159 protein-coding genes, 1 tRNA gene and 1 riboswitch are annotated in these 174648 nt (G+C 40.2%); of the genes, 101 read left to right on the forward strand and 59 right to left on the reverse strand.

Features of this window, described 5'->3' with window-relative positions:
- Positions 1-420: 420 nt before the first annotated feature.
- From B5D29_RS00750 to B5D29_RS00760, 3 genes are all read right to left on the reverse strand, one after another.
- Positions 421-1164: an amino acid ABC transporter ATP-binding protein gene (locus B5D29_RS00750; protein WP_078767666.1), complete on the reverse strand. Its 744-nt coding sequence runs from the start codon at positions 1162-1164 to the stop codon at positions 421-423.
- Positions 1154-1912, reverse strand: a complete 759-nt coding sequence (locus B5D29_RS00755) for an amino acid ABC transporter permease (protein ID WP_242941710.1) — start codon at positions 1910-1912, stop codon at positions 1154-1156. Before B5D29_RS00755 ends, B5D29_RS00750 begins: the two co-directional genes overlap by 11 nt.
- A gap of 70 nt (positions 1913-1982) precedes the next feature.
- Entirely contained in the window at positions 1983-2756 is a 774-nt protein-coding gene (locus tag B5D29_RS00760) for an ABC transporter substrate-binding protein (protein WP_078767667.1), read from the reverse strand.
- Positions 2757-3023: 267 nt separating this feature from the next.
- On the opposite strand from B5D29_RS00760, the gene B5D29_RS00765 reads away from it, so the two are divergent.
- From B5D29_RS00765 to alr, 19 genes are all read left to right on the forward strand, one after another.
- Positions 3024-3821: a transporter substrate-binding domain-containing protein gene (locus B5D29_RS00765; protein ID WP_078767668.1), complete on the forward strand. Its 798-nt coding sequence runs from the start codon at positions 3024-3026 to the stop codon at positions 3819-3821.
- A 138-nt stretch (positions 3822-3959) separates the two neighbouring features.
- Positions 3960-4604: an amino acid ABC transporter permease gene (locus B5D29_RS00770; RefSeq protein ID WP_078767669.1), complete on the forward strand. Its 645-nt coding sequence runs from the start codon at positions 3960-3962 to the stop codon at positions 4602-4604.
- A gap of 12 nt (positions 4605-4616) precedes the next feature.
- The gene (locus tag B5D29_RS00775; RefSeq protein WP_078767670.1) at positions 4617-5375 is read left to right on the forward strand and encodes an amino acid ABC transporter ATP-binding protein; all 759 of its coding nucleotides are present in this window, start codon (positions 4617-4619) and stop codon (positions 5373-5375) included.
- A gap of 12 nt (positions 5376-5387) precedes the next feature.
- Complete coding sequence (locus B5D29_RS00780) at positions 5388-7043, forward strand: glycoside hydrolase family 36 protein (protein ID WP_078767671.1); 1656 nt, start codon at positions 5388-5390, stop codon at positions 7041-7043.
- A gap of 371 nt (positions 7044-7414) precedes the next feature.
- A complete protein-coding gene (gene rpe / locus B5D29_RS00785) occupies positions 7415-8068 on the forward strand; it encodes a ribulose-phosphate 3-epimerase (RefSeq protein WP_078767672.1) in 654 nt (217 codons plus the stop codon).
- Positions 8069-8074: 6 nt separating this feature from the next.
- Positions 8075-9163 carry a putative glycoside hydrolase gene (locus tag B5D29_RS00790; protein WP_078767673.1) on the forward strand — a complete coding sequence of 363 codons (1089 nt, stop codon included), beginning with the start codon at positions 8075-8077 and terminating at the stop codon, positions 9161-9163.
- Between the two features lie 15 nt (positions 9164-9178).
- On the forward strand, positions 9179-10051 hold the full coding sequence (locus B5D29_RS00795) for a hypothetical protein (RefSeq protein ID WP_078767674.1): 873 nt from the start codon (positions 9179-9181) through the stop codon (positions 10049-10051).
- A 45-nt stretch (positions 10052-10096) separates the two neighbouring features.
- A complete protein-coding gene (mgtE, locus tag B5D29_RS00800) occupies positions 10097-11494 on the forward strand; it encodes a magnesium transporter (RefSeq protein ID WP_242941711.1) in 1398 nt (465 codons plus the stop codon).
- Positions 11495-11540: 46 nt separating this feature from the next.
- A riboswitch (TPP riboswitch) is annotated at positions 11541-11641 on the forward strand.
- A gap of 71 nt (positions 11642-11712) precedes the next feature.
- Positions 11713-12012 (forward strand): thiamine-binding protein, encoded by a 300-nt coding sequence (locus B5D29_RS00805; RefSeq protein ID WP_078767675.1) that lies wholly within the window; start codon positions 11713-11715, stop codon positions 12010-12012.
- Positions 11981-12766 (forward strand): ABC transporter permease, encoded by a 786-nt coding sequence (locus B5D29_RS00810; protein ID WP_078767676.1) that lies wholly within the window; start codon positions 11981-11983, stop codon positions 12764-12766. The genes B5D29_RS00805 and B5D29_RS00810 overlap by 32 nt, the downstream gene beginning before the upstream one ends.
- On the forward strand, positions 12763-13791 hold the full coding sequence (locus B5D29_RS00815) for an ABC transporter substrate-binding protein (RefSeq protein ID WP_078767677.1): 1029 nt from the start codon (positions 12763-12765) through the stop codon (positions 13789-13791). Before B5D29_RS00810 ends, B5D29_RS00815 begins: the two co-directional genes overlap by 4 nt.
- 3 nt (positions 13792-13794) lie before the next feature.
- The gene (locus B5D29_RS00820; RefSeq protein ID WP_078767678.1) at positions 13795-14532 is read left to right on the forward strand and encodes an ABC transporter ATP-binding protein; all 738 of its coding nucleotides are present in this window, start codon (positions 13795-13797) and stop codon (positions 14530-14532) included.
- Positions 14533-14698: 166 nt separating this feature from the next.
- Positions 14699-15541 carry an aminotransferase class IV gene (locus tag B5D29_RS00825; RefSeq protein ID WP_078767679.1) on the forward strand — a complete coding sequence of 281 codons (843 nt, stop codon included), beginning with the start codon at positions 14699-14701 and terminating at the stop codon, positions 15539-15541.
- Entirely contained in the window at positions 15541-16599 is a 1059-nt protein-coding gene (locus B5D29_RS00830; protein WP_078767680.1) for a DUF4392 domain-containing protein, read from the forward strand. The genes B5D29_RS00825 and B5D29_RS00830 overlap by 1 nt, the downstream gene beginning before the upstream one ends.
- On the forward strand, positions 16596-17321 hold the full coding sequence (gene pxpB / locus B5D29_RS00835) for a 5-oxoprolinase subunit PxpB (protein WP_078767681.1): 726 nt from the start codon (positions 16596-16598) through the stop codon (positions 17319-17321). Before B5D29_RS00830 ends, pxpB begins: the two co-directional genes overlap by 4 nt.
- Positions 17318-18247: a 5-oxoprolinase subunit C family protein gene (locus B5D29_RS00840; protein WP_078767682.1), complete on the forward strand. Its 930-nt coding sequence runs from the start codon at positions 17318-17320 to the stop codon at positions 18245-18247. The genes pxpB and B5D29_RS00840 overlap by 4 nt, the downstream gene beginning before the upstream one ends.
- Positions 18248-18261: 14 nt before the next feature.
- Complete coding sequence (locus tag B5D29_RS00845) at positions 18262-19047, forward strand: putative hydro-lyase (RefSeq protein WP_078767683.1); 786 nt, start codon at positions 18262-18264, stop codon at positions 19045-19047.
- Between the two features lie 51 nt (positions 19048-19098).
- Positions 19099-19854: a 5-oxoprolinase subunit PxpA gene (locus B5D29_RS00850; RefSeq protein WP_078767684.1), complete on the forward strand. Its 756-nt coding sequence runs from the start codon at positions 19099-19101 to the stop codon at positions 19852-19854.
- On the forward strand, positions 19854-21005 hold the full coding sequence (gene alr, locus B5D29_RS00855; protein ID WP_078767685.1) for an alanine racemase: 1152 nt from the start codon (positions 19854-19856) through the stop codon (positions 21003-21005). Before B5D29_RS00850 ends, alr begins: the two co-directional genes overlap by 1 nt.
- An 87-nt stretch (positions 21006-21092) precedes the next feature.
- Here alr and B5D29_RS00860 read toward each other — a convergent pair whose 3' ends face one another.
- From B5D29_RS00860 to B5D29_RS00885, 6 genes are all read right to left on the reverse strand, one after another.
- Positions 21093-22442, reverse strand: coding sequence for an LCP family protein (locus B5D29_RS00860; protein ID WP_078767686.1), 1350 nt, complete (start codon positions 22440-22442; stop codon positions 21093-21095).
- Complete coding sequence (locus B5D29_RS00865; protein WP_078767687.1) at positions 22426-23211, reverse strand: class B sortase; 786 nt, start codon at positions 23209-23211, stop codon at positions 22426-22428. The genes B5D29_RS00860 and B5D29_RS00865 overlap by 17 nt, the downstream gene beginning before the upstream one ends.
- Before the next feature lie 61 nt (positions 23212-23272).
- Positions 23273-23818 (reverse strand): hypothetical protein, encoded by a 546-nt coding sequence (locus B5D29_RS00870; protein ID WP_078767688.1) that lies wholly within the window; start codon positions 23816-23818, stop codon positions 23273-23275.
- 136 nt (positions 23819-23954) lie between these two features.
- Complete coding sequence (locus B5D29_RS00875; protein ID WP_078767689.1) at positions 23955-25805, reverse strand: ABC transporter ATP-binding protein; 1851 nt, start codon at positions 25803-25805, stop codon at positions 23955-23957.
- Positions 25805-27544, reverse strand: a complete 1740-nt coding sequence (locus B5D29_RS00880) for an ABC transporter ATP-binding protein (protein WP_078767690.1) — start codon at positions 27542-27544, stop codon at positions 25805-25807. The genes B5D29_RS00875 and B5D29_RS00880 overlap by 1 nt, the downstream gene beginning before the upstream one ends.
- Positions 27541-28005: a MarR family winged helix-turn-helix transcriptional regulator gene (locus B5D29_RS00885; RefSeq protein WP_078767691.1), complete on the reverse strand. Its 465-nt coding sequence runs from the start codon at positions 28003-28005 to the stop codon at positions 27541-27543. The genes B5D29_RS00880 and B5D29_RS00885 overlap by 4 nt, the downstream gene beginning before the upstream one ends.
- Before the next feature lie 164 nt (positions 28006-28169).
- Here B5D29_RS00885 and rsmA point away from each other — a divergent pair, with 164 nt between their 5' ends.
- Genes rsmA through B5D29_RS00900 form a run of 3 tightly spaced genes read left to right on the forward strand, consistent with a single transcriptional unit; the run spans position 28170 to position 31039 of the window.
- Positions 28170-29030 carry a 16S rRNA (adenine(1518)-N(6)/adenine(1519)-N(6))-dimethyltransferase RsmA gene (gene rsmA, locus B5D29_RS00890; RefSeq protein ID WP_078767692.1) on the forward strand — a complete coding sequence of 287 codons (861 nt, stop codon included), beginning with the start codon at positions 28170-28172 and terminating at the stop codon, positions 29028-29030.
- 2 nt (positions 29031-29032) lie between these two features.
- Entirely contained in the window at positions 29033-30442 is a 1410-nt protein-coding gene (locus B5D29_RS00895) for an MATE family efflux transporter (protein ID WP_078767813.1), read from the forward strand.
- 15 nt (positions 30443-30457) lie between these two features.
- Positions 30458-31039, forward strand: a complete 582-nt coding sequence (locus tag B5D29_RS00900; protein ID WP_078767693.1) for a hypothetical protein — start codon at positions 30458-30460, stop codon at positions 31037-31039.
- Between the two features lie 132 nt (positions 31040-31171).
- Here the strand turns inward: B5D29_RS00900 and B5D29_RS00905 are convergent, their stop codons facing one another.
- Entirely contained in the window at positions 31172-32155 is a 984-nt protein-coding gene (locus tag B5D29_RS00905) for a hypothetical protein (RefSeq protein ID WP_078767694.1), read from the reverse strand.
- 223 nt (positions 32156-32378) lie between these two features.
- Between B5D29_RS00905 and B5D29_RS00910 the strand changes: the two genes are divergently transcribed.
- The 21 genes from B5D29_RS00910 to B5D29_RS01010 all read left to right on the forward strand — a co-directional run bounded on the left by B5D29_RS00910 (position 32379) and on the right by B5D29_RS01010 (position 58028).
- Positions 32379-33080 (forward strand): InlB B-repeat-containing protein, encoded by a 702-nt coding sequence (locus B5D29_RS00910; protein WP_078767695.1) that lies wholly within the window; start codon positions 32379-32381, stop codon positions 33078-33080.
- Entirely contained in the window at positions 33080-33538 is a 459-nt protein-coding gene (locus B5D29_RS00915) for a C-GCAxxG-C-C family protein (protein WP_078767696.1), read from the forward strand. Before B5D29_RS00910 ends, B5D29_RS00915 begins: the two co-directional genes overlap by 1 nt.
- Before the next feature lie 94 nt (positions 33539-33632).
- A tRNA-Arg gene (locus B5D29_RS00920) sits at positions 33633-33709 on the forward strand.
- Between the two features lie 119 nt (positions 33710-33828).
- Positions 33829-34188 carry a BlaI/MecI/CopY family transcriptional regulator gene (locus B5D29_RS00925; RefSeq protein WP_078767697.1) on the forward strand — a complete coding sequence of 120 codons (360 nt, stop codon included), beginning with the start codon at positions 33829-33831 and terminating at the stop codon, positions 34186-34188.
- A gap of 2 nt (positions 34189-34190) precedes the next feature.
- Positions 34191-35141 (forward strand): M56 family metallopeptidase, encoded by a 951-nt coding sequence (locus B5D29_RS00930; protein WP_159443364.1) that lies wholly within the window; start codon positions 34191-34193, stop codon positions 35139-35141.
- Between the two features lie 138 nt (positions 35142-35279).
- Positions 35280-36638, forward strand: a complete 1359-nt coding sequence (locus tag B5D29_RS00935; RefSeq protein ID WP_078767699.1) for a M20 family metallopeptidase — start codon at positions 35280-35282, stop codon at positions 36636-36638.
- 207 nt (positions 36639-36845) lie between these two features.
- Positions 36846-40526 (forward strand): type V CRISPR-associated protein Cas12a/Cpf1, encoded by a 3681-nt coding sequence (gene cas12a, locus B5D29_RS00940; protein ID WP_159443365.1) that lies wholly within the window; start codon positions 36846-36848, stop codon positions 40524-40526.
- A 739-nt stretch (positions 40527-41265) separates the two neighbouring features.
- A complete protein-coding gene (locus B5D29_RS00945; protein ID WP_078767701.1) occupies positions 41266-42849 on the forward strand; it encodes a response regulator transcription factor in 1584 nt (527 codons plus the stop codon).
- Positions 42842-44569: a sensor histidine kinase gene (locus B5D29_RS00950; protein ID WP_078767702.1), complete on the forward strand. Its 1728-nt coding sequence runs from the start codon at positions 42842-42844 to the stop codon at positions 44567-44569. Before B5D29_RS00945 ends, B5D29_RS00950 begins: the two co-directional genes overlap by 8 nt.
- Entirely contained in the window at positions 44559-45530 is a 972-nt protein-coding gene (locus B5D29_RS00955) for a substrate-binding domain-containing protein (RefSeq protein WP_078767703.1), read from the forward strand. Before B5D29_RS00950 ends, B5D29_RS00955 begins: the two co-directional genes overlap by 11 nt.
- A gap of 214 nt (positions 45531-45744) precedes the next feature.
- On the forward strand, positions 45745-46851 hold the full coding sequence (locus B5D29_RS00960; protein ID WP_078767704.1) for a galactose ABC transporter substrate-binding protein: 1107 nt from the start codon (positions 45745-45747) through the stop codon (positions 46849-46851).
- Positions 46852-46935: 84 nt separating this feature from the next.
- The gene (locus B5D29_RS00965) at positions 46936-48468 is read left to right on the forward strand and encodes a sugar ABC transporter ATP-binding protein (RefSeq protein ID WP_078767705.1); all 1533 of its coding nucleotides are present in this window, start codon (positions 46936-46938) and stop codon (positions 48466-48468) included.
- Positions 48469-48481: 13 nt separating this feature from the next.
- Positions 48482-49576 (forward strand): galactose/methyl galactoside ABC transporter permease MglC, encoded by a 1095-nt coding sequence (locus B5D29_RS00970; RefSeq protein WP_143406702.1) that lies wholly within the window; start codon positions 48482-48484, stop codon positions 49574-49576.
- A gap of 49 nt (positions 49577-49625) precedes the next feature.
- Positions 49626-49994 carry an InlB B-repeat-containing protein gene (locus B5D29_RS00975; protein WP_078767706.1) on the forward strand — a complete coding sequence of 123 codons (369 nt, stop codon included), beginning with the start codon at positions 49626-49628 and terminating at the stop codon, positions 49992-49994.
- A gap of 179 nt (positions 49995-50173) precedes the next feature.
- On the forward strand, positions 50174-51718 hold the full coding sequence (locus B5D29_RS00980) for an InlB B-repeat-containing protein (protein ID WP_078767707.1): 1545 nt from the start codon (positions 50174-50176) through the stop codon (positions 51716-51718).
- Positions 51719-51756: 38 nt separating this feature from the next.
- Positions 51757-52677: a zinc dependent phospholipase C family protein gene (locus B5D29_RS00985; RefSeq protein WP_078767708.1), complete on the forward strand. Its 921-nt coding sequence runs from the start codon at positions 51757-51759 to the stop codon at positions 52675-52677.
- Entirely contained in the window at positions 52677-54083 is a 1407-nt protein-coding gene (locus B5D29_RS00990; RefSeq protein WP_078767709.1) for a cellulase family glycosylhydrolase, read from the forward strand. The genes B5D29_RS00985 and B5D29_RS00990 overlap by 1 nt, the downstream gene beginning before the upstream one ends.
- Positions 54084-54184: 101 nt before the next feature.
- Positions 54185-54748 (forward strand): glycerol-3-phosphate responsive antiterminator, encoded by a 564-nt coding sequence (locus B5D29_RS00995; protein ID WP_078767710.1) that lies wholly within the window; start codon positions 54185-54187, stop codon positions 54746-54748.
- 243 nt (positions 54749-54991) lie between these two features.
- A complete protein-coding gene (locus tag B5D29_RS01000; RefSeq protein ID WP_078767711.1) occupies positions 54992-56428 on the forward strand; it encodes an NAD(P)/FAD-dependent oxidoreductase in 1437 nt (478 codons plus the stop codon).
- The gene (locus tag B5D29_RS01005; protein WP_078767815.1) at positions 56425-57681 is read left to right on the forward strand and encodes an NAD(P)/FAD-dependent oxidoreductase; all 1257 of its coding nucleotides are present in this window, start codon (positions 56425-56427) and stop codon (positions 57679-57681) included. Before B5D29_RS01000 ends, B5D29_RS01005 begins: the two co-directional genes overlap by 4 nt.
- Positions 57678-58028 (forward strand): DUF1667 domain-containing protein, encoded by a 351-nt coding sequence (locus tag B5D29_RS01010; protein ID WP_078767712.1) that lies wholly within the window; start codon positions 57678-57680, stop codon positions 58026-58028. Before B5D29_RS01005 ends, B5D29_RS01010 begins: the two co-directional genes overlap by 4 nt.
- An 80-nt stretch (positions 58029-58108) precedes the next feature.
- Here the strand turns inward: B5D29_RS01010 and B5D29_RS01015 are convergent, their stop codons facing one another.
- The 8 genes from B5D29_RS01015 to B5D29_RS01050 all read right to left on the reverse strand — a co-directional run bounded on the left by B5D29_RS01015 (position 58109) and on the right by B5D29_RS01050 (position 65215).
- On the reverse strand, positions 58109-58660 hold the full coding sequence (locus B5D29_RS01015; protein ID WP_078767713.1) for a CpaB family protein: 552 nt from the start codon (positions 58658-58660) through the stop codon (positions 58109-58111).
- A 1-nt stretch (position 58661) separates the two neighbouring features.
- Positions 58662-58862, reverse strand: coding sequence for a DUF1858 domain-containing protein (locus B5D29_RS01020; RefSeq protein ID WP_078767714.1), 201 nt, complete (start codon positions 58860-58862; stop codon positions 58662-58664).
- A gap of 72 nt (positions 58863-58934) precedes the next feature.
- Positions 58935-59438, reverse strand: a complete 504-nt coding sequence (locus tag B5D29_RS01025) for an S-ribosylhomocysteine lyase (RefSeq protein ID WP_078767715.1) — start codon at positions 59436-59438, stop codon at positions 58935-58937.
- A 75-nt stretch (positions 59439-59513) separates the two neighbouring features.
- On the reverse strand, positions 59514-60359 hold the full coding sequence (locus B5D29_RS01030; RefSeq protein WP_078767716.1) for an RluA family pseudouridine synthase: 846 nt from the start codon (positions 60357-60359) through the stop codon (positions 59514-59516).
- Between the two features lie 42 nt (positions 60360-60401).
- Positions 60402-61253 (reverse strand): DegV family protein, encoded by an 852-nt coding sequence (locus B5D29_RS01035; protein ID WP_078767717.1) that lies wholly within the window; start codon positions 61251-61253, stop codon positions 60402-60404.
- A gap of 72 nt (positions 61254-61325) precedes the next feature.
- Complete coding sequence (locus B5D29_RS01040) at positions 61326-63749, reverse strand: hypothetical protein (protein WP_078767718.1); 2424 nt, start codon at positions 63747-63749, stop codon at positions 61326-61328.
- Between the two features lie 8 nt (positions 63750-63757).
- Complete coding sequence (rlmB, locus tag B5D29_RS01045) at positions 63758-64537, reverse strand: 23S rRNA (guanosine(2251)-2'-O)-methyltransferase RlmB (RefSeq protein ID WP_078767719.1); 780 nt, start codon at positions 64535-64537, stop codon at positions 63758-63760.
- A 99-nt stretch (positions 64538-64636) separates the two neighbouring features.
- On the reverse strand, positions 64637-65215 hold the full coding sequence (locus B5D29_RS01050; RefSeq protein WP_078767720.1) for an ECF transporter S component: 579 nt from the start codon (positions 65213-65215) through the stop codon (positions 64637-64639).
- Positions 65216-65457: 242 nt separating this feature from the next.
- Between B5D29_RS01050 and B5D29_RS01055 the strand changes: the two genes are divergently transcribed.
- The 10 genes from B5D29_RS01055 (at position 65458) to glnA (ending at position 74619) form a co-directional block, all read left to right on the forward strand.
- Positions 65458-66807 carry a CHAP domain-containing protein gene (locus tag B5D29_RS01055; RefSeq protein ID WP_078767721.1) on the forward strand — a complete coding sequence of 450 codons (1350 nt, stop codon included), beginning with the start codon at positions 65458-65460 and terminating at the stop codon, positions 66805-66807.
- A gap of 230 nt (positions 66808-67037) precedes the next feature.
- The gene (locus B5D29_RS01060; protein ID WP_078767722.1) at positions 67038-67295 is read left to right on the forward strand and encodes a hypothetical protein; all 258 of its coding nucleotides are present in this window, start codon (positions 67038-67040) and stop codon (positions 67293-67295) included.
- Positions 67296-67422: 127 nt separating this feature from the next.
- Positions 67423-68703 carry a fibronectin type III domain-containing protein gene (locus tag B5D29_RS01065; protein ID WP_078767723.1) on the forward strand — a complete coding sequence of 427 codons (1281 nt, stop codon included), beginning with the start codon at positions 67423-67425 and terminating at the stop codon, positions 68701-68703.
- Positions 68704-68864: 161 nt separating this feature from the next.
- Complete coding sequence (rpsU, locus tag B5D29_RS01070; protein WP_022258953.1) at positions 68865-69041, forward strand: 30S ribosomal protein S21; 177 nt, start codon at positions 68865-68867, stop codon at positions 69039-69041.
- 62 nt (positions 69042-69103) lie between these two features.
- The gene (aroQ, locus tag B5D29_RS01075; protein ID WP_078767724.1) at positions 69104-69538 is read left to right on the forward strand and encodes a type II 3-dehydroquinate dehydratase; all 435 of its coding nucleotides are present in this window, start codon (positions 69104-69106) and stop codon (positions 69536-69538) included.
- 37 nt (positions 69539-69575) lie between these two features.
- Complete coding sequence (efp, locus tag B5D29_RS01080) at positions 69576-70133, forward strand: elongation factor P (RefSeq protein WP_078767725.1); 558 nt, start codon at positions 69576-69578, stop codon at positions 70131-70133.
- A 69-nt stretch (positions 70134-70202) separates the two neighbouring features.
- Entirely contained in the window at positions 70203-70634 is a 432-nt protein-coding gene (locus tag B5D29_RS01085) for a CD1247 N-terminal domain-containing protein (protein ID WP_078767726.1), read from the forward strand.
- Between the two features lie 145 nt (positions 70635-70779).
- A complete protein-coding gene (locus B5D29_RS01090; RefSeq protein WP_078767727.1) occupies positions 70780-71856 on the forward strand; it encodes a calcium/sodium antiporter in 1077 nt (358 codons plus the stop codon).
- 21 nt (positions 71857-71877) lie between these two features.
- Positions 71878-73086 carry a CapA family protein gene (locus B5D29_RS01095; RefSeq protein ID WP_078767728.1) on the forward strand — a complete coding sequence of 403 codons (1209 nt, stop codon included), beginning with the start codon at positions 71878-71880 and terminating at the stop codon, positions 73084-73086.
- A 189-nt stretch (positions 73087-73275) separates the two neighbouring features.
- Entirely contained in the window at positions 73276-74619 is a 1344-nt protein-coding gene (gene glnA, locus B5D29_RS01100) for a type I glutamate--ammonia ligase (RefSeq protein WP_078767729.1), read from the forward strand.
- A gap of 60 nt (positions 74620-74679) precedes the next feature.
- On the opposite strand, the gene B5D29_RS01105 is transcribed toward glnA, so the two are convergent.
- The gene (locus B5D29_RS01105; protein ID WP_159443366.1) at positions 74680-75492 is read right to left on the reverse strand and encodes a Cof-type HAD-IIB family hydrolase; all 813 of its coding nucleotides are present in this window, start codon (positions 75490-75492) and stop codon (positions 74680-74682) included.
- Positions 75493-75616: 124 nt separating this feature from the next.
- Between B5D29_RS01105 and B5D29_RS01110 the strand changes: the two genes are divergently transcribed.
- A complete protein-coding gene (locus B5D29_RS01110; protein WP_078767731.1) occupies positions 75617-76987 on the forward strand; it encodes a glycoside hydrolase in 1371 nt (456 codons plus the stop codon).
- Complete coding sequence (locus tag B5D29_RS01115) at positions 76980-77159, forward strand: hypothetical protein (RefSeq protein ID WP_078767732.1); 180 nt, start codon at positions 76980-76982, stop codon at positions 77157-77159. Before B5D29_RS01110 ends, B5D29_RS01115 begins: the two co-directional genes overlap by 8 nt.
- Positions 77160-77195: 36 nt before the next feature.
- Here the strand turns inward: B5D29_RS01115 and B5D29_RS01120 are convergent, their stop codons facing one another.
- Both B5D29_RS01120 and B5D29_RS01125 read right to left on the reverse strand, forming a co-directional pair.
- The gene (locus tag B5D29_RS01120; protein ID WP_078767733.1) at positions 77196-77525 is read right to left on the reverse strand and encodes a branched-chain amino acid transporter permease; all 330 of its coding nucleotides are present in this window, start codon (positions 77523-77525) and stop codon (positions 77196-77198) included.
- A complete protein-coding gene (locus B5D29_RS01125) occupies positions 77525-78229 on the reverse strand; it encodes an AzlC family ABC transporter permease (protein WP_078767734.1) in 705 nt (234 codons plus the stop codon). Before B5D29_RS01125 ends, B5D29_RS01120 begins: the two co-directional genes overlap by 1 nt.
- A 185-nt stretch (positions 78230-78414) precedes the next feature.
- Between B5D29_RS01125 and B5D29_RS01130 the strand changes: the two genes are divergently transcribed.
- Together B5D29_RS01130 and ybaK are read left to right on the forward strand one after the other, a co-directional pair.
- Positions 78415-79809, forward strand: a complete 1395-nt coding sequence (locus tag B5D29_RS01130; RefSeq protein WP_078767735.1) for a sodium-dependent transporter — start codon at positions 78415-78417, stop codon at positions 79807-79809.
- 93 nt (positions 79810-79902) lie between these two features.
- Positions 79903-80382, forward strand: a complete 480-nt coding sequence (gene ybaK / locus B5D29_RS01135; protein WP_078767736.1) for a Cys-tRNA(Pro) deacylase — start codon at positions 79903-79905, stop codon at positions 80380-80382.
- 339 nt (positions 80383-80721) lie between these two features.
- Here ybaK and B5D29_RS01140 read toward each other — a convergent pair whose 3' ends face one another.
- Genes B5D29_RS01140 through B5D29_RS01155 form a run of 4 tightly spaced genes read right to left on the reverse strand, consistent with a single transcriptional unit; the run spans position 80722 to position 85355 of the window.
- Positions 80722-82125 (reverse strand): radical SAM/SPASM domain-containing protein, encoded by a 1404-nt coding sequence (locus B5D29_RS01140; protein WP_078767737.1) that lies wholly within the window; start codon positions 82123-82125, stop codon positions 80722-80724.
- Between the two features lie 30 nt (positions 82126-82155).
- A complete protein-coding gene (gene argS, locus B5D29_RS01145; RefSeq protein ID WP_078767738.1) occupies positions 82156-83844 on the reverse strand; it encodes an arginine--tRNA ligase in 1689 nt (562 codons plus the stop codon).
- 14 nt (positions 83845-83858) lie between these two features.
- Positions 83859-84284 (reverse strand): YwiB family protein, encoded by a 426-nt coding sequence (locus B5D29_RS01150; protein ID WP_078767739.1) that lies wholly within the window; start codon positions 84282-84284, stop codon positions 83859-83861.
- A 3-nt stretch (positions 84285-84287) separates the two neighbouring features.
- Positions 84288-85355, reverse strand: a complete 1068-nt coding sequence (locus B5D29_RS01155; RefSeq protein ID WP_078767740.1) for a D-alanine--D-alanine ligase family protein — start codon at positions 85353-85355, stop codon at positions 84288-84290.
- Positions 85356-85549: 194 nt separating this feature from the next.
- Between B5D29_RS01155 and B5D29_RS01160 the strand changes: the two genes are divergently transcribed.
- The 5 genes from B5D29_RS01160 to B5D29_RS01180 are packed head-to-tail and all read left to right on the forward strand — an operon-like array spanning position 85550 to position 88981.
- Positions 85550-85801 (forward strand): hypothetical protein, encoded by a 252-nt coding sequence (locus B5D29_RS01160; protein WP_078767741.1) that lies wholly within the window; start codon positions 85550-85552, stop codon positions 85799-85801.
- Entirely contained in the window at positions 85773-86726 is a 954-nt protein-coding gene (locus B5D29_RS01165) for a hypothetical protein (protein ID WP_078767742.1), read from the forward strand. The genes B5D29_RS01160 and B5D29_RS01165 overlap by 29 nt, the downstream gene beginning before the upstream one ends.
- Before the next feature lies 1 nt (position 86727).
- Positions 86728-87567, forward strand: coding sequence for a DUF7674 family protein (locus B5D29_RS01170; RefSeq protein ID WP_078767743.1), 840 nt, complete (start codon positions 86728-86730; stop codon positions 87565-87567).
- Positions 87567-88118, forward strand: coding sequence for a hypothetical protein (locus B5D29_RS01175; RefSeq protein ID WP_078767744.1), 552 nt, complete (start codon positions 87567-87569; stop codon positions 88116-88118). The genes B5D29_RS01170 and B5D29_RS01175 overlap by 1 nt, the downstream gene beginning before the upstream one ends.
- Positions 88115-88981 carry a hypothetical protein gene (locus tag B5D29_RS01180; protein ID WP_078767745.1) on the forward strand — a complete coding sequence of 289 codons (867 nt, stop codon included), beginning with the start codon at positions 88115-88117 and terminating at the stop codon, positions 88979-88981. Before B5D29_RS01175 ends, B5D29_RS01180 begins: the two co-directional genes overlap by 4 nt.
- A gap of 51 nt (positions 88982-89032) precedes the next feature.
- Here B5D29_RS01180 and B5D29_RS08650 read toward each other — a convergent pair whose 3' ends face one another.
- The 3 genes from B5D29_RS08650 to B5D29_RS01195 are packed head-to-tail and all read right to left on the reverse strand — an operon-like array spanning position 89033 to position 92516.
- Positions 89033-89878 (reverse strand): acyltransferase, encoded by an 846-nt coding sequence (locus tag B5D29_RS08650; protein WP_078767746.1) that lies wholly within the window; start codon positions 89876-89878, stop codon positions 89033-89035.
- Positions 89879-89894: 16 nt separating this feature from the next.
- On the reverse strand, positions 89895-91268 hold the full coding sequence (gene argH / locus B5D29_RS01190; RefSeq protein ID WP_078767747.1) for an argininosuccinate lyase: 1374 nt from the start codon (positions 91266-91268) through the stop codon (positions 89895-89897).
- Between the two features lie 15 nt (positions 91269-91283).
- Complete coding sequence (locus B5D29_RS01195) at positions 91284-92516, reverse strand: argininosuccinate synthase (protein WP_078767748.1); 1233 nt, start codon at positions 92514-92516, stop codon at positions 91284-91286.
- A gap of 493 nt (positions 92517-93009) precedes the next feature.
- Between B5D29_RS01195 and B5D29_RS01200 the strand changes: the two genes are divergently transcribed.
- The 10 genes from B5D29_RS01200 to B5D29_RS01240 all read left to right on the forward strand — a co-directional run bounded on the left by B5D29_RS01200 (position 93010) and on the right by B5D29_RS01240 (position 107665).
- Positions 93010-98925 (forward strand): hypothetical protein, encoded by a 5916-nt coding sequence (locus B5D29_RS01200; RefSeq protein ID WP_078767749.1) that lies wholly within the window; start codon positions 93010-93012, stop codon positions 98923-98925.
- A gap of 25 nt (positions 98926-98950) precedes the next feature.
- Positions 98951-99091, forward strand: a complete 141-nt coding sequence (locus B5D29_RS08655; protein WP_159443367.1) for a hypothetical protein — start codon at positions 98951-98953, stop codon at positions 99089-99091.
- 195 nt (positions 99092-99286) lie between these two features.
- Positions 99287-100114 (forward strand): prephenate dehydrogenase, encoded by an 828-nt coding sequence (locus B5D29_RS01205; RefSeq protein ID WP_078767750.1) that lies wholly within the window; start codon positions 99287-99289, stop codon positions 100112-100114.
- Positions 100114-101169: a 3-dehydroquinate synthase gene (aroB, locus tag B5D29_RS01210; RefSeq protein ID WP_078767816.1), complete on the forward strand. Its 1056-nt coding sequence runs from the start codon at positions 100114-100116 to the stop codon at positions 101167-101169. The genes B5D29_RS01205 and aroB overlap by 1 nt, the downstream gene beginning before the upstream one ends.
- A gap of 110 nt (positions 101170-101279) precedes the next feature.
- The gene (gene aroA, locus B5D29_RS01215) at positions 101280-102374 is read left to right on the forward strand and encodes a 3-phosphoshikimate 1-carboxyvinyltransferase (RefSeq protein ID WP_242941712.1); all 1095 of its coding nucleotides are present in this window, start codon (positions 101280-101282) and stop codon (positions 102372-102374) included.
- Positions 102355-103428: a chorismate synthase gene (gene aroC / locus B5D29_RS01220; protein WP_078767751.1), complete on the forward strand. Its 1074-nt coding sequence runs from the start codon at positions 102355-102357 to the stop codon at positions 103426-103428. The genes aroA and aroC overlap by 20 nt, the downstream gene beginning before the upstream one ends.
- A 16-nt stretch (positions 103429-103444) precedes the next feature.
- Positions 103445-104578 carry a bifunctional chorismate mutase/prephenate dehydratase gene (locus B5D29_RS01225; RefSeq protein WP_078767752.1) on the forward strand — a complete coding sequence of 378 codons (1134 nt, stop codon included), beginning with the start codon at positions 103445-103447 and terminating at the stop codon, positions 104576-104578.
- A gap of 20 nt (positions 104579-104598) precedes the next feature.
- A complete protein-coding gene (locus B5D29_RS01230) occupies positions 104599-105369 on the forward strand; it encodes a TVP38/TMEM64 family protein (protein ID WP_078767753.1) in 771 nt (256 codons plus the stop codon).
- 23 nt (positions 105370-105392) lie between these two features.
- Positions 105393-106673: a galactokinase gene (locus B5D29_RS01235; protein WP_078767754.1), complete on the forward strand. Its 1281-nt coding sequence runs from the start codon at positions 105393-105395 to the stop codon at positions 106671-106673.
- A 32-nt stretch (positions 106674-106705) separates the two neighbouring features.
- Positions 106706-107665 (forward strand): diacylglycerol/lipid kinase family protein, encoded by a 960-nt coding sequence (locus B5D29_RS01240; protein ID WP_078767755.1) that lies wholly within the window; start codon positions 106706-106708, stop codon positions 107663-107665.
- Positions 107666-107749: 84 nt separating this feature from the next.
- Here the strand turns inward: B5D29_RS01240 and malQ are convergent, their stop codons facing one another.
- Entirely contained in the window at positions 107750-109324 is a 1575-nt protein-coding gene (malQ, locus tag B5D29_RS01245) for a 4-alpha-glucanotransferase (RefSeq protein WP_078767756.1), read from the reverse strand.
- A gap of 179 nt (positions 109325-109503) precedes the next feature.
- Between malQ and miaB the strand changes: the two genes are divergently transcribed.
- From miaB to B5D29_RS01305, 12 genes are all read left to right on the forward strand, one after another.
- Positions 109504-110934, forward strand: coding sequence for a tRNA (N6-isopentenyl adenosine(37)-C2)-methylthiotransferase MiaB (gene miaB / locus B5D29_RS01250; protein ID WP_078767757.1), 1431 nt, complete (start codon positions 109504-109506; stop codon positions 110932-110934).
- Positions 110931-111341 carry a YlbF/YmcA family competence regulator gene (locus B5D29_RS01255; protein WP_078767758.1) on the forward strand — a complete coding sequence of 137 codons (411 nt, stop codon included), beginning with the start codon at positions 110931-110933 and terminating at the stop codon, positions 111339-111341. Before miaB ends, B5D29_RS01255 begins: the two co-directional genes overlap by 4 nt.
- A 54-nt stretch (positions 111342-111395) precedes the next feature.
- Entirely contained in the window at positions 111396-114032 is a 2637-nt protein-coding gene (mutS, locus tag B5D29_RS01260; protein WP_242941713.1) for a DNA mismatch repair protein MutS, read from the forward strand.
- A 27-nt stretch (positions 114033-114059) separates the two neighbouring features.
- Complete coding sequence (mutL, locus tag B5D29_RS08660) at positions 114060-115967, forward strand: DNA mismatch repair endonuclease MutL (RefSeq protein WP_159443369.1); 1908 nt, start codon at positions 114060-114062, stop codon at positions 115965-115967.
- Positions 115967-116884 (forward strand): tRNA (adenosine(37)-N6)-dimethylallyltransferase MiaA, encoded by a 918-nt coding sequence (gene miaA / locus B5D29_RS01270; protein ID WP_078767759.1) that lies wholly within the window; start codon positions 115967-115969, stop codon positions 116882-116884. Before mutL ends, miaA begins: the two co-directional genes overlap by 1 nt.
- Before the next feature lie 16 nt (positions 116885-116900).
- Positions 116901-118130, forward strand: coding sequence for a biotin/lipoyl attachment domain-containing protein (locus B5D29_RS01275; RefSeq protein WP_078767760.1), 1230 nt, complete (start codon positions 116901-116903; stop codon positions 118128-118130).
- Positions 118111-118836, forward strand: coding sequence for a YggS family pyridoxal phosphate-dependent enzyme (locus B5D29_RS01280; protein WP_078767761.1), 726 nt, complete (start codon positions 118111-118113; stop codon positions 118834-118836). Before B5D29_RS01275 ends, B5D29_RS01280 begins: the two co-directional genes overlap by 20 nt.
- Positions 118837-118854: 18 nt before the next feature.
- Positions 118855-119337, forward strand: coding sequence for a cell division protein SepF (locus tag B5D29_RS01285; protein ID WP_078767762.1), 483 nt, complete (start codon positions 118855-118857; stop codon positions 119335-119337).
- Between the two features lie 14 nt (positions 119338-119351).
- Positions 119352-120608, forward strand: coding sequence for a DivIVA domain-containing protein (locus B5D29_RS01290; protein ID WP_078767763.1), 1257 nt, complete (start codon positions 119352-119354; stop codon positions 120606-120608).
- A 31-nt stretch (positions 120609-120639) separates the two neighbouring features.
- Positions 120640-123429 carry an isoleucine--tRNA ligase gene (ileS, locus tag B5D29_RS01295; protein WP_078767764.1) on the forward strand — a complete coding sequence of 930 codons (2790 nt, stop codon included), beginning with the start codon at positions 120640-120642 and terminating at the stop codon, positions 123427-123429.
- Positions 123430-123516: 87 nt separating this feature from the next.
- Positions 123517-124014, forward strand: a complete 498-nt coding sequence (gene lspA, locus B5D29_RS01300) for a signal peptidase II (protein WP_159443370.1) — start codon at positions 123517-123519, stop codon at positions 124012-124014.
- Entirely contained in the window at positions 124007-124921 is a 915-nt protein-coding gene (locus B5D29_RS01305; RefSeq protein ID WP_078767766.1) for an RluA family pseudouridine synthase, read from the forward strand. Before lspA ends, B5D29_RS01305 begins: the two co-directional genes overlap by 8 nt.
- Before the next feature lie 334 nt (positions 124922-125255).
- Here B5D29_RS01305 and purB read toward each other — a convergent pair whose 3' ends face one another.
- The 5 genes from purB to B5D29_RS01330 are packed head-to-tail and all read right to left on the reverse strand — an operon-like array spanning position 125256 to position 130053.
- The gene (gene purB, locus B5D29_RS01310; protein ID WP_078767767.1) at positions 125256-126689 is read right to left on the reverse strand and encodes an adenylosuccinate lyase; all 1434 of its coding nucleotides are present in this window, start codon (positions 126687-126689) and stop codon (positions 125256-125258) included.
- The gene (gene purC, locus B5D29_RS01315) at positions 126689-127399 is read right to left on the reverse strand and encodes a phosphoribosylaminoimidazolesuccinocarboxamide synthase (RefSeq protein ID WP_078767768.1); all 711 of its coding nucleotides are present in this window, start codon (positions 127397-127399) and stop codon (positions 126689-126691) included. Before purC ends, purB begins: the two co-directional genes overlap by 1 nt.
- Before the next feature lie 36 nt (positions 127400-127435).
- Positions 127436-128653 carry an LL-diaminopimelate aminotransferase gene (locus B5D29_RS01320; protein ID WP_078767769.1) on the reverse strand — a complete coding sequence of 406 codons (1218 nt, stop codon included), beginning with the start codon at positions 128651-128653 and terminating at the stop codon, positions 127436-127438.
- Between the two features lie 24 nt (positions 128654-128677).
- Complete coding sequence (gene dapF / locus B5D29_RS01325) at positions 128678-129529, reverse strand: diaminopimelate epimerase (RefSeq protein ID WP_078767770.1); 852 nt, start codon at positions 129527-129529, stop codon at positions 128678-128680.
- A gap of 8 nt (positions 129530-129537) precedes the next feature.
- Complete coding sequence (locus B5D29_RS01330) at positions 129538-130053, reverse strand: ANTAR domain-containing response regulator (protein WP_078767771.1); 516 nt, start codon at positions 130051-130053, stop codon at positions 129538-129540.
- A gap of 333 nt (positions 130054-130386) precedes the next feature.
- Between B5D29_RS01330 and glgB the strand changes: the two genes are divergently transcribed.
- The 4 genes from glgB to glgA are packed head-to-tail and all read left to right on the forward strand — an operon-like array spanning position 130387 to position 136228.
- Positions 130387-132441 carry a 1,4-alpha-glucan branching protein GlgB gene (glgB, locus tag B5D29_RS01335; RefSeq protein ID WP_078767772.1) on the forward strand — a complete coding sequence of 685 codons (2055 nt, stop codon included), beginning with the start codon at positions 130387-130389 and terminating at the stop codon, positions 132439-132441.
- Positions 132442-132459: 18 nt separating this feature from the next.
- On the forward strand, positions 132460-133665 hold the full coding sequence (locus B5D29_RS01340) for a glucose-1-phosphate adenylyltransferase (RefSeq protein ID WP_078767773.1): 1206 nt from the start codon (positions 132460-132462) through the stop codon (positions 133663-133665).
- A 2-nt stretch (positions 133666-133667) separates the two neighbouring features.
- Positions 133668-134789 (forward strand): glucose-1-phosphate adenylyltransferase subunit GlgD, encoded by a 1122-nt coding sequence (gene glgD / locus B5D29_RS01345; protein ID WP_078767774.1) that lies wholly within the window; start codon positions 133668-133670, stop codon positions 134787-134789.
- An 11-nt stretch (positions 134790-134800) separates the two neighbouring features.
- On the forward strand, positions 134801-136228 hold the full coding sequence (gene glgA / locus B5D29_RS01350; RefSeq protein WP_078767775.1) for a glycogen synthase GlgA: 1428 nt from the start codon (positions 134801-134803) through the stop codon (positions 136226-136228).
- 58 nt (positions 136229-136286) lie between these two features.
- Here the strand turns inward: glgA and B5D29_RS01355 are convergent, their stop codons facing one another.
- The 3 genes from B5D29_RS01355 to B5D29_RS01365 form a co-directional block, all read right to left on the reverse strand.
- Entirely contained in the window at positions 136287-136496 is a 210-nt protein-coding gene (locus tag B5D29_RS01355; protein WP_078767776.1) for a hypothetical protein, read from the reverse strand.
- A gap of 78 nt (positions 136497-136574) precedes the next feature.
- A complete protein-coding gene (locus tag B5D29_RS01360) occupies positions 136575-137168 on the reverse strand; it encodes a cytidylate kinase-like family protein (RefSeq protein WP_078767777.1) in 594 nt (197 codons plus the stop codon).
- Positions 137169-137182: 14 nt separating this feature from the next.
- The gene (locus tag B5D29_RS01365) at positions 137183-138541 is read right to left on the reverse strand and encodes an ArsB/NhaD family transporter (protein ID WP_078767778.1); all 1359 of its coding nucleotides are present in this window, start codon (positions 138539-138541) and stop codon (positions 137183-137185) included.
- Positions 138542-138723: 182 nt separating this feature from the next.
- On the opposite strand from B5D29_RS01365, the gene prfB reads away from it, so the two are divergent.
- The 11 genes from prfB to yfbR all read left to right on the forward strand — a co-directional run bounded on the left by prfB (position 138724) and on the right by yfbR (position 151718).
- Complete coding sequence (prfB, locus tag B5D29_RS01370; protein WP_078767779.1) at positions 138724-139842, forward strand: peptide chain release factor 2; 1119 nt, start codon at positions 138724-138726, stop codon at positions 139840-139842.
- 63 nt (positions 139843-139905) lie between these two features.
- Positions 139906-140760: a polysaccharide deacetylase family protein gene (locus B5D29_RS01375; RefSeq protein ID WP_078767780.1), complete on the forward strand. Its 855-nt coding sequence runs from the start codon at positions 139906-139908 to the stop codon at positions 140758-140760.
- Positions 140761-140857: 97 nt separating this feature from the next.
- Positions 140858-142819 carry an MFS transporter gene (locus tag B5D29_RS01380; protein WP_078767781.1) on the forward strand — a complete coding sequence of 654 codons (1962 nt, stop codon included), beginning with the start codon at positions 140858-140860 and terminating at the stop codon, positions 142817-142819.
- A 156-nt stretch (positions 142820-142975) separates the two neighbouring features.
- Positions 142976-143974 carry a rod shape-determining protein gene (mreB, locus tag B5D29_RS01385; protein ID WP_200803064.1) on the forward strand — a complete coding sequence of 333 codons (999 nt, stop codon included), beginning with the start codon at positions 142976-142978 and terminating at the stop codon, positions 143972-143974.
- 18 nt (positions 143975-143992) lie between these two features.
- The gene (mreC, locus tag B5D29_RS01390) at positions 143993-144826 is read left to right on the forward strand and encodes a rod shape-determining protein MreC (RefSeq protein WP_078767783.1); all 834 of its coding nucleotides are present in this window, start codon (positions 143993-143995) and stop codon (positions 144824-144826) included.
- A 10-nt stretch (positions 144827-144836) separates the two neighbouring features.
- Complete coding sequence (locus B5D29_RS01395; RefSeq protein WP_078767784.1) at positions 144837-145352, forward strand: hypothetical protein; 516 nt, start codon at positions 144837-144839, stop codon at positions 145350-145352.
- A gap of 33 nt (positions 145353-145385) precedes the next feature.
- Entirely contained in the window at positions 145386-147413 is a 2028-nt protein-coding gene (locus B5D29_RS01400) for a penicillin-binding transpeptidase domain-containing protein (RefSeq protein WP_078767785.1), read from the forward strand.
- A gap of 103 nt (positions 147414-147516) precedes the next feature.
- The gene (locus B5D29_RS01405) at positions 147517-147933 is read left to right on the forward strand and encodes a methylglyoxal synthase (RefSeq protein WP_078767786.1); all 417 of its coding nucleotides are present in this window, start codon (positions 147517-147519) and stop codon (positions 147931-147933) included.
- 69 nt (positions 147934-148002) lie between these two features.
- Positions 148003-149352, forward strand: coding sequence for a histidine--tRNA ligase (gene hisS / locus B5D29_RS01410; protein ID WP_078767787.1), 1350 nt, complete (start codon positions 148003-148005; stop codon positions 149350-149352).
- A complete protein-coding gene (gene aspS, locus B5D29_RS01415; RefSeq protein WP_078767788.1) occupies positions 149345-151135 on the forward strand; it encodes an aspartate--tRNA ligase in 1791 nt (596 codons plus the stop codon). The genes hisS and aspS overlap by 8 nt, the downstream gene beginning before the upstream one ends.
- Positions 151128-151718 (forward strand): 5'-deoxynucleotidase, encoded by a 591-nt coding sequence (gene yfbR / locus B5D29_RS01420; protein WP_078767789.1) that lies wholly within the window; start codon positions 151128-151130, stop codon positions 151716-151718. Before aspS ends, yfbR begins: the two co-directional genes overlap by 8 nt.
- A gap of 291 nt (positions 151719-152009) precedes the next feature.
- On the opposite strand, the gene B5D29_RS08860 is transcribed toward yfbR, so the two are convergent.
- The 4 genes from B5D29_RS08860 to B5D29_RS01440 are packed head-to-tail and all read right to left on the reverse strand — an operon-like array spanning position 152010 to position 155092.
- The gene (locus tag B5D29_RS08860; protein ID WP_143406704.1) at positions 152010-152405 is read right to left on the reverse strand and encodes a heavy-metal-associated domain-containing protein; all 396 of its coding nucleotides are present in this window, start codon (positions 152403-152405) and stop codon (positions 152010-152012) included.
- 21 nt (positions 152406-152426) lie between these two features.
- Positions 152427-154586: a ferrous iron transport protein B gene (feoB, locus tag B5D29_RS01430; RefSeq protein WP_078767791.1), complete on the reverse strand. Its 2160-nt coding sequence runs from the start codon at positions 154584-154586 to the stop codon at positions 152427-152429.
- A 51-nt stretch (positions 154587-154637) separates the two neighbouring features.
- Positions 154638-154859: a FeoA family protein gene (locus B5D29_RS01435; protein ID WP_078767792.1), complete on the reverse strand. Its 222-nt coding sequence runs from the start codon at positions 154857-154859 to the stop codon at positions 154638-154640.
- Positions 154860-154879: 20 nt separating this feature from the next.
- Positions 154880-155092 carry a FeoA family protein gene (locus tag B5D29_RS01440; protein ID WP_078767793.1) on the reverse strand — a complete coding sequence of 71 codons (213 nt, stop codon included), beginning with the start codon at positions 155090-155092 and terminating at the stop codon, positions 154880-154882.
- 225 nt (positions 155093-155317) lie between these two features.
- On the opposite strand from B5D29_RS01440, the gene B5D29_RS01445 reads away from it, so the two are divergent.
- Positions 155318-156352, forward strand: a complete 1035-nt coding sequence (locus B5D29_RS01445) for a zinc ribbon domain-containing protein (RefSeq protein WP_078767794.1) — start codon at positions 155318-155320, stop codon at positions 156350-156352.
- 34 nt (positions 156353-156386) lie between these two features.
- Here the strand turns inward: B5D29_RS01445 and B5D29_RS01450 are convergent, their stop codons facing one another.
- The 18 genes from B5D29_RS01450 to B5D29_RS01535 all read right to left on the reverse strand — a co-directional run bounded on the left by B5D29_RS01450 (position 156387) and on the right by B5D29_RS01535 (position 174221).
- Complete coding sequence (locus B5D29_RS01450) at positions 156387-157805, reverse strand: lipopolysaccharide biosynthesis protein (protein ID WP_159443371.1); 1419 nt, start codon at positions 157803-157805, stop codon at positions 156387-156389.
- 158 nt (positions 157806-157963) lie between these two features.
- Entirely contained in the window at positions 157964-158995 is a 1032-nt protein-coding gene (locus B5D29_RS01455; protein ID WP_078767796.1) for a glycosyltransferase family 2 protein, read from the reverse strand.
- A gap of 35 nt (positions 158996-159030) precedes the next feature.
- Entirely contained in the window at positions 159031-160275 is a 1245-nt protein-coding gene (locus B5D29_RS01460) for a hypothetical protein (protein ID WP_078767797.1), read from the reverse strand.
- Positions 160276-160285: 10 nt separating this feature from the next.
- A complete protein-coding gene (locus B5D29_RS01465) occupies positions 160286-161350 on the reverse strand; it encodes a glycosyltransferase family 4 protein (protein ID WP_078767798.1) in 1065 nt (354 codons plus the stop codon).
- Positions 161351-161364: 14 nt separating this feature from the next.
- The gene (locus B5D29_RS01470; RefSeq protein ID WP_078767818.1) at positions 161365-161562 is read right to left on the reverse strand and encodes an acyltransferase; all 198 of its coding nucleotides are present in this window, start codon (positions 161560-161562) and stop codon (positions 161365-161367) included.
- A 97-nt stretch (positions 161563-161659) separates the two neighbouring features.
- Positions 161660-161932, reverse strand: a complete 273-nt coding sequence (locus B5D29_RS01475; protein ID WP_078767799.1) for an LbetaH domain-containing protein — start codon at positions 161930-161932, stop codon at positions 161660-161662.
- Between the two features lie 13 nt (positions 161933-161945).
- The gene (locus B5D29_RS01480) at positions 161946-163115 is read right to left on the reverse strand and encodes a radical SAM protein (protein WP_078767800.1); all 1170 of its coding nucleotides are present in this window, start codon (positions 163113-163115) and stop codon (positions 161946-161948) included.
- A gap of 5 nt (positions 163116-163120) precedes the next feature.
- Complete coding sequence (locus B5D29_RS01485) at positions 163121-164137, reverse strand: acyltransferase family protein (protein ID WP_078767801.1); 1017 nt, start codon at positions 164135-164137, stop codon at positions 163121-163123.
- 47 nt (positions 164138-164184) lie between these two features.
- Positions 164185-165360, reverse strand: coding sequence for a glycosyltransferase family 4 protein (locus B5D29_RS01490; protein ID WP_078767802.1), 1176 nt, complete (start codon positions 165358-165360; stop codon positions 164185-164187).
- Positions 165357-166604 carry a glycosyltransferase gene (locus B5D29_RS01495; protein ID WP_078767803.1) on the reverse strand — a complete coding sequence of 416 codons (1248 nt, stop codon included), beginning with the start codon at positions 166602-166604 and terminating at the stop codon, positions 165357-165359. The genes B5D29_RS01490 and B5D29_RS01495 overlap by 4 nt, the downstream gene beginning before the upstream one ends.
- Positions 166605-166625: 21 nt before the next feature.
- Positions 166626-167171, reverse strand: a complete 546-nt coding sequence (rfbC, locus tag B5D29_RS01500) for a dTDP-4-dehydrorhamnose 3,5-epimerase (protein ID WP_078767804.1) — start codon at positions 167169-167171, stop codon at positions 166626-166628.
- Positions 167171-168031 carry a dTDP-4-dehydrorhamnose reductase gene (rfbD, locus tag B5D29_RS01505; RefSeq protein WP_078767805.1) on the reverse strand — a complete coding sequence of 287 codons (861 nt, stop codon included), beginning with the start codon at positions 168029-168031 and terminating at the stop codon, positions 167171-167173. Before rfbD ends, rfbC begins: the two co-directional genes overlap by 1 nt.
- Positions 168031-169050 (reverse strand): dTDP-glucose 4,6-dehydratase, encoded by a 1020-nt coding sequence (gene rfbB / locus B5D29_RS01510; RefSeq protein ID WP_078767806.1) that lies wholly within the window; start codon positions 169048-169050, stop codon positions 168031-168033. Before rfbB ends, rfbD begins: the two co-directional genes overlap by 1 nt.
- Positions 169047-169934, reverse strand: a complete 888-nt coding sequence (rfbA, locus tag B5D29_RS01515) for a glucose-1-phosphate thymidylyltransferase RfbA (RefSeq protein WP_078767807.1) — start codon at positions 169932-169934, stop codon at positions 169047-169049. The genes rfbB and rfbA overlap by 4 nt, the downstream gene beginning before the upstream one ends.
- 13 nt (positions 169935-169947) lie before the next feature.
- Complete coding sequence (locus B5D29_RS01520) at positions 169948-171069, reverse strand: glycosyltransferase family 4 protein (RefSeq protein WP_242941714.1); 1122 nt, start codon at positions 171067-171069, stop codon at positions 169948-169950.
- Positions 171069-172592, reverse strand: coding sequence for a sugar transferase (locus B5D29_RS01525; RefSeq protein WP_078767808.1), 1524 nt, complete (start codon positions 172590-172592; stop codon positions 171069-171071). The genes B5D29_RS01520 and B5D29_RS01525 overlap by 1 nt, the downstream gene beginning before the upstream one ends.
- A 22-nt stretch (positions 172593-172614) precedes the next feature.
- Entirely contained in the window at positions 172615-173373 is a 759-nt protein-coding gene (locus B5D29_RS01530) for a CpsD/CapB family tyrosine-protein kinase (RefSeq protein ID WP_078767809.1), read from the reverse strand.
- Positions 173373-174221, reverse strand: a complete 849-nt coding sequence (locus B5D29_RS01535) for a YveK family protein (RefSeq protein ID WP_078767810.1) — start codon at positions 174219-174221, stop codon at positions 173373-173375. The genes B5D29_RS01530 and B5D29_RS01535 overlap by 1 nt, the downstream gene beginning before the upstream one ends.
- A 208-nt stretch (positions 174222-174429) precedes the next feature.
- Here B5D29_RS01535 and B5D29_RS08550 point away from each other — a divergent pair.
- The coding region (locus B5D29_RS08550; protein WP_143406705.1) for a transposase at positions 174430-174648 on the forward strand (219 nt) is incomplete at its 3' end.

The following is a 174648-nucleotide window of genomic DNA, read 5'->3' on the forward strand; positions in this document are numbered from 1 at the left end:
TTCTGAATTTCGTTTTCTTGCGAACTTTGCTGTACCTCGTCAAAACATATTCCGTATAGAACAAAACAAAGTTTTGTAAGTATACTACATATGTTTTTCCTCTTTCCAAAAAATCCACGGATTTTTTGGAAGCCTTATATATGCTTGTTCGCAAAAAGCGGAAAACGCCAAAAATGCGGTAAGTTCAATGCTTACAGCATTTTTAAAACCCTACCGTCAACACTTCGTGTTGCTACCTTTACTGCGTAGACGCCCCCTTTTGTATGCATTGTAGACATTTCCCTCGATTAACGGGGGAATCATCTTTTAAAAAATGGGAGGCACAATTCGGTTGATTATATTTTGGCGTGGTTCAGGGGCTTTATCGACAGTTTGAAAAGGACATCCTCTCGGATGCCCTTTAATGTATTTAATATATGATTACAGTACCTTTGACAAGAACTCAACCAATCTTTGGTCTTTTGGATGATTGAAGATGTCGTCAGGTGTGCCTTGTTCAAGAATTTTGCCCTCGTCCATAAAGATGACTCTTGTGGCAACTTCTTTTGCAAAGCCCATTTCGTGGGTTACGATAACCATTGTCATACCCTTGTTTGCAAGCTCTTTCATAACCTGCAAAACTTCGCCTACCATTTCAGGGTCGAGCGCCGAGGTCGGCTCGTCAAAAAGCATAACTTCAGGTTCCATGCAAAGTGCTCTTACAATTGCAACTCTCTGCTTTTGACCGCCTGAAAGTTGGCTTGGATATGCGTCTGCCCTGTCACGAAGTCCGACTGCGTCAAGAAGTTCAAGTGCCTTTGCCTCTGCGTCTGCCTGCGATTTTTTGAGCAATTTCATCGGCGCAATGGTCAAATTGCGGAGAATTGTCATATTTGGGAAAAGGTTGAAGTGCTGGAACACCATACCCATTTTTTGTCTGTGCTTGTTGATGTTGAGTTTTGGATTTGTCAAATCCTCACCGTCAAAAACAATGTGTCCGTCTGTCGGAACTTCAAGAAGATTGAGCGAACGGAGCATTGTTGATTTACCCGAACCTGATGGACCGATAATAACAACAACTTCGCCTTTGTTGATTTCAAGGTTAACTCCGTCAAGAGCTTTTACCTCTCCACCGAGATAGTACTTTTTTACATTGTTTACGGCAATAAGTGCTTTATCGTTCATTCTTACGGAGCCTCCTTTCAAGCAATCCTGCAAGTTTTGTGAGGAGCATAACGATTACAAGGTAAACGAGAGCAACTGACAAAAGTGGCATATAATATGAATATGTTGCAGCCGAAATACTTGAACCTGCCTTTGTGAGGTCGGTTACGGCAACATAACCCGCAACAGATGTTTCCTTGAGGAGTGCAATGAACTCGTTGAGGAGGGTAGGCAATACAGCCTTGAACATCTGTGGCAAAATGATGTATCTCATAGTTTGGAAGTAGTTGAAACCGATTGAACGGCCGGCTTCAAACTGACCTTCATCAATCGACATAATACCGCCACGGAAGATTTCCGCAACATACGCACCGGAGTTGATACCAAATGCAAATATGGCAACGCCGACGCCGTTTGATGATGATGCAAATATGATGAAATATGTGATAAGGAGCTGAACTACAACAGGTGTACCTCTGATGACAGTGAGGTAAATTTTGCAGATGAAATTGAGAAATCTCATAATAAACCAAGTGAATCCGCCACGAATTTTGAGGGATTCCTCGTTTTTGTCGTATGAGGTACGAACTGCGGCGATAAGCACACCGATTACAATACCGATAATTGCGGCAACAGCTGTAATTTTAAGTGTGTTTCCAAGACCTGTAACCATATACTTCCATCGGTCTTTTTGTATAAAGTTGAGGTCAAACTGTTCTTTGAAGTTTTCCACAAAAGCGGGAGCCTTCATTAAAATAATATCTAACATTTTGTATCTCCATAAATAAAGGCGAACGATAGGTTCGCCTTTATATTGTGTTTATGATGCCGAATTATTCTTATTCAGCTTTGATGTACTTGTTAACGATTTCCTGAAGTGTGCCGTCTGCAATGAGTTCCTTGAGAGCACCGTTAACCTTTGTTTGAAGTTCTGTGTTGTCTTTCTTGAAGCAGATTGCATATTCTTCTTCAGCATATGATGTATTGAGGATTTCCAATCCTTCGTTTGATGCAACGAATGACTTTGCCGGCTCGTTGTCGATGATTACACAATCAATCTTGCCTGCAAGAAGAGCCTGAACTGCGTCTGCACCCTTGTCGAATTCCTGAACTGCCTCGTCACCGAAGTCGTCCTTTGCATAGATGTCGCCTGTTGTACCGAGCTGAACACCAATTTTTGTCTTTTCGCTGAGGTCGTCAACTGACTTGATGTCGCTGCCCTGCTTAACAATGATTGACTGAATGCCTGTTGCATAAGAATCAGAGAAAGCAACGCTCTGCTCACGCTCAGGAGTAACAGTCATGCCTGCCATACCCATATCGTACTTACCGCTTTGTACACCAGGGATGATAGCGTCAAACTTTGTGTCAACGATTTCGAGCTTCATGCCGAGCTTGTCAGCAATAGCCTGTGCAACATCTGCATCGATACCAACAACTTTGTCGCCCTCTTTGTATTCGTATGGAGGGAACTCTGCGTTTGTTACCATTGTCAATGTTTCTTGTGTGTCTGTGTCTGTGTTTGTGTCATCTGATTTTTTCTCGCTTGAGCATGCAACGAAGCTTACGCAAATCATCAATGCTGCAAGAAGAACCGCTAAAAACTTTTTCATAATCTTTGTCTCCTTTGTTGTTGTTTTCGTTTTCAGTGATTACACAATAACACATAATGTATTTTTTTGCAATAGTTATGCTAAAAATGAATATTTATTTATATTTTATACATTGCCCTGTATATTATTTACATCATATTATGGGCTGGCTTTATGCAAGTTGCACAAAAATACAAATTTTTTGAGATTTTATCGTGTTACCACTTTACAACGCTAAAGAAATAAAGTATAATGAACCCATCAAATAAATTGAATGAGGTAGATATTATGAAAACTATTAAAAAGGTTCTTGCAATTGTTTTGGCAGTGCTCACAGTATGCTTTGCTTTCACAGCGTGCTCGGGCAACAAATCAAACGATTCAAGCAAAACAGATTCGGAAAAGATTGTTGAATCAGGCAAACTCGTTGTAGGTATTACAGAATTTGCTCCTATGGATTATAAGGACGGAAACGGCAATTGGATTGGCTTTGATGCAGACTTTGCAAATATGGTTGCAGAAAAGCTTGGCGTTAAAGCTGAATTTCAGATTATTGATTGGGACAACAAGTTCCTTGAACTCCAGACAGGTTCAATCGATTGCATTTGGAACGGTATGACAATCACAGATGAAGTTAAGAATAACTCATCGGTTACAGACGCATATGCAATGAATCAGCAGGTTGTTGTTGCAAAATCTGAAGTTGCTAGCAAGATTAAGTCGGTTGATGACCTCAAAAATCTTTCTTTCGCAGCAGAGAACGGTTCGGCAGGTGCTTCGGCAGCAAAGGACAACGGTCTTAATGTAACAGCTGTTACAACACAGGCGGACGCTCTTTTGGAAGTTGCTTCAGGTTCATCGGACGCTTGCATCATTGACTCAACAATGGCAAAGGCTATGACAGGTGAGGGCACAGACTATTCAGACCTCAAGGTTGCACTTGTTCTTCTTGACGAGCAGTACGGTATCAGCTTCCGCAAGAATAGCGATATGACAGAAAAGGTTAATGAGATTATTGCAGAATACAAGGCAGACGGCACATTGCAAAAGCTTTCTGAAAAGTACGGTATTCAACTTGCAGAATAATTACACAAATTAATCACTTTAGGGGCAGTTGCTTAATTTTAGGCGACTGCCTTTTGGTGAGTAATAGGCAATAATATCTATTAAGACCGCCCTTGTTATAAGGACGGCAATATAATGTATTAGGAGATTAATTTTATTATGTTTTGGACAGTAACACTTGAATTGCTCAAGGGTTTTGCGGAAACACTTAAGATTTTCGCACTCACCCTTGTATTTTCACTTCCGTTGGGGCTTGTGCTCAGCTTTTTCTCAATGTCAAAGTTCAAGCCACTTAAGTATTTGACAAAAATTTTCATTTGGATTATTCGTGGCACACCGCTTATGCTTCAACTCATTATCGTTTATTTTGGTCCGGGCTTGATTTTCGGCTGGGATCTTATGGAAAGATTTAATGCGGTTATCGTTGCGTTTGTTATCAACTATTCTTGCTATTTCAGCGAGATTTATCGTGGCGGTATCGAATCTATACCAAAAGGACAAACCGAGGCGGGTTTGGTGCTCGGTATGAGCAAAAGCCAAATCTTCTTTAGGGTAACACTTTTGCAGGTGGTCAAGAGAATTGTTCCGCCGATGAGCAACGAAATCATCACTCTTGTAAAGGATACTTCACTTGCCCGTATCATTGCGGTGTACGAAATCATCTTTATGGGACAGAACTTTATCAAATCGGCAGGTCTTATTTGGCCTCTGTTCTACACAGCCGCTTTCTATCTTATTTTCTGTGGAATTCTCACCGTTATTTTCCACTGGGCAGAAAAGAAAATGAGCTATTTTGAAGCGTAAGGAGGGGACATTATGGCTTTGTTGGAAGTAAAAGGAATTAAGAAAAACTTTGGAAAAACAAAGGTGCTCAAGGGCATTGATTTTGAACTTCAAAAGGGCGAAGTTCTCTCGATTATCGGTTCTTCGGGTTCGGGAAAAACAACACTTTTGCGTTGCGTAAACTTTTTGGAATTCGCTGATGAAGGCACAATTTCGATTGACGGCAATGTGATATATGACGGCGTAAAAGATAAAAAAATCAAGGATAAGGAACTCAAAGCAAAGCGTAGGCACTTTGGTCTTGTGTTCCAGGATTTCAATCTTTTTCCGCAGTACAGCGTGCTTAAAAACCTAACTCTTGCACCGTCACTTTTGGGACTCGGCACAAAGGAAGAACTTGAAAAACAAGCAAGGGAAATCATCGCAAGAGTGGACCTTTCCGAAAAAATCGATTTTTATCCGTGTCAGCTTTCGGGTGGTCAAAAGCAGAGAGTTGCCATTGCAAGAGCACTTATGCTCAACCCTGACATTTTGTGCTTTGACGAACCGACTTCAGCGCTTGATCCTGAACTTACAGGCGAGGTGCTTAATGTAATCAAAAACTTAAAGGATGAGGGCAGCACTATGATTGTTGTTACTCACGAGATGGAATTTGCCAAAAATGTTTCTGACAAGATTATGTTTATGGCAGACGGTGTTGTTGAGGAAATCGGCACACCGGAACAGATTTATGAAAATCCGCAGAGCGAAAAGACAAAGACATTCCTTGCAAATTCGCTTGAAAAGTTTTGATGAGGTAAATTTATGAATTATAAATTGAATTTCAGTTATAAAACAGGCAAAGAAATCAAAACTACCGAAATTTCAAACGATGATGTTTCGTTTGATTTGCGTCAGACAGAAAACGGGTTGACCTTGAGCGTTATCCCCAAAAAAGAAATCAGCGACATCTCTTTTTATCTTGAAAGGGGATACGAATATCCGCAGGACAGCAAGTTTTTTGCAAACGGCTTTCAGTCGTGGACTGATACAAAAGAATTCGCCAAAAATGAATTGATGGCAGATGAGGGAATCGTCGGCAAAGGTCTGTTCGGCAAAAGTCCGTTTGGTATGAATTTGGTAGGTAACTACACCTTTGTTGAACAGTCAAAAGAATGCGGTGTTTTTCATTCAAACTCATTCGCTTATGTCAGAAATGAGAAAAATATTGATTTCTTCGGTTCTCTCAACGACCGCACAGGATATACAATTATCTATGCAGATATGAACAAAAACACTCTCCGCTTTTCAAAAGATGTTGAGGGTATCACGATAAGTGAGCCGTATGAACTTCTTGATTTGTATTTTGACAATGGCGGTTATGACGAGGTTTTCGACAGATATTTTGCAAAGATGAATGTCAAGCCTTTGACCGACAAAAAGATAAAAGGCTACACTTCGTGGTATAATTATTATCAAAAAATCAACGAAAAAATTATTCTTCGTGACCTTGATGCAATCTCTGAAAAAACAGATAAGGTGAACACTTTTCAGATTGATGACGGCTATCAAACGGCGGTTGGCGATTGGCTTTCAATCAACAAAACCAAGTTCCCAAACGGTATGAAACCGATTGTTGAAAAAATCCACGCAAAAGGCTGGCAGGCGGGTTTGTGGCTTGCTCCGTTCGGTGCACAAAAGGGTTCAAAACTGGCTTCTGAACACTCCGATTGGCTTGTAAAAGGCAAAAACGGCAAGCCGATTATGGTCGGTGCAAACTGGGGTGGTTTTTATGCGATTGATATTGATAATACCGATGCAAGAGCATATATAAAAAATGTGTTTGACACCGTGCTCAATGATTGGGGCTTCGACCTTGTCAAACTCGACTTTTTGTATGCAACTGCGGTTGTTCCGCTTCACAACAAAACAAGAGGACAGCTTGCTTACGAAAGCATTGATTTTCTCCGTGAATGTGTAGGCAACAAGCAGATTTTGGGCTGCGGAGTTCAGCAAATGCCGTGCTTCGGCAAGGTTGAATATATGCGAATCGGTGCGGATATGGATCTCGGCTGGAAGCATAAGTTTTTCCGCAATCTCACTCACAGAGAAGATGTTTCAACCCCGAATGCCATCCACAACAGCGTGTACAGAAGATGCCTGAACAATCGTGCGTTTTTATGTGATCCCGATGTGTTCTTGCTTCGCAGAAGCAACATTAAGTTCACTTTTGAGCAACAAAAGGTGCTTGCAAAGTTCATCAAACTTTTTGGCTCTGTCCTCTTTATGAGTGACAATGTTGATGAATATGATGACGAGCAGATGGCTGTTTTCAACGATACATTGGCTGATGACGACATGCAGATAGTTGCTATAAATGAAACTAACAATAAACTGTTTATAGATTACACTCAAAACAGCGAGCCGCACACACTTGGATTCTGTGTCACAGACGGCAGTATTTATTCATCAGACTGTTGATAAATCTCCTGAAACATGCCAAAAGATAACTACATTTGCCTCCACTTGAAGCAAGGTTATTCCCCCGTTAATCGGGGGAAATGTCTGCAACGCAGACAAAAGGGGGGGCGTCTACGCAGTAAAGGTGGCAACACGAAGTGTTGACGGAGGGGTTAAAAAAAGCTGTAAGTATCGAACTTACAGCTTTTTTGGCGTTTTTCGTTTTTTGCTCGGGGGTGGTACAATCGTACAGCTCCCACTCGCAAGAAAACGAAATTCAGAAACTTTCTCAACAGCCTGCAATGTGTCGATTCGTTTCGGCACTTTTTTCTTGAATTATAGCGTATATAATGTTATAATATATCGACTATAAAAATGGAGCAGTATTACTTATGAACAATAAAGTTAAAATCTCACCGTCAATTTTGGCGAGCGACTATGCAAATCTTCAGTCCGAACTTGAAAGAATTTCTACTTCGGATTTGATTCATGTTGATGTTATGGACGGGCATTTTGTGCCGAATATTTCAATCGGTGCACCTGTCACCGCTGCGTGCAAAAAGGTGTGCGATGTGCCGTTTGATGTGCATTTGATGATCAGCAATCCGCTTGATTACGCAGAGGATTTTGCAAAGGCAGGCGCCGACATTATCTGCTTCCACTCCGAGTGCGACAGCGACACCGAGGAAACTATCAACAAGATTTTGTCACTTGGCAAAAAGGCAGGCTTGGCTATTAAGCCGGCAACTCCGATTGACGAAGTTGTAAAGTATCTTGACAAGCTCTCTATGGTGCTTGTTATGACTGTTGAGCCTGGCTTTGGCGGTCAAAGTTTTATGGAATCGACTATGCCAAAGGTTGAGGCAATACGCAAGATTAATCCTGATATCGACATCGAGGTTGACGGCGGAATCAATGCCGAAACTATCAAAATTGCAGCAAAGGCAGGAGCAAATGTTTTTGTTGCCGGTTCAGCTGTTTTCAAGAGCGAAAACCCTGCTGAAACTATTGCTATTTTGAGGAAAAACGCACAAGACGCACAGTGATTTGCTATGAGTAAAAATCAGAAAAAAAGAAAATTTTATACCAATGAGCACCGCAACGAGCATTGGACGGAAGAACCACAGGGCAGACCGATTGACTTTGCCGACAAATATACTGTTGAGGGCGAAGCGGGTAATGTTTATAATGACAAACGCCGTGCCGCTCAATATAAGGCTCAAAAAAGGAAAGAAAACAGACTTCGAGCAATAAAAATCGTTGTGTCATCATTGCTGATTGTTGTGCTCCTTTTCGGTGGTTATACCGTGATGGATGTGCATATGATTCGCCAGGCAGAACCGGCTGAAAAATTGCTCAATCAGGACAATGCCGACAGCAATGCTTTATCGCAGTTGACCATCAATGTGTCGTCACTTATGACCGAATCCATCAGCCTTGACAATTCCGCAATGCTCACTTCTGTTATTAATGAGGTTCACGATACTTCTGCAAACAGCATCACTTTTGATGCAAAGCGTGATGACGGCACAATCGGCTATCGTTCATCGCTTGCAACCATTGACACTTACGGTGCAATGAGCAATGTCGGCAGTGACAGCATCGGTTCAATCAAAAGACTTATAGAAAACGACATTATGCCAGTTGCAAGAATTTGTTGCTATAAAGACAATGTTTTGCCGTCGCACAACAAAGATTTGGCTGTAAAAAAAGGCAAAAAGCTTTATACCGACAGTCAGGGAAATAATTACCTTGACCCGAATAACGAGCAGGTGTACAACTATATTCTCGATATTGTCAGAGAACTGAAAGGCTATGGCATTCAGGTGTTTGTGCTGTACGACTACAATCTTCCGAGCGATGTTTCGGACAAATATAATGACGGCTATAAAACCTTGGCAAAGAGGCTTCAAAACGACCTTGGCGGTGATGTCAAATTGCTCAAAGAGGTTGATGTAAAAATCACAGGCAAAGATGCCGAAAGCGGAAATATAAAGAATTCCGCAATAGACAAACAAATAAAAAATCTTGATAAGTTAGGCAATAATCAAATTTATTATATTTCAACCGAGCTTGATACAACCCGTGTGTATGAACATCTTATCTCTTCAGGTATAGAACGCTTCATAATTGCGGACTGATATAAAGGAGTAAATATGAAAAAAACGATTAAAGCAATGCTGTGCGTGGCAATGATGCTTGCTGTTGTTGTGCCGTTCACCGTTTTTGCAGGTGACAAGGCAGAAAGCAAAACAGTCAAAGCACCAACCTTGCAATCAATAGAATTCAACGATGCCGAAATTGAGGGCGATTTTTCACCGACACAGTTTTACTATAACATCAATGTAAATTCTGACGGCGAAACACCGACTCTTAAAAAATACAAAGTCAGCAAAGGCGCAGAAATTTTTGTGACCTATAATCAAGACGGAGTGAACGGTATCAATGTTGAGGTTAAGAATGTTACACTTTCGGCAAATTATTTCTTTGAATATAAGTATAATGATGTCAATGTAAACCCCAATTCAAACACAAATCTCAAGGAGCTTGATTGCGAACTTGGTTGTGTTTATCCGTCAATTAATAACGAGGAAACCTATTATCAGCTTTATATCCCAAAGGATATGACAGAACTGAAATTGACAGCTGTGCCTGAAGATTTGGGTGCGTCTTGCAATGTTCCAAAGGAATTCAAGATGACAACCGAGCAGAATCCGATTATTGAGGCAAGTGTTGTTTCATCTGACGGAACGCTCAAATCGTATAAATTTGAAGTTAAGCGTCTTGACTTGACATCAAAGGAACTTAAAAAAGAACTAAAAAACAATTCTTATGAGGATATTATCAAAAACGAGGTGTTTCACAAATCACCTCAATTCAAGGTGATGCTTCTTGGAATTTTTGGCGGAATCGTCATTCTTGCGATAGCAGTCTTGATTCTTAAAAGAGTGGCTGTTAAGGCGCAGGACGATGACGAAACTGAATTTTTTGACTGTTTGGATGAGCCTGAAAACGAGGACGAGGAATAGTCGTGTATATCTATAACAAATAAAACAACAAAGGCGGTGACAGTAATGAAAGTGGATATTCAGGAAATGGATGAAGAAGAAATCATTGAAGAAATCCAAACATTATGTGAAAAAAGAGAGTTTGCAAAACTTAAAAATCTACTGTCGGAAATGAACCCCGCCGATATAGCGAGCGTTCTTGATGAAGTGTCAGCCAATCAGCGATTGCTTATGTTCCGATTGCTTGCCAAAGAAGAAGCGGCGGAAACCTTTGTTGAACTTGACAGCGACAATCAGGAGTCACTTATTCACGCATTTTCGGATAGCGAGCTTAAAGAAGTGCTTGATGAGCTTTACCTTGATGATGCCGTTGATGTCATTGAGGAAATGCCTGCAACTGTTGTAAAGAGAATTCTCCGCAATGCCGACAGCGAAACGAGAGAATCAATCAACACTTTGCTTAAATATCCGGAGGATTCAGCCGGCTCTATTATGACACCGGAGTTTGTTGACCTCAAAAAAGATATGTCGGTTGAGGCGGCTTTCAAGCGAATCAGACGAACAGGTATTGACAAGGAAACCATTTACACCTGTTATGTTTGCGACAGCTCAAGAAAACTAATCGGCGTTACCACCGTTAAGGAACTTTTGCTTCACGATTACGACGATGTTATCAGCGATTTTATGGAAACAAACATTATTTCCCTAAACACGCTTGATGACCAGGAACTTGCAACTCAGCTTTTTGACAAGTACAATTTTCTTGCTCTTCCCGTTGTTGATATGGAAGGCCGTTTGGTTGGTATCATCACGGTCGATGATGCTATTGATGTCATCCAAGAGGAAAACACCGAGGATATTCAAAAGATGAACGCTATGCTCCCTACGGAGAAAACATACCTTAAAACCTCGGTTTTTGAAACTTGGAAATCCCGTTTCCCGTGGCTGCTGCTCCTTATGATTTCGGCAACATTCACAGGGTCGATTATCACAGGTTTTGAGGACAAATTGGCTGCAATGACAGTCCTCACCGCATTCATTCCTATGCTTATGGACACCGGCGGAAATTCCGGCGGTCAGGCAAGCGTAACGGTCATTCGTGCCATGAGCCTCGGCGAAGTAACATTCAGGGACTTCTTCAAGGTTATATGGAAAGAGATTCGTGTCGGTTTGGTTTGTGGCTTGAGCCTTGCTGCGGCAAATTTCATCAAGATTTGGCTTGTCGACCATTTGATTATGCACAACGATGATATAACCCTCATTGTTGACCTTGCAATTTGCCTCACCTTGGTTGTTGAGATCGTTTTTGCAAAATTCATCGGTTGCACATTACCTATGATTGCAAAAAAAGTCGGATTTGACCCTGCGGTTATGTCGTCACCGTTCATCACAACCGTTGTTGACGCCGTTTCACTTCTCGTATATTTCGGCATCGCAACCGCATTAATTCCACAGCTTCATTAGTTCATATATTGACATATAACGAAATAAGTGGTAAAATATCGTTAACTTAATAAGTCAGGGGTGCTGATTGTTTTTCAATCTTGGCTGAGATTATACCCTTCTAACCTGTTCGGTAATGCGAGCGTAGGAAGACGATATAAATTTAGGATTTCAGCACCGATTTTTTCGGTGCTTTTTTCTTGACTTATCAAGAATATTATGAAAGGAAGTATTTTATTATGAAAGCAAGTGTTGCTATTCAGGTTTTGCCAAGCGTAAAGGATGAGGACGAACTTATCCGCATTGTTGACGAGGTTATTGCATACATCAAGTCAACAGGACTCAATTATTATGTAGGTCCGTTCGAAACTACCATTGAGGGCGAAAGCTATGATGAGCTTATGGAAATTGTTGCAAACTGCCAAAAGGTTGCAATCAAGGCAGGTTGCCCAAGCGTGAGCGCATATGTCAAGGTGGTTTACAATCCTGAGGGCGAGGTATTGACCATTGACAAAAAAGTTACAAAACATCACCAATAAACTTGCACCGCTCGGTGCGATAATTGTCATATTGCTGTTGTGGTTTTTGGCTTGCGATATGGAACTTGTGCCTGCATATATGTTGCCGTCACCGATTGATGTTGTCAAAGCGTTTGTTGACAATTTTTCAATTATGATGAAACAGGCGGCTGTCACTTTGCAGGAAACTTTTTACGGCTTGCTCATCGGCATTGCAATAGCCTTTGTCATTGCAAGCCTTATGGACAGATTTACCATAATCAACAAGGCTCTTTATCCTGTTTTGGTTGTTACTCAAACAATTCCGACCATTGCAATTGCGCCTCTTTTGGTGCTCTGGATGGGCTTTGGTATGGCGCCTAAAATCACACTTGTTGTTCTCACAACATTTTTCCCTATTGCAATCGGACTTCTCAACGGATTTGAAAGCGTTGATGCCGATGCGATAAATCTTATGCGTTCTATGGGAGCAACACGACTTCAAATTTTTAGAATAGTCAAATTGCCGAATGCTACCGCTTCGTTCTTTTCGGGGCTTCGCATTTCTGCCGCCTATGCGGTTGTCGGCGCCGTTGTTTCGGAATGGCTCGGCGGATTTGAGGGACTCGGCGTTTATATGACAAGAGTAAAAAAGGCTTATGCCTTTGACAAAATGTTTGCCGTTATCGTGTTTATTTCGGCAATCAGCTTGGTGCTTATGGGCATTGTTATTTTGCTTGAAAGAATTTCTATGCCGTGGGTACATAAAACAGAAAATTTGGGAGACAAAAAATGAAAAAGTTTAAGAAAATAATCGCATTGTTGCTTGCGCTTTCTCTTGTTTGTGCATTTGCCGCTTGTTCAAAGACAAATTCGGATGATGCGTCAGACGACACAACAAAAGAATTAAAGGATGTTACACTCTGCCTTGATTGGACACCTAACACAAACCACACAGGTTTTTATGTTGCATTGCAAAAAGGCTATTACAAAGACGCAGGTCTTAATGTATCAATTGTTCAGCCACCTGAAAACGGTGCAACAGAGGCTTGTTCCGCAGGTCAGGCACAGTTTGCTATTGACGCACAGGATACAATCGCTTCTGCTTTCACATCTGCAACTCCAATGCAGGTTACAGCTGTTGCCGCTCTTCTTCAGCACAACACTTCTTGCGTTATGTCTAAAAAGGGTGCAGGCATCGACAGTCCAAAGGGTCTTGAAGGCAAAACATATCTCACTTGGGATTCACCTATTGAACTTGCAATGTTGGAAAATGTTGTTAAGGCAGACGGCGGTGATTGGAGCAAGGTTAAGAGAATTCCAAACACTGTGACAGACGAAGCACAGGATGTAAAGCAAAATCCGGATCACGCAATTTGGGTGTTTGACGGATGGGGCGGAGTTAACGCTCAGGTAAACAATGTAGAAGTTGACAGGTTCTTCTTTAAGGATTTGAACCCTACATTTGACTATTACACTCCTATTCTTATTGCAAACAACGATCTTATCAAGAACGACCCTGAAACAGTTAAGGCATTCCTTTCTGCAACCAAAAAGGGATATGAATATGCTATCGAAAATCCTGACGAAGCAGCTCAAATCCTTATTGACGGTGACGACACAGGCTCACTAAAGGGCAGTGAAGAACTTGTAAAGGCAAGCCAAAAGTATATGGTAGACCAGTATGTTGCAGATGCTCCGAAGTGGGGCTATATCGACCCTGCAAGATGGAACGCATTTTATAACTGGCTCGGCGAAGAAAAGATTGTAGAAGAAAAAATTCCTGAAAACACAGGTTTCACAAACGATTATTTGGCATAATTTATGGAAATTTTAAAGGCTGAAAATATTTATAAAAGCTTCGGCGATAATAAGGTCTTAAAAGGTGCTTCGCTTACACTCAACAGGGGCGAGATTGTCAGCCTTTTGGGTGTCAGCGGCGGCGGAAAAACAACGCTGTTTAATGTCCTGTCGGGTATTCATATGCCCGACAGCGGCAAGGTTTGGTTAAACGGCGAAGATATTACGGGCAAACCCGGCAATGTCAGCTATATGCTCCAAAAAGATTTGCTTTTGCCTTACAGAAAGGTGATAGACAATGTTTCGCTTCCTCTTGTTGTCAAGGGCGTCAGCAAAAAGGATGCAAGAGCACAGGCAGAGCCTTATTTCAAAACCTTTGGTCTTGAGGGCACGCAGTACAAATATCCGTCACAACTTTCGGGAGGTATGCGTCAGAGAGCGGCTTTGCTCCGCACTTATTTGTCATCAAACGGCGTTGCACTTCTTGATGAACCGTTCAGTGCGCTTGACACGATAACAAAATCTGTCATCCACAAGTGGTATCTTGATGTTATGCAGAACATTGATTTATCAACCGTATTCATCACTCACGACATTGACGAGGCAATTTTGCTGTCGGACAGAATTTATATCCTTGCCGACGGTGTGTGTGCAAACGAAATCAAAATTGATGCACCAAAGCCGAGAACAACCGAGTTCAATCTTACAGATGAGTTTTTGAATTACAAAAGGCAAATTGTTGAAATATTACATTTGTTGTAATCTGCACAAAAATCGACCTAAAATTTCTACGCATAATATATGAATTAGCTATTTACTTTTATATTTAATAGTATTAAAATTAAAAAAGAGGGCAAGGAAGTCTTTTCGTTTATTCGGAGTTTTCTTGCGCTTTTTTTTATTGAAATCTATTTTTGGGGGAAATTTTATGAAAAATTTAGGTTACTATAACGGTAAATATGACGAAATCGAGAATATGCAAATTCCGATGCTCGACAGAGTTTGTTGGTTTGGTGACGGTGTTTACGATGCTACTTATGCTCACAACCATGTTGTTTTTGATATGGACGCCCACCTCACAAGATTTTACAATTCTGCAAAGCTCCTCGGTATGAACATTCCGATTGAGCGTGATGAACTCGACAAACTTCTTCGTGAACTTGTTTTGAAGGTTGATGACGGTGACCAGTTTGTTTATATGCAGGTTACAAGGGGTAACGGACTCAGAGGTCATATTTATCCTGAAGATATGCAGGGCAATTTGTGGATTACTCTCACTCCTGCTCATGTTGCAGATACATACAAGCCTATTGATGTTATCACTTATGAGGACAAGAGATTCTATTATTGCAATTGCAAAACCTTGAACCTTATTCCGTCTTGCCTTGCTGCAACAGCAGCAGACAGAGCAGGTTGTCAAGAGGCTATCTTCCACAGAGGAGATTTGGTAACAGAGTGTGCACACTCAAATGTTTCTATTTTCAAGGACGGCAAGGTTATCACTCATCAGCTTGATGACAAAGTACTTCCGGGTACTGCAAGAATTCGTCTTCTTGCTTTTGCAAAGAAACTCGGCTATAGCGTTGAAGAAAGAGATTACACTCTTGATGAACTTATGAATGCCGATGAAATTATTGTTCATTCAACAGGTTCATTCTGTATTCCTGTAAAGACTGTTGACGGCAAGCCGGTAGGCGGTAAAGCACCTGAAATGCTCAAGACAATTCAGGACGCTTTGGTTAAAGATTTTGAGGAGCAGTGCAAAGCATAATGAACAGAACAGAACTTACAAAACTTAATGTCGGCTACAATCTCGACTGGCTGATGAATCTTGATCCGAGAGGATACGGTGTGTGCCGTATTCTTTATGACGGTGCAATTAAATACACAGGCAAGCCTCTTTCGCTCAACGGTGCAGAGGGACTTGTGCAGAACATCAAAAAGGGAGAAAAAGTGTTTATCCTCACAGGTTTTGTTCTTCTTCCGTGGAATGAGGCTGAAACAGACGGTATTATTTCTTCAACCGTGTTTGCTCGATTTGTTATGCGTGCTTTTGGCGCAAAGCCTGTTATGATTGTTCCTGACCAGTGCGAAAAATCAATCAAGGCTATGAGCGAGGTGCTCGGCGTTGATGTTACTTATGATATAGACAATATTCCGGACAACACAATTTGCATTGTCACCTTTACAAAGGACAAGGCAAAAGAGGCTGAACAAACAGCGGAAATTCTTTCTCACGGGCTTCCTTGTGCTATCATTTCAAACGAAGCACCGGGCAGAAACAAAAACGGCTATTATCACAACGCAGTCGGTGTAAACACAACTGATGTTGAGGCAAAATATGATGTCCTTTTCAGAGAATGTCAAAACAGAGGTGTGTACAATCTTTCTATCGGTGACCTTGGCAACGAGCTTGGCATGGGCACAATTGAGGAACACATCAGAAAATATATCCCATATGCCGAGGAGGGTGGTTGCAAGGCAGGCACAGGCTTTGGCATTTTGGCAGACACAGCTGCGGACAACATCATCACTGCAACTGTCAGCGATTGGGGTATGAATGCTCTTATGGCTTGCACAGCTTTCCTTTTGGACGATGTTAGCCTTTTCCACACCGAGGAAGAGGAGTCGGCTGTTATGGATGCTGCCGCAAAGGCAGGTATGCTTGATATGTACGGCGAAGCAAGACCGTATATTGACGGTATCGGCAAAAACATTATTTTGCCTATGATTTCCTTGATGAAAGGTCTTATCGAATATCCTCATACTGTTGAGGATAAAACAACCGCTTGGTTTGAAACAACACTTAAAAAAGGATTTTTCGGATGATATATTCATTTTTGCAAAACGGTGACAGTGCGGTTACCGTACAGTTTAAAAATGAAATAAGCAGAGAGGTCAATGCGTATGTGACCTCTCTTTGCGCCGAAATCGAGCAAGCAGGGATAAAGGGTGTTACCGAATATATCCCAACATTTTGCTCGGTGTCGGTGCTTTATGATTGTACCGAAATCAGCGCAAAAAAGCTGAAAAATACCCTAGCAAAGATACTGAAAAATATCAAAGTCGCTTCAAGCCGAAAGGCAAGACTTTTTGAAATTCCTGTGTGCTATGACGATTGCTTCGCTCTTGATATGGGTAATGTTTGCGAACATTCGCACCTCACACGGCAGGAAGTTATTGAGCGACACAGTGGCAGAGATTATCTTATCTATATGCTTGGCTTTTTGCCGGGATTTGCTTATCTCGGCGGTATGGACGAAAGCCTTGCAACACCTCGCCTTGATTCGCCGAGGTCGGAGATTTTTGAGGGTGCTGTCGGTATCGGCGGTGAGCAAACAGGCATTTATCCCGTTGTTTCTCCGGGCGGATGGCAACTTATCGGCAAAACTCCCCTCAAGGTTTATGACAAGGAAAGAGAAAATCCGATTTTGTATTCCGCAGGTGATTACATTCGTTTTGTGCCTGTTGATTTGGACGAATTCAAGCGAATTGAACAGCAGGTTCAAAGTGGCGAATATCAGGTTAAGGTTACGGAGGCAGAATTATGATAGAGATTATTACTCCGGGAATTTTGACCACCGTGCAGGACTTCGGCAGGGTAGGGGTTATGAAAAACGGCTTCACCCAAAACGGCGCAATGGATAGATATTCTATGACGGTTGCCAACCGATTGTGTGGCAATTGCGACAGTGCGCCTGTTCTTGAAATGACTGTGCTCGGCGTTACTGCAAGATTTACGCAGGATACTGTGATTTGCGTTTCAGGTGCGGATTTTGGCGCAAAAATAAATGACAAGCCGATAAAAAGAAACAAGGCTTACAAGATAAATAAAGGCGACATTCTTTCTATGGGTGCGGCAAAAAGCGGTATGCGTGCTTATCTTGCCGTTGCAGGCGGAATAGTCGGAGAATATGTTTTTGGCAGTACTTCAACAAATTTGAAGTTTGCTTTTGGCGGATACAATGGCAGAAAACTGCAAAGCGGAGATGTTCTTTCAATCGGAACGGGTGCGTTCCACCTCGGCGATATTGACAAGTGGGAAATTCCTGAATCTGAATACAGCAAAGATGCTCAGCTTCGTGTTGTTTTAGGTCCGCAAAATGATATGTTCACAGACGAGGATATAAGGCTTTTCCTGTCGCAGGAGTATGAAGTTACTGCTCAGTCGGACAGAATGGGTATAAGGCTTTCAGGCGAACCGCTCAAGTCGAAAAACGGTATGGATATTATATCCGACGGCATAGTTTTCGGTTCTGTTCAAGTGCCGAATTCGGGCGAGCCGATTATTCTTATGGCAGACCATCAAACAACGGGCGGTTATGCAAAAATTGCAACTGTAATCAGCGTTGACTTGCCTCGTGCGTCACAACTTTTGGCAGGAAACACGGTCAGATTTAAGAGCGTTACCGTTGAGGAAGCAGAGCAAGAAGCCAAAAAACAAAAACGATTTTTTGATAATTTATATATGTTTTGATTTTAGGAGTGAATATGGATTATTCAGCAATGCACCCTCAGGAAGTGAAAAAACTTATCCGTGAGGGCAAAATTGATTTTCAAACATCAGGTATGTGCGCAGGCTATGCGCAGGCAAATCTTTGCATTTTGCCAAAGGACTATGCTTTTGATTTTCTCCTTTTTTGTATGCGTAACCCAAAGCCGTGCCCAATTTTAGAGGTCGGCGATGTCGGCTCAAGAGAGTTCAAGGCTATGGCAAGCGAGGGAGATGTGTGCACGGATTTTCCAAAGTACAGAATTTGGAAAAACGGTGTACTTGAAAAAGAAGTTACAGACATTTCCGAATATTGGCAAGATGATTTTGTATACTTCCTCATCGGTTGCAGTTTCAGCTTTGAGAGCGAAATGCTCGAGGCGGACATTCCTGTGCGTCATATAGAGGAAAATGTAAATGTGCCGATGTTCAATACAAATATTGAACTTGCTTCGGCAGGTGCATTCCACGGGAATATGGTTGTTTCAATGCGTCCGATACCAAATGATTTGGTTGTCAAGGCGGTTGAGGTTACGGCTGCAATGCCAAAAGTTCATGGTGCACCTATTCAAATCGGCAACCCTGAAGCCATTGGCATTTTGGATGTCAATCATCCTGATTATGGCGACAGCGTTACAATCAACGAGGGTGAAGTGCCGGTGTTCTGGCCGTGCGGTGTAACCCCTCAAAATGCTGTTATGCAAACAAAGCCACCGATTGCAATTACTCACGCACCGGGGCATATGTTTATCACAGATGTAAAAAATGTTGCGTTGAAGTATTAATTTGCGTAGCGTTTATATCTGTTTTATTAGAATTTATTAAGGAGTTTATAGATGTATTTTGTAGATTTAAACTCGGATTTAGGCGAGGGAGCTGCTTTTGATTCGCAGATTATTCCCTTGATTACTTCAGCAAATATCGCTTGCGGATTTCACGCAGGTGACAGCAATATTATGAATACAACCGTTGCTTTGTGCAAAGAGAATTCCGTTGCGTTTGGCGCTCATCTGGGCTATTTGGACAAGGAGAATTTTGGCAGAACAAATATGACCTTGTCACCTGAAGAAGTGTACAACATCACTCTTTGTCAGCTTGGCTCACTTTCAGCCTTTGCAAAGGCACAAGGCGTGAAGATGCAACATGTCAAGCCTCATGGAGCAATGTACAATATGGCGGCAAAGGATATGGAAATGTCGCTTGCCATTGCAAATGCAATCAAGGATTTTGATTCGTCATTGATTTTGCTTGCTCTTTCAGGCTCAAAAATGATTGAGGCGGCAAAACAGGTCGGCATAAAATATGCCAGCGAGGTTTTTGCCGACAGAGCATACGAGGCTGACGGCTCGTTGCGTAAAAGAACACTTGAAGGCTCAATGATTACCGATGAAAACGAGGCTATATCTCGTGTTATTCGTATGATAAAAGAAGGCAAGGTTACCGCTTACACAGGCGAGGAAGTGCCTATTGAGGCTCACAGCGTTTGTGTCCATGGTGACGGCGAAAAGGCACTTGATTTTGTTCATGCACTCAACAAGGCTTTTGCCGAAAATGATATAAAAACAGTGCCACTTTCAGAGGTGATTGAATAATGTACTTTAGAACACAGGCAAAAATTGATTTGGATGCCGTTGAATATAATTACAACAACACTCGTGCCAAATTGCCGCAGGGTTGCAAACTTTTGGGAGTTATTAAAGCTGATGCTTACGGTCACGGTGCAGTTGAACTTGCAAAATTTTTGCAGGGCAAATGCGATTTCTTCGGTGTTGCTTGCATCGAGGAAGCCGTTGAACTAAAAAAAGCCGACATAAAAACCCCGGTTTTAATTTTGGGCTATGTCGCTCCTGCGTTTTATGATTTGGTTGTGAAATATGACATTCGTATTCCTGTTTTTTCATACGACACGGCAAAGGCTTTGTCTGATGAAGCGGTTAAGCAGGGCAAAACTGTTTTGTTTCATTTTTGCATTGATACGGGAATGAGTCGTATCGGTTTTCAGGTTAATGAGGAAAGTGCTGATGTTTGCAAAAAAATTTGTGCTTTGCCGAACATTGAAGCCGAGGGACTTTTCTCTCACTTTGCAACGGCTGATGAGACGGATTTGACAAAAGCACTTGCACAGCGAGAAAAGTACAAGGCTTTTGTTGAGATGCTTGAAAATAGGGGGATTCAAATCCCGATTAAGCACTTGAACAACAGCGCAGGCATTATGAATTTTGATGAATATTTCGATATGTGCCGAATGGGAATTATTCTCTACGGTCTTTATCCGAGCGAGGAAGTTGACAAGTCGCTTCTCGACATCAAACCTGTTATGTCGTGGCTCACTCACATTTCGCACATTAAAACTCTTGAGGCGGGCAGAGAAGTGTCCTACGGCGGAACATTCAAAACAACCGAGCCGAGAGTGATTGCAACCATCCCTGTTGGCTACGCTGATGGCTATCCTCGTTGCCTTTCAAACAAGGGCAGAGTAATCATCAACGGTCAATATGCACCGATTGTCGGCAGAGTTTGTATGGATCAGTTTATGGTTGATGTCACCGATGTTGACGGCGCAGAACTTGACAGCACCGTAACTTTGGTCGGCAAAGACGGCGACGCTGAACTATCTATGGAAGAAGTTTCAAATTCTGCTTACTCGTTCAACTATGAACTTCCGTGTCGAGTTGCACGCAGAGTGCCGAGGACTTATTATAAAGACGGCAAATTTGTAAAAGCCACAAATTATATGTACTAATATGATATTGAAAAAAGAAAAAATGCTGTAAGTTTGATGCCTACAGCATTTTTGTTTATATAAGAGACTTTATCGACAGCCTTATTTTTAGTCAATTTGAATATAATATGTGTTCAACACAGCTTCCATAACACTGTCCTCATCAGGAGTGAATTCGGCAATAACAGCATCAGGATATTTGGTGTGCTTGGTTTCGGTCATTGAACCAGTGATAGTGTAGGTTTCAAACGAGTCGATACCTTTGTCAAGCACGGTTGATGCAAGATAGGTTGCGTTGTTCAATGTGATGTTTGTTTTGCTGTATTTTGATGCTGTGTTGTACAAATCGGTAACAACACCAAAATCTTTCTTAACTGCAGGAATAAGCTGTTGCGCAAATGCTTTTACATATTGCTCAATTCTTGCAGAGCGGTTGAGCGAAGCTTCAAGATAGTCCATATCTCTTGTTCTGACATATGCTTCTGCCATATCACCTTTGAGTGTAACGGTTTGTCCCTTGATTATGCCCTTGTCAGGCACGCTGTATTGTGCTTCAAGAGTAACACCGCCGATTGCATCATTGATTGGTGCAACACCCTCAAGGTCAAGTGCAAAATACTTGTTGATAGGCACATTGTATAGAATTCTGCTGATAGCCTTTGTCACATTTTCACAGCTCTTTTCCTTGCCGTCACCGTAGGCATATGCAAGACAAAGCTGAACATTGTCTGTGCTCAAGAAAACGCCTGTGTCATTGTAGACATCAACATCTACCATTGTGTCACGAGGAATGTTGATGATTTTGACAGCTCCGTTTCCGGTGTCAACCGTAACAACAACATCTGCGTCTGCACATCCCACAAAGTCTGCATCGTTTTTGCTCAACATCTCTCTTTGGTCAATGCCCATAAATGCAATAGACACAACATTTTCGTTGAATGCGTATTTGTGACCTTTGTATGTGATGATTTCATCGTGATTTTTGTCGGTAATTGTCGCAGAAACAAAATCATTTTTACCCTTGTATTTTATATAGGATAACGCACCCTCGATTCCGCCGACCAAAATTGCAATTATCAAAATTATGACAAACGGAACTTTAATCCATTTGCTCATATTCTTCCACTTTCTTTTCAACTTTCTTGAAGCTGATGATTTGTGCTTGTGACTTTTGTGATGTTTTGATGAATGTGACGAGTGGTGTGAATGAGAATGACGGTGCTCACCGCTTGATGAATGATGGTGGTGATGGTGGTGATGGTGTCTGTGCTCCATTTCGTCAGCAGTTTTTTCAACAATTTTGTTTAATTCGTTGGTTTGAGTTTGAATATCATTTTGCGTTTTATTGCTGATTGACGACTGTTCAACTTCTATGATTTTGTTTTCATCATATCCGCCGTTGAAGAGTATATCCTCACTCTCGTTTGAATTTAAATTTGGATCAATTGGTTTTTTCATTCTTAACTAATACTCCGCATACTAAATATCTGTTGCTTTTTTGTCCTGTAAAGCAAGTGGACAATACCACAATATTATCGTCTATCGTGATTTCTTTGTCAAGAGAATTTGAAACATTTTTGTTAGAAGATGTTGGATTTTGAACCATTTCAATGAATTCTTTGAAAATGTTGTCATCGTGGAAATCAAAACTGTTCATGATATGCCTGTCGTCATATTTAAACGCAGATACAATTCTGTATGTCAGTTTTTCGTTAGCTGTGTAAATCACGAATTTTTTGTGCTTTTCAAAGAAATCTTGCTTTTCAAATCTGTGAAGCGTTGTGAAATAGGTGTCGCCGTAGCCGTTGTGACCGTAAATAACCGTCACTCTGTCGGTAAAATCCTTTTTGTTCATACTTTGTGTATATACAGCACCGCTTGATGAATAGCTTTTGTCTGTTGCGCTGTGCTTGAGATAAAATGCGTCATCCGTGCTGCTTTGAACAATAGGGTAGTTTACCTTTGTTCCCGGCACTTTTATCCAAGCGTAGATTTCTTTATTCTTCTTTTTTAATGAATCAAAATCAATTTTGTTCGCAACTGTTGCTTGTTCAGTTGATGTTTGAGTTGTTGTTGATGATGTAAGTTCGGCATCTTTATTTTTTGCATTTTGGATTGAAATAGCTTGAAACAGCATTATTCCAACTCCTACAACAATCAAAATAACTGCCAAGAGGACAATTATTTTTCTTGTGCGACCGCCCGAACTTTTGTTGTCGTTATTCATTGTACTCACCTTTAAAAAAGAACCCGTAACAATTGTTACAGGTTCTTGATTGATTTAAGAATTAGTCTTTTTTCTTCTTTGAAATTGCAAGCAATGCTACACCTGTACCTGCCATAGCGATACCAGCCATTGCAGCACCTGTTGCAGGTGAAGTGTTGCTGTTGTCTTTGTTTGCTGTGTCGTTGTCGTTTTCGTCAACTTCACCGTCTTCTTTTGAAGCGGTTGAGTTCTTAACAACAGCGTTTGCAACAAGTTTCTTTTTCTTACCTGATTCGGTAAGTTCGATTACAATCTTGCTGTTGTCATCAGACATTGAAAGAACAGAGTAGTCAACGCCTTCAATCATGTTAGGAAATTCCCAGTCAATAACTTCGCCCTTACCTGAATAAGAGAAAGTGTATTTGTAATCTTCTTTTGTATAGGTGACATCTGATGATTTTTCTGAGTTAACTGTAATAATAACAGGCTCTGTATCAACTGCAGGCTTTGTTGTAACCTCTGATGAACCAGGGCTTGATACACCGGCTGCCATAACAGGCATTGCACTGATAGCGCCTGCTGAAATCAACATAACTGCTGACAAAGCAATAGAAATAAACTTTTTCATAATAACACCTCAATAAACATTAAATATTCATTCGTATACATTTACTCACTATAAGTTAACTTGATTATAACACGAAGTCTATTATTTGTAAAGGTTTTTTTTAATATTTTGTAAATTGTAAATATTTTTTTACTTTTTACGATAATTGTGCTTTTCCGGTGCAAAGTTCATAGTATCTGCCTTTGAGCGCAAGCAGGTCGTTGTGGTCGCCACGCTCAATGATTTCGCCGTTTTCAAGAACCATAATTGCGTTTGAATTTCGAACAGTTGAAAGTCTGTGGGCAATTACAAATACCGTTCTGCCAATCATAAGTCTGTCCATACCGTGCTCGATGTGCGCCTCCGTTCTTGTGTCGATTGATGAGGTCGCCTCGTCAAGAATCATAACAGGCGGGTCTGCAACCGCAGCTCTTGCAATTGCAAGAAGTTGGCGCTGACCCTGGCTGAGGTTTGCACCGTCTGATGTAATGACTGTGTTGTAGCCGTCCGGAAGATGCTTGATGAATGAATGTGCACTTGCGAGTTTTGATGCTTCGACACATTCTTCATCGGTTGCGTCAAGTCTGCCGTAGCGGATGTTATCCATAATCGTGCCTGTGAATAGGTGAGTGTCTTGAAGCACCATTGCAAGAGAACGGCGCAAATCAGATTTCTTAATTCTCTTGATATCGATTCCGTCATAGGTTATTGTGCCCTCTTGAATGTCGTAGAATCTGTTGATGAGGTTTGTGATTGTTGTTTTGCCTGCACCTGTTGAGCCAACAAACGCAATCTTCTGTGCCTGCTTTGCGTAAAGATTGATGTCGTGGAGAACAATTTTGTCTTCAACATAGCCAAAGGTTACATCCTTGAAAACAACTTCGCCCTTAACAGGAATTTTTTTGTCGCCGTCAATCCAGTTCCAAATCTTGCCGTTTTCGGTTGCTTCTTCTTCAAGAGTAACAGTGCCGTTGTCAATTTCACTTTCGGTGTCCATAACAGCAAATACTCGTTCTGCACCTGCAAGGGCAGAGAACACATTGTTCATTTGGTTCATAATTTGGTTGATAGGTTGGGTGAACTGTTTTGAATAGCTGAGGAAGGTGAAGAATGTACCTATGCTCATACCTTTTGTCAAAACAAGAAGTCCGCCCGCAAGAGTAACGCTTGCATATGATGCGTTGTTGATTCCTGTTGAAACAGGTCCCATAATTCCGCTGTAATAGTTTGCCTTTGTGGCAACTTCACGGAAATTTTCGTTGAGCTGTTCAAAGTCGTCTTTTGCCTGTTCTTCGTGGTTGAACACCTTGACAACCTTCATTCCTTCAACTGTTTCTTCAATGTTGCCGTTCATTTCGCCAAGCGCCTTTTGTTGAGCCTTGAAGTATTTTCTTGTGCTCTTTGCAATTCTCATTGTGTTCACAATCATTATGATGAGGAACACAAGCGCAACGATGAACAATCTCCATTCAAGCGCAATCATCATAACGATGATTCCGATGAAGCTGAAAACTGATGAAACAAGCTGAACAATTGATTGCTCAAGCATCATTTGAATGTTGTCAACATCGTTTGTAAAACGGCTCATGATCTCGCCGTGTGTTTGCCCGTCAAAGAATTTCAGCGGTAATGTTTGCAAGTGGTCAAACAAATCTTTTCTTATGATGTTTGATGTTCTGTATGCAAGTTTTACCATAATTTTTGACTGCAAGAATATAAACAGTGAAGCACCAATGTAAAATGCCGAAACAATTACAAGGTTTTTAATCAACTGTTTGATACCCTCTGTGGCAAAATTGCCTGCTTGGATTGATGATGCAACATCGTCCAAAATCGGCTTTAGCCAATAAGATGCTGCCATTTGGCAAACGGTTGCCATAATGAGAGAAAGAAATACTACGAATAACAGTGCCTTGCTTTTGCCGATATATGACAAAATACGCTTTAAAGTCTTTTTTGCGTCCTTGGGCTTTTGTTCAGGCACGCCGCGTCTTTGTGGTCCCGGCATTATTCCATTACTCCTTTCTGCTGTGTTTTATAAATTTCCTGATAGATTTCGCTTGTTTGCATAAGTTCTTCGTGGTTGCCTACGCTGTCGATTTTGCCGTCATCAAGCACGATGATTTCGTCTGCTTGAGCAACCGATGAAATTCTTTGTGCAATAATCAAAACTGTTGTGTCTTTGAGTTCTTTGTAGAAACATTCTCTGATTTTTGCTTCGGTTGCTGTGTCAACGGCAGAAGTTGAGTCGTCAAGAATAAGAATTTTTGGTTGTTTGATAATTGCTCTTGCGATACAAAGTCTTTGTTTTTGACCGCCCGAAAGGTTCAAACCGCCTTGCGAAAGTTCTGTGTCGTATCCGTCAGGCTGGCTCATAATAAAGTCGTGTGCCTGTGCAGCCTTGCAAGCGGAGATGATTTCTTCATCTGTTGCGTCTTGCTTGCCCCACTTGATGTTCTCCTTGATTGTACCTGTGAAAAGTACATTCTTTTGAAGCACAACGCCTATCAATTCACGGAGAGCCTCGATGTCGTAGTCCTTAACATTGACACCGTCAACAAGAATTTCACCGCCTGAAACATCATAAAGTCGAGGAATGAGGTTCACAAGACTTGATTTGCCGCAGCCCGTTGAGCCGATAATTCCCACAACACTGCCTGCCTTTGCCTTGAAGCTGACATCTGTGAGAATGTCCATTCCGTCATTGTAGCCAAACGAAACATTTTTGAACTCAACCTCGCCCTTTGATTCTGTAGGCTTGAAAGGATTTTCAGGATTAACAATGTCAATTTCGGTGTCGAGGACTTCAACAACTCTGTCACCGCAAGCCTTTGCTCTTGTGAGCTGAAGCATAAGCATAGATACCATCATTATGTTCATAAGTACCTGTACAATGTAGTTTGCCAAAACCGAAATTTGACCCACATCCATAAGTTTGTTACTTGCGTCAATCGAGCCTTTGTAATAGATGTAAATAATTACAAAGTTCATAAGCAACATCATAATAGGCATAACCGTGATGATAAGTCCCGATGCTTTTGAGCCTTGATTTGCAAGGTCGTCGGACGCTTCGTGGAATTTATCTTTTTCTCTGTCCTCACGAACATAAGCCTTTACAACTCTGATGCCTATGAGGTTTTCCTGTACAACACGGTTGATGTTGTCGATTTTCTTTTGCATCTTTTGGAACATAGGAAAACCGAATTTGAGAATAACCGCAATGATAACAATCATAACAGGGAAGAGAACAAGCAAAATCATTGATAGCTTTGCGTTGATTGAAAATGCAAAAACAGCCGATACAATGAGTAATGCAGGTGCTCTGACTAAAATACGAAGTCCCATCATAAGTGTGTTTTGGAGCATTGTCACATCATTGGTCAATCTTGTTGTGAGTGATGATGTTGAAAATGTGTCAATGTTCTTAAATGAAAATGATGAGATTTTGTCGTACATCGCTTTTCTTAATCTGTATGAAAATTTTTGGCTTGCAACAGATGATGTTTTCATTGTCATTAAGCCACCGCAAAATCCGACAATTGCCATTATGAGCATAAGCAATCCGATTTTTCCTATTTTGAGTTTTAGGTCGGCAGGGTCGCCTGTGGAGGTTTTTACCATTTCGTACACGCTGTTTGCAACTGACGGAAGTGCAAGTTCGCACATGGCTTCAACAATCATACCCAGGGCACTTGCCACACAAAGCCAACCCAAACCTTTGAGATATTTGGATAGTTTTTTTATCATTCGGACTCCTCCTTTATAAAGTTTTCTATTATTTTGTCAAGCAAATCCGACAAAGTCGCAATTTCTTCATCCGTAAGACCGTTTGTGAGCATTTCCTCTTCTGCGTCCATCTTTTGCCTGATGTTTTCAGGAACGGCATTGCCCTTTTCAGTTAGATAAATTTCTATTCTTCTTCCGTCTGTTTTGCTTTCTCTCTTTTTAACAAAGCCGGCTTTTTCCATTCGTTTGATGCTGACCGATACGGTCGATGGTGCTGTGCCTGTTTCTTCGGCTATCTGTCCGATTGTTGCACTGCCCTGAATTTTCAGGAACATAATGATTTTGTGCTGACCGGCAAACAGTCCTTCATCGGCAACGGCTTTGTTAAAATTTACTCTTTCCATTCTCGCCACCATACCGATTCTTGGGGCAATATGTCCCTTTGGCGGAGGTGGTGGACAACAACATTTTTTCTTGTTCAAAATAACAACTCCGAAAATTATTTAGTCGGCTAATATTTAGCCGACTAAAGGTATTATAGCACAAAAAACATCAAAGTCAACACTTTATTTTTGTAAACCGCCACACTTGATATAGTATATATAATATGGTAAAATATACGGCGAAATTATCGGGAGGGCAGACTATGGATTACAATTTGTGCGATTACAACACGGTGAAAAAGATACTTTCAGCCCACGGCTTCAATTTTTCAAAAGCATTGGGTCAGAATTTTATAATTGATGACAGCGTTTGCCCAACTATGGCAGAGATGCTCAAGGCTGATGAAAAAACAGGCGTTCTTGAGGTTGGACCGGGTGTCGGCGTCCTCACAAAAGAGCTTTGCAAAAGGGCAGGCAAGGTTGTGTCTGTTGAACTTGATGAGCGTCTTTATCCTGTTTTGGAGCAGACTCTTGCCGATTATGACAATTTTGAGCTTGTCAAGGGCGATGTTATGAAAATCGACCTAAAACAGCTTATTGCGGAAAAATTTGCGGATTGCAAAACGGTCAAAGTTTGCGCAAATTTGCCGTACTATATCACTTCTCCTGTTATTATGATGCTTTTGCAGAGCAGACTTCCCGTATCGGAGATTGAAGTTATGGTTCAGCAGGAGGCGGCGGAGCGACTTTGTGCACCTATCGGCTCAAGAGAAGCCGGTGCGGTCAGCGTTGCGGTTAATTATTATGGCGAAAGTGAAATTCTTTTCAATGTCGGCAGAGAGTGCTTTATGCCAAGTCCAAAGGTTGATTCAAGCGTTATCAAGATTATAGTCAGGGATGAGCCTGAATTTGAAGTCAAAAACGAAAAGCAGTTTTTCTCGCTCGTAAAAAGTGCCTTTGCACAGAGAAGAAAAACTCTTGTCAATTCGCTTTCAAACTCACTCGGCAAGTCAAAGGCAGATGTCACAAATGCACTTGCACAGCTCGGTCTTGCTTCAACCGTAAGGGCAGAAAATCTTAAAATGGAGGATTTGGTAAATTTAACAGATTTACTTTTTGGTTGATTATGGCAAAAGAAAGAAAAAACAACACACTCGTTTTTACCGATTATTCTGTGCCAAAGGCTGTCGGAACTTTGGCAATTCCAAGTATGCTCGGTATGCTTATAAATGTTATATACAATCTTGCAGACACCTTTTTCGTAGGTCAAACAGGCGATAAAAATCAGGTAGCCGCCGTTTCGGTTGCAATGCCTGTGTTCTTGTTTTTTCTTGCAGTGGGCAACCTTTTTGGTGTAGGCGGATGTGCGTATATCAGCCGTTCACTCGGTGAGGGTAAAAAAGAAAAAATCAAGTCGATTTCATCATTTTGTACTTATATCGGTATAATCGTTGCGGCTGTGTTGTCTGCAATTTTCATTGCTTTCAAGCGTCCGATTTTGTACCTTGTCGGTGCAAGTGATTTCACAATCGACTTTGCTTGCGATTATATGTTTTGGATTGCACTCGGCGGTGTTTTCAGCGTAACAAGTATTGTTACGTGCAATCTTGTAAGAGGTGAGGGCGCTGCAAAGGAATCAATGATCGGTATGGTAATCGGTCAGGTTATAAATATTATTCTTGACCCGATTTTCATCCTTGCTCCGGGCAATAAACTTTTCGGCATAACATTGCCTTTTGGTTTTAATATGGGCGTAAAGGGTGCAGCTATTGCAACCGTTATCGGCAATATAGCTTCCGTTCTCTATTTTATTGTTTACTTTATGAGAGGCAAGTCGATTTTGTCGATTTCGACAAAAAGATTTTCGGCAAAGAACGGCATCATTAAAGGCGTTGTCAGCGTCGGACTCCCTGCTTCCCTCAACAATTTGCTTATGTCGCTTTCTAATATTGTTGTAAACATTTTCCTTGCAAAGTACGGCGACAATGCCGTTGCTGCAATGGGTGTTGCAATGAAGGCAAATATGCTTGTTGTTATGCTTCAAATCGGTCTTGCGCAAGGTATTCAGCCACTTGTAGGTTATTGCTACGGTGCAAAGAATTATCAGAGAATGAAGAAAAGTATTCGTTTTGGTATGATGTGCAATGTCCTTATCGGTGCAAGTGTAACCGTGTTCTATCTTGTTTGCAGACGACAGGTTATCGGTGTGTTCATTGATGACGAGGCTGTTATTGAATACGGTGTAAAAATGATTACCGCACTTATGGCTCCGGGCACATTCCTTGGCATAATGTTTATCATCAACTTTGCGTTTCAGGGAATGGGCAAGGGTGCTCAATCACTTGTTCTTGCAGCAGGCAGACAGGGTTTGATTTTCTTGCCGATGATGTTTATTATGAACAAGGTTGCAGGTCTTGAGGGCATTATCTGGGCACAGCCGGTTGCAGATGCTTTTTGCATTGTTTTGGCTGCTGTTATGTTCCGTGCCACAACCAAAAAACTTGAAAAAGAAGCAAAGCTCAAAACTATGGATTAATGAAAGAGTGAATGTATGTTAATTAACAGTATTGATAAAAAAACGCTTGATGCGGTTTCGGCTCGGTTTGGCAAGCAATTTATCAAAGAGCCGTTGTTTATGTATTTTTGCAGTGATATAAACAAGCGTTCGCAGTTTATTGAGGATTATATGAAATATTATATTCCTCGCCTTGCAGATGACGAAATCGTGTTTGTTGACAAGTTAGCAACCGCAATGGTCACTCTTGTTGACCCGCAGGATTTTGAATATAAGTTCAAAGGCTTGTCGGGGCAAAGAATGAAAAAGTATAGCTTTTCATCGAAAATTTTTGTTCACAGAGAAAATTTGGAAAACATTTGTGAAATACTGTTGTCGTATGTAAAACCGGCAAGAGTTATGACTTTTTATAATGACCCTAACGGCGATTTTGATAATCTGAAAGAATTGATTGACGAGGCAATTGCTTATGCCGAAAAAGAGGATGTAACGCTTGTGTACGACACATTCAGCAAAAGATATATTGATTATATGATTTCAAAAGGTTTCACAGTTGCTTACAGCAAGCCGTTTATGGAAACAAGATTTATAGAAACTGTAATGACATATAATGTGTGATAGCACTAAAATCAAAAGGCGAGGAATGATATTGTTCCTCGTCTTTATTTGTGTTGTGTTCACTTTGCAGGCAACAAAAAAGCTACGGAATTTTCCGTAGCTTTTAGTTTGTATTCACTTATAATCGGTTGATTATAATCTTGTGATACCTCTTCTTTCCTTGAGGTATTCATCAGATGCAGGATATTCGTTTGTGTAAGTGATCTTAACAGATGCGCTCTTGTCCTTGATGATTGCGATACATGCGTGTGTAACATCAACATTAGCAACCATTGTGTAGTGAGCAGAAACGATTTCCTTTGTCTTTGTATCAATAGTTACAGAACCTGTACCACCCTTGTACATAACCTTTACGTTATCTGAAGCGTCACCCTCTGTGAATGAAAGTACGGTGATGCTCTTAACAGCACCTGTGATGTCGCCGAGAACTTCAAAGAATGAACCCTGAGGACCTTCACCACGGAAAGCAAGTTCTTCCTGCTTAGGCTGAATTGTCAATGTGATTGTGCCGTCGCCGTTGTCAACAACATTTGCGTCAAGAATGTACTCAGCCTTGAATGCAGATGTTCTGTAGTCGTTGTCGTTCTTTCTTGTGTTGTCATCGAGGTTGTTGTCGTATTCAGGCTCTCTGCTTCCGCTTGGAACAAGGCTCCATGAGTTAGCGTCAAACATAGGACCAACGATGCTTGGAACAAGGCTGTTGATTGTGCTGTTTGCTTTGCCGTCGATCATAACATCGCCAACCTGCAAATCTTCAGTACCGAGCAATTTGTAGAATGTCTTTGTGTTGCCGTCAGCATCCTTGTACTGAGCGGTAAGTGTCTTTGTGTAGTTGTAAGCTTCAACATAGTAGTTTGCAACATCTTCAAGGCTCTTGAATTCAACACCGCCGTATGTGCCTGCTTCAAATGGCTTGTCAAGAACAGATACATCTTCTTCAGCTGCTGCGTCTGCTTCGCCGTCTTTGCCGGCATTCTTCCAGTCGCCTGACTTTACTTCTTGAATTGCTGTGATTGTTCCGTTTGTTACATAGTTAAGCTTTGCACATCCTGCGAGAGAAGCTACAAGAGCAGCAACCAAAGCCAAACATGTAATACTTTTGATTAGTTTCTTCATTTATGGGGATCCCCTTTCCTTAATCTGCTTCCGTCTTTACAGAAAACATTTACACCATAAATTTATTACAAATCAGGATAAAAGTCAATAGGTAAATGCAAAATAATTCAAAATTAATTAAAAACTAATACTTTTTTTGTTAAAAATTTATGATAAAATGATAATCGTATTGTACTAAACCATTATATGTGTTATAATTATCAAAAATGCGGAGGTATGCATTATGAGATGTAAGAATTGCGGAAGCGAAAACGACGATAATTTATATATATGCCAAAATTGTGGTTCTCCTCTTTATGATGATGAAGATAATGATAATGAAATAATTAATGAGGACGATATGGGCAAAACAAGGGTTGCGCCTGTTGTTCAGTCCAATCAAAGACAGTCTGCCCCTCAACAAAGAAGCACTCAAGGTGCACCTGCAAAATCAGAGCAGGATAAGAAAAAAGAAAAAACCGTTATAATAATAGTTGTGCTTGCAGTTGTTCTTGCAATTGCCGTCACGGCTCTTGTGGCTGTTCTTGTCAGCAATTCAAAAAAGAATAACAATGTTGAGGACACATCAATTCCGATTGCTTCAACTTCCGAAGCACCGTCAACAACAGTTGCTCCTCCAACAACCGAGCCGACAACAGAATCAACCACTCAACCTACAACCGAGTCAACAACCGCCGCTCCTGTTGAGTACACTGTAACCGTAAGTTGTTCGCAGGGTGGCGAGGTCGAAGGTGACGGCTCTTATGCAGAGGGCGAGAAGTGCACCGTTATTGCCAGAGCTGATGATGATTTTGAATTTGACGGTTGGTACAAAAACGGCAAGAGAGTTTCATCAAACGAGGTGTATACTTTCGCTGTTAAGGATAACACGGAGTTAGAGGCTGTGTTTACCGATATTACAGATGTTTCAGAGGATTACGAATAATGTCAAAGGGCGATATTGCAAAGGAATATTTTGAGCAGGGCTATAATTGCTCACAGTCGGTGGCTCTTGCTTTTGCCGATGAAGTCGGAATGGACAGCAAACTGATTGCCCGTCTTACAGGCGGATTTGGCGGCGGAATGGGCAGAATGAGAGAGGTTTGCGGAACAGTCAGCGGAACTGCGTTTGTTTTGTCCGCACTTTACGGCTATTCAGACCCAACCGATGCCGATGCAAAGGCACAACTCTATGCCGATGTTCAAAAGGTGGCAGGTGAATTTAAGGATAAAAACGGCTCGGTCGTTTGCCGTGATTTGTTGGGATTAACTCAAGACGGCTTTGATAATCCACAACCCGAAAAAAGAACGGATACCTATTATAAAAAGCGTCCATGCGGTGACCTTGTAAAGATGTCGGCAGACTTTCTTGAAAAGTTCATTGCAGACAATCCGCAAAAATAATATAAAAATTATTTAGCATATTTGCAAAAAAATGCTTGCATTTTATTGTGCAATGTGTTATAGTAATTTGCGCAAGTGAAAAACACTTGCATATGCGCTGGTAGCTCAGCTGGATAGAGTGACTGGCTACGAACCAGTAGGTCGGGGGTTCGAGTCCCTTCCAGCGTACCAAAATAGCGAAGTAGATATTTATCTGCTTCGCTATTTTTATTTTTGTGCTTGACAAATTTGGTTTATTGTTATAGACTACAAGTGAGGTCGATAGTTATAAACCGAAATGAGGTGATGTTATGGATTTGAAATTGTGCGAAAGCGATTATAGGTTTATGAATGTGATTTGGGAAAATGAGCCTTTGACCTCGCACGAATTGGTCGAAAAATGCGAAAAAGCACTCGGATGGAAAAAATCCACCACTTATACCGTGCTTAGAAAAATGTGCGAAAAAGGTTTTGCGCAAAATGAAAATTCGCATATAAAATCGCTTGTTGAAAAAAGAAATGTTCAGGAATATACAAGTGCAAGATTTGTTGAAAATTCCTTTGGCGGGTCGTTGCCGAGTTTTTTGACAGCATTTTTGAACGGACGAAAAATCAGCAACGGAGAAGCAGAGGAATTGAAAAACCTTATTGATTCATACAAGGAGGAATGACTATGACCGATTTGTTTATAGGTGTTCTGAATATGAGCATAACCGCAAGTTATGTCATATTGGCGGTGCTTGTTGTTCGCTTTTTCCTGAAAAATCTGCCTAAAAAATATTCCTATTTGCTTTGGAGTGTTGTGGGATTTAGGCTTGTTTGCCCTGTCAGTTTTAAGTCGATTGTCAGTCTGTTCAGCTTGAAGCCGTTTGATATGACAAGGGTCCAGTCGGACGATACATCATCTATGGATTATATCAAATCCGCTCCAAATCAAACAGCAAATAATGTGAGCGTAGGCTTGCCTAATACAGATTCTGTCATTGGGGATATTACTTCAAGCTATTTGTATTGGGCAAATGTTGATTGGGTATTGTTGGTTTTGTCTTCTGTATGGGCAATCGGTATATTTTCGCTTGTCATTTATTCTGCGGTAAAATATATTCGCCTCAGAAAAAGCCTCAATACAGCTGTTTTGTTTAATGATAATGTATATCAGGCAGAGGGAATATCGTCACCGTTCATAATAGGAGCTTTTAAGCCGAAAATATATATTCCGTACAATGTAAGTGATGATTTTTTGCAATATGTGTTGCAACACGAAAAATATCATATCAAGCGTTGTGATAATGTGCTAAAAATAATTGCGTATCTTCTTTTGATATTGCATTGGTTTAATCCGCTGTGTTATTTGGCGTTTTACACATTGAAATATGTTTATTCAAAGTTTTTGCAGGGTAATCAAAAAGGCTTGTATGCAGATATGTATCTTTCTGTTTTGATTGAAATGCTTGGCGATGAGGCAATAAAAGCAAATCCGAATAATCCGCAGGAATACTTTAATGATTTTTACAGTCATATAAAAACTGTTTTTGAGAAAAACGATGAGGATTTTGTCAAAGCAAATTATCCAAAATCCTATGTTTTGCTGAAAATGACTGTGTTGAATGAATCCAAAGAATAAATGTGTGGCAATTGTTTTGAGTGCAGAGGTGAGGCAGAGGCGAAACTGCTTCACCTTTTATTTATCCCTTTGATTTTCGTGATGAATGTGGTATGATTATCACATAATAATTATTTACACTAACATTGAGGGATGAATATGAATACAAGAGAACAAATCCACGCTTTGTCCGATGAAATGCTTGAAAATCTCGGCAAGTTAGTAGAAATTGATTCGCAACTCGGCACTCCGTCAGAGGGTAAGCCTTTTGGTGACGGTCCGTCAAAGGCACTTGAGGTTGGACTCAAAATTGCCGATGATCTTGGCTTCAAAACCGTAAATCTTGACAATTACTGTGGTTATGCAGAAATGGGCGAGGGCAAAGAAATTGTCGGCATTGCAGGGCATTTGGATATTGTTCCTGTCGGCGGTGATTGGAGCTATGACCCGTTCCAACTCACTCGTGACGGCGACTGCGTTTACGGTCGTGGCACAACTGATGATAAAGGTCCTGTAATCGAGGCTTTGTATGCTATGAAATTGCTTCGTGAATCGGGCGTTGAATTGAACAAGCGAGTTCGTTTGATTATGGGTTGCAACGAGGAAACAGGCTCAAAGTGTATGGAGCATTACAATCAGGTCGAGGAGGAGCTGTCTTGCGGTTTTACTCCCGATGCAAATTTCCCGTGTATTCACGGCGAAAAAGGTCATCTCACAATGATGGCTTATTCGAAAAAGACAAAGATAATTTCTATGAACGGTGGCTTTGTTTCAAACGCAGTTTGCGACACTTGCACCACGGTTGTTCCGTCAGAAATCGGACTTAAAGAAAAGTTGGAACAGGCACTTTCCGAATCAAAGTTGCAGGAATACAAGGCTACCGATGAAAACGGGCAAATCACGATTTATGCCAAAGGTGTGCCGGCTCACGCAAGCACTCCGAACTTCGGTGTCAATGCAGCAGGTGTGACTATGGAATGTCTTGCAAAGGTAGGTTTTGAGGACGATTTCGTGAAGTTCTACAATCAGCATATCGGCACAGCTTGTGACGGCGAGGGAGTCGGTCTCAAAATTTCCGATGAATTCGGCGAGTTGACATTCTGCAACGGAATTGTAAAAACCGCTGACGGCGTGATTTCTTGCTCGATTGATATTCGTGTGCCTGTGACATTCAAAAAAGACGACATTTTGAAATTGGTAGACGGCAAATTGGAGGACGAAAACGGTCGAATTGAAATCACCGAAATCGGCGAGGCGTTGTTTTATCCGAGGGAATCTCCGCTTGTAAATGCACTGTACAAGGCTTATGTGGATGTGACGGGCGACACAGAAAACGAGCCGATGGTTATCGGTGGCGGAACTTATGCAAAGTCGCTGAAAAATATCATTGCATTTGGCCCCGAAAAGTTGGGAGTGGATTATCGTATCCACGGTGCAGATGAATACATCCTTGTTTCCGAAATGGAGGAAGCAGTGGAAATCTATATGGAAGCAATCAAAAACTTGCTTGCAATTTGAACTAAAAGGTGTTGATTGTTTAGCATATCGTTATAATTATAGGCTCAAGGATTTTTTCGTTGAGCCTGATTTTTTATTATATAGAAATATATGGGACAATTTATGGACTTTTTTAAAAATGATATGTACTTTTTGTGCATAAATGGTATAATTGTTATATCGAAACTTTTTGCATATTTATTTTTAATGTATAAAAGAGGTGTTGTTATGATAAAAGATAACTTCGTAAATGTGTATAGTTTGTCAAAAACAATCAGAATGGCGTTGATTCCTTGGGGGAAAACTGAAGATAACTTTTACAAAAAGTTTTTGCTTGAGGAAGATGAGGAGCGTGCAAAAAACTACATTAAAGTAAAAGGTTATATGGATGAATACCATAAAAATTTTATTGAATCTGCATTGAATTCGGTTGTTTTAAATGGTGTTGATGAATATTGTGAGCTTTATTTTAAGCAAAACAAATCTGATTCCGAAGTAAAGAAAATTGAGTCTCTTGAGGCTTCCATGAGAAAACAAATCTCAAAAGCAATGAAGGAGTATACTGTTGATGGTGTAAAAATATATCCTTTGTTATCAAAAAAGGAGTTTATCAGAGAGTTGTTGCCTGAATTTTTAACCCAAGATGAAGAAATAGAAACCTTGGAACAATTTAATGATTTTTCTACATATTTTCAAGGCTTTTGGGAAAATAGAAAAAACATTTATACTGACGAAGAAAAAAGCACGGGTGTGCCATATCGTTGCATAAATGACAATTTGCCTAAATTCTTGGATAATGTTAAAAGTTTTGAAAAGGTTATTCTTGCTTTGCCACAAAAAGCCGTTGATGAGTTAAACGCCAATTTTAATGGTGTTTATAATGTTGATGTTCAAGATGTCTTTTCTGTTGATTATTTCAATTTTGTGTTGTCACAGTCAGGAATTGAAAAATATAACAACATTATAGGTGGATATAGCAATAGCGATGCGTCTAAAGTTCAGGGATTAAACGAAAAAATAAATCTTTATAATCAGCAAATTGCCAAATCAGATAAAAGCAAAAAACTTCCGTTGTTAAAGCCGTTGTATAAACAAATATTGAGTGATAGAAGTTCGTTGTCATTTATACCTGAAAAGTTCAAGGATGACAATGAGGTTTTGAATTCAATCAATGTTCTTTATGACAATATTGCTGAATCTTTGGAAAAAGCTAATGATTTGATGTCGGATATTGCGAATTATAACACAGACAATATCTTTATTTCATCAGGTGTGGCAGTGACAGATATTTCAAAAAAGGTGTTTGGTGATTGGTCGCTTATCAGAAATAATTGGAATGATGAGTACGAATCGACTCATAAAAAAGGTAAAAATGAAGAAAAGTTTTATGAGAAGGAAGACAAAGAATTTAAAAAGATAAAGAGCTTTTCTGTTTCTGAATTACAAAGACTTGCAAATTCGGATTTAAGTATTGTGGATTATCTTGTGGATGAATCTGCATCCTTGTATGCTGATATAAAGACTGCATATAATAATGCAAAAGATTTGTTGTCAAACGAGTATTCGCACAGCAAAAGATTGTCAAAGAATGATGACGCAATTGAATTGATTAAGAGTTTCTTGGATTCAATCAAGAATTATGAAGCGTTTTTGAAACCTCTTTGCGGAACAGGAAAAGAGGAATCAAAAGATAATGCTTTTTATGGTGCGTTTCTTGAGTGCTTTGAAGAAATAAGACAAGTAGACGCAGTATATAACAAGGTGAGAAATCATATTACTCAAAAGCCATATTCAAATGACAAGATAAAACTTAATTTCCAAAACCCTCAATTTTTAGCCGGTTGGGATAAAAATAAGGAGCGAGCTTATCGTTCTGTATTGTTAAGGAATGGCGAAAAGTATTATTTGGCTATTATGGAAAAGGGTAAAAGCAAATTGTTTGAAGATTTTCCGGAGGACGAAAGCAGTCCGTTTGAGAAAATTGATTATAAGTTGTTGCCTGAGCCAAGTAAAATGTTGCCAAAAGTATTTTTTGCAACAAGTAATAAAGATTTGTTTAATCCTTCGGACGAAATCTTAAATATAAGGGCGACAGGATCGTTCAAAAAAGGCGATAGCTTTAATTTGGATGATTGCCATAAATTTATTGATTTTTATAAAGCGTCTATTGAAAATCATCCGGATTGGTCTAAATTTGATTTTGATTTTTCAGAAACAAATGATTATGAGGATATTTCAAAATTTTTTAAAGAAGTGTCTGACCAAGGATATTCAATTGGATATAGAAAAATATCCGAATCATATTTGGAAGAAATGGTTGATAACGGAAGTTTGTATATGTTCCAACTTTACAACAAAGACTTTTCTGAAAATCGCAAGAGCAAAGGTACTCCGAATTTGCATACTTTGTACTTTAAAATGTTGTTTGATGAGCGTAATCTGGAAGATGTTGTTTATAAGCTTTCAGGTGGTGCAGAAATGTTCTATCGTAAGCCGAGCATCGACAAGAATGAAATGATCGTTCATCCAAAAAATCAGCCTATTGATAATAAAAATCCTAACAATGTTAAAAAGACAAGTACTTTTGAATATGATATTGTAAAGGATATGAGATATACAAAACCGCAATTTCAACTTCATTTGCCGATTGTTCTTAATTTTAAGGCAAATAGCAAGGGTTATATAAACGATGATGTCCGTAATGTCTTAAAAAATAGTGAGGATACATATGTTATCGGAATTGACAGAGGTGAAAGAAACCTTGTTTATGCTTGCGTTGTTGACGGAAACGGCAAACTTGTTGAACAAGTGCCTTTGAATGTTATCGAAGCAGATAACGGATATAAAACCGATTATCACAAATTGCTCAATGACCGAGAAGAAAAAAGAAACGAAGCAAGAAAAAGCTGGAAAACTATCGGAAATATTAAAGAGCTAAAAGAAGGTTATATCAGTCAGGTTGTTCATAAGATTTGTCAGCTTGTTGTAAAATATGATGCTGTTATTGCTATGGAAGATTTGAATTCAGGTTTTGTTAACAGCCGAAAAAAGGTTGAAAAGCAAGTTTATCAAAAGTTTGAAAGAATGTTAACCCAAAAGTTAAATTATCTTGTTGATAAAAAACTTGATCCAAATGAAATGGGCGGTTTGCTGAATGCTTATCAGTTGACGAATGAGGCAACCAAGGTCAGAAATGGCAGACAGGACGGAATTATATTCTATATCCCTGCTTGGCTTACAAGTAAGATTGACCCAACAACAGGTTTTGTTAACTTGCTCAAGCCAAAGTATAATAGCGTTTCTGCTTCAAAAGAATTTTTTAGTAAATTTGACGAAATCAGATATAACGAAAAAGAGAATTATTTTGAGTTCAGTTTTAATTATGATAATTTCCCAAAATGTAATGCTGACTTCAAGAGAGAATGGACGGTCTGCACATATGGTGACAGAATCCGAACATTTAGAGATCCTGAAAATAACAACAAATTTAATAGTGAAGTTGTTGTCCTTAATGATGAATTCAAGAACTTGTTTGTTGAATTTGATATTGATTACACTGATAATTTGAAAGAGCAGATACTTGCTATGGATGAAAAGAGCTTTTACAAAAAACTTATGGGCTTGTTGTCGCTGACACTTCAAATGCGTAACAGCATTTCAAAAAATGTTGATGTTGATTATTTGATTTCTCCTGTGAAAAATTCAAATGGTGAATTTTATGACAGCCGTAATTATGACATTACATCTTCTCTCCCTTGTGATGCCGATTCAAACGGTGCATACAATATCGCAAGAAAAGGTTTGTGGGCGATTAATCAAATTAAACAAGCAGACGATGAAACCAAGGCTAATATTTCAATCAAAAATTCTGAATGGTTGCAATACGCACAAAATTGTGATGAAGTATAATGGAAAATCCTAATTGCAAAAATTGATAAATGTGGATACGCAAAAAATGAAGATACAGATTGTTTCGTGATTAGTTAGTTGCAAAACTCGGTGTTAATGTGATATAATTAAGAACGTAAGGGTTGTTAAATTGAAAATGTATAGACTTTTTTGTAAAAACATCAAATATCAAGAGAATATATACTTATCTTTTGACATATATAACAAATTAAGGATTTAATAATCCTTATTAATTTCTACTATTGTAGATTCCGACAGTTGACCCGATTTTATCCGCATATTTAATAATCCTTATTAATTTCTACTATTGTAGATATGTTAAATCAAATGTCATAATCGTCATATTTAATAATCCTTATTAATTTCTACTATTGTAGATGCAAGTTGAGGTATGTTGTTCATCCAATTTAATAATCCTTATTAATTTCTACTATTGTAGATTTTTTCAGTTAGAACTTCTAACCGTTGTATTTAATAATCCTTATTAAAGAAAACTACATTCAATGATGACGGCACTCGTAAATGAAAAATAAGACTCAAGGTTTTTTGTCCTTGAGTCTTTTGCTGTCTATATTCTATTATATTGTTTTAAATTATTTAAAACAAAAGCTGAAGTCCCATTGAAAATCATTTTGGTTAATTCTGTCTATAAATATTTCTTGATAAACTCCTGAACATTTTATATAATAAAAATTAGATTAGTATAAAAAAACGACTGATTATTATGAGAGGGTAAATTATGTACAGTGTTCTTGTTGTTGACGATGAAGCTCGTCAGAGAGAGGCAGTTATAAAAAGTGTTGACTGGCAGGGTGCAGGTTTCAATGTTGTCGGCGATGCCGAAAACGGAATTGAAGCACTCGAACAACTCGAAAAACTTGAGCCTGTCCTCATTTTGACAGATATAAAAATGCCACTTATGACAGGACTTGAGCTTGCACGCAAGGCTCGAGAGGTTCGTCCTGCCACAAAACTTGTTATTTTGAGTGGCTACGATGATTTTGAATACGCACAGGAAGCATTCAAATATAATGTTATCCGCTATCTTTTAAAGCCGATTTCCGCACAGGAACTCGGTGACGAACTCGTAAAAATCAGAGAGGAAATGGATTATGAGTTCGAACAACTCAAAAGCGGAACTTCTGATGAAAATACATCAATCAGGCTTGAAAAGGCAGAGTTTTTGCTTCCTCTTCTTCTCGGAACAGGTGATGACAATTACCCTGATGAAGTGCTTCTTCAAACCGCCAAGAGGCTTGGAATTGTCAAAAGTGACGGCGACTGTTTCAGCGTTGTTGTGTCAAAATTCAAAAATTTGCAAGGCAAGAATGTAACCGAAAGTCATCATATGGATTTTGTTAATGCCATTGTCGGCAAGTATGCAGACTGCGAGAGTTTTCTTGTAAACGGCAGAATTGTAACTCTTGTTACAAGCACTCCGGCGGATATGTCAACGAAACTTCGACTTCCTGTTATTGAAATGGTGCAAAGTGCAAAGAAACTTCTTTCTCAAAAATGCACAATCGGTATCAGCCAAACCGTTGACCGTCCGTCATTGCTTGCATTTGCATGCACACAGGCCATCACTGCCAGACGATACACTTCTGACGGTGCGGGCGATATTAGATATATCAATGACCAAGAACCGAAAAGTTCTTTTGAATACGAGGCTGTTGACAAATCGGTTGACAGGCTTGAACAGTTGCTCAAGGTTGGCACAAAGCAGGAAATCAACGATTATCTTGAAGAAATGTTTGCCGGCAAAAGCAGGGGCGGTATTGATTATCTCATTATTCAGATTCTTGCAACTGCCCACAGATGTGTCAGCGTTTTGTCGGATGCAAATGCTTTGTCGGAACTTTTTTCGTCAAATAATTTCATCACTTCCCGTCTTTCGTTTGATTATAATGAGAGATACAAAAAGGAACTTATCTCACTTTGCCTTAATGCAAGAGATATGATTTCTCGCTCACAAAGACATGAGAGCGAATCTATTTGCGACAAGGCTCTTCAAATCATTAATAATGAATATATGAATGAGGACTTGTCTTTGACCGATGCAAGCGAAAAACTCGGAGTAAGTCCAAACTATTTGAGTGCACTCATCAAAAAAACCAAGTCGCAAAACTTTGTTTCTCTTGTTACGGAACGCAGGATGAAGGCGGCAAGCGATTTGCTTTTGTGCACTTCTATGAAGATATTTGAAATATCGCAAAAATGCGGATACAGCGACCAGCATTATTTCAGCTATTGCTTCAAGCGATATTACGGTATGTCGCCTAATAAATACAGAGAGGAGCATTTAGGTTCAGGCAATGTTTAAGTATAAAAAAACAAAACTTTCTCCTCTTATCATTGCGGTTGTTGTTTGCGGAATACTGTTTTCGGTGTTTGCATCGACTGTGTTCTTTGGTATGTTCCACCAAAAGTTGATGATTAACTCGGCGGCTGTGTCATCCAAACAAACGGTGTCGCAGGCGGATGTTGCAGTGTCGGGATATATGTCCTCCATAAAGAAAAAACTCAACAATCTTTGTGATGAAGCAAACAGCTGTGAAAGTGAAAAGGAACTCCAAAGTGTTTTGTCAACATCGGCAAGACTTGAGGATGATGTTTACAGCGTTATGATTTATGACGATGACGGGCGACTTCTTTTGTACGGCAACGAAACCAACGACAAGGCAAAGGACAGCGCAACCGATATGCTTCTTGACAAGGCGGATTTCTTTGCGGCGTCAAGCGGTTTTGCGGTTACCGACCCTCATGTCAACGCAATGTACAGGAACAAGTATCCTTGGGTGGTAACCATTGTAAGGCAGGAATATTCAAGCCTGTTCAAACAGCAGGTTTATGTTGCTGTTGATTACAAGTTTTCGCAGATTGCAACCTATATTGACAATATCAGTATCGGTCAGCGAGGCTATTGCTATATCATCAATTCAAAGGGTGATGTAGTTTATCATCCGCAACAGCAGATGTTGTTTTCGGGTATAAAGAAAGAAAATACAGACAGGATTGCAAAGATGACTGACGGCACTCACATTGAAAAGGATAATATTTATTGTCTTATGTCAATGAGCGGTTGCAATTGGCGAATTGTCGGCGTCAGCTATAATGATGAGGTCACAAAATCGGTAAGGGAACAACTGCTTGTCGGATTTTTGTTTGCGCTTCTTTTCAGTATGCTTATTTCTCTTGTGATTTATTTGATTTTGTCACGAACCGTTACCCGACCTGTAAGACGACTTGTTTCATCTATGCAGGATTTTGAAAAGCAGGCAGAAACCTTTAAGTACAATGCTGATATGAGTAATGTTGTTGAATTCCAAACGCTTTCAGCATCGTTTGAGCATATGGTTGGTATGATTCAGTCGCTTATGGAAAAGGTGCACAACGAGGAAATTATTTTGCGCAAGACGGAACTCAAAGCCTTGCAGGCACAGATTAATCCTCACTTTTTGTACAATACCCTTGATTCTATCCAGTGGATGTGCGAGCAGGACAACAGCAAGGACGCTGTCAAGATGGTTGGCGCACTTGCAAAGCTCTTTAGAATCAGTATCAGCCACGGAAATGAATTTATTACAATCGGTGACGAACTCAAGCACGCAGAAAGCTATTTGATTATTCAAAGTTATAGATATAAAAATCAGTTTACTTATTCGTTTGATGTTGACGAGGATTTGCTCAACTGTATGTGCAACAAAATCACAGTTCAACCGTTTATTGAAAATGCAATTTATCACGGACTTGACCGAATGGTTGACGAGGGCGAAATCAAAATCACCGTTAAGCGAGACGGTAAGGATATTTTGATTATTATTGCCGACAACGGACTTGGTATGACCGAGGAGCAGTGCAGAAAAATTCTTGAAAAGGGCAGAAGCGATTCGAGAGGTATAGGAGTTAAGAATGTTGACGACCGCTTGAAAATCTATTTTGGCAAACATTACGGTATTAAGATTGAAAGCGAGCTTGATGTCGGCACAACCGTTACTGTCAGAATCCCGATGATAGAGAAAGGACACGAAAATGAATATTAAAAAAATATTGGCTTCGCTTTTGGTGTTGGTTTTCGCTGTCGGATGCTTGATTGGATGCACAAGCACTGCAAAAACATCTGTTCACGGCAAGGTTGCCGTCATCACAAAGGGCAGTGATTCCGATTTTTGGAGCGATTTGAAAAATGGTGCCGTATCTGCCGGAACGGAATATAACCTTGATGTCACTGTTGAAGGCCCTGACAACGAGTCGGATTGCAAGGCGCAAAACAAGATGATAAAAAATGCCATTGCACGCAATGTTGATGTTATTGTTTTGTCTGCGATAGATTACGAAAAAACCGCACCTGTTGTGCAAGATGCGGTTGACAGCGGAATAAAGGTTATTATGATAGACAGCAATGTTGCTGTGAAAAACACACAGGCGTTTATCGGAACAAATAATATTCAGGCCGGCAAAAAAGCAGGCGAGGCAGTTGAAAAATTGTGCAAGGATGAGAGTAATATATATATAGGTATAGTAAGTTCTGGTGAAAACACCGAGAACAATACCGAGCGTCAGCAGGGCTTTGCCGAATATATTGAAACTCTCGGCAATGCAAAAATTGTTGATACTGTTTATATTTCATCTGATGCGGACAATGCAACAGACAAAACAAAGAAACTTTTGAAAAATCATCCCGAAATCAATGCTCTCATCGGATTCAACGAATGGGCAACACTCGGTGCAGGCACAGCTATATCCGAGCTTGACCTTGCAGACAGCGTTTGTGTTGTCGGCTTTGACAGCAATATAAAATGTGTCGGTATGCTTGAAACGGGCGAGATTGACACCCTTATTGTGCAAAATCCGTTTGCAATCGGCTACATTGCGGTTTCAAATGCCGCACAGCTTATGGCAGGAAAGAGCATAGATCCTTTGACCGAAACTTCGGTTTGTGTTGTCAATCGCAAAAATATGTTCAACAAGGATGTTCAAAAAGTTCTGTTTAGTTTTGAATAAGGTTGGATATCATTTCCTGTTTTGTTAATATTGCATAAATAAAACCCCGATTTATTGGTAACAATATATCGGGGTTAACTTTTTACACATAATTATTTTGTAAAATGATAAAATTTTATACATTTTGAATAAGATTTTACATTCTCATTTCAATTGACCAACGATATAATGAAGATGCTAAATGACTTAACAATAATTTAAGGAGGTAATCTTTATGAAAAAGATGAAAAAGTTATTTGCACTGCTTTTGGCAGTAGTGATGGTTGTCGGCTTTGCCGCATGCTCATCCAACAAGGGTGACGATTCAAAGACCGAAGCACCAAAGAACAAGGGTGAAATATCTGTATTCTATTACACATTCAGTGATGCTTATATTTCTACCGTTCGTTCTTCAATGGACAAAATCTTAAAGGATTCAGGCTACACCTTCAACGATTATGATGCTAACGGCAATCAGACAACACAGACCGAGCAGGTTCAGACAGCTCTTGCAAAAGGCTCATCAATGCTTATTGTAAATGTTGTTGATACAGGCTCAAACGACGCTGCACAGAACATCATCAATCTTGCAAAGGCAAAGAATGTTCCTGTTGTATTCTTCAACCGTTCAGTTGATCAGTCAGTTATCGAAAGCTATGAAAAGTGCGTATTCGTAGGTACAGACTACGAGCAGGCAGGTCATATGCAGGGTAAGATGATTGGCGAATATCTTGTTGAAAATTACGATAAGTACGACCTTAACGGCGACGGCAAGATCAGCTATGTAATGTTCAAGGGTCAAGAAGGTAACATGGAAGCTATCGCTCGTACACAGTATGGTGTTGAGGATGCAAACACAGTTCTCAAAGAAGCAGGCAAGCCTGAACTTGAATTCTACGACAGCGCAAACAAGAACAAGTATCTTGTTGACCAGGACGGTCTTTGGTCATCAGCTGCTGCAACAAACTATATGAGCACAGCTCTTGCACAGTATACAGAAGCTAACAAGAATATGATTGAACTTGTTATTGCAAACAACGACGAAATGGCTCTTGGTGCAGTTTCTGCTCTCCAGACAGCAGGCTACAACAAAGAGGGCGGCAGATACATCCCTGTATTTGGTGTTGACGCAACAGACGCTGCAAAGTCAGCAATCAAGGCAGGCACAATGGTTGGTACAATCAAGCAGGACGCTGAAGGTATGGCAACCGCAATCACAACAATTATGAAGAACTACCTTGACGGAGCAAACGCTCTTGACGGTATTGATACCGAAAATGTAGTAGGCACATGGAGAGTTAACATCCCTTACTCTGCATACACAGCAGATAGTGCCGAATAATTAAATTCTACGGTGTCAATTAGAATCTCTACGGTTGGGGCTTTATGCCTCAACCGTAAATAAATGCAGATAGGAGAGATAGCTATGCAGAAAAATGTAAACATATCCGATGCTGCTGACAAAGATGTATTGTTAAAAATGGTTGATATAGAAAAGTCATTCCCCGGTGTTAAAGCTCTTGACCACGCCCAGCTTACGGTAAAGCGAGGCACGGTTCATGCTCTTATGGGCGAAAACGGAGCCGGCAAATCAACACTTATGAAGTGCCTTTTCGGTGTTTACAGCAAGGACAGCGGTCAAATCTATGTTGACGGCAAGGAGGTTAACTACAAGAACTCCAAGGAAGCCCTTGAAAACGGCGTTGCTATGGTGCATCAGGAACTTAACCAAGCACTCAAGCGCAATGTTATGGATAATATGTGGCTCGGAAGATTTCCACAGGTGTCAAAATTTGTTCCGTTTACAAGCGAAAAGAAAATGTATGACGAAACAATGAAGGTTTTTAAAGACCTTGATATAAATGTTGACCCAAAAACTGTTATGAGCACAATGTCCGTTTCTCAAAGACAGATGGTTGAAATTGCAAAGGCAGTTTCGTACAATTCAAAAATTATTGTTTTTGATGAGCCGACCTCATCACTCACAGAAGAAGAGGTTGAGCATTTGTTCCGCATCATCAATATGCTTCGTGACAGAGGCTGCGGAATTATCTATATTTCTCACAAAATGGAGGAAATCCTCCGTATTTCCGATGAAGTCACCATCATGCGTGACGGCAAGTGGATTGCCACAAGACCTGCAAGTGAGCTTACAATGAACGAAATCATCAAGCTTATGGTAGGTCGTGAGCTTACAAACCGTTATCCTGAAAAGGATAATGTGATTGGCGATGTGCTTTTGAAGGTTGAAAATCTCAGTGCAGAATACACAAATCTCACAGATGTATCCTTTGAAGCAAATAGGGGAGAAATCCTCGGTGTTGCAGGACTTGACGGCTCCGGCAGAACCGAGCTTTTGGAACAGATATTCGGTATCACAACAAGACGCTCGGGCAAGATTTTCCTTGACGGTAAAGAGGTTAAAAACAAGCACCCTAACGAAGCAATCAAAAACGGCTTTGCTCTTTTGACAGAGGAGAGGCGTGCAAATGGTATTTTCGGAATACTTAACATCAGGGAAAACACCACTATTTCAAGCTTGAAAAAATATCAGATAGGTCCGTTCCTCAACAAGAAAAAGATGAAGGATACTACTGAAGAATATATCAAGTCATTAAGGGTAAAGACCCCTAATCAGGAAACAAAAATCAGTTCTTTGTCGGGTGGTAATCAGCAAAAGGTTATCCTTGCAAGATGGTTGCTTACCGACCCTACCGTGCTTCTTTTGGATGAGCCTACAAGAGGTATTGATGTAGGTGCAAAGTACGAGATTTATCAGCTTATTCTCGATCTTGCCAAAAAGGGCAAAACCGTAATTATGGTATCGTCCGAAATGCCGGAACTTCTCGGCGTGTGCGACAAAATTCTTGTTATGTCGGGCGGTAGACTTTCGGGTGAAGTGGATGCAAAGACAACCACCCAGGAAGAAATTATGACCCTTGCGGCAAAATATGTATAAGGAGGATTCCACTATGGCTGAGCAAAATGTTAAAAAAATGAAAAAGCCGTCAAGAGTTTCCCTTTGGATAAATAAATTCAAGGAGGCAAGCCCTGACGATAAAAAAAGACTTATCACAGATTTGTTGTTCAACAACGCAATGTACATCATCATCGCAATTGCAGTTATCTTTATTGCGGTAAAAGTTCCGGCGTTCTTGAGCGTATCATCAATCGTAAATATTATTTCGCTTACAGCGGCAAAGTTGCCTATCGCACTTGGTATCGCAGGATGTATCGTACTTACAGGTACAGATATTTCTGCCGGTCGATGCGTTGGTCTTACTGCCTGCGTTGCGGCATCTCTTTTGCAGATGACGGATTATGCAAACAAAATGTTCCCTAACCTTAAGACAATGCCTCTAATCGTTGTGTTCCTTGCAGTAATTGCAATCGGCGCAGTTGTCGGTGTTGTAAACGGTTTCTTTGTTGCAAAGTTCAAGCTTCATCCGTTCATCGTAACTCTTTTTACCCAGCTTATCGTATTCGGTACAGTTCTTATGTATCTTATGATCGGCGGTAACAACGGTCAAACTCTTTCAGGTCTTGACCCATCATACACAAGTTTCATCACAGGCACATTGTTCACAATCGGCGGTGTTGCCATTCCAAAATATGTCCTTTATTCCATCATCCTCACAGCAATTATGTGGGTTATCTGGAACAAGACAAAGTTTGGTAAGAATATGTTTGCAGTCGGTTCAAATGAAGAGGCTGCAAGAGTTTCAGGTGTAAATGTATTTATGACAATACTTATGGTATTTGTTCTTGCAGGTGTTATGTACGGCATCACAGGTTTCATTGAGGGCGCTCGTATTGCTTCTTGCTCTGCAAATACAGGTCTTAACTACGAATGTGACGCTATCGCAGCTTGCGTAATCGGCGGTGTATCTTTCGTAGGCGGTACAGGTAAAATCAGCGGTATCGTAATCGGCGTTCTTCTTTTGCAGATTATTTTCGCAGGTCTTAACTTCCTTTCTGTATCAGCAAATATGCTTTACATCATCAAGGGTGTAATCATCCTTGTTGCGTGCGCAATTGATATGCGTAAGTATCTTGCACGCAGATAATAATTATTCATTTTATCCCCCATTATCTCTTTGAAAGGCAGTGAAAACAATGGAAGATAACAACACAATGAGTCTAAATACTGAAAGAAAACCGGGCGGACTTTACAGAAATGTGAAGATGTCGGTTAAAACGGCGGACAGGTTGATTTTGATTGGTATTATCGTTCTGATTGCCTGTATGATTTTTGCGGTAAGTCACGCAGGCTTCACTGTCACTTTCAACACCGACGGCGGTTCGCAGATAGAAAACCAAAAGGTTATGTACGGTCAGCTCGTTGAGGTTGAAGAAAACCCGGTTAAAGAGGGTTACACATTCACCGGCTGGTATACAGACAAAGATTGCAAAAATCAGTTTGATGTGACCAAAGATAAGGTCAGCGACAGTATGACTTTGTATTCCGGCTGGGAAAAGAAATAGCTATTGTCTTAATGATTTATATTAACGAAAAGCAACTTGGACTTCGTGTTTGAGTTGTTTTTTGTTTGTCTAATTTATATAAATTAATTGCTTGTTTTCGAAATTGTGTTGTTAATTTTGTTGCAAAATGTTATAATTAAAATATAAGTGATTAATTCTGTGCTTTTTGAGGTGTACAAATGAAAAAAATTCTTGCTTTAATATTGTCGATTACAATGCTTTTGGGTGTATTTTCCGCAAGCAGTGTTGCATATGCTTACTCTAATTTGCCAGATACGGAAATTCCGTGGGGCTTGGTCAGTGGCAAATGCGGAAACAATGTGAATTATGAGCTTAACAAGGAAACAGGTGAATTGAAATTCACAGGAACAGGCGAAATGTACAGTTATAATAACAGTACAAACAAATCACCGTTCTTTCAAAGCAGTGATGTAAAAAATATTACTATTGCCGAGGGTGTAACTTCTATTGCTTCGTGCTTGTTTTATTCCTGCACCGCTATTTACGATATTGCAATACCAAACAGCGTAACATCTGTTGGTGACAATGCGTTTTATGCTTGCAATTCTTTGGTGTCGATTTATTATTATTCAACACAGGAAAAATGGAACGAAATGGCAATTGGCACAGGGAATGATTGTCTGTTTGAAGCAAATCTCTTCTTTGGACCCGATACAGAAGTTTTGGATTATTTGCTTTCAATTATAGACGGATATTCGCCTGAAGATTTTTCAGATAGCACATATAACGAACTTATGAATAGGATTAATTCCATTCCCGATGATTTAACCAATCTGTCGCAAAAGCAGGTGGATTCAATTGTTGAAAATATTTTGGACGGAATGAACGGACTTGACCCTTATCTTGAATTTGAGGTCAACGCACCAAACGGAACTTTTACCGTTCAGTATGGGGATGAGTCGAATGTCAGAAATGAAAATTCTGTGTTGTACGGAACTTCAGTAACATTGACAGCCACTCCGAACGAGGGCTACAAGTTTGTCGGTTGGTACGACACGGTCAATAATCTCTATTTCAGTAAAAACAGCGAATATACATTTACTGTAATTGCCAACACATATTTGAAGGCTGTGTTTGTGAAGAACGATTCTTCAACACTGACCTTCACAACATATACCAATTGGGTTAAATCGACCGTAACAAAAACTTTTGACGAGTGGAAAAATATGAATTCTATCGCCGATTTTGTACCTGAAGTTCCGTATAGATACGGTTATACAAACGGCAGATGGGTATATGATGAAGCCGATGTCCTTGCAAAATTGCAGGCAGGCGAGGATGTTTCAATTATTGCGGAATATGACAAAAAGAATGTGGAACTTCCTACTCCGCCGACACCTGTAAATAATGAACCTGCAACTGAATTGCATTATGATTTTGACGAAGAAACAAGCACAGCCTCTTTCTTGTTGGCAGTCGGATTGCCGGAAGATTGCAGAGTTGAATCAATGGGAATACTGTTTTATTACGATGATGCACAAACTTTTGACCCAACCAACTTTACGCTGTTTATCACAAATAAAATGATGGCGTCAAGATTCAATGTCGGAGAATTGAACGGTGTTTGCATTTCAAACATTCGCAATATGTCGTCAGATTATAATTGGGTAGCAAGGGGATATGTTTCCTATTACGAGGATGACGGCAGTCTTGTTACGCTTTATTCAAACCAAATTGAAGTTGTTGACAGACAGCAGATTTAACTTTTAAAAACATAAATTATTAAACAAAGGGTGATATTATGCCGGCATATTCAACGCATTATTTGTTTGCTTATGAGTTGATGGATGAGGTAAAGAAAAATGTGAATTTTGCAATTGATGAACAGGCGGTTTATATTGGCACGCAAGGTCCGGATATATTTTATGACCACAGAATTTTGCCGTGGATGTGTGGCAAAAGTTTGCGCAAGGTTGGCTCGATTTTGCACCGTGCAAAGCCGAGTGCTCTCTTTGACGCAATGCGTAGCTATGTAAACCAAAATCCGAATGACGATATTGCAAAATCATATGCGGTCGGTTTTGTTTTGCACTATGCACTTGACAGGGTGTGCCATCCGTACATCTATTTTATGCAGTATCGTTTTGAAAAATTGTATAGCGGTATGCACCATTTCACGGCGCACAATATGGCAGAATTCGGACTTGATTCGTATTTGCTGTATAAACGCTTGGGCGTGCAAAATCCCGCTTCGTTTGATACCGAAAAAACGCTTAATTATACCGATTTAACTCGCATGCATTGTGCAAAAATCATAAGTAGTTTTGTTTCAAACGCTACGGAAAAATTTGTCAGCACGGCAGATGCAGAGCAGGCAATTGATGATTTGCGATATATTCAGGCGGTAACTTTTGACCCAAAAAATAAACTTCGCAGAGTGATGAAACCGCTTGAAAATGTCGTTTCTCCGCTTGTAAAAGGTTTCAAGCCGTCATCAATGTTCAGAGTCGATGATATGCAGTATGCCGTTAAATTTGCAAATGTCAATCACGGTGCGTGGTCGTCACCGTTTAATAATATGAAAAGAAACGACAGCTTCGAGGATTTGTTTGAGCAGTCAAAGGCAGATGCAATCAAGCTGATTAAAGGCTTTTTTGATAATACCGATTTGGTCGAGTTGACAGAAGATTTGTCATTCTTGACAGGCGAAAGGGTGGAGTAATGTTTTATAAAGACGGGCTTGCGATTCGTGATGAATACGGCAGACAATGTATATTTAAGGGTGTAAATGTTTGCATAAAAAAAGATCATTTTAATTATTTTGTTTATAGAATGGAAAAGAAGTTTGACAAAATGTTTGCCGAGTATGTTGAAAACGGAATAAACATTATTCGTCTTGGCTTTAATTGGTCGGCGCTTGAACCTGAAAAGAATTGCTTTGACGAGCGTGCTTTCGGATTTTTGAAAAAGTTTGTCAGTACGGCACAGGATAATAATATTTATGTTCTTTTGGATGTGCATCAAGATTTGTATTGCAGCAAGTTCCGTTTTGGCGATGGTGCTCCAAGTTGGGCGACAAAGGATTATCCTCGCAAAAGACCTGTTGCAATTTGGGCAGAGGGATATTTCTATTTCAAGGATGTTCAAAGAGCGTTCAACGATTTTTGGCGAAACAAAAACAATGTGCAAACGGATTTTTCGGAATTCTGGGATAAAATTGTGCTTGAATTCAAAGGTTTTGATAATGTTATCGGCTACGACTTTCTCAATGAGCCGATGATTACCGATTATTCAAACAAAATCTTTTGCCGAATTGCAAGCAACGGTCTTAAAGAGGGCACAAATGAGGAATTCTGTGCCGAAAATTATTTTAAGAATGGCAGAGAAAGACGAGGATTTATCCGTATGTTTTTTGCCTTTATGTACAGGGTGAACAAACACGGCGGACTAAAGAAATTCTTGAACAAACTTGACAGCTACGAGGCTTTTGGCAATGCTGTTAAAGGACTTGAAAAATACACCGAGGGCTTCAACAGGGAATATTATCAGCCATTCGTTGATTCTATGGCAGATAAAATTGATGATGACAAACTTGCATTTTTTGAGCATAATTATTATTCAAATTTGGGTATTCCGTTTGAAATTCAAACAAAGGATAACTACATATATTCGCCTCACGCATATGATTTGTTCATTGATTCGCCACTGTACAACGATTATTCAAGCAACTCAAGAATAAAGTACATCATTGATTCAATCCGCAAAAATCAGCTGAAAATGAATGTTCCCGTTGTTATGGGCGAATGGGGCGGAAGCGCCCATAACGGTCATAAATGGGTTGAACATATTGATTACATTTATTCGCAGTTTGAAAAGTATCAGTGGTCGAGTATCTATTGGAATTATCGAATTCACGACAAAAAGTTCACATCTGTTATCAACCGACCATATCCTTGTGCCGTGTGCGGAAACATAATTGAATATTCAACCGATAACAACGGCAGAAGTTTTAGACTTGAATATGATTGTCAGGAAAACACTGCACCTACTGTGATTTATGTTCCGAATAAGGGCTATATCGAATTTGAAAATAAAATCGGAAGAAACATTATAACGCTGAATTATTAATTATAAAAAATCTTCTGTGTTTCCTGCTTGACTTGATGAAAAAAAGCAGTTACAATTATGTTGAAAATAGATGAAAATCCGTACAAAAGGGGGAACAGTGTATGGGATTTTTGGAAAACATCTTGGAGGACAGCCCTATAGTCGCTGCCGTCAAGGACGAGTCGGAACTTGAGCAATGTTTGAAAAGTCCGTGCCGAGTAGTGTTCGTGCTGTTTGGCGATTTGAACTCTGTGCCGGGAATTGTTGCAAAGTTGAAGGCATCGGGCAAAACAGTGTTTGTTCATGCCGATTTGGTCGAGGGTCTATCTGCTCGAGAGGCAGCGGTTGATTATTTGGTTCAAACTGCACAGCCGGATGGAATAATTTCCACTCGATTGCCGCTTCTTCGTTTTGCAAAGGCAAAAGGCTTGCACACAATTTTACGATTCTTTTTGATTGATTCCATCGCTATGGAAAACATCACTTCTATGAAAAACGAAAGATGCGTTGATATGATTGAAGTTATGCCGGGTCTGATGCCGAAAATTGTCAAACGAGTCAGTGCGTCCTGTGGCAAACCGATTATTGCAGGCGGACTTGTGACAGAAAAATCCGATGTTGTCAGTGCTCTTGAAGCAGGTGCAATTGCGGTTTCATCCACTAATATCGGCGTTTGGAGTATGTGAAAAAATTAACAATAAATATGTGAAAAATATAACAATAATGTGTTAAAAAATTAACGAAAAAATAATTTGTAGTTTATTATCTTTTTGTATTGACAGCACCGAAACTTTGTGTTATATTGATGGTACATCAAGTGCATAACAACCGAGAGATTTGAGCAACGGTAAAAAATGGAGAGGTTTACTCCATCTTTTTCCGTTGCTTTTTTGTTTTGTTGATATGCAAAATTAAGGGGGAAAACAAAAATGTATGATGTAGCGATTATAGGCGGCGGTATTGCCGGATGTGCTTGTGCCTATCGTTTGTCACGCTGTAATCTGCAAGTAGTAATGTTGGAGAAAGAGAACGACATCTGTATGGGTGCTACTCGTGCAAACAGTGCAATTATGCACGCAGGATACGACCCGCTTCCGGGCACACTTATGGCAAAGCTCAATGTTGAGGGCAATGCTATGAGCAGAGAGATTTGCAAAAAACTCAATGTATCTTGGAAAGACACGGGTTCATTGGTTTTGGCTTTGTGCGATGAGGATATGGACACATTGCAAAAACTTTTGGAGCGTGGTGTAGAAAACGGTGTTCCGGGATTGGAAATTTGGGATGCTGACAAGGTTCGTGAAAAAGAACCGAATGTAACAGAGAACACAAAGGGTGCTTTGTGGGCACCGACAGCAGCAATCGTAAATCCTTGGGAATTCGGGTTGGCTATGGCAGAGGTTGCAGTGCAAAACGGCTGTGAACTTCGTCGTCGCTTCACTGTTTCAAGCATTTCAAAGACAGACGGCGGATATGCTTTGTCAAATGGCGCAGACACAGTCGAGGCTCGTTATGTCATCAACGCTGCAGGCGTTTATTCAGACAAGATTAATAATTTGGTTGCAAAGCCATCATTCACAGTTGAGCCTACAGTCGGCGAATACTATTTGCTTGACAAGTGCGAGGGCACAAGAGTTTCAACAGTTATTTTCCAATGTCCCGGCAAAGAGGGCAAGGGTGTTTTGGTTTCACCTACCGTTCACGGCAATTTGATTGTCGGACCAAATGCTGTTGTTCGTCAGGACCCTGAAGACACTTCCGATACACCTGAAGGTCTTGCAGAGGTTAAGGCAAAGTCTGTTCGTATTGTTCCGGGCGTGGATTTCCGTCAGAACATCCGCAACTTTGCAGGCATGCGTGCAAACTCGACTGTTGATGATTTCATCATTGAATTTGCAGAAGAAAACTTCCTCAATGTAGCCGGTATTCGTTCACCGGGCTTGACCTCGGCACCTGCCATTGCACAGTATGTTGCAGAGCTTCTTGGTGAGGCAGGACTTGACCTCACAGAAAAAGAAGATTACATAGATTCTCGCAGAAAGGTTCATTTCAACAAAATGACACCTGAAGAGAAAAAGGCTTTGATTGCAGAAAATTCATCATACGGTCGAGTAATTTGCCGTTGCGAAACTGTAACAGAGGGCGAAATTTTAGACGCTATTCATTCACCGATTACACCGGTTTCCGTTGACGGTGTTAAACGACGCACAGGCGCAGGAATGGGACGCTGTCAGGGCGGTTTCTGCGGACCTCGTGTATTTGATTTGCTTGCTCGTGAGCTTGGTGTTTCACCACTCGAAATTTTACAAGATAAGGACGGCAGCGAAATTCTCACTGCTTGTACAAAAGAGGAGGTGCGTGCATAATGTATGATTTGATAGTTATCGGTGGTGGTCCTGCAGGTTTAGCAGCGGCTTACGCAGCTTGGAATAAAGGATTGAAGAACATCGCTATTTTGGAGCGTGACAAGGAGCTTGGCGGTATTCTTAATCAGTGTATACACAACGGCTTCGGTTTGCATTACTTCAAGGAGCAGTTGACAGGTCCTGAATACGCATCTCGTTTTGCAGAAATGGTTGCAGACACAGGCGTTGAGGTTTTCTTGGACACAATGGTGCTTCAGGTAACTCCTGAAAAGCAGGTTCACGCCGTAAGCAAAAAAGAGGGCTATCGTGTATTGGAAGCAAAGAGTATTGTGCTTGCAATGGGATGCAGAGAGCGTACCCGTGGCGCAATCTCTATTCCGGGCACTCGTCCGGCAGGCGTTCTTACAGCCGGTGCCGCTCAAAGATATGTAAATATTGAAGGCTATATGGTCGGAAAAAAGGTTGTTATTCTCGGTTCAGGCGACATTGGTTTGATTATGGCTCGCCGTATGACTCTTGAGGGTGCAAAGGTTCTTGCTTGCGTTGAGGTTATGCCTTATTCAGGCGGTTTGCAGCGTAATATTGTTCAGTGCCTTGAGGACTTCAACATTCCACTTTATCTTTCGCACACAATCACCGACATTCGTGGCAAGTCAAGAGTTGAGCAGGTTGTTGTTTCTGAAGTTGACGAACAGCGCCGTCCTATTCCGGGCACAGAAATGACCTTTGATTGCGATACAGTTTTGTTGTCGGTTGGTCTTATCCCTGAAAATGAGCTTACTCGTGACGCTGGAATTGAAATGGATTTCCGCACAAACGGTGCTTTGGTATACGAAAACAGAGAAACTTCTGCTCCCGGCATCTTCGCTTGTGGCAACGCACTTCATGTGCACGACCTTGTTGACTTTGTAACAGCAGAAAGTATGGCTGCCGGTGAAGCTGCTGCCGATTATGTTCAAAACGGCGAACTTGACCGTGAAAATACAATTAAGGTAGAAACAAATGCAAACATCAGCTACACCGTTCCTCAAAGATTCAGAGCAGACAGCAACGGAGTAGAATTCTATTTCCGTGTTCGCCGTGTGTTCAAGGAGAGCAAAATTCAAGTAATGTGTGGCGACAATGTGATTGCTTCGTTCAAGAGAGAGCATATGGCTCCGGGCGAAATGGAAAACATCAAAATTCCAAAAGCATTGTTGGATAGAATTGACGGCAACAGCATTACAATTTCAGCAGAGGAGGTTCAAGCATGACAAATTTAATTTGTATTATGTGCCCAAAGGGCTGTCATTTGAAAGTTGACGAAAAGCACGATTATGCAGTTACAGGCAATAACTGTCCAAAGGGTGCCGAATATGGCCACAATGAGTTGAAGAACCCAACAAGAGTAATCACCTCAACTGTTAGATTGAACAGCAAAAACGCTTGCCGTTTGCCTGTTAAAACAGATGGCGAAATTCCAAAATATATGATGGAAGAAGCAATGCGCCTGCTCGATAAAGCAGAAGTAACAGCACCTGTAAAGGTTGGAGATGTTGTGATTGACAATGTTTTCCGCACAGGAGTTAACTTTGTTGCAACTAAAACAGTAGAAGAATAATTGCTGAATATATTTTGACAAACAAAAAACCGAGATTTACATTGTGAATCTCGGTTTTAAATATTCTGTTTTGCAATGGCTTATACAAAATGTCTGAGTGCGTTGTCGAGGCTCAAATCATCCATTGCTTCAAGCTCTGTTTTGCCACTCATAACTTTGTTGTCTTTTACTTCAAAGGTAAATGACGAATCAGGGAATTGGTCAGGTAAATCCTTGATTGTTATTTTGCCGTTTGAGTAAGAATAAACGCTGTATCCCTTGGTGTATTCGGCGTCAAGACCGCTGATTGTTTCGTTGCCGAAATATGCAAGGTTCACTTGGTTGTTTTTGTCAAACTGAAAAACATACACTGTCAGTTTTTCATCATCGTAAAGGTACCAATATTTGCCTTGTACGGCTTTTGGGACTTCTGCCGAAGTCTTTTTTGTTGATTCTTCGGTGATTGTGACAACTTCATCTTCTTTTTGCAAAGGAGATGTTGCCGGAACAGTTGTGTCCTTTGTTACGGATTGTGATACTTTGGTTTCAGGTTGTTTATCGTTTTTTGACGCCTGGGTTGAATATATCACAACACCGACTGCAACTGCAAAAACTATGGCAAGTATAATTGCCAAAATTTTTTTGTTTTTCATTTTATTTATTTGCCAAGTAGTCCTGAATGTTCTTCAATACTTTGTCAGAATCAAGACCGTGCACTTGGCATGCCTCCTCGAGTGATTCGCCGATTGATGCAGGGCAACCTACACAGTGCATACCTGCTTCCATAAGAACAACAGCAATGCCTCTGTCGTATTCAATCATATCGCCCATTGTGGTTTGCTTTGTAATTTCCATATTCTAAACTTCCTTTCGTCTGCTATTATTATCTGTCTTTAAGACAATTGTATACTATCATATCTTTTATTGTTAGTCAACAGGATTGTCTGTTGTTTTTTCGTCATCTTCAACAGGAGCAACAGGGTATGCAAGGTCATCTTTTGTCCAATCCTTGATGACATTCAAAAAGTGCTTTGCTTCTTCCTTGGCTTGAGGAAGATTGTGCTCAAGGCAGTTTCCGCATTCGTTTGGAGATGCGTTTGGAATTCTGCCCCAAAAATCAAGAACATAGTTGAACGCATCCTTGATGAGTTCAACAGAATATTTGTCGCTCAAATTCTTTGTGAGAAGATAAAATCCTGTTCTGCTTCCCATAGGTCCAAAGAAAATAATGTTGTCCGCAAATTCAACAGTTTTAAGATAAGTGTTGATGATGTGCTCAAGAGTGTGGATTGCAGAATTTGTGAGCACTTGCTCCTTGTTTGGAGCTTTCATTCTGATGTCATATGTTGTAATATCGTCATTTATTTTGTAAAGGTAAATACCTTCCTCAAGAATGTTGTAGTCAAGGTCTTCACTTGGATTGAGTTTCATAATTATCCCTCCATATATGATTGATTATTTATATTTTACCACATTTGGTATATTTTTTCTACTGTTAATTTAAAATTATACAAGATTTTTCATATCGTTTGGAAAATCGCAGGTGATGTGCATGGGCTTTTCTGTTATCGGATGTGTAAAGCAAATGTCTTTACAGTGTAAAGCCTGTCTGCTTATCATTGAACAGTCGCCTCCGTACAGTTTATCTCCGAGCAAGCTGTGCCCGATGTGTTCCATATGCACTCTGATTTGGTGTGTTCGCCCTGTTTTCAGGTTGAATTTTATAAGAGTTGCGTTGCCGTTTGATTTGATAGGGAAGTATTCGGTAATTGCCGTTTCTCCGTTTTCATCAACCTTGCGTTTTATGATGCTGTCACCGCATCGTGCAATCGGAGCGTTAACAATTCCGTCATTTTCTATCGTTCCGTCAACAACCGCATAGTAGTCTTTTTTGATTTTGCCTGCAAGTTTTGCGGCGGCAAGTTCATTTTTTGCAACAAGCACAAGTCCGCTTGTGTCACGGTCGAGCCTGTATACAGCCCTAAACGCCATATTCTCTCCGCAGTGATATGCCACAAAATTTGAAAGTGTGTCGCCGATGTGATTTCTGCTTTCGTGAACCGGCATAAGCGGAGGTTTGTTTAGTACAATTATGTCCTCGTCCTCATACGGAATTTCAATATCAATGCACATCGGTCGGGCAATAGAACCTGAATTCTCGATTTTTATTGTAAGAGTGTCGCCGGTTGATAATTCTTCTATCGTTTTTGCAAACACTCCGTTTTTTGTTATTCCGTTTTCGGTGTGCTTCAGTTTTGTGAGCAATGAAGCAGACACGCCGAATTCTCGCAAAAAAGTTCTTATTGGTTTTTTGTCATCTTTTTCGGTGATTTCAAAATTGATTATTCTCATAGTTAAAAAATATCCCTGCCGAACTAACGACAGGGTGTTTTGTTATTTTGTAAATGAAACGATAAGACCGCCGTTTGCAGCATAAACGGAGTTAAGTCCGCTGGCTTTTACGATTTCGATTGAACCAAAGCCGGCACTCTCGAGCTTTTCTGCAACAAGTTTTGCCTTGTCCTCGCAACAAACATGAGAAAGAATGATTCTTTGCTCGCTTGGATTGCTGTCTTTAACCTCGTTTGCAATGATTGTTGCCATTTTAATCAACGCTCTGTTTGCGCTGAATTCTTGACCTGCAAGTTTTACAGAACCCTCTTGTGTTCTTTCGCAGATTAATTTGAGCTTAATCTTTTTGAGAATTGTTGCAGCCATAGCGTAAAGTCTGCCGTTTTGGTTGAGAACATCTAGTGACTCAAGACAAAAATAAAGTGCTGTGTGGTTAACAATAAAGTCCTCAACAGTGGAAACTATTGTGTTGAAGTCTGCACCGCTGTCGCCAAGCTCCTTGATTTTTTCTGCAATGAGGCTTTCAAGTCCTGATGTTGCAAGGGAATTGAACACATGAACATTTTTGCCTGAATGTTCCTCCTCAAAGAGCATTTTGCCCCGAAGAGCACTGTTGTATGTGCCTGAAAGTTTGTCTGTGATTGTCAAAACATAGATGTCGTCCTCGTCACAATCCATTGCACTTGCAAATGCTTCCGGTGACGGACAAGCTGTTTTTGGAACATTCTTTGATTCAAGCGTTCTTCTGATGAAGTCGTCTTGGTCAAAATTCTCATCATCTTGTATGGAGTAGTCGTCAATGTTGAGTGTCAACGGAACAAATGTGATGTTGTCCCAATCTTTCATTCTTTCGGTTCTGTCGCAGCAACTGTCTGCAATTATTCTAAAACTCATAGGTTATCTACCTTTATATTTATTGATTTGTGTTTTTATTATATTCATTATTGTCTGCATTGTCAATAATAACTAAAAGCCTATTCTTCTTAATTTTGACACGGCAAGCACAAATGCACTCCAAACAATTTGGCTGACAATAATTGCAGTGTCGGTAATTTGGCTGTACCAACCCACAATTCCGAGTGTGGCAACGGTTGCAAAGCCGAGAGTACTGCCAAAAGTTGTTAAAAATGCAATTATTCTTTTTGTGCTGTTTACGGTGAGTGCACCTCGCATTGAAGAAATAAGACCTTTCGCCGTGCCGTTGTGCACAACATAAGCCGGTGATTTTTCAACCTGCATATCAGAATATTTTTCAAACACTCTTGCCGCTTGTCTGTTCATCACCTTGATGTAGCCTTTTGGCAAATCAAAAAGATTTGCAAGGCTTTCTTCATTGATGTATGGGTCACTGCTCTTTACAATCAGCGTTATTCCTGTTTTTTCAAGCTTAATGAGTTCTCGCTTGAGGTCAGGGTCGGCACTGTACGACACAACAAACATTGCCATAATTTTGCCGTCTACAGCAAGGTACAGAGCTTTTCTGTTGCGTCGTGTGTATTTTTGTTCAAAGCTGATTTTTGGAACATTTACGCCGTGATTTATGAGCAAGTTTCTGTTGCCCACAAGAACTTTTTTGTGATAAACCCAGGCGGAAGTGCCCATTTGTTCTTCGTATTGAACGCTGTCAACCTTTGGCAAAATGGATTGTTTGCCAATGATAACATCGTCAAAAACATGGGCAAGCGGACTTTTTGTTTTTATGATTACTGCCGCCGCATAGATAATAGCGTCATCAATTTTTGTGTTGTTAAAAACCTTTATTCCGTGCAAATCACAGCCTTGTGAGCCAAAAAGATTTGCCGCTTCAAGCACAATTGCATCGGTTGAGGCTGCCATTTGTGCACCCTCAAATCCGCACACTCGTGCACCGTATTTGTCAAGCTCTGCCGACATATCGGTGAGCACATTGTTCATAATGAACAGCAGTGATACAGGGGTTGAAATTGTCAATGCACACACGGCAGTGTTGATTCCTGTGCCCCAATTGTCCTTTAATCCGATAATAACAAGCAACAATCCGCTGAGCAAAAACATAAGCGGTGTGAGTACTCTTGCTGTTTTGTCCGATGGCTCGCTCTTGCAACTGATTTCCATAAAGTTTGTCGGCAAATCGGTTTTTACGCTTGTTTTGATTATTGCGTCATCTTCGTCAACATTGCCTCTGCACAGCACCTTGACATCAAGCACATTTGCAATGTTTTCAAGGCAGTAAATTTCACCGCTGTTGATGATGAAATCAAAGTTGTCAATGATTCTTATAAGAATTTGTCGTTTGCCAAGCAGTGCCAAAATATATGCAAATGCAAGTGCCGAACCGAGGAACACACCGTTGTTCAGCCACAAATCCTCATGGGCTGCAAATGCAATTGTTTGAGCCGACACAACAAGGCTTAACAGCGAAACGGAAAAGTCGCTGTTTATTCCTTTTTTAAAATTGAAGCCGTGTATGAAAATGTTAAAGTTCACAACAATTGTGAGCAGTGACAAAACAGATGCAGTAATGAAGAATTTGTCATTTTCTGCAATTGATTGTGGCAGGTACTCTGTGTCTTTAAACACGGTTAACAACAGCAGAATTCCAAACAAAACACAAGAAATGATTGTTTGAATACCGATTCTTGATTTCTTCTTTAGCAGGGAGGTGAGTATAGCCTGCCTGTCGTCTTTTGTTTTGTAGTCTTTTTCTTCGTAATCTCTGTCGCCAAGCTCCGTGTCTGTTTCGTCAGGACCGAAAAGACGGAATTTGTTGACCTTTTCTTTTCGTTGCTCGTTGAGTAGCTTTTCGGCTTCTTCTTCGTCAATGGTGGGAACTTCTTCCGTCATATCGTCAAAGCCCTCAAAGCACATCTGAATTCCTGTTTCTTCTTCGAGGTCGTCATTGCCGTCAAGGTATTTGCTCAAATTCTCTCTTGCAACAATAGTCGGAACTTCCTGCAATCTGTCAGGACTTTTGTTTTCGCTTTTCGGCGTGAGGATAACAGGTCGTGTTTTGTCTGTCGGAATAATAGGCTTTTCAAAAATCTCGTCATCGTCCGAATCGAGCACCTTTGTTTTGTTGGCGGATTTCGGAAGTATTTGAGTGTGTTCTTTTACATCGAAATCATCGTATGTTTTAATTGGTTTTTTCTTGCTGAATTTTGGGAATGCAATTGTCTTTTCCGATGCTTTTTTCGATTTTGACGGCACAAATTCCTTTATGTCCTCTTCCTCGTCGCTTAACTCCTCAACCTTTTTCATAACCGCTTCGCTGTCAATGGTAACCTCGTCAATAGCCGAGCGAGCCATCTCGTCCAAATTTTTTTGGGCGTCTTTTAGCTGTTGTTCAGCTTGAGCTTTGATTATTTCTGCTTTTTTAATGATTTCGTCAATAGAAAGATTATTGTCGCTCATTATTTCTCCTACTTATCAAGTCGTTGTCTTGCGATTTCGTACATCAATATGCCTGCCGCAACGGAAGCGTTCAGGCTGTTTACCTTGCCGAGCATAGGCAAGCTGACTGTGACATCGCATTTTTCTTTGATGAGTCTGCCGACTCCGTCACCCTCGTTGCCCACAACAAGGCACGCACCGCCCGAAAAATCGGTCTTGTCCCAACGCTGACCGTCCATATCTGCGGCATATACCCATATGTTTTTCTTTTTTAATTCGTCAATTGTTGATGCAAGGTTTGTCACTCTTGCAACTTTCATATATTCAAGAGCACCGCAACTTGTTTTTGCAACAATAAAGTTGAGCCCCACATTTCGTCTTTTTGGAATGATAATTCCGTGTGCACCGCACGCTTCGGCTGTTCTGATGATTGCTCCGAGGTTGTGGCTGTCCTCAATTTCGTCACACATAATGATGAACGGAGCTTCGCCCTTTTCCTCTGCATATGCAAGAATTTCGTCAACAGTTGAATACTCGTGAGCCGGAACATTAGCCACAACTCCTTGGTGATTACCGCCCGGAGCTAAAAAGTCGAGCTTCTTTCTGTCAACATTTTTTATTACAATTTTCTTTTCCTTGCAAAGACCGATAATTCTGTTGATTGAGCCTTCACGCTCACCCTTTGCAATAAGCACATTTTCAACCTCTCTGTCACTTTTGAGAAGCTCTGTCACAGCGTTTCTGCCGATGACGAGGTTGTCGTTCGTTCTGTAATCTCTGTCTTTTTCTTTTTCGCTTTCGTATTTCATATTTTCCACCGATTTTTATTTTATTGTAGATATTATAACATTTTTCAATCTTTTGCACAACATAAAAATACCGACCTGTGCAAAGTCGGTATTTGTTAGTCATATTTGTGTTTTATTAAATTGCTTTTTGCCAATGTCGATGACTCTTACAATAACAGAAGCCAAAACCATATTGATGCCAAGTTCAACGGCGAAGTTAACTGATACAAGACCGGTTACAACGGTTGCAAAACCTGTTGTGCCGAATACAGAAACCAACCATTCTTGGAAGAAGAGATAGCAACCTGCAAGGAATATGCCTGTGTTGACTATCGGGCAAGCAATACCTGCCAAAACAACTGCAACGGTTTTGTTCTTGCTTTCAAGTGCTTTGTATATCAATCCTGCAACAAGACCTGCAAGCATACCTTTGAGTAAAACAGTAACCACTGTTCCTGCCGGGTTGATGGTCATAAATGCTGCCGCATCACCGCTGATAAGAACACTGACGCCAAATGCAACGCCGAGCCATGCTCCTGCACCGATGCCGTAAAGAGCAGCGCCGATAACGATAGGTGCAAGCACCAATGTGATTGAAAACGGTCCGAATTTGATAGATGCCGCAAGAAGCTGGAGGGCAACTATGATAGCGGTGAAAAGACCGATGCCCACTATCTTTTGTGTTTTTGTGTTTTTCATATTCAATTTTCCTTTCTGCTACTGTTCCAAAGCTCTGCGAATAACACATAAAATCGCTTTAGCCGAGAAAGATATTTTTCTCTGTGGATACAATGCGGTGTTATTATAGTACTTCATATACCAAAAATCAATATCAAATTGTAAATAATGAAAATACGGTTGATTTTTGTCAGGCGTGCAGTTATAATTAAAACGGTAAAAATAAATTTTATGTCTAATTATATATTTTTAATGGTGGATTTATGAAAAAAATTATTAAAGCAATATCTGTTTTGCTTGTTGCGGTGATGATGTGCACGGCGTTGCCTATGAACGCAACTGCCGCATCGGTTCATGATATGCAAAACGAAGTGCTTGATGTTGCCAACGGTGAGGTTGGATATACAGGTACGAGTAAATATTGTAAGTACGGCGAATGGCTTGGCTATCAAGGCGGATGGTGCACAACTTTTGTGCTTTGGTGCTTCAATAAGGCGGGCGAGAACCTCGGAGTTTCAATGTATAAGAGCATTGTTCCGAGCGGCGGCAACTGTAATTCTATGATTAGTTGGTACAAAAATCGTGACAGATACTACACTCGTGAATCCAGATACACTCCGAAAAAAGGTGACTTGATATTTTTCGATTGGTCGGGTAACGGCTCAAGCCAGCATGTCGGCTTGGTAGATTATATTGACGGCTCAACGGTTTATACGGTTGAGGGTAACTGCTCCGGCAAGGTTAAGGCAAGGAAATACACCACTTCAGGCTCAAAGCCGTACAATAATGTGTCGGCAATTATGGGCTATGGTGTTCCTGATTATTCATCTGTTGCAAATGGTGGTTCGTCAAAACCTACCACAACAAAAAGGGCTACTACCACCAAAAAGCATAAAACTACCAAAAAAGTTATAACAACCAAAAAGGTCACTACAACAAAGAAGGTGACCGCCACTAAAAAGGTTACCTCGGAAAAAACTACCACAGCAAAGGCTAAAACCACAAAGCCGTCTGCTCAAAAGGTGACAACAACACAGGCAACTACTGCCCCTACAACCGCAAAGCAGGAAATTTCAACAAAGAAAAAGAAGGAAAAAACAAAGAATGTTCCGGCACAGGATATGGAACTGTATGCTTCAACCACAGATCTTGAAGTCGGCGACAGCGTCAAATTGGGATACACATTAGAGCCTTTGAATTCAACTGCGGTTATTGGATATTTCTGCGATGAGGAGGGAATTATTCAAATCGAAAACGGCGGTGTAATTAAGGCTATCGGCGAGGGAACGGCAACAGTTGTTGTTTGTGCAAATGATGAGATATACAGACAGTGCGATTTTACCGTTTCGTCAACTTCAACGGATGTAACAAGACAAAAAACTGCTAACGATTATGTTGAGGAGCTTACAACCTCAACTCATAACATTGAAAAAACCAAAGAACAAAAACTCAACGAAATCGGAATTAATGTTCAGAGATTAAAAAACAATGATGAGTATTATTACATACCGCTTGCAATTTGCGGAGCAACGGTTGTGATGGGACTCCTTGCCTTTGTTATCAGAAAAGCAGTTAAGAAAAAAGAGGACAAAGAGAACAAAAAACAGAAATAAGAATTTGGCTTGATTATCTTAAGGATATTGGCAACGATAATGCCCGTGAAAACTTATGACAATAGTGCCCGATTATAAACCGTCAAGCAACTGATTTTTGCAAAAGTTTCGCATATTTCTTAATTATAAAAAACATCTTTACATTCCTGTTTTGTTGTGATACGATAACAGTTGCGAGTGAGTTCGCAATAACAAAGGGGGAAGCGGAGAAATCTTCGCAGAATTTTAAGATGTATGTAAATTTGGGAAAGGTGTCAACCAATGACGAGGTTATTATTAACACCGAAAATATCAGTAGAATTTATAAAAAAGGTGTAAATCTTAACAATATGGTTTCGCATCCTTTTAAGTATTCTATATATATGAATGACGGTAAAAACCTTGAAATCAGCCTTACTCCAAGCGACAACAGAGTTTTTCTTCAGTTGCTTGAGGATATTGATTATAAGGAAATTGATTTGAATAATGCACAAATCCAATTGTTTTAAATTAATACTATATATAAGAACGGATTTTGGGGTACACAAGCAGTGTGCCCCTTTGATTTTTTGATGTTAATTTGACCTTTTCGACTTTTTGTGCTATAATATTTTGGATTTTCGATAGGAGGGTATTATGAAAAAGGTTATTTCAATTCTTTTATCAGTGATTATTGTGGCATCATCTGTGTTCGGAGCATCTTTTGCCTATGCAAACGGCACTGCAACGGACAAATTAGAAGAAATACAAAATATGCCCGGATTTGTTCCCGGTGAAAATTCAATAATTCAGCGTAATTGCTACGGCTTTGTGTCCGAAGTTTGCAAGAAACTTTATGGCGTTCCTTATGCAGAAGGTTTGTATAATAATTATCAGGTGAAGCATAATAGCGGCAACTTCACCACCTCGGATACTTTCACATCAAAAAAAACAATTCCCGATGCGGAATTTGTTGAAGATGTTATCAATTTCTTTGTTACAAATGCAGTTGCGGGCGATATTGTGCACTATGGTGCGCTCAACAACGCTTCAAGAAAAACTCACACTGTTGTTATTCAGTATATTGATTCAACAATGATGAAGATATATCACTCGAATTATTCAACATCCGAATATAATTCCAATATGTGCCATATTGACACGATTTATTGGCAGAGTATGAAAGAGTATCCGACTCGCTCAATCTATAGTGATGACGACACTCTTTATTCGCTCAATGCAATTTTTTACAGCACTATGAAAGTGTCAAATTCAGGCGGTATCGGTATCAGTATCAGCCATTTTAAAAATTACGACAGCCTTTATACAGCAATCGTTCCTGATGTTGATATGCCGGGCGAAGAACCTGATGTTTCAGCCGATAAACTTGAGGTTACCGGTTTGACGGTTACAGGTCAGGCTTGCAGTAAGATTGATTTTGAATGGGACGATGTCAGCGAGGCGACAAAGTATTTTGTTGCGGTCGATAATCAAACAAAGGGTACAAGTTTCAGCAAAACCGTTACGGATTCGGAAACTAATATTGCAGGTCTTGATCCGGGCAATGTTTATGAAATTAAGGTGTGCGCTTATTCGGGAAATTCAAAGGGTGATTATTCAACTCCTGTTATAACTGCATCAAAGCCCAAAAAAGAGGCTGTAAGATCGGCTTATTCTTCAGGTTCAAGAAAAATTGTGACAAAATGGAAAAAACTTTCGGGTTCTTGTACAGGTTATCAGCTCCAGCTTTCAACAAGCAAGAACTTCAAGTCGGGCACAATCACAAAGAACATCAATAATAAGAATAAACTTTCTTATACAAGAAAAAATCTTAAAAAAGGAAGCAACTATTATATCAGAGTTAGAGGCTACACTTCATATGACGGTCAGAAGATTTACGGAACTTGGAGTACTGTTAAGACTGTCAGATGCCTATAAAACCCCTGATATGCACGACTTTTTTAGTATTTTGTGACAAATTGTGATTTTTTCAAATTTAATTTTACAAAATACTTGACATTACAGCAGTAATTTATTATAATCTTTGCGATATATGAAATTTATCAAATAACCCCCGATGGTCGGAGGGAGGGAATACAGTGAGTCAGGTAAAAGTTAAGGAAAATGAATCTCTTGACAGCGCACTTCGCAGATTTAAGCGCCAGACTTCTCGTGATGGCATCATCCAAGAGGTTAGAAAAAGAGAGCATTACGAAAAGCCTTCAGTAGCTCGTAAAAAGAAGAGCGAAGCTGCTCGTAAGAGAAAGTACAAATAAGAGTACATAAAAGAGTGACAGTCTGTCACTCTTTTTTAAAATTCTGTAGGGAGAATTGTTGTATGAAAATTTTGGTTTTGAACGGTCCTAATCTCAATATGACCGGAATCAGAAAAACAAATGTTTACGGTGCACAAACACTTGATGACATAAATAACGAACTCAAAGCCTATGGCGAAAGCAAGGGTTGCGAGATGTATTTTTATCAGTCAAATCACGAGGGCGCACTCATAGATGTTATCCATGAAAGCAAAGATAAGTACGACGGCGTAGTTCTCAATGCAGGTGCTTATACACATTATTCATACGCCATTCGAGATGCTATCGAGGCTGTTGCGGATTTCACTCCGTTTGTGGAGGTTCATATGAGCGATATACACAAAAGAGAGGATTTTCGCAAAATTTCTGTTATAACCGATGTTTGTGTAAAGCAAATTTCAGGTTTTGGCAAAGATAGTTACAAAATGGGTATTGATTTATTGTGCGAAATATTATAAAATATAAAAGTAAAATTATATACGGAGGTATAAATTAATGATTAGTGCAGGCGATTTCCGAAACGGAGTTACCTTTGAAGAGGACGGCAATGTATTGCAGGTTATTGAATTTCAGCATGTAAAGCCGGGCAAGGGTGCCGCTTTCGTAAGAACAAAGACAAAGAATGTTATTACAGGCTCTGTAGTTGAAAAATCATATAACCCAACTGCAAAGTTCCCAACTGCTTATATTGAAAGAAAAGATATGGCATATTCATACAACGATGACGGATTGTATTACTTTATGGACAACGAAACCTTTGATATGGTTCCTGTTGCAGAGGCAGATTTGCCTGATTCATTCCGTTTTGTAAAGGAAAACGATGTGTGCAAGATTTTGTCATACAAGGGCAAGGTATTCGGCGTTGAGCCACCAACATTTGTTACACTTGAGGTTACTGCAACTGAGCCTGGTGTCAAGGGCAACACTGCAACAAACACTCTCAAGCCGGCTACTGTTGAAACAGGCGCTGAAATCAGAGTTCCTCTTTTCATCAACGAGGGCGATATGATCAGAATCGACACAAGAACTTGTGAATATATGGAAAGAGCATAAGTTTTTCAGTTATTTGCTTATCAAATATTTGCATAAATAAACCATTCAACTAAACGAAAGGAATTAATTATGGAAACATCAGAAAGCTTGGGCTATCTCAAGGGCCTTATTGACGGTCTTGATTTGGACTCTAACAAAAAAGAAACAAAGGTATTCAAAGCAATCATTGACGTTCTTGAAAATCTTACAGAAGATATGGAAGATATGACAGAAGGTCTTGAACTTGTCGGCGAGCAGATTGACGCTGTTGACGAAGATTTGGCTGACCTTGAAGAATTCGTTTATGATGATGACGACTGCGATTGCGGTTGCTGTGATGATGACGATGAAGAATATGAGGTTGAATGCCCTACATGCCACGAAAAGATTATGGTTGATATGGACACAATCGAAGAAGGTAAGTTTGAGTGCCCTAACTGCGGTGAAGTTTTGGAATTCGATGTTGAATTCGATGACGATGACGAATGTGACTGCGATTGCTGTGATCACGATCACGAATAATAAATAATTAAAAGACGCGCGGATTGGGCTTCCGTCCGGCGTCTTTTTTTATCAGTGGGATATAGAATTGTATAGATTATGTATTATATGCTGTTTTGAGTAATAATATATAACACAGGATATTTGGAATGGGGATAAATTAAATATGGAATTTTTGTCAAATTTTTTTGAAACGGCAAATATGGGTATAGTTGTTGCCCTTTTTGTTGTTGGTTTGATTTTTATCATCAAGGGTGGCGACTGGTTCGTTGACAGCGCAAGCTGGATTGCAGAAGTGCTCGGCGTGCCGAAGTTCATCATTGGTGCAACCATCGTTTCTATTGCAACAACATTGCCTGAAATGATTGTTTCAATTGTTGCAACCGCAGACGGTAAGGTTGATATGGCGTCAGGTAATGCAGTCGGTTCGGTAACCGCTAATACGGCTATGATTATGGGTATATTCATTGTGTGTATGCCTTTTGCCGTAAAGAGAAAAGAGTTCGCACCAAAGGGTCTTATGATGCTCGGTGCAGCCGTTGCTCTCACACTCGGCTCTGCTCTCACAGGTCTTATCAAAGTGCCCGGTCTTGAGGGTGAATACCACACACTTTCAACTGTTGGAATGATTGCTCTTTTTGCTATTTTCATTGCTTTCTTTATCGAGAACTTTGTTTCAATGAAGAAAAGCTCTGTTCAGATTGAGCCTGACCCTCACGGTATCGGTTTGCAGGAAGAGGACGATGTTGTTCCTTCAAAGGGAACTGCCACAGGCAAAGAATGGGCAAAGAATATTGTATTATTTGTTGTTGGTGCAATCTGCATCGTTGTCGGCGCACAGCTCCTCATCAACGGTGGTACAAGAATCGCAAAAGAAATGCACATCAGCGAAAGAGTAATCGGTGTAATTGCTGTTGCAATCGGCACATCTCTTCCTGAACTTGTTACAACAATCACAGCTCTTCGTAAGAAAGAGGGCGCACTTTCAGTCGGCAACATTCTCGGTGCAAACATCATTGACCTTGCACTCATTCTTCCTATTTGTTCATTTGTTTCTATGGGCAAGGGACAGGGCGCTTTGGTTGTTTCAACCGGCTCTGTATTTGATATGATTATCTGCGTTGTTGCAGTGTCAATCACAGTTATTCCAACATTGTTTACTAAAAAGCTCCAGCGTTGGCAGGGTATTGTATCTCTCACAGGATACATTGCATATGTAGTTTACACCTTCGTTGCAGCGTAATTTGATTTTTGGTGATTTTTTATGGCTAAAGAGAAAAAACAACCAAACAGCAATCTTTTGGGTATAATAATTCCTATCTGCATTGCAATTGCAGTTGTTATCGGACTTGCAATCAGTGGCAAGGTCACTTCAAACAGGGATAAGGTTAATCCTACCGTAACTGCCACAAAGCCGGTTGTGTCAGAATCGGTCACAGAACCGCAGGATGCAAAGGTAACTATCGTTGCCGTGGGTGATAATCTTATTCACAACACCCTCATTGATGCAGGCAAGCAGGATGACGGAAGTCTTGATTATTCCGCTTTTTATGAGAATATTTCAACATATATTAAGTCGGCGGATATTGCTTGCATAAATCAGGAAACTATGCTTGGCGGTAAAGATTTTGAATATCAGGGCTATCCTATGTTCAATACTCCTTGGGAGGTTGGCACGGCGGCCATCAACGCAGGCTTTGATGTTTTCACTTGTGCAACAAACCATTCGCTCGATGTGCAAAAGTTTGCAGGAATCGAAAAAGAATGTGAGTTCTTCAAAAATCATCCGGAGGTTGTTCATATCGGTACAAACAGTACCGAGGAAGAATACAACACCGTTACATATTATGAAAAGAACGGCATAAAGTTTGCACTTCTTAATTATACCTATGGCACAAACGGAATCTCTATTCCGGAGGATAAGCCGTGGTGCATTGATATGCTCGATGAGGATAAAGTTAAGGCTGACCTCAAAAAGGCTCGTGCAAATGCAGATTGCGTGATTGTGTTCCCTCATTGGGGCACAGAAAACAGCCACGAAATCAACGACCTTCAAAAGAAGTATGTCAAGATTTTTTCAGACGGCGGTGCGGATATTGTCATCGGCACTCATCCTCATGTGCTTCAACCTGTTGAGTGGGTAACAAATGAGGCTACCGGCAAAAAGATGATTGTTTATTATTCTATCGGCAACTTTATTTCTCACCAAACAAATCTCAACCAAATGTGTGGTGGAATGGCGGAACTTACCGTTGAACGAATTGACGGCAAAATTCAGGTGACTTCCGCACAGCTTGCTCCTGTTGTTGATTTTTATCGCAACACAGGCAACGGCTACAAGTTCTCTGTTTACAGATTGTCTGATTATACAGATGATATTGCTTCCGAACATGCGAAAGACGGGGCAAGCGTAAAGTATTTCACAAATCTTTCAAAGAAAATTATCGGCGAGGAATTTTTAGACTTAAATTGACCGTTGTATAGTTTTAACAAAGAGCGTGATCGAATTATGATTTTAACCGTTTCTTTTTACAAAGTTGAATAATTCTTTCAAAAGTTGTTGACTTTAGCGATTTGCGGGGATATAATGACATTGGTTGAACAAAGGCGTTCCGATTTTTCGGAATGCCTTTTTTTATGAACATTGAAAGGAGTATTTATGATGAGTAAATACACAAAAGAGCAAATTCTTAAGGAAGCAAAAGAAAATGGCGTACAGTTTATCAGACTTCAGTTTACCGACCTTTTCGGTATTATGAAGAATGTGGCAATCACATTGTCACAGCTTGAAAAGGCACTTAACAATGACTGTATGTTTGACGGCTCATCAATTGACGGTTTTGTTAGAATTGACGAGTCTGATATGTACTTGCATCCTGATTATGATACATGGGCTATTTTCCCTTGGAGAAAGCACCTTAATGCACAGACAGCAAGACTTATTTGCTCTGTGTATAAGGCAGATAATGTAACTCCGTTTGAGGGCGACCCAAGAAATGTGCTTCAGAAAGTTATTGACGAGGCGGCAGAAATGGGCTACGGCTTCAATGTTGGTCCTGAATGTGAATTCTTCCTCTTCAAGCTTGATGAAAACGGTGCACCTACTCTTGAAACAGGTGATGAGGCCGGTTATTTTGACCTTAACCCTATTGACCATGGCGAAAACTGCCGTCGTGATATTTGCCTTGCACTTGAAGAAATGGGCTACACAATCGAGGCTTCTCATCACGAAGTTGCACAGGGACAGCACGAAATTGACTTCCAATTTGGCGATGTTATGACCTCTGCCGACAGAGTTATGACCTTTAAGCATGTTGTAAAAACATATGCAACAAAGCACGGACTTCACGCAACCTTTATGCCAAAACCTGTTGAGGGAATCAACGGTTCAGGTATGCACACAAATATGTCACTTTATGATTTAAAGACAGGCAAGAATGTGTTTGACGACCCAAGCGGTGAACTCGGACTCAGCGAAACCGCTTATGCGTTCATCGCAGGCATTATGGCTCATGTAAAGGCTATTGCCGCTGTTTCAAACCCAACCGTAAATTCATACAAAAGACTTGTACCGGGCTATGAAGCACCGTCATATCTTGTTTGGTCAACTTCAAACCGCTCCGTACTCGTTCGTATTCCTGCTTCTCGTGGCAAGGGCACAAGAGTTGAACTTCGTTGTCCTGATCCTGCTTGTAACCCATATCTCGAAATGGCACTTTGCCTTGCAGCAGGTCTTGACGGAATCAAAAAGGGCATGAAGCCTGCTCCTGCGTTTGACGAAAATGTATTTGACCTTTCGGATGCAGAAAGAAAAGAACTTGGCATTGATTGCCTCCCTGGCTCTCTTGAAGAAGCTATTAGCGCTGCAGAAGCAGACCCATTCATCAAGGAAACTCTCGGCGACCATGTGTTCAAGAACTATATCGAGGGCAAAAAGGAAGAATGGAATTCCTACAAAACCTCTGTTTCACAGTGGGAAATCAATAGATATATGATTAACTATTGATATATCCAAACTTAAAATTTTGCAAAAATAAAACCTTATCGGCTAATCCGATAAGGTTTTTTATGTACCAATAAGGTTTTTTAATGCTTTCAGCACGCCTTGGTTGTTGTTGGTGTCGGTGATGATGTCGGCTTGTGCTTTGACTATGTCGCCTGCATTGCCCATAGCTATCGCCGTGCCTGCCTTGTCCAAAAACTGCAAATCGTTTTCGCCGTCACCAAATGCGATAACTTCTTCAAGTTCGATTTTCAGATGATTACACAGCATTTCAAGAGCAGTGCCTTTGTCTGTTCCGCCTCTGGTAATTTCCAAAAATCTGTCGGCAAGCATACAATATTGAATACCGATTATTTTGTCGGTCTCTGCCTTGATTTTTTCTCTGTCATCACTGTCTTTGCAGATTATAAAAACTTCGTCAGCTTCTGCGTTTTTGTCATCAAACAAGGTCATAAGATTGTCAACCTGTTTTCGTGATGAAAAAATATAGTCGCCAAGCACAGTGCCTGTGTAAACCTCTTTGTAGTGGTCAAAAACATATTTTTCACAGTAGCCGTAGTGATTCAAAAACACTTCAAAAATCGCACCTGTCTGTTTAACGGATTCAATAACTCTTTTGCTTGTTGCGTTGTCCATTGCAAGTGAAAAGAGTGTTTCGTTTGTGGAATTCAAAACGGTTTTTGAGCCGTTGTTGGCGATAATATAGTCAACACCTTTGATGTTCCTTACACAGTCGGGAATTCCGCTGAGCGGTCTGCCTGTAATCGGAACAATGTGCACGCCGTTTGCAGAAAGCGTTTCGAGATATTCTTTTGTTTGAGCGTCTACGGATTTGTCGTCCTTGAGCAAAGTTCCGTCCAAATCCAAACCTATCATTTTATATTTCATATGTTCATTATACAAAATTTTTGACAATTTGTCTATTTCAATTGACATTTTATTATGTAAAAATTATACTGTTTTTGTAATTATATTGTTTTTTTGCGGCAAAGGAGATAATATGAAAATAAATCTTAAAGAGGCAGAAAAACTTCACACCTTAAAAGGATGGGGAACTTCTGCCTGTTGGTGGAGTCAGGCTTGCCCAAAGGGCGAAACTGCGGATAAAATCGCACACTTGCTTTACGACAGTGACGGGCTTAATCTTAATATATATCGCTATAATATCGGTGGCGGTACCGATATGAATAATTATAGAGTTGAAAATCCGTGGAGGATAACGGAAAGCTTTTTGCAATATGACAGAGAAACAGAAAAATTCAACTGGGATTTTTCAAAAGATTCAAACGCTGTTAATATGATGAAAAAGTCGCTTGAACTCGGCAATATCGACACTTTGATTTTGTTTGCAAACTCACCGCATTATTCACAGTGTTCAACGGGTCAGGCTTCCGGAAGTTTTCTTTACAGTACCTGCAATATACCGAAAATGAATTACAAAAAGTTTGTTAATTACATTCTTGATGTTGCACAGCATTTTCTCGATGAAGGTTACCCTGTAAAGTACATCAGCCCAATTAACGAACCACAGTGGAAGTGGGGCGGTCCTTTTGTTTGGCAAGAGGGCTGCCACTATGAAACCGAGGAACTTGTTGAGATTTTCCGCATGTTTGCAGAGGAGATAATTTTGAGAGATATGCCGGTCAAACTTTACGGACCTGAAAGCGGACAGTATCTCGGCAAAACTCCCGAATATCTTGCAGCGCTGACAGCTGATGAAATGATAATGAAAGTGCTTGATGTTTTTGCCGTTCATTCTTATCACAGCGATAACCGACCGGAGGAAAGATACGAATTTAAGGAACTGTGCGTAGATACTTATCCGTCGCTTCGCTTTGATATGAGCGAATGGTGCGAACTTCCAAACAAAAGCCACACAAAGGATTTTAAGGGAGCGCTTATAACGGCAAGAATTATCGGTCAGGATATTGTTTATTCGGGTTGCGTTAGCTGGACATCTTGGGTTGCTGTTAATAATTTCTCGATTAAAGAGGACGGATTTGATTATTCGGACGCTATGATTACCGCTGACTTTGATTTTTCCGATTGGTATGTGGCAAAAAGATATTATGGGTTTGCCCATTTTTCAAAATTTGTTCCCGTTGGTTCAGTTGTGCTTGATTTCGGGTTTAGACCGAGTGAGGATAACAACGATTTCAATGTGTTTGCATTTTTGACTCCCGATAACAAAACCGTGCTTGTTGCCGTAAACGAGGGCGAAAATCAAAGCGTTACTATTGATGGTGATTTTTATACGATGCAAATAATCACTTCGGTGCAAGACGATGAACTGAAAGAAGTTTACAACGGCGAATTTAAAAATCAAATAGAAATCGGTTCTGACTCTATTGTTACGGTGGTTGTTGAATAATGCGCAGGCAAATCTTCTCCGTGCTCTTGGAAACAGCGTAACACCTATTGTGTTTTTGGTGGTGTCGAGCGTTTGCAATATCGTTCTTGATGTGCTGTTTATAAAAGTGTTTGGAATGGGAGTAAAGGAAACTGCACTGGCAACTGTGATATGCACCTTCAAAAGTGTCTAACTTTTGGGGTGCATATCAATTGAACAAGTCCTTTTGTTATACAAATACATAGTGGATGAGTAGCATATACGAGATTGTGCCGGCAGAAATGCTGATGAGAATATTGCGTTTCCACAGGTGTACAATTACGGTCAAGGCAATTGAAATCAGCTGTGGTGCAAGGATTTTCATATCAAAAGTGTAGCCGTCTTTTATGCAATAAATAATCAGCACACCGATAATTGCAGGGGGCATAATGTTGCCGAGGTATTTTACGATTTTTGGCACTTCACGCTTGCCAAACACGGCAAACGGAATGAGTCGGGTTGAAAAGGTGACCACACTTGCAACAAGAATGGTGATTATTAGTTGAGAGGTAGAAAGCATCACATTACCTCCTTTTTGTCATCAAGCAGAGGTTTCATACCGAGCAAAAGTGCCACGGTAATAATCAGACTTGGAAGCAAAAATTTGTCCGGACCGAAAATAAAGAGGCAAACAAGTGCACAGATAATCCCCAAAAATCCGGGCAATTTTGATTTTGACGCAAGAATTTGGTCGAGGAAGATAACCACAAAAAGCGCCGTCATAGAAAAATCAATGCCTGTGAAGTCGATTTTTATCAGCTGACCTGCAAGGTTGCCGATTATTGAACCGACAATCCAATACATATGGTCAAATATGCCAATCAAAAATCTTGCGTCACCTTCGTCAACATCCTTTGGAGTTGTGTTGAATGAAGTGTTGACCCCGTAAGTTTCGTCTGTGAGTGAAAAAATCAGTGACGGGTATCTCCAACCGTAGCTTCTGAATTTTTCTATAAAGCTCAAGCCGTAAAATATGTGTCGTGAATTTACAAAAAATGTCATCACTGCAATGCTTGCCAAAGAAGCGTGCGAGGCAATCATTGACACGAGCAAAAGCTGACCCGAGCCTGCATACACCAAGAGGGAGATGACTATTGCCCAAATCCAGTTATATCCGATTTCGTACAACGAAATGCCAAATGCCGAGCCTAAAAATAAATAGCCGAACAGTACGGGCAAGGACATTTTGAATGCAAATTTTATTGTTTTTGTTTTGTTTTTCATTTGGTTTGTTGTTGTCCTTGATTGATTTTGAATATTTTAAAAGCAAATTGATTCTACATCAACGAGGTGAGGATGTCAACACAGTTTGAATAAAATTTGAATAAAATAAAAATAATTTTGTTGTATTTTATGTCTATTCGTGGTATAATGATAACTCCACTAATATGTAAGAGAGGTTCACAAAAATGGAAAAGAAAAGAAACAGCTTTAAAGGCTCAATCGGCTTCGTTCTTGCGGCAGCAGGTAGTGCCGTAGGTCTTGGAAACATTTGGCGTTTCCCTTATTTGGCAGCCAAAGATAACGGAGGATTCTTCATCTTTTGCTATATCATTTTGGCGCTCACATTCGGCTTTACTCTTCTTGTTACCGAGATTGCAATCGGCAGAAAGACAAAGCAATCACCACTCACCGCTTATGCACAAATCAACAAAAAATTCAGACCGCTCGGTACAATTGCTACTCTTGTGCCAATCATTATTTTGCCATATTATTGTGCAATCGGCGGATGGGTACTCAAGTATTTCATCAGCTTTGCAACAGGCGATGGCGTAGCAGCTGCAGCGGATAACTACTTTACAGACCATATCACAAGTTTGTGGCTTCCAATCATTTTGATGGCTGTATATGTTGTTGCAACCGCAGCAATCGTTTTTGGCGGCGTAAACAAGGGTATTGAAAAGACAAGCAGAATTCTTATGCCGATACTCTTTATTCTTATTTGTTGCATCGGTGTTTTCGCACTTACTCTTAAGTACACAGATGCAGACGGCGTAACCCGTACAGGCTTGCAGGGTCTCAAGATTTATCTTGTTCCTGATTTCAAGGCACTCACTTTGAAGTCAGCATTTACAACTATTTTTGATGCACTCGGTCAGCTTTTCTACTCAATCAGCGTTGCTATGGGTATTATGATTGCTTACGGTTCTTATGTTAATGACGACACAAACCTTATGAAGTCTGTTAACCAAATCGAAATTTTTGACACCTTGGTTGCACTTCTTGCAGGTCTTATGATCATTCCTTCAGTGTTCGTATTTATGGGCAAGGACGGTATGACAGCAGGCCCGGGCTTGATGTTTATCTCACTTCCAAAGGTATTTGCCGCAATGGGCAAAATCGGTATTGTAGTCGGCGTTGTATTCTTCGTTATGGTACTTTTTGCCGCTATCACATCATCTGTTTCAATTATGGAGGCTATCGTTGCTTCTCTTATGGACAGATTCCACTGGAAGCGTAACACAGCAGGCGTTGTTGTTTTGATTTATTCATTGGTTGCAGGTACAATTGTTTGCCTTGGCTACAACAAGCTCTACTTTGAACTCACACTTCCAAACGGCACGGTTGGTCAAATCCTTGATGTTATGGACTATGTCAGCAACAACATCTTTATGCCTATCGTTGCATTCTTCACATGTATTCTTATCGGTTGGGTTGCAAAGCCAAAGACCATTATTGATGAAGTTACAAAGAACGGCGAAAAGTTCAATCGTAAGTTTATCTACAATGTAACAATCAAGTTTGTTGCTCCGGCACTTTTGGTTGTCCTCTTTGCACAGGCAATCGGATTGTTCAGCTTCTAAACTTAATAATGATAAAAATGCAGACTCGTTGAGTCTGCATTTTTTTGTTGATGTTGAGGATGGTTTGTGCTATTATTTTTTAGAGGTGACATTATGCAAAAAGACAAAACAAATGTTATGCGTGTGCTTGACCAAAAGAAACTTGAATACACGCACTACGCATATGACAATATGACCACAAATGCGGTTGAAGTGGCAAACGAACTTGGCACCGACCCGCAGTTTTTATACAAAACATTGGTGACGGTCGGCAAATCAAAGGAACATTATGTTTTTATGGTACCTGCCGAGCACGAACTTGATTTGAAAAAAGCCGCAAAGGCAGTCGGCGAAAAAAGTATCGAGATGCTTCCGCAAAAGGAATTGCTCCCACTCACAGGCTATATCCACGGCGGATGCTCGCCTATAGGGATGAAAAAGCAATTTAAAACAACTATCCATATCAACGCTCAAGAAGCAGAAAAAATCTTTTTCTCGGGTGGCAGAGTGGGCTGTCAGGTTTGCACCTCACCAAAAAATTTGGAAAAGGTCATCCGACTTCAGTATAAGGACATAATTAAAGACGCTGATTGATTCAGCGATTTAAACTGTCGATAAAGCCCCTGAAACACGCCAAAATTATAATAAACCGAATAATGCCTCCTCTTTTAATAAAAGGGGAGGTGGCAACACGAAGTGTTGACGGTGGGGTTTTAAAAAAGCTGTAAGTATCGAACTTACAGCTTTTTTGGCGTTTTTCGTTTTTTGCTTGGGGGCGGTACAATCGTACAGCTCCCACTCGCAATAAAACGAAATTCAGAAACTTTCTCAACAGCCTACAGTGTCTTAGACTGTCGATTAAGCCCTTGAACCACGCCAAAATATAATTAACCCCGAACTGTTCGCCTTTTGGAGCAGTTCGGGGTTAAGTTTTTATTGTTCGTTTTTGGCTTCGTCGGTGTCACGGTAGTATTGAGTGAATGGGTGGAAGCGTTCTTGTTCTTCCCAAATCTGCTTTGCCATCGGTGCCCATTCTTTTGCATAAAGGTCGCACTTTGAGCAAAGCTCATCTGCCGATTCAGGGCAGGTGAGGTTTGTTGATTTTGCACCCGTTACATCAATGATATGTCTTAACGCCTGTGGATTTTCAAGCATCGGGCAAGGGCGAAGCATATTGTCATTGAACGGCTGACCCTTGTAATACTGCTTGAAAAGAGGAGAACGCAAACATTCGAGAATACTCTTTTCTCTGATGTTGCTGTCGCTGTAGTGGATGAATACGCAAGGCTCTGCGTCACCCTCGCTGTTGATGTGGAAATAGTTTCTGCCACCTGCGATGCAACCGCCAACGAACTCGCCGTCGTTTTGGAAGTCCATAACAAATATCGGCTTGCCGTTTCTTGTTCTTCTCTTTTTTCGGATGGTTCTGTACACGTGCTCTCTCTGTTCAGGTGTGAGAAGCAATGAGGTGTCGGCATCCGAGCCGATTGGCATATAGTGGAAGTAGAGTGCAAATTTTGCACCTGCTTCGATTTCCATATCATAGAACTTGTCGGATGTTACGGCTTGGTAGTTTTTGCTTGTGTAGCAAATTGATGTGCCGAAAATACACTTGTGCTTTTTGAGGAGTGCCATTGCGTCAACAACTTTTTTGTATACGCCTTCGCCTCGTCTGAAATCGGTTGTTTCTTCCGTGCCTTCGATAGAAAGTGCAAGTGCAAAGTTGCCCGATTTTTTCAATTCCTCGCAGAATTCGTCATCAACCAATGTGCCGTTTGTGAATGCAAGGAAGATGCAATCCGGGTTTTCCTTTGTGACGGTGAGAATATCTTTCTTTCGAACAAGCGGTTCACCGCCTGTAAACATAAAGAAGTGTGTGCCGAGTGCCTTTGCTTCGGTAACAATCTTTCTCATTTCGTCAAGTGTAAGATTTGAGTGATGACCGTATTCCGCCGCCCAACAGCCTTTGCATTTGAGGTTGCATGCAGAGGTAGGGTCCATAAGAATAATCCAAGGAATGTTGCATTTGAGCTTATCTCTGTTTTCACGCAGGGTTGAAGTTCCAATATATCCTGCATCAATCGCAAAGGTAAGAAGCACATTCGTTAGAAGCTCCTTGTCGGTTTCCTCGATAATGCGATAAACATAATCGTTCCAAGTGTTTTGCGGATTGGTGATAACATCAAGCGGAGCAGTCCATGTTGTTTCAGGGAACAGATTTCCTGTAACAGCCTTGCCGATTTTAAGCACTTTTGGAATGTTCTTTTTTGGGTTTTTGTAAACATAATTCACAAGCGGTCTGCCTATCTTGTGTAATGTGCTTGCTTTGAACTTCATAAAAATCTCTTTTCTGTATTGATTTTATTATTACATTGATTCAGGAACATCAACCTTTAGCATAACAAGGATGTTCTTGATTGTGTTTTTAACTGCTGTGCAGAGGAAAAGTCTTGCCTCTGTAAGTTCTTTGTCATCGCTGACAACTCTGTGAGCGTTGTAGAATTTGTGGAAAAGTGTTGCAAGCTCAATTACATAGTGAGTAATTCTTGCAGGGTCGTAGCTCTTTGCCGCACCGATGATTTCATCTGTGAGTGAAGCAAGGTGAGAAATAAGGTCACGCTCTTCGCTTGAATTAAGTCTGTTGAGAGCTTCTTCTGACGGTGTGGTAACCCCGATTCCCTCATCAGCGGCTTTTTTGATGATTGAGCAAATTCTTGCGTGAGCATACTGAACATAGTAAACAGGGTTTTCGCTGCTCTGCTTTGCTGCCAATTCAAGGTCAAAGTCAAAGTGAGAGTTTGGCTCACGAAGATTGAAGAAAAATCTTGCTGCGTCAATAGGCACTTCTTCAAGAAGTGTGTTGAGTGTGATTGCCTTGCCCGAACGCTTTGAAAGTTTGATTGTTTCGCCGTTTCTGACAAGTCTGACCATCTGCATAATAACAATGTCGAGTCTGTCTGCATCAAGACCGAGGGCAGTGAGTGCAGCCTTCATTCTTGGAATATAACCGTGGTGGTCTGCACCAAGAACATCAATAGCCTTGTCGTAGCCTCTTGTTACGAGCTTGTTGTAGTGATAAGCAATGTCAGGCACAATGTAGGTAGGAATACCGTTTGCACGAATGAGAACGATGTCTTTGTCGTTGCCAAATTCGCTTGCCTTGAACCAAAGTGCGCCGTCTTGCTCGTAGGTAACACCTTTTTCCTTGAGAGTTTCAATGATTTTTTGAACCGAACCGTCATTGTGGAGAGTTGATTCTCTGAACCATTTGTCATATTTGATTCTGTATTTGCCAAGGTCTGCTTCAAGACCTGCAATATTCTTTGGAAGTGCGTATGCAACAAGTGCATCCCTGCGTTCCTGTGAGTCGCATTCTGCGTATTTGTCGCCAACTTCGCTATAGAAGTTTCTTGCGTGAACGGTGATGTCTTCGCCGTGGTATGCGTCCTCCGGAAGTTCAACATCTTTTCCGCATTCTTGCAAATATCTGACTTCAAGTGAGGTTGCAAACTTTTCGATTTGGTTGCCCGCATCGTTGATGTAGAATTCTCTTTGAACATCATATCCCGCAGCGTCAAGCACGCTTGCAAGGCAGTCACCGATTGCACCGCCACGAGCGTTGCCGATGTGCATAGGTCCTGTTGGATTTGCCGAAACAAATTCAACAAGCATTTTTTTGCCCTCGCCATAGTCCGAACGGCCGTAGTTGTCACCGCTTGAAACTATGTCTTTGAGCACATCGCTGTAATATTTGTCTGAAAGATAAAAATTGATGAAGCCGGGACCTGCGATTTCGCATCTGTCGATGTATCCGCCGTCAAGGCTGAAATTTTTTACTATTGCTTCTGCAATCATTCGAGGTGCTTGGTGGTACGCTCTTGCACCTGCCATTGCAATGTTTGATGAAAAGTCGCCGTTTTTCTTGTCAGCAGGCTTCTCAATGATGAATTTTGGCATTTCCGCCTCAGGCAAATCACCGCTTTGAGTTGCTTTTTCAACTGCAAGGGCTATTGCCTCGTTGAGTTTGTTTTCTACTTCTTTTACCATTTTTGACATATCTGTTCTCCCGATTATTCACATAGTCTGAATTTTATTATTACATCATTTTGCGAAGATATTGCACCGTTGATGTCAATATCGTAGCTGAATTTGAAAGTTCCCTCGGTTTCGTTGAATTCGGTTTTAATTTCTCTGCCGAAGATTCCCATCAGCATATCTCCGTATTCTGTGCCGTAGTTGCACAGGTGACGCTTTGATTTTTCGATGATAAGGCAGGAAGAATATGCGCCAGACTTTATCATTTCAACCTTGCTTTCGTCCTTTGCAATGTTGAGCTTTGCACGAAGCGGAGCGGTGCTGTTTTCAAGCTCCTCGTTGTATCTGATTATGTAATTGTCATCGTCGTGCTCAAAAGTGCCGACTGTTTTCATTTCTACCTGATCCTTGTCGTCATCAAATTTTTGATGACCGATGATGGTAATCAATGCTTTAGCCATATTTTAAATAATGCCTCCACGCTTAATTGCAAGGTCAATGAGTTTGTCGATAAGCTCTGTATATCCCACTCCGACAGCCTCAAAAAGTTTTGGATACATACTGATTGAAGTTTGACCCGGGATAGTGTTGATTTCGTTCAAAAGCACTTTTTGGTCATCTTTTGTAACAAAGAAATCGCATCTGCTCATACCCTCACAGCTGAGAGCTTTGTATGCTCGGAGCGCTTCCTGTCTGACTTCGTTTCTCTTTTCTTCGCTCAAAAGAGCAGGGATGTGAAGCTCGGACGCAGGATTGTTGTATTTTGCGTCAAAATCATAGAATTCCGCAGCCGCAACAATTTGACCGACCTCTGCCGCAACAGGTTCTTCGTTGCCGAGAACAGCAACTTCAACCTCTTGTCCTTCGATGAATTCTTCAAGGATAACTTTTTTGTCCTCTTTGAATGCCTTTTCTATGCCGAGGATGAGTTCTTCCTCGTTGTGAGCCTTTGTTATGCCGACCGATGAGCCGGCATTTGCAGGCTTAACAAAAATAGGAAATCCCAATTTGTTGATTGCAAGGTCAAGGCATTTTCTGCTGTCCTTGCCGTATTCGTATTCGGTAAAGGCACACCATTTTGCTTGCTCAATGCCAAACGCATCTGCAACGGCGTTTGTAACTGCTTTGTCCATACAACTGCCTGAAGAAGTTGCGTCACAGCCGACAAACGGGATTTGTGCAAGTTGCAAAAGACCTTGAACCGTGCCGTCCTCACCGTTTTTGCCGTGAAGAACAGGGAATACTGCATCAAGCCTGATTTGTTCTGCGTCTTCTGTTACAATGCCGTGAATTTTGCTGTCAGGTGTGATGTATGCTTTTTTGAGCGATTTTGATTTGAGCCATTTGTCATTCGGAATCATAGTCACATCATCGTCAAACAAAAACCATTCGCCCTGTTTTGTGATGCCGAGCATAACAATGTTGTATTTTTCTTTGTCTATATTTTCAAGTATGCTTTTGGCGCTGATACAGCTGATGTCGTGTTCTGACGATGCTCCGCCGAAAAGTATACCAAGTGTTAGTTTGTTCATTTTAAGTTCACCTTAGTTCTATATCTGTAAGCAATATTCTATATAGTTTAGCATATTTTAGTTTAGATTTCAATATTACTTTAAAATTACTTTTAAAAAATAAATTTTATAGTGACAAATAAGTATTAATGTGTTATAATGCATTAATTAGTGGGATTGTGTCCTGCAATGAATTTTGATTTGAAGGAGTGATTATGCTGAAAAACAATGTAAACAATGATATTGTCAATGATACAGAAAAATCGTTAAAGCGTAATTTAAGAACCAAAGGTATACTCATTCCGATTATATTTTCGATTATAGTTGTCGTTGCTTGCGTTTTTCTCGCAAGTCCAAAAGCCGATTTTTTTCCAAGCGGCAATCATCACGACAGCCTGACAACAACAGCACCAACACAAACAACGGAGTTTAATGAAAATGAATATGCACACATTGTACAAGATTAAAAGTACATTTTTTGATGTACTGCTTGCATTGCTTTTGTTTTTGTTTTTCGTTCTTGCAGTTGCTTCGCCAACCATCGGCAATTCCGATTTCTACGGCAAATTCCTCGGTGGCGACAATATTACAGAGGCTATTCAGGTTTCGCTCAACGAAAAAACTGATAAAATTGCCCAAAAGACAGGTATTGAGCCAAAGGCATTTGAGTATGCGGTCGGCAAAAACAAAATAAGTGCTTTGCAAAAAGAAATAGTCAAATCTGCTTTCAGCGGAGGCAATTATGATTATTCCGAAAGTTCAAATATTGCCGTTTGTTATCGTGACGGCATAAAAGAATTTTATCGTTTTAACGGATTTGAGCTTGATGACGCAAGTTTGGAAAAGGCTGTTCCGCTTGCTTCAAAAGCGTTCAATGAAGCGATGGGTATAGATAACAATGCCGAATTTTCAACATTTGTCGGCAGGCTCGGCAGAGTTACGGTTATGATTGTTGTTGCAATCTTTGTGTTGATTGTGGCAATTTCGGTCAAGGTGTTTATGCTCAATGACGGCAGAACAAAAATGTTCAGCCACTATGCTTCATCTATGATTTCTGCCGGATTGGCGCTTGTTGCACTTTGTGTTTTGAACTTTGCGCTTCAATTTGCCCCTAATATGTATTTGACCGAAAACGGCGGATTGAATATTGCTATGGGTCAAGCGTTTAATGTGTATTTTATAATCTTGGCTTGCTTCGGTGCAGTGCTTCTTGTAGGCGGATACAGTATGATGATTTATGTTTATCGTTATTATGTTCGCAAGGCGCAACATCAAAAGCAAGAACTTGAAATAAACAAAACTCTTTATGTCGGAGGCAAGGACGGCGACAAAACCATCGGTGAGCTTGCTGAAGAACACGAAAAAATGTATAACAAACAGGAGAAAGAATAATATGGAATTAATCGAAGCATATAAGGGTATAGAAAAAAATCTTGTTCCTACAAATGAAGAACTCGGATTTAAGAAAAAGAGCGATGACGAAACCACAATTTTGTTTGAAGGCAAAAAAGGTGCATATCGTCTTGTTCACGACAAAGACACCAACATTCTTGAACTCGAATGTGCATACAATGTTGACGGTCAGCAAAGCGAATTCAACACTGTTTCTCGCAGTTTGTTTGAACTTGATGTTATTGACGAAAGAGATATTAAGTCAACATCAAACGAGGTTATTGACGAACTTGAAAAACTCTTTAAGGTCAACAAGCCTGTCAATCTTGACAAGGTTAAGATGCCAAAATCAGTTTCAAGAACAAAGGCAAAGAACGGTCTTGTAAGCTATGATATCGACAGCCTTGCAAATAGATTTGGCACACTTTATCCTGAATTTAAGGATGAAATCAAGAAAAATATTGTTGCTTACGGCGAATTCTTGCCGGAGGAATTCTTCATCAATTACGGCACTCCAAAGGTTTTGGATGTTATTAAAAACGGCAGTGAAGCAGAGCGTAAAAAAATGTTCAAGATGCTCAACGAAGTTTTCGAGGACGGCATCAATGATGTTCAGGATGTAATTGCCGTAACAATTCTTGGTGAGATGAAGAACGACAAAGATATGATGGCTGTTGCTGATAAGTATATGAGCGAGTATATGTCGGGTGCTGTTCACGAGGTTAACAAGCTCACTGCCAAGAACAACAGATATACAAAGAAACTCAAAAATCCGCCTGCATACAAGCCAAAGAAGAACAAGACTTTTAGCATGGCTAATCAGCTCGGTAATATGCAGTAATGGCAAACAAAAGATATAAATCAACGCCGAAAAGAACAAAAAGCATTGTTTTCAAGGCAGTGGTGTTTCCGCTTGTTGCGGGAATCATCATTGCTTTGTTAACTGTATTTGTCGGTTTCGGCGGTTCTTTTTTTGATATGCCAAAAGGCTTTGCCGTGTCGTATTTCGACAGCAAAAACGGCGGAACTAAAATTGCCCAAATCACTTGTTCCGATGCGGAATTGCCTGTTGTTGACAGTTATGAATACTCATCGTTGGCAGACAGCGTTTGCTACAAAAAAGGAGCAAATTTCGGCGAAGTCGGAGTAGGGTATTATCTTGCTCTTGATAATAATATTAAGTCTTTTGATGAGCAGAATGTTTCTGTTTCGGCTGGCGAAAAAACTTATTCATATAAATATAAGGGTAAGTTTTCTGCCGATAATGAAACCGAGGTGCTTAACCATATTTGTAATATGAGTAAAGGCTTTGTGCTTTACACCCAAAATGCAGAAAAATACGGCTTTTCATCAGGCTACACCGCCTATATTTACGAGGAGGTGGCAGAATGACTTATATGAAATATCGCAGAATCTTATCGTATTTTTTGACGATTATCGTTGCTGTTTCTGTTTCAATTTCGCTTGTGTCGGGGATTGATTTCTTGACCGTAGGAAACAAGCAATTCTATGTCAAAACTTTTGCAACGCAAAAATTGGCAGACGAATGTAATAGTCAGCTCACTGAAAAATATAAAGCATTGTCGGCAAAAAGTAATCTTCCGCTTGATATTTTTGACAGCGTAAAAGTGAAATTTGACACAAAAGAAAGCCTTGTGCAAGCTGTGAATTATGTGTTTGACGAAAACGATGAGGCACTCAAAAACGGCAGCAGATATTCTTATTTTGAAAGCACGATTAATGAGTATATCGATGCAAATGATATAAAAATGTCCAAGCAGAGCATAGAACTTGTTTCACTCGAAGCAGAGCAAATTTATTCCGATACGGTCGGCATTCATAATCTCGGATTTTTGCAAAAAACGGTTGCCGAACATAACTCGAGTTCACTGCATTGGCTGTCGGCTTGCCTTGTTATCATTGCTTTTTCAGCCTTTTTGCTTTCCTATATTTATAAGAAAAATATTAAGTCTGCATTGTATTTTGCAAGTGGATTTATGGCAGGGAGCATCGGCGTGATAGTGTCATCGCTTGTTATGTGGCTTGCAAAAATCAAAACACAATTCGATGTTTCGCCTGACATATGGGCAAAAACTTTTTCCGATATGGCGGTGAAAATCCTTGTGTTCAGGCTTGTCGCTGGTGCAGTTCTTCTTGCATTGAGCATCACACTTTTCATCTTTGCACAAATGAGAGTTGACCGTGAGCAAATGCGCAAAGACACAAGATATTCCAAAATCTTTTCAAGGTTATAACTCAATCAAACAAAAAGCACGAAGCGTTTTCATTTCGCTCCGTGCTTATTTTTATTTAGAAAATAAACCTTTTCGTACCTTTGGCGGTTCAATATAAAATCGGTTTTTGCCTTTTGGTAATATGTTTTGCAAATAATTCAGCTTTTCTTCTGCCGATTTGCATTTTTTCAACGATTCATCAACTGAAGCAAGTTTCACTGTGCTTTTGTCAAAAGAATAAATCCATTCGTCGCTGTCGTCAATTTCATTTTCGGCAGTCATTTCTTCTGTCCATTGGTGAACGCATTTTTTGTTGAAAAACACACCTTGCTTGATTAATTTTGCAGGATTTCCTGCATAGGAGGCGTTTGATGGAATCTTTTTGCCGGCACAAACAGCTTGTGCTCCGATGATTGAACCCGAGCCGATGTGCGTGCCTTTGAGAAGTGTAACTCCTTGTCCGAGCCAAATGTGGTCGCCAAGAAGTATTGATGCGCTGTGATTAATACGCTTTTTTGTTTCAATATCATACACTAAATGCGGGTCGGCAGTTCTCATTGTAATTCCGTACGAAAACAATCCGCTGTTGCCGACGAACACATTTTGCCTTTCGGATGTTGAAATAACAAGTCTGCCGTTGATGAAGCAGTTTTTGCCAAAATAAACAGCAGTGTTGTTGTTTGCTGTTATATCAAGATAGTACCAATGCTTGCTCTTGCTGAGGTATATAATCGAGCTTTCGCCGTTGATTTTGAGCAGGCAGTTTTTCATCTTGACGCCGTCTTCAATGACGATGATATTGTTTGAACCGTTTATGCTGATACTGCTTTGTTCAAACTCAATATTTTCAACATCGCCGTGAATAATTCTGTTTTCTTCGACATTGTCAAACTGTGTTTTTTCTGTGATATTAATCATAGCAACACCCCATGTGTTATTGTATTTTATCCCTTGCCGTTTTGATTTGCATCATAACATTTTCAGGGCACGGCGAACCGACGACCTTTCTGTCGTTGACGCATTTTTCAAGGTTAATAGCTGTGTAAACCTCGCTGTCAAAAAGACTGCAAACCTTTTGATATTCCTCAAGCGGTAGGCTCTCAAGAGTTAGCCCCTTGTCTATGCAAAGTGCAACAAGTTCACCCGTGCATTTGTAAGCATCTCTGAACGGCAAACCTTTGCCGACAAGATAGTCCGCACAGTCCGTGGCGTTGATGAAGCCTTTTGCCGCTGCGTTTCGCATATTTTCCTTGAGCACCGTCATAGTGTCAATCATTGGTGTAAAGGCGTTTAGGCACATTTTAACTGTGTCAACAGCGTCAAAGATTGCTTCCTTGTCCTCTTGCATATCCTTGTTGTATGCAAGTGCAATGCCTTTCATCATAGTAAGCAGGGTAGTGAGGTCGCCAAACACACGACCGCTTTTGCCTCTTACAAGCTCCGCAATGTCGGGATTCTTTTTTTGTGGCATAATTGATGAACCTGTTGAAAATGCGTCATCAAGCTCAACAAATTTGAACTCCCAACTGCACCACATAATGATTTCCTCGCTGAATCGTGAAAGGTGCACCATAACAATTGATAACGCACTTGCAAGCTCAATGCAAAAATCACGGTCGGATACTCCGTCAAGCGAATTGTATGTAATGTCGTCAAATCCAAGCAAATCGGCAACCATATTTCGGTCAAGCGGATAGGTTGTTCCTGCCAAAGCGCCTGAACCGAGCGGGCAGATGTTCATCCTCTTTTTGACATCTCCGAGCCTGTCTATGTCACGCAAAATCATTGCACAGTACGCCATTAAATGATGACCGAATGTGATTGGCTGTGCTCTTTGCAGATGAGTGTAGCCCGGCATAATTGTGGCTTTGTGCTCTTCGGCTTTGTTGCAGAGAACAAGCACAAGCTCCTTGAGTTTGCCAACAATTTCTTCAATCTCGTCACGAAGAGTCAAACGAATGTCGAGTGCCACCTGGTCGTTTCTTGAACGGGCGGTGTGCAGTCGCTTGCCTGTCTGTCCAAGCCTTGCCGTGAGTTCGCCCTCAATAAATGTGTGAATGTCCTCGGCTTGCATATCGATTTTCAGCTTGCCTCTTTTGATGTCGTTCAAAATGTCGTTCAAGCCGTCAACGATTTTGTCACTTTCGCTTTTGTCAATTATCCCCGTCGCCCCAAGCATTGTTGCGTGAGCAATCGAGCCTTTTATGTCTTGCTCAAACATTCGGCTGTCAAAGCCGATGGATGAGTTGAAGTCGTTGGTTTCTTTGGCAAGCTCTTTTTTGAACCTGCCTTTCCATAATTGTGCCATAAATTACCTGCCTCGTCAAGCATTATCTCGATTTTGGTCGAGTAATGCCTTAACTTTGATTGAAAGACCGAACAGATTGATGAAGCCTGCGGCGTCTGCCTGGTTGTATGCACCGCCGTCATCGCCAAACGATGCAACATTTTCGTCATAAAGTGTGTACGGTGATGTGATGCCTGCGTTGATGACATTGCCCTTGTAGAGCTTAACTTTTACATCGCCTGTAACAGTCTTTTGTGTTTCGTCAACAAAAGCCGAAAGTGCTTCACGCAACGGTGTAAACCATTGACCGTTGTATACAAGTTCGCCGAATTTCTGTGCAATCAGCTTCTTGTAGTGCTGTGTTTCTTTGTCAAGTGTGATTGTTTCGAGCATTTCGTGTGCCTTGTAGAGGATTTCGCCACCCGGAGTTTCGTATACACCACGGGATTTCATGCCGACAAGACGGTTTTCAACGATGTCAAGCAATCCGATTCCGTTCTTTCCGCCAACTTCGTTGATAGCCTCAACAATTTCGAGTGCGCCCATCTTTTTGCCGTCAATAGCAGTCGGAACGCCTTTGTCAAAATGAATTGTGAGATATGTTGGCTCGTCAGGTGCGTTTTCAGGAGAAACACCAAGCTCAAGAAAACCGTCTTTGTTGTATTGCGGTTCGTTTGCCGGGTCCTCAAGGTCAAGTCCTTCGTGGCTCAAATGCCAAACATTTTTGTCCTTTGAATAGTTTGTTTCACGGTTGATTTTGAGAGGAATGTTGTGAGCCTCTGCGTATTCAATTTCCTGCTCACGAGAAACGATGTCCCACTCACGCCATGGAGCAATGATTTCCATCTCCGGTGCAAATGCCTTTAGTGTAAGTTCAAAACGAACTTGGTCGTTGCCCTTGCCTGTGCATCCGTGGCAGATTGCGTCTGCGCCCTCTTTCTTTGCAACTTCTGCAAGTGCCTTTGCAATGCATGGTCGTGCGTGCGATGTGCCGAGCAGATAGTTTTCGTATTCTGCTCCCGCTTTCAAACATGGGAAGATGTAGTCCTCAACATATTCCTCTTTCAAATCAAGGATGTATAGCTTTGACGCACCTGTTGCAAGCGCCTTTTCCTCAAGTCCGTCAAGCTCGGTGCCCTGTCCTACATCACCGCTAACTGCAATAACTTCGCAGTTGTTGTAGTTCTCCTTGAGCCATGGAATAATGATTGATGTGTCGAGTCCTCCGCTGTATGCAAGGACAACTTTTTTGATGTCTTTTTTGTTCATAATAAAAACTCCTTTTGCCGCTTTTCGAAGCCTTGTTTTTTGTTGTTATCCTCATTATATCACTATGTTTTTCAATTTCAACCCTTTTTGCAAAATTTTGCATAAAAATACAAATAATCGCCCTTATTTTTGTGCATATATGTATAATTTTACAATAAACACGGTATTAATATACATTTTGTGAATGCTGATGACCCATATATAAATGTATATAATATGTATTGGATTTTTTAATAAAAATATATTTTCGTTATAATTATGTCAAACTTTTTTCAAAAATTTTGCTAACAAAACTTAAAACTTCGCTCCAAAAACAAGCCGAAAACCGCATAAATAGGGCATTTTTAAAAAAATTTACAAATTGTTAAAAAATAAAAAATTCCTCTTGATATTTGGCTTTATATATGCTATTATTAAATAGAATTAAAATGATATTATGTGTATTACTGTACCTGTATGCGTAGTATCGTGAAATCTAAGGGAGGTTTTTTAAATGGTTAAAAGACTATTCAAAAAGTCAATTGCTTGTTTGTTGGCCGCGATCATGATTGCTGCTTCGTTGCCACTCACTGCATTGGCTGACGCAACAACGGATGCAGTCATTCATCAAACGATTACATCCAAAAACAACAGAGTCGGCATAATCACAAAGGATGCTGACGGTGGCGGCCGTGTCAACGGCAACGATTACAACATCGTTAACGATGGCACTAACGATAACTTCACTGCTGCTTTCTGGAAATATGACAGCTCTGAAGTTAAAAACCTTACAGGCACTACTATCAATAGTGCAAACTTCACATTCACCATCAAAGCAGGTGGTATGAGCAACTGTCAAGGTTTTTCAATCTATTATGCTACCAAAGACAGTGGCATTGCCAACTTGTCTGCAGGTATCAACGGTGGTGGCTCTTGGACCGGATATAACTCAATTTATACCGGCTCAAATCACATTGCAAACATCACAGAGTATCTTGGACTTACTTACATCAATTCTGTAAGCGCTGACCGGCTTAAGGCTGCAAGAGAGGGCACAGAGTTCACTGTTGATGTTAAGGATGCATACAACTATGCAATCCAAAACGACAAGAGCATGGTTACTCTTGTTCTTATGCAATCAAATGCTGCAAGCGGTAGTAGTGGCAACAATTGGTCAGATACTCACATCTTCAATTACACTCCTGACATCGTGTGCAACTACGATGAGAATGTTGAAGTAATTCCCGGCTTGGAAGGCATCAACCGTGAAATCGCTGCATATGAAACAAAGATGTCACAAGTGGGCACAAACGGTCTTGTCTACAAAAATATGAAGCCTGCATACGATGCTTATCAAAAAGCAATCAAGTATCGTGACGCATTCGAATTCGGTGGCCAGACTGCTCCTACTGCTGATGAAGTTACAGCGGTTGCCGAAGAACTTTGCACAAAGACAGGCGAAATGGTTCCTTGGTCAGATGATGTTACCGGCAAAATGCCTTCAAAGCAACCTGTATTCGTAAATAATAAAGGCGAAAGCAAGGTAGAGAACGACAGCAAGTATACATATTATAGTAACATTCTTTATACCGAAAATTGTGTTGGTAAAAACAACGGTAAAAATGATGGTGATAGACCTGGTGCAGCTATAAGATTTGATAAGGCTGCCGATGTTTGGCTTGAAATTTACTATCCAAACACTGTTCTCCTTTACGATGGTACAACTCCTGCAAGAATGCCAATTATGTTTATGGCAAAGGTAGATACATATAAGGCTTGGAACGACGGCAGAACAATTTGGCAGGTATATGCAAGTTCACCATCTCCCGGCGATACCTACAAAACAACCAAAGCCGGCTTCGAAAGAGAATTCAAAAACATGCAAGTCACTTCTTATAAGGACGATTTGAATGCTTCTTGGCGTGGTAAAGACGGCACAAACAACCTTGACTTCAACAACTGCCGTAACAATGGTACAAAAAATGTAAGTGGTGACCCTTCTCTCAACACAAGCTTCTGTTCAGATTGGCTCGGATATTCTTTTGGCAGTTATTGGAACGCATATGCATCTTCATTTGAAGTTGACGGCAAACTTTTTGAACAGCTCCACCCGAGGGATGGTCTTGTAGAAGTTGGTAATAACTGGACTTACTACGGTGGTATGGGCGACCCTGCCGCTTTGACAATGGCAAGCGATCCAACTGCTTTGTGCGGTCAAGCAAGTTCAACAGATAAAGACGGTTCCCCTGCAAAGAACATTTTTGTAATCAACTACAAGGGTCTTGTTGACCTCATCAAAACTGCAGGAAACCTCACAACTTTGAAGGATGTTACAAAGTATAAAGAGGGCGGTTTGGCTCAATTGATGACTTTGTATGACGAAGCAACAGCTTATGCTCAAAAGTCTAAAATTTCAGAAATCAATTTTGCAAACGCTTTGGAAAAAGGTAGAGAAATTACCACAATTATGGGTAAATTCGAAACTATTCTTAACACAGCAACAGCCGACACAGGTGCTGCAGTTTATAATGAACTCAAAACTGCTATCAAAGAGTCAAAGAAGACTTATCAAGCAGGCAATAAAGATAATCTAAAATACACAGCAGAAGTTTGGGGCCCTTTTGAGACTGCATACAACAACGCAACAGGTTACTTCCATGCTCTTTATCCAAACGGAACATTGAATATGGCAGACGCAGAGCAGTACATTCAGCCTCTTAGAGATGCAAAGGCAAATCTTAAGAACGGTATGATCAAAACGGTAGTAAACACCGATACACTCGAAATTGTTATTGCAAATGCCGATATGATCACTCACAACCCTGGTTACTTTACAGCTGAGTCTGTAAACGAAGAAACCCTTTCTGCTCTTCTTACACAGGTAAAAACTGAAATCTGGGGCTCTGAAGCAAATTATGGTTACGATACCGAAAAGATTGAATTGAGCACAGAAAACCAGCAAAAAGTTGATTCATACACACAACAGCTTTCCACAATCATTGCAGGTGCAGTATTCGATTTTGACTATGTAACTTCAACAGGTCTTTCAATGAACTCTGCAATTGAAAACGCGTCAAAACTCAATCCAAACGATTGGGGTAACTACAATGTTGTTGAAAGTGCTGTTGCAGAATGTAACACATTCAAAACAACTGCAAACGACTTTAACGGTCAAATTGCAGACATCATTTCAAACACAATTTCAAGCTACGAAGCACTTGTTTCAAAGGTGGATGTTTCGATTAAGGGACTTTCAAAGCCTTTCGACCAAATTTCAAACGGTGCAGTCGCAAACATCGGTGAACCATACACCACATCCTTTAATAGTTCACAAAACGCGCGTGGAAATAATTTCAAGTTTTCATGGAACTACACAACAGGTACAATTTTATTTAAGACAAAAAGAGAAGCCTTTACTTATCAGATTCCTGTTTCAAAGTGGGGTATTTACAGCGACCAAACAGGTGAAGACTTTGAGGCAATGGCAGATTGTATCAGCATCAACATTCCAAACACTTCAACGCTTCCGACAGGTGAAATCACAGCAAAAAGTGCCGCTGGCTTTGGCTGGCCTACCGGCAACGGATTGAGTGCAAGTCAACTTAAAGACTATGCTCCGTCTAATGAACTTAACGGTAAATTTGTAATTTCCGTTCAAGATGAAGTAAAGGTAACACAAACAACCGGTAAGGCTGTTGGTATTGACAAGGCTGGTAACTATATCAACTCAATGGACTACAATTTCATTGATGAAATCACTACTCTTGACGGTGTTGAAAAAATCAGTAGAGGCGGTATCTACGCCAAGAATGGTTGGTCATATTTCAACACAAAAACTGTTTTAACCACAAAATATGACGCTGCAAACATCAGCGAAACAACATTGCCAAGCAAGTGGTCAGAATTTGTTGACTGTCGTGACAACTATGTCGGCATGGTTTATTTCTGGAAAGTGGCTGATACAATATTCACAACTTATGCAGGTTACGGCTTTGATAGGGGACGCTCAAACTTTACTGCTGGTGTTGTAAATGTTGTTCCTTTGTTCGAACTCATCGACCAAATCAAGGCAGACGACTTCCAGGCTACAAAGAGCAGGTACACAAAGGCTACTTGGGATGCACTTGAAGAAGCTCTCGGCGAAGCAAACAAAAACTTTGATTATAGCAAAATGACATATGATCAAATTATCGCTGTTGTTGATGGCAGATACACAAATCTTTGGAACGCAAAAAAGAATCTTCAACTTGCTGCAAGCAACGAGAACCTTAAGCAAGCTCTTGCACAAACAAAGAAAGCATTTGAAGAAGACGAAAATAAGGTTAAGCCTGAAGGTTGGGCAAATTTCAAAAGGGCATACTTGGAAGCACAGTCAAAGATCCGTGGTGATTACAGCGATGCAAACATCACAACAGTTGCAAAGACTGACCAAGCATCTGTTGACCAGTATGCAACAGCACTTCTTGATGCTTTCAATAAACTTATTTATCAAATCGATTTCACTCCTGTTGACAATGCAGTTAGGGCACTTGTTGACGACATCGCAGACGATGGCGACTATGTTTATACTGCAGCTTCAGTTAACGCAGTTAACGAAGCAATCAAGAGATTAACATATTTCCCTTGGTCAACAACAGAGAGAAGAAAACACTACACAGATGAAACTGATGTTGTTTCAGGTGTTAAGACAGAAGCAGAGGTAACAATCCCTGGTTTGAAGAGCCTCCTTGTTAGGGCTGACTTCGATGACCAAGCTATTCTTGCTGCAAAGGATAAAGCAAAAGCTGCTCTTTCCGACCCTGACGCATACAATCAGACTCAAGTAGAAGCTGCAATAAATGCACTTCAAACAACTCAACAAGTATTCCTTCAGAATTCAAACATCAACTGCAAGATGTTTGCAAACCAAGATGAATGCGACGCTGCAATCAAGAAAGCACTTGAGGGCCTCCAACTCAACCAGTATTCAGTAACAATTGTTCCAAACGGAAACACAAATGCTTCTTATGTAAAGGGCACTTATGATTACGGTACAGAAATTACAGTTTCTCTTCCTGACAATTCAGAAGTTGACTGGTACTATGAGATGACTTCACCATCAGGTGTAACGGTTGCAAAGAAACTTTATTCAACAACTGATGCTCTTACATTCATCGTAAGAGGTAATACAACACTCACAACAAAGTCTGCTTCAACATCAGATCAATGCAAGATTTCTTATGTTAACGGTCTTAACTCTGCAATCGTTGCAATTGATTATGTTGCTTCAGGCTCAACTGTAACACTTGATTCAAATATCGCTCCTGTTCTTCCGTACTACAGATTCGAATCATTCGTTGTAAACGGACAGGAAAAACACGTAGGCGACACAATCACTGTTTCAAGCGACACAACAATTACACTTGTTTACTCATTCCAGGATGGTTTAGCAACCTACAAGGTTTACACAATCGGTCTTGGTGCAATGAATTCAGGCGCAGAAGATGGTGTTCCTGCTTCATTCATTGTTGATTCACTCAAGTACAACGATGAGGTTTCATTCAAAGTTGGTGATTCCTCAAATGAACGTGTTGACGGCTACGGCGGTTATGACCTTAATTATCAAGTTTCAAAATATAACGGCAATCAGTTTGTAACTGAAACTGTTCAAGTACCTAATGCTTACGGTCGTGCTTATGACGATCCTGACCTATGTTATGATGCCGATGTTTATGCATGGCTCAAGGTTGAAGTTGATGATTGGGATAAGTTCGAAAAATCTCCAATCTGGACAGCAGCAACAACATTGCAGTCAGGTAACATCAACATCAATATTTTCAAGGTTAACGGATCGGGTAACGAATCTAGCGTTGAAGACTTTAAAAATGCTATTTTGAACAAGGATGTATTCACTCAAGCAGGTGTAAAAACTTCTGTTATTAAGTACGGTACTGATTTCACATTCCGTGTTCACGAGAATTGTGCAATCATTCCAATCAGTAAGGTAATGTACGACCAAGCAATTGTTGACGGCATCATCCAAACTGAAAATCTCAGCAAAGACGGCGTTAGCGTTACTACAAAGCCTGAACTTGTAATCGCTCCCGGCGAAAAGCTTTCAATCATTTCAAGCTATGCAATTCCAACAGGTTGCACAATGGTTGAAAAGGGTATTCTTGTAAAGGTTAACAAGAACAGCACTGATGTTGGCGATGGCTATGACCTTAAACTTGCAAATGCAGGTAAAAACGGTGTTAATAGACTTAAGTCAAACTATCAGACAGAGGGTAACCAGTTTGTAATTTCTATCAACACAAAGACACTCAACCATGCAAACATTCAAGATGTTGGTCTCATTTGGAAAGCTTATGTAACTTATAGAAATGCAGACGGAGAGCTCGTTACACAATACACACTGCCAACAACTCCGACAAATTCCGGCACATATTAATTGATTTTCTGAGGAGGTAAAAGTAATGAAGAGATTTTATGCTGAACCTGAATTAGAAATCAGGAAATATTCATTGTCCGGAAATGGTGTAGTAACTGCATCAACTCCGGAAGTAAGCGATGGCAACGACCTTAACAAAGACGATAACTTCGATTTGTTCGAGTAATAAGGTCAAAAACAAAACAAACAAGGGACCGTGGATTTTTCCACGGTCTTTTTGTATGCAAAGAGCAATGTTTTCAGCATAAACACCAACTTTGCTATTGTTAACAATTTATTACATTGTGTGCTAAAAATTTGACATTGGCGGATATATAAGTTAAAATTAATATGTATATTTATGTATCGGTAGGAAAACAGAATGAATATTTTAATTTGCGGTTTGGGTCTTATTGGTGCCAGCTTGGCAAAGACCCTAAAAAAGAATACCGATCACACAGTCCTTGGTTGGAACAGAACATCATCCGTTACCGAAAAGGCGTTGCGTGACGGCGTTATCGACAGAACGGGCGATATTGACTCTCTCATGGCAGAAGCCGACATCACCTTTATTAATTTCTATCCGGAGGCTATTGTGCCGTTTATTTTAGAACACAAAAACAGCTTCAAAAAGGATAGCATTGTGTCCGATTCTTGCGGTATCAAAACAAAGATTTGCCGTGCATTGGAAAAGGAAAAACTTGATTTTTATTTCATTGGTGCTCATCCGATGGCAGGCAGAGAGGTCGGCGGTTACGACAACAGCCTTGACACTTTGTACGACAAGGCAAGTTTCATCGTCACACCTGTTGACGGTACTCCACGAAACAAGATTGACGCACTTGTCGGTCTTGCGCAGGGTATGGGATTTGCCAGAACAGTTGTCACAACACCCGAACATCACGATGAGATGATTGCATTCACATCGCAGATTGCCCATGTGCTTGCGTGTTCATATGTTCTTTCACCGCTTGCACCGTCACACGCCGGATATTCTGCCGGTTCGTACCGTGATGTGTCCCGTGTTGCACGAATCAATGCGGATATGTGGGCAGACCTTTTCATCGACAACAAGGAGGCGCTTGTCAGGGAGATTGACGACCTTGTGTCGAACCTTATGCAGTTCAAGTACAATATTGTGAACGAGGATTCTCCTGCACTCAAAGACTTGATGAACAGGGCAAACAAGATTAAGGAAGAAATCGGATGATGAGAGAGCTGAATGTTAAGGTCGGCAAGGGGTACAACATTTTTATTGAAAAGGGCATTATGTCCTCTTGCGGAAAATATATCAAAGAGGTGTCGAACGCTTCCAAGGTGTGCTTGGTGAGCGACACAAATGTTTATAAAATTTACGGCAACATTGTTGAGGAACAGCTCAAGGCGGTTGGATATGAGGTTTTCACCTATGTTTTTGAAGCGGGTGAGGAATCCAAAACAACTGCAACTGTTATCTCGATGGTTGAATTTATGGCTGAAAACGGGCTGACGAGAAGCGACCTTGTTGTTGCTCTCGGCGGTGGAGTATGCGGAGATATGGCAGGCTTTGCGGCTTCGATTTATCTTCGTGGAATTGATTTTGTTCAAATTCCGACTTCGCTTCTTGCACAGGTTGATTCGTCTGTTGGCGGAAAAACTGCCGTTGATTTGCCACAGGGCAAAAATCTTTGCGGTGCATTTCATCAGCCGATTTTGGTGCTGATTGACCCAAATACTCTTGACACTCTCACACCTCACTTTTTCTCTGACGGTATGGCGGAGGTCATCAAAACAGGTTGCATAAAATCAGCCACATTGTTTGAAAAAACAGAAAAGCAGGATGAAAGAGAGATAATTGACGACATTATTTTTGAGTGTGTCAGCATCAAGGCGGGCGTGGTTGAGCGTGACGAAAAGGAACACGGCGAGCGTGCACTCCTCAATTTTGGTCACACCGCAGGTCACGCTATAGAAAAGTTGCACGGCTTTACAACTATTTCTCACGGCGAGGCTGTCGGCATCGGTATGGTAATGATTACCAAAGCCGGTGAAGAAAACGGAATTACAGAAAAAGGCACTTCGGCAAGGATTGAAAATGTGCTTAAAAAATACAGCCTGATGACGGAGGACAGCCATTCGTTGCAGGATATTATAACCTGTATGAATGCGGATAAAAAACGCACGGCGGACTCTATCAATTTTGTTCTGTTGAGCAAAATAGGCGAGTCGTTTACACAGAAAATTAAGAATGATGATATACCGAAATTTTTTGGGGTAAAGCAATGAGATTAGCAAAAATACAAAAATCGAATATCAGCGGAGCAGTTCAAGTTCCACCGTCAAAATCTGCTGCCCACAGGGCGCTTGTGTGATCTTTTTTGGCAGGAGGCGGACAGGTGTCACCGCTCATTGATTCGGACGATATGAAGGCAACATTGGGCGTGATTTCGGCTATTAAAAAGGACAAGCCTGTTGCAGATTGCATAGAATCGGGTTCAACGCTCCGCTTTATGATTCCGGTTGCCGCCGCACTCGGCAAAACGGTAAAATTTGTAGGCAGGGGCAAGCTCCCCGAGCGCCCTATCGGCGACTATCTTCGTCTGCTCCCTGAACACGGTGTGAAGTGTGATTGCACGGGAACTTTGCCTCTTACAATTAGCGGTCAGCTCACTCCGGGCAGATTTGAAATTGCCGGAGATGTCAGCTCACAGTATATTACGGGGCTTCTTCTTGCATTGCCTATTCTTGACGGCGACAGCGAAATTGTCCTCACAACCGAGCTTCAGTCAAAACCTTATGTTGATATGACGGTCAAGGTTATGGCAGATTTCGGAGTTAAGGTTGAGGAACGGGGAAATTCATATTTCGTTGCAGGCAATCAGACCTATCAAAAGAGAGATTATTTGATTGAAGCAGATTGGTCGCAGGCAGCATTCTTTATGGTTGCAGGTGCACTTTTCGGTGAGGTAACACTCACAGGGCTTGATGCCGAAAGTGTGCAGGGAGACAAGGGAATTTCTGATATATTGAAGCGTTTTGGTGCGGATATAAGCGTTTGTGATGACGGCATTGTTGTCAGAAAATCACAGCTTCACGGCATTGAAATTGACGCTGCAAACATTCCCGATATGGTTCCGTCACTTGCAGTTGCAGGTGCTTATGCAGATGGCAAAACTGTGATTAATGGCGCTGAAAGACTTCGATATAAGGAGTCTGACAGAATTAAGAGCATTGTGTATAATCTTAAAAAAATGGGTGCAGATGTCAAAGAAACTGCTGACGGAATGGAAATTGTCGGCGGACAGCTTCATTCTGCAAATATGAAAGGCTTTAATGACCACAGGATTGTTATGGCAATGACTGTTGCCGCAACGGGCGTTGACGGAATTTCTACCATTGATGACGCACAGAGTATAAAGAAGTCTTATCCTGAATTTTTCAATGATTTTAATAGCATCGGAGGTAATGTAAATGTCTTCATCGATAGGTGATAACATCAAAATTTCCGTGTTTGGCGAAAGTCACGGTAAAGCAATCGGTTGCGTTATTGACGGACTTCCTGCAGGTGTAAAACTTGATATGGACGCTGTGTACAAGGATATGTCACGCCGTGCTCCGGGCAAGGATAAAACTGCAACTCCAAGGCTTGAAAAGGATATTCCGCATATTTTGTCGGGTGTTCTTGACAGCACAACAACGGGCGCTCCGCTTGCTATGATGATTGAAAATACAAACACAAAGAGCGGTGATTATTCAAATTTAATGACTGTTCCTCGTCCGAGCCACAGCGATTATCCCGCTTTTGTCAAATACAACGGCTTCAATGATATTCGTGGCGGAGGTCATTTTAGCGGCAGACTTACCGCTCCGATTGTTTTTGCGGGTGCTGTTGCAAAGCAAATTCTTGCTCAAAAGGGAATTATCGTTGGTGCTCACATCAAGCAAATAGGCTCGGTTTGCGACACTGCGGTTGATTATAATGATATAAGCGTTGATATGCTTAACAAACTTTCGTCAATGACTTTCTCGGTTGTTGATGAGAGTGTAGAAGAAAAAATGCGTGCAGAGGTCGAAAAAGCAAGACTTAACCTTGACAGCGTCGGCGGTGTTGTTGAGTGTTTTGCTGTTGGACTTCCTGCCGGTGTCGGCGGAAATATTTTTGACGCTGTTGAAAGCAAACTTGCCTCAATTCTGTTTGGAATTCCTGCGGTTAAGGGCGTTCAGTTTGGCTTGGGTTTTGATTTTGCCGACAAAAACGCATCAAAGGTTAATGATGAATACGAGATAAAAGACGGCAAAGTTGCCACTCTTTCGAATAATAACGGCGGTGTTTTGGGCGGAATGACAGACGGCGCACCTGTTGTGGTGTCTGTTGCGTTTAAGCCGACTCCGTCAATTGCTTCAAAACAAAGAAGCGTAAATCTTCAGACTATGCAAAATGCCGAACTGGAGATTAAGGGCAGACACGACCCTTGCATTGTGCCTCGTGCAGTACCTGTTGTTGAAGCTGCGGTTGCTATCGGTCTGCTTGATTTAATGATGTAATGAGGAAAAGTTTTTAATGGATTTGTTGGAACTACGAAACGAAATTGATAAATTGGATGATGAATTGATTCCGCTTTTGCTTAAAAGAATGGATATTTCCCGTCAGGTCGCCGAATATAAGGTGCAAAACGGAATTCCCGTTCTCAATGAGCAAAGGGAACTTGAAATTCTTGAGGATGTTGCATCAAAATGCGGTGAGCAGGGAGAGGTTATAAAAACCGTTTTCTCGGCTATTATGGACGCTTCAAGGGCACTTCAGCACAAGATTATCGGCGGTGGCGAGGAACTTCGCAATTTGATTTCTAATGCAAAATGCGAAAAGAATCTCACTGCAAACGGCGAACCTATTGCGTGTCAGGGTGTTCAAGGAGCATATAGCGGAGAGGCTGCAAAAGCGTTGTTTCCTGATTCACCGATTGATTTTCACAAGCAATTTGAGGATGTTTTTGAGGCTGTAAACCAAAATAAAGCACGCTTCGGAATCATTCCTGTTGAAAATTCAACTGCCGGTTCTGTGCACGAATCGTACGATTTGATAATGAAGTACAAGTTTTTCATTGTCGGTGCATATGATTTAAGGGTTGACCATTGCCTTTGTGCAAAGCCGGGAGTGAAATTTGAAGATATTGAGAATGTTTATTCTCACACACAAGCACTCAGCCAGTGCAATATTTTCCTGAAAAATTTTGATTTTACGGGAATTACTTTCAGTAACACAGCCGCAGCGGCAAAATTTGTGTCTGAAAGCGAAAAGAATAATATCGCTGCAATTTGCAGTGAATCTGCCGCAAAAAAATACGGCTTGAAAATTATCCGCAAGGGTATTCAAAATGTTACAAACAACACCACTCGCTTTATTGTTATTTCAAAGGAACTTGTTATTGATGAGGATGCGGAAAAAATTTCGCTTATTTTCTCCGCACCGCACCGCACAGGTTCGCTTTATAGAGTGCTTGGCAGATTTTCTATGACAGGTCTTAACCTTACAAAACTTGAATCACGACCTGTTGCAAACGGAAGATTTGACTATTATTTTTATGTTGATATATTGGGCTCGGTCAGAGATGAGCAAACTCTTGATTTGCTTTGTGCTTTGTCTGATGAATTGCCCGAGTTTTCATTCCTTGGTAATTATTACGAGGGAAAATAACAAAGTATTGGTATGATTTGATGAAACAAACAAAGCGTCACCGCACGGGGTTTACATCATTTTTGATACTTGCTGTGACTATTACCGCTCTTGTTCTTTTAGGCATTGCTCTTTATGAGCACGAAAGTCTTGAGCAAAGGTTTGAGGTTATCATCAATATTCTTAAAAGAATAGATGATGCCATTGCAAGGCTCGAAACTCCCGGGGAGATTATATTGTGCATTTTTGCTTTGTATATTGCAAAATGTCAGCTGGCTATTCCGCTGTCCGCATTGTGCGTTATATCGGGTATGGTTTTTCCGCTCGGTCCCGCACTTGCACTCAACGCCCTGTTCATCTTCTTTTTCTTCACGGTCAAGTATGTTGAGGGCACTTTTCTCGGCGGCGGATGGACAGGTATGATTTTGAATATTGACAAACTGCGATTTGTCAGGGATTGGATTCACTTTAAGGGCAATGGCAATCCGTATGTGCTTGCCGTGACCCGACTTGTGCCGATTATCCCTGTTGGTATGGTGTCAAAATATTACGGCTCAATGCGATACGATTTTGTTTATTATTCGCTTTTGAGTATGCTTGGATTTGCTCCGAGATTGTTTATTTACACAAAGCTCGGAACATCCTACACAAATCCGTTCTCCGTAACTTTCATAACAACGCTTATGATTATTGTCGCATTCAGCGGATTTTCAACATTGATATTTAATATCTTTTATGGTGTAAGATCACGACAGATGACCCAAACTCTGCTGATTTACAGCGAAAAAGATAAATATAAAATAGTATTATAAAATTTAAAAGAGGAATTTTAATTATGAACGTTAACGAACTCATTGCCGCTATTAATGACGGTACTTATGATGAAAATTTGAAGGCAGTTTATGTTACTGATAAGGCTGTTGAGGAGCAAAAACCTCGTTATGTTGAAACACTCAACGATTTTGGCGAACTTTTTGGATATGACAGAGAAGTGAACATTATGTCTGCTCCGGGCAGAACAGAAGTTTGCGGTAACCACACAGACCATAACAACGGCAAAGTGCTTGCTGCGTCTATCAATTTGGACGCTATCGCAGTCGTTTCTAAAAACGATGATAACATCATAAGAGTAAAGTCAAAGGGTCACAAGATGAATGTTGTTGACCTTGATGACCTTGTTCCAAATGAGGCTAATTTTGGCTCATCAACAACTCTCGTACAGGGTGTTGCTGCGACAATTAAGAACCTTGGCTACACAGTTGCCGGCTTTGACGCTTGCACAACAAGTGATGTTATGGGTGGTTCGGGTCTTTCATCATCAGCAGCGTTTGAGGTGCTTTTGGGCTCTATTTTGTCATATATGTTCAACGATGGAAAAATCAGCCCTGTTGAGATTGCAAAGGTTGCACAGTACAGCGAAAATGTATTCTTCGGCAAGCCTTGCGGACTTCTTGACCAAATGGCATCATCAGTCGGAACATTTGTTACAATCGACTTTAAGTCAACAAAAGATCCTGTTATCAAGAAGATTGATTTTGACTTCTCAAAGTCGGGACATTCTCTTTGCATTGTTGACACTCACGGCAACCACTCTGATTTGACAGATGATTATGCCGCAGTAAGAGCAGAGATGGAATCTGTTGCACAGGCACTCGGCAAAAATGTTTTGCGTGAGGTTTCTTATGAGGAATTCTTTGCCGCGCTTCCTGAACTTACAGGCAGGGTAAACGACCGTGCAATTCTCCGTGCAATTCATTTCTTCAATGAAAACAAGAGAGTAGAAAAAGCTGTTGAATGCCTTGAAAACAACGATTTTGAGAGCTTCAAGCAGGTTATTATTGATTCGGGTCGTTCATCATTTATGCTCAATCAAAATGTTTATACTCCAAAAAATCCAACAGAGCAAAAACTCTCTTTGGCTCTTGCAATCAGCAAGGAACTCCTTGACGGAAAGGGTGCTTGGAGAGTTCACGGCGGTGGATTTGCAGGCACAATTCAGGCTTTTGTTCCAAACGATATGCTTGATGAATATAAGAAAACAATCGAGGGCGTATTCGGAGAGGGCAGTTGCCATGTCCTCATTATTCGTCCTGTCGGCGGTACACAGGTAATATAACACTTTGGTGCTGATGAAAGGGGCAATATCAGATGAAGTATGTTTTTGTAGTTAATCCTATTGCAGGTAATGATAACAAGAAAAAGTTGCTTTACAGAATTAAGTCCGCATTCCGTCAAATTGATGACGATATGATTATTGAGGAAACTCATAAGCCTGGCGATGCTAAAATTATCAGCGCCGAGTACGCAAAGCAATATGGAGCGGACTGCGTCATTGTGACCTGTGGCGGTGACGGCACCGTGCACGAGGTTGTCAACGGTCTTGCCGGGACAGATACCCCTATGATGGTCTTGCCTCTTGGTATGGGCAACGACTTTGCAAAGAAAATATATGACACCAAAACTATCAATGTTGAAAATGTCATCAAGTCTTTCGGTCTTTATAACGGCAAGATTAAATATGACATAAAACCTATTGATATTATTGATTATAACGGCGAAAAAGGCGTGAATGTTTTGTCTTTTGGTCTTGACACTCTTGTTGAAACTATGGGCAGAAAAATTGCTGCAAAAGCACCGTTTTTGGGACATCACGCTTATAAAGTCGCTGTTGCTCCTATTATCGCAAAGCCTATTCATTACACAATTTCGTACAAACTCAACTGCGTTGACAAGGCAACAGGCAGTGAATTTACTGTTGAGCAAAGCAACAAAGACTATGCTCTTATGGCTATTTGCAATGCAAGTTGGTATGGCGGAAGTTTTTGCCCTGCACCAAATTCAGTGCTTGATGACGGGCTTCTTGATGTGTGCCTTGTCGATGGTGTTTCGCTTGCAAAGGCTCTTAAATTGATACCGAAGTATTCAAGCGGTACTCTTAATGAAAATACCGACAGTGTTTGCACAAACTATTACATAAAATCAGGCAAGGTTTATATGGAGGACGGTTCTCCGCTCATAGGCAATTGTGATGGCGAAAACTTCAATTATTCCGAACTTGAATTTAAGGTTGAACCAAAGGCAGTTAAACTTTGCGTAATCAAGGATTAAGCTTTGATAAGGTGCTTAATTAAATAAAAAACAAAACCGTTTTGAATTGGCGTTCCAATCCAAGACGGTTTTTATATTGAGTGATTATTGTTTTTTGTCAAACACAGGATACATCCTGCGATAAAGGGAATTGATGTGCTTGAAATAGTCGGTGTCAATGCTGTCGATTGTTTCCCTTGTGGTGCGGAATCTCCAGTTCTTTTCAGGCACACCCGGAATGTTCATTCTTGCGTCCGAACCAAAACCGCACATATCCTGAAGCGCAATGATTGCAACATTTGACGCACTCTGCCAAACGGCTTCGATAATGGCACGGCAGGAGGCACTTTGGTATCCGCCCTCGCCCCAATTGTCGCCCTTAAAATGGCAGTAATCAAGTGCAAAACGGCGTTCTTCTTCGCTTGCTTCCCACAGCCAACCGAGGATCGTGTTGTTGTCGTGAGTGCCAACATAATTTATGCTGTTTTGACCGGCATTGTGTGGCATATGTGACGAATCGGAATTTGGGTCAAAACCGAATTGAACTACCTTCATACCCGGAAAACCCGTGTCTTTCAGGAGTTCCACAACATCCTCGCCGAACACACCCAAGTCCTCTGCGATGATAGGTGCGTCTTTGCCAAATCGCTCAAACACCTTGTCAAAGAAGTCCATTTTCGGACCGTCTGCCCACTCGCCGACCTTTGCGGTTTCGCTGTCGGCAGGTATCTCCCAATATGACGCAAATGCTCTGAAATGGTCAATTCTCACAGTGTCGTAGATTTTGAGATTGTGCTCAAGTCGTGACAGCCACCAGCAGTAGCCGTCTTTTTTCATAGCCTCCCAATCGTATATCGGGTTGCCCCAAAGTTGACCGTCCTCGCTGAAATAATCAGGCGGAACTCCTGCAACTTTTTCGGCTTTTAAGGTCTTTTCGTCAATCAAAAACATAGGCAGATTTGACCAAACATCAACGCTGTCCATTGCCACATATATCGGCATATCCCCGATAACTGCAACACCTTTTTTGTTGGCATATTTTTTGATTTCCGCCCACTGCTTGTAGAAAATATACTGCACAAATTTCCAAAAAGCAGCGCTTTCTTCGTAGTCGTAAATCTTTTTGATGCACTCAAAATAATGTGCGTGTTCGCTTGACCATTCCCACCACGGCTTGAAGTTTTCCTGCTCTTTAACCGCCATAAACACAGCGTAATCGGTGAGCCACGGATTGTCAATTTCAAATTGTTTTATATCTGCGGCAAGTTCTTCGCCGACATTCAAAAATGCTTTTTTGAGCGTTGCAAGTCGCTTCTCAAGTGCGTATTCATAGCTTGCCGTGTACGGAGTGCCGTCATAGATGTTTTCGCTTACTTCTTTGTCAGAAATAAGCCCCATATCCTTTAATCCCTGCGGATTTATGTATATGTAATTTCCTGCAAATGCCGACGGTGAGCAGTACGGAGAATTTGCGCTGTCGGTCGGATTGAACGGCAAAACCTGCCAATATGTAAATCCCATATCGGCTATTCTGTCAACAAAATGTTTTGCGTTTTCGTCCAAAACTCCGACTCCGTATTGTGACGGCATTGAGCTTAAATGGAGCAGTACTCCCGCTCCTCGTTTTTTTAGCATATTTTTCACCTTTTGTTTTGTTTTCGGTCTTGTTAATTTTACCATTGACCGCAATAAAAATCAATGTACAAGTTATATAAAATATTCTCTGTTTCTTTATATATAATTTTTATATTATTTTATAAATTTATTATTGAATAACAGTCTGCCTTTTGTTATAATAACAAATAGTATGGATTATTGTGTGTATCCGTACTTTTAAATCACTTCAAGGAGGTGCAACTATGCCTGCAAAAATCAAGAAAGTATCGGATGAAGAATTAGAGGTACAAAGGCAGTTTGCCCATAAGGTGAATGAACTTACCTCAAAAAGATATTCATCAAAGCCTCTTGCATGTGTAGTCACCTACGGTTGTCAGCAAAATGTTGCAGACAGCGAGCATATCAAGGGCATGCTTGAAGCTATGGGCTACGGTTTTACAGAAGAACGCACAGAGGCAAAGTTGATTATTTTTAACACCTGCGCTGTCAGAGAACACGCAGAGGACAGAGTGTTTGGCAATGTCGGAGCGTTGAAAAAGTACAAGCTTGCCAATCCGGATGTTGTAATCGCACTTTGCGGTTGTATGATGCAACAGCAACACATTGCAGAAAAAATCAAAAAATCATTTCCGTTTGTTGATTTGGTTTTCGGCACACATGTTGTTTATAAAGTGCCTGAACTTATTTATTCTGCACTTACAAAAAACAGGAGAGTGTTTGAACTTCCCGATGTTGACGGTGTCATCGCCGAGGGAATTCCTGTTAAGCGTGACAATGACAAAAAGGCTTGGATTCCGATTATGTACGGATGCAATAATTTTTGTTCGTATTGCATTGTGCCTTATGTTCGAGGCAGAGAGCGTAGCAGGGAAGTTGAAGATGTTGTTGCAGAGTTCAAGAGCCTTGTTGATGACGGATACAAGGAGATAACACTTCTCGGTCAAAATGTAAATTCATATGGTAAGGATTTGGAACCGAAGGTTTCGTTCTCGGAACTTTTGTGTATGCTCAATGAACTTGACGGTGATTTCAGAATTCGCTTTATGACTTCTCATCCAAAGGATTGCACCAAAGAACTTATCGAAACTATGGCAGAATGTGACAAGGTGGCAACGCACCTTCATCTTCCGTTCCAAAGCGGAAATGACAGAGTGCTCAAGGCTATGAACAGGTCTTACACAAGAGAGAAGTATTTGTCGCTTATCAACTATGCCAAGGAACTTATGGGCGATGAGCTGTCAATCACAAGCGATATTATTGTAGGCTTCCCGGGTGAAACCTATGAAGAATTTTGCGACACAAAGTCGCTTGTTGAAGAGATAAAGGCAACAAGCCTTTTCACCTTTATCTACTCTGCCCGCAAGGGAACCCCTGCTGCAGAAATGGACGACCCTGTTCCTTATGAGGAAAAGTCAAAGTGGATGCGTGAACTTCTTGCTTTGCAAGAGAGAATATCGGGCGAACAAATGGCACTTCACAAAGGCAAGGTTTTCAAATGCTTTGTGTACGGAAAAGGCAAGCAAGGTGATAATTATCTTGCCGCAAGAACAGACGGCAATTTGATTATAGAATTTGTTGGTGACGAGGGGCTCATCGGAACCTTCCAAAAAATAAAAGTAACAGAGCCACTCACCTATGTTATGTTGGGTGAATTAGAAAGGAATGACTTATGAGTTTAGAATCAGCACTTAGAGAGCTTGGCAAGGAAATTCAGGCTGACCCAAGATTTGAGGCACTTCAGGCTGCCGCAAAGGTTAACGATGCAGACGAAGCACTTCAGCAGCAAATGCATGAAATGCAACTCATCACTCTTAAGTATCAGCAAGAGGCTGAAAAGGGCGAAGAAGCTTCTCAGGACAGAATTGCAGAACTCCAAAAGGAATATCAGGACCTTTACACAAAGGTTATGGACGGCGAGAATATGAAGAAGTATTCGGAAGCTGCCGCTCAAATGGAACAGATGGCACAGTACATCAGCCAAATGATCGGTTTGTTCTTTGATGGACAAGACCCTGCAACATGCGAAATTCCTGCAAGTGATTGCACACACGACTGCTGCACATGCGGTGGTTGCCACTAATTAGTTTATTCTAAAAACTACTGATTTAAAAATTGCGTAAGGACGGTGAACAAAATGGCAAAGGAACAAAAGCTATCTCCTATGATGGCACAGTATTTTGAAATAAAAAAGAATTATCCGGGCGTTATTTTGTTCTTCCGTCTGGGTGATTTTTACGAGATGTTTTTTGACGATGCAAAGATTGCGTCAAAGGTTCTTGACCTTGTTCTTACAGGCAAGGATTGCGGTCAGGGCGAGCGTGCACCGATGTGCGGTGTGCCGTTTCATTCGTCCGACAGCTACATTGCAAAACTTGTTTCATACGGCTACAAGGTTGCAATCTGCGAGCAGACCGAGGACCCTGCAAAGGCAAAGGGACTTGTCAAAAGAGATGTCGTAAGAGTCATCACTCCCGGCACGGTTATTGAAAACAATATTCTTGATGACGGGGTGAACAATTATCTTTGTGCTCTGTGCAAGGGCGACAACGAAACGGGCGTTTGCTTTGTTGATGTGTCAACGGGCGAATTCCACATCACTTCAATAGGCAGAACCGATGAACAGGAAAAAATCAACAATCAGCTTTCTACATATGCACCAAAGGAAATTTTGGTGAACTCACTTGCAAATGAGCTTGACGAGGTTGCAAAGTTTGTTAAGTCAAGGCTTGATATTGAACTTGAAGTTCTTGACGACAGTTGCTTTGATTTTGACAATGCGACAAATCTCATTTTGCAAACAATGAATAAGGAGAAGATTGACTCACTCGGTCTCGGCAAAAGCAAGCCTGCGGTTTCTGCACTCGGTGCGGTAATCGCCTATCTCCGTGAAAACAGAAAGACCGATGAACTTGAAGCTCCATCGGAAATTGAGTTTTACGAAGAAACCGAGTTTATGAATCTTGACATCAGTGCAAGGCGAAATCTCGAACTTACTCGCTCAATGATGACAGGTGACAAGCGACATTCTCTTTTGTGGGTTATCGACAACACAAAAACCGCAATGGGCAAAAGAATGCTTCGCTCTTGGCTTGAACGACCGCTTATCAGCGTTTCGCAAATCAGCAAAAGGCAGAATGCGGTCGGTGAACTTGTTGACGAGCCGATGCTTCGTGATGAGGTCAAGGAACTTCTCACGGGAGTTAACGATATTGAAAGACTTATGAGCCGTATCGCATATGGCACGGCAAATGCAAAGGAACTCCGTTCGCTTTGTGCAACGGTTGAAAGATTGCCGGCACTCAAGGAACTTTTGCAAAACGCAAATTCGGCATTGCTCAAGTCTATTTATAATAATATTGACACATTGCAGGATGTGTATGAACTTATCAATTCGTCAATTGTTGATGAGCCTCCGTTTTCTATGCGAGAGGGCGGAATGATTAGAGATGGATATAATCAGGAAATTGACGAGCTTCACACAATTATGCAGGGCGGTGCTTCTGTTCTTGCAGAAATTGAAAACAGAGAAAAGGAAGCAACGGGAATTCCAAAACTCAAGGTTTCCTACAATAAGGTTTTCGGCTACTTCATTGAAGTTACAAATTCGTACAAGCACCTTGTTCCCGAAACCTACATAAGAAAGCAAACCCTCACAAACTGTGAAAGATATATCACTCAAGAATTGAAAGACCTTGAGGGCAAAGTCCTCGGAGCAAAGGACAGATGCGTTGCTCTTGAATACGAAACTTTCTGTGCCGTCAGAACAACGGTTGCAGGTGAGGTTGAGAGAATTCAACGAACAGCAAAGGCTCTTGCAACTCTTGACACTGTCGCTTCTCTTGCCGAGATAGCTACCAAAAACAATTATTGCTGTCCGCAGATTACAACGGACGGCACACTCGAAATCAAGGACGGCAGACATCCTGTTGTTGAGGCTTTGCTCACCGATTCGCCGTTTGTTCCAAACGACACACTCCTTGATTGCAAAACTAACAAATGTTCAATAATTACCGGCCCTAATATGGCGGGTAAATCAACATATATGCGTCAAACCGCTCTTATTGTTCTTTTGGCACAGATTGGTTCTTTTGTTCCGGCAAGGAGCGCAAAAGTTTCTGTCTGCGACGCAATATTCACAAGAGTCGGTGCTTCGGACGACTTGGCAACAGGACAGTCAACCTTTATGGTGGAAATGAACGAAGTGTCAACAATTCTGAAGAACGCTACCGATAAATCGCTCATCATCCTTGACGAAATCGGCAGAGGCACATCAACCTTTGACGGTATGAGCATAGCAAGAGCCGTGCTTGAATATGTGGTGAAAAAAATCGGAGCAAAAACACTTTTTGCAACCCATTATCACGAACTTACCGCTATGGAGGGTATGCTAAATGGTGTAAACAACTATTCAATCGCCGTCAAGAAGCGTGGAGATGACATTACATTTCTTCGCAGAATTGTTCACGGCGGTGCAGACCAGAGCTTCGGTATCGAGGTTGCAAAACTTGCAGGTGTTCCGTCAGCGGTCACAAAGCGAGCAAAGGCAATTCTTAAAGAACTTGAAGCGAATAAAATAGAAATTGATTTTAAGGCAGAGGAGGCTGTCGAGGAAGAACCGACTGATGACGAAATTCAGTTCAACTTCAAGGCAAAATCCACTGATGAAATACTTGAGCTTCTCAAGGCGACAGATGTCAACACTCTGACACCGATTGAAGCAATGCAAACCCTCTACGACCTCAAGAAAAAAGCAGAGGAAATTATGGGTTGATAATTTGTACCGAAAGGATGTGACGAAATGCCTCAAATTAATATATTGCCAAAGGAAGTATATCAGCTGATTGCAGCAGGCGAGGTTGTTGAGCGTCCGTCCTCAGTCGTTAAGGAAATGATTGAAAATTCCGTTGACGCAGGTGCAAAAAATATTACTGTCGAAATCAAAAACGGCGGTTCAACTTATATCCGTATAACCGATGACGGCTGTGGAATAGCACGAAGCGAGGTAAAAAAAGTTTTTATTTCTCACGCAACCTCCAAGATTAAGGCCAGCGACGATTTGGACAAAATCGGAACTCTCGGCTTCAGAGGTGAGGCTATGGCTTCTATTTCTGCCGTTGCCAAGGTTCAGCTCCTCACCAGAACACCTGATGAGGAAATCGGCACAAGGTACGAAATTGCAGGCGGTCAGGAACTTGATTTTTCGGACGCCGGCTGTCCTGTGGGCACAACGATTGTTGTTGCGGATATTTTCTTCAACACTCCGGCGAGAATGAAGTTTCTCAAAAAGGATGTTACCGAAGCAAATGCCGTTGCAGGTGTGGTTGAGCGAATTGCTGTCAGCCATCCTGAAATCTCATTTAGATTTATTCGTGACGGCAAGCAAACGCTTATCACTTCGGGCAACGGAGATTTAAAAAGTACAATTTATTCCGTATTCGGCAGAGAATTTGCAAATTCGCTTATTCCTGTTGATTACGAGATTAACAATATGCGTGTGAGCGGTTTTGTCACAAAGCCGTCAATGTCACGCAAAAGCCGTGGAATGCAGTTTTTCTTCATCAATTCCCGACTTGTCAAATCGCAAACCGCTATGGCGGCACTCGAACAGGCTTATCGCAATTCGATTATGGTCGGCAGATTTCCGGGCTGTGTGCTCAACATTGAGTGCAATTCGTCATTTGTTGATGTCAATGTTCATCCGGCAAAAATAGAGGTTAGATTTGCCAACGAAAAGCCGGTGTTTGAACTTGTGTATTATGGAGTGAAAAACGCTATTGAAATGCTTGACACTCCAAAAGAAGCGCATTTTTCCGCACCTCGACCGACTCAAACAACTGTCAACGGCAAAATTGATTTCTTCAAACCAAAGGAAGAAGTGCCGACTCAAATTCAGTTTAAGCAGGAAAGCAATCCCGATGATTTTTGGAGGGTTGCATCTCCCGATGTTGTTCGTGACAAATCGCCGAAAAGCGAGGAAGCACAAAATTATGTTGAGGAATCAACAACAACTGCAAAACTTGATTTGAGCAAATTTACAAAGCCTGCCACATCAAACGAACAGCAGGCAAACAACGAGCCTGAAACACAGGAACAGACGAAGCCTTTGCCGAAGCAGGAAAAGGCAGAAAGCGTAGAAGTGCCTGATTTCAGACTTGTCGGCGAGATCTTTAAAACATATATCATCATCGAAATGGACGGCGATTGCTATATGATAGACAAGCACGCTGCCCACGAAAGAATGAATTTTGAAGCGCTCAAGGCTTCAACCGAAATAGTATCGCAGGTTTTGCTGTCACCTGTGGCAGTAAGACTTTCAAGAGAGGAATACAACGCTGTTCTTTCAAACCTTGATTTGTATTCAAAATGCGGATTTGCAATTGAAGATTTTGGAAATTCCACAGTTTTGGTTCGTGAATGTCCGTCGATTTTGGACGGCGAGGATGTCAGCGGATTGGTTGAGGAAACTGCTTCAAAGCTCCTTGACGGCAAAACAGATATAACACCCGAGCAGATGGATTGGATATTCCATTCGGCATCGTGCAGGGCGGCTGTCAAAGCAGGGGACAAAACTTCACCGTACGAGATGGAACTGTTTGTCAAGAAATTGCTTGCAAACCCAAACATCAGATATTGTCCTCACGGCAGACCGGTTATGATTAAGCTGTCAAAATATGACATAGAAAAACAGTTCGGCAGGATACAGTAATGGAAAAAACAAAGATAATTTGCGTTGTCGGTGCAACTGCTTCGGGCAAAACCGATTTGGCGGTGAAACTTGCAAAGGCTGTTGACGGTGAAATCATTTCTGCCGATTCAATGCAGGTGTACAAAAATATGCCGATTGCAACCGCAGTTGCCACCAAAGAGGAGCAGGACGGTGTGCCGCATCATCTTGTTGAATTCCTCGACACAGACCAAACTTTTTCTGTTGCGGATTTTGTTGAGCGTGCAAAGGTGCTGATTGATGAAATTACTGCAAGGGGCAGAGTTCCGATTGTTGCGGGAGGCACAGGACTTTTTGTTGACAGCCTTGTTAAAAACATCAGTTTTTCACAGGTCGGTTCAAATGCAGAAATAAGAAATGAACTTGCCGAAAAAAGCAACGAGGAACTTTTTGAAAAACTCTTGGAGCTTGACCCAAAATCGGCAGAGGATATTCATCCAAACAATCGCAAAAGAGTTATTAGGGCACTTGAACTTTGTATGTCGGGAACATCAAAAACCGAGCAAAACGAAAACTCAATGCTTATCGACAGTCCGTATGATGCGCTGTATATCGGCATCGGTTATCGGGACAGACAAAAACTTTACGACAGAATAAACAAGCGTGTTGATTTGATGCTTGAAGCAGGGCTTGAAAATGAGGCGAGGCAAATGCTTGACAAACAGGGTTTAACCGCCCGTCAGGCAATCGGTCATAAGGAACTTCAACCGTATATTGACGGCAATATAACGCTTGATGAGGCTGTTGAGGGATTAAAAAGAGAAACCCGCCGTTATGCCAAAAGACAACTCACTTGGTTTAGACGAAACGAAAATATAAATTGGCTTTATGCTGATGAAATGAGCAGGGACGAACTTGTTGAAAAGGCGGTTGACCTTGCCAAAAATCATTTGAAATAAAATAAAGGAGTTCGGTATGAAAAAGCAATCTTACAATGTGAACAAAAGCAATGTGCTGATTATTTCCGTAATTGTTTTGATAGTTCTGTTTGTTGTAATTCAGTTTTATAAGGTTACTCATATCGAGCTCAAAACACAGACTGCAACCATAAGCACCGTGTACGACAAGGTCAGCAGTGAGGCACTTTTCATCCGTGATGAAAGCGTGGTTGAAAAATCACCGTCAGGCGTAACCGTTGCTTGTTTTCAGGACGGAGATAAGATTAATGTAAACGGCAATGTTGCAATGCAGTTTTCGTCATCAAAGGCGGCTGCTAATTATTCAAAATATGCCGAGCTTACAAAGCAGATTAAGTATTATCAAACGCTTGAAGCGCAAACAGTCGGTCAGTCTGCCGACCTTGAAACCATCAATGAAGATATTGAACAAAAGGTTATCAATTATGCAGACGGCTTGGCAAAAAATCGAATAGGAGACACAGCTGAAGATTTGGACTCCGTTCTTGTTCGTCGTCAGCTTATAATCGGCGAAGATGTAAATCTGCTGTCTATTATCGAAAATCTGCGTGACCAACGCAACAATTATCAATCGTATTCAAAGCCTGACAGATATATCAAAACCGACAAGTCGGGAGTGTTCAGCAGTTACACAGACGGATACGAAAATTTGATTGATTACAGCAAAGTAGAAGAAACCACAATTGACGGCTTCAAGTCTGCACTCAAGGCTGTTGACAAGGCACAGAATGTCAGCAACAACATCGGCAAACTCGTAACAAGCTACACATGGTATGTTCAAACTCTTGTCAGCGCCGATACAGTTAAAAATCTTGAAAACGGCGATTATGTAAATATAGTTTTAAAGGACGATACAAGCAAGTCGTTTAAGGCAGAAATTGTCAATGGTGCAGAGATTGCACTCGGTCAAAAAGAAACTTTGCTTGTCCTTAAACTGAACGAAATGGACGCCGATATTGCAAAACTTCGCAAGGCAGAAATTGAAATCAGACGAAACACTTATGAAGGAATCAAAGTTCCGAGCGAAGCACTTCATGTTCTTGACGGCAAAAAAGGCGTGTATGTTCTTATTGCAAGTCAGGTCAAGTTCAGAGAAGTGAATGTCATTTACAGTGATGACGATTATGTTCTTGCAGAGTATGATGAATCAAACGAAAAGTCGATTCATCTTTACGATAAAATTATTACTCAAGGAAAGGACTTAAAAGATGGAAAAGTTTATACTTGATGAAGAGCGTGTAAAATCGTGTATAGATAATTATAAACGAATAAAAAACGATGTTATGGAAACTGCCGTGAAAGCAGGCAGAAGCGAAAATGATGTCAGACTTATGTGCGTAACAAAAACGGTTGAGCCTGAATATATCAATCCTGTGCTTGATTTGGGTGCGGATTTGATTGGCGAAAATCGTGTTCAGGAGTATTGCTCAAAACTTGATACTCTCCACCTTGACGGTGTTGAAAAGCACATTATCGGTCATCTTCAAACCAATAAAGTAAAGTATATTGCAGGCAAGGTTGATATGATTGAGTCGGTTGATTCAATCAAACTTGCAAAGGAGATTAACAAGGAATTCAAAAAAGCCGACGCAATTGCAAATGTTCTTGTTGAGGTTAATATCGGCAAGGAAGAATCAAAGAGCGGTTGCAATATTGAAGAACTTGAGGAACTCCTTTGTCAAATAGCCGAGTTTGACAATATCAAAATAAAAGGTCTTATGACCATACCGCCGATTTGTGACGAGGCTGAAGCAAGAAAGTATTTTGCAAAAATGCACGACAAATTTGTTGAACTTCAGGAAAAGAGCATTAGCGGTGTTGATATGCAAATTCTCTCTATGGGTATGAGCGCTGACTATGAGGCGGCTATACTCGAGGGTTCAAATATAGTAAGAGTTGGCTCTGCTATTTTCGGAGCGAGAAAATATTTTTAAAATCAAGGGGATGAAAAGATGGGATTATTTGATAAAATAAAGGATATTATGACTGACGAAGAGGACGATTTTGACGAATACACAGAAGAAAGTGCTGAATTCGTGAAGCCTCCACGCAGACGAGAAAGAGAAATCGAACCGCCTGCTTATGAGAGAGAGGAAAAAGCAGAGCGTTCATCAAGACACTCAAAGAGTGACAAGGTGGTTAATATTCACACCACTGCACAGCTTCAAGTTGTGCTTGTAAAGCCGGAAGGCTTTGAGGAGGCGGCTTCTATTGCCGACAATCTCAATGCAAGAAGAACAGTTGTGCTCAATCTTGAAAGTGCAAACCGTGAGGTTGCAAGACGACTTTTGGATTTCTTATCCGGTGTTGCTTATGCAAACAACGGTCAGATAAAAAGAGTTGCAAATTCAACCTACATCATCACACCTTATAATGTAGATGTTATGGGTGATTTGATTGATGAGCTTGAAAATAACGGAATGTTTACAATGTAAAGGAGTACAACGTGATGATAAGTGCAAAGGATTTGAAAAATGTCGATTTGGCTGTTGCCAATTCGGGATATGTAACAAAGGATGTTGACAAACTTCTTAACGAAGCTGCAAACACTATTGAGGCATATCAGCGTGAAAACAAAGAGCTTTATCACAAACTCGAGGTTTTGGCAAGCAAAATCGAAGAATACCGTTCTGAAGAGGACGCTATTAAGACCGCTCTTGTAACTGCTCAAAAAATGGCAGACAAGATTAAAAAGGAATCAAAGGATGCGGCAGCGCTTCTTATTGAAAGCAGCGAGGCTGAAGCAAAGCAGAAGATGGATACTGCTAACACAGAGGCAGAGGCTATCGTAAGAAAGGCAAGAGATTATTCTGCAAACCTTATCAACAACAAAACCAATGAGGCGAATGAGATTATCTCAACCGCTCAAGCAAAGGCAAACGAGGCAATCAACTCATCAAAGGTTGTTGCACAGGATATTCTTGACCAAGCAAAGGCAATTTCAACTGACCTTATCAGCAAGTCAAAGGCTGAAAAAGAAGCATACGAAATCTTGATTTCCACAATCAAAAATGATGCAAAATCATTTGTTGAAAATCTTAAAAAACTTTATTCAGATCAACTTGATGTGCTCAATTCATCAAAACTTGACACAAGTTCAGCTGATGCCGATTCAGCCGAAAAAAATGTTGAGGATGTTCACGGCGATGTTTCAAACCTTGTTGATGAAGTAAAAGAGTTTTCAAGCGCTATCCCTGAAGAAATAAACATTCCCGAAATCCCGCACAAGGAATTTGACGACTCCGATGTAAAGGTTGAAAAGCCGGTTTTTAACACACCTGCAGATGCTGAAGAAGTAGAAGAACCGCAGCAGGAGGAATTGGAAAACAATATTGATGAGGTTGTAAACAACATTGTTGAAAATCAGCCAACCGAGCCACCTGTCATTACAACTGATGATGAGGAGTTTGAAGAAGATGAGGACGAGCCACTTGATCCAATGGAGGCTGTTGAGGCTTTTTCGCAAAACGAGATAACACCGATTGAAAAGTCTGCTGTTCCCGAAATCAGCGAAGATGCAGATATGGAAAATGATGAGTCTCTCTTTGATGAGGGCGACCAACTTCCTTTTGAAAATTATTTCAATATCAATCGTGAGGATGTACATAACGACAAATCACAAACAATATCTTTGATTCCGCCTGAGGACGATGAGGACGAGGACGACGAACCAAAGTTTAAGGGCTTCTTCAAAAAGAAGAAGTAATACTATAACAAACTGTAAGGAGTAAAAACCAATGGATTATAACAAAACACTTAATCTGCCAAAAACCGAATTTCCTATGAGAGCTTCACTCCCGCAAAGAGAACCTGAATTTCTCAAGGATTGGTACGAAAACGATCAATACGGAAGATTGATGAAGCACAATGACGGCAAGCCTCTCTTTGTTCTTCATGACGGACCTCCGTATGCAAACGGCGATATTCATATCGGTCACGCACTTAACAAGACACTTAAGGACTTCATTGTTAGATACAAGAATATGACAGGCTTTAAGTCACCTTATGTGCCGGGTTGGGACACTCACGGTCTTCCGACAGAACTTGCTGCCCGCAAAAAGGCAGGCATCACAGCCGAGTCAAATATTACAGACCTTGAACTCCGTAAAATTTGCCGTGAAACAGCACTTAGCTATGTTGACTTGCAGAGAGAGAGCTTTAAGCGTTTGGGCGTTATCGGTGAATGGGACAATCCGTATATCACACTTCAAAAGGAATTTGAGCAGGAGCAAATCAAGGTGTTTGCTTCCATGGCATCAAAGGGTTATATCTACAAGGGCTTGAAGCCTGTATATTGGTGTGCAGATTGTAACACAGCTCTTGCAGAAGCAGAAATTGAATACGCAGAAGATCCATGTCATTCAATTTATGTAAAGTTCAAGGTTACTGACGATATGGGTAAGCTCACTGCTCTTGGTGCAGAACTTGACAAGACATATTTTGTAATTTGGACAACAACAACTTGGACACTTCCTGCAAACGTTGCTATTTGCGTTGGTCCTAACTATGAATACAGTCTCCTTAAGGCAAACGGCGAATATTATGTTATGGCAACAGATCTTGCACCGGTTGCAATGGCTGACGCAGGAATTACAGATTACGAAACAGTAGGCATCATCCGTGGTGATGAGCTTGAATATATGAAAACCGCTCATCCGTTCATCGACAGAACTTCTCTTGTTATTGTCGGTGACCATGTCACTCTCGAAAGCGGTACAGGTTGCGTACACACAGCTCCGGGTCACGGTGTTGATGACTTTATCGTTTGCCAGAAGTATAAGGAAATACCTATTGTTGTTCCTGTAAACGACAAGGGCGTTCTTACAGAAGAAGCAGGTCAGTTTGCAGGTCTTACAACAGAAGAGGCAAACAAGCCTATCGCAGAGCATCTTGAAAAAATCGGTGCACTCTTTGCACTCAAGAAGATTAAGCACCAATATCCACACTGCTGGAGATGTCACAAGCCTGTTATCTTCCGTGCAACATCACAGTGGTTCTGCTCGGTTGATGACTTCAAGGATGCAGCAGTAAAGGCAGCAGAGGATGTAAAATGGTATCCTGAATGGGGCAAGGACAGACTTCAGTCTATGGTTCTTGAGCGTGCCGACTGGTGTATTTCCCGTCAGAGAAAATGGGGTGTGCCTATCCCTGTTATGTACTGCAAGGATTGTGGCAAGGAGATTATTGACGAAAGCATTATGAACAAGATTTCTGACATCTTCGGCGAAGAAGGTTCAGACGCTTGGTATGCTCACGATGCAGAATACTTTATTCCTGAAGGCTTCAAGTGCCCTCATTGCGGCAAGGCTAACGGCTTTGAAAAAGAAAAGGACATCATGGATGTTTGGTTCGATTCGGGTTCATCACACGCCGCTGTTTGCAAGAACAGAGATTATCTCAAGTGGCCGGCTGATGTTTATCTTGAGGGCGCAGACCAATATCGTGGTTGGTTCCAGTCATCACTTCTCACATCTGTTGCAGGTGGCAACGGTGCTCCTTACAAGCAGATTATCACTCACGGTTGGACAGTTGACGGTGAGGGCAGAAAGATGTCAAAATCTCTCGGCAACGGTATCGCTCCGCAAGAGGTTATCGACAAGTACGGCGCAGACATTCTTCGTTTGTGGGTTGCTTCTGCCGATTATCACGCAGACATCCGCATCAGCCCTGAAATCTTGAAGCAGATTTCCGATAACTATCGTAAGATCAGAAATACTGCAAGATATTGCCTCGGCAACCTTTACGACTTCAATCCTGATACAGATATGGTTGCAAACGAGGATTTGGAAGAACTTGATAAGTACGCTTTGATGAAACTTGATGAAGTTCTCAAAACAGCTCATCAGGGTTACAACGAATATGAATATCACACAACAGCACACGCACTTCACAACTTCTGTGTTGTTGATATGTCAAACTTTTACTTTGATGTTCTTAAGGACAGACTTTACACTTCTGCTCCTCAGTCAAAGTCAAGAAGAGCTGCTCAAACAGTTCTTTATAAGGTGCTTGACGCTCTTTGCCTTATCCTTACACCAATTCTCGCATTCACCTGTGATGAGATTTGGAAGGCTATGCCTCACGATTCTTCAAGAAATGTTGAGTCACCGCTCTTTAATGACATTCCACAGGGCAACTATATTGACGCTGATGAAGAATTTATTGCAAAGTGGGATAAGATTCACGAAATCAGAACCGATGTTCAAAAGGCTCTTGAACTTGCTCGTAATGAAAAGATTATCGGTAAGCCACTTGAAGCAAAGGTTGTTCTTCACGCAGACGGCGACCTTGCAGACTTCCTCAATGCAGAAATCGAAGCATTGCCTGAAATCTTCATCACTTCTGCTGTTGAAGTTGCAGAGGGCGAGGGTGCTGTAAAGGGTGATGTTGCAGGTCTTTCTGTAACAATCGCAAAGGCAGACGGCGAAAAGTGTGAGCGTTGCTGGAAGTTCTCCGACACAGTCGGTCAGGACGCAGAGCATCCAACACTTTGTGCACACTGTGCTCAAACAATGAAAGAATTATAATTTATCAATCCGTTGTTCCTCCCTTGCAAAAGGGAGGTCAACGCTTTGCGTTGCATACGGACTGAAAATATGGAGATTTGTTCATATATGAAGCATATAAAAAAACACATTTCCTGCACGATTATGATTGTTCTTATCGTTGCATTTGACCAGATAACTAAATATTTTGCTTCATTAAAGCTTGCTGACGGAAGCGTTGCAAAGTTCATTCCCGGCGTTGTGCAGTTCAGATATGCCGAAAACACGGGTATGGCTTTTTCAATGCTCAGCGGTGCAAGGTGGGCTTTCGTTGCCCTGACTTTTGCCGTGTGCGTCGGTGCTTTTTATTATTTGTTCTCAAACAAATGCAAAAGTCTATGGCTGTATTGGAGCATAGGCGTTGTCGTTTCAGGCGGTATAGGCAATCTCATTGACCGAGCAAGATTTGGCTATGTTGTTGATTTTATCGAGCCGACTTTTATGGATTTCGCTGTTTTCAACATTGCCGATTGTGCGGTTACTTGCGGTGCTGTGGTGCTGATTGGCTATTTGCTTTTTGATGCTTTCAGCGATATAAAAAAGCCAAAGGAGAAATCCAATGGCTGAAAATTATAGCTTTGTGTGCGAGCTGAACGGCACACGAATAGACAAGTTCTTAACTGAAAACATTGAGGATATTACTCGTTCCGCCGTGCAAAAAATCATTGATGAAAACAATGTAACCGTAAACGGTAAAACGGTTTCCAAGAATTATAAGTGCAAGGCAGGGGATAGCATTGAAGTTGTTGTTCCCGATGCCAAACCGCTTGAGGCTGTTGCACAAAATATTCCGATTGATATAGTTTTCGAGGACGAATATCTGCTTGTTGTCAACAAACCAAAGGGAATGGTTGTTCACCCTGCAAACGGCAATTCTGACGGCACTCTTGTCAATGCTTTGCTGTACCATTGCGGTGACAGCCTTTCGGGCATAAACGGGGTTATCCGACCGGGAATTGTGCATAGGATAGATAAGGACACTTCCGGACTTTTGATTGTTGCCAAAACCGACAAGGCTCACATCGGTCTTGCCGAGCAAATCAAGGAACACAGCTTTTCCCGTGCGTATGAGGCTGTGGTTTATGGTAATATTAAAGAGGACAGTGGCACGATTTGTCAGCCGATAGGCAGGGACAGTAAGGACAGAAAGAAAATGGCAGTAACTATGAAGAATTCAAAGCCTGCCACAACTCATTATGAGGTCATCAAGAGATACGGTGATTTCACTCATGTAAGGTGCATTCTCGAAACGGGACGCACTCATCAAATCAGAGTGCATATGTCATATATCGGGCATCCTGTTGCGGGTGACCCCGTGTATGGTCCAAAAAAGGTTATAACTCGATTGAACGGTCAGTGCCTCCACGCAAAGCATATCGGATTCGTTCATCCTATAACCAATGAATACTTGGAGTTCGAAAGTGAATTGCCCGAATATTTCACATCATTTCTAAATTATCTTGAAAATAAATAACCGACAGATACTTATAATGTACCTGTCGGTTGAGCGTGTCGAAAAAGTATTTTCGGCACGCTATAGATTGTTGAGAAAGGTTCTGAATTTCGTTTTCTTGCGAACATTGCTGTACGATGGTACCGCTTGTTCGCAAAAAACGAAAAACGCCAAAAATGCCGTAGGTTCGATACCTACGGCATTTTTAAAACCCCTCCGTCAACGCTTCGTGTTTCCACCTCCCCTTTCATCAATGGGAGGCATAATTCTGCTGATTATATTTGGCGTGTTTCAGGAGCTTTATCGACAGTCTGAACCGACAGATACTTCAAGTACCTGTCGGCTTTTTTATTGATTATACATTGATTTCAACATCTACACCAAGCAAATCCTTGTTTTCTTCAAGAATAGGATTGATGACTTCGTTCAAGAAATCAGCTGTTTGTTCAGGTGCTCTGCCAACAAAGTTAGCAGGCTTGAGAATAGCAAGGATTTCTTCCTTTGTAGTCATAAATGCAGGGTCTGCCGCAATTCTATCCACAAGGTCATTCTTGCCGCCTTCAACCTTAACAACAGCACCGGCTGCCATTGAGTGTTGACGGATTTTCTCGTGGAGTTCCTGTCTGTCGCCACCCTTTTTAACAGCGTCCATCATAATGTTTTCTGTTGCCATAAACGGAAGTTCGCTCATAAGTCTTGCTTCAATAACCTTTGGATAAACAACAAGACCGCTTGTAACATTGATGTAAAGGTCAAGTATTCCGTCAATAGCAAGAAATGCTTCAGCAACGCTTACACGCTTGTTTGCGCTATCGTCAAGTGTTCTTTCAAACCATTGTGCAGAAGCTGTCCAAGCAGGATTGAGAGCGTCAATCATAACATATCTTGAAAGAGATGCAATTCTTTCACTTCTCATAGGGTTTCTCTTGTAAGCCATAGCAGATGAACCGATTTGGTTCTTTTCAAACGGTTCTTCAATTTCCTTAAGATTTTGAAGAAGTCTCAAGTCGTTTGAGAATTTGCAACAACTTTGTGCAATGAGTGCAAGGCAGTTGCAAACGATGGTGTCAAGCTTTCTTGCATATGTTTGACCGCTTACAGGGAAGCAAGTCTTGAATCCCATCTTTTCGGCAATCTTTCTGTCAAGTTCTTTGCATTTCTCGTGGTCGCCGTCAAAGAGTTCAAGGAAACTTGCCTGTGTGCCTGTTGTACCCTTTGAGCCAAGAAGCATAAGGGTGTCGAGCACATGGTCAACTTCGTTGAGGTCCATAACCAAATCCATAAGCCAAAGAGTTGCTCTCTTGCCGACTGTTGTTGGCTGTGCAGGCTGGAAGTGTGTAAAGCCGAGGCATGGCATATCCTTGTATTCGTCTGCAAATTTTGCAACTGATGAAATAGCGTTTACGAGCTTTTTCTTAACAAGGTTGAGTGCCTCACGCATTGTGATAACATCTGTGTTGTCACCAACATAGCAAGAGGTTGCGCCAAGGTGGATGATGCCCTTTGCTTTTGGACATTGCTCACCATATGCGTGAACATGGCTCATAACATCATGGCGGAATTTCTTTTCGTATTCCTCTGCAACTGCATAGTTGATGTCGTCTGCATGAGCCTTTAATTCGTCAATCTGCTCTTGTGTTACATTGAGTCCGAGTTCGTGCTCTGCCTCTGCAAGAGCAATCCAAAGCTTTCTCCATGTTTTGAACTTAAAGTCCGGAGAATATATGTATTGCATTTCCTTGCTTGCGTAACGGGCATTAAACGGGGAATTGTATGTGTTGTGTTCCATTAGTTAAGTCCTACTCTTTTCATCATTTCTTCGTATGCTTCTTCAACACCGCCAAGGTCACGACGGAATCTGTCCTTGTCGAGCTTTTCGTGAGTCTTGATGTCCCAAAAACGGCAGGTGTCAGGGCTGATTTCGTCAGCAAGAACGATTGTGCCGTCTGCTGTCTTACCGAATTCAAGTTTGAAGTCGATGAGTTCAACGCCGATTGATGCAAAATATTCCTTGAGTACATCGTTAACCTTGAATGCCATTTCCTTGATGGTTTCAACATCTTCTTTGGTTGCAAAACCGCATGATACAGCATGATAGCCGTTGATGAGCGGGTCACCGAGTTCGTCATCCTTGTATGAAAATTCGATTGAAGGGCAAACAAAGTCCATGCCTTCTTCAAGACCGAGTCTCTTGCAGATTGAACCTGCGGCTCTGTTACGGATAATAACTTCAAGAGGAACAATCTTTACCTTTTTAACTGCCGTTTCTCTGTCTGATAATTCCTCAACAAAGTGGGTTGGAATGCCGTGCTTTTCAAGAATTTGCATAAGGTAGTTGCTCATCTTGTTGTTTACAACACCCTTGCCAACGATTGTACCCTTTTTGATACCGTTGAAAGCAGTTGCATCGTCCTTGTAGTCAACAATAACGATGTTCTCGTCATCAGTTGCCCAAACTTTCTTTGCCTTGCCCTCGTAGAGCTGTTCTGTCTTTGTCATATTGTTAGCCTCCTGCATTTTAATCCTTTATGTTAATTATTTTTTGTATACCGACTTGATTCTTTCAATTGCTTCGATTGTCTTTTCTGTTGAGCCAAATGCTGTCAGTCTGAAGTAGCCCTCGCCTGCAGGACCGAATCCTGAACCCGGAGTACCTACAACCTGGCACTTTTCAAGGAGCTCATCAAAGAATTCCCAGCTTGTGTATCCCTGTGGAACTCTGAGCCAAACGTATGGTGAGTTAACACCGCCGTAGCATTCAAAGCCAGCGTCCTTGAGACCCTCAAAGATAATCTTTGCGTTGTTTTGATAGTAAGCAAGTGTTTCTTTGATTTGCTTCTTGCCCTCTTCCGAGTAAATAGCTTCTGCGGCTCTTTGAGTGATGTATGAAACACCGTTGAACTTTGTTGCCTGGCGTCTTGCCCAAAGAGGATTGAGTGATGTGCCCTCAAATTCAAGTTCCTTTGGAACTACTGTGTAGCCACATCTCATACCTGTAAAGCCTGCTGTCTTTGAGAATGAACGAAGCTCGATAGCACACTTCTTTGCACCTTCGATTTCGTAAATTGACTTTGGAATACCCTCTTCAACAACAAAGCTTTCGTAAGCAGAGTCAAAGAGAATGAGTGACTTGTGCTCAAGTGCATAATCAACCCACTTCTTGAGTTGTTCCTTTGTTGCAACCATACCTGTTGGGTTGTTAGGGAAGCAGAGATAGATTACATCAGGAACTTCTGACGGAAGATCAGGTGTAAAGTTGTTTTCTGCCGTGCAAGGCATATAGATGATGTTGCTCCAAAGACCGTTTTCGTCCTTGTCGCCGCTTCTGCCTGCCATAATGTTTGTGTCGATGTAAACAGGGTAAACGGGGTCGCAGATTGCAACCTTGTTGTCCACTGAAAAGATGTCGCCGATGTTACCGCAGTCGCTCTTTGCACCGTCAGACAAAAAGATTTCGTCTTTTGCGATGTCAATGCCTCTGTCAGTATAATCGTTCTTTTGGATTGCTTCAAGGATGAAGTCGTATCCGTACTCCGGCGGATAGCCTCTGAATGTAGCCTCGCAAGCCATTTCGTCAACAGCCTTGTGCATTGCGTCAATTACAGCCGGCGCAAGCGGTCTTGTAACATCACCGATTGAAAGGCGAATTACATCAGCTTCCGGATGAGCGGCTTGATATGCTCTCTGCTTCTTTGCAACAGTAGAGAACAAGTAGCTTGACTCGATTTTTAAAAAGTTGTCATTGATTTTCATATCTTTAAACCTCCGTTAAATTACTTATATTTCAACCTCTCCGGTGAACGCATATTCAGCCGGACCGGTCATAATAACACTGTCGTTTTCGTTTCCGCTCCACTCGATGAGCAAATCTCCGCCGAGGAGATGAACGGTAACTTTGTTGTCGCAGTAGCCGTTTAGAATTGCGGAAACGGCGGTTGCACAAGCTCCTGTGCCACACGCAAGAGTTTCTCCTGCGCCACGCTCGTAAACACGCATTTCTATGTTGCTTCTGTCAACAATTTTTGCAAATTCGGCATTCACTCTGTCAGGAAAAAGGCTTGTGTCTTGTTCTGCAATACTGCCGTATTTGTTCAAATCAAATTCGCTTGTGTGCTCGTCAATAATCATTACTGCGTGTGGGTTGCCCATTGAAACGCAGGTCATATTGAACTCTCTGTCGCCAAAAGTGACTTTTTGGTTTACGCATTTTTCGCTGTCGCACACAACGGGAATGTCGCTTGCCTTGAGTATCGGTTTGCCCATGTCAACTCTTGCAGTCACAACTTTGCCGTCAACAACATTTACTTTAATGTGCTTGATTGCATCCATTGATTCAATTGTGAATTCTTTTTCATTGTTTGTGTAGCCTTCGTCAAAAAGGTATTTTGCAACACAGCGTATGCCGTTGCCACACATAGCACCTCTTGAACCGTCAGCGTTGTACATCACCATTTCGTAATCGGCAACATTGCCTTTTTTGATGATAATCAAACCGTCACCGCCGACACTGAAGTGCCTGTCTGAAAGCTTCCTTGCGGTTTCGCTTTCGTTTGGTATAGTTTGCTTCATACCGTCAACATAGATGTAGTCGTTGCCGGCACCGTGCATTTTAACAAATTGTAATTTCATAGCATCACCTATTCAAATTTTGCAATAATGTCTTTTGCGACATCAACCATCTTTTTGCCGCACCGCATACTTTCGCTTTGCAAAAACTTGTGTGCTTGCATTTCGCTCATAGCATTGGTGTTTATCAAAATGGCTTTTGCGTTTGATATGTATTCGCTGTCGCTGAGGTTTCTGTCTGTAAACGAGCTTTCGGTTGTAACAAGAATTTCAACCGTTCTTAAAAATTCATCCTTGTCAAGAGGCAGGGGAAGACAAATCAGGTTGCCCATATAATCTTCTTTTCCGCTTTTTGACAGGGCGATTACATCAAAGCCCGACGGCAGTCTTTCAGCCACAACGCCTGCACCCATATCACGCAGGATGGATGCACAAATGATGACTCCACTTCGCATATCCGCCGCAATACCAAGGGCACTTGCACCCGTGGCACAGATGTGCGATACATACAGACCGTCTTCTTCAAGGACGCTTTTCAGCTGCAAAGCCGTGCTTCTGCTTGGGTATGCAACAATGATGTTTTTCATAAACTGTACTCCGCCTTGATTTATTCGTCCATAATATATATGCGTCTTATTATAAAAACATAAAATATTATAACATATTATAGTGATATGTGGCAATAGAAAAAACAGGATAATTTGAATAAAAATTTGTTACTTTTACCGATTAGTATATTTTTTGTGCGATTTTGACAAAGTGCACAGATTTTGAAAATATTTTACAATTTCTTGTAACAAAATAACCAAATAACTCTTGAAATATGTTTGTAATAGTGTTATTATAATTTTGTAGAATATTCAAAGTGGGGAAAGTGTACCCTTTTTGTTGTTTAGTATTTGTTAAGGAAAGGAATTTCTATGAAAAAATTGAAAGAAGAGTATCAGCTTCCTGTATATCTTTTTCATGACGGAACTAACTATAAGGCTTATGAATTTTTCGGCAATCACAGAATTGACGAAAGCAAGGTGGCTTTTAGAGTTTGGGCACCCAATGCACAGGGTGTGTCCGTTGTTGGCGATTTCAATTCTTGGGATGAAAACGCAAACAAATGCGTTGCCATTTCGCCGGGAATTTGGGAAGCAATTGTAGATAATGTAAATGTGTACGATTGCTATAAATATGCAATCAAAACTTGCACGGGCACAACCTTGCTCAAGGCTGACCCTTATGCAGTACATCAGGAAACCCGTCCGGGCACAGGCTCAAAGGTTTATGAGCTTGCAGATTACAAGTGGAAAGATTCCAAATGGCAACTTGACAAAAGCCGACAGAATATTTTGGAAAAGCCTGTTAATATCTACGAGGTTCATATTGGCTCGTGGAAAATGCACGATGACGGAAACTTCCTGACATATCGTGAACTTGCAGAGCAACTTGTTCCTTATGTAAAGAATATGGGCTACACTCACATTGAGATGCTTCCGATTATGGAATATCCGTTTGACGGTTCTTGGGGTTATCAGGTTACAGGCTATTTCGCCGCAACTTCACGCTATGGACTTCCGGAGGATTTGAAATATTTTGTAGACACCTGCCACAAGGAGGGAATAGGCGTTATTCTCGACTGGGTGCCTGCTCACTTCCCAAAGGATGCCTTTGGACTGTATGAATTCGACGGCACTTGTTGTTATGAATACAGTGATATGAAAAAAGGCGAGCATAAGGAATGGGGCACAAGAGTGTTCGACTATGCCAAAAAAGAGGTTAAGTCATTCCTTATTTCATCAGCTAATTATTGGATTGAGGAATTCCATTTTGACGGTCTTCGTGTTGATGCCGTTGCATCTATGCTTTATCTTGATTATTGCAGAAAAGACGGCGAGTGGACACCGAACAAGAACGGCGGAAGAGAAAATCTCGAAGCTGTTGATTTCTTCCGTCAACTCAATTCAACCATTCTTTCAAATCATCCGGGTTCAATGATGATTGCCGAGGAAAGCACCGCTTGGCCGATGATTACAATGCCTCCGTCAGAGGGTGGACTTGGTTTCAATTTCAAGTGGAATATGGGCTGGATGAACGATATGCTTCGATATACATCACTCGACCCGTTGTTCAGAAAAGGCAATCACAATTGCATTACATTCAGCTTTTTCTATGCGTTCAGCGAAAACTTTGTTTTGCCTGTATCTCACGATGAGGTTGTTCACGGCAAGGCAAGTTTGCTTAACAAGATGCCGGGCGATTATGATATGAAGTTTGACGGCTTGAGGCTGTTCCTTGCATATATGATGGCTCATCCGGGCAAAAAGCTTCTCTTTATGGGCAGTGAGTTCGGTCAGTTCATCGAATGGAATTACAAGCAGGGACTTGATTGGCTTCTTCTTGATTATGACAAGCACAGACAAACCTTGGAATTTTCAAGAGAACTTAATAAGTTCTACAAGGAACACAGCGAGCTTTGGGAAATTGATTATAGTTGGGACGGCTTCCAGTGGATTTCTTCAGAGGATAATTGCAACAGCGTAATTGCCTTTAGAAGAATGAATAAAAAAGGCGAGGAACTTATCGCCGTGTTTAATTGGACACCAAACAGTTTTGATTCATACCGTATCGGAGTTCCGAAGAACGGAACTTATAAGGTTGTGTTTGACACTTCACTTGAAAAATTCGGCGGTGACAAGCACAGAATGTCAGGCTCATATAAGTCTAAAAAGGGCAGTATCCATGGCTACGAGCAGTATATTGATTTGAAACTTCACGGTCTGTCGGCAATATTCCTCAAGAAAACCGCTGACAAACAGCCTGCCAAAAAAGATAAACCCGTAAAGGCTGAAAAGGAAGTTGCAAAGCCTGTAAAACAGCAGGCAGTCAAAACCGAAGTGAAAGAGGAGAAGCCTGTGCAGGAAAAGTCAAAGCAGACACCACCTGCAAAAGCTTCCAAACCAAATAGTAAAAAATCAAAGAGATAATATAGGAGGATTTACAGTATGTCAAAAACAGAAGTTGTTGCTATGCTTCTTGCCGGCGGTCAGGGCAGTCGTTTAGGCGTCCTTACCAAAAGCGTGGCAAAGCCTGCTGTTCCGTATGGCGGTAATTATCGAATCATTGATTTTCCACTTTCAAACTGCGTAAACAGCGGTATTTATACGGTTGGTGTTCTCACACAGTATCAACCGCTTGTGCTCAATGATTATTTGGGCAACGGTCATCCGTGGGATTTGGACAGACTTAACGGCGGAGTGCACATTTTGTCACCGTATGAGGCTATCGGCGGTGCTTCTTGGTACAAGGGCACAGCAAATGCAATTTATCAAAATATCAATTTTATCGAGAAGTATGACCCAAAATATGTAGTTATCCTTTCGGGCGACCATATTTATAAAATGGACTATTCAAAGATGATTGAGTTCCACAAAAAGAACAATGCCGATTGCACAATTGCAGTCCTTGAAGTTCCGTGGGAGGAGGCTTCTCGCTTCGGTATTCTCGCAACAGACGATAACGACCAAATCTATGAATTTGCCGAAAAGCCTGCCGAGCCAAAGTCAAACAAAGCATCTATGGGTGTTTATGTGTTCTCGTGGGATAAGCTCAGAAAATATCTTTGTGAGGACGAAGCCGATGAAAATTCATCAAACGACTTCGGTAAAAATATCATTCCTAATATGCTTGCAGACGGTCAGCGTATGTTTGCTTATCCGTTCAAGGGATATTGGAAGGATGTCGGCACAATTGATTCTCTTTGGGAGGCAAATCTCGACATCATTAATCCAAATGTTGACCTTGACCTTTCAGACACTTCTTGGAGAATTTACAGCAGAACTCCTGACGCACCGCCTCATTACATAGGCAAAAATGCAACTATTGAAAATTCTTCGATTTCCGAGGGTTGCGATATTGACGGCACAGTTGAATACTCGGTTGTTTCATCAAAGGTAACTGTTGAGGAAGATGCAGAAGTTAGATTTTCTGTTATTATGCCGGGCGCAACAATCAAAAAGGGCGCAAAGGTATATTATTCAATTGTAGCTGAAGATGCAGTTATTGAGGAAGATGCACAGGTCGGTGCAATTCCTGAAAATTTGGAAGACCCGTCTACTTGGGGCGTTGCAGTTGTTGGTTCAAATGCAAAAATCACCAAGGGCAAAAAGGTTGAACCAAAAGATATGATTCCATCAGGGGAGGAGGTATAAGTATGAACGGAAAAAATGTACTCGGTATGATTTTTGCAAATATTCACGAAGAAACTCTTGAATCTCTCACAGAGTTGAGAACAATGGGTTCTGTTCCGTTTTGTGCAAGATACCGCCTTATCGACTTTCCGCTTTCTAATATGGTAGAAAGCTCAATAACAAATGTCGGCGTTGTAACAAACGCAAACTTCAATTCACTTATGGACCATGTCGGCACAGGTAAGCCGTGGGATTTGTCTCGCAAGACAAACGGTTTGCATATTCTTCCGCCGTACTCAAGAAATTCCGTAACCATGTGGGGCAACAGAATTGACGCTATTTATGGGAATATGGGCTTTCTTGACCATTCAACACAGGAATATGTGTTGATGTCGGATTGCTATAATCTTATGAATATCGACTTGTCCAAGGTGTTTGATGCACACGAAAAGTCCGAAGCAGATATTACAATCGTTGGCGTTAAGGCTAAAAAGCCTGTTTCATTCAGCAATGTTCTTGTTTTTGACAAGGTTGCGGATGACGGCAGAATTTTGGAGGCTTCTATCGATCCTGATGTTGAAACTGCTTTTTATTCTACAAATGTTGTGCTCATCAAAAAGTATTTGCTTGAGGAATTGGTGACCGCCGCTCATTCAAAGAACAAGATTTCATTCCAGCGCAATATTCTTCTTGAGAGCATTAAGAGCAAAAAGGTTTATTCTTATGATGCTACAGATTGCTTTGTCGGCACTATAGACAGTGTTCAAAGCTATTATGATGTGTCAATGAGCATTCTTGACAGAAAAAATAAGAAAAAGCTTTTTGCAAAGGAACGCCCTATTTATACCAAAGAGCGTGACGATATGCCAACCCTTTACGGTATGGAGGCAGATGTCAAGAATTCTCTTGTTGCCGACGGTTGCGTTGTTAAGGGCACGGTTGAAAACTGTATTCTCTTCAAGGGTGTAAAAATTAAAGAGGGTGCTGTGGTTAAGAATTCTATTCTTATGCAGGACACCGTTATTGGTGAAAATGTAAAAATCAATTATGTAATCGCAGACAAGGATTGCAATATTAAGTCCGATGTTGAGCTTTCCGGTGCAGCAAATTATCCGGTTTGCATTTCAAAGGGCACAAAGATTTAGGGGGTATACAAATGAAGGTTTTATATGTTGCTTCCGAAGCATTGCCTTTTATGGCTTCCGGAGGATTGGGAGATGTTGCAGGCTCGCTGCCTGTTGCACTTCGCAAGCGTCTTATCGGATGTCGTGTTGTAATGCCTCTTTATGATTCAATCAAGCAGGAATATAAGGATAAAATGAAGTTTATTACATCGATTTCCGTTCCTGTTTCGTGGCGTAGACAGTATTGCGGTATTTTTGAAGCAAAGCACAACGGAGTAATTTATTACTTCCTTGACAATCAGTATTATTTTAAGCGTGACGGAATTTATGGTCACTATGACGATGCGGAAAGATTTGCTTTCTTCTCAAGAGCTGTTCTTGAGATTATTCCTCACATTGATTGGAAGCCGGACATCATTCATTGCAACGATTGGCAGTCGGCTCTCACACCGCTTTATTATTCTTGCTACTATGCAAATCAAATGGGATATGAAAACATTAAAACTGTTTTCACTATCCATAATATTCAGTATCAGGGCAAGTACGGCAATGAGCTTCTCAACGATGTTTTGGGCATTGCACCGGAATACAACAATCTAATTTTGTACGATGGACTTGTTAACTTTATGAAAGCAGGCATCGAGTGTGCAAATAAGGTGACAACTGTTTCTCCGACCTATGCAAAGGAAATTCTTGACCCGTGGTATTCCTACGGTCTCGACCCTATCCTTAATCAGCGTAGCTGGAAACTCTGCGGTATTCTCAATGGTATTGATACCGAAAATTATAATCCTGAAACCGACCCTAACATTGTTGCAAATTACAATGCCGAAAATTGGAAAAAGAGCAAGGCAGAGTGCAAAAAGGCTCTCCAGGAGCAGATGGGTCTTGCTATAAGAGATGATGTGCCGATTATCGGTATCGTATCCCGTCTTGTCGGACACAAGGGACTTGACCTCATCCGTGAGGTTATGGAAAAGAGCCTTTGGGAGCGTGATATTCAGTATGTTGTTCTCGGTTCGGGCGAATGGCAGTACGAGAGCTTCTTCAGAGAACTCCACTACAAGTATCCTGACAAAGTCGGCGTAACAATCGGATTTATTCCTGACCTTGCACGCAAGATTTATGCAGGTGCAGACTTGTTCCTTATGCCGAGCAAGAGCGAGCCTTGCGGTCTTTCGCAGATGGTTGCACTTCGCTATGGCACTGTGCCTATCGTTCGTGAAACGGGCGGTCTTAAGGACTCAATCACCGATTCGGGTGACGGCGAGGGCAACGGATTTACTTTCAAAACATATGACGCATACGATATGCTCGGTGCAATCTACCGTGGCGTAGAGGCTTATAACAACAAGGATTATTGGCCGACTCTTGTTGAGCGTGCACTCAACTGTGATATGTCTTGGGGCAAATCCGCAAATGAGTACATCAAGATGTACAAATCACTTCTTAAAGATTAAGACAAAAAATACACCCCACATCGGTACTTTATGTATCGTTGTGGGGTGTTTGTTATGCTTATTTGCGTGTTTTTATAATATGGCTTATCAACAAAACTATTGCATTAAAAATTAACCAAATAAAAACTATGATTTCAATATGCATTCTCAGCGGTAAAGCTGTCAGCATATCATTGTAGGCCAGGCAAATATAAACTATGTATCCAACAGCGATAATACTGCTTATTATGATTAAAGCATATTTGATGGCTTTGATGATTTTTTGCATTGTATTACCTCCACGGTTTCAGCATATTGCCTTTGAGTAGATTGTCAAAGTGTTTTATGATTTGTTTGTGATAAGCGTTTATTCGATTATGCTTTTGATGTATGCATCAATTACATCGGTGGCGTTGTCGATTCCTACCTTGCTTGTGTTGATTAGCAAGTCGTAGTAGCGAGAGTCGCCCCATTTGTATTTTGAATAGCGGTTGTGATAACTGCGTCTGATCTTGTTGCGCTTTTCAACAAGATTCTTTGCATCGTCATAGCGGAGCTTTTCGATTGATGCAATTCTCTTAACCTTTGTGTCCATTTCACCTGTTACAAAGATTTTGACAAGTCCTTCGTATTCACGCAAAACATAGTCGGCGCATCTGCCGAGCACGATGAATGATTCGCCGGATTCTGCACGCTCCTTGAGGTAGTCAAATTGCATTTGAGCAACATTGTCCTCGTGCGAGTTTGAGTAGCCGTCAACCGAGCGTGAAAGCCAAATGTTTCTTGCTTTTTCGTCGTATTTTTTGAGCTCGTCAAGGTTTAGGTTCTTTTCTTGTGCGACTAAATCCAAAAGATTTTTACCGTAAAGGTTTACATTGTATCTTTTTGCCAATTCCTCGGCGATCACACGACCGCCCGAGCCGTATTCACGACCAATTGAAATTATAAATTGTTTAGCCATAAATTAACCCTCCTTTAGAAGTATCTTAATTTGATTACTATCATTGAAATGATGAGAACAATTGCTGTTGCCGGTATTGCCGATTTGCAATATTTGCCCCAGCTGACAGGGTGTCCTGCCTTTGAAACAACGGATGTGCCTACAACATTTGCCGATGCACCGATAGGTGTTGCACTGCCGCCGATGTCTGTGCCGACAGAAAGTGAATATGCGAGGGTTGCAAGTTCTGCACCCGGAGTTGTAGCCGCAAGGCTCTTGATAACAGGAACCATTGTTGCAGCAAATGGAATGTTGTCAACAAACGCACTTGCAACTGCCGAAATCCACATAATGATGAGAACCATTGCAAAGAAGTTGCCACCGCAGATTTTTTCAATAAAGTTTGCAATAAGCTTCAAAACGCCTGTTTGTTCAAGTCCGCCTACTACGATAAATAAGCCGATGAAGAACAAAAGTGTTTTGTAGTCAATCTTTTTCAAAATAAACTTGATGTGTTTAAACGAAGTGATGAGCGTAATTGCCGCAATAATCACGCCGATAAACGCAACGGTAAGTCCTGTTTGTGCATGCGTTACAAGAAGAACAACAGCGATAAGGAAAATGATTGTGCTTACAATAAAGTCCTTTTTGTTTTCAATAGCGTCTGCCGGGTTAGGAAAAGTTGCCGGGTCAACAGGTTCACCGTTTGCAGCAGAAAGCTCTTTCTTAAATGAAAAATAGAAGAAAATAACAATAAATACAAGTGAAATACCTGCAATAAGACCTGTGTTTGTAAGGAAATCGGCAAAGCTGTAGCCGAGTGCTGTGCCAATGATGATGTTTGGCGGGTCACCACACATTGTTGCAGAACCGCCGAGGTTTGCACAGAAAACTTCCGCAAGTACCATCGGAACCGGACTGAATTTGAGAAGTTGTGAAAGTTCAACTGTAACTGCTGCCAAGAACAAAATTACGGTGATGCTGTCAATGAACATTGAAAGCACGGCACTCATAATCATAAATGTTACAAGTATCGGCATAACCTTGTACTTAACCGCTTTTGCGATTGTGAGGCAAAGCCAACGGAAAAATCCTGCTTTTGCCATGCCTTCAACCATTACCATCATACCCGCTATGAAAATGATTGTAGCCCAGTTAATGCCGCTCGAGCTTTCGCCGCCTTGTGACGAAACATGCCAAAATTCAGGTGTGAATATGCTTTTGACATTGAGCGTTTCCATTATTGCACTCGGACTTTTCATACAAATACCGAATACAATAACAATAGTTGCAAGTCCGCAACCCAATGTTACCCACTGGCGTGGGATTTTGTCCATAATAATAAGTGCGAACATAACGACAAATATTATTACGGCACAGATTTGTGCTGCCATATTATATAGCCCTCTTTTCTATGAATTTTTCGCCTTTATTATATGACTATTTCTTTTAATTTTCAAGAGTAAATATAACAAATATTTTTTACTTGTTACTTGAAAAATAAAAACTTATACTATATAATATTATAGCATAAAATAATCAATTAACATATTTAATACTTTTTCGGAGAAGAATAATGATAGAATTTGAAGAATTGAACCAAAGACTTATGCAGTCCGAGGAACCAATAAGCAATTTAAAAGAAGCTCTCGACATAGACAATGTTAAGACTCAAATTGAAGAACTTGAAAAGCAGAGCGCCGCTCCTGATTTTTGGGATGATATGGAAAACAGCCAAAAGGTTATGCAAAAAATCGGCTCACTCAAAGCAAAAGTTGCATCATATGAAAATCTCAAAAATGATTTTGAGGATGCGCAGGTTATGATTGAACTTGCAAACGAGGAAGAAGACGCTTCCTTGGTTGAGGATTGCACAAAGTCGGTTGACGATATTGAAAACAGAATTGAAAAGCTCACTCTCTCAACACTTCTTTCGGGCGAGTTTGACGACAACAACGCTATTCTCACTTTCCACGCAGGTGCAGGCGGAACAGAGGCTCAAGACTGGGCAGAAATGCTTTTCCGTATGTACAACCGTTGGGGCGAAAGAAACGGCTACAAGGTGTCAACTCTCGACTATCTTGAGGGTGATGTTGCAGGTATCAAGAGTGCAACAATCCGTGTAGAAGGCGAAAATGCTTACGGCTATCTCCACGGCGAAATGGGTATTCACCGTCTTGTTCGTGTTTCTCCTTTTGATTCATCGGGTCGCCGTCACACTTCGTTTGCTTCTCTTGAAGTTATGCCGGAGATTGACAATGATGTCAATGTGGAAATCCGTGAAGAAGACATCAAGATGGATGTTTATCGTGCATCGGGTGCAGGCGGACAAAAGGTAAATAAGACTTCATCCGCTGTTCGTCTTACTCATATTCCGACAGGTATCGTTGTGTCGTGTCAGGTTGAGCGTTCACAGCACCAAAACCGTGAAATGGCAATGCTTATGCTCAAGTCAAAACTTGTTGAAATCAAGGAAAGAGAGAACCTTGAAAAGATTGACGACATCAAGGGTGACCAAAAGGAAATCGCTTGGGGCAGTCAGATTCGTTCCTATGTATTTATGCCGTACACAATGGTAAAGGACCACAGAACAGGATTTGAAATGGGCAATATCAATGCTGTTATGGACGGTGACCTTGACGGCTTCATCAACGCTTATCTCAAAATGAAGAGCCTTGAAAATTCCGACAAGTAATTCAAAATTTAACAATGGTATTTTAACCTCCTGCGTCAACAATAGATGTAGGAGGTTTTTATTATGAAATTTCAAAGGATATTGTTGCCCGTTTTGTGCGTTTGTATGCTGTTCGGATGCTCAAAAGGGAATACAAACAGTAATGAAAATATTACAGCAAGTAAAAAAGCAGAAACCACAACCAAGGCTGTTGAAACAACTGCACCCACAGCAAAGGCGGTTGCGGGGCTTGATTCATTGAGCACCGAAAAAGTTGTTTGGGGTCCGGGAAATATAGTTGAACATAAGCAACCAAACGACCCACTTTTACTTCAAAAACGCTTTTCAAATATGGATGCGCAGTGGCTGTTGAACGATGAAAAAAAGATATGCCTAACCTTTGATGAGGGCTATGAAAACGGCTATACTCCGCAAATTTTGGACACTTTGAAGGAAAAAGGTGTTAAGGCGATTTTCTTTGTGACCTATGATTTTGCATCTCAAAATCCCGAACTTGTTAAGCGAATGATAGACGAGGGGCACATTGTCGGCAACCACTCCTACCGCCATTATACTATGGATGAGGTCAGCGACGATGTAGCCAAGGAGGAAGTAAGCTATCTTCACAAGTATGTTAAGGATAAGTTCGGCTATACAATGAGTTATTTCAGATTTCCAAAAGGTGAGTTTTCTGAACGCTCATTACAAATTGTAAAAGATTTGGGATATAAATCGGTGTTTTGGAGCTTTGCCTATGCCGATTGGGACCCGGACAATCAAACGGAGGAAAATCAGGCTTTCACCCATATTTGCGAAAGCACTCATCCCGGTGCCATTTTTCTTCTTCACGCTGTCAGCAAAACCAATGCCGACATTCTTGGCAAGGTTATAGATGATGTGAAAAAGCAAGGCTATACTTTCTCCACGGATATTTGTTAATATTATGTTGATATTGTTGATTCCCTATGTTATAATTTAACAGAAACTTGTGCCGTGCGCGGCAAAAATATATGTGAGTTTCACAAAAGGGGTAAAAATGAAAATATCAGGAGAAAAGATTAAACAGACTGTGTCGTCTGTAAAAGAACACTGGAGCACTCCACCCGAGGGCAGGTATATTCCGTACAAAGAAATACTTGCCTACAGTGTCGGTGGTATCGGTGTAAAATTTGTGATTTATACGGTTTGGTATATATCATTGTCTGCAACAAGCTTGCTTGCAGGTTCGGCTCTCGGACTTAAAAACGGAGACCTTGTAAAACTCAATATGATTGCAACGATTATTGGTTTGTTTTTAGGTCCTATCCGAGGATTGATTATTGACAATACTCGGAGCAGTAAGGGAAAATTCCGCCCATATTTGCTTTACACAGGCATTCCGTCGGCAATTTTGCTTACCATTTTTGCGTTTTTGCCGTTTGAAACAATGACTTACAATCAAAAATTGTGGTCGCTGTTTATATCGTATATGCTTCTTCAGCTGTGTTATCCGTTTTATGACCAGGCGTATACAACGCTTGTTCAGGTAATGAGTCCTAACTCAACCGAGCGTGCGGATGTTATCACGGTTTCAACATTTATTTATTCGCTTGCTCCGACGATTATGGGATTTTTTGTGCCGCTTATTGCAGGTTTTACGGGCGGTCTTGAGCATATCAACGCTTATCGTATTATTATGCCGGCACTCGGTATCGGCGGTGCACTTATCGGACTTTTCAGCTATTTCGGCACAAAAGAGCGTATTATCGTTTCAAAGGACTACACACCGAAAGTGCCGTTCTTTAAGGGTATCGGCGCAGGAATTGCAAACAAATATCAGTGGGCACGCTCGCTCACATCTTGGTGTATTCTTTTGCAGGCAGGCGTTGGTAATGTCACAACTTGGTATTTTTATTATGGCATAAAAGATGTTCTTAACCTTTCAACAGAGCAGCAAGGTGCTTTGAACGGTACTCTGATGACCATTTTGGGTGCTGCGGCAACTCCGGCAATGCTTTTGTCACCGTTACTTATACGCAAACTCGGCAAGCGTAATATGTATATTTTTTATATTTTGGGTAATGTAATCACTCTTGTGGGTATGTATTTGTTTGTTGAACAAATTTGGGTGCTGTATGCTTGTATTTGGATAAGAGGATTTTTTAATACAATTCCTCTTATTGCGGACAGTGCTATGAGTGCCGATGTACTCGACTATCAGCAGTACAAATCCGGCGACAGACTTGAGGGACTTATGGGTCAGTTTGTAGGTACAATCGGAGTATTCGTGTCTATGGGCATTACATATTTTACTCAAACAATCGTTATGCAAAACCATTTTGGACTTGTTGACAACTATGACGATTTGTACAAGGCTTCGTTCAGAGAACCAATTTCAAAGGGTATGATTTTGATTGCACTTGTCGGCTTTGTGCTTGCGCTTATTCCGTTTGTCACAATGTATACTTTGACCGAAGAAGAACACGAATCTCACATCAAGGTGCTCAAAATCCGTGCAGCTCTTGAGGATTATGCAACCGATTCTCTTTCGGAAGGTCAGCTTGACGAGGCAAAGAAAATCTATGCCGATTCGGTTAACGAATACAACGAATGCGTTGAGGCTTTGAATTCCGCTTCAAACCGTAAGGAACGCAAAAAGTTGCAGTCAAAAATCAAAGCACTTGAAATTGTTATTGATGAAAAAGATCGTTTTGCAACAGAAAAGATGCTGAAGAAAACCGCAAAGGCAAATGAACTTTTGACCCATACGGTAGAAGAACTTTACGGCATCAGCGAGCCGACTCTTGATAAATATAACGAGGCAAACGCTATGAGCGAAAACACCAAGGAGGAGGCAAATCTCAAGGCAACAAAGCTCAAAGAGGCTTCAAAAGAACTTGACATCTTCCACAAAAAAGCATACGACTATATTCAGGCTCGCAAACTCATCAAGCAAAAAGAATACTATGCAAATTGGGACAAAATATTTGTTGATGAACCTGAATTGCAAGAAGTTTGATTTAGTTGCTTTAATTTTTATTTTGATACAAAAACCTTCTGTTCACGCAGGAGGTTTTTTGTATAATTTGACATTTTTATTAAATTTTCAAATAACTGTTGAGATTATTTATTCTATATTATATAATAATTAATTGATAATTGATATGAAATAATTATGAAAGCGGGTTTTAAAATGCTTTTTTCAAGAGATATTGGAATTGACCTTGGCACATCAAACACAAGAGTTGCCGACAAAAAAGGACATATTATAATTAATGAACCGTCTGTTGTGGCAGTTGATGTAAAATCAAAGAGAGTGCTCGCAACAGGAAACGAGGCAAAAAATATGATTGGCAGAACACCGGGTTCAATCGTTGCTGTCAGACCTATGAGGGCAGGCGTTATTGCCGACTTTGATATGACTGCGGATATGCTTCATGACTTTATGGACCGTTCAACATCACGCAATGTTTTCACAAAAACAAGGGTTGTTGTCAGCGTTCCGTCTGATGTAACAGAGGTTGAACGCAGAGCCGTTGAAGATGCTGTTCGTTCGGCAGGCGCACAGGAAGTTGAACTTATTGAGCAGTCGATGGCGGCGGCTCTCGGCGCAGGACTTCCTGTTTATGAGGCAACAGGTTCAATGATTATCGACATCGGTGGCGGTACAACCGATATTGCCGTGCTTTCTCTCGGCGGAATTGCGTGCTGTAACAGCATCAAGGTTGGCGGTGAAGCTATGGATGATTCAATCGTGACTTATATGCGTAAGACTCACAATCTTCTTATCGGTGAGCGTACGGCAGAGGATATAAAACTTAAAATCGGCTCTGCTTTGGAATATGACGGCGAGGCTGCTATGGAAGTAAGAGGCAGAAATCTTGCTGACGGACTTCCGGGAAGCGTGGAGATTACTTCATCCGACATTCGTGAGGTTCTCCAAGAACCTGTAGGTCAGATTTTGACCGCTGTCAAGGAAACTCTTGAGGTTACTCTTCCTGAACTTTCGGCAGATATTATCGACCGTGGAATTTATCTCACAGGTGGTGCAAGCCGACTTCGTGGACTTCGTGATTTGATTGAAAACGAGATTAAAATTCCGATTATTGTGCCTGAAAATTCAACCGATTGTGTTGCACTCGGCACATCAATCAAGCTACGCAGAGCAAAATAATATAGAAGTGAATCGAATATGAAAAATTTATTTAACACAAAACCGTTCAAAATGGTTGTGAGCATTATTGCCGTGTTCTTGATTGGTGCACTTATCGCCGCCGCAAACGGTCACGGCGAAACTGCACAGTCAACTGTTCTTGGCACGTTGTTTTCTCCTGCTCATTATGTTGCACAGAAAATTTCAAATGGTCTTGATAATATTTCCGGCAATGTAAGCGGCAACGCACAGTATGAAAAGGAGATAAAAAAGCTCCAGTCACAAATCGGTGATTTGCAGTCGCAACTTGTTGATTACGAAAATTTAAAAAGGCAAAATGAGCTTTACAAGGAGTTCCTTGGGGTTAAGGAAGAACACAAGGATTTCCAATTTGTTGAGGCTTCCGTAACAGGCAGAGACAGTGCGGATATATACAAGTCGTTTACCGTTTCAAAGGGCACTGTAAACGGTGTTGCTGTCGGCGATGCGGTTATGTACGGCAAATATCTTGTCGGCATTGTTGACAAGGCTTATCCGACCTACAGCGTGGTCAAGACTATTCTTGACCCTGATTTCAGCGTGTCGGTGTATGAAATTATTTCTAACGAGATTTCTTATGTAACAGGCACAGCAAGTCTTGCCAAAGAAAATAAGTGCAAGATGGCAAACCTTGATGCCACAACAAAGATTACTAACGAGGCTATTATCTGCACAGCAGGTGTTGGCGGAACTGTGCCAAAGGGATTGATTATCGGCACTGTTGATGAAATTGCAGACGAGTCAACCGATATTTCATCTTATGCAATCATCACGCCGGGCACTGATATTGAAAGCATAAACACTTGCTTTATACTCACAGACTACAAGAATTAAGGATTGTTTAATGGAACTTACAAAAAAGGAACGCACAATTAAATATGTCGTTTATGCCGTGATTTTGTGTCTGCTGTCGTTGCTCCAAAATGTCGGCGGACTTTGGCTTGAAATCGGCGGTGCAAGGTGTTTTCTTCTTGTTCCGGCGGCTGTTTTGTTGTCGCTTGATGAGGACGAAAAAGCGTCGGCTCTCATCGGCTTGTTTGCAGGTTTGTTGTGGGATATAACGGCGGCGCACCATATGGGCTTTAGTTGCTTGTTCCTTATGGTTGCATGCTTCATTATGAGCGTTTTGCTCACGCATATTTTTCGCCCTACTTTCTGGGTTGGCACTGTCGGTGCAATTGTTTTCACATTTTTGTATGTTTTGATTTATTGGCTTGTTTTCATTGCTTTCAAGGGCGGAGAAGGCTCAACAGCGGTGTTTTTCACATTTTATTTGCCGTCATTTTTCTACACGGCAGTTGTAACTTTTTTTATGAATCTTGCTTTTGTACCGCTTAAAAATAAACTCAATAAAAATTAATTTATTTGGAATTTTAGGAAAGGAGAGTGCGTTATGGGTAACAGATATAAAAGCTCAAGAACTGCTATTGCTATCATTTTGGCTATTGCAACATTCCTTGGCTTTGGCTATGACCTTTATGATATTCAAATCAAAAATAACGAATACTATGTTGCCCAAAGCAGTGCTGTCCAAACCTATACTGTTTCGATTGAGGCGGCAAGGGGCGAGATTGTTGACCGCAACGGTAATGTTCTTGTTACAAACCGAAAGGGCAACAGCATAATTCTTGATGCCGCATATTTTCCGAGCGCAAAGAATAACGAAGCGAGAAATGCGATTGTTATCAATTTGATAAAACTTTTCAACAAAAACAAGGAGGAGTATGTTCACAATCTCCCTTTGAAAATCGGCAAAAACGGAAAAGTAAAGTTCTTTACTAAAAAAGATGATGAGAATTTTGAATCCGCCATCAAAACAATGAAAAGCAAGGATATGTTCAATCTTCAACCGTATGCAACTGCTCAAAACTGTTTCGATGCGATGGTTGAAAAGTACGGACTTGAAAGATACGATGCAAAGACCGCACTTGAAATCGGAAATATCAGATACGAGCTTACAAGGTGTTTGTTTTCTGTTTCAAATCCTGTCACAATTGCGGATGATGTCAGCGACAAAACCGTTGCTCAAATTAAGGAGAACAAAACTAATTATCGTGGTGCTGATGTGCAGGTGGTTGCTTATCGTTCATATACCGACCCGTCACTTGCCGCTCACATTATCGGCACTGTAAGAAAAATCAATGCCGAGGAATATGCAGAACTCAAAGACAGCGGTTACGGCATTAACGATGAAATCGGTGAGTCGGGAATAGAAAAGGCTTGCGAGGCTGATTTGCGTGGCACTCCGGGTGAAAAAACCGTCACTATTGATGCAGAGGGTAATGTCAACGAAACTGTCACAAAAGAGCCTGTTCAGGGTGACACAATTGTTTTGACTATCGACAAGGATATGCAAAAAATCGCCGAGAAAAAGCTCCGCAAAATTTGTTTAAAAACTTCAGGCGTCGCAACAGGTGCGGTTGTTGTTGAGGATGTCCACAGCGGTGAAATTCTTTCTGCTGCAAACTATCCTACTTTCAATTTGGATGAATATTACAGCGATTATCAAAAACTCGCTTCCAACAGCAAAAAGCCACTCTTTAACCGTTTTGCAATGAGTGCCTTTGCTCCGGGTTCAACCTTCAAGCCTCTTATGGCTGTTGCGGGACTTGAGGAGGGCAAAATCACAAAGGACACATATTTTTACTGCAACCATACCTTTAAAATTTCGGATATGACCTTCAAGTGTACAGGTTATCATGGTGGACTTAATGTAGAGGGCGCGCTTGAACATTCTTGCAATATTTTCTTTTATAACACTTCTCAAAGACTTGGTATTGACCTTATGAATAAGTACGGCAAGATGTTTGGTTTGGGACAGAAAACAGGTGTTGAGATTCCTGAATCAAAGGGCATTATGGCAGGTCCCGAATACCGAAAGAAGTTTGATATGGTATGGCGACCGGGTGATACCGTTCAGTGCTCAATCGGTCAGTCGGATAACCTTTTAACTCCGCTTCAGCTTGCAAATTACTGTGCAACAATCGCAAACGGCGGTACAAGATACAAAACTCATTTCGTAAAATCAAAAATTTCTTCCGCAACAGGTGCTGTTAACGAAACAGGCATAACGGTTGAAGAAGAAACAGGTGTAAGTCAAAAGACTTTTGATATTGTGAAATCGGGTATGCGTCGTGTATCACTTTACGGCGGACCTGACAGACAGTTCAACAAATTGAAAGTAAAAACCGCTTGTAAAACAGGTACTTCACAGGTAGTTGTAAACGGTGTTAAGCACAACAACGGTTTCCTTATCACTTTTGCACCGTATGACAATCCCGAAATCAGCATCGGTTCTTCTATCGAAACAGCGGGTTCGGGTTCGTCAACTGCCGAGATTACCGCTGCAATCATTGATTATTATTACAGCAATAACGACAGCGAAGAAAAGGCTCAGACAGATTCTTCACTTTTACCGTAAAAATTTTAAAAAAATCTTGAAAAATCGCTGTAATATGGTATTATATATAATATAAAGAACTTAAAATGAGATATTATGATAAATTTTATTTAGGAGAGGTATAATGAACATCGCACTTATTGCACACGATGCTAAAAAAGAACTTTTGGTTCAGTTTTGTATTGCGTATTGCGGAATCATCAGCAGACATGATGTTTGCGCAACGGGTACAACAGGCAAGCTTGTAAAAGAAGCAACAGGCTTGGAAATTAATTGCTTTTTGAGTGGTGCGCAAGGTGGCGGACAGCAGATTGCAAGCCGAATTGCGTGCAATGAAATCGACCTCTTGATTTTCTTCAGAGATCCGCTTAATCCAAAGCCACACGAGCCAAACGACAATGATTTGCTCCGCTTGTGTGATGTGCACAACATTCCGTTTGCAACCAACATTGCAACTGCCGAGACACTTATCAGAGGTGTTGAAAGAGGCGACTTTGAATGGAGAGAAATCGTTAACCCAAGATATAATCAAAAAAAGTAATTTCATAAATTATAATAACGAGGTGCAAGAAAAACTTGCACCTCAAATGTTGTATATAGGAGAACAGCTATGGCACTTATAACAAAAGCTATCAAGGGCACAAAGGATGTTTTGCCGTCCGAAGTGTACAAAAATCAATATATCGAGTCTACTTGCCTCACTGTTGCCGAAAATTTCGGCTACAAGGAAATGAGAACTCCTGTGCTTGAACACACCGAGCTTTTTCAAAGAGGTGTGGGTGACACAACAGATGTTGTACAAAAAGAGATGTACACATTTGATGACAAGGGCGGTCGCTCAATCACACTTCGTCCGGAGGGCACAGCAGGTGCGGCAAGATCATTTTTGGAAAACGGTCTTTCAAACGAGGCTCTTCCTCAAAAGATTTGCTATCTCACTTCTTGCTATCGCTACGAAAAGCCACAAGCAGGCAGACTTCGTGAATTTCACCAGTTCGGCATCGAGTGCTTCGGTGCAACTTCGCCTCTTGCAGATGCAGAGATGATTGCACTTGCAAAGCAGATTTTTGATGAACTCGGCGTAAAGGATTTGCACCTTGAACTTAATTCAATCGGTTGCCCAACCTGCCGTGCGGAATATCACAAGGCACTCAAGGAATATTTTGCTTCAAGAGTTAACGAACTTTGCGACACTTGCCGTGACAGACTCGACCGCAACCCTATGCGTATTCTTGATTGCAAAAGCCCTGTTTGCAGCGAAATTGCAAAGGACGCTCCGGTTGTTCTTGATTATCTTTGTGACGAGTGCAAGGAGCATTTTGAAAAAACAAAGAGCTACCTTGACGCTATGAATATCGAATATATCGTAAATCCTCAAATCGTAAGAGGACTTGATTATTATACAAAAACCGTATTTGAATTTGTTGCTGATTCAATCGGTGCGCAGGGCACTGTTTGCGGCGGCGGCAGATATGACGGACTCATCGAGGAACTTGGCGGTCAGCACACACCGTCGCTCGGCTTCGGTATGGGACTTGAAAGACTTCAGCTTGTTATGGAAGCACAGGGTTGCGAATTCCCTGAACCGTCCCGTCCTGATTTGTTCATTGTTGCTATGGGCGACAAAGCAACTCTCAAGGCAGTGGAAATTGCAAAAGATATGCGTGATGAGGGATACAGCGTTGTTTATGATTTGAACGGCAGATCACTTCGTGCGCAGATGAAATATGCCGACAAGATTAGTGCAAAATACAATGTTGTTATCGGCGACAACGAGGTGAATACAAAATCGGCAGTCCTCAAGGATATGGCAACAGGCGAGCAAAGCAATATAAGCCTTGAAACCTTTGTTTCGGGATTTTACAGCATAACTCTCGACAGCCAGCTCAAGGATTTGGAAATCAACGGCGAGGCTTTTGATTTTAATTCACTATTTCTCGGAGGACAAAATAATGACTAATTCAATTAAGGGTATGAAGCGCACAGATTATTGTGCAAAGTTTGACATCTCAAATGTAGGTCAAACAATCACTGTTTTTGGCTGGGTACAGCGTCAAAGAGATTTGGGTAACCTCATCTTTATTGACTTGCGAGACAGAACAGGTATCATTCAGCTTTCGTTCAACGACCAAACAGACAGAGCAATTTTTGCCGATGCACAGTCGGTAAGAAGTGAATATGTTGTTGCCGCAACAGGTGTTGTTGCAGAGAGAGAAAGCAAAAACAAGGACCTTCCGACAGGTGAAATTGAGGTTATAGTAAACGATTTCCGTATTGTTTCAAAGGCAAAAACTCCTCCTTTCGAGATTGAAAAGAGCGAGAAGGTTGGTGACGAAACCACTCTTAAATACAGATACCTCAATCTTCGTAACGAAAAACTTACAAAGAACATTCTTATGCGTCACGAAATTGCAAAGATTGCAAGAGAGTATTTCTATGCAAACGACTTTATCGAGATTGAAACTCCGATGATGATTAAGTCAACTCCGGAGGGTGCTCGTGACTATGTTGTTCCGTCAAGAATTCACAACGGCAAGTTCTATGCTTTGCCACAGTCACCGCAGATTTATAAGCAACTTACAATGATTGCAGGCTTTGACAGATACATTCAGCTTGCTCGTTGCTTCCGTGATGAGGATTTGCGTGCAGACCGTCAGCCTGAATTTACTCAAATCGACCTTGAAATGAGTTTCGTTGATTGCGACGATATTATGGATATGGCAGAAGGCTTTATCTCAAAACTTATGAAGGAAACCATTGATGTAAACATTGATGCTCCGCTTCCTCGTATGACTTTTGCCGACGCTATGAATAAATACGGCTCTGACAAGCCTGATACTCGTTTTGATATGCTTATTGAAGATATTTCAGATTGGGCGGACAAAACCGATTTTGTTGTGTTCAAGAGCGCAATTGCAGACGGTGGTGCTGTTAAGGCTATCGTTGCAAAGAACGCCGCTTCAACATACACAAGAAAGAAAATTGACAAGCTCACAGAGTTTGCAAAGGGTATCGGTGCAAAGGGTCTTGCTTATGTTCGTTGGGCAGATGAAGCGCCAAATTGCTCATTTGCAAAATTCCTTAAGGACGGCGAACTTGAAGAACTCCTTTCAACTCTCGGTGCAGAGCAGGGCGATGTTGTTCTTATAGTAAGCGACAAAACACGCAAGGCTCTCACAATCATGGGTGCACTTCGTCTTGCGGTTGCCAAAGAACTTGACCTTATTCCGCAAGGCAAGTGGAATTTCCTTTGGATTACAGAAATGCCGTTCTTTGAGTTGGACGAGGAAACAGGCGAGTGGGTTGCCGCTCACCATCCGTTCACAATGCCTATGGAGGAGAGTATTCAGTATCTCGACACCGATAAGTCAAAGGTTAAGGCACAGGCATTCGACCTTGTACTCAACGGCACAGAGCTTTCATCAGGCTCAATGAGAATTACTGATTGCGAGCTTCAAACCAAGATGTTTGAACTTCTCGGAATGGATCAGGAAGAAATTGATGCAAAGTTCGGCTTCCTTGTTGATGCTTATCACTATGCCGCTCCGCCTCACGGTGGTATGGGTATCGGTCTTGACCGTCTTGCAATGCTCATCTGCGGTGCTGATTCGCTCCGTGATGTTATCGCATTTCCTAAAGTACAAAATGCAAGTGAGCTTATGAGCGGTGCTCCGTCATATATTGATGATGTTCAACTCGGCGAACTTGGAATTGATATTAAGGCGAGTGAAGACGATGAATGATAATTACAGCTTTTTCGCAATGGTCAATAGAATGAAGTATATTGACCGCTGGGCACTTATGCCGAACACTCAAAAGGAAAATATTGCCGAGCACAGCCACAGCGTTGCTGTTATTGCACATGCGCTTGCACTTATCGGCAAAAAGGAATTTGGCAAGGATTACGACGAAAACCGTGTTGCCGTGCTTGCGTTGTATCACGATACTACCGAGGTTATCACAGGCGATATGCCAACTCCCGTTAAGTATTATAATGATGATATAAAAAGTGTTTATAAGGATATAGAGGCTGTTGCGGGTCAACGACTTCTTGCAATGCTCCCTGATGATTACAGGGCAGAATATAACTCTTTATTCGAGCCGAACGAGGACGAAAAAGAGTTGTGGAAACTTGTTAAGGCTGCCGACAAAATCTCGGCTCTCATTAAGTGCATTGAGGAAAACAGAATGGGCAACAGAGAATTTGACATTGCCCTCAAGGCGCAGGAACAAAAAATCGCCGACATTGATATGCCGGAGGTAAAATATTTCTCCGACCACTTCCTCAAAGCCTACTACCTTACTCTTGACGAACACACAAAATAAAACCTATTGAGGCTCCCCTTGTTATGTAATCAAGGGGAGCTGTCGCATTTTATATGCGACCGAGGGGTTAAAAGGTAAACATATTTTCTTTTTGATTTGTTGGGGAAAATATTATCTTCCTATATGCGAACGCAGTTCGCCCCTACGGTGTAGAAAAGTTTACAAGCACCATTATGAAACGGAAGTAGAATTAAGCAGATAAAACAAATTTTTAGCCCGTGCAGGTGGGATGTCTGCACGGGCTTTGGTATTGTAAAAGAGAAATAGACTCGGAGTATTTGGAAGGGATTACTACATTGCTAATTCGAATTGTATATTTTGTAATGTGTAGCCTGTTTCTCTAATTACATTCTTCAGTTTTTCTTCATCGAGGCGGTGTTTGCTTATGATGATTATTGTGCCTTTTTGGTGGCTTGCCTTCACTTTTTTCACATCAAAGTTCGCCCTGATTGCGTCTTGCAAATGGCTTTCGCACATTGAGCACATCATTCCGTCAATCGCAAGCGTTGTTTTTACCATATATTTTGAACCGCCTGCCGATGAACAGCTTCCGCCACAGGAGGAGCAATCTCCGGTACAGCCTCCGCCTTTTTTGTTTACAAGACTTCTTATGATGAGTGCGACTATAATGATAAGAACCGCAAGAACAATGATTGTGTATATGTTTTGTTGAAGAAATTCAATCACAAGAATCACCTCGATAGATTATTATTTTGATTTGACTGTCAATTTGTTGTCGTCATACTTGTTCTTTCTGAAGAGCAAGTAGAGGATACCTACGGTAAGAACAATTGCGGCAATTAAACCGATAACATTCGGTGTACCCGAAAATGCGATGCCAAGCTGATATACGATAAGTGCGATGATATAAGCAAATCCGCATTGGTAACCGATAGCAAACCAAGTCCACTTTGTGTTGTTCATTTCTCTCTTGATAGCGCCGATCGCTGCGAAGCAAGGAGCACACAAAAGGTTGAAGATGAGGAAACTGTAAGCTGCGAGGATTGCGTGACCTCCGCTGAGTTCGTTGAGGTTCTTTGCAAAGTTGCTCCAAATCTCGTCACCGTTTTCTGCAAGTTCGCCTGCAAAGTGATAGAGAATACCGAATGTGCCAACAACATTTTCTTTTGCGATAAGTCCTGTAACGCTTGCAACGGCAGGTTTCCAACCGCCCCAACCGAGTGGAACGAACAACCAGCAGAATGCCTTGCCGATGTATGCAAGAATTGAAATGTCCATATCGTCTGTCATTTGGAATCCGCCCTTAAAGGTGAATGCCTGCAAGAACCAAATGAGGATTGTTGCAAGTGTGATAACTGTACCTGCTTTTTTGATGAATGACCAAGCACGCTCCCAAGTTGAACGGAGCACGCTGCCGACTGTCGGCAAATGGTATGCCGGAAGTTCCATTACGAACGGAGCAGGGTCTCCTGAAAATGCTTTTGTCTTTTTGAGCATAATGCCGGAAACAATGATTGATGCAACGCCGATGAAATAAGCCGAAGTTGCAACCAAACCGCTTCCACCGAAGCACGCACCTGCGATAAGTCCGATAATAGGAAGTTTTGCAGAGCAAGGAATAAATGTTGTTGTCATAATTGTCATACGGCGGTCACGCTCGTTTTCGATTGTACGAGAAGCCATAACGGCGGGAACACCACATCCTGTGCCGATAAGCATAGGAATGAACGATTTGCCCGAAAGACCGAAGTTGCGGAAAATTCTGTCCATAACAAATGCAACACGGCTCATATATCCGCATCCCTCAAGGAATGCAAGGCAGAGGAACAATACAATCATTTGCGGAACGAAGCCGAGAACCGCACCTACACCGGCAACGATACCGTCTTGAATAAGACCGTAGAGCCAATCGGCAATTCTTCCCTCAAGAGCTTTTTGAATAAGGTTTGGCACCCATTCGCCAAATAGAACATCATTTACCCATTCAGTACCGATTGCACCAATCCATTTCATAGAGATGAAGTAAACAAGTGCCATAACACCGGCAAAAATCGGCAAACCTAAAATTCTGTTTGTAACGATTTTATCAATCTTGTCAGAGGCAGAAAGTTTGCCTTTGCTCTTTTTAGTATAAACGCTTTTGATGATTGATGCAATATAAATATATCTTTCGTTGGTGATGATTGATTCTGCATCGTCATCAAGTTCTTTTTCAGCGTCTGCAATGTCGTTTTTGATGTGCTTCAATGTTGCAGGGTCAATCTTGATTTGTTCAAGCACCTTGTCGTCACCCTCAAAAATCTTGATTGCGTACCAACGCTGTTGATTCTTTGGCATTGTATGTAGGGTTGCTTCTTCAATGTGCGCCAATGCGTGCTCAACAACTCCGCTGAATTTGTGCTGTGGCTCGCTCGGTTCTCTGCTTGCCGCTTCAACAGCAGCGTTTGCAACCTCTTTTATTCCCGTGCCCTTTAAAGCGGAAATCTCAAAAACAGGGCAGGCGAGCTGTCGTGAAAGTTCTTGAATGTTGATTTTGTCGCCATTCTTTTTTACGACATCCATCATATTTACGGCAACAACAACCGGAATACCAAGCTCAACAACCTGAGTTGTGAGATAAAGGTTTCTTTCAAGGTTTGTGCCGTCAATGATGTTGAGCACAGCATCAGGCTTTTCGTTGATGAGGTAATCTCTCGCAACAATTTCTTCGATTGTGTAAGGGGAGAGGGAATATATACCCGGAAGGTCGGTGATTGTTACATCACTGTGCTTTTTGAGCTTGCCCTCCTTTTTTTCTACTGTTACACCCGGCCAGTTACCAACATATTGGTTTGAGCCTGTAAGTGCGTTGAACAGTGTTGTTTTACCGCAGTTTGGGTTGCCTGCAAGGGCAATCTTAATACTCATTCGTGTTCATCCTTTCATAGTTAGTTATGGCTAACTTTTAGTGTAAAAAAATTATTCAACTTCGATTAGTTTAGCGTCTGATTTTCTTAATGAAAGCTCGTAATCTCTGACGGTTATTTCAATCGGATCGCCGAGAGGAGCAACCTTTCTGACATAGATTTCAACGCCTCTTGTGATGCCCATATCCATAATTCTGCGCTTCAAAGCACCCTCACCGTGAATACGAACAACTCGAGTTGTTTTACCGATTTTTACATCTTTAAGTGTTTTCATATTATCCTCCTAAAAAATTGTTATACAAATATTTTCATTGCCATATCTTCGCTGAGTGCAATCCTGCTTCCTTTGACATTGACAATTATATTTCCGTCAATGCCCGAAACGATTGTTACATTTGCACCCACAACAAAACCGAGGTCGGCAAGGTGAGCCTTGACAGCAGGCAATCCTGCAATTCTTTGTATTGTCAGCTCCTCACTGACATTTGCAAGCTTTAACGGCATCATATATACATCTCCTTTGGTTAGTTTACGCTAACCTATATAGTTAAATTATAGTTAGTCAGGACTAACTATAAAGGCTAAAATAAAGGTTAGTCCTCGCTAACCGTGTATATAATACATCAATCATCTTTGATTGTCAACATTTTTTAGGTATTTTTTCAAGATTTGTTGACAATTTGGCTTAAAACCTATATAGTTAATCTATACTAATTTATAGTAGGTGAAAATATGAAGTGTAAAAATTGTGGAGCAAGGGTAGAAAAAGAATCAAGCATCTGCCCAAATTGCGGTGCAACTGTTAATAAGAATTCGGATTATGTTCTTCTTTCAAATCAGGATATGGTTTTTGAGGATGTGTATTCTTCAAAAAAGAAAAAGCCAATCACAAGAGCAATATTCATCATTTTCTCAATTGTTGTTATTGCTGTTGCAGGGATTGTATCGTATTTTTATTTTTATGGTGTCAACAGTGCCAAGGATCAGCCGAAACTCTCTTTTTCAAGTGGCTACGGCGTTATAAACGGTGATGAAAAGGTTGTGTATGTAAAAATCAAAGACGCATCATCAATCGAGTACATTCACGGTGTAAATGTTTACAACGGCGAGGTTGATGAAACTATGCACAAAAAACCACAGGCAGTGTCAACGGATTATAATTATACCGCAAATGTGGACAAGTCGTTCAGGTGTATTTTCTTTGACATGGATGATTTGGATTTGTCGGGCAAGGGAAATCAAACCTATACATTTGAAATGACATTTTCGTATTATAATGATGACAACAGATATACATATTATAAGACAGTCAATTTCACATCAAATACAAAAACTGATATAAGCGACACAGTATTTGACCATTCTCTAATTGAAACTGTCACGGATGAACCAACAACAGACAAGCAGGAATCAACAAGCACAACCGCCAAAAAGGACGAGCCTGTTGATTATATCTATAACGGTTATTGGTACACCGACCCTTATAACGAGGCTGACAGCTACAGCGTTTCAGCATTCAAGTTCAACAGTGACGGAACATTCATTTCAACAGATTATTCCAAAACAGGTGACGAAAACTGGGTTGTTTCAACTAACAAGGGCGAATACAAAATAAAGGGTAACACCCTCACAATCAGCACAGAAGACGGCGAATCAGATGAGCTGACTTTGGACAAAAAGAAGCAAACCATCAGTCAGGGCAATAAGCCTTTGACCGCCCGCAAATACAACAGCATCAAAAACGCCGAAGACTTCTTCGGACTGTAAATTCAATAGTTAAAACAAAAACCTCTTGATTTTGTCAAGAGGTTTTATTGTTTTTTTTTAACCTGTTTTTCAAGTTTGGCAAAAGTAAGTTAATTATGGTTTTTCTTTGAACAAACGCTACTATAATCAAGTAAACTATTGCTATAATCCATCTTATGAGCGGTTTATCTATAAATAAGTAAAATAAACCACAAAAAGCTAATATTTCAAAAATAGGAACGATAAATATCTTTATATGAAAAATATTTGAATTTAGTGTTTTCGAATAAAAACTATGAAGTATGAAAACTACAAAGTATGAAATTGCTGTTGTGTATGCAGCAGCGACATAACCAAATTTTGGTATAAAAATATAATTTAAAACTAAATTCAATATAGCAGCAAAAATTGTTAATGCAGTTATTTGGTTTGATTTTTTATAATAGTGTTCCACATTTGTATAAATATTGTAAGCAAAAAATAGAAAATTAGCCAATATAATGATTGGTATTAATCTAATACCCTCCCAATAAGCCTTGGAAGATAATATTTTTAAAATTTCAGGAGATACAACTATTAAACAGCACATAATATATGTTATTAATTTAATATATTTTTCAGTTATAAAATTAATTTCTTTATATGATTTTTCAGTTATTTTATTTGTTAGCCAAGGAATCCATATTCCATCAATGGAAAGAGTGATAGCATATGTAATCATTCCTAAACTGTATGATAGGCTATAAATTCCAGAATTTGACGCACTGTCTAACCAAGTTATCATAATTCTGTCTGACTGTGATAAAATATTTAATGCTGCTCCATGAATAATCAAAGGAAGTGAAATCTTGAGTCCGTGTTTTAAATAATTTTTGTTTATTCCTTTTTTTCTGCCATGAGATATAATAATTAATATAGCAAATAATGAATAAAATAAAACTTCAGGAACTATTTTTCCATAATATAGGTTGTTATCTAATACAAAACGAATTAGTAAAATAGCAGAAATCACCGATAATAAGTTTGGTGCTATCATTAATATTGTGCGTTTTATATAATTGAATTTCATCATATAATACATACTGATATTCTCAATTATCGCACAGGAACTTGAATTTATTAGGCACAGTATAACAAGTGTAATGGGCACATCGAGTTTAAAAATTTTAATTATTAAAAGTGTTATTATAATAAATGTGAATGATATAATAACGGTAAATTTAATTATTGTCGATAAGTAATCATCAATATTATCAGAAAAGTCAACAAATGCACAACGCAACCCCATGAATAGTGCACAACCTATAAATAAAGTGATAATTGAAACCCAAGAAGTATATGTGTTAATTAATCCATAATCGGTTGTTGAAAGCAATCTTGTAAAAATAGGAATAGTTAAAAAGGCAATTCCTTTATTAAAGAAGTTACCTATTAAATAACATAATGATGCTTTTTTATAATCGTTTGAGTCCATAATTATTTTATAGTTTTTAAGAGTGGTATAATTATAAGAATATGTCATTTGACGATAATTTTTATAATTATATTTTGATTTTTAGTTGTTTAAAACTGGTATTAAGAAATACAATTTTGTAATTACTTAATTAAACATCGAAATTTTCAATTCTTTTGTTAGTCTTTATGTGCTTGCAAATAAATTAATAGCCAAGTGAGCAGATAATTCTTTGACTTAATAGCTGCAAACAGTAAATGTCTTGAAATCTTTTCTTCACGCAATTTACGCTCGTTAAGCAACTTGTGCAAGAGTTCATCTTTAAGAATTGCGTTTATTTCTTTATACTTTTCAGTGAAGGGCTTTTTTTGTCGAATTTTAGATTTTAGACATGTTATTGTAAATGATAGGTACGGTTCACTCATAGACTTTTGTACATTACCGTTAAAATTGTATTTTTCGCAAAGTTCAATGCATTGTTTGTAGAATTTTTTGATCATTTCATAATCATTTAATCTTGATGATGAGGAAAGTGATTCATGACCATGTCGATAATAATATAATGGTTCGTCTATAATAACAAATTTGGTTATATAAGGAATTAGACTTATTATAGAAAATAAATCTTCTGAAAGATATTCTTTTTCAGATTTAAATTTCCAATTAGTTTTTTTTATGATATCAAGAGAATAAAAATTTGCCATGCACGTATAGATTCTTATGTCTTGTGTTTGGAGATTTTTAGAAAAAAGTAATTCCGGAAGCAATTCCTTTTGAATTTCATCTCTTTCAAAAATGTATTTATTAGTATAGTGTGTTTGTTTATTTATTATTTCTCCGCATTCATTAATATTTGTTGTGCCAAACATTACCATAGCAGAGGGACTTTTTGAAATTGCATTTAAACATTTTTCTACAAGCGTTGGAGCAATATAATCGTCACTGTCAACAAATAAAATGTAATTTCCGGTAGAAATTTCTATTCCTCGGTTTCTGCTTATTCCTGCGCCTTCGTTTAACTTATGAATTACTATTATTCTGTTGTCTTTTATTGCCCACTCATTACAAATTTGTGGGCTTTTATCCTTCGAACCATCATTAACGAGTATGATTTCAAGATTTTTATATGTTTGATTGATAATGCTTTCAATACATTCATCAAGATATTTTTCTGTGTTATAAATAGGAACAACTATCGAAACTTTATCCATATTTTAAACCCCCTTATAGTTAACGGAAGTATAATTTAGTTTCTTTTAGGAAATTCATTAATCGAGGTAATTAGTCCTAAAAATAAAAACGGTGCAATTGCGGCTGGGTAAAAGAATGCCGGAGCAGCAAATGATGAAATAATGTCATATGCTATGATTGATATTGCAACCCAAAAATAATATATATCATTCTTTCTGGTTTGAATTATGTATAAAATCATACTCAATAATGTCATTATAAAAGCAATTGTTCCAATCCATCCGGTTTGCGCAACTACAATAGGCCAAAAGGTATCACTTAAAAATGAATGATTTTTTTCACCTATAGCTAAATCGTTTCTTAAGAAGTATCCGAGTTTTACATATAAATTCGAATAATACTGCGCAGCTATGTTTGAAGCAAAACTTCCAAATCCACTACCAAAAGGGAAATATTCTTTTGCAATTTGGATACTATCTAAAGTTAGAATTTTTCTTGCAGACTCTTCAGTTTCGATATAGTATCCATACAAGGAATTATATCCTAAATAACTGGCACCGCCTATTGATATAATACCAATTGGTATTAAGCTCTTAAATCTTAATTTAACAAAGTATATATATAATATATAAAGCGTGAACACACCTATAATTGCTTTTGTTCTAAATGTGAATATCATAACAGCTGTAAGCATTATGATATAATAAATATTGTGTTTACAGTAGCGATAATTATAGGCAAGTACAAAAATAAATGTTATGCATGCACGAGCAAGAGCTTCAGGATGTCCGAAAAACAATTCAACCGAATATGCAAAATAGCGATAATCAGGGTTTGGCCACCACTGATCAAACAGCACTTCGTGTAGTGAAAGAGCAAAGAAAATTACAGCAACTATTTTACAAATTCTATTTATGGACAAAAAGTAATCTTTTGAAAGCTTTCCTTGCGTTAACAAACGGGCGCATAAATAATATATGAAGAATTTTGCACAAGTATAAGCGTCGACAAACATATATGGGATTTCTTGATATTTATATTTAAAACCGGAAATAATACCGATTATTTCAAATATAAACATAAATACCAACATATATCGTTCAAAACGCAATAAGGTTATTTCGGACTTCATAGCTTTAAATATAACGATTATGAATAAAATAACACCAATGGCTTCATCCGAATATCCAAAAATATTACTTATAAATTCATTTTTAATTAAATTTGAAATAGGTGCTTGAAATATTAAATATAGAAATAAATATTTCCAAATATCAATTTTTCTAAAAGTGATTTTCATTTATGTAATCCTAACTTTTTATTATTTTATTATAAAACGCTTCAATTTCTTGAGCCATTACTTTTTCATTACATTCTTTTTGAAGATATTCTTTTGCGTTGGTGATGATTGAATTTTCTAAATCTGAATCGTTTAGAACTGTTTTAATTGCGTTTGCACAGGATTGAATATCTTTAGGTTCATAAAACACTGCTGTTTTCATATTTTCAGCATATCCTTCAAGACTCGGAACTTTTGCACTGATAACGCATTTTCCTAATGCCATTTGTTGAAGAAAAGTCATTTGACCATATGAGAAATAAAATGTTTCAAGCGGAAGAACGCATAATCTGGAATTGTATATTTGATTAATCATTTCTTTAACAGGAATGTGTGGAATTTGTTCAATTCCGTTAATATTTTCATATTCACTGTTAACTTTTCCAACAATTCTGAGTTTTAAATCTGTGTCAAGAGTTTGATATGCTTTTACAAGAGTGTCCCAATCTCGTCTGCTTGCACCGATACAAATAATATATGATCCAAAATCATCTGATTTTTTTAATTCATCATTTTTGAAAAAATCGAGGTCAGTGCCAAAACGAATAAATTTACTTTTGTTGCTCAGCCATGGATAATACTTTTCATAATATTCCTTTTGGCATTTTGAATGATAAATGATGCCGTCTATTGATTTGCTTACAAATTGCATCATTTTCATTATTGCTCCGTCTTCAGCGGCAGAATTAAAGCATCCAATGTCAAAAACAATGTGCTTAACCTTTTTTTTGAAAATCCTTTGCCACAGAGCAACAATCACGGCACTCGGCATACCGTGTGAAACAACTAAATCAAAATTGCTTAATTTTGGAATAGCTTTTAGACCTTGTTGAATATAAAAGTGAAGGGTGTTTTGTTCAAAATTTTCCAAAGCGGGGAAACTTGATATATCTAAAACATCAACTTCGGGCTTTTCTGCAAAATATCTGTAAAACCAATAGTCTTGACCTTTTATGTAATAATCAGGCGGTTGCTTGTCATATGGAACAGAATCACAATATTCAATTTTCCAATTTACAAGCATTAAAATTTTCATTTAATCTCCTATTTTTATTTATTTCTTATCCATTCTTTCGTTTCGAAGTCGTATTTTTTTATGATTTTTGCAGGTGCTCCTGCTACTACACAATAATCCGGAATATCTTTTGTTACAACCGAATTAGCAGCGACAACACAGTGCTTTCCAATATGTACATCGCCGATTATAGCACAGTGAGTGCCAATCCAAGAACCTTCTCCGATAATCATTTCATCGTGTCCGTTATTGTTTAGCTTATATGCTCCTTGTATAATTATCGGCTTGTCAGTGTCGGTATAACAATGATCATATAATGAAAAATAGTTATCAGGTCCTGTTAAAACACTTTTTTTCAAATATAACGTTTCCGTCTATTCTGTTTCTGATACCAATATCACAGGCTTCGTTAATAATTATAAAATCATCTGCAAATAAATCACAATATGGTCGAATTTGAACATCGTTGCCTAAGTATATATTTTTACCATTAGTGATTTTTGTTTGCTTCCCTATATAGACATTTTTGCCAATTTTATTTATATGATGCTTTTTTGCTGTTATAAATCCTAAACCTGATTTAATTAATTGTTTTAGTTGCATAAAAATAATCCTGTTATTTTAGATTCTGTGCATTTATATCCTCATCAACAATTTCTTCGCCGGTTCTGTTTTTTAATTGTTCCATTGAAGCGGTTGAAAGTCCGTTATTGATTACTGCATCCATATCGCAGGTTGAGAGCTTGTCAAGTTCTTCTTTTGTAACCTTGCCGTCACGGTAGTCACGAACAACCTGACTCTCATACATTGAGTATTTTTCTTTTGTCCAAAACTTGAGTTTATGTTTTACAACCCACAATGCAGGCACCCAAATATATTTGTGCATAGCAGGAGATACAGAGCCAATCATCCAACAGTTTCTGTCGCAATGTCTAACGATATTTCTTACACGCTCTGCTTGTTCACTGTTCCACAGTTCATCCCAGCTTTGCTCGTTCAGGTTACCCATAACTTCTTTGTCTTTTGTGCCGTTGCAAGGCATAACATCACCGTATGGGTCAATGAAGAATGTGTCAAAGCTCATATCGCAAGGCAAAAGTCTTTTTTGACCGTAAATGTAATTGATTAAGCCGTGATTGAAATATGCTCTAAACCACTTTTTAGGGCTGTTTGAAGCCAATAATTCGTTGATAAGTTTTTCAAAATTCTCGGCAACCATCGGACGGTCGTTGATTTTGTTTTTTGCTTCAACAAAGTAAAAGCTGTTATGAAGTGAAGCAGTGGCAAATTCCATGCCCATCTTGTTGGAAAGTTCATAAAGCGGAACGAGGTCAGGAGCATTTTTGTCCTGTACAGTCATACCAAAACCGACATCTTTCATTCCCATATCAACAAGTTTTTTAAGGGTGCTGTAACCCTTGTTAAAGCCGTCATCAAGCCCACGGATTTCGTTGTTTGTTTGTTCAAGACCTTCAATAGAAATTCTAATACCAATTTGAGGAAATTCTTTGCATAAATCAACAATTCTGTCCGTGAAAAATCCGTTTGTCGAAATAACGATTCTGTCGCTTTTTTTGTAAAGTTCTCTGACGATATCCTTTAAATCTTCTCTGATAAAAGGTTCGCCACCCGTAATGTTAGTAAAATACATAGGCGGAAGCTTTTTGATTGTTTCAATTGAAATTTCTTCTTCTTTTTTTGATGGAGCTTTGTATCTGTTGCACATTGTGCATCTTGCGTTGCAACGATATGTAACAATTACTGTTCCGTTAAGTTTTTTTGCCATTTTAATCACTCTTTAATTTTTATATATTTGTTTGGTTTAAAAAAGAAATCCAAAAACTTTATTTTATCTGAAATAATTCCGATTATAATCGGACCTATAAAACTTATAATTATTCCTAAAATTATATGAATAACACTATTTGTGACATTAAGTTTAAATAGCAAGCTTCTTAAAGATGCTGCACAAATTGTATGAAGCAAAAAGATGTGCATAGTATATTTTGCCAGAAAACCTAAAATTTTTGTTTGGTTTTCTGTTTTTGAAATATAGTTTATTATTCCTAAAAACGAAAAGCATGATATTAATCCCATAAGTAAGCTTTTGCATGGAAACGAGATTCTTTTTAAAGAAAATACAATGCTTAACAAAACGAATAATAATGATAACGCTATGTTGATATATAGATTTTCTTTTTTCTTTGTTCTGTAAAAATCAGATTGTTCTAATATAATTCCTAATGAGAACCAAACAAGATTTATACATATTTTTTGAATTATGTAAATATCAATGTTTACAAATTGCGTTAAAATGTTTAATGCAATTGCAAAAACAAAAAAATAATAATTTTGAGATTTGTTTTTAAATATCGGTGTAATCAAGAACAAAAAGAATAAACAATACAAAAACCAGTACGGTGGTATTGGTTCAATGAACATTGATTTAATAAATCCGTCTGTTTGAGTGTTTACATTTGAACTAAATATATTTTTTAAAACCCATGTTATTAGTGAAAAAGTAAAATACGGTACACCTAAATTAATTAGCTTTTTTTCAACTAATTTGAAATGTGATTTTACAGTTGAATAATGATGAACTTTTTTATACAAATATCCGGAACATATGAAAAAAAGTGGAACATGGAAGTAATAAATGCTTGTGTTAAACCAATAATATAAATCGCTTTGAGGAAGAATATCTGAAATTACCATACTTTGGAAAAAATGGCCTAATACAACAAATAAACATGCAAAAATTTTTACATTGTCAATCCATATTTCTTTTTTTTGTAAAGTATTGTTCATTCTTTTCCCCTTAATTTATTATGTCTTTAATTTGAGCTTAGTTAGATTTAAATTTGCGTGTATTGCTTTGCTATAGCGTTCCAATTATAGTTATTTAATGCGTTTTCACGAACTTCTTTTTTTAGTTTTATTTGTTGTTCTTTGTTATCTAAAATATTATCTTTGATAACTTGCTCAAAATTATCGGCTGTGTATAGCAAGGCGCTTTCACTAAAAGAGAACGATGAATTTTCGTCTAATAATACAGGAACACCTGCCGAAAATGACTCTATAACGACTAAACAAAATGATTCAAATTTTGACGGAACAATTGTAGCTTCAGCGATGTTATAAATTCTATTTAATTCTTCGCCTGGAGGAATCATTCCGAGATATTTTATTTGATGTTCAATTTGGTTTACTTTTGCAAATTTCAAAATTTCATTTTGATAATTTTCGTCAACAATTCCGCCGGCATAAGCATAAACTAACTCTTGTCGTTCTTTCATTAAAGGCAATAGCATTTGCAGTGTTCTTTTTTGTCCTTTGTTTTCATTTACAGAACCGATTTGCAGAATTATTTTCTTATTGCTCAAATTCATTTCTGATTTTGTTTTTTCAATTTCTTCAACGGATAATGGTTTGTAAATGTCTGTATTTACGCCGTGACTTATTAAGAAAATTTTATCTTTGTTTACACCGAGATGATTTATCGCATTTTCTTTTGTTTTGTTATTCAAAACAAAAAGATAGTCGGCTTTTTTCATACATTCGGCTTCTTGAAAATATCGTTTGTTAATTATGTCTTTTGATTCGTTCCAATCAAGAGTCCAAATTCCGCTGTGATTAGTGTATGCACAAATACATTTTTCTCTTTCTTTAGCTGATGTTAGTTTCAAAAAGAAAAACATATTGTATTGATTGTGAAAATGCAAAAAAATCTTTTCTTTAGAATTCTTTAGAATATTTTTTAGCTTTTTCACAACAGCAATTGAATATAAAACTCGCTTAATTTTGTGAATTATTCCAAGTGAAGTATCTGTTTTATCAGAAAAAAGCGGAACTTTAATTTCCGTGATAGGTAATGAATTGCTTTTTCTGTTTTTATCTTCTATATCAATAATGGTAACATCTTCGCCATTTTCAATCATGGCGTAAGTTAGCTGTTCAATGATAATTTCGGTGGCAGCGGAAATTTTTGCCGGGATTGAAGTGTATCCTGTGCCAATTTCATATATTTTCATTTGCGATTTTTTCCTTCGATAACTTTTTTATATATTTCTAATAAATTATTGATATAGTTTTTTGAATTGAATGTTTTTTTTGCAAAATCAAGTGTACTTTTCGAAAGGGAAGCGTATTCATCCTTGCTTAATTTACTCGTTTTAACAAATAAGTCAGATAATTCGTTGACGTTTTTTGATTCAAATGTCCAGCCTGTTATGCCGTCTATTGCAAGTTCAGGTATTCCACCCATTCTTGAGCCGATAACAGGCTTTCCGTAAGCCATAGGTTCCATTAAACCGTAAGGGCAGTTTTCATACCATTCGCTTGCCATAATAACTATGTAAGCTTCTTTTTTTAATCTTGCTAATTCATCACCCGATACAAATCCCGGTAAAAGCACTTTTTCTTCAAGTCCATTGTTGTGTATGTATTCATTTAAAGTTTCTTGTTCAGGTCCGTTACCTGCCAAAACAAGTTTAAAATCATCAATGTGGGCTTTATGAAAGGCTTTTAAAATTGTCATCACGCCTTTGTTTTTTGTCAGACTTCCTAAAAAAAGATAAAAGTTTTTTGATTCGTGTAATGAGTATTCTGTATTAATCGGTAAAAAGTTTGTCAGATGATATACCTGATTGTTTGTAATATTGCTTTTTAATATTTCATTTTGATAAAATTCAGACGGCGCAATATAAGCATCAATTTTGTTATAGCTTTTATGAATTTTATAAAAGCTTTCTTCAATAAACGCTATAATACTTTTGGCAGTGCTGTTTTTTATACATTTGTTTTTAATGCAATTGATATAATGTCCGCCGTAGCACTTTCTGCAAGTCTCGCCGGTTGATGTTAGCAAACTTCCGACCGGACATGAGCACACAAGGTCATGCGTAGTAAATACGACAGGGAGATTATATTTTTCGCATACATCTAAAATGCTGAGCGTGATTTGTCTGTGAATTAAATTTATATGTACTATATCAGGCTTGTACTCTCTGATAAGGGCTTCAAATTTATGTTTTGCTTCAAATGAATAAATTGATTTTATTCCTAATTTAATTTGCGATAAAGCAGAGGTTTCTTGTGAATAATCAATATTTTGGATATAGTATTTTTCTTCAGGACGGTGTTCATTTCTTTTGTCATTCATTCCGAACCAAAAAACAGTATGACCGGCTTTTTCAAGAACTTCGTTTAAATTTATAAAATATGTTTCACTCCCGCCACGTTTATATAAAAATTTATTTACAAGTACAATTCTCATTGTTTGCTCCGAATTTAAATATTATTTTAAAGGCTTCCAAGCCTTATCTTTTTCTGAGAGATTAAGCACCATATCACTCGATATAGGCCATTTAACACCGATTGTTGGGTCGTTATATGCAATTCCACTCTCATCGTTTGGCTGAAAGAAATCATCAACCTTATAGCAGAATTCGGCATAGTCGCTCAATACAAGAAATCCGTGTGCAAACCCTTTTGGAATAAGGAATTGCTTTTTGTTTTCTTCTGTAAGCTCAATGCCGTACCATTTTAAATATGTCGGACTGTTTTGACGCATATCAACAGCCACATCAAAAACAGAGCCCTTTATAACTCTGACAAGTTTTGATTGCGGATAATTTATTTGTCTGTGAAGTCCACGAAGAACGCCTTTAGTAGAGGCAGATTGATTGTCTTGAACAAATTTAATATCAATGCCGGCTTCTTTCATATCGTTTTCATTGTATGTTTCCATAAAATATCCACGATTATCACCGTGTACAGTTGGGGTGATAACGCAAAGTCCTTCAATTCCACCAACATTTTTTTCAATTGCAATTTGTCCCATTAATAATTTATCTCCTTAAGGTATCTTGACAAAGCGTCTTGCCAGGTCGGCAGTGGCTTAAATCCGTTTTCGATAAGTTTGCTTTTGTCAAGTCTGCTGTTAAACGGTCTTTTAGCTTTTGATAAACCATATTCTTCTGTTGTGACAGGTTTAACTTTTGTATTATATCCTGCTTGCTTGAAAATCTCACAGGCAAAATCATACCAACTGATATATCCGCCCTCATTTGTTGCATGATAGTAACCGTATTTTTTAGTTTCTATCATATCGACAAGAAGTCTTGCAAGATCAAATGTGTAGGTAGGTGTTCCTATCTGGTCGTTAACAACAGTAAGTTCGTCATATTTTTTGCCAACATTTAGCATAGTTTTGATAAAATTATTGCCGTTAACTCCAAAAACCCAAGCTATACGAACAATGAAATATTTTTCAAGAAGATTTGCAACAGCAAGTTCGCCACCCAATTTTGTTTGACCGTAAACATTTAGTGGTTCATAATCTTTGCAATCAGGCTCCCAAGGTTCTGTTCCTTGACCGTTAAACACATAATCTGTGCTGATATACATCATCTTACAGTTGAGCTTTTTGCATATTTCAGCAATGTTTCTTGTGCCGTCTGTATTTACTGCACGAACCAAAGAAATTTTGTTCTCATCTTCGGCAAGGTCAACAGCAGTCCAAGCGGCACAGTGAATTACTGAATCCGGTTTAGTTTTTTCTATTACTATTTGAACACTATGCTTGTCGGTAATATCCATTTCGTCAATGTCAACACCAATAGCAGTGTGTCCTCTTTTAGTTAATTCGTTAACAACATCATAACCAAGCTGACCTTTAACGCCTGTTACTAATACTTTCATTATCTGTTTCCGTACATTTGCTCATAGTAGTTTTGGTATTCACCGGAGATGATGGTTTCCCACCATTCCTTATTGTCGAGATACCAAGCGATAGTCTTTTTTATTCCGTCTGCAAACATTGTTTCAGGAAGCCAACCGAGTTCGTTGTGAATCTTTGTCGGGTCGATTGCGTAACGCATATCATGGCCTTTTCTGTCTGCAACATAAGTGATAAGGCTTTCAGGTTTGCCGAGTTCTTTACAAATGAGCTTAACAATATCAATATTTTTCATTTCATTGTGTCCACCAATGTTGTAAACCTCACCGACACGGCCATTATGTATAATCAAATCAATAGCCTTGCAGTGGTCCTCAACATAGAGCCAATCACGAACATTGAGTCCCTCGCCATAAACAGGAAGCGGCTTGTCGTTAAGTGCGTTTGCTATCATAAGCGGAATCAATTTTTCCGGAAAATGATATGGACCGTAGTTATTTGAACATCTGCTGATTGTTACAGGCAAACCATATGTTCTGTAATATGCAAGAACAAGCAAATCCGCACCGGCTTTTGATGAACTGTACGGTGAAGAAGTGTGAATCGGAGTTTCTTCTGTAAAGAAAAGGTCAGGTCTGTCAAGTGGTAAATCACCATAAACCTCATCGGTTGAAACTTGATGATAACGCTGAATACCATATTTACGGCAAGCGTCCATAAGCGTTTGTGTGCCAAGGATGTTTGTCTTGAGGAAAATGCCCGGGTCTTCAATTGAACGGTCAACATGTGACTCTGCTGCAAAGTTTACAACAATATCAGGATGTTCTTCTTCAAAAAGCTTTTCAACTGCTTCTTTATCGCAAATATCTGCCTTGACAAATCTAAAATTAGGATTGCCCATTACAGGAGCAAGCGTTGAAAGATTGCCTGCGTATGTAAGTTTATCCAAACAAACAATTCGATAGTCAGAATGCTTTTTGAGCATATAGAATATGAAATTTGAACCTATAAAACCGGCACCGCCCGTTACTATGATTGTCATATCATCATTTCTCCTTTTGCAACTTGCATAAGATATTTGCCATAATCAGATTTTCCATATTGTTTTGCGGATTCAATAAGCTGATCTGTGTTAATCCATCCTTTACGCCAAGCAATTTCTTCAGGCACAGAAATACGGATGTTCTGTTGATTTTGAATAGTTTTAACAAAATCGGCAGCATCTATCAAGCTGTCCATTGTACCTGTATCGAGCCATGCAAACCCTCTGCCAAGTAATTCAACATCAAGTTCGTTATTCTCAAGATATATTCTGTTTAAATCGGTTATTTCTAATTCGCCTCGAGCTGAAGGTTTAAGATTTTCAGCATACTCAATGCAACGGTTATCGTAAAAATATAATCCTGTAACAGCCCACGGTGATTTTGGATTTTGCGGTTTTTCTTCAATAGAAACAACTTCGTTATTGTTGTTGAATTCTACAATGCCAAATCTTTCCGGATCGTCAACATGATATCCAAAAACTGTTGCTCTGCGATTTTTTTCGGCATTTTGCTTTGCATCTTCCAACATAGCAGTGAAACCTGCACCATAGAAAATGTTATCACCTAAAACCATAGCACAACAATCATCACCGATAAAATCTTTGCCAAGCGTAAATGCTTGTGCAAGACCGTCAGGAGACGGCTGAACCTTATATGATAATTTAATTCCGTATTGATTGCCGTTACCAAGAAGTCGCTCAAAATTCGGCAAATCGGTCGGTGTTGAAATAATAAGAATGTCGTCTATTCCCGCAAGCATCAAAGTGCTGAGCGGATAATAAATCATAGGCTTATCGTAAATAGGTAATAGTTGTTTTGAAGTTACTTTTGTAAGAGGGTAGAGTCTTGTTCCACTACCACCTGCAAGAATTATACCTTTCATTGTTTCTTCCGCCTTATAATTCAGAGTATAAATCCAATGTTTGTTTTGTGACTTTGTTCCAGTTATATTTGTTCAAAATATAGCTCGAGGCATTGTTTTTGTAGTTATTTACAATGTCATCATTATCTAAAAGATACTGCAATTTATCTTTCAAATTTTCAACATTGCTTTTTTTGAAATATTCGGCATTGTTTTCGCAAACTTCAGTACATTCGCATATGTCGGATGTAAGGCAACAATTGCCAAAACTCATAGCTTCAAGTAAGCTGATAGGCATACCTTCCAAATCACTCGGTAAGCAGTAGATATATGCGTTTGAATATAACTCTGCTAACTCTTTGCCCTCAATAAATCCCGTAAAAATAATGTTGGGATTTGATTTTGCCATATCTTTGAGTTGAGATTCATATTCACTTGTGTGACTTGAACCGCCGGCAATGACAAGAGTCTTATTTGTGTTGATTTTGTTGTATGCTTCTATCAAATAATGTATACCTTTTTCAGGAACAAGTCGTCCTAAAAAAAGAATATATTCATTTTTATCAATATTATATTTTTCTTTGATTATTTCAGGTGAAATAACTTGAGCAGGGGATATACCGTTTGGAATAAAAACAGTTTCTCTATTGTATGTCTTTAGAAAATAGTCTTTAACATTTTGAGAAAGTACGATTACTTCGTCAGCATATTTGGCGGCAGTCTTTTCTCCGAATTTAAGAAATTTTGTTGCAAAGCCACCCCATTTGCTTCTTTGCCAATCTATTCCATGAATGGTTACAATGCATCTTTTTCTGAACAGTTTTGCAAGCAAAACCATTGATGCAGGCCCCTCTGCATGAAAATGTATTACATCAAATTTGTGAAACAATGCATCAAAAGTTGCAAAAAAGCTGTATACAATGGCATTGAGCTTTGATGAATTGGGTGTCGGAATCCATTTGAGTTTCACACCTTCCCAAGTGTTAAGCCCTGTTGCTGTTTCGTGCTCTTTGCCGGCAATGTGTTCGCTTTTTCTGTTATATGCAACAACATCATTGCCAAGATTGACCATACGCTTCGAAAGTTCAGATACAACTATCTCTATTCCGCCTTCTCTTGATGGAATGCGTTTATGTCCAATCATTGCAATTTTCATTATTCTGCTCCTTCGTGAGTAAGCACAACCTTAACTGTTTTTAACAATATTTTCACATCAAGCAGTAAATTCCAATTGTCGATGTATTCGCAATCGAGTTTTACAACATCTTCAAAATCGTTGATGTTTGATCTGCCGCTTACCTGCCACATTCCGGTTATGCCCGGTCGCATTGAAAGGCGACGCTTGTGGCGGTTTTCGTATTGCTCAAATTCTCTGACTGTCGGCGGTCTTGTTCCGACAAGGCTCATATCACCTTTGAGCACATTGAAAAATTGAGGTAATTCATCAATGCTGAGCTTGCGTATAACTCTGCCGACTTTTGTAATTCTTGGGTCGTTGTCCATTTTGAACATAAGACCGTCCATTTTGTTTTGAGCCATAAGCTCTTTCTTGCGTTCTTCTGCATCTTTGTACATTGAACGAAGCTTGTAAATATTAAATAATCTGCCGTTTTGACCCACACGCTCTTGTTTGAAGAACAGCGGACCCGGTGATTCAATTAACAGCGGAATTGCAGTAATTGCAATTATTGGTATTGAAATAATCAGACCGACAATTGCTCCGATTATGTCAACAAAACGCTTTATTGCAAGACTTGTGCTGTTGTGAACAGTAGGTGCAAATGTTGCAAGCGGATATCCCGAATAAATCTTGCAGTTGATGTTGTTGAAGTTACTTTCGTCAAGTAAGTTGTCAAGTGTTGGAACATTGAGGTGAACTGTAACGCCCATTCCTTCAAGTTCCTCAACAATTTCAAAAACATCACTGCTTGTGTAATACGGAAGATTGATGAAAACTTCGTCAAGCGGAGTTTTTCTTATCCAATCAATAAATCTGATGTCCGTAGCGATTACAGGCACATCTTCCGCAACTATATGAGGAAACCTGATTTTTTTCTTTGTTCGTATTTTTTCGTTGGTGTATTCGGAACCGAATTCAAAATCCTTGTCATATGTAAATCTGCCGTTTTCAACAAAATTGTCAAGCAGGGCAACACCTGTGATTTTGATTGACCAGTCGTCTTTAAGACCCGATATAAATTCCTCGGCTCTGTCTTTGATGGTTAAAACGCCGACATATGATGTGATTTTTGATTTGGCAGGTGAATAACCGCCTGTGAGCCATCTCTTGAGATAGTATCTTGTTATGGTTGTTAAGAACAAAAACACAACGCTTGCACAGCCGATGAAAAATCGTCTGTTGATTATTGGGTTTTTTACTACCGCAAGCAGGGCAATGAAAATCAAAAATACAAGCACATCATTTTTGATTGTGTTGACAAATTCGCCGATTTTGTTTCTTTGCCTGATGTCAACGCCTTTGTGAAATAGAAAATAGCTTATCAAGAAAGCGACAATAAGGCAGAATATACATACTGTCCATTGAAGTCCTGTTTCCGTGTCATCCAACTTGTGCAGTGCGTATCTTGAAAAAAAGTACGAAACCGCAAATGATATTGTTAACGAAAAAATATCAACGGCAAATTCAAGCCAAAATTGAGTTTTTATTCTCTTGTCCATTTGCTATAACACCTAATTGTTTTTACTTTTTATCGTTGCCGTAGGAATATTTGTAATTATATGAATAGTTACGGCTGTATTTTCTGTAATAAGAATAATATTTCTTTTTCTCACTGTTTGCGTCGTTCAAAATAAAGCCAAGAATGTTTGCATTGATACCTTGAAGAGTTGAAACAGTTGTTTTAAGTTCAGGAACATTTGTTGTATCGGTTTTTACGATGATAACATATCCTGTTGCTTTTTGTGAAAATACAGTTGCATCAGTCACAATGTTCACCGGAGGTGTGTCAATAAATACACAGTCGTAATGCTCTTTGACAAAGTCGAGCAATTTGTCCATTCTCGGTGAAGAGAGAAGCTCTGTTGGATTTGGAGGAATTTTGCCTGATGTCAATACTGACAAATTCTCTATGTCCGTTTTTGTAACAGTGATGTTGTCGGTAAGACCTGCAAGAATTTCCGAAAGACCGTTTCTTGAACTTAATGAGAAAAGTTTGTGAAGTGATGGGTTTCTCATATCCGCATCAATAACCAATGTCTTTTTGCCCATTTGAGCAAAGTTGATGGCAAGGTTAGCCGAATTGATTGTCTTACCGTTGTTAGCAGTAGGGCTTGTAACGACAAATATCGGGCATTTTTCACCTTGCTGTGTGAAAAGGAGATTTGTTCTTATTGAGTTATATGCTTCCTTAACTGCAAATGTTGAAGAAGCAGTCAAAAGTTTTGTGCTGTCTGTGGTGTGGATTGAATTTGCTCCACCCTTTTTGTTGAACTTAAGCATTATTTGTCATCTCCCTTCGCATTTTGTATGTTTTCGAGTATTTCGTCACTTGGTTTTAAGACAAAATCACTGTCGGTTTTTTTGTTGACTGTTTTTGTGCCTGCAATTTTATCGCTCTTTGTAGGATACTTTGATTGCATCTCTGTGTTTAATTCAAGACTTGGTACAGTGCCAAGAACAGGAATCTCAAATTCACCAAGAATATCTCTTTCACTTGTAATTGTTGTATCAAAGAATTCATAAAGGAAGAATGCAAGGAATGAAAGGAACAATCCTGCAAAAGCGGCAATAAGCACATTTTTTGCAAGGTTAGGTGATGACGGAGCAGTAGGAACTTTTGCATAGTCAATGATTTCTACACCGCCGGCCTTAACAACTCGTACAATTTCGTTAGGAGCTATTTTGGCAATAGAGTTTGCAATCTTTGCAGCTGATTTCGGATCGTTTGCAGTAACGGTAACTTCAAACGCAATTGTTTTTGGGGCTTGGCTTGCGCTAATCATTCTTTTGAGTCTGTTTGGTGTCATATTAAGGTCCAAGTCTTTGATAACAGCTTCAAGAACAGTGTCACTGTTCAAAATGTAAATGTATGTATTTACCAAATCCTGTGATGCAGTAATTTCGTTGGATGTAATTGTAGAATCTGTAGAAATTCTGTCGGTGTTTGAGTATACATACATTTTTGTTGTTGCCGAATACTTTGGAGTAATCGCAAAGTGTGTGATAAATCCTGACGCAATGGCAGCAAGAATTGTTATGATAATTATGTAAATGAATTTGCCACGCATTTTGTAGAAAATTTTGCCAAGGTCAATTTCTACATCCTTGTTTTCTGTTGTTTGATCCATTAAGAGTATCCTCCAAATTTATTGTTAATGTGTCAATATTTATAATACCATTATTCAGTAATAATGTCAATTAGATAATATATATAAATATTATAATATTGTAGCGTTACAATAGATGTGACACCAAAAAGATATAGAAAAAGCGATTGAGAAAAGATAGAATAAGAATAACCACAAACCCACGCTATCAAGAAAGGACTCAATCGCCATGAATAGTATAACACAAAACAAGAGATATTGTCCACACCAAATAACAACAAGAATACACGCAGTAAAATTGTACCGACAAAGTAAAGATATAGATTTTGTATGTCGAAGGTATCACATATCAAAATCATCATTAATGCGTTGGAACAGGAAATACGATGGAACAGTCAAATCACTAACCGATAAGTCTCACAGACCGATTTCAAAGCATCCAAATGCT

Origin of the sequence: Eubacterium coprostanoligenes, assembly GCF_900167205.1 — a bacterium.
Classification (GTDB): Bacteria; Bacillota; Clostridia; order Oscillospirales; family Acutalibacteraceae; genus Eubacterium_R; species Eubacterium_R coprostanoligenes.

Coding starts and splice junctions, on each gene's coding strand:
- B5D29_RS00750 (WP_078767666.1), bottom strand. CDS start 1,164: ATGAACGATAAAGCACTTATTGCCGTAAACAATGTAAAAAAGTACTAT.
- B5D29_RS00755 (WP_242941710.1), bottom strand. CDS start 1,912: ATGTTAGATATTATTTTAATGAAGGCTCCCGCTTTTGTGGAAAACTTC.
- B5D29_RS00760 (WP_078767667.1), bottom strand. CDS start 2,756: ATGAAAAAGTTTTTAGCGGTTCTTCTTGCAGCATTGATGATTTGCGTA.
- B5D29_RS00765 (WP_078767668.1), top strand. CDS start 3,024: ATGAAAACTATTAAAAAGGTTCTTGCAATTGTTTTGGCAGTGCTCACA.
- B5D29_RS00770 (WP_078767669.1), top strand. CDS start 3,960: ATGTTTTGGACAGTAACACTTGAATTGCTCAAGGGTTTTGCGGAAACA.
- B5D29_RS00775 (WP_078767670.1), top strand. CDS start 4,617: ATGGCTTTGTTGGAAGTAAAAGGAATTAAGAAAAACTTTGGAAAAACA.
- B5D29_RS00780 (WP_078767671.1), top strand. CDS start 5,388: ATGAATTATAAATTGAATTTCAGTTATAAAACAGGCAAAGAAATCAAA.
- rpe (WP_078767672.1), top strand. CDS start 7,415: ATGAACAATAAAGTTAAAATCTCACCGTCAATTTTGGCGAGCGACTAT.
- B5D29_RS00790 (WP_078767673.1), top strand. CDS start 8,075: ATGAGTAAAAATCAGAAAAAAAGAAAATTTTATACCAATGAGCACCGC.
- B5D29_RS00795 (WP_078767674.1), top strand. CDS start 9,179: ATGAAAAAAACGATTAAAGCAATGCTGTGCGTGGCAATGATGCTTGCT.
- mgtE (WP_242941711.1), top strand. CDS start 10,097: ATGAAAGTGGATATTCAGGAAATGGATGAAGAAGAAATCATTGAAGAA.
- B5D29_RS00805 (WP_078767675.1), top strand. CDS start 11,713: ATGAAAGCAAGTGTTGCTATTCAGGTTTTGCCAAGCGTAAAGGATGAG.
- B5D29_RS00815 (WP_078767677.1), top strand. CDS start 12,763: ATGAAAAAGTTTAAGAAAATAATCGCATTGTTGCTTGCGCTTTCTCTT.
- B5D29_RS00820 (WP_078767678.1), top strand. CDS start 13,795: ATGGAAATTTTAAAGGCTGAAAATATTTATAAAAGCTTCGGCGATAAT.
- B5D29_RS00825 (WP_078767679.1), top strand. CDS start 14,699: ATGAAAAATTTAGGTTACTATAACGGTAAATATGACGAAATCGAGAAT.
- B5D29_RS00830 (WP_078767680.1), top strand. CDS start 15,541: ATGAACAGAACAGAACTTACAAAACTTAATGTCGGCTACAATCTCGAC.
- pxpB (WP_078767681.1), top strand. CDS start 16,596: ATGATATATTCATTTTTGCAAAACGGTGACAGTGCGGTTACCGTACAG.
- B5D29_RS00840 (WP_078767682.1), top strand. CDS start 17,318: ATGATAGAGATTATTACTCCGGGAATTTTGACCACCGTGCAGGACTTC.
- B5D29_RS00845 (WP_078767683.1), top strand. CDS start 18,262: ATGGATTATTCAGCAATGCACCCTCAGGAAGTGAAAAAACTTATCCGT.
- B5D29_RS00850 (WP_078767684.1), top strand. CDS start 19,099: ATGTATTTTGTAGATTTAAACTCGGATTTAGGCGAGGGAGCTGCTTTT.
- alr (WP_078767685.1), top strand. CDS start 19,854: ATGTACTTTAGAACACAGGCAAAAATTGATTTGGATGCCGTTGAATAT.
- B5D29_RS00860 (WP_078767686.1), bottom strand. CDS start 22,442: ATGAAAAAACCAATTGATCCAAATTTAAATTCAAACGAGAGTGAGGAT.
- B5D29_RS00865 (WP_078767687.1), bottom strand. CDS start 23,211: ATGAATAACGACAACAAAAGTTCGGGCGGTCGCACAAGAAAAATAATT.
- B5D29_RS00870 (WP_078767688.1), bottom strand. CDS start 23,818: ATGAAAAAGTTTATTTCTATTGCTTTGTCAGCAGTTATGTTGATTTCA.
- B5D29_RS00875 (WP_078767689.1), bottom strand. CDS start 25,805: ATGCCGGGACCACAAAGACGCGGCGTGCCTGAACAAAAGCCCAAGGAC.
- B5D29_RS00880 (WP_078767690.1), bottom strand. CDS start 27,544: ATGATAAAAAAACTATCCAAATATCTCAAAGGTTTGGGTTGGCTTTGT.
- rsmA (WP_078767692.1), top strand. CDS start 28,170: ATGGATTACAATTTGTGCGATTACAACACGGTGAAAAAGATACTTTCA.
- B5D29_RS00895 (WP_078767813.1), top strand. CDS start 29,033: ATGGCAAAAGAAAGAAAAAACAACACACTCGTTTTTACCGATTATTCT.
- B5D29_RS00900 (WP_078767693.1), top strand. CDS start 30,458: ATGTTAATTAACAGTATTGATAAAAAAACGCTTGATGCGGTTTCGGCT.
- B5D29_RS00905 (WP_078767694.1), bottom strand. CDS start 32,155: ATGAAGAAACTAATCAAAAGTATTACATGTTTGGCTTTGGTTGCTGCT.
- B5D29_RS00910 (WP_078767695.1), top strand. CDS start 32,379: ATGAGATGTAAGAATTGCGGAAGCGAAAACGACGATAATTTATATATA.
- B5D29_RS00915 (WP_078767696.1), top strand. CDS start 33,080: ATGTCAAAGGGCGATATTGCAAAGGAATATTTTGAGCAGGGCTATAAT.
- B5D29_RS00925 (WP_078767697.1), top strand. CDS start 33,829: ATGGATTTGAAATTGTGCGAAAGCGATTATAGGTTTATGAATGTGATT.
- B5D29_RS00930 (WP_159443364.1), top strand. CDS start 34,191: ATGACCGATTTGTTTATAGGTGTTCTGAATATGAGCATAACCGCAAGT.
- B5D29_RS00935 (WP_078767699.1), top strand. CDS start 35,280: ATGAATACAAGAGAACAAATCCACGCTTTGTCCGATGAAATGCTTGAA.
- cas12a (WP_159443365.1), top strand. CDS start 36,846: ATGATAAAAGATAACTTCGTAAATGTGTATAGTTTGTCAAAAACAATC.
- B5D29_RS00945 (WP_078767701.1), top strand. CDS start 41,266: ATGTACAGTGTTCTTGTTGTTGACGATGAAGCTCGTCAGAGAGAGGCA.
- B5D29_RS00950 (WP_078767702.1), top strand. CDS start 42,842: ATGTTTAAGTATAAAAAAACAAAACTTTCTCCTCTTATCATTGCGGTT.
- B5D29_RS00955 (WP_078767703.1), top strand. CDS start 44,559: ATGAATATTAAAAAAATATTGGCTTCGCTTTTGGTGTTGGTTTTCGCT.
- B5D29_RS00960 (WP_078767704.1), top strand. CDS start 45,745: ATGAAAAAGATGAAAAAGTTATTTGCACTGCTTTTGGCAGTAGTGATG.
- B5D29_RS00965 (WP_078767705.1), top strand. CDS start 46,936: ATGCAGAAAAATGTAAACATATCCGATGCTGCTGACAAAGATGTATTG.
- B5D29_RS00970 (WP_143406702.1), top strand. CDS start 48,482: ATGGCTGAGCAAAATGTTAAAAAAATGAAAAAGCCGTCAAGAGTTTCC.
- B5D29_RS00975 (WP_078767706.1), top strand. CDS start 49,626: ATGGAAGATAACAACACAATGAGTCTAAATACTGAAAGAAAACCGGGC.
- B5D29_RS00980 (WP_078767707.1), top strand. CDS start 50,174: ATGAAAAAAATTCTTGCTTTAATATTGTCGATTACAATGCTTTTGGGT.
- B5D29_RS00985 (WP_078767708.1), top strand. CDS start 51,757: ATGCCGGCATATTCAACGCATTATTTGTTTGCTTATGAGTTGATGGAT.
- B5D29_RS00990 (WP_078767709.1), top strand. CDS start 52,677: ATGTTTTATAAAGACGGGCTTGCGATTCGTGATGAATACGGCAGACAA.
- B5D29_RS00995 (WP_078767710.1), top strand. CDS start 54,185: ATGGGATTTTTGGAAAACATCTTGGAGGACAGCCCTATAGTCGCTGCC.
- B5D29_RS01000 (WP_078767711.1), top strand. CDS start 54,992: ATGTATGATGTAGCGATTATAGGCGGCGGTATTGCCGGATGTGCTTGT.
- B5D29_RS01010 (WP_078767712.1), top strand. CDS start 57,678: ATGACAAATTTAATTTGTATTATGTGCCCAAAGGGCTGTCATTTGAAA.
- B5D29_RS01015 (WP_078767713.1), bottom strand. CDS start 58,660: ATGAAAAACAAAAAAATTTTGGCAATTATACTTGCCATAGTTTTTGCA.
- B5D29_RS01020 (WP_078767714.1), bottom strand. CDS start 58,862: ATGGAAATTACAAAGCAAACCACAATGGGCGATATGATTGAATACGAC.
- B5D29_RS01025 (WP_078767715.1), bottom strand. CDS start 59,438: ATGAAACTCAATCCAAGTGAAGACCTTGACTACAACATTCTTGAGGAA.
- B5D29_RS01030 (WP_078767716.1), bottom strand. CDS start 60,359: ATGAGAATAATCAATTTTGAAATCACCGAAAAAGATGACAAAAAACCA.
- B5D29_RS01035 (WP_078767717.1), bottom strand. CDS start 61,253: ATGAGTTTTAGAATAATTGCAGACAGTTGCTGCGACAGAACCGAAAGA.
- B5D29_RS01040 (WP_078767718.1), bottom strand. CDS start 63,749: ATGAGCGACAATAATCTTTCTATTGACGAAATCATTAAAAAAGCAGAA.
- rlmB (WP_078767719.1), bottom strand. CDS start 64,537: ATGAAATACGAAAGCGAAAAAGAAAAAGACAGAGATTACAGAACGAAC.
- B5D29_RS01050 (WP_078767720.1), bottom strand. CDS start 65,215: ATGAAAAACACAAAAACACAAAAGATAGTGGGCATCGGTCTTTTCACC.
- B5D29_RS01055 (WP_078767721.1), top strand. CDS start 65,458: ATGAAAAAAATTATTAAAGCAATATCTGTTTTGCTTGTTGCGGTGATG.
- B5D29_RS01060 (WP_078767722.1), top strand. CDS start 67,038: ATGTATGTAAATTTGGGAAAGGTGTCAACCAATGACGAGGTTATTATT.
- B5D29_RS01065 (WP_078767723.1), top strand. CDS start 67,423: ATGAAAAAGGTTATTTCAATTCTTTTATCAGTGATTATTGTGGCATCA.
- aroQ (WP_078767724.1), top strand. CDS start 69,104: ATGAAAATTTTGGTTTTGAACGGTCCTAATCTCAATATGACCGGAATC.
- efp (WP_078767725.1), top strand. CDS start 69,576: ATGATTAGTGCAGGCGATTTCCGAAACGGAGTTACCTTTGAAGAGGAC.
- B5D29_RS01085 (WP_078767726.1), top strand. CDS start 70,203: ATGGAAACATCAGAAAGCTTGGGCTATCTCAAGGGCCTTATTGACGGT.
- B5D29_RS01090 (WP_078767727.1), top strand. CDS start 70,780: ATGGAATTTTTGTCAAATTTTTTTGAAACGGCAAATATGGGTATAGTT.
- B5D29_RS01095 (WP_078767728.1), top strand. CDS start 71,878: ATGGCTAAAGAGAAAAAACAACCAAACAGCAATCTTTTGGGTATAATA.
- glnA (WP_078767729.1), top strand. CDS start 73,276: ATGAGTAAATACACAAAAGAGCAAATTCTTAAGGAAGCAAAAGAAAAT.
- B5D29_RS01105 (WP_159443366.1), bottom strand. CDS start 75,492: ATGATAGGTTTGGATTTGGACGGAACTTTGCTCAAGGACGACAAATCC.
- B5D29_RS01110 (WP_078767731.1), top strand. CDS start 75,617: ATGAAAATAAATCTTAAAGAGGCAGAAAAACTTCACACCTTAAAAGGA.
- B5D29_RS01120 (WP_078767733.1), bottom strand. CDS start 77,525: ATGCTTTCTACCTCTCAACTAATAATCACCATTCTTGTTGCAAGTGTG.
- B5D29_RS01125 (WP_078767734.1), bottom strand. CDS start 78,229: ATGAAAAACAAAACAAAAACAATAAAATTTGCATTCAAAATGTCCTTG.
- B5D29_RS01130 (WP_078767735.1), top strand. CDS start 78,415: ATGGAAAAGAAAAGAAACAGCTTTAAAGGCTCAATCGGCTTCGTTCTT.
- ybaK (WP_078767736.1), top strand. CDS start 79,903: ATGCAAAAAGACAAAACAAATGTTATGCGTGTGCTTGACCAAAAGAAA.
- B5D29_RS01140 (WP_078767737.1), bottom strand. CDS start 82,125: ATGAAGTTCAAAGCAAGCACATTACACAAGATAGGCAGACCGCTTGTG.
- argS (WP_078767738.1), bottom strand. CDS start 83,844: ATGTCAAAAATGGTAAAAGAAGTAGAAAACAAACTCAACGAGGCAATA.
- B5D29_RS01150 (WP_078767739.1), bottom strand. CDS start 84,284: ATGGCTAAAGCATTGATTACCATCATCGGTCATCAAAAATTTGATGAC.
- B5D29_RS01155 (WP_078767740.1), bottom strand. CDS start 85,355: ATGAACAAACTAACACTTGGTATACTTTTCGGCGGAGCATCGTCAGAA.
- B5D29_RS01160 (WP_078767741.1), top strand. CDS start 85,550: ATGCTGAAAAACAATGTAAACAATGATATTGTCAATGATACAGAAAAA.
- B5D29_RS01165 (WP_078767742.1), top strand. CDS start 85,773: ATGAATATGCACACATTGTACAAGATTAAAAGTACATTTTTTGATGTA.
- B5D29_RS01170 (WP_078767743.1), top strand. CDS start 86,728: ATGGAATTAATCGAAGCATATAAGGGTATAGAAAAAAATCTTGTTCCT.
- B5D29_RS01175 (WP_078767744.1), top strand. CDS start 87,567: ATGGCAAACAAAAGATATAAATCAACGCCGAAAAGAACAAAAAGCATT.
- B5D29_RS01180 (WP_078767745.1), top strand. CDS start 88,115: ATGACTTATATGAAATATCGCAGAATCTTATCGTATTTTTTGACGATT.
- B5D29_RS08650 (WP_078767746.1), bottom strand. CDS start 89,878: ATGATTAATATCACAGAAAAAACACAGTTTGACAATGTCGAAGAAAAC.
- argH (WP_078767747.1), bottom strand. CDS start 91,268: ATGGCACAATTATGGAAAGGCAGGTTCAAAAAAGAGCTTGCCAAAGAA.
- B5D29_RS01195 (WP_078767748.1), bottom strand. CDS start 92,516: ATGAACAAAAAAGACATCAAAAAAGTTGTCCTTGCATACAGCGGAGGA.
- B5D29_RS01200 (WP_078767749.1), top strand. CDS start 93,010: ATGGTTAAAAGACTATTCAAAAAGTCAATTGCTTGTTTGTTGGCCGCG.
- B5D29_RS08655 (WP_159443367.1), top strand. CDS start 98,951: ATGAAGAGATTTTATGCTGAACCTGAATTAGAAATCAGGAAATATTCA.
- B5D29_RS01205 (WP_078767750.1), top strand. CDS start 99,287: ATGAATATTTTAATTTGCGGTTTGGGTCTTATTGGTGCCAGCTTGGCA.
- aroB (WP_078767816.1), top strand. CDS start 100,114: ATGAGAGAGCTGAATGTTAAGGTCGGCAAGGGGTACAACATTTTTATT.
- aroC (WP_078767751.1), top strand. CDS start 102,355: ATGTCTTCATCGATAGGTGATAACATCAAAATTTCCGTGTTTGGCGAA.
- B5D29_RS01225 (WP_078767752.1), top strand. CDS start 103,445: ATGGATTTGTTGGAACTACGAAACGAAATTGATAAATTGGATGATGAA.
- B5D29_RS01230 (WP_078767753.1), top strand. CDS start 104,599: ATGAAACAAACAAAGCGTCACCGCACGGGGTTTACATCATTTTTGATA.
- B5D29_RS01235 (WP_078767754.1), top strand. CDS start 105,393: ATGAACGTTAACGAACTCATTGCCGCTATTAATGACGGTACTTATGAT.
- B5D29_RS01240 (WP_078767755.1), top strand. CDS start 106,706: ATGAAGTATGTTTTTGTAGTTAATCCTATTGCAGGTAATGATAACAAG.
- malQ (WP_078767756.1), bottom strand. CDS start 109,324: ATGGTAAAATTAACAAGACCGAAAACAAAACAAAAGGTGAAAAATATG.
- miaB (WP_078767757.1), top strand. CDS start 109,504: ATGCCTGCAAAAATCAAGAAAGTATCGGATGAAGAATTAGAGGTACAA.
- B5D29_RS01255 (WP_078767758.1), top strand. CDS start 110,931: ATGAGTTTAGAATCAGCACTTAGAGAGCTTGGCAAGGAAATTCAGGCT.
- mutS (WP_242941713.1), top strand. CDS start 111,396: ATGGCAAAGGAACAAAAGCTATCTCCTATGATGGCACAGTATTTTGAA.
- mutL (WP_159443369.1), top strand. CDS start 114,060: ATGCCTCAAATTAATATATTGCCAAAGGAAGTATATCAGCTGATTGCA.
- miaA (WP_078767759.1), top strand. CDS start 115,967: ATGGAAAAAACAAAGATAATTTGCGTTGTCGGTGCAACTGCTTCGGGC.
- B5D29_RS01275 (WP_078767760.1), top strand. CDS start 116,901: ATGAAAAAGCAATCTTACAATGTGAACAAAAGCAATGTGCTGATTATT.
- B5D29_RS01280 (WP_078767761.1), top strand. CDS start 118,111: ATGGAAAAGTTTATACTTGATGAAGAGCGTGTAAAATCGTGTATAGAT.
- B5D29_RS01285 (WP_078767762.1), top strand. CDS start 118,855: ATGGGATTATTTGATAAAATAAAGGATATTATGACTGACGAAGAGGAC.
- B5D29_RS01290 (WP_078767763.1), top strand. CDS start 119,352: ATGATAAGTGCAAAGGATTTGAAAAATGTCGATTTGGCTGTTGCCAAT.
- ileS (WP_078767764.1), top strand. CDS start 120,640: ATGGATTATAACAAAACACTTAATCTGCCAAAAACCGAATTTCCTATG.
- lspA (WP_159443370.1), top strand. CDS start 123,517: ATGAAGCATATAAAAAAACACATTTCCTGCACGATTATGATTGTTCTT.
- B5D29_RS01305 (WP_078767766.1), top strand. CDS start 124,007: ATGGCTGAAAATTATAGCTTTGTGTGCGAGCTGAACGGCACACGAATA.
- purB (WP_078767767.1), bottom strand. CDS start 126,689: ATGGAACACAACACATACAATTCCCCGTTTAATGCCCGTTACGCAAGC.
- purC (WP_078767768.1), bottom strand. CDS start 127,399: ATGACAAAGACAGAACAGCTCTACGAGGGCAAGGCAAAGAAAGTTTGG.
- B5D29_RS01320 (WP_078767769.1), bottom strand. CDS start 128,653: ATGAAAATCAATGACAACTTTTTAAAAATCGAGTCAAGCTACTTGTTC.
- dapF (WP_078767770.1), bottom strand. CDS start 129,529: ATGAAATTACAATTTGTTAAAATGCACGGTGCCGGCAACGACTACATC.
- B5D29_RS01330 (WP_078767771.1), bottom strand. CDS start 130,053: ATGAAAAACATCATTGTTGCATACCCAAGCAGAAGCACGGCTTTGCAG.
- glgB (WP_078767772.1), top strand. CDS start 130,387: ATGAAAAAATTGAAAGAAGAGTATCAGCTTCCTGTATATCTTTTTCAT.
- B5D29_RS01340 (WP_078767773.1), top strand. CDS start 132,460: ATGTCAAAAACAGAAGTTGTTGCTATGCTTCTTGCCGGCGGTCAGGGC.
- glgD (WP_078767774.1), top strand. CDS start 133,668: ATGAACGGAAAAAATGTACTCGGTATGATTTTTGCAAATATTCACGAA.
- glgA (WP_078767775.1), top strand. CDS start 134,801: ATGAAGGTTTTATATGTTGCTTCCGAAGCATTGCCTTTTATGGCTTCC.
- B5D29_RS01355 (WP_078767776.1), bottom strand. CDS start 136,496: ATGCAAAAAATCATCAAAGCCATCAAATATGCTTTAATCATAATAAGC.
- B5D29_RS01360 (WP_078767777.1), bottom strand. CDS start 137,168: ATGGCTAAACAATTTATAATTTCAATTGGTCGTGAATACGGCTCGGGC.
- B5D29_RS01365 (WP_078767778.1), bottom strand. CDS start 138,541: ATGGCAGCACAAATCTGTGCCGTAATAATATTTGTCGTTATGTTCGCA.
- prfB (WP_078767779.1), top strand. CDS start 138,724: ATGATAGAATTTGAAGAATTGAACCAAAGACTTATGCAGTCCGAGGAA.
- B5D29_RS01375 (WP_078767780.1), top strand. CDS start 139,906: ATGAAATTTCAAAGGATATTGTTGCCCGTTTTGTGCGTTTGTATGCTG.
- B5D29_RS01380 (WP_078767781.1), top strand. CDS start 140,858: ATGAAAATATCAGGAGAAAAGATTAAACAGACTGTGTCGTCTGTAAAA.
- mreB (WP_200803064.1), top strand. CDS start 142,976: ATGAAAGCGGGTTTTAAAATGCTTTTTTCAAGAGATATTGGAATTGAC.
- mreC (WP_078767783.1), top strand. CDS start 143,993: ATGAAAAATTTATTTAACACAAAACCGTTCAAAATGGTTGTGAGCATT.
- B5D29_RS01395 (WP_078767784.1), top strand. CDS start 144,837: ATGGAACTTACAAAAAAGGAACGCACAATTAAATATGTCGTTTATGCC.
- B5D29_RS01400 (WP_078767785.1), top strand. CDS start 145,386: ATGGGTAACAGATATAAAAGCTCAAGAACTGCTATTGCTATCATTTTG.
- B5D29_RS01405 (WP_078767786.1), top strand. CDS start 147,517: ATGAACATCGCACTTATTGCACACGATGCTAAAAAAGAACTTTTGGTT.
- hisS (WP_078767787.1), top strand. CDS start 148,003: ATGGCACTTATAACAAAAGCTATCAAGGGCACAAAGGATGTTTTGCCG.
- aspS (WP_078767788.1), top strand. CDS start 149,345: ATGACTAATTCAATTAAGGGTATGAAGCGCACAGATTATTGTGCAAAG.
- yfbR (WP_078767789.1), top strand. CDS start 151,128: ATGAATGATAATTACAGCTTTTTCGCAATGGTCAATAGAATGAAGTAT.
- feoB (WP_078767791.1), bottom strand. CDS start 154,586: ATGAGTATTAAGATTGCCCTTGCAGGCAACCCAAACTGCGGTAAAACA.
- B5D29_RS01435 (WP_078767792.1), bottom strand. CDS start 154,859: ATGAAAACACTTAAAGATGTAAAAATCGGTAAAACAACTCGAGTTGTT.
- B5D29_RS01440 (WP_078767793.1), bottom strand. CDS start 155,092: ATGATGCCGTTAAAGCTTGCAAATGTCAGTGAGGAGCTGACAATACAA.
- B5D29_RS01445 (WP_078767794.1), top strand. CDS start 155,318: ATGAAGTGTAAAAATTGTGGAGCAAGGGTAGAAAAAGAATCAAGCATC.
- B5D29_RS01450 (WP_159443371.1), bottom strand. CDS start 157,805: ATGGACTCAAACGATTATAAAAAAGCATCATTATGTTATTTAATAGGT.
- B5D29_RS01455 (WP_078767796.1), bottom strand. CDS start 158,995: ATGGATAAAGTTTCGATAGTTGTTCCTATTTATAACACAGAAAAATAT.
- B5D29_RS01460 (WP_078767797.1), bottom strand. CDS start 160,275: ATGAAAATCACTTTTAGAAAAATTGATATTTGGAAATATTTATTTCTA.
- B5D29_RS01465 (WP_078767798.1), bottom strand. CDS start 161,350: ATGAAAATTTTAATGCTTGTAAATTGGAAAATTGAATATTGTGATTCT.
- B5D29_RS01470 (WP_078767818.1), bottom strand. CDS start 161,562: ATGATTATCGGAGAAGGTTCTTGGATTGGCACTCACTGTGCTATAATC.
- B5D29_RS01475 (WP_078767799.1), bottom strand. CDS start 161,932: ATGCAACTAAAACAATTAATTAAATCAGGTTTAGGATTTATAACAGCA.
- B5D29_RS01480 (WP_078767800.1), bottom strand. CDS start 163,115: ATGGCAAAAAAACTTAACGGAACAGTAATTGTTACATATCGTTGCAAC.
- B5D29_RS01485 (WP_078767801.1), bottom strand. CDS start 164,137: ATGAACAATACTTTACAAAAAAAAGAAATATGGATTGACAATGTAAAA.
- B5D29_RS01490 (WP_078767802.1), bottom strand. CDS start 165,360: ATGAAAATATATGAAATTGGCACAGGATACACTTCAATCCCGGCAAAA.
- B5D29_RS01495 (WP_078767803.1), bottom strand. CDS start 166,604: ATGAGAATTGTACTTGTAAATAAATTTTTATATAAACGTGGCGGGAGT.
- rfbC (WP_078767804.1), bottom strand. CDS start 167,171: ATGGGACAAATTGCAATTGAAAAAAATGTTGGTGGAATTGAAGGACTT.
- rfbD (WP_078767805.1), bottom strand. CDS start 168,031: ATGAAAGTATTAGTAACAGGCGTTAAAGGTCAGCTTGGTTATGATGTT.
- rfbB (WP_078767806.1), bottom strand. CDS start 169,050: ATGACAATCATAGTAACGGGCGGTGCCGGTTTTATAGGTTCAAATTTC.
- rfbA (WP_078767807.1), bottom strand. CDS start 169,934: ATGAAAGGTATAATTCTTGCAGGTGGTAGTGGAACAAGACTCTACCCT.
- B5D29_RS01520 (WP_242941714.1), bottom strand. CDS start 171,069: ATGAAAATTGCAATGATTGGACATAAACGCATTCCATCAAGAGAAGGC.
- B5D29_RS01525 (WP_078767808.1), bottom strand. CDS start 172,592: ATGGACAAGAGAATAAAAACTCAATTTTGGCTTGAATTTGCCGTTGAT.
- B5D29_RS01530 (WP_078767809.1), bottom strand. CDS start 173,373: ATGCTTAAGTTCAACAAAAAGGGTGGAGCAAATTCAATCCACACCACA.
- B5D29_RS01535 (WP_078767810.1), bottom strand. CDS start 174,221: ATGGATCAAACAACAGAAAACAAGGATGTAGAAATTGACCTTGGCAAA.